222 protein-coding genes, 2 tRNA genes and 2 pseudogenes (2 of these 226 cut by a window edge) are annotated in these 224309 nt (G+C 67.9%); 101 read left to right on the top strand and 125 right to left on the bottom strand.

Annotation, left to right across the window (positions count from 1 at the left end):
• A protein-coding gene (locus tag G6N61_RS26830) for an Rv1152 family transcriptional regulator (RefSeq protein WP_163923561.1) crosses the window boundary here: on the bottom strand, positions 1-167 show its 5' end (the start). Its footprint begins 199 nt before the window's first position; only the first 167 of its 366 coding nucleotides appear in the window; it begins with the start codon at positions 165-167; its stop codon lies off the left edge, out of view.
• Positions 168-204: 37 nt separating this feature from the next.
• Between G6N61_RS26830 and G6N61_RS26825 the strand changes: the two genes are divergently transcribed.
• The gene (locus G6N61_RS26825; protein ID WP_163925129.1) at positions 205-918 is read left to right on the top strand and encodes an NAD-dependent deacylase; all 714 of its coding nucleotides are present in this window, start codon (positions 205-207) and stop codon (positions 916-918) included.
• 3 nt (positions 919-921) lie between these two features.
• On the opposite strand, the gene G6N61_RS26820 is transcribed toward G6N61_RS26825, so the two are convergent.
• The 3 genes from G6N61_RS26820 to G6N61_RS26810 are packed head-to-tail and all read right to left on the bottom strand — an operon-like array spanning position 922 to position 4536.
• Positions 922-1560, bottom strand: coding sequence for a class I SAM-dependent methyltransferase (locus G6N61_RS26820; protein WP_163923558.1), 639 nt, complete (start codon positions 1558-1560; stop codon positions 922-924).
• Positions 1553-2236, bottom strand: coding sequence for a TetR/AcrR family transcriptional regulator (locus G6N61_RS26815; RefSeq protein ID WP_163923555.1), 684 nt, complete (start codon positions 2234-2236; stop codon positions 1553-1555). Before G6N61_RS26815 ends, G6N61_RS26820 begins: the two co-directional genes overlap by 8 nt.
• Positions 2233-4536 (bottom strand): MMPL family transporter, encoded by a 2304-nt coding sequence (locus G6N61_RS26810; RefSeq protein ID WP_163923552.1) that lies wholly within the window; start codon positions 4534-4536, stop codon positions 2233-2235. The genes G6N61_RS26815 and G6N61_RS26810 overlap by 4 nt, the downstream gene beginning before the upstream one ends.
• Before the next feature lie 184 nt (positions 4537-4720).
• Between G6N61_RS26810 and G6N61_RS31175 the strand changes: the two genes are divergently transcribed.
• Positions 4721-4843, top strand: a complete 123-nt coding sequence (locus G6N61_RS31175; RefSeq protein ID WP_264076871.1) for a hypothetical protein — start codon at positions 4721-4723, stop codon at positions 4841-4843.
• A gap of 273 nt (positions 4844-5116) precedes the next feature.
• Entirely contained in the window at positions 5117-5239 is a 123-nt protein-coding gene (locus G6N61_RS31170) for a hypothetical protein (RefSeq protein ID WP_264076872.1), read from the top strand.
• Between the two features lie 131 nt (positions 5240-5370).
• Here the strand turns inward: G6N61_RS31170 and G6N61_RS26805 are convergent, their stop codons facing one another.
• From G6N61_RS26805 to G6N61_RS26795, 3 genes are read right to left on the bottom strand one after another with little or no spacing between them, the layout of a single operon-like run.
• On the bottom strand, positions 5371-6366 hold the full coding sequence (locus G6N61_RS26805; protein WP_163923549.1) for an NAD(P)H-dependent flavin oxidoreductase: 996 nt from the start codon (positions 6364-6366) through the stop codon (positions 5371-5373).
• A gap of 15 nt (positions 6367-6381) precedes the next feature.
• Positions 6382-7134, bottom strand: coding sequence for a 3-hydroxyacyl-CoA dehydrogenase (locus G6N61_RS26800; protein WP_163923546.1), 753 nt, complete (start codon positions 7132-7134; stop codon positions 6382-6384).
• A gap of 54 nt (positions 7135-7188) precedes the next feature.
• On the bottom strand, positions 7189-8292 hold the full coding sequence (locus G6N61_RS26795; RefSeq protein WP_163923543.1) for a CaiB/BaiF CoA transferase family protein: 1104 nt from the start codon (positions 8290-8292) through the stop codon (positions 7189-7191).
• 110 nt (positions 8293-8402) lie between these two features.
• Here G6N61_RS26795 and G6N61_RS26790 point away from each other — a divergent pair, with 110 nt between their 5' ends.
• Positions 8403-9224: an enoyl-CoA hydratase gene (locus tag G6N61_RS26790; protein ID WP_163923540.1), complete on the top strand. Its 822-nt coding sequence runs from the start codon at positions 8403-8405 to the stop codon at positions 9222-9224.
• A gap of 71 nt (positions 9225-9295) precedes the next feature.
• Positions 9296-10570, top strand: a complete 1275-nt coding sequence (gene tet(V) / locus G6N61_RS26785; RefSeq protein WP_163923537.1) for a tetracycline efflux MFS transporter Tet(V) — start codon at positions 9296-9298, stop codon at positions 10568-10570.
• Between the two features lie 4 nt (positions 10571-10574).
• Here tet(V) and G6N61_RS26780 read toward each other — a convergent pair whose 3' ends face one another.
• Genes G6N61_RS26780 through G6N61_RS26770 form a run of 3 tightly spaced genes read right to left on the bottom strand, consistent with a single transcriptional unit; the run spans position 10575 to position 13065 of the window.
• Complete coding sequence (locus tag G6N61_RS26780) at positions 10575-11270, bottom strand: CPBP family intramembrane glutamic endopeptidase (protein ID WP_163923534.1); 696 nt, start codon at positions 11268-11270, stop codon at positions 10575-10577.
• Positions 11267-12415 (bottom strand): NAD(P)H-binding protein, encoded by a 1149-nt coding sequence (locus tag G6N61_RS26775; protein ID WP_163923531.1) that lies wholly within the window; start codon positions 12413-12415, stop codon positions 11267-11269. Before G6N61_RS26775 ends, G6N61_RS26780 begins: the two co-directional genes overlap by 4 nt.
• On the bottom strand, positions 12412-13065 hold the full coding sequence (locus G6N61_RS26770; protein WP_163923528.1) for a TetR/AcrR family transcriptional regulator: 654 nt from the start codon (positions 13063-13065) through the stop codon (positions 12412-12414). The genes G6N61_RS26775 and G6N61_RS26770 overlap by 4 nt, the downstream gene beginning before the upstream one ends.
• 90 nt (positions 13066-13155) lie before the next feature.
• On the opposite strand from G6N61_RS26770, the gene G6N61_RS26765 reads away from it, so the two are divergent.
• Entirely contained in the window at positions 13156-14187 is a 1032-nt protein-coding gene (locus G6N61_RS26765) for an aldo/keto reductase (RefSeq protein WP_163923525.1), read from the top strand.
• Here the strand turns inward: G6N61_RS26765 and G6N61_RS26760 are convergent.
• Positions 14184-14708 carry a gamma carbonic anhydrase family protein gene (locus tag G6N61_RS26760; protein ID WP_163923522.1) on the bottom strand — a complete coding sequence of 175 codons (525 nt, stop codon included), beginning with the start codon at positions 14706-14708 and terminating at the stop codon, positions 14184-14186. The genes G6N61_RS26765 and G6N61_RS26760 overlap by 4 nt on opposite strands.
• A 34-nt stretch (positions 14709-14742) precedes the next feature.
• Positions 14743-15702 (bottom strand): GlxA family transcriptional regulator, encoded by a 960-nt coding sequence (locus tag G6N61_RS26755; protein WP_163923520.1) that lies wholly within the window; start codon positions 15700-15702, stop codon positions 14743-14745.
• A gap of 87 nt (positions 15703-15789) precedes the next feature.
• Here G6N61_RS26755 and G6N61_RS26750 point away from each other — a divergent pair, with 87 nt between their 5' ends.
• Both G6N61_RS26750 and G6N61_RS26745 read left to right on the top strand, forming a co-directional pair.
• Positions 15790-17082, top strand: coding sequence for an MFS transporter (locus G6N61_RS26750; RefSeq protein WP_163925128.1), 1293 nt, complete (start codon positions 15790-15792; stop codon positions 17080-17082).
• Positions 17083-17217: 135 nt separating this feature from the next.
• A complete protein-coding gene (locus G6N61_RS26745) occupies positions 17218-17943 on the top strand; it encodes a fasciclin domain-containing protein (RefSeq protein ID WP_163923517.1) in 726 nt (241 codons plus the stop codon).
• Between the two features lie 76 nt (positions 17944-18019).
• Here G6N61_RS26745 and G6N61_RS26740 read toward each other — a convergent pair whose 3' ends face one another.
• Genes G6N61_RS26740 through G6N61_RS26730 form a run of 3 tightly spaced genes read right to left on the bottom strand, consistent with a single transcriptional unit; the run spans position 18020 to position 21130 of the window.
• Complete coding sequence (locus tag G6N61_RS26740) at positions 18020-19162, bottom strand: acyl-CoA dehydrogenase family protein (protein ID WP_163923514.1); 1143 nt, start codon at positions 19160-19162, stop codon at positions 18020-18022.
• 13 nt (positions 19163-19175) lie between these two features.
• Positions 19176-19979 carry a crotonase/enoyl-CoA hydratase family protein gene (locus G6N61_RS26735; RefSeq protein WP_163923510.1) on the bottom strand — a complete coding sequence of 268 codons (804 nt, stop codon included), beginning with the start codon at positions 19977-19979 and terminating at the stop codon, positions 19176-19178.
• On the bottom strand, positions 19976-21130 hold the full coding sequence (locus G6N61_RS26730; RefSeq protein WP_163923507.1) for a thiolase family protein: 1155 nt from the start codon (positions 21128-21130) through the stop codon (positions 19976-19978). Before G6N61_RS26730 ends, G6N61_RS26735 begins: the two co-directional genes overlap by 4 nt.
• Positions 21131-21329: 199 nt before the next feature.
• On the opposite strand from G6N61_RS26730, the gene G6N61_RS26725 reads away from it, so the two are divergent.
• Positions 21330-22127 (top strand): FadR/GntR family transcriptional regulator, encoded by a 798-nt coding sequence (locus G6N61_RS26725; RefSeq protein WP_163923504.1) that lies wholly within the window; start codon positions 21330-21332, stop codon positions 22125-22127.
• Positions 22128-22146: 19 nt separating this feature from the next.
• Here G6N61_RS26725 and G6N61_RS26720 read toward each other — a convergent pair whose 3' ends face one another.
• The 3 genes from G6N61_RS26720 to G6N61_RS26710 all read right to left on the bottom strand — a co-directional run bounded on the left by G6N61_RS26720 (position 22147) and on the right by G6N61_RS26710 (position 25827).
• The gene (locus G6N61_RS26720) at positions 22147-23883 is read right to left on the bottom strand and encodes a DUF3556 domain-containing protein (RefSeq protein ID WP_163923501.1); all 1737 of its coding nucleotides are present in this window, start codon (positions 23881-23883) and stop codon (positions 22147-22149) included.
• Between the two features lie 110 nt (positions 23884-23993).
• A complete protein-coding gene (locus G6N61_RS26715; protein ID WP_163923498.1) occupies positions 23994-24515 on the bottom strand; it encodes a DoxX family protein in 522 nt (173 codons plus the stop codon).
• Positions 24516-24549: 34 nt separating this feature from the next.
• A complete protein-coding gene (locus tag G6N61_RS26710) occupies positions 24550-25827 on the bottom strand; it encodes a DUF1298 domain-containing protein (RefSeq protein ID WP_163923495.1) in 1278 nt (425 codons plus the stop codon).
• A gap of 22 nt (positions 25828-25849) precedes the next feature.
• Here G6N61_RS26710 and G6N61_RS26705 point away from each other — a divergent pair, with 22 nt between their 5' ends.
• Positions 25850-26653 (top strand): SDR family NAD(P)-dependent oxidoreductase, encoded by an 804-nt coding sequence (locus G6N61_RS26705; protein ID WP_163923491.1) that lies wholly within the window; start codon positions 25850-25852, stop codon positions 26651-26653.
• Here G6N61_RS26705 and G6N61_RS26700 read toward each other — a convergent pair.
• The 4 genes from G6N61_RS26700 to G6N61_RS26685 form a co-directional block, all read right to left on the bottom strand.
• Entirely contained in the window at positions 26650-27543 is an 894-nt protein-coding gene (locus tag G6N61_RS26700) for an alpha/beta fold hydrolase (protein WP_163923488.1), read from the bottom strand. The two genes, G6N61_RS26705 and G6N61_RS26700, sit on opposite strands and share 4 nt — an antisense overlap.
• 4 nt (positions 27544-27547) lie before the next feature.
• Positions 27548-28171, bottom strand: a complete 624-nt coding sequence (locus tag G6N61_RS26695; RefSeq protein ID WP_163923485.1) for a hypothetical protein — start codon at positions 28169-28171, stop codon at positions 27548-27550.
• Positions 28168-28791 carry an Rv1363c family protein gene (locus G6N61_RS26690; protein WP_163923482.1) on the bottom strand — a complete coding sequence of 208 codons (624 nt, stop codon included), beginning with the start codon at positions 28789-28791 and terminating at the stop codon, positions 28168-28170. The genes G6N61_RS26695 and G6N61_RS26690 overlap by 4 nt, the downstream gene beginning before the upstream one ends.
• A gap of 107 nt (positions 28792-28898) precedes the next feature.
• Positions 28899-29372 carry a VOC family protein gene (locus G6N61_RS26685; RefSeq protein WP_163925127.1) on the bottom strand — a complete coding sequence of 158 codons (474 nt, stop codon included), beginning with the start codon at positions 29370-29372 and terminating at the stop codon, positions 28899-28901.
• A gap of 127 nt (positions 29373-29499) precedes the next feature.
• Between G6N61_RS26685 and G6N61_RS26680 the strand changes: the two genes are divergently transcribed.
• From G6N61_RS26680 to G6N61_RS26665, 4 genes are all read left to right on the top strand, one after another.
• On the top strand, positions 29500-30366 hold the full coding sequence (locus tag G6N61_RS26680) for an alpha/beta fold hydrolase (RefSeq protein ID WP_163923478.1): 867 nt from the start codon (positions 29500-29502) through the stop codon (positions 30364-30366).
• Entirely contained in the window at positions 30363-33281 is a 2919-nt protein-coding gene (locus G6N61_RS26675) for an aminotransferase (protein WP_163923474.1), read from the top strand. The genes G6N61_RS26680 and G6N61_RS26675 overlap by 4 nt, the downstream gene beginning before the upstream one ends.
• Before the next feature lie 150 nt (positions 33282-33431).
• On the top strand, positions 33432-33839 hold the full coding sequence (locus tag G6N61_RS26670; protein ID WP_163923471.1) for a hypothetical protein: 408 nt from the start codon (positions 33432-33434) through the stop codon (positions 33837-33839).
• Positions 33840-33986: 147 nt separating this feature from the next.
• Complete coding sequence (locus G6N61_RS26665; RefSeq protein WP_163925126.1) at positions 33987-34760, top strand: adenylate/guanylate cyclase domain-containing protein; 774 nt, start codon at positions 33987-33989, stop codon at positions 34758-34760.
• Here G6N61_RS26665 and G6N61_RS26660 read toward each other — a convergent pair.
• Positions 34757-34927: a hypothetical protein gene (locus tag G6N61_RS26660; RefSeq protein ID WP_170314493.1), complete on the bottom strand. Its 171-nt coding sequence runs from the start codon at positions 34925-34927 to the stop codon at positions 34757-34759. The genes G6N61_RS26665 and G6N61_RS26660 overlap by 4 nt on opposite strands.
• A 27-nt stretch (positions 34928-34954) precedes the next feature.
• Here G6N61_RS26660 and G6N61_RS26655 point away from each other — a divergent pair, with 27 nt between their 5' ends.
• Positions 34955-35647 carry a guanylate cyclase gene (locus G6N61_RS26655; protein WP_163923468.1) on the top strand — a complete coding sequence of 231 codons (693 nt, stop codon included), beginning with the start codon at positions 34955-34957 and terminating at the stop codon, positions 35645-35647.
• 120 nt (positions 35648-35767) lie between these two features.
• Here G6N61_RS26655 and G6N61_RS26650 read toward each other — a convergent pair whose 3' ends face one another.
• On the bottom strand, positions 35768-36217 hold the full coding sequence (locus tag G6N61_RS26650) for a lipoprotein LpqH (protein ID WP_163923465.1): 450 nt from the start codon (positions 36215-36217) through the stop codon (positions 35768-35770).
• A 210-nt stretch (positions 36218-36427) separates the two neighbouring features.
• Here G6N61_RS26650 and G6N61_RS26645 point away from each other — a divergent pair, with 210 nt between their 5' ends.
• A complete protein-coding gene (locus G6N61_RS26645; protein WP_163923462.1) occupies positions 36428-36832 on the top strand; it encodes a hypothetical protein in 405 nt (134 codons plus the stop codon).
• 54 nt (positions 36833-36886) lie between these two features.
• On the opposite strand, the gene G6N61_RS26640 is transcribed toward G6N61_RS26645, so the two are convergent.
• The 3 genes from G6N61_RS26640 to ychF all read right to left on the bottom strand — a co-directional run bounded on the left by G6N61_RS26640 (position 36887) and on the right by ychF (position 38798).
• Positions 36887-37237 carry a hypothetical protein gene (locus tag G6N61_RS26640; RefSeq protein WP_163923459.1) on the bottom strand — a complete coding sequence of 117 codons (351 nt, stop codon included), beginning with the start codon at positions 37235-37237 and terminating at the stop codon, positions 36887-36889.
• A gap of 42 nt (positions 37238-37279) precedes the next feature.
• A complete protein-coding gene (locus G6N61_RS26635) occupies positions 37280-37639 on the bottom strand; it encodes a DUF732 domain-containing protein (protein WP_163923456.1) in 360 nt (119 codons plus the stop codon).
• A gap of 85 nt (positions 37640-37724) precedes the next feature.
• The gene (gene ychF / locus G6N61_RS26630; RefSeq protein WP_163923453.1) at positions 37725-38798 is read right to left on the bottom strand and encodes a redox-regulated ATPase YchF; all 1074 of its coding nucleotides are present in this window, start codon (positions 38796-38798) and stop codon (positions 37725-37727) included.
• Between the two features lie 83 nt (positions 38799-38881).
• Here ychF and G6N61_RS26625 point away from each other — a divergent pair, with 83 nt between their 5' ends.
• Complete coding sequence (locus G6N61_RS26625; protein WP_163923449.1) at positions 38882-40066, top strand: DUF6542 domain-containing protein; 1185 nt, start codon at positions 38882-38884, stop codon at positions 40064-40066.
• A 12-nt stretch (positions 40067-40078) separates the two neighbouring features.
• Here G6N61_RS26625 and G6N61_RS26620 read toward each other — a convergent pair whose 3' ends face one another.
• A complete protein-coding gene (locus G6N61_RS26620; protein ID WP_163923446.1) occupies positions 40079-41080 on the bottom strand; it encodes a 4-hydroxy-3-methylbut-2-enyl diphosphate reductase in 1002 nt (333 codons plus the stop codon).
• 52 nt (positions 41081-41132) lie between these two features.
• Between G6N61_RS26620 and G6N61_RS26615 the strand changes: the two genes are divergently transcribed.
• The 4 genes from G6N61_RS26615 (at position 41133) to G6N61_RS26600 (ending at position 44342) form a co-directional block, all read left to right on the top strand.
• Positions 41133-41702 carry a lipid droplet-associated protein gene (locus tag G6N61_RS26615; protein WP_163923443.1) on the top strand — a complete coding sequence of 190 codons (570 nt, stop codon included), beginning with the start codon at positions 41133-41135 and terminating at the stop codon, positions 41700-41702.
• 28 nt (positions 41703-41730) lie between these two features.
• A complete protein-coding gene (xseA, locus tag G6N61_RS26610; protein WP_163923440.1) occupies positions 41731-42990 on the top strand; it encodes an exodeoxyribonuclease VII large subunit in 1260 nt (419 codons plus the stop codon).
• Entirely contained in the window at positions 42977-43189 is a 213-nt protein-coding gene (locus G6N61_RS26605) for an exodeoxyribonuclease VII small subunit (protein ID WP_163923437.1), read from the top strand. Before xseA ends, G6N61_RS26605 begins: the two co-directional genes overlap by 14 nt.
• Positions 43190-43253: 64 nt before the next feature.
• The gene (locus tag G6N61_RS26600; RefSeq protein WP_163923434.1) at positions 43254-44342 is read left to right on the top strand and encodes a 3-beta-hydroxysteroid dehydrogenase; all 1089 of its coding nucleotides are present in this window, start codon (positions 43254-43256) and stop codon (positions 44340-44342) included.
• Positions 44343-44348: 6 nt separating this feature from the next.
• Here G6N61_RS26600 and G6N61_RS26595 read toward each other — a convergent pair whose 3' ends face one another.
• Entirely contained in the window at positions 44349-45983 is a 1635-nt protein-coding gene (locus tag G6N61_RS26595; RefSeq protein WP_163923431.1) for a fatty acyl-AMP ligase, read from the bottom strand.
• Positions 45980-46447 (bottom strand): DUF5994 family protein, encoded by a 468-nt coding sequence (locus tag G6N61_RS26590; RefSeq protein ID WP_163923428.1) that lies wholly within the window; start codon positions 46445-46447, stop codon positions 45980-45982. The genes G6N61_RS26595 and G6N61_RS26590 overlap by 4 nt, the downstream gene beginning before the upstream one ends.
• A 225-nt stretch (positions 46448-46672) precedes the next feature.
• Here G6N61_RS26590 and G6N61_RS26585 point away from each other — a divergent pair, with 225 nt between their 5' ends.
• Together G6N61_RS26585 and G6N61_RS26580 are read left to right on the top strand one after the other, a co-directional pair.
• Positions 46673-47743, top strand: coding sequence for an NAD-dependent epimerase/dehydratase family protein (locus tag G6N61_RS26585; protein WP_163923426.1), 1071 nt, complete (start codon positions 46673-46675; stop codon positions 47741-47743).
• Between the two features lie 13 nt (positions 47744-47756).
• Positions 47757-48959 carry an AI-2E family transporter gene (locus tag G6N61_RS26580; RefSeq protein WP_163923422.1) on the top strand — a complete coding sequence of 401 codons (1203 nt, stop codon included), beginning with the start codon at positions 47757-47759 and terminating at the stop codon, positions 48957-48959.
• Between the two features lie 130 nt (positions 48960-49089).
• Here G6N61_RS26580 and G6N61_RS26575 read toward each other — a convergent pair whose 3' ends face one another.
• Together G6N61_RS26575 and G6N61_RS26570 are read right to left on the bottom strand one after the other, a co-directional pair.
• Positions 49090-49893, bottom strand: a complete 804-nt coding sequence (locus G6N61_RS26575; protein ID WP_163923419.1) for a dienelactone hydrolase family protein — start codon at positions 49891-49893, stop codon at positions 49090-49092.
• Positions 49894-49902: 9 nt separating this feature from the next.
• On the bottom strand, positions 49903-50553 hold the full coding sequence (locus G6N61_RS26570) for a DUF4245 domain-containing protein (RefSeq protein WP_235887316.1): 651 nt from the start codon (positions 50551-50553) through the stop codon (positions 49903-49905).
• 55 nt (positions 50554-50608) lie between these two features.
• On the opposite strand from G6N61_RS26570, the gene glpX reads away from it, so the two are divergent.
• The gene (gene glpX / locus G6N61_RS26565; RefSeq protein ID WP_163923413.1) at positions 50609-51649 is read left to right on the top strand and encodes a class II fructose-bisphosphatase; all 1041 of its coding nucleotides are present in this window, start codon (positions 50609-50611) and stop codon (positions 51647-51649) included.
• A 35-nt stretch (positions 51650-51684) separates the two neighbouring features.
• The gene (locus tag G6N61_RS26560; RefSeq protein WP_163923410.1) at positions 51685-53109 is read left to right on the top strand and encodes a class II fumarate hydratase; all 1425 of its coding nucleotides are present in this window, start codon (positions 51685-51687) and stop codon (positions 53107-53109) included.
• Here the strand turns inward: G6N61_RS26560 and G6N61_RS26555 are convergent.
• From G6N61_RS26555 to G6N61_RS26530, 6 genes are all read right to left on the bottom strand, one after another.
• Positions 53106-54323: a cation:proton antiporter domain-containing protein gene (locus tag G6N61_RS26555; protein WP_163923407.1), complete on the bottom strand. Its 1218-nt coding sequence runs from the start codon at positions 54321-54323 to the stop codon at positions 53106-53108. The two genes, G6N61_RS26560 and G6N61_RS26555, sit on opposite strands and share 4 nt — an antisense overlap.
• Positions 54324-54341: 18 nt before the next feature.
• Positions 54342-55181 carry a polysaccharide deacetylase family protein gene (locus G6N61_RS26550; RefSeq protein WP_163925125.1) on the bottom strand — a complete coding sequence of 280 codons (840 nt, stop codon included), beginning with the start codon at positions 55179-55181 and terminating at the stop codon, positions 54342-54344.
• Positions 55182-55346: 165 nt separating this feature from the next.
• Positions 55347-56633 (bottom strand): RNA 5'-3' helicase PhoH2, encoded by a 1287-nt coding sequence (locus G6N61_RS26545; RefSeq protein ID WP_163925124.1) that lies wholly within the window; start codon positions 56631-56633, stop codon positions 55347-55349.
• A gap of 232 nt (positions 56634-56865) precedes the next feature.
• The gene (locus G6N61_RS26540; RefSeq protein ID WP_163923404.1) at positions 56866-57693 is read right to left on the bottom strand and encodes an acyl-ACP desaturase; all 828 of its coding nucleotides are present in this window, start codon (positions 57691-57693) and stop codon (positions 56866-56868) included.
• An 81-nt stretch (positions 57694-57774) separates the two neighbouring features.
• A complete protein-coding gene (locus G6N61_RS26535; RefSeq protein ID WP_163923401.1) occupies positions 57775-59268 on the bottom strand; it encodes a glycine hydroxymethyltransferase in 1494 nt (497 codons plus the stop codon).
• Between the two features lie 158 nt (positions 59269-59426).
• Positions 59427-60629 (bottom strand): DUF885 domain-containing protein, encoded by a 1203-nt coding sequence (locus tag G6N61_RS26530; protein ID WP_163923398.1) that lies wholly within the window; start codon positions 60627-60629, stop codon positions 59427-59429.
• Positions 60630-60720: 91 nt separating this feature from the next.
• On the opposite strand from G6N61_RS26530, the gene coaA reads away from it, so the two are divergent.
• Positions 60721-61659 (top strand): type I pantothenate kinase, encoded by a 939-nt coding sequence (gene coaA / locus G6N61_RS26525; RefSeq protein ID WP_163923395.1) that lies wholly within the window; start codon positions 60721-60723, stop codon positions 61657-61659.
• A 48-nt stretch (positions 61660-61707) separates the two neighbouring features.
• Here coaA and G6N61_RS26520 read toward each other — a convergent pair whose 3' ends face one another.
• The 4 genes from G6N61_RS26520 to G6N61_RS26505 all read right to left on the bottom strand — a co-directional run bounded on the left by G6N61_RS26520 (position 61708) and on the right by G6N61_RS26505 (position 64949).
• Positions 61708-62118: a hypothetical protein gene (locus tag G6N61_RS26520; protein WP_163923392.1), complete on the bottom strand. Its 411-nt coding sequence runs from the start codon at positions 62116-62118 to the stop codon at positions 61708-61710.
• Between the two features lie 125 nt (positions 62119-62243).
• Complete coding sequence (locus G6N61_RS26515; RefSeq protein WP_163923389.1) at positions 62244-62651, bottom strand: hypothetical protein; 408 nt, start codon at positions 62649-62651, stop codon at positions 62244-62246.
• A 126-nt stretch (positions 62652-62777) separates the two neighbouring features.
• Positions 62778-64133: a phosphatidylglycerol lysyltransferase domain-containing protein gene (locus tag G6N61_RS26510; protein ID WP_163923386.1), complete on the bottom strand. Its 1356-nt coding sequence runs from the start codon at positions 64131-64133 to the stop codon at positions 62778-62780.
• Positions 64134-64154: 21 nt separating this feature from the next.
• Positions 64155-64949, bottom strand: coding sequence for a (2Z,6E)-farnesyl diphosphate synthase (locus G6N61_RS26505; protein WP_163923381.1), 795 nt, complete (start codon positions 64947-64949; stop codon positions 64155-64157).
• A gap of 70 nt (positions 64950-65019) precedes the next feature.
• Between G6N61_RS26505 and trhA the strand changes: the two genes are divergently transcribed.
• On the top strand, positions 65020-65775 hold the full coding sequence (trhA, locus tag G6N61_RS26500; RefSeq protein ID WP_163923378.1) for a PAQR family membrane homeostasis protein TrhA: 756 nt from the start codon (positions 65020-65022) through the stop codon (positions 65773-65775).
• A gap of 7 nt (positions 65776-65782) precedes the next feature.
• Here trhA and G6N61_RS26495 read toward each other — a convergent pair whose 3' ends face one another.
• From G6N61_RS26495 to mca, 4 genes are read right to left on the bottom strand one after another with little or no spacing between them, the layout of a single operon-like run.
• Positions 65783-66157, bottom strand: coding sequence for a nuclear transport factor 2 family protein (locus tag G6N61_RS26495; protein WP_163923375.1), 375 nt, complete (start codon positions 66155-66157; stop codon positions 65783-65785).
• A gap of 10 nt (positions 66158-66167) precedes the next feature.
• Positions 66168-68174, bottom strand: a complete 2007-nt coding sequence (locus tag G6N61_RS26490) for a thioredoxin domain-containing protein (RefSeq protein ID WP_163923372.1) — start codon at positions 68172-68174, stop codon at positions 66168-66170.
• Positions 68152-68385: a hypothetical protein gene (locus G6N61_RS26485; RefSeq protein ID WP_276078194.1), complete on the bottom strand. Its 234-nt coding sequence runs from the start codon at positions 68383-68385 to the stop codon at positions 68152-68154. The genes G6N61_RS26490 and G6N61_RS26485 overlap by 23 nt, the downstream gene beginning before the upstream one ends.
• A 14-nt stretch (positions 68386-68399) precedes the next feature.
• Positions 68400-69266, bottom strand: a complete 867-nt coding sequence (gene mca / locus G6N61_RS26480; RefSeq protein WP_163923366.1) for a mycothiol conjugate amidase Mca — start codon at positions 69264-69266, stop codon at positions 68400-68402.
• Between the two features lie 139 nt (positions 69267-69405).
• Between mca and G6N61_RS26475 the strand changes: the two genes are divergently transcribed.
• The 3 genes from G6N61_RS26475 (at position 69406) to G6N61_RS26465 (ending at position 71297) form a co-directional block, all read left to right on the top strand.
• Positions 69406-69828 (top strand): DUF4307 domain-containing protein, encoded by a 423-nt coding sequence (locus G6N61_RS26475; RefSeq protein ID WP_163923363.1) that lies wholly within the window; start codon positions 69406-69408, stop codon positions 69826-69828.
• A gap of 238 nt (positions 69829-70066) precedes the next feature.
• Entirely contained in the window at positions 70067-70561 is a 495-nt protein-coding gene (gene greA, locus G6N61_RS26470; RefSeq protein WP_163923360.1) for a transcription elongation factor GreA, read from the top strand.
• A gap of 73 nt (positions 70562-70634) precedes the next feature.
• Entirely contained in the window at positions 70635-71297 is a 663-nt protein-coding gene (locus tag G6N61_RS26465) for a GOLPH3/VPS74 family protein (protein WP_163923357.1), read from the top strand.
• Here the strand turns inward: G6N61_RS26465 and G6N61_RS26460 are convergent.
• The gene (locus tag G6N61_RS26460; RefSeq protein WP_163923354.1) at positions 71283-72461 is read right to left on the bottom strand and encodes a cystathionine gamma-synthase; all 1179 of its coding nucleotides are present in this window, start codon (positions 72459-72461) and stop codon (positions 71283-71285) included. The two genes, G6N61_RS26465 and G6N61_RS26460, sit on opposite strands and share 15 nt — an antisense overlap.
• Before the next feature lie 30 nt (positions 72462-72491).
• Here G6N61_RS26460 and G6N61_RS26455 point away from each other — a divergent pair, with 30 nt between their 5' ends.
• Positions 72492-73670, top strand: a complete 1179-nt coding sequence (locus G6N61_RS26455; protein WP_179973528.1) for an acyl-CoA dehydrogenase family protein — start codon at positions 72492-72494, stop codon at positions 73668-73670.
• Here G6N61_RS26455 and G6N61_RS26450 read toward each other — a convergent pair.
• The 5 genes from G6N61_RS26450 to G6N61_RS26430 form a co-directional block, all read right to left on the bottom strand.
• Positions 73645-74145: an RDD family protein gene (locus tag G6N61_RS26450; RefSeq protein ID WP_163923350.1), complete on the bottom strand. Its 501-nt coding sequence runs from the start codon at positions 74143-74145 to the stop codon at positions 73645-73647. The two genes, G6N61_RS26455 and G6N61_RS26450, sit on opposite strands and share 26 nt — an antisense overlap.
• Positions 74146-74240: 95 nt before the next feature.
• The gene (locus G6N61_RS26445; RefSeq protein WP_163923347.1) at positions 74241-75392 is read right to left on the bottom strand and encodes a DUF2189 domain-containing protein; all 1152 of its coding nucleotides are present in this window, start codon (positions 75390-75392) and stop codon (positions 74241-74243) included.
• A gap of 114 nt (positions 75393-75506) precedes the next feature.
• The gene (locus G6N61_RS26440; RefSeq protein ID WP_163923344.1) at positions 75507-75905 is read right to left on the bottom strand and encodes a DUF4190 domain-containing protein; all 399 of its coding nucleotides are present in this window, start codon (positions 75903-75905) and stop codon (positions 75507-75509) included.
• Positions 75906-76086: 181 nt separating this feature from the next.
• Positions 76087-77487, bottom strand: a complete 1401-nt coding sequence (locus G6N61_RS26435; RefSeq protein ID WP_163923341.1) for a cystathionine beta-synthase — start codon at positions 77485-77487, stop codon at positions 76087-76089.
• A gap of 43 nt (positions 77488-77530) precedes the next feature.
• Positions 77531-78583 (bottom strand): alpha/beta hydrolase fold domain-containing protein, encoded by a 1053-nt coding sequence (locus G6N61_RS26430; protein ID WP_163923338.1) that lies wholly within the window; start codon positions 78581-78583, stop codon positions 77531-77533.
• A 193-nt stretch (positions 78584-78776) separates the two neighbouring features.
• Between G6N61_RS26430 and G6N61_RS26425 the strand changes: the two genes are divergently transcribed.
• Both G6N61_RS26425 and G6N61_RS26420 read left to right on the top strand, forming a co-directional pair.
• Positions 78777-79736: an SGNH/GDSL hydrolase family protein gene (locus G6N61_RS26425; RefSeq protein WP_163923335.1), complete on the top strand. Its 960-nt coding sequence runs from the start codon at positions 78777-78779 to the stop codon at positions 79734-79736.
• 59 nt (positions 79737-79795) lie between these two features.
• Entirely contained in the window at positions 79796-81013 is a 1218-nt protein-coding gene (locus G6N61_RS26420; RefSeq protein ID WP_163923332.1) for an acetyl-CoA C-acetyltransferase, read from the top strand.
• A gap of 61 nt (positions 81014-81074) precedes the next feature.
• Here G6N61_RS26420 and G6N61_RS26415 read toward each other — a convergent pair whose 3' ends face one another.
• Together G6N61_RS26415 and G6N61_RS26410 are read right to left on the bottom strand one after the other, a co-directional pair.
• On the bottom strand, positions 81075-81926 hold the full coding sequence (locus G6N61_RS26415) for a type IV toxin-antitoxin system AbiEi family antitoxin (RefSeq protein WP_163923329.1): 852 nt from the start codon (positions 81924-81926) through the stop codon (positions 81075-81077).
• 167 nt (positions 81927-82093) lie between these two features.
• A complete protein-coding gene (locus G6N61_RS26410) occupies positions 82094-82951 on the bottom strand; it encodes a Bax inhibitor-1/YccA family protein (RefSeq protein WP_163923326.1) in 858 nt (285 codons plus the stop codon).
• A gap of 172 nt (positions 82952-83123) precedes the next feature.
• Here G6N61_RS26410 and G6N61_RS26405 point away from each other — a divergent pair, with 172 nt between their 5' ends.
• The 3 genes from G6N61_RS26405 to G6N61_RS26395 are packed head-to-tail and all read left to right on the top strand — an operon-like array spanning position 83124 to position 86656.
• Positions 83124-84170, top strand: coding sequence for an enoyl-CoA hydratase/isomerase family protein (locus tag G6N61_RS26405; RefSeq protein WP_163923323.1), 1047 nt, complete (start codon positions 83124-83126; stop codon positions 84168-84170).
• Positions 84171-84172: 2 nt separating this feature from the next.
• Entirely contained in the window at positions 84173-84949 is a 777-nt protein-coding gene (locus G6N61_RS26400; RefSeq protein WP_163923320.1) for an enoyl-CoA hydratase, read from the top strand.
• Between the two features lie 9 nt (positions 84950-84958).
• The gene (locus G6N61_RS26395) at positions 84959-86656 is read left to right on the top strand and encodes an alpha/beta hydrolase (RefSeq protein ID WP_163923317.1); all 1698 of its coding nucleotides are present in this window, start codon (positions 84959-84961) and stop codon (positions 86654-86656) included.
• On the opposite strand, the gene G6N61_RS26390 is transcribed toward G6N61_RS26395, so the two are convergent.
• Both G6N61_RS26390 and G6N61_RS26385 read right to left on the bottom strand, forming a co-directional pair.
• Positions 86653-87045, bottom strand: coding sequence for a rhodanese-like domain-containing protein (locus G6N61_RS26390; RefSeq protein ID WP_163923314.1), 393 nt, complete (start codon positions 87043-87045; stop codon positions 86653-86655). The genes G6N61_RS26395 and G6N61_RS26390 overlap by 4 nt on opposite strands.
• A complete protein-coding gene (locus G6N61_RS26385; protein ID WP_163923313.1) occupies positions 87045-87599 on the bottom strand; it encodes a cysteine dioxygenase in 555 nt (184 codons plus the stop codon). Before G6N61_RS26385 ends, G6N61_RS26390 begins: the two co-directional genes overlap by 1 nt.
• Positions 87600-87711: 112 nt before the next feature.
• Here G6N61_RS26385 and lpqV point away from each other — a divergent pair, with 112 nt between their 5' ends.
• Together lpqV and G6N61_RS26375 are read left to right on the top strand one after the other, a co-directional pair.
• Complete coding sequence (gene lpqV / locus G6N61_RS26380) at positions 87712-88161, top strand: lipoprotein LpqV (protein WP_163923311.1); 450 nt, start codon at positions 87712-87714, stop codon at positions 88159-88161.
• A 37-nt stretch (positions 88162-88198) separates the two neighbouring features.
• Positions 88199-88693, top strand: coding sequence for a MarR family winged helix-turn-helix transcriptional regulator (locus G6N61_RS26375; RefSeq protein WP_163923308.1), 495 nt, complete (start codon positions 88199-88201; stop codon positions 88691-88693).
• On the opposite strand, the gene G6N61_RS26370 is transcribed toward G6N61_RS26375, so the two are convergent.
• Positions 88690-89436: an SDR family oxidoreductase gene (locus tag G6N61_RS26370; RefSeq protein ID WP_163923305.1), complete on the bottom strand. Its 747-nt coding sequence runs from the start codon at positions 89434-89436 to the stop codon at positions 88690-88692. The genes G6N61_RS26375 and G6N61_RS26370 overlap by 4 nt on opposite strands.
• A gap of 193 nt (positions 89437-89629) precedes the next feature.
• Here G6N61_RS26370 and G6N61_RS26365 point away from each other — a divergent pair, with 193 nt between their 5' ends.
• The gene (locus tag G6N61_RS26365; RefSeq protein WP_163923302.1) at positions 89630-89851 is read left to right on the top strand and encodes a hypothetical protein; all 222 of its coding nucleotides are present in this window, start codon (positions 89630-89632) and stop codon (positions 89849-89851) included.
• A 55-nt stretch (positions 89852-89906) separates the two neighbouring features.
• Complete coding sequence (locus G6N61_RS26360; protein ID WP_179973527.1) at positions 89907-90920, top strand: patatin-like phospholipase family protein; 1014 nt, start codon at positions 89907-89909, stop codon at positions 90918-90920.
• 7 nt (positions 90921-90927) lie between these two features.
• On the opposite strand, the gene G6N61_RS26355 is transcribed toward G6N61_RS26360, so the two are convergent.
• Positions 90928-91785 (bottom strand): patatin-like phospholipase family protein, encoded by an 858-nt coding sequence (locus G6N61_RS26355; RefSeq protein ID WP_235887315.1) that lies wholly within the window; start codon positions 91783-91785, stop codon positions 90928-90930.
• 85 nt (positions 91786-91870) lie between these two features.
• Between G6N61_RS26355 and G6N61_RS26350 the strand changes: the two genes are divergently transcribed.
• Positions 91871-92914: a zinc-binding dehydrogenase gene (locus G6N61_RS26350; protein ID WP_163923296.1), complete on the top strand. Its 1044-nt coding sequence runs from the start codon at positions 91871-91873 to the stop codon at positions 92912-92914.
• Positions 92915-93001: 87 nt separating this feature from the next.
• On the opposite strand, the gene G6N61_RS26345 is transcribed toward G6N61_RS26350, so the two are convergent.
• Entirely contained in the window at positions 93002-94057 is a 1056-nt protein-coding gene (locus tag G6N61_RS26345) for an NAD(P)H-dependent amine dehydrogenase family protein (protein WP_163923294.1), read from the bottom strand.
• Between the two features lie 138 nt (positions 94058-94195).
• On the opposite strand from G6N61_RS26345, the gene G6N61_RS26340 reads away from it, so the two are divergent.
• Positions 94196-95386: a lipid-transfer protein gene (locus G6N61_RS26340; protein ID WP_163923292.1), complete on the top strand. Its 1191-nt coding sequence runs from the start codon at positions 94196-94198 to the stop codon at positions 95384-95386.
• Between the two features lie 74 nt (positions 95387-95460).
• Here G6N61_RS26340 and G6N61_RS26335 read toward each other — a convergent pair whose 3' ends face one another.
• Entirely contained in the window at positions 95461-96177 is a 717-nt protein-coding gene (locus G6N61_RS26335; RefSeq protein ID WP_163923290.1) for a hemerythrin domain-containing protein, read from the bottom strand.
• Positions 96178-96390: 213 nt separating this feature from the next.
• On the opposite strand from G6N61_RS26335, the gene G6N61_RS26330 reads away from it, so the two are divergent.
• Entirely contained in the window at positions 96391-97302 is a 912-nt protein-coding gene (locus G6N61_RS26330; protein WP_163923288.1) for a manganese catalase, read from the top strand.
• A gap of 76 nt (positions 97303-97378) precedes the next feature.
• On the opposite strand, the gene G6N61_RS26325 is transcribed toward G6N61_RS26330, so the two are convergent.
• On the bottom strand, positions 97379-97714 hold the full coding sequence (locus G6N61_RS26325; protein ID WP_163923285.1) for a DUF8129 domain-containing protein: 336 nt from the start codon (positions 97712-97714) through the stop codon (positions 97379-97381).
• Positions 97711-98127, bottom strand: a complete 417-nt coding sequence (locus G6N61_RS26320) for a hypothetical protein (protein WP_163923282.1) — start codon at positions 98125-98127, stop codon at positions 97711-97713. Before G6N61_RS26320 ends, G6N61_RS26325 begins: the two co-directional genes overlap by 4 nt.
• A gap of 70 nt (positions 98128-98197) precedes the next feature.
• Between G6N61_RS26320 and G6N61_RS31165 the strand changes: the two genes are divergently transcribed.
• Positions 98198-98320: a hypothetical protein gene (locus tag G6N61_RS31165; protein ID WP_264076883.1), complete on the top strand. Its 123-nt coding sequence runs from the start codon at positions 98198-98200 to the stop codon at positions 98318-98320.
• 13 nt (positions 98321-98333) lie between these two features.
• Here the strand turns inward: G6N61_RS31165 and G6N61_RS26315 are convergent, their stop codons facing one another.
• Positions 98334-99965, bottom strand: coding sequence for a fatty acid--CoA ligase (locus tag G6N61_RS26315; protein WP_163923279.1), 1632 nt, complete (start codon positions 99963-99965; stop codon positions 98334-98336).
• Between the two features lie 161 nt (positions 99966-100126).
• Between G6N61_RS26315 and G6N61_RS26310 the strand changes: the two genes are divergently transcribed.
• Together G6N61_RS26310 and G6N61_RS26305 are read left to right on the top strand one after the other, a co-directional pair.
• Positions 100127-100444, top strand: a complete 318-nt coding sequence (locus G6N61_RS26310; protein ID WP_163923276.1) for a hypothetical protein — start codon at positions 100127-100129, stop codon at positions 100442-100444.
• An 80-nt stretch (positions 100445-100524) separates the two neighbouring features.
• Positions 100525-100833, top strand: coding sequence for a hypothetical protein (locus G6N61_RS26305; protein ID WP_163923274.1), 309 nt, complete (start codon positions 100525-100527; stop codon positions 100831-100833).
• A 59-nt stretch (positions 100834-100892) separates the two neighbouring features.
• On the opposite strand, the gene G6N61_RS26300 is transcribed toward G6N61_RS26305, so the two are convergent.
• On the bottom strand, positions 100893-102275 hold the full coding sequence (locus tag G6N61_RS26300) for a cation:dicarboxylate symporter family transporter (RefSeq protein ID WP_163923271.1): 1383 nt from the start codon (positions 102273-102275) through the stop codon (positions 100893-100895).
• 162 nt (positions 102276-102437) lie between these two features.
• On the opposite strand from G6N61_RS26300, the gene G6N61_RS26295 reads away from it, so the two are divergent.
• Both G6N61_RS26295 and G6N61_RS26290 read left to right on the top strand, forming a co-directional pair.
• Positions 102438-104033, top strand: coding sequence for a sensor histidine kinase (locus G6N61_RS26295; RefSeq protein WP_163925122.1), 1596 nt, complete (start codon positions 102438-102440; stop codon positions 104031-104033).
• A gap of 23 nt (positions 104034-104056) precedes the next feature.
• Positions 104057-104743 (top strand): response regulator, encoded by a 687-nt coding sequence (locus G6N61_RS26290; protein WP_179973526.1) that lies wholly within the window; start codon positions 104057-104059, stop codon positions 104741-104743.
• A gap of 19 nt (positions 104744-104762) precedes the next feature.
• Here G6N61_RS26290 and G6N61_RS26285 read toward each other — a convergent pair whose 3' ends face one another.
• From G6N61_RS26285 to G6N61_RS26255, 7 genes are all read right to left on the bottom strand, one after another.
• Entirely contained in the window at positions 104763-105794 is a 1032-nt protein-coding gene (locus tag G6N61_RS26285) for an MmpL3/TtfA transport complex stabilizer (RefSeq protein ID WP_163923264.1), read from the bottom strand.
• A gap of 466 nt (positions 105795-106260) precedes the next feature.
• Entirely contained in the window at positions 106261-107013 is a 753-nt protein-coding gene (locus tag G6N61_RS26280) for a GAF and ANTAR domain-containing protein (protein ID WP_163923261.1), read from the bottom strand.
• A 98-nt stretch (positions 107014-107111) separates the two neighbouring features.
• Complete coding sequence (locus tag G6N61_RS26275) at positions 107112-107729, bottom strand: class I SAM-dependent methyltransferase (protein WP_163923258.1); 618 nt, start codon at positions 107727-107729, stop codon at positions 107112-107114.
• A complete protein-coding gene (locus tag G6N61_RS26270; RefSeq protein ID WP_235887314.1) occupies positions 107726-108586 on the bottom strand; it encodes a glycosyltransferase family 2 protein in 861 nt (286 codons plus the stop codon). The genes G6N61_RS26275 and G6N61_RS26270 overlap by 4 nt, the downstream gene beginning before the upstream one ends.
• Positions 108583-109566 carry a glycosyltransferase gene (locus tag G6N61_RS26265; RefSeq protein WP_163923251.1) on the bottom strand — a complete coding sequence of 328 codons (984 nt, stop codon included), beginning with the start codon at positions 109564-109566 and terminating at the stop codon, positions 108583-108585. The genes G6N61_RS26270 and G6N61_RS26265 overlap by 4 nt, the downstream gene beginning before the upstream one ends.
• On the bottom strand, positions 109563-110654 hold the full coding sequence (locus G6N61_RS26260) for a glycosyltransferase (RefSeq protein ID WP_163923248.1): 1092 nt from the start codon (positions 110652-110654) through the stop codon (positions 109563-109565). The genes G6N61_RS26265 and G6N61_RS26260 overlap by 4 nt, the downstream gene beginning before the upstream one ends.
• Entirely contained in the window at positions 110651-111640 is a 990-nt protein-coding gene (locus G6N61_RS26255) for a glycosyltransferase family protein (protein WP_163923245.1), read from the bottom strand. Before G6N61_RS26255 ends, G6N61_RS26260 begins: the two co-directional genes overlap by 4 nt.
• A gap of 168 nt (positions 111641-111808) precedes the next feature.
• Between G6N61_RS26255 and G6N61_RS26250 the strand changes: the two genes are divergently transcribed.
• Genes G6N61_RS26250 through G6N61_RS26240 form a run of 3 tightly spaced genes read left to right on the top strand, consistent with a single transcriptional unit; the run spans position 111809 to position 115106 of the window.
• Positions 111809-112759 carry a WcbI family polysaccharide biosynthesis putative acetyltransferase gene (locus G6N61_RS26250; protein ID WP_163923242.1) on the top strand — a complete coding sequence of 317 codons (951 nt, stop codon included), beginning with the start codon at positions 111809-111811 and terminating at the stop codon, positions 112757-112759.
• Complete coding sequence (locus G6N61_RS26245) at positions 112756-113754, top strand: glycosyltransferase family protein (RefSeq protein ID WP_163923239.1); 999 nt, start codon at positions 112756-112758, stop codon at positions 113752-113754. Before G6N61_RS26250 ends, G6N61_RS26245 begins: the two co-directional genes overlap by 4 nt.
• The gene (locus G6N61_RS26240; RefSeq protein WP_235887313.1) at positions 113742-115106 is read left to right on the top strand and encodes a glycosyltransferase; all 1365 of its coding nucleotides are present in this window, start codon (positions 113742-113744) and stop codon (positions 115104-115106) included. The genes G6N61_RS26245 and G6N61_RS26240 overlap by 13 nt, the downstream gene beginning before the upstream one ends.
• Before the next feature lie 10 nt (positions 115107-115116).
• On the opposite strand, the gene G6N61_RS26235 is transcribed toward G6N61_RS26240, so the two are convergent.
• Genes G6N61_RS26235 through G6N61_RS26225 form a run of 3 tightly spaced genes read right to left on the bottom strand, consistent with a single transcriptional unit; the run spans position 115117 to position 118121 of the window.
• Positions 115117-115872, bottom strand: coding sequence for a DUF3060 domain-containing protein (locus G6N61_RS26235; RefSeq protein WP_163923236.1), 756 nt, complete (start codon positions 115870-115872; stop codon positions 115117-115119).
• Positions 115873-116646, bottom strand: a complete 774-nt coding sequence (locus tag G6N61_RS26230) for an amino acid ABC transporter ATP-binding protein (protein WP_163923233.1) — start codon at positions 116644-116646, stop codon at positions 115873-115875.
• Entirely contained in the window at positions 116643-118121 is a 1479-nt protein-coding gene (locus G6N61_RS26225) for an amino acid ABC transporter substrate-binding protein/permease (RefSeq protein ID WP_163923230.1), read from the bottom strand. The genes G6N61_RS26230 and G6N61_RS26225 overlap by 4 nt, the downstream gene beginning before the upstream one ends.
• 217 nt (positions 118122-118338) lie before the next feature.
• Between G6N61_RS26225 and G6N61_RS26220 the strand changes: the two genes are divergently transcribed.
• Positions 118339-118635, top strand: coding sequence for a hypothetical protein (locus G6N61_RS26220; RefSeq protein WP_163923227.1), 297 nt, complete (start codon positions 118339-118341; stop codon positions 118633-118635).
• Positions 118636-118654: 19 nt separating this feature from the next.
• Here the strand turns inward: G6N61_RS26220 and G6N61_RS26215 are convergent, their stop codons facing one another.
• Positions 118655-119425 (bottom strand): peptidoglycan recognition protein family protein, encoded by a 771-nt coding sequence (locus G6N61_RS26215; protein WP_163925120.1) that lies wholly within the window; start codon positions 119423-119425, stop codon positions 118655-118657.
• A gap of 166 nt (positions 119426-119591) precedes the next feature.
• Positions 119592-120068, bottom strand: coding sequence for a hypothetical protein (locus G6N61_RS26210; RefSeq protein ID WP_163923225.1), 477 nt, complete (start codon positions 120066-120068; stop codon positions 119592-119594).
• Positions 120069-121224: 1156 nt separating this feature from the next.
• Between G6N61_RS26210 and G6N61_RS26205 the strand changes: the two genes are divergently transcribed.
• The 3 genes from G6N61_RS26205 (at position 121225) to G6N61_RS26195 (ending at position 124376) form a co-directional block, all read left to right on the top strand.
• A complete protein-coding gene (locus G6N61_RS26205; protein ID WP_163923222.1) occupies positions 121225-121656 on the top strand; it encodes a hypothetical protein in 432 nt (143 codons plus the stop codon).
• 186 nt (positions 121657-121842) lie between these two features.
• A complete protein-coding gene (locus G6N61_RS26200) occupies positions 121843-123159 on the top strand; it encodes a DUF1800 domain-containing protein (protein WP_235887312.1) in 1317 nt (438 codons plus the stop codon).
• 5 nt (positions 123160-123164) lie between these two features.
• Entirely contained in the window at positions 123165-124376 is a 1212-nt protein-coding gene (locus G6N61_RS26195) for a DUF1501 domain-containing protein (protein WP_163923219.1), read from the top strand.
• Positions 124377-124387: 11 nt separating this feature from the next.
• Here the strand turns inward: G6N61_RS26195 and G6N61_RS26190 are convergent, their stop codons facing one another.
• Entirely contained in the window at positions 124388-126103 is a 1716-nt protein-coding gene (locus G6N61_RS26190) for an alkaline phosphatase family protein (RefSeq protein WP_163923214.1), read from the bottom strand.
• Positions 126104-126137: 34 nt separating this feature from the next.
• Between G6N61_RS26190 and G6N61_RS26185 the strand changes: the two genes are divergently transcribed.
• Positions 126138-126566, top strand: a complete 429-nt coding sequence (locus tag G6N61_RS26185; protein ID WP_163923211.1) for a hypothetical protein — start codon at positions 126138-126140, stop codon at positions 126564-126566.
• Positions 126567-126688: 122 nt separating this feature from the next.
• On the opposite strand, the gene G6N61_RS26180 is transcribed toward G6N61_RS26185, so the two are convergent.
• Positions 126689-127378 (bottom strand): cutinase family protein, encoded by a 690-nt coding sequence (locus G6N61_RS26180; RefSeq protein ID WP_163923208.1) that lies wholly within the window; start codon positions 127376-127378, stop codon positions 126689-126691.
• A gap of 306 nt (positions 127379-127684) precedes the next feature.
• Between G6N61_RS26180 and G6N61_RS26175 the strand changes: the two genes are divergently transcribed.
• From G6N61_RS26175 to G6N61_RS31015, 4 genes are all read left to right on the top strand, one after another.
• The gene (locus tag G6N61_RS26175; RefSeq protein ID WP_163923204.1) at positions 127685-127954 is read left to right on the top strand and encodes a WGxxGxxG family protein; all 270 of its coding nucleotides are present in this window, start codon (positions 127685-127687) and stop codon (positions 127952-127954) included.
• Between the two features lie 222 nt (positions 127955-128176).
• The gene (locus G6N61_RS26170) at positions 128177-128332 is read left to right on the top strand and encodes a DUF6131 family protein (RefSeq protein ID WP_170314492.1); all 156 of its coding nucleotides are present in this window, start codon (positions 128177-128179) and stop codon (positions 128330-128332) included.
• A gap of 124 nt (positions 128333-128456) precedes the next feature.
• Entirely contained in the window at positions 128457-129017 is a 561-nt protein-coding gene (locus tag G6N61_RS26165; RefSeq protein WP_163923201.1) for a hypothetical protein, read from the top strand.
• The gene (locus G6N61_RS31015; RefSeq protein ID WP_235887311.1) at positions 129014-129619 is read left to right on the top strand and encodes a hypothetical protein; all 606 of its coding nucleotides are present in this window, start codon (positions 129014-129016) and stop codon (positions 129617-129619) included. Before G6N61_RS26165 ends, G6N61_RS31015 begins: the two co-directional genes overlap by 4 nt.
• A gap of 51 nt (positions 129620-129670) precedes the next feature.
• Here G6N61_RS31015 and G6N61_RS26155 read toward each other — a convergent pair whose 3' ends face one another.
• A complete protein-coding gene (locus G6N61_RS26155) occupies positions 129671-130609 on the bottom strand; it encodes a R2-like ligand-binding oxidase (protein ID WP_163923198.1) in 939 nt (312 codons plus the stop codon).
• Positions 130606-131289: a TetR family transcriptional regulator gene (locus tag G6N61_RS26150; RefSeq protein WP_163923195.1), complete on the bottom strand. Its 684-nt coding sequence runs from the start codon at positions 131287-131289 to the stop codon at positions 130606-130608. The genes G6N61_RS26155 and G6N61_RS26150 overlap by 4 nt, the downstream gene beginning before the upstream one ends.
• 118 nt (positions 131290-131407) lie before the next feature.
• Here G6N61_RS26150 and G6N61_RS26145 point away from each other — a divergent pair, with 118 nt between their 5' ends.
• Positions 131408-131695: a CDGP domain-containing protein gene (locus tag G6N61_RS26145; protein WP_163923192.1), complete on the top strand. Its 288-nt coding sequence runs from the start codon at positions 131408-131410 to the stop codon at positions 131693-131695.
• A gap of 102 nt (positions 131696-131797) precedes the next feature.
• Here G6N61_RS26145 and G6N61_RS26140 read toward each other — a convergent pair.
• From G6N61_RS26140 to G6N61_RS26125, 4 genes and pseudogenes are all read right to left on the bottom strand, one after another.
• Positions 131798-133095, bottom strand: a pseudogene (locus tag G6N61_RS26140) (aspartate aminotransferase family protein).
• Between the two features lie 302 nt (positions 133096-133397).
• Positions 133398-134876: a flavin-containing monooxygenase gene (locus G6N61_RS26135; protein ID WP_163923189.1), complete on the bottom strand. Its 1479-nt coding sequence runs from the start codon at positions 134874-134876 to the stop codon at positions 133398-133400.
• 21 nt (positions 134877-134897) lie between these two features.
• A tRNA-Leu gene (locus tag G6N61_RS26130) sits at positions 134898-134971 on the bottom strand.
• An 8-nt stretch (positions 134972-134979) separates the two neighbouring features.
• Positions 134980-136203 (bottom strand): tyrosine-type recombinase/integrase, encoded by a 1224-nt coding sequence (locus tag G6N61_RS26125; protein WP_163923186.1) that lies wholly within the window; start codon positions 136201-136203, stop codon positions 134980-134982.
• A gap of 179 nt (positions 136204-136382) precedes the next feature.
• Here G6N61_RS26125 and G6N61_RS26120 point away from each other — a divergent pair, with 179 nt between their 5' ends.
• From G6N61_RS26120 to G6N61_RS26110, 3 genes are all read left to right on the top strand, one after another.
• The gene (locus G6N61_RS26120; RefSeq protein WP_163923183.1) at positions 136383-136580 is read left to right on the top strand and encodes a helix-turn-helix transcriptional regulator; all 198 of its coding nucleotides are present in this window, start codon (positions 136383-136385) and stop codon (positions 136578-136580) included.
• Between the two features lie 134 nt (positions 136581-136714).
• On the top strand, positions 136715-138283 hold the full coding sequence (locus G6N61_RS26115) for an AICE element replication initiation protein (RefSeq protein WP_235887310.1): 1569 nt from the start codon (positions 136715-136717) through the stop codon (positions 138281-138283).
• A 74-nt stretch (positions 138284-138357) separates the two neighbouring features.
• The gene (locus G6N61_RS26110; RefSeq protein WP_407666315.1) at positions 138358-138816 is read left to right on the top strand and encodes a transposase; all 459 of its coding nucleotides are present in this window, start codon (positions 138358-138360) and stop codon (positions 138814-138816) included.
• A gap of 34 nt (positions 138817-138850) precedes the next feature.
• On the opposite strand, the gene G6N61_RS26105 is transcribed toward G6N61_RS26110, so the two are convergent.
• The 7 genes from G6N61_RS26105 to G6N61_RS26075 all read right to left on the bottom strand — a co-directional run bounded on the left by G6N61_RS26105 (position 138851) and on the right by G6N61_RS26075 (position 146768).
• Complete coding sequence (locus G6N61_RS26105; protein ID WP_235887309.1) at positions 138851-139684, bottom strand: hypothetical protein; 834 nt, start codon at positions 139682-139684, stop codon at positions 138851-138853.
• A gap of 1039 nt (positions 139685-140723) precedes the next feature.
• A complete protein-coding gene (locus tag G6N61_RS26100) occupies positions 140724-141758 on the bottom strand; it encodes an LLM class flavin-dependent oxidoreductase (RefSeq protein ID WP_163923174.1) in 1035 nt (344 codons plus the stop codon).
• Positions 141755-142351: a TetR/AcrR family transcriptional regulator gene (locus tag G6N61_RS26095; RefSeq protein WP_163923171.1), complete on the bottom strand. Its 597-nt coding sequence runs from the start codon at positions 142349-142351 to the stop codon at positions 141755-141757. The genes G6N61_RS26100 and G6N61_RS26095 overlap by 4 nt, the downstream gene beginning before the upstream one ends.
• Before the next feature lie 159 nt (positions 142352-142510).
• The gene (locus tag G6N61_RS26090) at positions 142511-143584 is read right to left on the bottom strand and encodes a BtrH N-terminal domain-containing protein (protein ID WP_163923167.1); all 1074 of its coding nucleotides are present in this window, start codon (positions 143582-143584) and stop codon (positions 142511-142513) included.
• Between the two features lie 238 nt (positions 143585-143822).
• Entirely contained in the window at positions 143823-145040 is a 1218-nt protein-coding gene (locus tag G6N61_RS26085) for an NAD(P)/FAD-dependent oxidoreductase (RefSeq protein WP_163923164.1), read from the bottom strand.
• On the bottom strand, positions 145037-146425 hold the full coding sequence (locus G6N61_RS26080) for a cytochrome P450 (protein WP_163923161.1): 1389 nt from the start codon (positions 146423-146425) through the stop codon (positions 145037-145039). Before G6N61_RS26080 ends, G6N61_RS26085 begins: the two co-directional genes overlap by 4 nt.
• A gap of 22 nt (positions 146426-146447) precedes the next feature.
• Positions 146448-146768, bottom strand: coding sequence for a 2Fe-2S iron-sulfur cluster-binding protein (locus tag G6N61_RS26075; RefSeq protein ID WP_163923158.1), 321 nt, complete (start codon positions 146766-146768; stop codon positions 146448-146450).
• Positions 146769-146888: 120 nt separating this feature from the next.
• Between G6N61_RS26075 and G6N61_RS26070 the strand changes: the two genes are divergently transcribed.
• Entirely contained in the window at positions 146889-147902 is a 1014-nt protein-coding gene (locus G6N61_RS26070) for a helix-turn-helix transcriptional regulator (protein ID WP_163923155.1), read from the top strand.
• A 15-nt stretch (positions 147903-147917) separates the two neighbouring features.
• On the opposite strand, the gene G6N61_RS26065 is transcribed toward G6N61_RS26070, so the two are convergent.
• The gene (locus tag G6N61_RS26065; protein ID WP_163923152.1) at positions 147918-149183 is read right to left on the bottom strand and encodes a PucR family transcriptional regulator; all 1266 of its coding nucleotides are present in this window, start codon (positions 149181-149183) and stop codon (positions 147918-147920) included.
• Between the two features lie 666 nt (positions 149184-149849).
• Here G6N61_RS26065 and G6N61_RS26060 point away from each other — a divergent pair.
• From G6N61_RS26060 to G6N61_RS26040, 5 genes are read left to right on the top strand one after another with little or no spacing between them, the layout of a single operon-like run.
• On the top strand, positions 149850-151046 hold the full coding sequence (locus G6N61_RS26060) for a cytochrome P450 (protein ID WP_163923149.1): 1197 nt from the start codon (positions 149850-149852) through the stop codon (positions 151044-151046).
• Positions 151047-151088: 42 nt separating this feature from the next.
• Positions 151089-152666 carry an MFS transporter gene (locus G6N61_RS26055; RefSeq protein ID WP_163925118.1) on the top strand — a complete coding sequence of 526 codons (1578 nt, stop codon included), beginning with the start codon at positions 151089-151091 and terminating at the stop codon, positions 152664-152666.
• 53 nt (positions 152667-152719) lie between these two features.
• Positions 152720-153187: a PaaI family thioesterase gene (locus G6N61_RS26050; RefSeq protein ID WP_163925117.1), complete on the top strand. Its 468-nt coding sequence runs from the start codon at positions 152720-152722 to the stop codon at positions 153185-153187.
• A 6-nt stretch (positions 153188-153193) separates the two neighbouring features.
• A complete protein-coding gene (locus G6N61_RS26045) occupies positions 153194-153643 on the top strand; it encodes a PaaI family thioesterase (RefSeq protein ID WP_276078137.1) in 450 nt (149 codons plus the stop codon).
• A complete protein-coding gene (locus G6N61_RS26040) occupies positions 153640-154530 on the top strand; it encodes an alpha/beta fold hydrolase (RefSeq protein ID WP_163923146.1) in 891 nt (296 codons plus the stop codon). The genes G6N61_RS26045 and G6N61_RS26040 overlap by 4 nt, the downstream gene beginning before the upstream one ends.
• Before the next feature lie 174 nt (positions 154531-154704).
• Here the strand turns inward: G6N61_RS26040 and G6N61_RS26035 are convergent, their stop codons facing one another.
• Positions 154705-155412, bottom strand: a complete 708-nt coding sequence (locus G6N61_RS26035; RefSeq protein ID WP_179973525.1) for a TetR/AcrR family transcriptional regulator — start codon at positions 155410-155412, stop codon at positions 154705-154707.
• A gap of 77 nt (positions 155413-155489) precedes the next feature.
• On the opposite strand from G6N61_RS26035, the gene G6N61_RS26030 reads away from it, so the two are divergent.
• Together G6N61_RS26030 and G6N61_RS26025 are read left to right on the top strand one after the other, a co-directional pair.
• A complete protein-coding gene (locus G6N61_RS26030; protein WP_163923142.1) occupies positions 155490-156365 on the top strand; it encodes a metal-dependent hydrolase in 876 nt (291 codons plus the stop codon).
• A gap of 244 nt (positions 156366-156609) precedes the next feature.
• Positions 156610-157534: pseudogene (locus G6N61_RS26025) on the top strand (ferritin-like domain-containing protein).
• Positions 157535-158117: 583 nt separating this feature from the next.
• Here the strand turns inward: G6N61_RS26025 and G6N61_RS26020 are convergent.
• The 3 genes from G6N61_RS26020 to G6N61_RS26010 form a co-directional block, all read right to left on the bottom strand.
• Positions 158118-161183, bottom strand: a complete 3066-nt coding sequence (locus G6N61_RS26020) for an MMPL/RND family transporter (protein ID WP_163923139.1) — start codon at positions 161181-161183, stop codon at positions 158118-158120.
• Positions 161180-161614 carry a DUF6188 family protein gene (locus tag G6N61_RS26015; protein ID WP_163923136.1) on the bottom strand — a complete coding sequence of 145 codons (435 nt, stop codon included), beginning with the start codon at positions 161612-161614 and terminating at the stop codon, positions 161180-161182. Before G6N61_RS26015 ends, G6N61_RS26020 begins: the two co-directional genes overlap by 4 nt.
• A gap of 91 nt (positions 161615-161705) precedes the next feature.
• Positions 161706-162311: a TetR/AcrR family transcriptional regulator gene (locus G6N61_RS26010; RefSeq protein ID WP_163923134.1), complete on the bottom strand. Its 606-nt coding sequence runs from the start codon at positions 162309-162311 to the stop codon at positions 161706-161708.
• Positions 162312-162462: 151 nt separating this feature from the next.
• Between G6N61_RS26010 and G6N61_RS26005 the strand changes: the two genes are divergently transcribed.
• Positions 162463-163098 (top strand): TetR/AcrR family transcriptional regulator, encoded by a 636-nt coding sequence (locus tag G6N61_RS26005; RefSeq protein WP_163923131.1) that lies wholly within the window; start codon positions 162463-162465, stop codon positions 163096-163098.
• A gap of 275 nt (positions 163099-163373) precedes the next feature.
• Positions 163374-163736, top strand: a complete 363-nt coding sequence (locus G6N61_RS31360; protein ID WP_407666314.1) for a DUF2510 domain-containing protein — start codon at positions 163374-163376, stop codon at positions 163734-163736.
• Positions 163737-164277: 541 nt separating this feature from the next.
• Here the strand turns inward: G6N61_RS31360 and G6N61_RS25995 are convergent.
• The 3 genes from G6N61_RS25995 to G6N61_RS25985 all read right to left on the bottom strand — a co-directional run bounded on the left by G6N61_RS25995 (position 164278) and on the right by G6N61_RS25985 (position 167870).
• Positions 164278-165627, bottom strand: coding sequence for an MBL fold metallo-hydrolase (locus tag G6N61_RS25995; protein WP_163923127.1), 1350 nt, complete (start codon positions 165625-165627; stop codon positions 164278-164280).
• A 23-nt stretch (positions 165628-165650) separates the two neighbouring features.
• A complete protein-coding gene (locus G6N61_RS25990) occupies positions 165651-166424 on the bottom strand; it encodes a sulfite exporter TauE/SafE family protein (protein ID WP_163923125.1) in 774 nt (257 codons plus the stop codon).
• Between the two features lie 66 nt (positions 166425-166490).
• Positions 166491-167870: an MBL fold metallo-hydrolase gene (locus tag G6N61_RS25985; protein ID WP_163923122.1), complete on the bottom strand. Its 1380-nt coding sequence runs from the start codon at positions 167868-167870 to the stop codon at positions 166491-166493.
• A 178-nt stretch (positions 167871-168048) separates the two neighbouring features.
• On the opposite strand from G6N61_RS25985, the gene G6N61_RS25980 reads away from it, so the two are divergent.
• The 4 genes from G6N61_RS25980 (at position 168049) to G6N61_RS25965 (ending at position 170700) form a co-directional block, all read left to right on the top strand.
• Positions 168049-168633, top strand: coding sequence for a rhodanese-like domain-containing protein (locus G6N61_RS25980; RefSeq protein ID WP_163923120.1), 585 nt, complete (start codon positions 168049-168051; stop codon positions 168631-168633).
• Between the two features lie 114 nt (positions 168634-168747).
• Positions 168748-169017: a metal-sensitive transcriptional regulator gene (locus G6N61_RS25975; protein WP_163923118.1), complete on the top strand. Its 270-nt coding sequence runs from the start codon at positions 168748-168750 to the stop codon at positions 169015-169017.
• 24 nt (positions 169018-169041) lie between these two features.
• On the top strand, positions 169042-169440 hold the full coding sequence (locus G6N61_RS25970; RefSeq protein WP_163923115.1) for a DUF302 domain-containing protein: 399 nt from the start codon (positions 169042-169044) through the stop codon (positions 169438-169440).
• Between the two features lie 213 nt (positions 169441-169653).
• A complete protein-coding gene (locus G6N61_RS25965) occupies positions 169654-170700 on the top strand; it encodes a hypothetical protein (RefSeq protein ID WP_163923110.1) in 1047 nt (348 codons plus the stop codon).
• A 500-nt stretch (positions 170701-171200) separates the two neighbouring features.
• Here G6N61_RS25965 and rsmA (G6N61_RS25960) read toward each other — a convergent pair whose 3' ends face one another.
• The 4 genes from rsmA (G6N61_RS25960) to G6N61_RS25945 all read right to left on the bottom strand — a co-directional run bounded on the left by rsmA (G6N61_RS25960) (position 171201) and on the right by G6N61_RS25945 (position 175248).
• Positions 171201-172214: a 16S rRNA (adenine(1518)-N(6)/adenine(1519)-N(6))-dimethyltransferase RsmA gene (gene rsmA, locus G6N61_RS25960; protein ID WP_163923107.1), complete on the bottom strand. Its 1014-nt coding sequence runs from the start codon at positions 172212-172214 to the stop codon at positions 171201-171203.
• Positions 172215-172829: 615 nt separating this feature from the next.
• Positions 172830-173615 (bottom strand): TIM barrel protein, encoded by a 786-nt coding sequence (locus G6N61_RS25955; protein ID WP_163923104.1) that lies wholly within the window; start codon positions 173613-173615, stop codon positions 172830-172832.
• Positions 173612-174643, bottom strand: a complete 1032-nt coding sequence (locus G6N61_RS25950) for a Gfo/Idh/MocA family oxidoreductase (RefSeq protein WP_163923101.1) — start codon at positions 174641-174643, stop codon at positions 173612-173614. The genes G6N61_RS25955 and G6N61_RS25950 overlap by 4 nt, the downstream gene beginning before the upstream one ends.
• 134 nt (positions 174644-174777) lie before the next feature.
• Positions 174778-175248 carry a MarR family winged helix-turn-helix transcriptional regulator gene (locus G6N61_RS25945; protein ID WP_163923098.1) on the bottom strand — a complete coding sequence of 157 codons (471 nt, stop codon included), beginning with the start codon at positions 175246-175248 and terminating at the stop codon, positions 174778-174780.
• A 108-nt stretch (positions 175249-175356) separates the two neighbouring features.
• Between G6N61_RS25945 and G6N61_RS25940 the strand changes: the two genes are divergently transcribed.
• Positions 175357-176559 carry an FAD-dependent monooxygenase gene (locus G6N61_RS25940; protein ID WP_235887308.1) on the top strand — a complete coding sequence of 401 codons (1203 nt, stop codon included), beginning with the start codon at positions 175357-175359 and terminating at the stop codon, positions 176557-176559.
• A 1-nt stretch (position 176560) separates the two neighbouring features.
• Here G6N61_RS25940 and G6N61_RS25935 read toward each other — a convergent pair whose 3' ends face one another.
• The gene (locus tag G6N61_RS25935; RefSeq protein ID WP_163923095.1) at positions 176561-177754 is read right to left on the bottom strand and encodes a hypothetical protein; all 1194 of its coding nucleotides are present in this window, start codon (positions 177752-177754) and stop codon (positions 176561-176563) included.
• Positions 177755-177831: 77 nt separating this feature from the next.
• Positions 177832-178176 (bottom strand): heme-binding protein, encoded by a 345-nt coding sequence (locus G6N61_RS25930; protein ID WP_163923091.1) that lies wholly within the window; start codon positions 178174-178176, stop codon positions 177832-177834.
• 604 nt (positions 178177-178780) lie between these two features.
• Here G6N61_RS25930 and G6N61_RS25925 point away from each other — a divergent pair.
• The 7 genes from G6N61_RS25925 (at position 178781) to G6N61_RS25895 (ending at position 187843) form a co-directional block, all read left to right on the top strand.
• A complete protein-coding gene (locus G6N61_RS25925) occupies positions 178781-179590 on the top strand; it encodes a M15 family metallopeptidase (protein ID WP_163923088.1) in 810 nt (269 codons plus the stop codon).
• Between the two features lie 194 nt (positions 179591-179784).
• Complete coding sequence (locus G6N61_RS25920) at positions 179785-179874, top strand: potassium-transporting ATPase subunit F (protein ID WP_163923085.1); 90 nt, start codon at positions 179785-179787, stop codon at positions 179872-179874.
• 18 nt (positions 179875-179892) lie between these two features.
• Entirely contained in the window at positions 179893-181563 is a 1671-nt protein-coding gene (kdpA, locus tag G6N61_RS25915; protein WP_163925113.1) for a potassium-transporting ATPase subunit KdpA, read from the top strand.
• Positions 181564-181691: 128 nt separating this feature from the next.
• On the top strand, positions 181692-183749 hold the full coding sequence (gene kdpB, locus G6N61_RS25910) for a potassium-transporting ATPase subunit KdpB (RefSeq protein ID WP_235887683.1): 2058 nt from the start codon (positions 181692-181694) through the stop codon (positions 183747-183749).
• 1 nt (position 183750) lies between these two features.
• Complete coding sequence (locus G6N61_RS25905; protein WP_163923079.1) at positions 183751-184617, top strand: potassium-transporting ATPase subunit C; 867 nt, start codon at positions 183751-183753, stop codon at positions 184615-184617.
• A 26-nt stretch (positions 184618-184643) separates the two neighbouring features.
• Positions 184644-187166, top strand: coding sequence for a DUF4118 domain-containing protein (locus G6N61_RS25900; protein ID WP_163923076.1), 2523 nt, complete (start codon positions 184644-184646; stop codon positions 187164-187166).
• The gene (locus G6N61_RS25895) at positions 187163-187843 is read left to right on the top strand and encodes a response regulator (protein WP_163923072.1); all 681 of its coding nucleotides are present in this window, start codon (positions 187163-187165) and stop codon (positions 187841-187843) included. Before G6N61_RS25900 ends, G6N61_RS25895 begins: the two co-directional genes overlap by 4 nt.
• Positions 187844-187877: 34 nt before the next feature.
• Here G6N61_RS25895 and G6N61_RS25890 read toward each other — a convergent pair whose 3' ends face one another.
• From G6N61_RS25890 to G6N61_RS25880, 3 genes are all read right to left on the bottom strand, one after another.
• Positions 187878-188786 (bottom strand): type IV toxin-antitoxin system AbiEi family antitoxin domain-containing protein, encoded by a 909-nt coding sequence (locus tag G6N61_RS25890; RefSeq protein WP_235887307.1) that lies wholly within the window; start codon positions 188784-188786, stop codon positions 187878-187880.
• A gap of 96 nt (positions 188787-188882) precedes the next feature.
• Positions 188883-189476: a TetR/AcrR family transcriptional regulator gene (locus G6N61_RS25885; RefSeq protein WP_163923067.1), complete on the bottom strand. Its 594-nt coding sequence runs from the start codon at positions 189474-189476 to the stop codon at positions 188883-188885.
• A 322-nt stretch (positions 189477-189798) separates the two neighbouring features.
• The gene (locus G6N61_RS25880) at positions 189799-190710 is read right to left on the bottom strand and encodes an alpha/beta fold hydrolase (protein ID WP_163923065.1); all 912 of its coding nucleotides are present in this window, start codon (positions 190708-190710) and stop codon (positions 189799-189801) included.
• A gap of 75 nt (positions 190711-190785) precedes the next feature.
• Between G6N61_RS25880 and G6N61_RS25875 the strand changes: the two genes are divergently transcribed.
• A complete protein-coding gene (locus tag G6N61_RS25875) occupies positions 190786-192669 on the top strand; it encodes a propionyl-CoA synthetase (protein WP_163923063.1) in 1884 nt (627 codons plus the stop codon).
• Positions 192670-192681: 12 nt separating this feature from the next.
• On the opposite strand, the gene G6N61_RS25870 is transcribed toward G6N61_RS25875, so the two are convergent.
• From G6N61_RS25870 to G6N61_RS25850, 5 genes are all read right to left on the bottom strand, one after another.
• Positions 192682-193620, bottom strand: coding sequence for a Ppx/GppA phosphatase family protein (locus tag G6N61_RS25870; protein ID WP_163923061.1), 939 nt, complete (start codon positions 193618-193620; stop codon positions 192682-192684).
• Entirely contained in the window at positions 193617-194108 is a 492-nt protein-coding gene (locus G6N61_RS25865) for a DUF501 domain-containing protein (protein WP_163923059.1), read from the bottom strand. Before G6N61_RS25865 ends, G6N61_RS25870 begins: the two co-directional genes overlap by 4 nt.
• A complete protein-coding gene (locus G6N61_RS25860; protein ID WP_163923057.1) occupies positions 194101-194832 on the bottom strand; it encodes a septum formation initiator family protein in 732 nt (243 codons plus the stop codon). Before G6N61_RS25860 ends, G6N61_RS25865 begins: the two co-directional genes overlap by 8 nt.
• Positions 194833-194841: 9 nt before the next feature.
• Entirely contained in the window at positions 194842-196131 is a 1290-nt protein-coding gene (gene eno, locus G6N61_RS25855; RefSeq protein WP_163923055.1) for a phosphopyruvate hydratase, read from the bottom strand.
• 87 nt (positions 196132-196218) lie between these two features.
• Positions 196219-196950 carry a lytic transglycosylase domain-containing protein gene (locus G6N61_RS25850; protein ID WP_163923051.1) on the bottom strand — a complete coding sequence of 244 codons (732 nt, stop codon included), beginning with the start codon at positions 196948-196950 and terminating at the stop codon, positions 196219-196221.
• Between the two features lie 164 nt (positions 196951-197114).
• Here G6N61_RS25850 and G6N61_RS25845 point away from each other — a divergent pair, with 164 nt between their 5' ends.
• Complete coding sequence (locus G6N61_RS25845; protein ID WP_163923048.1) at positions 197115-198050, top strand: EfeM/EfeO family lipoprotein; 936 nt, start codon at positions 197115-197117, stop codon at positions 198048-198050.
• A gap of 124 nt (positions 198051-198174) precedes the next feature.
• Positions 198175-199347 (top strand): Dyp-type peroxidase, encoded by a 1173-nt coding sequence (locus tag G6N61_RS25840; RefSeq protein ID WP_276078216.1) that lies wholly within the window; start codon positions 198175-198177, stop codon positions 199345-199347.
• 1 nt (position 199348) lies between these two features.
• On the opposite strand, the gene G6N61_RS25835 is transcribed toward G6N61_RS25840, so the two are convergent.
• The 3 genes from G6N61_RS25835 to G6N61_RS25825 all read right to left on the bottom strand — a co-directional run bounded on the left by G6N61_RS25835 (position 199349) and on the right by G6N61_RS25825 (position 204696).
• Positions 199349-200323: a nucleoside triphosphate pyrophosphohydrolase gene (locus G6N61_RS25835; RefSeq protein WP_163923042.1), complete on the bottom strand. Its 975-nt coding sequence runs from the start codon at positions 200321-200323 to the stop codon at positions 199349-199351.
• Complete coding sequence (mfd, locus tag G6N61_RS25830) at positions 200320-203979, bottom strand: transcription-repair coupling factor (RefSeq protein WP_163923039.1); 3660 nt, start codon at positions 203977-203979, stop codon at positions 200320-200322. Before mfd ends, G6N61_RS25835 begins: the two co-directional genes overlap by 4 nt.
• 123 nt (positions 203980-204102) lie before the next feature.
• Entirely contained in the window at positions 204103-204696 is a 594-nt protein-coding gene (locus G6N61_RS25825) for a TetR/AcrR family transcriptional regulator (RefSeq protein ID WP_163925112.1), read from the bottom strand.
• Between the two features lie 82 nt (positions 204697-204778).
• On the opposite strand from G6N61_RS25825, the gene G6N61_RS25820 reads away from it, so the two are divergent.
• The 8 genes from G6N61_RS25820 (at position 204779) to pth (ending at position 210919) form a co-directional block, all read left to right on the top strand.
• Positions 204779-204850 (top strand) — tRNA-Gln (locus G6N61_RS25820).
• Positions 204851-204953: 103 nt separating this feature from the next.
• Positions 204954-206411 carry a bifunctional UDP-N-acetylglucosamine diphosphorylase/glucosamine-1-phosphate N-acetyltransferase GlmU gene (gene glmU, locus G6N61_RS25815; RefSeq protein ID WP_163923036.1) on the top strand — a complete coding sequence of 486 codons (1458 nt, stop codon included), beginning with the start codon at positions 204954-204956 and terminating at the stop codon, positions 206409-206411.
• Between the two features lie 103 nt (positions 206412-206514).
• Positions 206515-207495, top strand: coding sequence for a ribose-phosphate diphosphokinase (locus tag G6N61_RS25810; protein WP_163923033.1), 981 nt, complete (start codon positions 206515-206517; stop codon positions 207493-207495).
• Positions 207496-207870, top strand: a complete 375-nt coding sequence (gene arsC, locus G6N61_RS25805) for an arsenate reductase (glutaredoxin) (RefSeq protein ID WP_163923030.1) — start codon at positions 207496-207498, stop codon at positions 207868-207870.
• Complete coding sequence (locus tag G6N61_RS25800; protein ID WP_163923027.1) at positions 207867-208535, top strand: LpqN/LpqT family lipoprotein; 669 nt, start codon at positions 207867-207869, stop codon at positions 208533-208535. The genes arsC and G6N61_RS25800 overlap by 4 nt, the downstream gene beginning before the upstream one ends.
• Before the next feature lie 40 nt (positions 208536-208575).
• Positions 208576-209454, top strand: coding sequence for an oxidoreductase (locus G6N61_RS25795; protein ID WP_163923024.1), 879 nt, complete (start codon positions 208576-208578; stop codon positions 209452-209454).
• Between the two features lie 173 nt (positions 209455-209627).
• Positions 209628-210320, top strand: coding sequence for a 50S ribosomal protein L25/general stress protein Ctc (locus G6N61_RS25790; protein ID WP_163923021.1), 693 nt, complete (start codon positions 209628-209630; stop codon positions 210318-210320).
• A gap of 20 nt (positions 210321-210340) precedes the next feature.
• Entirely contained in the window at positions 210341-210919 is a 579-nt protein-coding gene (gene pth, locus G6N61_RS25785; RefSeq protein ID WP_163923018.1) for an aminoacyl-tRNA hydrolase, read from the top strand.
• A gap of 73 nt (positions 210920-210992) precedes the next feature.
• Here pth and G6N61_RS25780 read toward each other — a convergent pair whose 3' ends face one another.
• Genes G6N61_RS25780 through G6N61_RS25770 form a run of 3 tightly spaced genes read right to left on the bottom strand, consistent with a single transcriptional unit; the run spans position 210993 to position 213878 of the window.
• Entirely contained in the window at positions 210993-212027 is a 1035-nt protein-coding gene (locus tag G6N61_RS25780) for an epoxyqueuosine reductase (RefSeq protein WP_163923015.1), read from the bottom strand.
• 40 nt (positions 212028-212067) lie between these two features.
• Positions 212068-212916, bottom strand: coding sequence for an ABC transporter permease (locus G6N61_RS25775; RefSeq protein ID WP_163923011.1), 849 nt, complete (start codon positions 212914-212916; stop codon positions 212068-212070).
• Positions 212913-213878 carry an efflux ABC transporter ATPase subunit, DrrA-related gene (locus tag G6N61_RS25770; protein ID WP_163923007.1) on the bottom strand — a complete coding sequence of 322 codons (966 nt, stop codon included), beginning with the start codon at positions 213876-213878 and terminating at the stop codon, positions 212913-212915. Before G6N61_RS25770 ends, G6N61_RS25775 begins: the two co-directional genes overlap by 4 nt.
• 70 nt (positions 213879-213948) lie before the next feature.
• Here G6N61_RS25770 and G6N61_RS25765 point away from each other — a divergent pair, with 70 nt between their 5' ends.
• Entirely contained in the window at positions 213949-214563 is a 615-nt protein-coding gene (locus G6N61_RS25765; RefSeq protein WP_163923004.1) for an AAA family ATPase, read from the top strand.
• Positions 214564-214572: 9 nt separating this feature from the next.
• On the opposite strand, the gene G6N61_RS25760 is transcribed toward G6N61_RS25765, so the two are convergent.
• From G6N61_RS25760 to G6N61_RS25750, 3 genes are all read right to left on the bottom strand, one after another.
• Entirely contained in the window at positions 214573-214953 is a 381-nt protein-coding gene (locus G6N61_RS25760; protein WP_163923001.1) for a hypothetical protein, read from the bottom strand.
• Positions 214954-215051: 98 nt separating this feature from the next.
• Positions 215052-216686, bottom strand: coding sequence for a fatty acyl-AMP ligase (locus G6N61_RS25755; protein WP_163922998.1), 1635 nt, complete (start codon positions 216684-216686; stop codon positions 215052-215054).
• A gap of 290 nt (positions 216687-216976) precedes the next feature.
• Positions 216977-217939, bottom strand: a complete 963-nt coding sequence (locus G6N61_RS25750; protein WP_163922996.1) for a 4-(cytidine 5'-diphospho)-2-C-methyl-D-erythritol kinase — start codon at positions 217937-217939, stop codon at positions 216977-216979.
• A 191-nt stretch (positions 217940-218130) separates the two neighbouring features.
• Here G6N61_RS25750 and G6N61_RS25745 point away from each other — a divergent pair, with 191 nt between their 5' ends.
• A complete protein-coding gene (locus G6N61_RS25745; RefSeq protein ID WP_163922992.1) occupies positions 218131-218931 on the top strand; it encodes a serine/threonine-protein kinase in 801 nt (266 codons plus the stop codon).
• An 86-nt stretch (positions 218932-219017) separates the two neighbouring features.
• Complete coding sequence (locus G6N61_RS25740; RefSeq protein ID WP_163922990.1) at positions 219018-220529, top strand: amino acid permease; 1512 nt, start codon at positions 219018-219020, stop codon at positions 220527-220529.
• On the opposite strand, the gene rsmA (G6N61_RS25735) is transcribed toward G6N61_RS25740, so the two are convergent.
• From rsmA (G6N61_RS25735) to G6N61_RS25725, 3 genes are all read right to left on the bottom strand, one after another.
• Positions 220526-221476 (bottom strand): 16S rRNA (adenine(1518)-N(6)/adenine(1519)-N(6))-dimethyltransferase RsmA, encoded by a 951-nt coding sequence (rsmA, locus tag G6N61_RS25735; protein ID WP_163925111.1) that lies wholly within the window; start codon positions 221474-221476, stop codon positions 220526-220528. The two genes, G6N61_RS25740 and rsmA (G6N61_RS25735), sit on opposite strands and share 4 nt — an antisense overlap.
• Positions 221473-222600 (bottom strand): resuscitation-promoting factor, encoded by a 1128-nt coding sequence (locus tag G6N61_RS25730; protein WP_163922987.1) that lies wholly within the window; start codon positions 222598-222600, stop codon positions 221473-221475. Before G6N61_RS25730 ends, rsmA (G6N61_RS25735) begins: the two co-directional genes overlap by 4 nt.
• A gap of 102 nt (positions 222601-222702) precedes the next feature.
• Positions 222703-223572: a TatD family hydrolase gene (locus tag G6N61_RS25725; protein WP_163922983.1), complete on the bottom strand. Its 870-nt coding sequence runs from the start codon at positions 223570-223572 to the stop codon at positions 222703-222705.
• Between the two features lie 25 nt (positions 223573-223597).
• On the opposite strand from G6N61_RS25725, the gene metG reads away from it, so the two are divergent.
• A protein-coding gene (gene metG, locus G6N61_RS25720) for a methionine--tRNA ligase (RefSeq protein WP_163922980.1) crosses the window boundary here: on the top strand, positions 223598-224309 show its 5' end (the start). It continues 872 nt past the right edge of the window; the window shows 712 of its 1584 coding nt (coding positions 1-712); it begins with the start codon at positions 223598-223600; its stop codon lies beyond the right edge, outside the window.

The following is a 224309-nucleotide window of genomic DNA, read 5'->3' as shown; positions in this document are numbered from 1 at the left end:
TTCACCGCCATCGACAATTGCGTGGCGAGTTCGCGCACGGTGGGCAGCCGCGTCCCCGGCGTCAGCCTGCCCTCCCGAATGCCCTCGATGATCTGCACCCGCAATTGATCGAACAGAGGTCTCGCAGCCTGCGGATCGACGCGAACCCATTCCCCCAAATCGGTCACCTGCACAGTATGGCCAAGAACGGCTACTTTGGTGAACGTGCAAGTGACCGTGCTCAGCGGAGCAGGCATTTCAGCCGAGAGTGGCGTGCCGACGTTCCGCGACGTCGAGACCGGACTGTGGGCGAAAGTCGACCCGTACGAAATCTCCAGCACCGAGGGCTGGCAGCGTCATCCGGAGAAGGTGTGGGCCTGGTATCTGTGGCGCCACTACATGATGAAGGCGGTCGCGCCCAACGACGGCCATCGCGCCGTCGCGGCCTGGCAGGACTACGCCGAGGTGCACGTCGTGACCCAGAACGTCGACGACCTGCACGAACGCGCGGGCAGTCAGCGGGTGCACCACCTGCACGGCAGCCTCTTCGAATTCCGTTGCGCCCGTTGCGACGCCGCCTACGACGGCGACCTTCCCGCCATGCCGGAGCCGGTCGAGACCGTCAACCCACCCAGGTGCGCGTGCGGCGGCATGATCCGGCCGAACGTCGTCTGGTTCGGCGAGGCGCTGCCGTCGGAGGCGTGGGACCGGTCGGTGGAGGCCGTCGCCAACGCCGACGTGGCGATCGTGGTCGGGACGTCGGCGGTCGTCTACCCCGCTGCGGGCCTGCCGGAGATGGCGCTGGCCAACGGCGTCCCGGTGATCGAGGTGAACCCCGAGGCCACCGCGCTGTCGGCGTCTGCCACCCTCAGCCTGCGCGAGACCGCTGCCACGGCACTGCCGACGCTGCTGCAGCGCCTGCCCGCACTCCTCGGCTGACGCTCACGCCGGCCTGACCGCGCGGCCGATGGCCGCCTCCGATACCGGCGCGGGCACCCACGACGGCAGCACCCACTCGCGGCGGGCGTCGGCCACCTCGAACCCTGCGGTCACGATCGACCGTTCGGTGTGCCGGTGGGTGTGGCAGTTGCCGAGCAGGCGGGGCCACACCGTCGCGTCGGCCACGCGCTGCAACCGCGCTCGCATGCCCGTGCCCGCGACGTGCTCGAGGTAGCGCAGCTCGCCTCCCGGCCGCAGCATCGAGAACAATTGCCGCAGAACCGCATCGGGGTCGGCCACCGAGCACAGGACCAGCGAGCACACCACGGCGTCGAACGGCTCGGCGCCCGCATACCGTTCGACCGTCTCGGTGGAGACGGTGACGGGCACCGGCGCCGTGGCCGCGGCCTCGCGGGCCAGGGCGGCGAGCCGCACCTCGGGTTCGACGGCGACCACCTCGGTGACCGTCGTCGGATAGAACGCGAAGTTGGTGCCCGTCCCGGCACCGACCTCCAGGACGCGCCCGGTCAGGCCGAGGAGGTTCTCCCGGCGCAGCCGCACGATCGACTCGGGTTCGCGCGTGGACATGCGCGCCCACATCTTGGCGAAGAACGGGTTGTCAACGGTGTCCGGATCAGTCATCGGCCAGCCCCTTCAGGAATTCGACGGCCTGTTGCGGCTCGGTGTCGGTGCCGACCGTCCCCAACAGGATCCGCCCGAAGCACGCCGAGCGCAGCACCCGGTCGGCGAACTCCTCGGCGTCGCCGAACGGCATGTGCGGGCGCGCGATCAGCAGCGCGGCCACCCCGTGGGCGACCGTCAGCAGCTCGAGCCCCATGACCGTGGCGTCCCCTGGCGGGTAGATGCCTTCGTCGACGAGGGCCTGCACCGTATCCCGCAGGTGCACGAAGGCCGAGCTGTTCAGCGTCGCGTCGACGTCGCTGCCCGGCATCGGATCGCCCATCGTGGCGATGCGGTACAGCTCCGGATTGTCCAGCGCGAAGCGCACATAGGCCATGCCCTGTGCGCGGAGACGCTCGATGGTGGTCGGCTGGTCGGCGGCGAGCTGCTGCATCACCACGTCGAGTCGTTCGAAGTACCGCGCGCACACGGCATCGAGCAGGGCGTCCTTGTCGGCGAAGTGCAGGTAGATCGACGGCGGCGTGACGCCCACCCGGTGGGCGACCGCGCGGATCGAGACGGCCTTGGCGTGCCCGGTCTCCAGCAGGAGGTCGGTGGTCGCGTCGAGGATCTCCTCGCGCAGTTGGTCTCCCGACCCGCGTGGCGCGCGCCGTCGCCTGAGGTGTTCGACGGTCACGTCCCGCGACCTTCGGTGGCATCGACCAGCCGATGGCGCCCCGCGACGACCTCGGGTCCGGATTCGCTGATCCCGATGCGCTGGTGTAGCCGGGTCAGCGGCTTCGGCGCCCACCAGTTCCAGCCACCCATGAGGTGCATGAACGACGGCACCAGCAGCATGCGCACCAGCGTCGCGTCGACGAGGATGGCGAGGGTCAGGCCGACGCCGAACATCCGCATGAACGACACCTGCGCGGCGATGAGCGCGGCGAACGAAATCGACATGACGAGTGCGGCTGCGGTGATGACGCGGCCGGTCCGGGCCAGACCCATCGCGACGGCTTCGTCGTTGACCGCGCGGGCCTCGGCGCGCGTCAGCGTCGCGGGCCCGTCGGCGCGCATCTTCAGCCAGTACTCCCGGATCCGCGCGACGAGGAACACTTCGTAGTCCATCGACAGCCCGAACGCGATGCAGAACAGCAGCACCGGCATGTTCGCCACCAGGGTTCCCGTGGGCGTCGTGCCGAATGCGCTCAGATGTCCCTCCTGGAAGATCCACACCAGCGCACCGAACGCCGCCGCCAGTGACAGGACGTTGAGCACGATCGCCTTCAACGGCAGCACCACGCTGCCGGTCAGGAGGAACAGCAGCCCGAAGGTGATGACCGCGATCAGACCGAGCACCAGCGGCAGGCGCTCGGTGATGGCATCGACGCTGTCCCTGTTGATCTGGGCCACGCCGGCGAACTGCACGGCCCGCCCGTCCGGGCCCGCGACCGCGTGCAACGCGTCGAGTTGAGCGTCGGAGCCGTCGGAGAACAGCGGTGCCTTGCTGCTGATCGTGAGGAATGCGCTGCCCTCGGCGACGCCGGTCGCAGCACTCGGCGGGCCGACCCGGTTCCCTCCCACGAACGTGCCGGTCGGCGCCGAGACCGCCGCCACGTCCGCGACGCGCGACAGGTCCGCGGCGTAGCGCTCGATGACGTTGGGCGTCAATCCGTCCGCGTTGGGGATGACCACGGAGACCGCGGTGGCCGAGTCCTCGGCGTAGTCGTTGCGCAGCTCGTCGCCGACCACGTGCGCGGACGCCGACTTCGGCAGCACGCGATCGTCGGGGAACCCCCACTTCACCGACAGGAACGGCGCGCCGAGGGCGAGCAGCAACACCACCACGGCCAGACCGATCGGCAGGGCACGCCGCGTGACCATCTTGGTCGACCGGTACCAGAACAGCCGCTCCACGGGCTTCGGCGCCGGTTCTCCGCGACCGAATAGGCGCCGCAACGGCTTTCGCACGTCCAGCGAATCCAGCCGCTCGCCGAGTATCCAGATGGCGGCGGGGGTGATGACCACCGCCGCGAACGCCGCGAACGCCACCGTGGCGACGCCCGCGTAGGCGAACGACTTGAGGAAGTACATCGGGAACAGCAGCATCGCCGCCATCGACAGGGCGACGGTCACGGCGGAGAACAGCACCGTGCGTCCCGCGGTCGACATGGTGCGGATCAGCGCCCGTTCGCGCGGCACGCCGTCGGCGAGTTCGTCGCGGTAGCGACTGATGATCAGCAGCGTGTAGTCGATCGCGAGCGCCAGGCCCATGGCCGTCGAGAGGTTGAGCGCGAAGATGGACACGTCGGTGCCGAATGTGATCAACCGCAGCACCGACATGGTGCCGACGATCGCGAACGCGCCGATCATCATGGGTAGCGCGGCGGCGATCAGTCCGCCGAACACCCAGACCAGCACCAGGAAGCTGAGCGGGATCGCGATCGCCTCCATCAGCAGCAGATCGCGCTCGGATTGCGCGCTGATCTGCGCGTAGACCATCGCGACACCACCAGCGCGCACGGTGACGCCGTCCCGGTCGTGGACGACCTCGTCGGCGAGTGCCTTGGCGTACTTCTGGGCCATGTTCTCGCCACCGGTCATGCCGGCGACGATGAGACCCGACTTGCCGTCGCGGCTCGTCAGCCCGGCGGCGACCTCGGGCGGCGCGGTCCAGGCCGACGTGACGGTGGACGTGTGTGGCGACTGCTCGATCGCTCCGACGATGTCGGCGGCCGCCGCCTTGGCCGCCGGGCTGTCGACGCCGTCGGGTGCGGTGATGGCGACGAGCATCTGCATGTCACCCTGGTCGAACTTGTCGGTGAGCAGCTGCGTCGCCTGAGATGACTCCGAGGCGGGGTCGGCGAAGCCCCCTGCGGACAGGCTCTTGGCGACGGGGATGCCGAACACCGCCGCGGCCACCATCGCGACCGCGGCGGCGGCCAGCACCCGTCTGGGCGCACGGATGGCAAGTAGGGCGATTCGGCGCAGCACGGTGGTCCCTTCCCCCTGAGAAATCCGCGTTAACTTAACAGCGGTAACCAAGGGCGGTCAATGGCTTCGTCCCGCGCTGTCGCACCTTTGCCCGCCGGTCGAACCTACCCGCGGGTAAGAATTGCCATGGTTTTCAGAATCGTGACTCAAAGTCCTCTTAATGGTGATGGTTACTGTCCAGTACATGTGGATCGACGACACCAGTGCCGATGTCATCAAGGTCGACTTCGAGGCCCTCTATCACGGGGACGTCCTGGTCGAGGGTGACACCTCCGAGCAGTTCCCCGACCTCGCTGCCGCCGTCTGACCGAAGCGGGCCTGCCCGCTCGGTCTGACCGTTCCGTTGCAGCGCGAGTGTGCGTTGCGCGACGACGATCGGGTGCCCTGAGGCGCCACGAGTGCCGTTTGGAGAACGACGCGAGCCGCCGACGTGTGACGTCGGCGGCTCCTCGCGTTTCAGGGTGTTCCCGGGGTCCCGGGCGCTTTGCCGGAGCGCCAACCTACTCAGCGGTAAGAACTGCCACCAATTTCAGAAGATGGGCTCAGAGTTCTCTCAATCCCCGTGGTTACTGTTCAGTACATGTGGATCGACGACAGCAGTGACAACGTCATCAAGGTTGATTTCGAAGCGCTCTACCACGGCGACATCCTCTTCGAGGGTGACACCGCGGAGCAGTTCCCGGATCTCGCCGCCGCAGTCTGATCCAGTAGTCGGCACCCAGGTCCGACACCTGTGCGCCGGGATCCTCGACGCCCGATCGAGTTGAACGTGAAGAAAGCCGCCGACCCATGGTCGGCGGCTTTCTCCGTCTCGAAGTCCGGTGCTGATCCGGGCTAGGCGCTGACTGCCGCCGCCGCCGACACCATGCTGCCGAGCCGCCCGGTGATGATGTCCTCGGCCTCCCGCACGATGCGCGAGATCAGCTCGTCGCACGACGGGATGTCGTCGATCAGACCCATGACGGTCCCGACGGTCCAGATGCCCGCGTCGAGGTCGCCGTCGTCGAACACCCGACGGCCACGTACGCCGGCGACCAAGTCCTTGACGTCGGAGAACTCACCGCCGCGATTGAGGATCTCGACGACCTCGCGCGAGACGGTGTTGCTCGCCACCCGCGCGGTGTTGCGCAGCGTCCGGAAGATCAGCTCGGTGCCGCGTTCGTCGCCGGCGACGATCGCATCCTTGACGTTGGGATGGATGCACGACTCCTGCGTGCACATGAACCGCGTGCCCATGTTGATGCCGTCGGCACCCAGGGCCAGCGCGGCGACAAGGCCACGCGCGTCACCGAAGCCGCCCGAGGCGATCATCGGGATCTCGATCTGCTTGGCAGCGGCGGGAATCAGGACCAGGCCGGGTACGTCGTCCTCGCCGGGGTGGCCGGCGCACTCGAAGCCGTCGATGCTGATGCCGTCGACGCCGAGGCTCTGTGCCTTCACGCCGTGGCGCACCGACGTGCACTTGTGCAGCACCTTGATGCCGTTGTCGTGGAACATCGGCAGGTGCGGCGCCGGGTTGGAGCCCGCCGTCTCGACGATCTTCACGCCCTCGTCGACGATCACCTGGCGGTACTCGTCATAGGGCGGTGGGTTGATCGACGGCAGGATCGTGAGGTTCACGCCGAACGGCTTGTCGGTCAGCTCACGGGTCTTGGCGATCTCGCGGGCCAGATCGGCAGGGGTGGGCTGGGTCAGCGCGGTGATGAAGCCCAGGCCGCCGGCGTTGGCGACGGCTGCCACCAGCTCCGCGCGCCCGACCCACTGCATGCCACCCTGGGCGATGGGGTGCTCGACCCCGAAGACCTCGGTGAACTTCGTCTTGATGGCCATCTGTTCGACCCCCGACTACCGCGGAGCCATGCGGATCGCGCCGTCGAGGCGAATGACCTCGCCGTTGAGCATCGGGTTCTCCACGATGTGCACGGCCAGCGCGCCGTACTCGTCGGGATCGCCGAGGCGGGCGGGGTGCGGCACCTGCTGACCGAGCGAGCGCTGCGCCTCTTCGGGCAATGACCCCAGCAGCGGCGTCTTGAACAGGCCGGGGGCGATCGTGCAGACGCGGATCAGCTCACGCGAGAGGTCGCGCGCGATCGGCAGGGTCATGCCGACGACGCCGCCCTTGGACGCCGAGTACGCAGCCTGGCCGATCTGACCCTCGAACGCCGCGACCGATGCGGTGTTGATGATGACGCCGCGCTCCTCGCCGACCGGCTCGGTCTTGGCGATGCGCTCGGCTGACAGCCGCAGCACGTTGAAGGTGCCGATCAGGTTCACCTGGATGGTCTTGCTGAACACGTCGAGCGGGAACGGACCGTTCTTGCTCAGCGTCTTCATCGCGCTGCCGATGCCCGCACAGTTGACGTTGATGCGCAGAGGGCCGAGCGACTCGGCGAGGTCGAGGGCCTGGGTGACGGCGGCCTCGTCGGTCACGTCGGCGGAGGCGAACCGCACCCGGTCCCCCAGCTTCGCCAGCTCGTCGCCTTCACGCAGGTCGATGACGACCACGCTGGCGCCGGCGTCGAGCAGCCGCTTGGTCGTGGCGAGGCCCAGGCCGGATGCGCCACCGGTGACGACGGCAACGGCGTCCTTGATCAGCACAGATGCATTCCTTTCGTGATGTCGACCCAGGGCCGACCTACTGGTTGGTTGGGACTATACCCACTCGTTGAGGACGGTTTCGGTGTCGGCACCCGGCACGACGGGTGGCCGCGGCTGTTCGGGTGCGCTCCGGGAGAACCGCGGGGCCGGCATGGGCTGCAGGTGCTCCCCGGCGTCGGAGACGTCCCGGTAGAACGTGCCGCGGTCGGTGATGTGGGCTTCGGTCTCGACCTCGGCGAAGCTCAGCACCGGCGTCACGCACGCGTCGGTGCCGTTGAACACCCCGGCCCAGTGGTCGCGGTCGTGCTCGGCGAACGCCTTGGTGAAGGCCTCGCGCAGTTCGGGCCAGCGGGCCATGTCGTTCTGGTCCGGCAGGTCCGCGGTGTCGAGTCCCAGCCCGTGCAGGAGCAGCGCGTAGAACTGCGGCTCGATGGCGCCGACCGCGACGTAGCGCCCGTCGGCCGTCTCGTAGGTGTCGTAGTACGGCGCACCGGTGTCGAGCATGTTGGTGCCGCGGACGTCACTCCACATGCCCGTGGCGCGGAAGCTCCACATCATCTGCATCAGCACGCTGGACCCGTCGACCATCGCGGCGTCGACGACCTGGCCTTTGCCGGAGGTCTGTCGCTCCCACAGCGCGGCGAGGATGCCGACGAGCAGGAACATCGAGCCGCCACCGAAGTCACCGGCGAGGTTCAACGGCGGGACCGGCCGCTCGTCCTTGCGGCCGACGGCGTGCAGCAGACCGTTGAGGGAGATGTAGTTGATGTCGTGGCCAGCCTGCAGCGCGCGCGGCCCGTCCTGTCCCCAGCCGGTCATCCGGCCGTAGATCAGCCGTTCGTTGACCTTCGCGCAGTCCTGCGGACCGAGTCCCAGGCGCTCGGTGACGCCGGGGCGGTAGCCCTCGATCAGCACGTCGGCCTTGGCGATCAGCTTGAGCACCAGCTCCCGGCCCTCGTCGCTCTTGAGGTCGGCCGCCACCGACCGCCTGTTGCGCAACATCGAATCGCGGCTGGGCATTTGGACGCCCGCGCCCTTCTTCGGTCGCTCGATCCGGACGACGTCCGCGCCGAGATCACCGAGGATCATCGCCGCGTGGGGTCCGGGGCCGATGCCGGCCAGTTCAACGACTCGCAATCCCTGCAGTGGTCCCGCCATCGCAATGCCTCCACCAATAGACCTAGGTTGACCGCCGACAAAGCTTACTTGTATAACCAAGTCGATCCGCTGCGGGCCTTCCGAGCTCGCCCCGACGCGAGGCGAGGCACATGACCACCACTGCATCCGATCCGACGCCCTATGCCGCAATCGACGAGCTCACGGTGTCGCTCGACGACGGCGTGCTCGCACTGACGCTCAATCGCCCCGACAGCCTGAACTCCCTGACCGCCGCGATGTTGCACACCATCGGCGACTCGCTGGACCGCGCGGCGACCGACCCGGAGGTCAAGGTGGTCCGCCTCGGCGGCGCGGGCCGCGGGTTCAGCAGCGGGGCCGGCATCAGCGCAGAGGACCACGCCAACCCGGGCGCGAGCGGCACGCCCGCCGACGTGCTGGCCGCAGCCAACCGGGCCATCGCGGCCATCGTCGGCCTGCCGAAACCGGTGGTATCGGTCGTACACGGGCCCGCCGCAGGCGTCGGCGTCTCGCTGGCCATCGCCGCAGACGTGATCCTCGCCTCGGAGAAGGCCTACTTCCTGTTGGCCTTTACCAAGATTGGGCTGATGCCCGACGGTGGCGCCTCGGCGCTGGTGGCCGCCTCCATCGGCCGTACGCGGGCGATGCGGATGGCGCTGCTGGCCGAGCGACTGACGGCGGCCGACGCGCTGGCCGCAGGCCTGGTCAGCGGGGTCTACCCCGCAGACGAACTCGACGGGCAGGTCGATACGGTGCTCACGACGCTGAAGTCCGGCCCTGCCGTGGCACTGCGAAAGACCAAGCAGGCCATCAACGAAGCGACGCTGACCGAACTCGACGGCGCCTTCGGGCGCGAGACCGAGGGTCAGCTGGACCTGCTCGATCGCCACGACTTCCGCGAGGGCACCAGGGCGTTCCAGGAGCGTCGGGCTCCGAACTTCGGCGATCACTAGCGTCGCACCCCATGCCGGCCCCGGCGAAAACCATTCGACGGCAGGGCTGCTCGTAGACGACCATCGTCTGCATGAGTACGCACGTCGAGACCGAGCCGGTGTCCCCCGGCGGTTGGCGCGTGCTCGCACCGTTTCGGATCCGCGAGTTCCGCCTGCTGATCGCGGCGGTGTCCCTGTCGATCTTCGCCGAGGGCATGTGGGCCGTGGTGATGGCACTGCAGGTGATCGAACTCGACGACGATCCCACGTCGCTGTCACTGGTGGCGACCTGCCTCGGGGCGGGACTGGTGGCCTTCGTGCTCGTCGGCGGCATCGTCGCCGACCGCGTCGACCAGCGCGCGATCATCATCGTCGTCGAGTGCGTCAACGTCGTCGCGGTAGTCTTCATCGCCGTGCTCGGAACGGTTGGCGCACTGCGCATTTGGCACATGGCGGTGGCAGCGGGCGTGCTGGGCATCGCCGCGGCGTTCTTCTTCCCCGCCTACAGCGCACTGCTGCCCCGGATCCTGCCCGCTGAGCAGTTGCTGGCGGCCAACGGCGTCGAGGGCGTCGTGCGGCCGGTGTTCCAGCGCGCGGTGGGGCCCGCGGTGGCGGGCGTGCTGGTCGGCGCGACGTTCCCGGCCGTGGGCGCGTACGTGGTCGCCGGGCTGTTCGCGCTGGGCCTGGTCCTGCTGGTCACCACACGACCGGTGCGTGACGACCCGTCGCCGGAGGCGGAGCGTCCGCACGTGATGCGTGATCTGCGTGAGGGTTTCGCGTTCATGGTGCGTACCCCATGGCTGCTGTGGACGCTGCTGTTCGCGAGCATGTTCGTGCTGGTGGTGCTCGGCCCGATCGAGGTGCTGCTGCCGTTCATCGCCGCGGACCGGTTCGCCGACGGCGCCCGCGCCTACGGGTTCATCCTGGCGTTCTTCGGCGTGGGCAGTGCGATCGGCGCGCTGGCGGTGTCGTCGGTGCGACTGCCGCGGCGCTACCTCTCGGTGATGATGACGATGTGGGGCCTGGGCTCCCTACCGCTGATCGTGGTGGGCGTGACGTCGTCGTTCCCGTTGATGGCGGCGGCCACGTTCGTCGTCGGGGTCACCGACGGTGCGGGGATGGTGATCTGGGGAACGCTGCTGCAGCGGCGCGTGCCCCGGTCGATGCTGGGCCGGGTGTCGAGCCTGGACTTCTTCGTGTCGCTGGCGTTCATGCCGGTGTCGTTCGCGATCGTCGGCCCGCTGTCGAAGGTGGTCTCGATGGAGACGATCTTCGCCGCCGCGGGCATCGTCCCGGTGATGCTCGCGGCGGTGGCGGTCACGGCCGCACGGATGCCGCGCGACGAGATCGCCAACCCGCTGCGGTGAGGGTCTATACGCCGAAGATCGGAGGTAGTGCGAGCACCATGACCAGCCCCCAGAAGAAGTGGGTGAGCATCGGTGCGAGCACTCCTCCGGTCATGCGGCGCTCGTAGGCGCAGACGTAGCCGAGGATCAGGCCGGCGAAGCCCAGCATCGGGTTGCCTGCGGCCGACACCGCGATCGCGTAGACGATCGTCGAGATCAGCACGGGCCGGAACTTGCCGAGCGCGCTGTAGAGCGCGCCGCGGAAGAACATCTCCTCGGCGAGGCCGTTGATCAGGGTGATGAAGGTGACGAGGAAGATCGGTCCGTAGTTGGTGTACTCGAGGACCCGCACGATGTAGTCGCGCACCGGCGGGATCTCGCGTGCCACCAACCCACCGACGATGAACGCCGCACCGAGCGACAGCCCGATGATCGTTCCGGTGAGGATCGGTCGACGGTTCTTCGACCGGAACTCCACGTGGCCGAAGTGCACGGGCCCAGACAGCCGCGCGCCCGCCGCCCACACGCCGGCCAGCGCCAGGGTCAGGCCGTAGAACGACGCATCGCCGGGTTCGCGGGTCAGGGAGAAGCCGAGCAGCACTGCGCCGATGACGAGGACGACGCCGACGATGATCCGTCTGCGACGAACCAGCTTCTCGGTTTCCTGGTAGGGAGCGGCCCGCGAGCCGACGATGTCGCCGAATTCGCTGAAGAGGTTCAAGAGCTAGCTCCCCGGGGCACGAGTCCGATCATGACATCCAATCCGGTGCGCACCCAGGCCGCCACCGGGCCGGGCACGTTGTCGATGAGGCACAGCGCAGGCTTGGCCGCCGATGGCGTGACGCGCGACGCCAGGCCGCGAATCCGGAACGTGTCACCGCCCGCCCACCGCGGGTCGGTGTCGGCGAGGTGGTGCGGGTCGCTGAGTTCGTTCACGGGCAGTGGCCGCTGCCGTTCCAGCGACCGGGCTATTGCGTCGTCGGTGTCGACGAGCCCGCCGGGCGGGTCGGGCACGAGGTGGGTCAGCCCTCTCGACGACGCCTTCATCGGGTGGTCGAGCGATTCGACGAGGTCGCCGGACAGGCCGCCGGGTACCGGCAGGATCAGCCCGGTCACCGCGGACACGAGTGAGGTGTCGATGCCGAACAGCGGGAGGCCCGGGCGCCACAGGCCCGCCACCCGCGCGTAGCTCAGCAGCAGTTCGCCGTAGGTCGTGGTCTCCGGGCCGTGAATGTCGTAGGAGCCCGGTGGCACGCGGTCGGGATCGGCGGCGGCGACCAGGTAGTAGAGCGCGTCGCTGATCGAGATCGGGTCCAGCGGATTGCTCGCCCACGACGGCAGCGGGATGACCAGGAAGCGGTCGGCCACGTAGCGCAGCATCTCGAACGACGTCGAGCCCGCGCCGATGATGATGGCGGCGCCCAGCCAGACCACCTCGGGCCCACCCTCGATGGTGAGCGCTTCGGCCACCTCGGCCCGGCTGGCGAGGTGCTCGGACAGTTCGCCGTCGGTGGGTACGAACCCGCCGAGGTAGACGATTCGCTTGACGCCCGCGGCCTTCGCGGCCCTCGCGACGTTGGCCGCGGCGAGGTTGTCCGCCTCGCGGAAGCCGGGTTGGCCGATGCCGTGCAGCAGGTAGTAGACGACGTCGACGTCACCGGCGAGCTTGAACGCGCTGGTCGCGGAGTCGGGGTCGTCGGCGTCGAGGTAGGCCGCCTTGACGTCGTCGATCCATCCGAACATTCCGAGTTTCGCGAGATTGCGGGATCCGACGATGACGTCGTGGCCTTCGGCGAGCAGTGCGGTGACGAGCCTGGAACCGACGTAGCCGGTAGCGCCCGTGACAAGCGCTCGCATGGGTTTCACGATACCGATGTACCCGGGCCGGCTCGCGGGGAACCGTGGTGTGGTCGGCTTCGCACCGTGAACACCCCGGCGTCGACGGCGGCGAGCGCCGCGTCGGCGGCGCGTACGGCGTCGCGCCTGGTCAGCGGCGTCCGCAGGATCAGCCACTGGTAGTACAGCGGGGCGGAAACGGCGCGGATGACCGCGGCGCCATCGGTGCCCGCGGGAGCCTCACCCCGTTCGACGCCGTCGTCGACGCAGGCGGCCCACTGCGCGATGCGGCGACCGTAGAACATCGCCAGCGCGTCGGCGGTGTCCGCGTCGAAGGTGGCTGCGGCGATGATCGACGAGAACAGTCCGCCGCTGCGCGGGTCGGAGAGCGTGCGACGGACCAGGTCGGCGTTGGCGCGTAGGTCGCTTCGGAGCGAGCCGGTGTCCGCCCGCGGGACCGAGGTCTCGGCCATGTCGTGCAGGAGGTCGGCCACCAGGGCGCCGATGGTCCCCCACCGCCGGTAGACGGTGCTCTTGCCGACCCCGGCGCGATCGGCGACGGCGGTGAGTTCGACACCGGCGAGGCCGGACTCGACCAGCAGGTCGGCCACCGCGTCGAGCACGGCCGTGCGGACGGCGGCGGTGCGGCCGCCGGGCCGACGGGCGGGCGTGGTCGTCACGGGTTCCACGTTAACGGGAATGGATTCCCATTGCGCCGGAGTTGCACCCCATGACCGTTAACGGGAATCAATTCTCTATAAGGAGTGAACGTGGACCAACGACGAGTGGGCGACTCCGGGCTCGTGGTGTCGGAACTGGGTTTCGGCGCCGCAACCTTCGGCGGCGTCGGCGACTTCTTCGGCGCCTGGGGTGACACCGACGTCGAAGCCGCCCGCCGGATCGTCGAGGCGTGCCTCGAGGCCGGCGTCACCCTGTTCGACACCGCCGACGTGTACTCCGCGGGCGCCTCCGAGGAGGTTCTGGGCGCTGCCCTGCGGGGCAGGCGCGACGAGGTGGTCGTCTCGACCAAGGCCGGGCTGCCGATGGGACCCGATGACTGGGGAACCTCGCGCACCAGGCTCTTGCGCTCCGTCGACGACGCGCTGCGCCGGTTGCAGACCGATCGGATCGACCTGTTCCAACTGCACGGCTACGACGCCCGCACCCCCATCGACGAAGTGCTGCAGACACTCGACGTCCTCGTCACTGCGGGCAAGATCCGCTACGTCGGGGCGTCGAACTTCTCCGGCTGGCAGCTGATGAAGTCCCTCGCGCTCGCCGACGCCACCCATCGCCCCCGCTACGTCGCGCATCAGGTCTACTACTCGCTGGCCGGGCGGGACTACGAGTGGGAACTCATGCCGCTGGCCGCGGCCGAGGGCGTCGGCGCGATCGCGTGGAGCCCGCTGGGCTGGGGGCGGCTGACCGGGAAGATCCGTCGCGGCACGCCGCTACCCGAGCGCAGCCGCCTGCACGCCACCGCGGACGCCGGTCCGCCGATCGACGACGAGCGGCTGTTCGCGATCGTTGACGTGCTCGACGAGATCGCTTCGGAGACGGGCAAATCCGTGCCGCAGATCGCCTTGAACTGGCTGCTGACCCGACCGACGGTGGCGTCGGTGATCGTCGGCGCACGCGACGAGCGGCAGCTGGCCGAGAACCTGGGCGCGGTCGGCTGGCGGTTGACCGGCGACCAGTTGGATCGGCTGCACGCGGTGAGCCGGACCGAGGCGCCCTACCCGTACTTCCCGTATTACCGGCAGGAGGGCTTCGCGCGGCTCAATCCGCCGCCTGCGGGCTAGCCGCCCGCGCCCCGGTGCATGTCGATCAGGTGCGTGTAGAGCAGCGCGTTGTTGCGATTGTTGGTGACCTCGTCCTCACCGAGTTCGCGGCGGACCTTGCCGGGAACGCCCGCGACCAGCGAGCCGGGCGGGATCTCGACGCCCTGGGCCACGACCGCACCCGCCGCGACCAGCGAGCCGCGGCCGATGCGCGCGCCGTTGAGCACCACTGCGCCCATGCCGATCAGGCAGCCGTCCTCGATGGTGCACCCGTGCAGCACGGCGTTGTGGCCGACGCTGACGTCCGCGCCGATCGTCGCGGGGAAGCCGGGGTCGACGTGGATGGTCACGTTGTCCTGGACGTTGGAGCCGTCCCCGATCTCGATCGGCTCGATCTCCGCGCGCAGCGTGGCGCCGTACCAGATGCTGGCCTTGGCCCCCAACGAGATTCGTCCGACGAGGGCGGCGTTCGGCGCCACCCACGCGTCGGCGTGCAGCTGGGGCGAGTGGCCGTTGACGGTCAGGATCAGAGGCTCTGGCATGCCGCGATCGTAGGCACCGCCGGCGTGGCGCCGGTCACGCGCCCTGGTAGACCCTGCGGTACCTCGCCGGCGACATGCCCACGCCGCGCCGGAGATGGTGGCGCAGGTTGCCCGCGGTCCCCAGCCCCGACAGCCGTGCCACCTCGTCGATTCCGAGGTCGCGCGTCTCGAGGAGTTCGCGGGCCAGGTCGAGGCGGCGCTGGCGGATCCACACGCCGGGAGCCTGGCCGGTCTCCTCCCGGAAGCGCCGGTTGAACGTGCGTGGGCTCATGTGTGCGCGCCGGGCGAGCAGCTCCACGGTCAGTTCGCCGTCGAGGTGCCGCAGCGCCCACTGTCGGATGGCAGCCGTCGACGCATCGTCGGCCACCGGGATCTGATGGTCGATGAACTGCGCCTGACCGCCCTCGCGCCACGGCGGCACCACGCAGTGCCGCGCCACGCGGTTGGCCACCTGCACGCCGTGATCGGCGCGAATCAGGTGCAGGCACAGGTCGATTCCCGCGGCCAGACCGGCGGACGTCAGCACGTCACCCTCGTCGACGAACAAAACGTTCTCGTCGACGTCGACGAGCGGGTGCATGCGTTGCAGATCGGCGGCGAACTTCCAGTGGGTGGTCGCGCGCCGACCGTCGAGCAGGCCTGCGGCGGCCAGCACGAACGCCCCCGTGCAGATCGACACCATCCGGGTCCCGGGCCGCACCGAGGCCAGCGCCTCCCGCAGCCGGTCCGGGAGCACGCCCTGGGTGCGCGCCTCGGGGTAGCGCGTGCCCGGTATCACCACGGTGTCGGCGGTCGCGAGCGCTTCCGGGCCTGCCGCCGGGACGACGTCGAAGCCCGACGTGCCGGGCACCGGCTGACGGTCCAGCCCACAGGTGATGACGTCGTAGAGGCCTTCGCCCGCGTCGTCCTCGGCGGACCCGAACAGCATCGGCGCGATCGCGGCGTCGAAACCGACGACCGGCGCGAGCAGGAGGACCACGACGCGATGCGGCATGCCACCATCTTGGCACGTTCTTGACGACTGCTGGCATTCATGCCACTAGCGGGTGACTCGATCACCGATCAGAGTGTTCGGGTGGCTATGACTGGTCCTGAGACGGCCGACCTCGAGGCGGAGACGCGGCGGCCGGGTCCGCGCGTGCACTGGGCGTGGGTGGTGGCGGCGGTCGGCTTCGTCGCGATCCTCGGCGCGGCGGGCTTCCGCTCGGTGCCCGGCGTGATGATGATGCCGCTGCACGACGAATTCGGGTGGTCGCACGGCACCGTCGGCCTGGCGATGTCGGTCAACATGACGTTGTTCGGGCTCACCGCGCCCTTCGCGGCGGCGCTGATGGACCGCTTCGGCGTCCGGCCCGTGCTGTGCGCGGCGCTGCTGCTCATCACGGCCGGATCGGCGCTGTCGGTGACGATGACGGCGAGCTGGCAGCTGGTGCTGTTCTGGGGCGTGCTGGTCGGCATGGGCACGGGGTCGATCTCGATGGGTTTCGTGGCGACCATCGCCACGCGGTGGTTCGAGGAACGGCGCGGGCTGGTGACGGGCGTGCTCACCGCGGCAGGCGCGACGGGACAGCTGGTGTTCCTGCCGGTCGTCGCCGAGGTGACCACCCGACACGGCTGGCGCTGGGCGTCGTTGATTGTGGCCGCCGCGGCGCTGGCGGTCGTCCCCCTGGTCCTGGTGTTCATGCGCAACCATCCCTCCGACCGCGGCCTCACGGCCTACGGCGCCACCGAGGCCTCCCCGCCTGCCGTCGTTCCCACGGGCAGCTTCCGCGCGGCCTTCGACGGTCTGCGCATCGGCGCCCGCGTTCCCGCCTTCTGGCTGCTGGCGTCGAGCTTCGCGATCTGCGGCATGACCACCAACGGGCTGATCGGCACCCACTTCATCCCCGCGGCCAACGACCACGGCATGCCGACCACCGTCGCGGCGGGACTATTGGCGACCGTCGGGATCCTCGACGTCGCGGGCACCGTGTTCTCCGGCTGGCTGACCGACCGCGTCGACCCCCGACTGCTGCTCGTCGTCTACTACGCGGGCCGCGGCCTCTCGCTGCTGTGCCTGCCCGCCCTGCTCTCACCGCACGCCAACCCGGGCACCTGGGTCTTCATCATCTTCTACGGGCTGGACTGGGTGGCCACCGTGCCACCGACGATCGCCCTGTGCCGCACCTACTTCGGTGCGCGCACCCCCGTGGTCTTCGGCTGGGTGTTCGCCTCCCACCAGATCGGCGCCGCCGTCGCCGCCGCGGGCGCGGGCTGGCTGCGGGACCTCCAGGGCGACTACGACCTCGCCTTCTATCTGGCCGCCGGACTGTGTGCCGTCGCCGTGCTGCTGTGCCTGGGCGTGCGCGCACCGGCGTCGCGCACCCCGGTGTGACCTCGTGGCCCAGGTCACTCCGATTTGGCGGATGGCGTGACCGTCCACATACCATTCGTGGGGCGATGCGTCGGGGGATGCAGTTTCTTCGCCCCATTCAACGACCGACACGTCGCACGAGCTGAGGAGCCGAACGTGAAGACTCAAACCAGCAAGGCCCTGGGAATGACGGCGGCGATCGCCGCTCTCGCAGTGTCGCTGCCGATGGCGATCACCGCTCAGGCCGAGCCGACGCCCACCGAGACCACCACCGTCAAGCCGCCCGCCGATCCGCAGGGCAACTGCGACCCGGTGCGCAGCGAGCTGTCCACCGCGGGCACCAGCCTCGCCAACCTGGCGACCAAGCCCGTCGGCCAGGTCATCGCGGGCATCCCGTCGCTGAGCACGTTCTCGTCGGCCATCTCGGGCGGACTGAACCCCGAGGTGAACATCGTCCCGGTGCTGGAGAACGGCCCCTACGTCGTCTTCGCCCCGACCAACGACGCCTTCGCCAAGCTCGATCCGGCGCAGCTCGAGGCGCTGCGGACCGATCCGGCCGCGCTGAGCAAGCTGGACTACTACCACGTCTTCCTCGGCCTGCTGAACCCCGGCGACGTGGCGGGCCAGCGGCCCACCCAGCAGGGTGAAGAGGTGCTGGTCACCGGCAAGGACGGCGACATCAAGGTCAACGACACCGCCAAGGTGATCTGCGGCGGCATCCAGGCAGCCAACGCACGGATCTACATCATCGACACGGTGCTCGATCCGGCCGCGCCGCCCGCGCCGCTGACGCCGAAGACGTCCTTCGACAACACCGGCAAGCCGCTCACCCCGACGTCGTCGGCCACCACGACCTCCAGCGTGGCGCCCGCCGTCGGCTGACACACCACGAAAGAACGGCCCGGGACCACGTTGTCCCGGGCCGTTCTCGTTCGTGGGGGCCGTACCAGAGGCCGTACTAGAGGCCGAGGTCCTTGCCGATGATCTCCTTCATGATCTCGGTGGTGCCGCCGTAGATCGTCTGGATGCGGACGTCGACGTAGTCGCGGGCCACCTTGTACTCGTTCATGTAGCCGTAGCCGCCGTGCAGCTGGACGCAGGCGTCGACGACGCGCTTGTTCAGCTCGGTGCACCACCACTTGGCCTTGGACGCCTGCACGGCCGTCAGCTCGCCGTCGACCGCGGCGCGCAGGCAACGGTCGATGTACTGCTCGCCGATCTCCAGTTCCGTGTCCAGCTCGGCCATCACGAAGCGGCTGTGCTGGAAGCTGCCGATCGGCTTGCCGAACGCCTTGCGATCCTTCACGTACTGCAGCGTGTCGTCGAACGTGGCACGCGCGCCCGCGATGGCCGCGATCCCGATCGACAGCCGCTCGGACGGCAGGTTCGTCATCAGGTGGTAGAAGCCCTTGCCCTCCTCGCCGAGCAGGTTCGCATCGGGCACGCGCACGTTCTCGAAGTGCAGTTCGGCGGTGTCGGCGAAGTGCAGCCCCATCTTGTCGAGCTTGCGCCCGCGGGTGAAGCCCGGCATGTCGCGTTCGACGACCAGCAGCGAGAAGCCCTTGTGGCCTGCGTCGGGATTGGTGCGCGCCACCACCACGACCAGGTCGGAGTTGATGCCCGCGGAGATGAACGTCTTGGAGCCGTTGAGGATCCAGTCGTCGCCGTCGCGCACCGCAGTGGTCTTGATGCCGGCCAGGTCGCTGCCCGCGCCGGGCTCGGTCATCGCGACCGCACCGATGAGTTCGCCGGTGATGTAGCCGGGCAGCCACCGCGCCTGCTGCTCGTCGTTGGCGAGGTTCGCGAAGTACGGACCGACGATGTCGTTCTGCAGGCTCAGCCCCGGGGTCGCCGCCCCGTAGCGGGCGAACTCCTCGACGATCACGGCGTTGAACCGGAAGTCCTCGACGCCACCGCCGCCGAACTTCTCCGGCAGGTTGAAGCCGATCAGGCCGTACTTGCCTGCGGCGACGTAGGATTCGCGGTCGACGAGGCGCTCGCTCTCCCACTTCTCGGCGTACGGCGCGCACTCCTTCTCGAGAAACTGACGCGCGGTCTGCCGCAATTGCTCGTGCTCTTCTTCGAAGACGAGTCTCTTCATGGGTGTGCCCTTCCTACTTCGCTTGCCAGACCGGTGGGCGCTTTTCGGCGAAGGCCATCGGCCCTTCCTTGGCGTCCGCCGAGCGCAGGACGGCGCCCATTTCGCGCATCGTCCTGGTCCAGCCCGCCTGCTCGCCGGTGATGGCGCCCTCGTCGACGCCAAGGGCTACGCGCTTGCTCGCCCACACCGCCAGCGGTGCGTTGACGGTGATCCGCTCGGCCAGCGCCAGAGCGGCGTCGACCACGGTGCCGTCGGGCACCACCTGGTTGATCAGACCCCACTTGAGGGCATCGGCCGACGTCATCGGCTCGCCGGTGAAGATCATCTCCATCGCAACCTTGCGGGGCAGATGGTCGACGATGCGGAACACTCCGCCCGCCGCGGCGATCAGACCCCGCTTCACCTCGGGCAGACCGAACGTCGTCCGCTCCTCGGCCACCACCAGGTCACTGGCGAGCGCCAGCTCGGTGCCGCCGCCGAGCGCGGTGCCGTTGACCGCGGCGATGGTCGGCTTGTCGATCAGGTGCTGGACGTAGCCTGCGAAACCCCACTCGCCGTGTTCGGGGTGGTACAGGTTCTCCCGCCGTGCGATGGCCTTGAGATCCGCACCGGCACAGAAGGTCTGACCGGCGCCGGTGATGACGACGGCCCGCACCTCGGGGTCGTGCTGCGCCTCGTCCAGCGCGTCGCCGACGGCGATGCTCACCGATGCGTTGATCGCATTGCGCGCCTCGGGCCGGTTGAGCGTGATCAGCAGGACGTTGCCCCGGCGCTCGGTGAGAGCGCCGGGTGCAGCCGTCTCGGTCTCCGCCGTCACAGCAGCTCGAGGATGGTGGCGTTGGCCTGCCCGCCGCCTTCGCACATGGTCTGCAGGCCGTACTGAATTCCGTTGTCGCGCATGTGGTACAGCATCGTGGTCATGATGCGGGCGCCGGAGCCGCCGAGCGGGTGACCCAGCGCGATGGCCCCGCCGTTGGGGTTGAGCCGCTTCTCGTCGGCGCCGATGTCGGAGAGCCAGGCCAGCGGAACCGGCGCGAACGCCTCGTTGACCTCGAACACGCCGATCTCGTCGAGCGAGAGTCCGGAGCGCTTGAGTGCCTTCTGCGTTGCCGGGATCGGCGCGGTCAGCATGATCACCGGGTCGGCACCGGCCAGCACCGCGGTGTGCACCTTGGCCAGCGGCTTGAGGCCGAGGCTCTTCGCCTTCTCGGCGGACATGAACAGCAGTGCGGCGGAGCCGTCGGAGATCTGAGAGGCGTTGCCCGCGTGGATGACACCGTCCTCCTTGAAGGCCGGCTTGATTCCTGCCATCTTCTCGATGGTTCCGCCGCGACGGATGCCCTCGTCCTTGAGCACGACGGACTCGCCGTCCTCACCGGTGACCTTGATGCCGACGATCTGGTCGTCGAACGCACCCGCGTCCTGCGCGGCCGCGGCCTTCTCGTGCGAGCTGAGGGAGAACTGGTCGAGCGCGGTGCGGTCGAAGCCCCACTGTTCGGCGATCATCTCGGCGCCGGTGCCCTGGTTCGGGGTCTGGCTGTAGCGGCTGCGGAAGGCCTCCGGGTACGGGTGGCCGCCGTTGGCCAGTGACGAGCCCATCGGGGTGCGCGACATGGACTCGACGCCACCGGCGACGACGACGTCGTAGTGTCCTGCGACCACGCCTGCGGCGGCGAAGTGCACCGACTGCTGGCTCGATCCGCACTGCCGGTCGACGGTCACGCCGGGCACGCTCTCGGGCCATCCAGCTGCGAGCACCGCGGTGCGCGCGATGTCGAGCGCCTGCTCGCCGGCCTGCATGACGCAGCCCCAGATGACGTCGTCGACGAGGGCGGGGTCGATGCCCGCGCGCTGGACGAGGCCATTGAGGACCTGCGCGGAGAGTTCGCCCGGGTGTACGCCGGACAGTCCGCCGTTGCGCTTTCCGACAGGCGAGCGAACCGCCTCGACGATGACGGCTTCGGCCATGGAATTCTCCTTCGACGTGGGGTGACGACGCTCGGGCGCGCCAGAATGATCCTCATCGACGGTAAAGGAGTAGGTTTACTAGGTCAACCTACTGGTTGGTAGACCTTGGCGGCGGCCGTTGGCTGCCCGGTCGTCGCTCACATGTTTTACTGAGTTGACCTGCTGGCAACCCGGCCACGGTCGTATTCGAGGAGGCGCGTTGGCCCGCAACACCCCACTCGCGCCCATGATCGGGCCGGAGTCGGTGGCGTCGCTCAGCGGTGCACCCGTGCGCTCCCCCAAGACCGCCGAACTCGTCGCAGGGACGCTACGCCGCATGGTCGTCGACGGTCAGCTCAAGGAAGGCGACTTCCTGCCCAACGAGGCCGAGCTGATGACCCACTTCGGCGTCAGCAGGCCCACGCTGCGCGAGGCGGTCCGCGTCCTCGAGTCCGAGCGGCTGGTCGAGGTGCGACGCGGATCGCGCACCGGCGCCCGGGTACGGGTGCCGGGCCCCGAGATCGTCGCCCGCCCCGCGGGTCTGCTGCTCGAACTGTCCGGCGCCACCATCGCCGACGTCCTCGTCGCCCGGTCGGGCATCGAGCCGATGGCGGCCCGACTGCTCGCCGAGAACGCCACCCCGGAGGCGCTCGAAGAACTCGAGTCGATGCTCGCGGAGCACATCCCGGCGGGCTGGCAGTCGGGCCGATTGGCCGAGGCCACCGGCGACTTCCACCTCCGCATGGTCGAGATGTCGGGCAACTCCACCCTGACCATCATCGCGGGCATGCTGCAGGAGATCACCGTGCGGCACACCGCCTTCGCCATCAAGGAGCACCGCGAGGTGTCCAAGGCGGAGTACGACAAGCTCCTGCGGTCCTACCGCCGTCTGCTCACGCTGCTGCGGGCCGGCGACGGCGCCGCCGCGGAGGCGCACTGGCGCAAGCACCTCGACACAGCACGCGAGCTGCTGCTCGAGGGATTCGAGAACATCAAGGTCCGCGACGTCATGCAGTGACGTCTCGAGCTGTGACGTCTCAAGCAGTGACCGACTTCGACCAGGTGACCTGAACCGGCACCGTGTCGTCCCACGGCTGCCGGGTCACCATGTCGGCGACCTCGACGACGCCCCGCTCGAACTCACCGGTCGCCGCATCGACGAGGCGGTACTCCTGGCGCTGCCGATGGATGGGCTGCGCGTCGAGCATCACGATGCGCACCTCGCCGGGTTCGAAGTGACAGCGCTGCTGTAGCGCCGCGACGAGCTGTTCGTTGCTCATGTGGCCGTCGCCGAAGTTCCAGCCGATCGCGGTGGACACGATGCGCTCGCCGTCGGTCAGCACGTAGTCGTCCTCGTCGTGGCCGGCCATCGCCCGATGGGCGAGGGTGAACATCGCGCGGCCGTGGGTGTTGAACGAGCGGAACGCATATCCCATGTAGAGGTACATCTGCGCCGTCTCCGGGCTGCCGTAGAACTTCTCCATCTGGGCCTGGGGCATGCTCGCGATGGAGACGACGTTCGCCTCGATCTTCGCCGACGCCGAGGGCTTGACGCACCACAGCGAGGTGTCCCAGTTGCCTGCGTAGTACCGCATGCCGGGCAGGAACGAGACCTTGCGCGGAAAGAGATTGCCCAGCACCACGATTCCGGCGGACACGGCGAGCAGCACGATCGGCCACGGGCTCTGCAGGTCGCTCAGGCCGATGTCCGCGTGGCCGACGAACAGCGCCAGCACGCTGAACATCATGAAGACGTTCCACTCCAGCGGCACGCCCATCGGGATCGACGACAGGATGCCGAAGTGGAAGCACAGCATCACGAATGCGGCGATCGCCGTCGGCCACCCGCCGTGGCTGAAAAACAGCACCAGCGGCACCAGCATCTCGATCGCGGTACTGATGTGCGCGAGCACCCGGGATGGCCTGCCCGGCCGCAGGTCGTCGGGGAAGTGCTCGAAGAACGCCCGCTTGATCCACTTCGGTCGGAACACGGGATTGTTGCTCATCATCGTGGAGATGACGAACGGGAAGTGCTTGTTCAGCTTGGACGTCGCCGCCCCGATCCAGATGGTCAGGCAGATGAGCTTCGCCGCGATGATCATGTCGGGGCCGCTGAAGAGGAAGCACAGCGCCAGCGACGCGTAGACCTCGCCGCGGGCGGCCAGGAAGATCACCTTGTCGCGCAGCCCGATCACGGCGAGCAGGCCGAGGATCGTCGCCGTCTGCCACACCGGCAGGACGCCGACCTCGGTGCCCAGCGCGGGAATCGGGCCGGAGCCGTCGGAGAAGATCGCGACGAGCAGCGCCACCAGCAGCGCGCCGTAGACGAGCGCGTCGAACGGCGTGCGGGCGTCACCGCGGGTGAGCGGGATGCGGTTGGGCCATGGGGGCAGCCGGATGGTGCCGGGACGCAGCCAGTAGAGGATCGAGCCCATCGGCGGGGAGAACCGGTTGTTCAGCGGGCCGAACCCGCAGCCGAGCCCCACGACCTCGAACAGCATCGTGTACAGCACGACCTTCTGGAACACGATGGGTTCGTCGTACCACTGCCCGACGTTGGTGAACCCGTCGACGCCGGTGGTCGTCAGGACCACCAGCCACGCGAACAGGACGTAGAGCAGGATCTTGACGACGTAGAACAGGTGCAGCGCGACGGGGGTGCCGAAGCCGACCTCGGCCCAGTGCCGGGCCATGGGCACGATCTTCTCGGAGCGGCTGCCCTTGCTCCATTCCTCGAAGTCGATCTCGGGGGTGGTCTGCTTGAGAAAACCCATGCGGGCAAGACTAGAACGTGTTCTCGTTTTGCAGAACCACTTTCCCTCGCGAGCAGACACGAAAGCCCCTCATTCCCGGCGGATGAGGGGCTTTTGCGTCTGCTCGCGGGCTAGGCGTCCTTCTGCGCGGGCGGCCGGAAGAAGATTGCCAACTGCCCGATGCCGCCGGCGAGGCCGAGCACCAGCGCGATCGCCAGGCCACCCCAACCCTGGACGAAGTCCCACAGGCCGGTATCGCGGAACAGCAGGTAGTCCAGGCTGAGCTTGCCCGCGCCGAGGCCTGCGATCGCCACCGCGGCGACGGCCAGGATGAGGTTGTACTCCCAGCCCTCCTTGACGATGAAGAAGCCGTTGTTGCGGTGCACCGTCCACGCCGCGACGAGCATCAGCGCCACGAAGCCCGCCGCGGGGATCGGCGTCAGCAGGCCGACCGCCAGGCCCAGGCCTGCGGCGACCTCGGTGGTGGCCGCCACCCGGGCGTGGAACATGCCGGGCTTCATGCCGATGCTGTCGAACCATCCGGCGGTGCCGGGGATCCGGCCGCCCCCGAAGAACTTGTTGTAACCGTGCGCGGCCATCGTCAGACCGAGCACGACGCGCAGCACCAGAAGTGCGAAATCGTAGGCTTCCACGTAACAGAATCTAGGGCATCTGTTACGCGGGCGGTCAAGCCCCCGACGGTCCGAGTGCCGCCGCCAGCCGCTCGAAGTAGCCGTCCAGACCTGCCTCGCCGCCGATCGCGGACTCGCGGGCGTGCACGCTCACCGAGATCGCGTCGCCGATGCCGTGCACGCCGTGGACGAGCCCCATCATCGGCGACAGCGCCGGTACGTCCGAGGTGACGACGACGGGTGCGCCGCCGAACTCGAGGTCCGCGGCGCCGCGGTCGACGCTGGTCACCACGGTGTTGCCGGTGACGCTCGACGACCGCGCGGCCGGGTCGAACTTCCCCACCCCCCAGCGCAACAGTGGCGCCGGCATCGCCGCGAAGGCCAGGTCGCCCGCGCGGTTCGCGGGATGCTCGGCACGGCGCCTGCGGGCATCGAGGTCGGCGGCGATGCGGGCTGCCCGGGTTGCGAGCGGCACGTCTGGATGCAGGTCGACCGCGACGTTGCCGTAGTGGTTGTGGGCCAGGCGCGGGCCGCGGTGGGCCATCGGTACCTCGGCGCCGAGCGGAACGGGGTCGTCGCCGAACTCGCGCAGCAGCCAGGCGAGCGCCTCTGACACCGCTGCCAGCGCGGTCACGGTCACCGGACCCTCGCGCCACTCGTCGCGCCTGCGGACGACCGTGCGCAACAGCGTCGTGCCCGCCGACCACTCGTTGGTCCGCCGCAGCGGGTACTGCTGGGCGGGCGGCGGCACGACGCCCGACCGCTCGTCGCGGACCATCTCTCGGTGCGCGAGGGCGGCGCGCACACCGCGCCAGGGCATCGCGGCGGGTCCGCCTCGGGGTGGGCGGGCCTGGGGTATCGGACCCCGGCGCCCGAACAGCGTGGCCGCCAGCGCAGCCAACCGGGTGCCGTCGCCGAGCGCGTGGACGGCGTGGAATGCGGCCACGGTGCCCGGCCCGGTCGACCCGGGTATCCCGTCGACGCCGGGAAACACGTGCAGTCGCCACGGCGCGACGTATGGGTTCAACGGCGCCTCGCTGAGCGCGACGGCCGCTGCGAGGCAGCCGGCCCAGCGCGCGTCCGATGGCTCGTGCACGACCAACCGGTCGTCGACGCCCGAGCCGATCCACGCGGGATACCCTCCGCGACTTCGGTTCTCGACCCGCACCGCGAGGTCGCCACACGCCCGCGCGCGTCGGGCGACGGTCGCGAGAGCGTCCGGCAGGTCGCCGGGCACCCCGTCGAACCCGTAGATCAGCACCTGATCGCTCGGGATCTTCTCCGCCAGCCACAGCGTCTGCGCATCGGCGGGCGCGAGTGGCCGGGCGGTCATGGACCAAGGCTAGGCTGCAGCGATGCTTCCAGCGGCAAGTGACGACGGCGCGGTGCTCGTGACCGGCGCGTCGTCGGGCATCGGCGACGAACTGGCGCGCGACTTCGTCAGGCGCGGACGCACGGTGATCCTGGTAGCGCGGCGCGCCGAGAAGCTGCAGGCCCTCGCCGACGCGCTCGGCTCGTCGGCGCATGTGCTGCCTGCCGACCTGTCCAGCGCCGAGGACCGCGCGGCACTCCCCCGGCGCGTCGCCGACCTCGGCCTGGTGGTCGACGTCCTGGTCAACAACGCCGGGCTCAGCACGTCGGGTCCGGTGGCCGAATCCGATCCCGCAGCCGAACTGAACCTCGTCGAGGTCGACGTCTGCGCTGTGGTCGACCTGTGCAGCAGGTTCGTCCCCGGCATGGTGGCGAGGGGACGCGGCGCGGTGCTCAACGTGGCCTCGGTCGGCGCGTTCGGCCCGCTGCCCGGGCAGGCGGCCTACGGCGCCGCCAAGGCCTTCGTGCTGTCCTACACCCAGGCGCTCGGTCAGGAGCTGCACGGTACCGGCGTCACGTCGGCCACGCTGTGTCCGGGACCGGTAAAGACCGGTTTCGGTGCGGCGGCAGGCATTTCGGACGCCGACGCCGAGGCATCGCTGCCGAAGGTCATGTGGGTCGACGCGGCCGAAGTCGCCAGGACCGCGATCGACGGCCTGGACGCCGGCCGCACCGTCATCGTGCCCGGCGTGTTCAACCGCATCGGCGCTGCTGCGTACCAGGCGCTCCCACGCAAGCTGCTGCTGCCGATCCTGGCGCGCAGCCATCCGTCGCTGAAGAAGCGCTAGCGTTCGACGAACTCGACTATCAGCCGGGCGACCACGTCGGGCTGTTCGAGCTGCAGGAAGTGCCCGGCGTCGTCGACCAGTGCGGTCCGACTGCCGTCGGGCAGTGCACGCGTCACCCAACGGGTGTAGTCCGCCGACGCGCAGCCGTCGTCGGTCCCGTGCAGGTACAGCGTCGGCAGCGCAGGCTGCGACAGCCAATGCCGGTGCAGCTCGGCATAACTCGCGGGCGGCTTGCTCGCGCGGACGGTCTGCCGGTAGTACGCCAGCGCGGCGCGCCAGTTGTCCGGCGACCCGATGGCCGCCTTGACCAGGGCGACGTCCTCGGTGGCGTCGTAGCCCGGCGACCATTGCCGCCACAGCCGCGGGATCAGCCACGACGCGGAACGGTCCGGCAGATAGGGCAATTGGTGATAGGCGATGTACCAGCTGCGCATCAGCTGGCGCGGGATCCCCGCGAGCAACCTGCCGACGTCGGGCACCTTGCCCCGGAACGACGCCGAGGGAGGCACCGACATGATGACGGCCTTGGTGAACGGGCTGCCGGGCATGGCTGCGAGCCCGGTGGCGGCGATCGCACCCCAGTCGTGCCCGATGAGGACGTCCCGGTCGGTGCCGCCCGCGGCGTCGCGCACGCGCAGCGCGTCGTCCATCAGGGCGCCGACGTGGTAGCTGCCGTCCGATGCCAGCGACGACGGCGCGTAGCCGCGCAGGAACGGGGCGACGACGCGGTAGCCGGCCGCCACCAGCGCAGGGGCCACCTTGCGCCACCCGTGCGCGGTATCGGGAAAACCGTGCAGGCACAGGGCAATCGGGCCGTCTTCGGGTCCCCACACCAGCGCCTTCACGTCGACGGCGGGCGTCGATACGTCGAGGATTCGCGGATCGGTCATGCCATCACACCGGATCGAAGCCCGAGATCAGCCACCGGTCGTCCACCTTGTCCATGGTCACCCGGACGCTCGATGCGGTGTTCGCCGGAGCGGCATTACCCACGACCACGCTCTGGTTGACGAACACCAGCACGACGGCCCGATCCGGGCCGGCCGAGACCGCCGCGGCCTGCGGCACGCTCGCGGTCGCCGCGATCTGCTTCTCCTTGGCGCCGGGGATCACGACGTCGTTGATCAGCGCGGTGTAGGTGTCCAGGAACGGGCCGGTGATCAGGTTGCGGGCGTCGCCGAGCTGCTGCTCCACCTGATCGGGCGTGTAGGACAGCAGCTTGACGGTGCTGTCGCTGGCGGCCTGGACCGTCTCGGTGCGCACTTCGTCGTCGGTGCGCACCGAGTCGTCGACGAACTTCAGGTACGCCGCGGCGAGCGCGAGCAGCAGCACCAGTCCCGGCAGGATTCCGTAGGCGAGCACGCGGGTCCAGTCGGTCCCTGGGGTCGCGTGGGTGGTGGCCGTCCCGACGGCGGGTGGGGTGTGTGCCGTCTCCGGCGTGGTGTCGGCCTCGATCGCCGTGCTCTCGGGCTCCACGGCGGCGGTCTCGTCGTCGCCTGGAACCGTGCGATCCGTCATGCCACGAACTCCACGTTGGACACCTTTGCATCGGCCCCGACCTGCTGCACCGAGATGAGCATGCGCCAGGATCGCGGCGTCTGCGGGGGCTGACCCTCGACCGCGGTGTCGACGGTGACCGCGAGGACGACCTTGGCACCGTCGGCGGTCTGGTCCTTGATGCCGGCCTCGGTCACCGAGCCGACGGACTTCGACTTCACCTGCTTGACCACCTCCGCGAACGGTTGGGCGCGCCGCTGGAAGTCGTCGTAGAACGCACCGGTGGCCGAGTCGAGGATGCGTTGCACGTCCGCGTCGACCCGGGTGTAGTCGATGGTGGTCAGGTTGATGGCACCCTGCTTGCCCACCTGCAGGAACACTTCCCGCTGGTCGGCGAGTTCGCTCGACTGATGGGCGCGGAACGCAAGCCACCCGGTGAGCCCACTCAGTGCCAGCATGAGCACCAGCCCGGCGATGAGGGCCAGCTGCACGTGCGACGTCGGTGCCGCCGGAGCCGGCTCCGACGCGGTTGCGGTGTCGGACGCTTCGGTGGCCTCGGCGGCCTCGGTCGGTTCGCCGTCCGCGGTCGGCTGATCGGCGCCGGTCACCTCGGCCGTCGGGGCAGCATCGTCGTCTGCCATGTGTGCTCCTCCGTGGCGCTGCGAACCGGGGCGGCCCGCGTGTACGCGTGTGGGTCCGGTCCAAAGTACGTGCCCGTCGGAGCGTCTGGTGCGGCGACTCGCGGGGATCAGACTCCGTCCGCGGCGGCCTCCAGGTCGGCGATCACGATCTTGCGCATGCCCATCATGGCCGTGACCGCTGCGTCGGACCGCGCCGTGTCGGGGTCCTCGGTCAGCTCGTAGAGCCGCTTGGGCACGATCTGCCAGCTCAGTCCGAACCGGTCCTTGAGCCAGCCGCACTGCGATTCCTCGCCGCCGTCGACCAGCGCCGACCAGTAGTAGTCGACCTCGTCCTGGTCGGCGCAGAGCACTTCGAAGGACACGGCCTCGGTGAAGGGGAACTGCGGGCCGCCGTTGATGCCGAGGAAGCGCTGACCGTCGAGGACGAACGTTCCGTAGACGACGGCGCCCGCGTCGTTCGGCCAGGCCTCGGTGGCACGGACGAATCCCTCGATCGACGAGTTGGGGAACACCGAGGTGTAGAACGCGGCAGCGGCCTCGAGGTCGCCGTCGAACCAGAGTGAAGGAGTGATGTTGGGCATGCCGTACCGACCGGCGCGGGCTGCGAAACTCATCGCGGACTTCCCGGGTCGGCTCCGGTCGGGGCAGCCGCATTAGTAACGTGAGGTCGCCGGCGATGAGCGCTGGCGAGGACAGAAGACGGAGTACATGGCCGTGACCAACGTGGGCGCAGTACAGACCGTGTCGTTTCGCGGCGTCGACGACTTGAACCTGGTCGCCGACGAGTGGAACCGCGACGCCCCCTCGGCAGCCGATCGGCCGACCATCGTCATGCTGCACGGCGGTGGCCAGAACCGGTACTCCTGGAAGAACACCGGGCAGATCCTGGCCGACGCCGGCTTCCACGTCGTCGCCCTGGACAGCCGCGGACACGGCGACAGCGACCGCTCGCCGACGGCCACGTACACGGTCGAGGCACTGTGCAGCGACACGCTCGCGGTGCTCTATCAGATCGGCAGGCCCGTCGTCCTGATCGGCGCCAGCATGGGCGGGCTGACCGGCATCGCCGCCGCGCACGAGGCGGGGCCCGAGTTGGTCACCAAGCTGGTCCTCGTCGACGTGGTGCCGCGCTTCGAGAAGGACGGCAGCGCCCGCATCCGCGACTTCATGTTCAGCCACGTCCATGGCTTCGACTCGCTGGACGACGCCGCCGACGCCGTGGCCGCCTACCTTCCGCACCGCGACAAGCCGCGCAACGTCGAGGGGTTGAAGAAGAATCTGCGGCTACGCGACGGCCGGTGGTATTGGCACTGGGACCCGGCGTTCCTCACCAAGCCCGAGGACGATCCCTTCGTGCGGGTCGAGAAACTCGAGCAGGCGGCGATGAACCTCGAGATCCCGCTGCTGCTGATCCGCGGCAAGCTGTCCGACGTCGTCAGCACCGAGGGCGTCGAGGACTTCCTGGCCAAGGTGCCCGCGGCCGAGTTCGTCGAACTGTCCGACGCCGGGCACACCGCAGCGGGTGACGACAACGACGCCTTCACCGACGTCGTGGTTCGGTTCGTCAACCCGTGAGCGCCGGCTTCACGTTTCTCGAGCAGCCCGAACTCCCCGCACCCCAGGTCAGCGAGGCTCAGGCCGAACAGCTGCTCGCCGAGCACTACGGCATCGCGGCGCGCGCGGAATCGCTTGGCAGTCAACAGGACAAGAACTTCCTGCTGCGCGGGGCCGACGGTGTCACGCTCGGGGTGCTGAAGGTGGCGAACCCGGCCTTCACCGCGACCGAACTCGACGCTCAGGACGAGGCCGCCGGGCTCATCGCCAACGCCGAGCCGACGCTGCGCGTCGCGGTACCCCGGCCCAACCTCGCGGGTGCGCGGTCGACGACGGTCCACGGTCTGCTCGACGGCCCGGCGCACGTGCGTCTGCTGCCGTTCGTCGACGGCGGGACGTACGTCGACACCGGGTACCTCTCCCCTGAGATCGTCTCGGCGATGGGCACTCTCACGGGCCGGGTGAGCCGGGCGCTGCGGGACTTCACCCATCCGGGGCTCGACCGGGCGCTGCAGTGGGATCTGCGGTTCGGGGCCGACGTGGTGCACGCGCTGGCCGGTCACGTCGCCGATCCGGACGTGCGCGACCGCCTGACCGTCGCGGCGACGCTGGCCGGGGAACGGGTCGCGGCACTGGCCGACCACCTGCCGCGCCAAGCGGTGCACCTGGACCTCACCGACGCCAACGTGATCGCGTCCGCAGAGACGGGATTGCCCGACGGCATCATCGACTTCGGTGATCTCTCCGACACCTGGGCGGTGTCCGAACTCGCCGTCGGGCTGTCGTCGGTGCTCGGACATCCCGGCGCGTCGCCGACCTCGATCCTGCCCGGCGTCAGGGCCTTTCACGCGATCCGGCCGCTGTCCCGCGCCGAGGCGGACGCGGTGTGGCCGCTGGTGGTGCTGCGCGCCACGGTGCTGATCGCCAGTGGTGCGCAGCAGGCCACGCTCGATCCCGACAACGCCTACCTCACCGAGCAGTCCGACGCCGAGGCGCGGATGTTCGAGCTGGCGACCTCGCTGCCGATCGACGTGATGCCCGGCGTCATCCGGCACGCCCTGGGTCTGGTCGACCCGCCCGCGGCGCTGGCCGGGCTCCCCCTGGTGGCCGACGTGTCCGCCGACACCATCGCCGTACTCGACCTCTCCTCCACCTCCGACCTGTTCGACGACGCGTTCGAGCCGGGCGGCTGGCTGCCGGCCGGCGTCGAGAACCGCTTCGCCGACGAGGCCGTGCGCGCCGGTGCCGCCTTGGTCGCCACGGGGTTCGGCCGCCCACGTCTGACCCGCGCGCCTGCGTTGAGCCAGAGCAGTCCCGCCGTCGTGCCCACCGGCATCGCGCTGTGGCCCGGCCGTGAAGTCACGATCACCGCACCGTGGTCGGGCGAGGTCGAGCGCGTCGACAACGGTTTCGTCCTGCATTCGACCGATCTCGAGATCTCCGTCGCGGGCGTCGAGTTGGCCGCGACGGGTCCCGTCGACGCCGGGACACCGCTGGCGACCGCGGCACCAGGACAGTGGTTCGCCGTCGCCGCCAAGCCCGTCGGCGCGCCGCCGGCGCCCGCCTTCACCACTGCCGAACTCGCGCCGGGCTGGCTGGCGCTGGCCCGCGATCCTGCGCCGCTGCTGGGCCTGCCCGCCGCGTCCTACTCGGCGGACCGAGACCTGTTGGCGCGCAGGGACGACAGCTTCGCCAAGGTGCAGGAGCACTACTACGCCGATCCCCCGCAGATCGAGCGGGGCTGGCGGCACCACCTGATGTCGACGTCGGGCCGGGTATACCTCGACATGGTCAACAACGTGGCGGTGCTGGGCCACGCCCATCCGCGGGTGGCCGACGCGGCGGCGCGGCAGCTGCGGCGCCTGAACACGAACTCGCGCTTCAACTACGAGGCGGTGGTGGAGTACAGCGAGCGCCTGGCGGCCACCCTGCCCGAGCAGTTGGACACGGTGTTCCTGGTCAATTCCGGTTCGGAGGCAAGCGATCTCGCGATCCGGCTGGCCACCGCGGCAACGGGCAGGCGCGACGTGGTGGCGGTGCGCGAGGCCTACCACGGCTGGACCTACGGCACCGACGCGGTGTCGACGTCGACGGCCGACAACCCGAACGCGCTGTCCACCCGGCCGGATTGGGTGCACACCGTCGAGTCGCCGAACAGCTTCCGCGGCAAGTACCGCGGCGCGGACGTTCCCCGGTACGCCGAAGATGCCGTGCGCTGCATCACCGACCTGGCCGCCGAGGGCAGGCCGGCGGCCGGGTTCATCTGCGAGACGGTGTACGGCAACGCCGGTGGCATGACGCTTCCCGACGGCTACCTCGCCGACGTCTACGCGGCGGTCCGCGCCGCCGGCGGGTACGCGATCGCCGACGAGGTCCAGGTCGGTTACGGCCGTCTGGGCGAATGGTTCTGGGGCTTCCACCAGCAGCAGGTGGTGCCCGACATCGTGTCGGTGGCGAAGTCGACGGGCAACGGCTACCCGCTGGGCGCCGTCATCACCAGCCGCGCGGTGGCCGATGCCTTTTCCTCGCAGGGCTACTTCTTCTCGTCCACGGGTGGCAGCCCGCTGTCGTGCGTGATCGGGCTGACCGTGCTCGACGTGCTCGCCGACGAGGCCCTGCAGGGCAACGCCAAGCGCGTCGGCACCCACCTCAAGGAGCGCCTGCTCGGGTTGCGCGACCGGCACCCCATCATCGGCACGGTGCACGGCATGGGCCTGTACCTGGGCGTGGAGATGGTCCGCGACCCCGAGACGCTCGAGCCCGCCCCCGAGGAGACGACGGCGATCTGCAACCGGATGCTCGACCTCGGCGTCGTGATCCAGCCGACCGGCGACCACCAGAACATCCTGAAGACCAAGCCCCCGTTGTGCATCGACCTCGCCGGCGCGGACTTCTACGTCGACACCCTCGACCGCGTCCTCACCGAAGGCTGGTAGGGCCGTCAAGTTCATCCGGCGAGCGTGCGTGTCTGCGGGCGACACGCCGCTCTCCGGAGCGAGTTCACGCACGCTCGTGTCCGAATTCCGGCGCAGCGTGGCCTGATTGGCAGCGGTGGCGCGACGACGGGTGCCCTACCGTCGGTGGCGATGTCCGCGATACTGCTCAGCGCCCACGTGATCCTCGCGATCCTCGCCATCGGCCCGATCACCGTGGCGGCCAGCGTCTTTCCTCGCTACGCCGACAACCCCGCCGTCGCATCGGTGCTGCACCGGATCTGCGTGACGTACGCGGCCGTCGGCATCGCGGTGCCGCTGTTCGGAATTGCAACCGCGGCGTCGATGGGCGTGCTCACCGACGCGTGGGTATTGGTGTCGATCGGGCTGACGGTCGCGGCGGCGATCGTGCTGGTGGCGAGCATCCTCCCGGCGCAGCGCACTGCCCTGGCCGGTGCGGGCTTCGGCAGGCTGGCGATGACGACCGGCGTCTTCAATCTGCTGTGGGTGACGGTCACGGTGCTGATGATCGTGCGGCCGGGTTCCTCGACCGGCGTCTGACGTCCTGCGCGAGCGTGCGCGAACTCGGGTTTCCACCCGGCATGTCGCCCGCAGACACGCACGCTCGCCGGAGGAGGTACCCCGCGAACCGACCTAGCCCACCGGGTGTGGACGCGGCATTGAATACTTGACCCCGTGTCGGGAGCCATGATCGTGGTCTACGTCCTCGCCGCCCTGGCGGTCGCCGAGGGCGTCGCGCTCGTCGTGCTGTCCCTGCGACTGCGGGCGCGCGACGAGGAGATCGACGCGCTGACCCGTCGACTGAACACCCGTGCGAACCTCCTGTCCGGCGGGCGCGAAGCGGTCAAGCAGGTCTGGCAGACGGCCAACATCATCCGCAAGGAGGGCCTCGGCGCCGCGGTGCGTACCTCCATCGAGGACCTCGCCGACTGGGCGGAGGTGGAACGGCCGGACCTCGCGCGGCTCGCACCGAACGGCCGCATCGCGATCCTGTTCTCCGACATCGAGGAGTCGACGGCGCTCAACGAGCGGATCGGCGACCGGGCGTGGGTCCGCCTGATCGGCCGCCACGACAAGATGGTTAGCCGCCACGTCAAGCGCCACAACGGTCACGTCGTCAAGAGCCAGGGCGACGGCTTCATGATCGCCTTCGCCGAGTCAGAGGACGCGGTGCGGTGCAGCATCGGCATGCAACACGCACTCAGCAAGCGGCCGAACGGGATTCGGGTCCGCATCGGCATCCACGTCGGCAAGTCGGTGCGCCGCGGCGACGACCTGTTCGGCCGCAACGTCGCGATGGCGGCCCGGGTGGCCGCGGCAGCCGACGGCGGCGAGATCCTGGTGAGCGAACCCGTCCGGGACGCGGTGAGCGCCCTCGACGACATCGAATTCGACGCTGGCCGCGAGGTGGAACTCAAGGGCTTCAGCGGCACCCACCGGCTCTACGCCGTCGAGTCCTAGGCGTCCTCCGGCGGCGGTGACACCTCGGCCAGGCGCTGCTGCAGCCGCGCGCGGACGTCGTCCGGTGTGTAGGCGTTGCGCTTGCGTTGGTCGCGGGCGACCAGCGCGCCACCTGCCACCACGCCGGCGACGCCCGCCAACCCGACCCACTTCCAGATCCCTCGCATCACAGGGATTCTGCCTAAGCTGCGCTGGTGAATGCGAACACCGTGACGTTGGAGCGGGCGCTGGCCGAGACGCGGACGGGTGACGTGTGGCTGTTTCGCGGCGATTCCGGCCCCGACCGGGCCATTCAGACGATGACCAACGCGCCGGTCAACCACGTCGGGATGACGGTGGCGATCGACGATCTGCCGCCGCTGATGTGGCATGCCGAACTGGGCGCGAAGCTGCTCGACGTGTGGACCGGCACCCACCACCGCGGCGTCCAGCTCAACGACGCGCGACAGGCCGTCGAGCAGTGGCAGAACGAGTACGGCCAGCAGTGCTGGTTGCGACAGCTCACGCCGTACGCCGACCGCGCGCAGGAGGACGCGATGCTGCGCGTGATCGCGCGGATGGATGGCACCGCGTTCCCGACGACCGCGCGTCTGACCGGACGGTGGATCCGCGGCAGGCTGCCGATCGTCAGCGACTTCACCCGAGGCCTCCCGTTCGTGCACCGTCTGGTCCGGGAGTCGGCCGAGCGGAAGAAGCGGGAACGGCTCAAGGTCGGATTGCAGACGGCCTACTGCGCGGAGACGGTCGCCATCACCTACGAGGAGATGGGTCTGCTCACGACTGAGAAGCACCACAACTGGTTCGATCCGGGCAAGTTCTGGAGCGGTGACGAGCTGCCGCTGACGGAGGGATATCGGCTCGGCGACGAGATTCCCGTCGTGCTCTGACCGCGGTGCGACACCGCTGCGGGTGTGACCCAGGAGACTCACCGAATAAAACCGACGACATATGCGTTATCACGCATGATTCGGTCCGTCGATGTTCATCCCCGAGGTCGACGGACCGAATCACTCTCCCCGAGCACGGCTCGCCGGTTCTCCATCATCGGCCGTCGGACACTTCGTCTCGATCTGGAACGTGTGCCACGTCGCCTCCCCGACATCGGGCGGCATCCGTCCGCGAAACCGGTACGTCTCGTCGACCCTGCTCACCTCGACCTCCGCCGGGTCGGCGATGAATCCCGCGACGTCGTCGTAGCGCAATGCCACCCGTTCGGCGATCAGCCGGCCACGTTCGATCACGACCGCACGGAACATCTGCTTGCCGGGCCCGTTGACGAAGATCACGACGACGCCGTCGCCGCGCGTACACGACACGTCGTCGGTCCTGATGGCTCCACGCTCGCCGTCGAAGACCAACGTCGTCTCCACCTCTGGTCCGCGACTGCACCCACCGACGGCCATCAAGACTGCGGCGCACGCCACTGCCCGACCGGGCCTCACCGCGGCGACGCGCATGTCTCGAGTATGACTGCCGCGTCCGCCATCCACCCGCTACCTGCGGGTTCGGCGCCTCGAACGACCAGACACGTTTCGTAGGGCGACGACGGCGGGTACAGGCGTTGCGTCGGGGGGTCGCGTGCGACCCCCGCCGCTTTGCGGCATGGGTCGTGAACAACGGTCGATGTGCCGCTGCCGGACACGGCAGTGGCGGACGAGGAGTTCACGATGCGTATCAAGAAGATCGCAGCAGGTGCAGTGGCCACGGCGGCCCTCGGCTTCGGAGTGCTCGGCGCCGGTAGCGGCGTAACACTCGCCAAGCCGAACGACCCCGCACCCGGTCCGCCGGGACCCAGCGGCCCCGGCCCGTACTGGCTGCCGGGCGATGCGCCGGGCCAGAATCCGATCGGCCCGCCGGGGCAGGTCAAGAACGGCAATCCGTACGTTCCCGGCCTGACGGGCGTGCCGCCCGGCCACTGGGGCGACCCCGGCTACGCCGGACTGCCCCCGACCTGGCGCCCGGTCAACTGGTTCGACCTCGGCATCTTCGAGCCGCAGCCAGTGGTCTACAACCCCGACGCCTTGGCGTGGGGCATCTGGTGGGTCGACCGGTTCATCCCGTTCGTGGCCTGACGCACTCGAGGATGGCCGCTCTGCATCAGCAGGGCGGCCATCGTCGTGCCTGGGTCAATGTCGGCGTTCGGTGTCGGTCGACTGGCGCGAGATCTCGGCCTGTTCGCGGCGCGCTTCGGCTTGGCGGCGCTGCTCGGACGCCTCGGCGCGCTGCACGCGCTTGCGTTCGCGCTCCTCGGGCGACCCCTCGCGGACGTCGGCGAGCCGCTCCCGCTCGTCGGCGACTGCTTCGCGTTCGTCGGCGATGTGATCGCGTTGGTCGGCTACGCGGTCGCGTTCGTCGGCTAGATACTCTTGGTCGTGGCGGTTGGCGCGCGCCTTCTCCAGATCCCGCCGGCAGTCGTCGAGTTCGGCCTCCAGCCGATGTCGGTCGGCCGAGCCAGAGTTCCCGTCCGGAGCGGACATCGGATCACCTCCGACTGGAACGCTACGCCCCGCCGCGACGGCTCAGCGGCCGACCAGCGAGCCGTACTGCGGGCAGTAGGTGGCGACGGCGCCCCGGACGAGGTTCGCTGCCTTCCCCTTGTCGAGGCCCTGATTCTGCAGCCCGGTCACCAGCCCGCGAACGGTGCGGACGGGTTCGACCCGCCCGGCGTCCATCGACTGGCAGACCTCACGCCCGATCTTGATCGCGTCCTCGTCGGAGTTCACCGGAACTTCGAGTTGCTTCACGACGTCCAGGAACTGCTGATCCTGGGGCGTCACGTCAGCCCATGCGGGCGCGGCGGCCGTCAGGCCGGCCCCGAGGGCGGCCGCCCCGGCGACCAACGCGGACGAGACGACTTGAACCAACCGCCGAGTGATCACGATGAGTCTCCTGTTGTGACGGTGTGAACTGCTGAGCACCACGGTACTGCTGTTAAGGAAGTGACACACCCCGTCGTGTGTCGATCTACACGTTGAACCGGAACTCCACGACGTCCCCGTCGGCCATCACGTAGTCCTTGCCCTCCATGCGCACCTTGCCCGCGGCCTTCGCGGCGGCCATCGATCCGGCGGCGACGAGGTCGTCGAACGACACGATCTCGGCCTTGATGAAGCCCTTCTCGAAGTCGGTGTGGATGACGCCTGCGGCCTTTGGTGCGGTGTCGCCGCGGTGGATCGTCCACGCGCGGGACTCCTTCGGTCCGGCGGTCAGGTAGGTCTGCAGGTTCAGGGTGTGAAAGCCGGCCCTAGCCAACGCATCCAGGCCGCGCTCGGACTGGCCGATCGACTCGAGCAGTTCGGCGGCCGATTCCTCGTCGAGTTCGATCAGCTCCGACTCGATCTTCGCGTCGAGGAAGACGGCATCGGCGGGCGCGACCATCTCGCGCAGTTCGGCCTTGCGCGCGTCGTCGGTGAGGATCGTCTCGTCGGCGTTGAACACGTAGAGGAACGGCTTGGTGGTCATCAGGTTCAGCTCGCGCAGCACCGTGACGTCGGTCCCGGCAGCGAAGAGGGTGGTACCGCCGTTGAGGACGTCCTGCGCGGCGACCGCGGCCTCGTGCACGGGCTTGCGGTCCTTGTTGTTGCGGGCTTCCTTCTCCAGCCGCGGGATCGCCTTCTCCAACGTCTGCATGTCGGCGAGGATCAGCTCGGTCTCGATCACCTCGATGTCCGACTTCGGATCGACCTTGCCGTCGACGTGCACGACGTCGTCGTCGGCGAAGACGCGCACCACCTGACAGATGGCATCGCACTCGCGGATGTTCGCCAGGAACTTGTTGCCCAGCCCGGCGCCCTCCGACGCCCCCTTCACGATTCCGGCGATGTCGACGAACGTGACCGGCGCGGGCACGGTCTTCTCCGACGAGAACATCTCGGCCAGCTTGTCCAGACGCGGGTCCGGCAGGGCGACCACACCCTCGTTGGGCTCGATCGTCGCGAAGGGGTAGTTGGCGGCGAGGACGTCGTTACGCGTCAGCGCGTTGAACAACGTCGACTTGCCCACGTTCGGCAGCCCGACGATTCCGAGGTTGAGGCTCACGGGTGCGAAGTCTATGAGACGCGCCTTGGCACGCCGGTGTCCGCTGGCAGCGCTTCCTGCGTCGCAGCCGGTACGGTCGACGTGTGTCAGGACAGCGTGCGCGCTCGGCGGTCCCCGCCGACCAGCGATCGGTGCTGCCCCTCGTCCCCGGTCTGCCCTGGTGGGGGGCGGTGCTGCTGGCGGTGATCGCCTCCGCGATCGGCTTCGCCATCGACGCCGGTTCGGGCACCAAGTCGCTCAGCGGCACCTTCGTCGTGTGCTACGTCACTGGCTGCGTCCTCGCAGTGCTCGCGGTGCGTCAGTCGAGCCTCTTCACCACGGTGATCCAGCCGCCGCTCCTGCTCTTCGTCGCCGTGCCGAGTGCGTACTTCCTCATGCACAGCAGCGAGATCAAGGGCATGAAGGACATCCTGATCAACTGCGGCTACCCGTTGATCGAGCGGTTCCCGCTGATGTTCTTCACGGCGGTGACGGTGCTCGCGATCGGTGTTGCGCGCTGGTACCTGCACCGCACGGCGCAGCGACATGCCCCCCAGGACGTCGCCGACGACGTTGCGGACGAGGCCCCCAGCAAGCGCCGCAGCAGGCGAACCACCGTGGTGGACGACGCCGACGAGGACCCGCCCGTCAAGTCGCCCAAGCCCGCCAGAGCACCCAGGGCCGAACGGGGCGACAGGCCCGACAGGACGTCTGACGGCCGGCGCAGCCGCAGGCACTCAATCGACCGTGACGGCCCAGCCGACGACGACTCGCCACGGCCCCGCAAGGCCCGCCCGGCGGGCAGTGCGTCGCGGTCCCGCCATACCCGCCCGCCGGAGACCGAGATCATCGACGCGGTGCCGCCGCGTCCGCGCCGTACCCGTCCGCCGGTCGACCCCGAGTCGGAGCCGCGTCGTCGGCCCCGCAGCGATGACGCGAGGGAGCGACGCGATGCGCCGCCGGTCGCGCGTCGCAGCACCGGTGATCGCAGCGAACGGGCGGCGCGCAGCGAACGGCCCGTGCGGCGGGATCGGTCGGAGCGCTACGAGCGGCCCGAGGGTCGTTCCGAACGTCGGTCCTACCGCGATTCCTACGAGTCCCGCGACTCCTACGACCCCTTCGAGGGACCGGTCAACGGCACGCCGTCGAGCAATGGCCGCAGCCACGCTGACAGCACGCACCACCCGGTGTCACGGGTTCGCTACCGCGGCTCCGACGACGACGATCCGCGCGTCGAGCACCGCACCCGGCCGCGACGCAGTCGCGACGCCTGGGACTACGAGGACTGACCCGAGGGTCCGTCAGGAGCGCGCCGCCCGGATCTCCCTGGGCAGGGCGAAGACCAAAGTCTCGTTGGCCGTGGTGACGGGCTGCACCGTGTCGTAGCCGTATTCGGCCAGCCGGTCCAGCACGCCACGCACCAGCACCTCGGGGACCGAGGCGCCCGACGTCACGCCGACGGTCGTCACGCCCTCGAGCCAGGCGGGGTCGACGTCCTCGGCGTAGTCGACCAGGTAGGCGGCCGTGGAACCGGCGCCCAACGCCACCTCCACCAGCCGCACCGAGTTCGACGAGTTGCGGGAGCCGACCACTATCACCAGGTCGCACTCGGGCGCCATCGCCTTGACCGCCACCTGGCGGTTCTGCGTGGCGTAGCAGATGTCGTCGCTGGGCGGGTCCTGCAGCGTCGGGAACTTCTCCCGCAGCCGGCGGACCGTCTCCATCGTCTCGTCGACGCTCAGCGTGGTCTGCGACAACCAGATCACCTTGTTCGGGTCGCGCACGACGACCTTGTCGACCGCGTCGGGGTTGTCGACGACCTGCACGTGGTCGGGTGCCTCGCCTGCGGTGCCGACGACCTCTTCGTGCCCTTCGTGGCCGACGAGCAGGATGTCGAAGTCGTCGCGGGCGAACCGTTTGGCCTCGTTGTGCACCTTGGTGACCAGCGGGCAGGTCGCGTCGATGGTCTTCAGATTGCGCTCGGCGGCCTCGACGTGGACGGTCGGGGCGACCCCGTGGGCGGAGAAGACGACGATGGCACCCTCGGGCACCTCGTCGGTCCGCTCGACGAACACCGCACCGGCCTTGGCCAGGGTCTCGACGACGTACCGGTTGTGCACGATCTCGTGCCGGACGTACACCGGGGCACCGTGCTTCTCGAGGGCGCGTTCCACGGTTTCGACGGCTCGGTCGACGCCCGCGCAGTACCCGCGTGGCTCGGCAAGCAGGACGCGCTTTCCAGTCGTCCGTTCGACGACCGTGCTGGCGGCACCCGGGATGCCCATGTTGATCGTCGGTGGCATGCCACCAGGGTACTTACCCGCGCCCCCTACCTGCCAGCCGTAGGCTGCACGCATGGCTACTGCACCCTATGGAGTCCGTCTGCTGGTCGGCGCGGCGGTGACGGCGCTGGAGGAAACCCGTCGGCTACCGCAGACCATCCTCACCTACCCGATGACGATGGTGAGCCAGGTGGCTCAGATGGTCATGAAGGTCCAGCAGGACGTCGCCGACCTCGTGAACAGGGGCGACGAGACCCTGGAGAACCTGTTCCCGCCGAAGGACGAGCAGGCCGAGTGGGCGACGTTCGACGAGGACCTCGGCGACGACGAGGACGACTCCGACGACGACGGTGCCCGCGCCGGCGACGGCGAGCGGCTGACCGAGGGACGCTTTGCGCTCTACAGCACCGGCGAGCCCGAGACGGTGAACCCCGTCACCACCGAGGACGCACCGGCGGAGGCGCCCGAGATCGTCGCCGAGTTGGACTACCAGACCCTGACGCTGGCCCAGCTGCGGGCGCGGCTGCCCTCGCTGAAGGTCGACGACCTCGAGGCGCTGCTCGCCTACGAGGAGTCGACGAAGGCGCGCGCTCCCTATCAGACGCTGCTGGCCAACAGGATCACCCGCGCGACCGCCAAATGACCTTCCCCGTCGCTGCGCTCGCCCGAGCATGACCGAACAGGACCAGCCCGCGGACAAGCCGGGCAAGTCCCCGGAGAACCCGTACCCGGTCCGTTCGGTCTCGATGATGGTCAAGGACTGGATCGACCGGCTGGGCACGGTGTGGGTCGAAGGGCAGATCGCCCAGATGACCGTGCGGCCCAATTCCAGCACGGCGTGGATCACGCTGCGCGACCCGTCGGCCGACATGTCGCTGCAGATCACGTGTCCGCGCGATCTGGTGCACAACGCCCCGGTCAAGCTCGCCGAGGGCACCCGCGTCGTGATGCACGGGCGGCCCAGCTTCTTCGTCGGCCGTGGTTCGTTCTCGTTGCGCGTCAACCAGATTCGCGCGGTTGGCATCGGTGAGCTGCTGGCCCGCATCGACCGGCTGCGCCGCCTGCTCGACGCCGAGGGCCTGTTCGACCCGCGGTTGAAGCGGCCCATTCCGTTCCTGCCCGGCACGATCGGGCTGATCACCGGCCGCGCCAGCCACGCCGAGAGCGACGTCGTCTCGGTGGCGACGGCGCGCTGGCCCGCGGTGCGCTTCGCGATCCGCAACCCCGTCGTGCAGGGACCCAACACCGTGCCCCAGGTGGTCCAGGCGCTGCGGGAACTGGATGCGGACCCCGAGGTCGACGTCATCGTCGTCGCGCGCGGCGGCGGCAGCTTCGAGGACCTGCTGCCGTTCTCCGACGAGACGCTGTGCCGGGAGATCGGCCGGTGCACCACGCCGGTGGTCACCGCCATCGGCCACGAACCCGACAATCCGCTGTGCGACCTCGTCGCCGACGTCCGCGCCGCGACGCCCACCGACGCCGCCAAGCGCATCGTTCCCGACGCAGCGGCCGAGCAGGCGATGGTCGACGACTGCCGCCGCCGCAGCGCGCAGGCGCTGCGGAACTGGGTCCGGCGCGAGCACCACCACCTGACCCAGCTGCGGAGCCGGCCGGTGCTGGCACGTCCGCTGGCCGCGATCGACGCCCGCGCCGACGAGGTGCACCGCGCCCGGGCCGCCGCCCGCCGCGACGTGACCCGGATGATCTCCGCGGAATCCGACCGGATCGGCCACATGTCGGCGCGGCTGACCACGCTGGGCCCCGCCGCGACCCTGGCGCGTGGTTACGCCGTCGTGCAGGCGGTGGCGAGCGACGGCACGACCACGGTGTTGCGCACGGTGGCCGACGCACCGGCCGGGAGCCGGTTGAGGATTCGAGTGTCCGACGGCGCCGTCGGGGCCGTGAGCGAGGGGGAAGATGAAGCCCATTAGTCAACTCGGCTACGAAGAGGCCCGCGACGAGCTGACCGAGGTGGTGCGCCGCCTCGAGCAGGGCGGACTCAGCCTCGACGAGTCGCTGCAGCTCTGGGAAAGGGGCGAGGAGCTGGCCAAACGGTGCGAACAGCATCTGGAGGGCGCCCGTCAGAAGGTCGAGAAGGCACTCGCCGCGAACGACGACGACGAAGGTTGAGATGGCAACCAGTGGCGAGCGGTAGGCTCGAAACTGGAACACGTTTCAGTTATGCTTCCCGGCCATGGGTGACCCAACGCTGACCACCGATCTCGGCCACGTGCTCGTCACCGGGGGTTCCGGCTTCGTCGGAGCCAACCTCGTGACCGAACTCCTCAGCCGCGGCCTGCGCGTGCGCTCCTTCGACCGCGCACCGTCCCGGCTGGCCGACCATCCCGCGCTCGAGACGGTCGTCGGCGACATCACCGATCCCGGCGACGTCGCCAGCGCGGTCGCCGGCGTCGACACCGTCATCCATACCGCAGCCATCATCGACCTGATGGGCGGCGCCTCGGTGACCGAGGAGTACCGCAACCGCAGCTTCGCGGTCAACGTCGGTGGCACCGAGAAGCTGGTGCGCGCCGCGGCGGCGGCCGGGGTGAAGCGGTTCGTCTACACCGCGTCCAACAGCGTGGTCATGGGTGGACAGGCCATCTCGGGTGGCGACGAGACGCTGCCCTACACCGAGCGATTCAACGACCTCTACACCGAGACCAAGGTCGTCGCCGAGAAGTTCGTGCTCGCCGCCAACGGCGTGGAGGGCATGCTGACGTGTTCGATTCGGCCCAGCGGCATCTGGGGCCGCGGTGACCAGACCATGTTCCGCAAGGTGTTCGAGAGCGTGCTCGCCGGCCATGTCAAGGTGCTGGTCGGCAACAAGGACGTCAAACTCGACAACTCTTACGTGCACAACCTGATTCACGGTTTCATCCTGGCCGCCGAACACCTCGTGCCGGGCGGCACCGCACCTGGGCAGGCGTACTTCGTCAACGACGGCGAGCCGATCAACATGTTCGAGTTCTCCCGGCCCGTCGTGGCGGCCTGCGGTGAACCGTTCCCGACGTTCCGGGTGCCGGGACGCCTGGTCTGGCTCGCGATGACGGCGTGGCAGTTCCTGCACTTCCGCTTCGGCCTGCCGAAGCCGCTGCTGGAACCCCTTGCCATCGAGCGCATCACGCTCGACAACTACTTCTCGATCGACAAGGCCAAGCGCGACCTCGGCTACGAACCGCTGTTCACCACCGAACAGGCCATGGCCGACTGCCTGCCGTACTACACCGACCTGTATGCGTCGATGAAGGCCGCCGGGCAGGCGGCCCACGCCACCGCCTGACCGCCGCTACTGCACCAGCGACAGGGCGTGCGCGCGTCGTAGCTTGCCCGACGGCGTCTTCGGGATGCTGCCGGGTGCCAGCACCACGACCTTGCACGGCCGGACGTCGACCTCACCGAACACCTCGTGGGCGACGGCGCGTTGGATGCGACGGACCTCGGCGCGATCCTCGAACGCGGCCGACTCGACGGCCACCGCGAAGGTCTCCCGCGATCGCTCGCCGTGCAGGCGGACGGCTACCGAGCAACCCGAACGCACTCCCTCGACCCGCCCCGACGCTCGCTCGACATCGGTCGGGTAGACGTTGCGCCCGCCCATGATGATGACGTCCTTGACGCGTCCGCACACGACGATGTGCGACTCCTCGGTCAGGTAGCCCAGATCGCCGGTGTCGTACCAACCTTGGTCGTCCTGCGTGGAGACGAATCCGCCGACGGTGGTGTACCCCGGCGAAAGCGGTTCTCCGCGAACCTGGATCACACCGACGCCGCGCACCGGTAGCACGTTGGCGTCGTGATCGATGACGCGCACCTGCAGCCCCGCCAGCGCGGGTCCGAGCGTCGCGAGCCGACGGACGTTGCCCGTGGTCGCGGGCACCGCACGGTGCAGGACGGCGAGCATGTCGGCGTCGACCCGATCGGTCATCAAGCCCGAGCCGCTCATCGAGAACGACACCGCCACAGTGGTTTCGGCCATGCCGTACGCCGGCACGATCGCCTCTGGCCGCAGTCCGAACGGCTTGCCGGCATCGCACAGGTCCTCGACGACCTCGGGTTCCACCTGCTCGGCGCCCGAGAGCGCCCACCGCAGCGAACTGAGGTCGAACTGGTTGGGCTGCGCCTGGTTCCGCAACCGCTTGGCCAGCAGCGCGTACGCGAAGTTGGGGGCCGCGGTCATCGTGCCCTTGTACTGGTCGATGAGCCTGGCCCACAGCAGTACGTCACGCAGGAAGTCCATTGGGGTGATCTTGACCAGCTCGGCGCCGAAGTACATTGGGACGACCAGGAATCCGGTCATGCCCATGTCGTGGAACAGGGGCAGCCAGCTCACGATGACGTCGGTGTCGATGTCGAACTCCGCGCCGACGAACATCGCCTCGGCATTGGAGACGAGGTTGCGGTGGGTGATCCGCACGGCCTTGGGGGGCCCCGTCGAGCCGGACGTCAGCTGCAGCAGCCCGACGGACTCCTCGTCGACGTCGAGCGGGTCGATGGGCTCGGCCGTCAGCAGGTCGGCGATCACCAGAACGGAGACGCCACTCTCGACGAGCACGGGCGCGGCGGCCATGAACGGCTCCGACACCACGACCGTCGTGGAGCCGAGCGTGTCGACCACCCGTCGGGTCTCCTCGGCCCAGGCCAGCAGATTGGTTCGCGGCGTGGGCTGGTGCAGCATCGTCACGCTCGCGCCACGCATCCAGGTGGCCTGAGCGGTCGGGGCGATCTCGACCGGTTCGCCCGCCAGCACGGCGACGGCGTCTCCGGGACCGACACCCGCGGCGGCGAGACCGCCGGCGATGCGCCTGGCGCGTTCGTGCACCTCGGCCCAGCTCTGCCGCAGCGGTGCATGGGGCTCACCGGTGACGAAACCGCACGTACTCGTCTTGGCGTTCGCGTACATCGCGTCGCAGAAGCGGCTCACGCGGTCTTGCCTTCGGCGTCGGCGAACGAGCCGAGGAGGTGCACGACCACCGACGCCGTCATCGGCACCGTCGACGCGGTCACGGCGGCCAGCACGCGGTCGCCGACGCTGGTGGCGCAAGAGGCCGGAACGATGCTCAACACCGCATCGCGCGAGTGGCTTCCGACGAGGTAGATCATGCCCGGGGAGACCAGCGAGTACGGGTCGACGCACACCGCCACACCGCGTCTGATCACCCGGGAGGGCGCCGTGCGCCAGGCTCTTGGGTCGTACACCACGCGTCTGACCTCGCCGATCATCGATCCGAGGATCGACATCAGATCGGGCAGTTCGGTTCGCAGGTCGGCGCTATTGGGCCACCACACGCCGTCGACGCCGCCGCGGGTCGTAGACCGCTCGCAGAACGCCAGTCGAGAAGAAGTCTTGTCCGGGGGACGTGTCGACACCATGGACGGTGCTCCCATCCAGGTAGCCGAGCAGTCGCAAACGGTGGCCGATTGCTTGACCACGCGAGTAGCTCGCGACCGTCCGAGCGTAACCCACGCATGGCCCGAACCATGGCGGACGCGGTCGCGGCGAGATATCGACTCGGTGCCGGAAGAATGAAGTGCCTCGACGGCGGGGAGTTGCCGAAAGGCGCCCGCACATCCCTCTAGAGTGCGAGGTGGTAAGCCGGTCTAGGGAGGGTCATGTCGGACGCAGTGCTGGTGACGGGGGCTTTCGGCCTCGTCGGGTCGGCCACGGTGAAGCGGCTCGCAGCCGATGGACGCAACGTCGTGGCGACCGACCTCGACGTGCCGGAGAACCGCAAGGCCGCAGGCGACCTGCCGCCGGGTGTCGAGGTGCGGTGGGCCGATCTGACCGACCCGGCGGAGGTCGCCGGATTGCTCGGCGCCGTCCAGCCCGCCGCGATCATCCACCTCGCGGCGATCATCGCCCCGTTCTGCTATGCGCGAGCGGCGTTGGCGCGCAAGGTCAGTGTCGATGCCACGGGCTACCTCGTCCACGCCGCGCTGGCCCAGGACACCCCTCCGCGGTTCGTCCAGGCGTCCAGCGTCGCGGTCTACGGCGCGCGCAACCCGCACCGCATCACCGATCTGCTGTCCGCCGAGACCCCGATGCACCCGACGGATCTCTACGGCACGCACAAGGCCGAGGCCGAGGAACTCGTCCGGTCGTCGGCGCTGGACTGGGTGGTGCTGCGCCTCGGTGGCGTGCTGACCACCGACATCAGCTTCGACATGAAGCCGGAATTCCTCTTCTTCGAAAGCGCCCTGCCCACCGACGGCCGCATCCAGACCGTGGACGTCCGTGACGTCGCACGGGCCTTCGCCGCGGCGACCATCGCGGACTGCGTCGGCGAGATCCTCCTCATCGGCGGCGACGACGCCACCCACCGACTCACCCAGGGTGACATCGGTCCCGCGACCGCCGCGGCGATGGGACTCGTCGGCGCCCTGCCGATCGGTCGGCGCGGCAACCCCGACAGCGACGACGACTGGTTCGCCACCGACTGGATGGACACCTACCGGGCGCAGGAAGTGCTTCGCTTCCAACACGTTTCGTTCCCGGACATCCTCACCGAGACCGCGGACAAGGCCGGCTGGAAGCGCTACCCACTGCGCACGGTCGCACCGGCCGTCGGCTTCATGCTGCGCCGGCAGTCGGCGTACCGCGACCACCCGGGACAGTGGGCCGACCCGTGGGGCGCCATCCGCGCCAAGTGGGGCGACCCGGGGCCCGACCGCGTCACCCAGTGAGCAGCGCACGGCCATGACGACCGAGTTCACCGCGACGCAGAAGCGGGCGCTGGCCATCGCGACCGTCCTCGCCGTCGGTTTCGGCGCGTACTTCCTCAGTTCGTACTCCATGGTCGTGGTCGTCGCTGCCGTCGCGGCCTACCTGTTCAACCCGCTGTTCGACTGGTTCGGCCGGCGGATGGGCCGAGGGCTGTCGGTGACGCTGACAGTGCTGTCGGCGCTGTTCGCGCTCATCATCCCGCTCAGCCTGCTGGTGTTGCTCGCCGTCGTGCAGATCAGCACCATGATCCGCAGCGTCTCGCAGTGGGTCGGGCGGACGGATCCCACCACGCTCGGCGAGAAGGCCCTGGCACTGGCCAACGACACCGTGCACCGGGTGCCGTTCCTCGCCGACGTCGAGATCACAGCGGACATGGTCCGCGAGCGGCTCGCGACCGTCGCGCAGCATGCCGGTGAGTCCGCCCTGACCTTCCTGCAGGGCGCGGTGGGCGGGCTGGCGGGCGGACTGACCGCAGCCGTCCTGTTCATCTACGTGTTCGTCTCGCTGCTGACCAACCGCGAGCGCGTTCAGCTGTTGATCCGCAAGCTGAACCCGCTCGGCGAGGAGGTCACCGACCTCTACCTGGAGAAGATGGGCGCCATGGTGCGAGGCGCGGTGTTTGGCCAGTTCGTGATCGCGCTGGCACAGGGCCTCGCCGGCGCCGTGTCGATCTATCTGGCCGGATTCCACCAGGGGTTCTTCATCTTCGCGATCCTGCTGACGGCGATGTCGGTGATCCCGCTGGGCGGCGGCGTCATCAGCATCCCTTTCGGGATCGGCATGATGCTGTTCGGCAACGTCTGGGGCGGCGTCTTCGTCATCGTCTGGCACGTCATCGTGGTCACCAACATCGACAACGTGCTGCGCCCCATCCTGGTCCCCCGCCAGGCCCGGCTGGACTCGGCGCTCATGCTGCTCGCGGTGTTCGCGGGCATCGGCATGTTCGGCTTCCTGGGCATCGTCATCGGCCCGGTGCTGATGATCGTCATCGTCACGACCATCAGCGTCTACCTCGCCGTCTTCAAGGGCGTCCCGATCCTCGAAGACGACGACGACGAACCCGAGAAGCCGAGCAGGCTGCGCGCGCTGATCCTGCGGGCGCGGGCGCGGCTGGGCGCCGATCGCAGCGCGGAGCGGTTGAAGGCCAAGCAGGCCTCGGTCGCGTCGGAACCCTAGGGTCGCGTCGCTCGGGTCGCGGCGCTGGGGTCGCGGCGCTGGGGTCGCGGCCTGCACACCTCGCGACGTCTACACCAGCGTCGTGGATCGGGTGCCCACCACGACGCTGGTGTAGTTCTCGCGAGTTGCCCTAGGTCGCGGCGAGCCGCTCGGTCAGGAACGCGACGACCCGCTTGCGCGCCTCGTACGCCGGGTGACCATCGACCTCGCGAACCTGATCGGTCAGCACCGAGTGGGCCATGCGGCCGAGGCCGTCGGAATTGCCCTTGCCGGAATCGATCTCGATGACCTCGAATGCGTCGCCGAGGCGCGCCTTGAGTGTCGTGAACCGCTCACCCGGGGACAACGGGTCCTCGCTGAACCGAAGCCCAAGCGCGCAGAGACCCTCGTCGGCGGCGCGGCGCTCGATGACCTTCAGCTCGGCCTCCGAGAGCCCGGGATCGCGACGCTGCCGCGGCGTGAGTGGCAACGGCAGCGACGGCTGGCTCATCACCGGGGCGAGCACGCTGTCGTCGACCGCGGCGGCGAGGGCGAAGCCGCCGGTGAAGCACTGGCCGATGACGCCGACGCCCTTGCCCGGCGTCGAGGCGTTCAGGTCACGGGCCAGCGCCCGCAGGTAGTGCGCGACCGGCCGGTCGGCATTGGTCGCGAAGGCCGCGAACTCCTTGGTGATGCAGCCCTTGAGCAGCACGGGCACCGCACCCGGTCCGAGCGCGGGCGCGCCGGGTGTGCCGAACAGCGACGGCGCGGCGACGGTGAACCCGTTGTCGACGAGGTGATCGCCCAGCGCGAGCACGCCGGGATGCAGCCCAGGCATCTCGGGGATCAGGACGACGCCCGGTCCCTCACCCTTGCGGTAGACGTCGTGGGTCTGGCCCGCTGCGGTGAACGGGGTTGCCACCCATCCGGTGAGATCCGATTCGGGTGACGTCATCGCATGCTCCTAGCGGAAGGGCAGTGGCGGCTGGGTCTGCGTCGCCTCGGCCAGCGTACGGTACTCGGCGGTACCCGCGGCGCCGGTCAGCGCAAGTCGAACCGGACCGGTCGGGCCGGGAAGCGTCGTCGTCCACACCGGGCGGACGTCCTCGGAGCCCTCGTAGACGATCCAGTTCACGCCTGCGACGTCCTGGGTTCCGGTCGGCACCACGCTGGTCTCGATCGACTGGACCAGCTTCTCCTCGTCGGCGTTGCTCTGCGTCAGGCTGATGAACATCCCGGTCGGCGCCAGGTAGCCCACCCGCGAGGTCAGCGCGCGGACGACCTTGCCGTCGGGTTCGGTGCGGCCACCTTCGATGCTCGCGCGCCCGCCCGAGTTGGCCTGCCACCCCTGCGGCAGATCGGGCAGCCGGATCGGGATGCGCAGCGCGTCGGCGTCGGCTTGCAGCGCGGCCGGGGCGTCGTACGGCGGCGGAGCGCCCTCGCCGGGACCGTTGGGCGCGAACGAACACATGCCGAGCAGACCCGCCAGCACGATGCAGCCGACGATCAGCGGCATCATCGACCAGAACATGTCCCGGCCGTCCTGGCGCAGCCGCGACTTGGCCGGTTTCGGGCCGGGTGGCTGCGCGGGCTGGCTGATCGGCGGGACGGTCACATTTACCAGTATCCCAGCTCCCAAAGTGGGAACGGCTAATGGGACAATCTGGCGCATGACGCCTTCGGCATCGGCCTCGCGCCGGGAAGCACCCGACCGCAACCTCGCCCTCGAACTGGTCCGAGTCACGGAGGCGGGCGCCATGGCCGCCGGCCGCTGGGTCGGGCGCGGCGACAAGGAGGGTGGCGACGGCGCGGCCGTCGACGCGATGCGCGAGTTGGTGAACTCGGTGTCGATGCGCGGCGTCGTGGTCATCGGCGAGGGCGAGAAGGACAACGCCCCAATGCTCTACAACGGCGAAGAGGTTGGCAACGGCGACGGGCCGGACTGCGACTTCGCGGTCGACCCGGTCGACGGCACCACTCTGATGAGCAAGGGCATGCCGAACGCGATCTCGGTTCTCGCGGTGGCCGAGCGCGGAGCGATGTTCGACCCGTCGGCGGTGTTCTACATGAACAAGATCGCCGTCGGCCCGGACGCCGTCGACGTCATCGACATCACCGCGCCGATCGGCGAGAACATCCGCAAGGTGGCCAAGGCGAAGAACTCCAGCGTCGCCGACCTCACCGTGTGCGTGCTGGACCGCCCGCGCCACGCGCAGCTGATCGCCGACGTCCGCGACGCGGGTGCCCGCATCCGGCTCATCTCCGACGGTGACGTCGCGGGCGCGATCTCGGCCTGTCGGCCCAACTCCGGCACCGACCTGCTCGCAGGCATCGGCGGCACCCCCGAGGGCATCATCACCGCGGCCGCGATCCGCTGCATGGGCGGCGCCATCCAGGCCGTCCTCGCGCCGACCGACGACGCGGAACGCCAGAAGGCCATCGACGCCGGCCACGACCTGGACCGCGTGCTGCACACCGAGGACCTGGTGTCGGGTGAGAACGTCTTCTTCTCCGCCACCGGCGTCACCGACGGCGACCTGCTCCAGGGCGTCCGCTACTCCGGCGGTGGCTGCACCACGCAGTCGATCGTCATGCGTTCCAAGTCCGGCACCGTGCGGATGATCGAGGCCTACCACCGCCTCGCCAAGCTCAACGAGTACTCCGCGGTCGACTTCACGGGCGACAAGTCCGCCGCATACCCCTTGCCTTGATCCGACATTCACTTCCGATACAGAACAGGGAACACATGACTGCCGACAGCGCTGTCAAAGCAGACGACACCGAGTACCGCATCGAGCACGACACGATGGGCGAGGTCCGCGTGCCCAAGGACGCGCTCTGGCGGGCGCAGACCCAGCGTGCGGTCGAGAACTTCCCGATCTCGTTCCGCGGCCTCGAGCGCACCCAGATCCGTGCGCTCGGCCTGCTCAAGGGTGCGTGCGCGCAGGTGAACAAGGACCTCGGCCTGCTCGATCCGGAGAAGGCCGACGCCATCGTCGCCGCAGCGGCTGAGATCGCCGACGGGCTGCACGACGACCAGTTCCCGATCGACGTGTTCCAGACCGGCTCGGGCACCAGCTCGAACATGAACGCCAACGAGGTCATCGCCTCGATCGCGGCACGCAACGGCGTGACGGTGCACCCGAACGACCACGTCAACATGTCGCAGTCGTCGAACGACACCTTCCCCACCGCCACGCACATCGCGGCCACCGAAGCCGCTGTGCGCCATCTGATTCCCGCACTCGAGGTGCTGCACGAGTCGCTGGCGGGCAAGGCGCGTCAGTGGCGGACCGTCGTGAAGTCGGGCCGCACCCACCTGATGGACGCCGTCCCGGTGACTCTCGGCCAGGAGTTCGGCGGCTACGCCCGCCAGATCGAGGCGGGCATCGAGCGGGTCAAGGCGACCCTGCCGCGGCTCGGTGAACTCGCCATCGGCGGCACCGCGGTCGGCACCGGCCTCAACGCTCCCGACGAGTTCGGCGCCAAGGTCGTCGAGGTCCTGGTGGAGCAGACCGGTATCGGCGAACTGCGCACGGCCAAGGACTCGTTCGAGGCGCAGGCCGCCCGTGACGGACTGGTCGAGGCATCCGGTGCGCTCAAGACCATCGCCGCGTCGCTGACCAAGATCGCCAACGACGTGCGCTGGATGGGCTCCGGCCCGCTGACCGGTCTGGGCGAGCTGCAGCTCCCCGACCTGCAGCCGGGTAGCTCGATCATGCCGGGCAAGGTCAATCCCGTTCTGCCCGAGGCGGTTACGCAGGTCGCCGCGCAGGTCATCGGCAACGACGCAGCCGTCACCGTCGGCGGCCTCTCGGGCGCGTTCGAGCTGAACGTCTACATCCCGATGATGGCCCGCAACGTACTGGAGTCGTTCACGCTGCTGGCCAACGTGTCCCGCCTGTTCGCGACCAAGTGCATCGACGGGCTGATCGCCAACGAGGACCGGCTGCGCGAGCTGGCCGAGTCGTCACCGTCGATCGTCACGCCGCTGAACTCGGCGATCGGCTACGAGGAGGCCGCGAAGGTCGCCAAGGAAGCACTCAAGGAGCGCAAGACGATTCGGCAGACGGTCATCGACCGCGGCCTGATCGGCGAAAAGCTCTCCGAGGAGGAACTCGACAAGCGCCTCGACGTGCTGGCCATGGCGAAGGTGAAGGACGGCGACTAGACGTTCTCGCGCGTGGCCGGGCTGTCAGTGGTGAACAACCACCTGATTCCCGGCCATGCGCTGAGGCTGTGCAGCACCAGGCTCAGCGTGACGGTCACGACGACCACCTGAACGATCAGCGACTGCTGCACCAGGTCACCCCGTTCCACGACCAGTAGACCCAGCACCAGGGTGCTGATGCCGCGCGGTCCGAACCACCCGATGAACAGGCGGTCGCGCATGGGCACGTCACTGCGCAGCAGCGCCACCGACACCGCGGCCACCCGGACGAGCAGCAGCGCGACGACCGCGAACAGGACCACGTGCCAACTGGCTTCGCGCCAGCCGACGATCACGGCGTATCCGCCGAAGAGCGCGAACACCAGGAGTTCGAGCAGTTGTGCGGCGGCGTCGGAGACGTGCATGTCGGGGTGGTGCCCCACCCGGCGGCTCGCGAAGGCGAACGCCAGTCCGCCCGCGAACGCCGCGACGAAGCCGCTGCCGTGCAGGTGCTCACCCACCTGGAAGCAGACCAGCGCGATGGCGACGGTGGCCAGCTGGGCCCACGTGTCACCCATCCAGTCGCGCCGCCGCGACTGGCCGATCACCCAGCCACCCGCGACTCCGACGGCGACACCGACCCCCGCGGAGACCAATTCGGTGCGGATCAGGAACCACCCCCAGTGTTCGGCCTGGGGGGCGGTGCGCTCGGACGCCAGCGCCAGCGCGGCCAGCAGTGCGGCCAGGGCGAAGCCGTCGTAGAAGCCGCTCTCGGTCGACAGCGCCTGGCGGATCCGCTCGGGGATGCGGCGGTCGGCGAGCAACGCGTGGATCAGCGCGACCTCGGTGGGCGCGACGATCGCGGCCAGGCACACGGCCTCCCACAGCGGCATCACGGGCAGCACCAGCACCGCGGTGATCACGCCGAGCGCGATGGCCAGCGGGATGCCGACTGCCAGCAGCCGGAACGTCACCTCGCGGCGGCGCAGCACTGCCGAAAGGTCCAGTTCGGCCGCTTGATTGAACAGGATCAGCGTCAACGCCAGCTGTGCGAGCACCGTGAACGTCGAGGTGTCCGGGCCGCCTTCGATCAGGTCGAAGCCGAACGGGCCCAATGCCATTCCGACGAGCACGAAGATCAGGGCGGGCGCCACGTACCAACGCTTCACCACGCCCGACACGACGGCGTAGCAGAGGACCAGCAGAGTCAGGACGAACGCGGTCTCGGTGGCCATGTCGATCGCAGGCGGCCGTCAGGCGCCGTTGTTGGGGCCGCCGGAGTTCTGGTTCGGAATGTCGGTGATGGGCAGGTTGGGCATCGGCGGCGGCGACGGCGTGTCCGGCAGGGCGGGCACGTCCGCCGGCGGCAAGTCGCGCAGGTCGTTGACCGGTGGCCCGTTCTCCCGGCTGCCATACGACGTGCCCGGCGCCAGCGGGCCGAGCATCTGGCTGACCGTGACGACGTGATAGCCGTTGGCCCGCAGCACCGGAAGAAACTGGTAGACCAGGTCGACCGTCGAGGAGTAGGTGTCGTGGAACAGCACGACGGAGTTCGGCCTGATCTGGCTCATCAGCAGCGCGCGGGTGGCGTCGGTGTTGGCGTCGTTGGCCCAGTCGAACGGAATGACGTCCCAGTTGACGTCGGCGAGACCCTGCCTGCCTGCCTCGGCGAGCACCCGGTCGTCGACGAGTCCGCCGGCAGTGCGCACCAGCGTGGGGCGTCGGCCGGTCGCCGCCTCGATCGCGTCGTCGGCGCGCGAGAACTGGGCCGGGATCTCTTCAGGCGGAATGGTCGTCATGTTCGGGTGTTCCCAGGTGTGGCTGCCGATCTCCATGCCCGCGTCGGCGATGCGCTTGGCCCCCGCCGGGTTGGCCGCGACCTTGTTGCCGATCAGGAAGAACGTCGCGTGGGCATTGTCGTCGTTCAGCACCTGGAGCAGGCGGTCGGTGTACGGGCTCGGTCCGTCGTCGAACGTCAGCGCCACGCACTTGACCTGGCGGCAGTCCACGACGTCGGCCTTGGCCACCCGGACGTGGCCGGTGAAGCCGCCCACGACCACGATCGCCACGCCCGCGCAGACCCCGGCCACCATGCGCAGATACGACCAGGCGTCGGAGCGAGGCTCGTCCGAGCGACCATCGAATGGAGTGTCGGGCCGCGTGCGCACGGGTGGCAGCCTACCGGCCGTCGTTGAGATAGCGCCCAAGGTGGGAAAGTGCGAGTTGCACGCGCCGTGAGCGCTATCTCAACGCGGTCGTCACGGCAGGGCGCCGGGGCTGATCTCCTCCAGCATCTCGGTGACCAGTGCCGCGATCGGCGAGCGCTCGCTGCGCAGGAGCGTGATGTGCGCGAACAGCGGGTGACCCTTGAGCTTCTCGATCACCGCTGCGACGCCGTCGTGCCTGCCGACGCGCAGGTTGTCGCGCTGGGCCACGTCGTGGGTGAGCACCACCCGCGAACCGGTGCCGAGGCGCGAGAGCACGGTCAGCAGGACGTTGCGTTCCAGCGACTGTGCCTCGTCGACGATCACGAACGAGTCGTGCAGCGACCGTCCCCGGATGTGGGTCAGCGGAAGGACTTCGAGCATCCCGCGGGACTGCACCTCTTCGAGCACCGCAGGGCTGGCGAGCCCTTCCAGGGTGTCGAAGACGGCCTGGGCCCAGGGGCCCATCTTCTCGCTCTCGCTGCCGGGCAGGTAGCCCAGTTCCTGGCCGCCGACGGCGTAGAGCGGCCGGAACACGACGACCTTGCGCTGGGTGCGACGCTCGAGCACGGCCTCCAGACCGGCGCACAGGGCCAGCGCCGACTTGCCGGTGCCCGCCTTGCCGCCGAGTGAGACGATGCCGACCGACTCGTCGAGCAGCAAGTCGAGGGCGACGCGCTGTTCGGCCGACCTTCCCCGGAGGCCGAACACCTCCCTGTCGCCTCGCACCAGCTGTACGCGCTTTTCGGCGTTGACCCTGCCGAGCGCGTGGGAGTTTCCGCCGAGCAGCCGAACACCGGTGTGGCAGGGCAGGTTTCGCGCCTCTTCGAGGTCGATCTCCCCCTCGGCGAACAGGGTTGCGACGTCCTCGCCCGCGACGTCCACCTCGGCCATCCCGGTCCAGCCCGACGTGATGACGTCCTGGGCGTGGTACTCGTCGGCGGGCAGGCCCACCGCGCCGGCCTTGACCCGCAGCGGGATGTCCTTGCTGATCAGCGTGACCTGCTTGCCCTCCGCGGCGAGGTTGGCCGCGCAGGTCAGGATCCGCGCATCGTTGGTGTCGGTGCGGAAGCCGGCGGGCAAGACCCGGGGATCGCTGTGGTTCAACTCGACCTGCAGTGTCCCGCCTTGCGTGCCAACGGGTATCGGCAGATCCAGCCGGCCATGCTCGAGCCGGAGGTCGTCGAACATCCGCAATGCCTCGCGGGCGAACCACCCCAGTTCGTGGTGGTGTCGTTTGGCCTCCAGTTCGCTGATGACCACCAGGGGAACGATGACTTCGTGCTCGGCGAACCTCGTGCATGCCCATGGATCGGACAGCAGCACGGAGGTGTCGAGCACATAGGTCCTCTTCGAGGTCCCGACGACGCAATCAGTCACGTGGCGCTCCTAGGACCGTGCAGCCCCGCACGTCCATGTCGGTGGACACCGCGGTACTAGGACCGGGGCCGGTCCCGTTCTCGTCGAAACGACGGGTACCGCCCGGACAGCAGAGCATGTCGCTAGCCATCCCTTGCGACGCTACTCCCGCCGTGGCGACCCCGCTCTACGGCACGCCGTGACCGGAACGTGACTACTGCGTTACGAATTCCCGAAGTGCGGGCTCGTCCGCGAGACCCCACGCGGTGATGCGATCGGCCTTGGCCGCACGCAGCGCGTCGGCGTCGAAGATCCCGACCTCGGCGACGTGGGCGACCTTGTCCTGGTAGGCGTCGATGTCGCCGCCGACGGCCTGCAGCTCGGCTGCGCGCGCTGCGATCGCGGCCACCGTCTCCTCGCGCTTGGTGGTCAGGCAGTGCGCCACCAGGTTCGAGAAGAACTCCTCGTGGCGTTCCTCGTCCTTGGCGATGCGCCCCATCAGGTCCTTGAGCACCGGCTCGGAGATCTGCGCCTCGAGGTTGCGGCAGAACACGGCGTGCTCGCGCTCGAAGAACGCCATGAACACCAGCGTCTCGATCTGGCTGTAGGTGTCGGCGCGGTAGCCCTTCATCACGTGCTGGACACGCACGTCCTCGTTGGCCGACGGGTCGATCTCGCGGGTGACCACCAGGTAGTTGCGCAGCGCGACGGCGTGCAGGTGCTCTTCGGCGGTCCACCGACCGAGGAAGCGTCCCCACTGCTCGTCGAGGATGAAGTGCTCGACGAGTTCGCGGTGGTACCCGGCGAGGTTGTCCTTGGTGATCAGCAGGATCTCGAGTGCGTCGGTGACGTGCTTGGGCAGCGTGACGTCCGACGGCTCCCAGTCCCGGCCGCCGAGGAACGCGAAGTTCTCGCCCTGGTCCCACGGGACGAAGTCGTGGGCGAACCAGAGTTCCTCGGTGGCGAGGTGGCGCTTCATGTTCTCGGCGACGACGGGTTCGAGCTCCAGCGTCAGCGCGTTAGCAACCGGTTTCTGTGCCATGAAAGTAACTGTAACCCGAATTCACACGTTCTCTGAAATCGGGTCCGGCGTGTCACACCGCCACCCCTGACCAGCGCAGGGCTAGAGCGTCAGACCCGGGTACAGGGGGTTGGCGTTCAGCAGTTCGGCCGACGCCGCACGCACCCGCGCGGCGGTTCCGTCGGCCAGCGCGTACTTCGCCTTCGACGGACCGTTCGGGCCAGCGGCGACCTCGGTGTTCTTCAACACCTCGACGACGAGGTCGGCGACCCGGTCGAAGTCGTCGGCCCCGAACCCGCGCGACGTCAGCGCAGGCGTACCGAAGCGGATGCCGCTGGAGTACCAGGCGCCGTTGGGGTCGTTCGGGATCGAGTTGCGGTTGGTGACGATGCCGGCGTCGAGCAGCGCCGACTCGGCCTGGCGGCCGGTCAACCCGAACGACGTCACGTCGAGCAGCACGATGTGGTTGTCGGTGCCGCCGGTCACGAGCCGCGCGCCGCGCTTGAGGAAGCCATCGGCGAGGGACTTGGCGTTGTCGGCGACGTTCTGGGCGTAATCGCGGAACGCGGGCTGACGCGCCTCGGCCAGCGCCACGGCCTTGGCCGCCATCACGTGCGCCATCGGGCCGCCGAGCACCATCGGGCAGCCCTTGTCGACGGCCGCCGAGTACTCCTCGGTGGCCAGGACCAGGCCGCCGCGCGGACCGCGCAGCGACTTGTGCGTCGTGGTCGTCGTGACGTGGGCGTGCGGCACCGGATCCTCGTCGCCGGTGAAGACCTTGCCCGCCACCAGCCCGGCGAAGTGCGCCATGTCGACCATGAAGGTGGCGCCCACCTCGTCGGCGATCTCGCGCATCTTCGCGAAGTTCACCCGGCGCGGGTAGGCCGAGTAACCCGCCACCAGGACCAGCGGCTTGAACTCGCGAACGGCCGCGGCGACCGCGGAGTAGTCGAGCAGACCGGTTTCCGGGTCGGTGCCGTAGCTGCGCTGGTAGAACATCTTGCCGGAGATGTTGGGCCGGAAACCGTGGGTGAGGTGGCCGCCCGCGTCCAGGGACATGCCCATCAGCCGCTGGTTGCCCAGCTTGGCGCGCAGCGCCTCCCAGTCGGCCTCGGTGAGGTCGTTGACGTTCTTGGCACCGAGTTCGGCCAGACCGGGCGCCTCGATGCGGGTCTGCAGAATGGCCCAGAACGCCACCAGGTTGGCGTCGATCCCGGAGTGCGGCTGCGCGTAGGCGTATGGCGCGCCGAACAATTCGCGGGCGTGCTCGGCGGCCAGCGCCTCTACGGTGTCGACGTTCTGGCATGCCGCGTAGAAGCGGTGGCCGACGGTGCCCTCGGCGTACTTGTCCGAGAACCAGGTGCCCATCGTCAGCAGCACGGCCGGCGACGCGTAGTTCTCGCTGGCGATCAGCTTGAGCGAATCGCGCTGATCGGCCAGTTCCTGACGGGTCGCGGCGGCGATCCGCGGCTCCACCTGCTCGATGACCTCCAGGGCCGATCGGTAGGCGGCGCTCGCGGTCACGGCGTACTCGGCGCCAAGGCCGGACTGGGTCGCGCTTGCAGAGGTCACGGAGGTCCCAGAGTCCAGGGTCATGCCTGCCAGCCTAATCCCCAGCCGGGCGCCGTAGAGATCAGCCTGGACGCGCTGGGCGGTCGACTGACACCTGCCCCCGCGTTCGCGAGATCTACCCCACGGTCGCCGCGGGGCGACTCGCGACGACGCTGGTGTAGATCTCGCGGCGACGACGGCCGTCAGGCCGCGCGCAGACTCGACGGGATCAGCGGCTCGTCGAGCAATCGGCCGAAGCGCACCGCGAGCGGCTCGTCCTCCGGGCGCGCGTCGAGCCAGCCGCGCAGCAGGCGATACCCCTCCACGTAGGTGCTGGTGTAGGCGCGCCACAGCGGCGATGCGAGGAACCGGATCGACTGCCTGGCCCGCTCCTCGCTGGTGAGCAACCAGCGCTGCAGGAAGGCCACGACCTCGTCGACGTCGCGGTGTTCGTCGTGCAGCATCAGCGCCGCATCCTGCCGGACGTCGGCCAGGGCCGCGGACGCCTCGGAGATCGCCTCGGCGCGTGCGCCGTCGAAGCGCAGCCCCAGGTCGGCGTATATCTCGGTGGCCCAGGATCCCCAGTCCGGTCCGACCGCGGCGTGCAGCGCGAGGTCGGCCAGGCCCTCGGCCATCAGGCACTGCGGCGTGTTCACCAGGAAGATCGTCTGCTCGACCTGCCCGTCGCGGGCGACCAGGCCGGCTTCCTTGCGGCAGTGCTCGGTGTGGTGCCCGGGGTAGGACTCGTGGGCGACGAGGCGCGGCAGGTTCGACATCTGCTGCTTGAGGTCGGCGTTCACCGCGACGGTCGACCGGTAGTCGCCCTCGTAGTAGTTGAACCCCGACCACGGCTTGTCGGTGACCACCTCGTAGTTGATGGTCTCGCGCTCCGGCAGCGGGAACTGCGCGCGGACGCGGTCGCGCAGCGCGCTGGAGAACGCGTGAATGCACTCCTCGAGCCGGGCGGGCGGGATCTCCTCCGACGTCCGGTGGGCCTGCATGCGGTCGGCCAGCGGGCCGGTGCCGCCGATCGCCTCGTCGAGCTTGCGGTGCGCGTCGCGGTAGCGGTCGGTGTCGCCCTTGGCGATGTCGACGTCGAAGTAGGCGCGCACCTCGTCGACGAAGCCGACCTCCTCCCCCGCGAACTTGCGGCCCGCGCACTCCAGGGCGATCAGGTGGGCCGAGAGGTAGTCGCGGCGTTCGGCTTCGAGGCCCTCGACGTGCGGCAGCTCGGTCAGCAGTCGACGTGCCTCGCGGGCGAGTGCGGCGGGGTCGGGGGCGGGTTCGTCGGCCACCTGGGCGCGCAGTGTCGGGTCGCCGGTGAAGGAGTCGACGTAGCCCTCCTCGATCCGGTCGAACCTCAGGCCCAGCTTCAGGTAGTCGTTGATGGCGGTGGTGGCGTCCATGCCGTCAACGGTAGGTGCAAGACTGGGCGAGCGGAGCGACGGGGAATGTGGTCCCGGGGGCGAGCTGAGCGACGGGGAGTGTGGAGGGCGCATGGCGCGGACCAGCGAGCCGAGTCCATATGTCGAGTTCGACAGGACCCAGTGGCGCGCACTACGCATGTCGACCCCCTTGAAGCTCACCGAGGACGAACTGGTGGGCCTGCGCGGTCTCGGTGAGCAGGTCGATCTGCTCGAGGTCGAAGAGGTCTATCTGCCGCTGGCGCGGTTGATCCACCTCCAGGTCGCCGCGAGGCAGCGCCTGTACTCCTCGACGTCGGAGTTCCTCGGCGAGCCGCAGCAGAACCCGGACCGCCCCGTGCCGTTCGTGATCGGCGTCGCAGGCAGCGTCGCGGTCGGCAAGTCCACCACCGCGCGCGTGCTGCAGGCCCTGCTGGCGCGCTGGGAGCACCACCCCCGCGTCGACCTCGTCACCACCGACGGATTCCTGTACCCGAACGACGAGCTACTGCGCCGAAACCTGATGCATCGCAAAGGGTTCCCGGAGAGCTACGACCGCAGGGCGCTGATGCGCTTCGTGACGGCGGTCAAGTCCGGCGCCGACCAGGTGTCCGCACCGGTCTACTCGCACCTGCTCTACGACATCGTGCCCGGCGAGCAGCTGGTGACCCGGCACCCGGACATCCTCATCCTCGAGGGTCTCAACGTGTTGCAGACCGGGCCTGCGCTCATGGTCTCGGATCTGTTCGACTTCTCGGTCTACGTCGACGCCCGCATCGAGGACATCGAGAACTGGTACGTGTCGCGCTTTCTCGCGATGCGGGCCGGCGCGTTCGCCGACCCGCAGTCGCACTTCCATCACTACTCGACGCTGACCGACGAGCAGGCGATCTTCGCGGCCCGCGACATCTGGCAGTCGATCAACCGGCCCAACCTGATCGACAACATCCTGCCGACCAGGCCACGGGCCACGTTGGTGCTGCGCAAAGATCACGACCACTCGATCAACCGGCTGCGCCTGCGCAAGCTGTGATTCGTGGAACATTTCCCGCGCCCAGCGCAGGAAATGTTCCACGAATCGCTAGCGCAGCCGGCGCAGGCCCAAGTACTGCAGGTCGGCCATCGCGAGGGTGAAGACGCCGCTGGCGAGGGTCAGCACGACGCCGGTCGTGGTGAGCGGCATGACGTCGGCAAGCACCAGCGCCACGGCCGCAACGGTGAAGACGACGTTGCCGATGGCGATCAGGACGCCCCAGGTGCGAACCGTGCGCATCCGCGACAGGGCGAACACGGCCACGCCGTAGACGACGAAGAAGGCGCTCAGCGAGTACTCGAATGCGGCGGTGGTGCCGGACCACTCGGCGATCCTGGGTGCCAGTGCCAGTCCGGCGACGCCGATCACGCCGGAGGCGATGGCGTCCAGACGCAGTGCGAACCGCAGCAGCGAGTCCTTGGCGGTGGTGGTGGCGGGGTGAGAAGTGGTGGCGGTCATGTGCGTATCCCTTCGGTCGGTACTGCGGTGGGTGATGGGTGTTGGGTGGACGGGTGAAACCGGCGCGGGGTCCGCGAGCCCTAACCTCTTGGGGCGGCACGGGCCCCGCGCCGGTGCGGAAGGAGTCACGCCAGACGGCGCACTCCGAGGTATTGGCAGTAGGCGAAGCCGAGACCGACGGCGACGGTGGCCACGACCATCGCGACGCCGGCGCCGGTGAGCGGCAGGACGTCCGAGACGACCACCGCCACGGCAGCCACCGCGAACACCAGGTTGGCGGCCACGACTCCGATGCCGACGCCACGCACGCTGGGCATGGCCGCGAGGACGTAGAGCGCGGCGCCGTAGAGCACCAGCGCCGCGCCGGCGATCCACTCCGACGTCGCGGTCAGACCGGACAACCGGGACAGCGGATCGGCGGCCATCGCGACGAACAGGCCGGCGCCTGCGCAGAGCGTGGCGTCGGCGCGCATCGCGAACCGGAGCAGGGAATCCGAGCTGTCGGACAGGGGTCGGGTGGTTATGGCGGTCATGGCGTCTCCTCGTCGTTGAGGTCGCCGTTCGGTGGTCCGAGCGACACCACGAACATTGCTCGAAGACCGCTGCCAGATCGATGCGCGATGCTGCCAAACACTGCCAACTGCAGGTCAAGGCCGCTTTCAGCCGACGGTGACGCGCTTGCCGCGGAGGTCGGCGGCGATGACGCGGGCTGCCGCGTTCTGCCAGTTGTGCAGCGACCGCTGCGGGACCTCGGCGACGAACCAGTGCCACGCCTGCCGCGCGATCGGGTCGAGGCCCGCGGCCGTCGCGTTCTGCGCATAGGCGCGCACGCCGACCACGTAGGGGAAGTACAGCGAGTTGTAGTGCCGCCACTGTTCGGTGGTGCCGAAGTCGCCGCCATCGCGGGGCTTGAGCGCGGCGATCCGGTCGGCGAGCAGCGCCCGCAGTTCGTTGGCCCGTTCCAGCGGTTGATCCGGGGCGCCGCGCAGGTCCAGCCGCCGGTCGATCTCGGGCAGGGCGGTCAACGGGCTGGCGACGAGCTTCGACAGGTCGCCGTAGTGTCCGAGCGCGCGACGGGTCAGCCGCACGAACGTCTCGTCGTCGACGTCGTCGAGCGGATCGTCGGAGCGACGCGGCAGCGCGGCCTCGGTGCGACGCAGGGCATCCCGGTCCGCGCGCAGGTCCGGCGAGCTGGAGAACGCCACCCGGTCGAGTACGACGGCCAAGGGGTCGGCGAGCACGTTGATCGTGATCGCGACGCCGAGGCTGGTGAACAGCAGCACCGTCAGCGCGGTGTGCTGACCGGTCACCGCGAGCCCGACGAGGGCCTGCCCGCCGAACAACGTGGCGACGACGGCCGTGCCCACGAACGACCGCCGCATGTCGGCGCGCAGCGCCTGCCCCTCGTCGAAGGCGTCCCACGCCGCGACGGCGACGCCGAGCAACAGCACGTCGAACCCGGTGGACGCCAGCGCCAGCCAGCTTGGGACCAGCCCCAGCGGGATGACCAGGATCGCGTTGCCGAGCGCGAAGAACAGCGTCGCGACCACCACGACGCCGGTGACCGAGCGGGGCCGCCGCCCACCGGTGAGGGCACGCACCAGCGCGCCGAGCGTGGCGAGCGAGATGACGCCAAACATCACCCAGTGCCCGAGGCGCAGCGGTCCCCCGACTCCGCCCGCGAGTGCGGCGCCGGTCAGCGCCAGCGCGGCGACGATCGCGACGGTGAGGATCTCGCCGATCCGGCTGCGCCAGGTGTCACCGGGTCGGGACAACTCCAGCAGCACGGCGAACCAGGCGATGCCGGGCACGACGACGAGGTAGCCCTCGATGCGGCCGAGCAGTTCGGCGTGCGCGGGGGTCGCGAGCCGGACGGCGTCGAGGGCCACCACGGCGGCGAAGCTGGTAAGGCCGACGGCGGCGAGCGCCAGGACGGGTTTGCGCGGGCCACGGGCCAGCAGGTACAGCCCGAGCCACCAGCTCAAGGCGAAGACCACTGCGGACATCGCAGCCACGTGCCTAGTCTCGCACGCGCGTTAGCGGCCGTAGCGGCGATGACGCATCGTGTAATCGCGCAGCGCGCGCAGGAAGTCGACGCGGCGGAACGCGGGCCAGTGCGCGTCGGTGAACCACATCTCCGAATACGCGCTCTGCCACAGCAGGAACCCGGACAGCCGCTGCTCGCCAGACGTGCGGATGACGAGATCGGGGTCGGGCTGACCCGAGGTGTAGAGGTTCTCCGAGATGGCGTCGACGGTGACGGCGTCGACCAAGCCCTCGCCGGTCACGCCGTTGGCCAGTTCCTTGCCGAGCAGCGCGCGCACGGCGTTCACGATCTCCTGGCGCCCGCCGTACCCGACGGCGACGTTGACGTGGAAGACGCCTTCGGCCGCGCTGCTGGTGGAGTCGACGGCGTCCCGTAGCCGCTTGGCGGGCTCACCGCCGAGCAGCTCGAGGTCGCCGACCGTGCGCACGCTCCACTTGTTGACCGGCGCACAGATCTGCTCGACGACGTCGGTGATGATGCCGATCAGCTCGGTGAGTTCGGCCGGATCGCGCTGCAGGTTCTCGGTCGACAGCAGGTACACCGTGGCCATCTCGACGCCGGTCTCCTGGCACCACCGCAGCATCTCGGCGATCTTGGCGGCACCCACGCGGTAGCCGTAACTGACGTCGTCGTGCCCGGCGTCGCGGGCCCAGCGGCGGTTCCCGTCGCACAGGACGGCGATGTGTCGCGGCAGGTCGTCGCTGGCGCGGGCCAACTCCTGGCGCAGCCGCAGCTCGTAGAGCCGGTAGGCCGGCTCCTTGAGACGCGGGGGAATGATCTCCACGGGGATCAAGACTACTGTGGCGTATCGAATCCCCACGCCGGTTGGGGCGGGTCGATCGGAGGTGACGTAGATGGAATCAGCACGGACCAACGCCACCGCCGAGGCCGCCGACGAGGCTCAGCAACCGCCACCGCGGGTGTACGCCGAGGATCTGCCCGAGGCCGTCGCCGACGGCGTCGCCCAGTTCATCGGGCGACCCCGCGCCCGCGGCTGGATCCACGTCTACTCCGCGATCGTCGCGACCATCGCCGGCGCCGCGCTGGTGTCGGTGTCGTGGTCGGCGGAGTCGACCACCGCGGGCATCGCAACCCTGATCTACACGTTGACGATCGTCGCGATGTTCGCCGTCAGCGGTACCTACCACCGGGTGACGTGGACGTCGCCGACCGCGCGCAAGTGGATGAAGCGCGCCGACCACTCGATGATCTTCGTCTTCATCGCGGGCAGCTACACGCCGTTCGCCCTCCTGGCCCTGCCCGCCGAGAAGGGCATGGTGCTGTTCTGGATCGTGTGGGGCGGCGCACTGGCCGGGGTGGCGCTGAAGATGCTGTGGCCGTCGGCGCCCGCCTGGGTCGGCGTTCCGCTGTACCTGCTGCTCGGCTGGGTGGCGGCGTGGTTCATCGGCCCGATCATGGACGGCGCCGGTGTCGCGGCCGTTGTGCTGCTGATCGTGGGCGGCGCGCTCTACAGCATCGGTGGCGTGCTCTACGGGCTGAAGTGGCCGAACCCCTGGCCGACGACGTTCGGGCACCACGAGTTCTTCCACGCGTGCACTGCCGTTGCGGCGATCTGCCACTACATCGCGATGTGGTTTGCCGTCTTCTAGCCGACCGCTACAGCTGCGTGACGTCGTCCTGGGACCAGTAGGCCTTCATCGACGTGATCTTCGCCTCGTCGTCGAACGTCATGACGCTGATGATCTCGATGCGCATGCCGCCGGACTCGCCGAACTTCACCGTCAACCGCCAGAAGAACGCCGCCTCGTGACCGAGCGCCCGCAACGTCACCATCTCGGCGTGGCACTGCGCGCCCGTGATGTTCGCGTAGAAGCCGTGGATGGCCTGCCTGCCGATGTGCACCTCGCCGCCGACCGGATCCTCGACGGTGGCGTCGCTGGCGTACAGGTTGGCGATGTCGTCGGTCGCACCCTTCTCGACCGCCTCGAGGTACCGGTGGACGGTCTGCGTGTTCAGCTCCGCGCTCGACATGAGCGGCACGCTACACGGCGGCGGTGAACGCCGCGGCGAGATCCCCGGCCGTGGTGACCGGTAGGTCGCAGGTCCGCCCGCGGCATACGTAGGCGGCGTCGCGCCCGCCCACCCTGTCGCGTCCGATCAGCAGTTCCGACGAGTCCACCGCACCGCCGACCACCACCGCGCCGCCGGGAGCGAGAGCCCGTGCAGCGCTGAGCAGCTCGGAGTCGGCGGGGTCGCATGCCACGGCGATCTGGATCGGCCCGCGCAGCTGCGCCTCGGCGACTGCGAGCCAGTGCCCACCCGAGCGCGGCGCCTTGGCCAGGATCGGCGTGGCGGCGCTCAACGATGCGGCCGCCGCGGCGGCGTAGCGGTCGGCCCGCGGGGCGGGTGCGAGGTGCGCGGCCAGTTGCAACCCCTCGGTGACCAGCGCGGCGCCCGACGGCGTCGCACCGTCGATCGGGTCGGCCGGTCGCACCAGCAGCGCCTCGGCGTCGTCGGCGGTGTCGAACCAGCGGCCCTCGGCGTCCGCGTCGGCGAAGTGCTCCAGCGCGGCGTCGAGGAGGTCGGTCGCGACCCCGAGCCAGTGCATGTCTGCAGTGACCTGATGCAGCGTCAGCAGACCGGTTGCCAGTGCGGCGTGATCCTCCAGGATCGCGGCGCTGTCCCCCACCCGACCGCCGAGGCTCGCGCGGCGCAGCCGCCCGTCGACGACGTGCAGGTCGACGATTTCGCGGGCACATGTCGTTGCAGCATCGAGGAATTCGGGCTCGCCGAGGGCGACGGACGCCTCGGTGAGCGCCGTGATCGCGAACCCGTTCCACGACGTGACCACCTTGTCGTCGCGCCCCGGTTGCGGTCGGCTCGCGCGCACCTCGGACAGCCGCGCGCGAACGCGGTCGAAGCGCTCGACGTCCTGCGGGTCGGCCGTCAGGCGCAGCACCGACGTCCCGTGCTCGAACGTGCCGGCGTCGGTCACGCCGAACACGTCGGCGGCCCACCGGCCGTCGTCGGGTCCGAGCGCCTCGTCCAGCTCGGTGGGCATCCACACGTACGTCAGGCCCTCGACGCCGTCGGTGTCGGCGTCCAGTGACGACGTGAACATCCCGCCGGCACCGAGGTCGTCGACGATGAACCGCGCGGTCTCCCGAGTCATTCTGCGCGCGAACGGGTCTGCGGTCCGGCGCGCCCAGTGCGCGTAGGCCCGCAGCAGCAGCGCGTTGTCGTAGAGCATCTTCTCGAAGTGCGGCACCACCCACGACGGGTCGACGCTGTAGCGGGCGAACCCGCCTGCCAGTTGGTCGTACACACCCCCGCGGGCCATCGCGTGGAACGTCCGCTCGGCGGTGGCGAGCGACTCCGCCGCGCCGGTGCGTTCGTGGTGGCGCAGTAGGGCTTCGAGCAGTGCCGAGGGCGGGAACTTCGGTGCGCGACCGAAACCGCCGCGGGCGACGTCCTCGTCGCGCAGTACCGCTGCCACCGCGCCGTCGCAGAGGTCGGGCGTCAGCGTGGGCCCGCCCCCGGGCAGGCCGGCCGCCATCGATCGCAGCTCGCCCGCGATCTCGTCGGACGCCTGCTCGACCTCGGCTCGACGGGTGCGCCAGGTCTCGTCGACCGCGGCGAGCAGCTGGAGGAAACCATCCCTGGGGTAGTACGTGCCGCAGAAGAACGGCCGGCCGTCGGGGGTGAGGAAGCAGGTCATGGGCCAGCCGCCCTGGCCGCTCATCGCGACGGTGGCGTTCATGTAGACGGCGTCGAGGTCCGGGCGTTCCTCGCGGTCGACCTTGATGCAGACGAAACCGGCGTTCATCGCCGCGGCGACGTCGGCGTCGGCGAAGGACTCGTGCGCCATGACGTGGCACCAGTGGCAGGCCGCGTAGCCGATCGAGAGCAGGATCGGGACGTCGCGTGCGGCGGCCTCGGCCAACGCCTCGGCCGACCACTCGACCCAGTGCACCGGGTTGTCGGCGTGCTGGCGCAGGTACGGACTGGTGGCCGCACCCAGTTGGTTAGCTCCTGACGTCGGGCGCATCGGTCGTGCCGTCGTCGACCGCCTGATCGGGCTCGGGATGCTCGGGGTCGAACGACTCCGGCAGCCGTTTGAGGTGCCGGTTCATCGACCACACCAGCAGGAACGTGCCGATGAGCAGGATGACGACGATGACCAGCCCGAACGGGCTGGCCTTGCCGAAGTCCGGACCCGTCTCGCGAGGGGCTTCCTCCGCGAGCAGCCCGGCAATCATCAGCAGCGAGTCGGTCACGGCTCCACACCGGCGAACAGGTCGTCCTCGGGCAGCGTCACCGGCACACGCGAGCGGGCCAGCTCGTACTCCTCGGTGGGCCACAGCCGCTGCTGCCACTCCATCGGGGTGGTGAAGAAGAAGCTCTTGGGGTCGATCTGCGTCGCGTGGGCGAGCAGCGCCTGATCACGCACCTCGAAGTACTTCGAGCACTCGATCCGCGTGGTGACCCGACGCGACATCAGGTCGTCGTCGGACTTCCAGCTCTCCAGCCACTTGCCGAACGGTCCCTCTTGGCCGTGCTTGGTGAACTCGTCCTGGAGTACCTGCATGCGCTGACGGAGGAATCCGTGGTTGTAGTACAGCTTGCTCACGTTCCACGGCTCCCCGGCGTCCGGGAACAGCCGATAGTCGCCCGCGGCCTCGTACGCCGCGACGGAGACCTCGTGGCAGCGGATGTGATCGGGGTGCGGGTAGCCGCCGGTCTCGTCGTACGTGGTCATCACGTGCGGCTTGAACTCGCGGATCAGCTTGACCAGCGCGCCCGTCGACTCCTCGAGGGGCACCAGCGCGAAGCACCCCTCCGGCAGTGGGGGCAGTGGATCGCCCTCGGGCAGACCCGAATCGATGAACCCGAGCCACGCGTGCTCGACGCCGAGGATCTCCGCCGCGCGGGCCATCTCGTCGCGCCGGATCTCGTGGATGCGGCCATGCACCTCGGGGAGATCCATCGCCGGGTTCAGGATGTCGCCGCGTTCCCCACCGGTCAGCGACACGACCAGCACGCGGGCGCCTTCGTCGGCATACCGCGCCATCGTCGCGGCGCCCTTGCTGGACTCGTCGTCCGGGTGGGCGTGCACCGCCATCAATCGCAGTTCGCTCACTCGTTCCTACCTGCTCGCTTCGTTCGTCGGGTGTCGTCGGTGGTTCCAACAAATCCGGTAGCCCTATAGTTCCAGTCCTAGTCGACTGCTCTGAACCCAGACCCGTCTCGAGACCTCCGCAAGGGACAACCAACCTCTCATGATCGAGCGTCCCGCCGACCGCTACGGCCGTCAGCGGCTGTCCCGGCGAGGCCGGCGCCGCGTCGCGATCGGGATGACCCTCCTCATTGTCGCGCTCGGCGTGGTGATCGCGCTCATCGGCTTCCAGCGCCTCGGGTCGGCCGAGGTGAAGGGCGAACTGAGCGCCTACCGGATCATCGACGACCGGACCGTCGAGGTCACCGTCGGCGTGACCCGCGAGGATCCGTCCCAGCCGGTGGTCTGCATCGTGCGGGCCCGTTCGGTCGACGGCAGCGAGACCGGCAGGCGCGAGCTGCTGGTGCCGCCGTCGTCGCAGGTCACGGTGCAGGTCGACACGCTGGTGAAGACGACCAAGCCGCCCGCCGTCGGCGACGTCTACGGCTGCGGAGGCGACGTGCCCGCCTATCTCGTGGCTCCCTAGGAACGCCTCTTCGAAGCCGACGATGGAGGCTCTCCGGCAACGGATGGGCGAACGCTCGGCGGCGAAATCGTGAAAGCTCGTCGACCTCGCGGTGGTAGACTGGACCGATACACGGTTCCTGCACTGGGGCCGTGTATTGCTGCATTTGCGCACGGGGGAAGACCGACTGCGATCGCGGCGGCACACACGAACTCGACATACGGACAAGCGCGAGCGACGACGACAGGAGCGCGACGACATGACTGACACCCAGGTCACCTGGCTGACCCAGGAAGCCCACGATCGCCTGAAGGTGGAACTCGACCAGCTGATCGCCAATCGGCCCGTCATCGCCGCGGAGATCAACGACCGTCGCGAAGAGGGCGATCTGCGCGAGAACGGCGGCTACCACGCAGCCCGCGACGAGCAGGGCCAGCAGGAAGCCCGCATCCGTCAGCTGCAGGAGCTGCTGAACAACGCCAAGGTCGGCGAGGCGCCCAAGCAGTCGGGCGTCGCACTGCCCGGCTCGGTCGTCACCGTCTACTACGACGGCGACGAGTCCGACAAGGAGACCTTCCTGATCGCGACGCGCCAGGAAGGCGTCAGCGACGGCAAGCTCGAGGTCTACTCCCCCAACTCCCCGCTCGGTGGCGCGCTGATCGACGCCAAGGAGGGCGAGACCCGCGAGTACACCGTGCCCAACGGCAACATCGTCAAGGTGACGCTGGTCGAGGCGAAGCCCTACCACTCCTAGGGCGGGTCGGGTCTCACGCCTCGGCGCCGTCGCGGTTAGACCGCGGGCGGGGCGCTGATCTACGGTCCCTTGCGTGGCGCAGATCGCGGAGGACCTCTTCCTGCTCCTGCTCGACAATGCGGCCGCTCGACCCGCGCTGGAGCGTGACCGTCGCGAACGGCTGCTCGCAGGCGCGGTGCTGCTCGACCTCGCGCACGCCTGCCGCATCCGGCCCGCCGCTCCCGGCGACGCCGTGGAGTCCGGCCGGCTGGTGGCGCTCGCGGGCGGCGCCCCATTGGATCACGTCACCGGACCGGCATTCGAGCTGCTGACGCGAAAGCCGTTGCGGCCGAAGGTCGCTCTGGCGAAGTTGGGCGGGCCGAGCCAGGATCGGGTGGTGGCTCAACTCGAGCAGCAGGGCCAGATCCGCCGGGTTCAGCTGACGCCGAAGCGCTCCGCCGAGCAGTACGCCTGGCCGCTGCTCGACCGCCACCGGGTCGGCGCTGCCCGCGCGGCACTGCTATCCGCGTTGTTCGACCGCACGCCGCCCACACCGGCCACCGCTGCGATCGTCACGCTGTTGCACGCCGCCGACGGACTCGGCGCGCTGCTCAGCTTGAACGACCGTGGCTGGCGGTGGGTGCACACCAGGGCGAGCGAAATCTCCAGCGGCAGTTGGGTCGACGAGTCCGCGACCGCGCTGCCCGAGGTCAACCTCGCCGTCACCGCGTCCGCGGTGCGCTCAGCGCTGCTGTAGCGCCTGCTCGAGGTCGCCGATCAGATCGGCGACGTCCTCGATGCCGACCGACAGTCGGACCAGGTCGTCGGGCACCTCGAGCTGCGAGCCCGCCGTCGAGGCGTGGGTCATGGCACCGGGATGCTCGATGAGCGACTCCACGCCGCCCAGGGACTCGGCGAGGATGAAGATCTCGGTCCGCGCACACAGCTGGTGCGCGGCATCGCGCCCGCCCTTGAGACGCACCGACACCATGCCGCCGAAACCGGACATCTGCCGTGCGGCGACGTCGTGGTTGGGGTGGCTGGGCAGACCCGGGTAGAGGACGGACTCGACGGCCTGGTGCTGCTGCAGGAACTCCGCGACCTGGGCACCGTTCTCGCTGTGCCGCTGCATCCGCAGTGGCAGCGTCTTCAGACCCCGCATGGTGAGGTAGGCGTCGAACGGGCTGGGCACGCCGCCCGCTCCGTTCTGCAGGAAGCCGAACGCGGCGTCGAGTTCCTCGTCGCTCGTGACCAGCGCACCACCGACGACGTCGGAGTGCCCGCCGATGTACTTGGTGGTGGAGTGCAGCACGACGTCGGCACCCAGCGACAGCGGCTGCTGCAACGCGGGCGAGGCAAAGGTGTTGTCCACCAACACCTTGATGCCCGACGCCGACGCCAGCTGCGAGATCCCGGCGATGTCGGCGATGGTGAGGATCGGGTTGGTCGGCGTCTCGACCCAGATCAGCTTGGTCTTCGGCGTGATGGCCTCGCGCACCGCGTCGAGGTCGGCCTGCACCGCGGGCGTGTACTCGATGCCCCACTGGGTGAACACCTTGTCGATGAGCCGGAAGGTGCCGCCGTAGGCGTCGTTGGGGATGACGACGTGGTCACCCGGGCGCAGCATCGCCCGCAGCGCGCAGTCGGTGGCGGCCATGCCGGAGCTGAACGCACGGCCGTAGTCACCGCCTTCGACCGCGGCGAGCGAGGACTCCAGGGCCGAGCGGGTGGGGTTGCCGGTGCGCGCGTACTCGAAGCCGCCGCGCAGGCCGCCCACCCCGTCCTGGGCGAAGGTGGAGCTGGCATAGATCGGCGCATTGACCGCCCCGGTGACCGGGTCGGGCCGATAACCGGCGTGAATGGCCTTGGTGGCCGGACCGTAGGCCCGGTAGTGATCTGCTGCGCTACGCCTCTCGCTCATCCTCGAAGGGTAACCGTGTAGAACAAGACCATGCCGACCCACGGGACTTCGACGGTTGAAACCCTGCTGGACCTCGACTCGCTGCTGAGTACCGAGGACCTCGAGCTGCGCACCATGGTCCGGCAGTTCGGCGAACAACGCCTGCGTCCCCACGTCGCGGAGTGGTTCGAGAGCGGCGTGGTGCCGGTGCGCGACCTCGCCGTGGAGATCGGCAAGCTCGGCCTGCTCGGGATGCACCTCACCGGCTACGGCTGCAGCGGATCGTCGGCGACCGCCTACGGGCTGGTGTGCCAGGAGATGGAGGCCGTCGACAGCGGCTTGCGCAGCCTGGTCTCGGTGCAGGGATCGCTCGCGATGTTCGCGATTCACCACTGGGGCAGCGAGGAGCAGCGCGAGCAGTGGTTGCCCGGCATGGCGGCCGGTGAATTGATCGGCTGCTTCGGGCTGACCGAACCGGACTTCGGCTCCAACCCGGGCGGGATGCGCACCACCGCCAAGCGCGACGGTTCCGACTGGATCCTCAACGGCTCGAAGATGTGGATCACCAACGCGTCGATCGCCGACGTCGCGATCGTGTGGGCGCGCGCCGAGGAAGGGGTGCTGGGGTTCGCGGTGCCGACCTCGACGCCTGGTTTCTCCGCGCGGGAGATGACGCACAAGATGTCGCTGCGGGCATCAGTCACTTCGGAATTTAGCCTCGACGACGTCCGCGTGCCCGACGCAGCGAAACTCCCTGGCGCCCGAGGGCTCTCGGGTCCGCTGGCGTGTCTGTCGGAGGCCCGGTTCGGCATCGTGTTCGGGGCGGTGGGCGCTGCCCGCGACTGCTTGGAGGCGACGTTGGCCTACGTCGGTACGCGCGAGGTGTTCGACAAGCCGCTGGCGGGTTACCAACTATCCCAGGCCAAGATCGCCGACATGGCGGTCGAACTCGGCAAGGCACAGCTACTGGCGCTGCACCTGGGCAAGCTCAAGGACGAGGGGCGCATCCGGCCCGAGCAGGTGAGCGTCGGCAAGCTCAACAACGTTCGCGAGGCGCTCAAGATCGCCCGGCAGTGCCGAACGCTGCTCGGCGCCAACGGAATCACGCTGGAGTACCCGGTGATCCGGCACGCCAACAACCTGGAGTCGGTGCTGACCTACGAGGGCACGTCGGAGGTACACCAGCTCGTCATCGGCGAGGCGCTCACGGGTGTGAGCGCGTTCCGCTGACGCACACCGTCGCGACCAGCTTGTCGGCGAACGTCTGGTGCCTTCGATCCCACAGCGGCCACAGATAGCCCAGGCCGAGCGGTACCGCGTTGAGCACGTGGCCGGCAGCGCGCCCGAGTGACCACCACAGGCCTACCGGCTCACCCGTTTCGGTGCCGACGACGCGCAGCCCCAGCGCCGACTTGCCGATGCTGGCTCCGGTCCGGCCCTGACGCCACCCGAGGTTCCACAGCGTGAAGACGACCGAGGCCAGCCACGCCACCCCGTACGCGAGTGTGCCGGCGGTGCTGATGCCCGACCCGCACTGAGCGCCGAGGTCCAGTGCCGACGTGTCGGCATCGCACTCGCGAATCCTGGTCAGCCACATGATCGCCAGCGCGAGCGCCATGGCCGCGATGATGGGAAGCAGGTCGACGGCGAACGCCGCGCAACGCCGTAACCACGGCGCATGATCGGTGTCGAATCGAACGACCACTGTCTTCCTCTCCTCGGGCGCGTAGACCTCCTTCACCGAACACGACGGCCCCGCGGTGGTGAACCACGGGGCCGTCGTGTTCGCGTGAGACGAGACTACGGCGTCTGGGGTGCGACCTGACCACCGCTGAGCTTGCGGTAGGTGAACACCAGCAGCAGCGAGGCCACCGGTACCGCGACGAGGAGGCCGACACCGCACAGCAGCGCTCCGACGATCGTGATCGCCACCGTGATCAGGTAGACGATGAGGACCGGGACGAAGTTCGCCTTGACGAGCTGGAAGCTCGCCTTGATCGCGTCGATGGCACCGCAGTTGCGGTCGACCACGATGACCGTCGTGAAGATGGCGAACAGCGCCACCACGAGCCCGGGGAGGAAGCACAGCGCCGAACCGATCGACGTCGCCACCCCGACGATCAGCGTGGCGATGATGACGTTGGTGATGTTGCGCGGCTTGAAGAACGAGCCGATGGTCACCGGCCGGCCGTCTGCGATGTCGAGCACGCCGCCGAGGAACGCCGACTGCGCCGCGGCGGCGACGATCAGTGTCAGGAGGCCACCGAGGACGAGCACGGCGATGCTCGCACCGCCGAGCCCGGCGCTGTAGGAGTAGGAGAAGCTCGTGTCCGTCTCGAAGGACTCGTACGTGCTGGTGGGTGCCAGCGCCACCGCGATGCCCTGCACGATTGCGTAGAGCACGACCAAGATCAGGCCGTACACCAGCGTTGGGACGATCAGCGGGACGGCGTTCTTGCTGAACTTGTTCCAGGCCCACGAGAAGCCCTCGCCGGCGCTGAATTGCTGCTGACCGAAGCCCTGACCACCGGCGGAGGCGTAGCCGGCCGGGGCGTATCCGCCTGGGGTCGGCGGCGCGTAACCGCCCTGCGGTGGCGGTGGATAACCGCCCTGGGGCGGGGGCGGGTAGCCGCCCTGCGGAGGCGGCGGATAGCCACCCTGCGGAGGCGGCGGGTAACCGCCCTGGGTGGGCGGGTAGTTGCCCTGCGGCGGCGGGTAGTTGCCCTGGGTCGGCGGGTAATTGCCCTGCGGGGGTGGGTAGTTCCCCTGCGGTGGCGGGTACCCGCCTTGCGGCGGTGGGTAGTTGCCCTGGGGCGGATAGTTGCCCTGGGGCGGCTGGTATCCCCCGCCCTGGGGCGGCTCATTCTGCGGCGGCGGCGAACCGAACCCGCCCTCGTTGGACTGGGGGACGTCGTCGCCGTCGGACGACGGCGGGGGCGGAGGACTGGTCATGACTTACCTCTGTTCTCTTTCAAGTGACGTGTTCGCGGCGCAGTGCGCCAAAAGTGTTGTGACAGCGCCGATCGCCTAGTCGTACCAGGCGACCGACTCGTGCAGTGCTGCTCGCTAGCTGAAGTAGATCGCGTAACCGACGATGCCGAGTACGACGAAGATCGCGCCCACCACGATCCCGGCCTGCGCCAGGCCGCGACCGTTTTCACCGGTCTGCTTGATCTGGTTGAGCGCCACGACGCCGAGCACGATGCCGAGGATCGAACCGACGCCGCACAGCAGACCGAGGACGGCGCAGACCAGCGACGCGATGGCGAGCGTGTTCGTCTTCGTCGGTGCACCACCACCGAAGCCACCCGGCGGCGGGTATCCGCCACCCTGCGGTGGGGGTGGGTATCCGCCACCCTGCGGCGGCGGCGGGTAACCGCCACCCTGTGGTGGGGGTGGGTAACCGCCACCCTGCGGCGGGGGCGGTGGGTAGTTCCCCGGGGGAGGTGGCGGTTGATCGGTCATGGGCGCCTTCCGGTGATCATGTGCGAGGCACGAGCGGTGTAACCCTACCTGAGAACATGATCAATTCCGGGGCCAAAAGGCGAAAGTTCGGCACCGACTGCCACTTTCGCACCACCCCACGAAATCGGGACACTGCGGCCTGCTCATCGCCGGTGATCGACGAGCGCAGAGGATCGTGGCGCTACCGCCTACCTGCGGGTGCGCCCTCCGACAGGAAGCCCAGCAGGTCGTGGCGAGTCAGGACGCCGACCGGCTTGCCCTCCTCGACGACCATCACGGCATCGCATTCACGCAACGTCTTCGCGGCCGTGCTGACGAGTTCACCCGCGCCGATGAGCGGCAGCGGCGGGCTCATGTGCTTGGCCACGGCGTCGGCGAGCTTCGCCCGCCCCTCGAACACCGCCGACAGCAGCTCGCGCTCGGACACGCTGCCCGCGACCTCGCCGGCCATCACCGGCGGCTCGGCACCGACCACCGGCATCTGCGAGACGCCGTACTCCCGCAGGATTCCGACCGCGTCGCGCACGGTCTCCGACGGGTGCGTGTGCACCAGGTCGGGCAGCGCGCCGGACTTGCCGCGCAGCACGTCGCCGACGGTCGACTCCGCCACCGTTCCGTCGAGCCTGCTGCGCAAGAACCCGTACGACTGCATCCACGAATCGTTGAAGATCTTCGACAGGTAACCGCGTCCGCCGTCGGGCAGGAGGACGACCACCAGGGCGTCGGGCCCGGCTCGCTCGGCGACCCGGATGGCACCGACGGCGGCCATTCCGCAGGATCCGCCGACCAGCAGCGCTTCCTCGCGGGCAAGGCGGCGGGTCATCTCGAAGGAGTCGGCGTCGGAGACGGCGATGATCTCGTCGGGCACGCTCGGGTCGTACGCCGACGGCCAGAAGTCCTCACCGACGCCTTCCACCAGGTACGGCCGCCCCGTGCCACCGGAGTAGACCGAACCCTCGGGGTCGACGCCGATGATCTGCACCGAACCGCCGGAGACCTCCTTGAGGTACCGGCCGGTGCCCGTGATGGTGCCGCCGGTTCCGACGCCCGTCACGAAGTGGGTGACCTTGCCGTCGGTGTCGGCCCAGATCTCGGGGCCGGTGGTCTCGTAGTGACTCTCCGGGCCCATCGGGTTCGAGTACTGGTCGGGCTTCCAGGCGCCCTCGATCTCGTTGGTCAGGCGGTTGGAGACGCTGTAGTAGCTGTCGGGGTCGTCCGGCGCGACGGCAGTCGGGCACACCACGACCTCGGCGCCGTAGGCGCGCAACACGTTTCGCTTGTCCTCGCTGACCTTGTCCGGGCAGACGAAGATGCACTTGTACCCGCGCTGCTGGGCGACGAGCGCAAGGCCGACGCCGGTGTTGCCCGACGTGGGTTCGACGATGGTGCCGCCTGGCTTCAGTTCACCGCTGGCTTCGGCGGCGTCGATCATCTTGATCGCGATGCGGTCCTTGGCGCTGCCGCCGGGATTGAGGTACTCGACCTTCGCCGCGACCGTGCCCGCACCCTCGGGGACGACGGAATTCAGCCGTACGAGAGGAGTGTTGCCGATGAGTTCACTGATGTGCTGCGCGATACGCATGTGTCCATCGTGTCAGGCCGACAGGACGGCGCACCAGGCAGATCTACCAGGTGGCCTCTCGGATGTAGTCGCCGATCTGCTTGAGCGACCGCGTCGCCTCCTTGACTGCGGGCGCACCTAGCTGGAAGACGTGCATCTGACCAGGCCAGATGCGTACCTCGACCGGGACGCCGGCCGCGGCGAGCATGTGGGCCGCCTTCCGCGCGTCGTTGAGCAGAACCTCCGAGCCCGACACGTGGATCAGCGTGCGTGGCAGGCCCGGCTCGATGTGATCGAGGGGCTCGTAGATCGCCTCGGGCTTGCCGTCGACCAGGTGTCGTTCGGCGGCGGCCTCGATCAGCTCGACGAGGGCGGGGAACGCCCGGGGCGGGAACATCGCGTCCGTGTGGGCGTTCGGGTGCTGGGTGCGGCTGTCGTTGTCGATCTCGAACAGCGGCGACATGGTCACGACTGCGGCGGGCAATTCGTTCTCGGAGTGCAGCCGTTCGGCCAGCGCCAGCGAGAGGTAGCCGCCGGCCGAGTCACCGGCCAGCACGATCTGTTCGGGCTCGTAGCCCTTCAGTCGCAGCCACTGGTACGCGTCGTAGCAGTCGTCGAGGGCCTGGCCGACCGAGTGCTTGGGGATCATCCGGTAGTTGACGACCAGCGCCGGCGAGTCACTGAACCGCGACAACGCGGTGACCATCCGACCGTGGGTGTTCACGCCGCACGTCAGGAACGCGCCGCCGTGCATGTAGAGCACGATGCTGCGCTTGCCGTCCGCGGGAAGCACGCCGGCCGCACGGACCAGCTGGGCGGTGGTGTTGGGCAGCTTGATCGTTGCTCGGATGGTGCCCGGGGCGGGACGGAGCGCTCGCGCAGCGAAGTCGAGGACTCCCCAGGGCCAGGACATACGGGGCGCCAGGCTACCGATCGCCAGCGTTGGCCGAATGGTCAGCGCAGCTCCCAGGGCAAACAGCCGACCGGCCACGCTCGGACCGTCCTCGACGATCTCGACGGGGGCACCGTCGCTCACCGGGAATCGACGCGTCTTGCGCGCCCTAGCTGCCCCGATGGGCGATCCGTGGGACCCGTGGATCTTGCTCGGTGCCGTCATCGCCACCACTTCCTACGCCGTTGTAGTGCCAGGTCAAGCTACTTGTTAGTCAACCCAGGTAACTTAGCCTGACACCTGCTGTTCGTTTCAACAATCAAGGGAACCGGTTTCGTACCGCAGTTGATATCGCACCGTGACCGCCCTCGTTCGTTGCGACGCTGATATCCCGCGGGGTCGCGCTTAAACTTGCTGCGTGGGCATCCGTGCACCGCGTCGGTCGCTCGCCCTGGCGGCGACCGCGACACTGGCATCGACGGGTTACGTCGGCGTCCGCAACCTTCTGAGCGGACAGGCCGATCAGGCCCGCAGCGTCATCCCCAAGGCATGGGACGTTCCGCCACGCGCCGACGGGGTGTACTCGCCGGGCGGAGGACCGGTCGAGAAGTGGCACCGCGGCGTCGCCTTCGACCTTCACCTGATGATCTTCGGCGACTCGACCGCGACGGGTTACGGCTGTACGTCGGCCGACGAGGTGCCCGGAGTGCTGATCGCACGCGGCCTCGCCGAGGAGTCGGGCCAACGGGTGCGCCTGAGCACCAAGGCCATCGTCGGCGCCACCTCCAAGGGACTGTCCGGCCAGATCGACGCCATGTTCGTGGCCGGGCCGCCGCCGGACGCGGCGGTCGTCATGATCGGCGCCAACGACATCACCGCCCTCAACGGCATCCCGCAGTCCGCGCGTCGGGTGGGCGCCGCCGTCAGCCGGTTGCGGGCCAGCGGCGCCGTGGTCGTCGTCGGCACCTGCCCCGACTTCGGCGTCATCACCGCGATTCCGCAGCCGCTGCGGACGGTGGCCCGCACGTTGGGGTTGCGCCTCGCGCATGCGCAGGCGGTCGCGGTCCGTTCGGCGGGTGGTGTGCCCGTGCCGTTCGCCGATCTGATGGCGCCCGAGTTCCTCAAGGCGCCGGAGCGGTACTTCTCGTCGGACATGTTCCACCCGTCGGCCGTCGGCTATTCGCTGGCGGCCTCGCAGCTGCTGCCCGCGCTGTGCACCGCGCTCGGAGTCGGGTCGCACGGGCAGGCCGTCGAGCCGGCGCTCGAGCAACGCTCGTCCCACGCGGCGGCCCTGCTGGCGCGGATCGGTGGCGTCGGCCGGTTGTGGCGGCGCACCACCGGCGTACCCGCGCCGATCGTCGCTCCGGTCACCGGTTAGGTTCGGGGTAACCGTCGTCCACTAGGCGTGACAACGCCGCTCCACCCGAGGAGACCGCCATGCCCGAAGCCGTCATCGTCGCCACCGCGCGCTCGCCGATCGGCCGCGCCGTCAAGGGGTCGCTGGCCACCATGCGCCCGGACGACCTCGCCGCCCAGATGGTGCGCGCGGTGTTGGACAAGGTGCCGTCGCTGGACCCGCGCGACATCGACGACCTGATGATGGGTTGCGCGCAGCCCGCCGGTGAGGCCGGCTACAACATCGCCCGTGCGGTCGCCGTCGAACTCGGCTACGACTTCCTGCCCGGCACCACGGTCAACCGCTACTGCTCGTCGTCGCTGCAGACCACCCGCATGGCGTTCCACGCGATCAAGGCCGGCGAGGGCGACGTGTTCATCTCCGCAGGCGTCGAGACGGTGTCGCGCTTCGGCGTCGGCGCGGCCGACGGTGCGCCCAACAGCAAGAACCCGATGTTCGAGGATGCTCAGGCACGCACGGCCAAGCAGGCCGAGGGCGCCGACGAGTGGCACGACCCGCGCGACGACGGCAGCGTGCCCGACGTCTACATCGCGATGGGCCAGACGGCCGAGAACGTCGCGCTGCACACCGGCATCAGCCGAGAGGACCAGGACCACTGGGGCGTTCGCTCGCAGAACCGCGCGGAGGAGGCCATCAAGAGCGGTTTCTTCGAGCGCGAGATCGTGCCCGTCACGCTGCCCGACGGCACCGTCGTCTCGACCGACGACGGCCCGCGCGCCGGCACCAACTACGAGAAGATTAGCCAGCTCAAGCCGGTCTTCCGCCCGAACGGCACGATCACCGCGGGCAACGCGTGCCCGCTGAACGACGGTGCTGCCGCCGTCGTCATCATGAGTGACACCAAGGCCAAGGAGCTGGGCCTGACCCCGCTCGCGCGCATCGTGTCGACCGGCGTGTCCGGGCTGTCGCCCGAGATCATGGGCCTCGGTCCGATCGAGGCCATCAAGAAGGCGCTCGCCATTGCGGGCAAGCAGATCTCGGACATCGACCTGGTCGAGATCAACGAGGCGTTCGCCGTGCAGGTGCTCGGCTCGGCCCGCGAACTGGGCATCGACGAGGACAAGCTGAACGTGTCCGGCGGGGCGATCGCCCTCGGCCACCCGTTCGGCATGACCGGCGCCCGCATCACCGCCACGCTGCTCAACAACCTTGCCACGCACGACAAGACGTTCGGCATCGAGTCGATGTGCGTCGGCGGCGGCCAGGGCATGGCGATGGTCGTGGAGCGCCTGAGCTAGTTCTCTTTGGTTTCCTCGCCGAGACTGCGGTGAGATCGCGTTTTCACCCGAATTCGCGATCTCACCGCAGTCTCGCGTCGTATGCGGACCGAACCCGACGCGCGATTTCGTCCGGACGATCGCCGGCGACGACGCGGATCACCATCCACTTGATGGAGTTCAAGTACTCCAACCGCACGATGTCCTTCCGGTAGCTCGGGCGGTCCAGCCGATGATGCTCGCCGTCATACTCGACCGCGATCTTCAGTTCCTCCCACCCCATGTCGAGGTAGTAGCGCGCTCGACCGTTCGGTCCAAACACCGGAATCTGAGTCTGCGGACGCGGAAACCCAGCGTCTACGAGGAGCAGCCGAAGCCAGGTTTCTTGAGGCGACTCTGCGCCTGGATCGTGTCGATCGAGTGCGGCCTCGAGTCGCCGTAGGTTCCGGGCGCCGCGGTGGCGTGCCGCCAGGTGGATGACGTCCTCGACGGAGAGAGCAACGGCGTTGCCCAACGCGTCCAGTCGGGCGACTGCCTCACCGGGCCGATGAAGACGGCCAATGTCGAAGGCGGTGCGCGCAGGCGTGGTCACCGACATCCCGTCGTGTTCGGCGTACTCGTCGGCGAAGAGGCGGTAGTCGTAGGTCCGCATGCCCTTTGGCGGTCTGGCGTTGGGCCAGATCAATTCGATCGGCAGGGAATCGTCGATCCACTTCGCGCCATGAAGCGCAGATGCAGTGAGGCCCGCAATCACGCCTTCGCGGTGCGACCACAGCCATGCGGCACGCGCACGCCGCGCGAGCGTGGGATCGACGCGCGGGGCCAGATACACGTCGGGGAAGATCGCGCGGTAGCTCTTCCGCAGGTCGTACTTGCCGACGAGTCCCGCAGTCAGGGCCTCGCTGCCGATGAACGGCTGATCGTCGATGCGCATGTGTCGACGATCGCCGCTCGACCGTCGCCCGAGGCCCCCGAGACTGCTGTCAGAGCGCAATCTGGGGATGAATCGCGATCTGTTAGCAGTCTCGGCGCCCGGCCAACGCCCCCAAACGAAGGAAAGCCCGGCACGTGGAAACGTGCCGGGCTTTCCGAGTGTGACTACTAGTCGCTGTTGAAGTACGACAGCAGTCGCAGGATCTCCAGGTAGAGCCAGACCAGCGTGACGGTCAGGCCGAGGGCGATGCCCCATGCTGCCTTCTCCGGCGCACCGGCGCGGATGAGCTGATCGGCCGAGTCGAAGTCGATCAGGAACATGAACGCCGCGAGCCCGATGCAGACCAGCGAGAAGATGATCGCCATCGGGCCGCCGCTGCGCAGGCCGAAGCCCTCGCCGCCGCCGACGCCGAACAGACCGAGCACCAGGTTGAGCAGCGCGATGGCCATCACGCCGAAGAGCGCCGCGACCAGCATGCGGGTGAACTTGGGCGTGACGCGGATGGCGCCGGTCTTGTAGACGACGAGCATGCCGACGAACACGCCGACCGTGCCGAAGATCGCCTGCGCGATCATGCCGGGGCCACCGGTGGACACCAGGTTGGCGAACAGGAACGACGCGGCGCCGAGGAACAAGCCTTCGAGCGCGGCGTAGCTCAGCACGATGGCCGGGTTGTCCTGCTTGCGACCGAACGTCGCGATCATGATCAGAGCGAAGCCACAGAGGCCACCGATCAGGGTGAACGGCATCATCAGGCCGGTGTTCATCGAGACCATGAAGTACGACAGGACACCCACCACCGCGACGACGGCCAGCGTCAGGCCGGTCTTGGTGACGACGTCGTCGATGGTCAGCGGCCGGGAAACACCGGCCTGCTGGCGATCTGTCGTGTACGGCTGAGCCGCGTACGGGTCAGCCTGTGCCGTTGCCGCGCCGAAGCCGGCGGCATTGGTACCGAATTGCGCGTATCCCCCTTGCTGCCCCTTGGGCAGCGAACGGAATACCGGGTTGCTGCTTTCGCGCACCGTCGGATCCTCTCCTGTGCTGTGTTTCGTCTGCTGACGAATACTCCACCAACGATCAGCGTGGCAGACATGGTTCCCTGCCGTCGACTTTCCCTCGGTGAATTCTGTGAACTTCCTCAGCATGAAGCTACCCGTGGCATGTTGCGAGGAGACGACGATCTAGATTGCAATCGTGACTCGAAACGAGGACGTCCTAGTAAGTGTCGAGAACGGTGTCGGGCAGGTGACGCTGAACAGGCCGAAGGCACTCAACTCGCTCACCGCGACGATGGTGGCGAGCCTCGCCGAGGCGTTGGACGAGTGGGAGGGCGACGACGCCGTCCACACCGTGCTGCTGACGGGTGCGGGTGAGCGCGGACTGTGCGCGGGGGGTGACGTGGTCGCGATCTACCACGACGCGAAGGCCGGCGGCGCCGAGACGCGCACCTTCTGGCACGACGAGTACGTGCTCAACGCCCGCATCGCCGAGTATCCGAAGCCCTACGTCGCCGTGATGGACGGCATCGTGATGGGAGGCGGGGTCGGCGTGAGCGCGCACGGCAGCGTCCGGGTGGTCACCGATACCACCAAGATGGGCATGCCCGAGGTCGGCATCGGCTTCATCCCCGACGTCGGCGGCACCCACCTCCTGTCCCGGGCGCCGGGTCGGCTCGGCACGCACGCGGCGCTGACCGGCGCTCCGTTCACCGGTGCCGACGCCGTCGCGATGGGCTTCGCCGACCACTTCGTGCCGCACACCGCCCTCGACGCGTTCAAGGCGGCCGTGATCGCCGATGGCGCCAACGCGGCGATCGCGGCCCACGCCGTCGAGCCGCCCGCCAGCCCGCTTCTCGCGCAACGGCAGTGGATCGACGAGTGCTATGCGGGCGACACGGTCTCCGACATCGTCGCCGCACTGCGCGGGCACGACGCCGAACAGTCGAACGCCGCGGCCGACCTCATCGCCACCCGCTCCCCCATCGCCCTTTCCGTGACGCTGGAGGCGGTGCGTCGAGCAGCCGATCTCCCCAGCCTCGAAGACGTTCTGCGACAGGAGTTCCGGACGTCCTGCGCAGCGCTGAAGTCGCACGACCTGGTCGAGGGCATTCGCGCCCAGCTGGTCGACAAGGACCGCAACCCCAAGTGGCAGCCGTCGTCGCTGACCCTGTGCAGCCCCGACGAGGTGGCGGCCTACTTCGCCCCCGCCGACCCCGATCTGACCTTTCCCGGACAGGAGTGACCATGAGTGAGTACGAGACGATCCTGGTGACGCGCACCGACCGCGTGGCGACCATCACCCTGAACCGGCCGAAGGCGCTCAACGCGCTCAACAGCCAGGTGATGGCCGAAGTCACCGGTGCGGCAGCGCAACTGGATGCCGACGAGGGCGTCGGCGCCATCGTCCTGACCGGCAGCGCCAAGGCGTTTGCGGCGGGTGCGGACATCAAGGAGATGTCGGAGCTGTCGTTCGCCGACGTGTACGGCCGCGACTTCTTCGCTCCCTGGGCGGCGTTCGCGGCCACCAGGACCCCCACGATCGCGGCCGTCGCCGGCTACGCGCTCGGCGGTGGCTGTGAGCTTGCGATGATGTGCGACATCCTGATCGCGGCCGACACCGCGAAGTTCGGTCAGCCCGAGATCAAGCTGGGCGTGCTGCCCGGCATGGGCGGCAGCCAGCGCCTCACCCGGGCGATCGGCAAGGCCAAGGCCATGGACCTCATCCTCACCGGCCGCAACATGGACGCCGAGGAGGCCGAACGCGCAGGCCTGGTCTCGCGTGTCGTGCCTGCCGACTCGCTGCTCGACGAGGCTGCTGCGACCGCCGCCATCATCGCCGGGATGTCGCTGTCGGCGTCGCGGATGGCCAAGGAAGCGGTCAACCGTGCGTTCGAGTCGACGCTCGCCGAAGGCCTGCTCTACGAGCGCAGGCTGTTCCACTCGGCGTTCGCGACCGACGACCAGACCGAGGGCATGGCAGCGTTCGTCGAGAAGCGCCCACCGAACTTCACGCATCGATAACATGCGCGGGTGACCGACACCGACACCAGGGCACCCGCGGCGTCGGCCGATCCGGAACCGCCTGCCGAACCGGCGTGGTGGCTGCGTCACTACACGTTCTTCGGCACCGCCGTGGGGCTGGTGTTCATCTGGCTTTCGCTGAGCCCGTCGCTGCTGCCGCGCGGGCCGCTGTTCCAGGCGCTGGTGAGCGGGGCGGCGGGCGCGATCGGCTACGGGCTCGGCGTGTTCGGCGTGTGGCTGGTGCGGTACATGCGCTCGGCGGACACCTCGCCGCGAGCGCGCAAGCCCGCCTGGCTGACGCTCCTGGTCGTCGGCGTCATCGGGCAGGTCCTCGCCATCGTCTGGTTCCACCACTGGCAGGACGACGTCCGCGACCTGATGGGCGTGCCGCGGCTGGGTTTCTGGGACCACCCGCTGACCGCGGTGCTGTCGATCGTCGTGCTGTTCCTGTTCGTCGAGATCGGCCAGCTCGTCGGCAGGATGGTCCGCTTCCTCGTTCGCCAGCTCGAACGCGTTGCGCCGCCCCGGGTCTCGGCCGTCGTGGTGGTGGCCGCGCTGCTCGCACTGACCATCGCGCTGCTCAACGGCGTCGTCGCGCGCGTCGGGATGGACGTCGTCAACAACACGTTCGAGGCCGTCAACGACGAGACCGACCCCGACAACACTGCCCCGAGCACCCCGCTGCGGTCGGGCGGGCCTGGCTCACTGGCGAGCTGGGAGTCCCTGGGCCACCAGGGCCGCGTCTTCATGTCGAACGGGCCGACGGTCGAGGAACTCTCGACGTTCAACGGCGCCCCCGCCATCGAGCCGATCCGGGCTTACGCGGGGCTCAACTCCGCCGACGGCATCAAGGCCACGGCGGCACTGGCCGCTGCCGAGCTGGTGCGCACCGGCGGGCTGCAGCGGAAGGTCGTGGCGGTGGCGACGACCACCGGAACGGGCTGGATCAACGAGGCCGAGGCAGGCGCGCTGGAGTACATGTACAACGGCGACACCGCGATCGTGTCGATGCAGTACTCGTTCCTGCCGAGCTGGTTGTCGTTCCTGGTGGACAAGGAGAACGCCCGCCAGGCAGGGCAGGCGCTGTTCGAGGCGGTCGACGGGCTCATCCGGGCCATGCCCGAGGCGCAGCGGCCCGAGCTGGTGGTGTTCGGCGAGAGTCTCGGGTCGTTCGGCGGCGAGGCTCCGTTCTTGGCGCTGAACAACCTGGTGGCCCGCACCGACGGCGCACTGTTCTCCGGGCCGACGTTCAACAACACGATCTGGACCGACCTGACCGCCAACCGGGATCCCGGGTCGCCGGAGTGGCTGCCGATCTACGAAAAGGGCCGCAACGTCCGCTTCGTCGCCGAGCCACCGAACCTGGCGCGGCCCGACGATCCGTTCGGCGATCCGCGGGTGGCGTACTTGCAGCACGCGTCGGACCCGATCGCATGGTGGACACCGGATCTGCTGTTCCAGAAACCGGATTGGCTGCGCGAGGAGCGTGGCTACGACGTACTGCCCGAGATGGAGTGGATCCCGGTCGTGACGTTCCTGCAGGTGTCTGCGGACATGGCGGTGGCGGTCGACGTGCCCGACGGTCACGGCCACGTCTACATCCGCGACGTCGCGAACGCCTGGGCCGCGGTGCTGCAGCCGCCCGGCTGGACGCCCGAGAAGACCGAGCGGCTCCGGCCTCTGCTGCTGCGGGGCTACTCGAGCTAGCCGGCTCGCGAATCCAGTTGCGCGAGAACGCCCGTGGCCTTCAACGCCTGATACCCGCCTGCGACGTCGGTGGCGCGGTGCAGACCCAGGTCCTGCAGCGCCGCGGCGGCCAGGCTCGAGGTGTAGCCCTCCGAACACAGGATCAGCCATTCGACGTCGTCGCCGACGGCCTGCGGCAGGCGGGCGTCGCTGGTGGGGTCGCACCGCCACTCGAGGACGTTGCGCTCGATGACCAGTGCCGCGTCGACACCGCCCTCGGCGGCACGCTGTGCGGCGGGCCGGATGTCGACCAGCAGGGCGCCGCGGTCGATGGCGTCGGGCACGTCGGCCGCCTCGATCCGGGTGAGCTTGGCCCGCGCGGAGGCGAGTACGGCGTCGATGCGGCTCATCAGTCGCCCTCCGGCTTGTCCGTCAGTTCGGTTCGGTTGCGCCGCAGCGTGTTGCGCTCGGTCACGTCGTAGTACGACATGGCCGTCAGCGGCGGCGAGTAGGCGTGCACGCTGAGCGTCGGACCCCCAGCGGGGCTCACGGCCGGGCTCACGGCGATGCTCTCGGGTGCCCACACCACGTCGTGCACCCAACCCAGCGGGAAGCCGGCCTGGTCTCCCGCGTCGAGCCGGCGGCGACGTAGCGCGCTACCGTCCCAACGGGTTTCGTGCAGGGCGCCGGACACCACGGTGAGCGCGCCGAGCGACCCGCCGTGGTCGTGCAGTTCGGTGGCGCGCTCGGGCACCCAGCTGATGAGCCAGACGTCGAGTTCGTCGTCACCGTGCAGTCGGGTGAACCACCGCTCGTCGGCGGGCGGACCGCCCGCGGGCAGCAGGTGGCGGTAGCGGCCGGACAGGACGTCGTCGGCGGCGCGATCGGTGGCGTGCAGCAGATCCGGAAGGCGCAGCCGCGTGGGTGCGACGACGGATGGGGACGCGAGGGATGCAACGGACATGGGTGTGGACTCCCAGGGATGCGGACGGTTGGGGGGCGGGCGTCAAGCCCGACAACACTCCCCAAAGGCGGTCCGTTCCATCACGACCGCGAGTGTTGCATAGATTGGCGGCATGCGCACCAACGCGATAACGACGTTCACCGCGGCGACCGCCGTCGGCGTGGCCCTCCTCTCCGGTTGTTCGTCGGGCTCGGAGCAGGGCGGCGCCTCGTCGTCGGAGGCGCAGCCGTCGACCACCGCGACGACGACGCAGACGACCGAGGCGCGCGCCGCCGAGCCAGGCCAGGTCGGCCTGTCGCCCGGCGGCGTGACGACGGCCGTCGGAGCGGCGGCCGTGTCGACCGAGGACGAGTACTTCCAGGCCTGCTCGGCGGCCAAGACGTGGATGGCGGCCAAGGGCGGCGACCTCAAGGCACAGTTCGAGCCGTACCTCGCCGATCTGCAGTCCACCGACGCCCCTGGGCCGGGCACGTTCGGCACGCCGTGGTCCAAGCTGACGCCGGACCGGCAGTCCGCCGTCATCGTGGCCGCCGAGGCCGCAGCCGACGATCTCTGCGGCTGATCGCCTTAGAATCACGGGTGCGAGAAACCGGCCTGGCATGACTTCAGCCGACGACCCGACGACACTCACGCCGTCTCAGCAGCGGGCTTGGTTCCACTACATGCGGCTGTATCACCGCCTGGAGTACGAGATGAATCGGCACCTGCAGACCGACTGCGGGTTGTCGCTGGGCGACTACACCGTGATGAACGCGCTCTCGCACGCATCGGAGCAGCGGATGCAGCTCTCGGCGCTGGCGACCACCATTGGCTGGGAGCGCAGCCGGCTGTCGCACCACCTGCAGCGGATGGTCCGCCGGGATCTGGTGGCGACGACGCCGTCGGAGACCGACGGCAGGGGTACCGACGTCACGCTGACGACGGCGGGCTGGGACCGCCTGCGCGACGCCGCACCCAGGCACGCGGCGTGGGTGCGGCGGTCGTTCTTCGCCGACGTCGATCCCGCGCAGGAGGATGCCCTCGCCGAGGTGCTCGCCGCCGTGTACGAGAACCTGCTGCGCGAGGGCACCCTGCCGCGGCCCGACGTTCTCTAGACCTGGTTCGCGCCGCCGTCGACGAACACCTCGGAGCCGGTCATGAAGCTGCTGTCGTCGGAGGCGAGAAACGCCACGGCAGAGGCGATCTCGCTCGGATGGCCGACGCGCCGCATCGGCACCGTCTCGGCCTGCCCGTCCAGGAGCGCCTGCTGCTGGTCGGCCGGCGCGAGTTCCCGTAGCCCGGGCGTCTCGATGGGGCCCGGTACGACGGTGTTGACACGCACGCCGCGGTCGACGAGTTCGGCGGCCCACGTGCGGCCGAACGAACGGACGGCCGCCTTGGACGCCGCGTAGGCGCCGAATGCGGGCCCGCCCTTCGTGGCGGCCGTCGAGCCGGTCAGCACGATCGAGGCTCCGCGGTTGAGCAGCGGCAGCATCTTCTGCACCGTGAACACGGTGCCTGCGACGTTGCGGTTGAACGTGTCCGCGAGACGCTCCGGGGTCTCGTCCTCCAGGGTCGCGAACTCGCCTCCGCCTGCGTTGGCGAAGAGGACGTCCAGCCCGGCGCCCCGGGCGGCGATGACCTCGACGAGATGGTCGAGGTCGGCCATCACGGTGATGTCGCCGCGCACCCCGGTGGCCGCGTCGCCGATCGTGCGGACGGCCTCGTCGACCCCCTCCTGCTTGCGTCCGGTGACGAAGACGTGGGCGCCGTCGGCGGCGAGGCGCTGGGCTGCGGCCAGTCCGATGCCGGACGTTCCGCCGGTGACGAGTGCGGTCTTCCCACTGAGCTGTGACATGTCGGTCTCCTCGGATTCCGTCAGCGGCCGTTCCGCTGGCTCGATCGGCATAACTCGGTGATATGTCACCTTTATTCCGATTCGGCAGCGGCCCGTGCTCGACACAAGGTCATTTAGACCGGCTACGTGTAGTGGTGCGGGTCACAAAATTGGTTATGATGTGTCCCGCATCACTCTTCGAGAGGACCGATAGATGTTTGGATCGCCGGACGACGGGTCGAAGACCAAGGCCGCGCTGCCCCCCGCCGTCGGCGGATCCATCAGCGGCACGCGGGTGTTGATGGGCCTGCTCCTCCTGCTGATCGCCGTGGCGTCGATCACCGGCGTCGTGTTCGCGCTCAGCAGCGGCCAGCCCACCGTCGCATTCATCATCGGCCTCGTCGCCGTCGCCTTCTTCAGCCGCATCGGCTGCTAGCTCCGACCACCGCCTAGCCCGCCGGCCCGGATGTGGCCGGGGCACAATGACGTCCATGCGCGTGGCATTGGCCCTTGGCAGCGGCGGAGCGCGGGGATACGCCCACATCGGCGTCATCAACGAACTGCGCGATCGCGGGCACGAGATCGTCGGCATCGCCGGGTCGTCCATGGGCGCTCTGGTCGGCGGTCTGCAGGCCGCCGGGAAACTCGACGAGTACGCCGACTGGGCAGGCACCCTGACCCAACGCGCCGTGTTGCGTCTGCTCGACCCGTCGCTGACCGCCGCGGGCGTGCTGCGGGCGGAGAAGATCCTCGACGCCGTCCGCGAAATACTCGGCGACCTCCTGATCGAGGACCTGCCCATCCCGTTCACCGCGGTCAGCACCGATCTGATCAGCGGGAAATCCGTGTGGCTGCAACGCGGCCCGGTCGACGTGGCCATCCGCGCGTCGATCGCGATCCCGGGCGTCATCACCCCTCACGAACTCGACGGCCGACTGCTCGCCGACGGCGGCATCCTCGACCCGCTACCGATGGCGCCCATCGCCGCGGTGAACGCCGACGTCACGATCGCCGTCAGCCTCAACGGCGACGACCCGTTCCGGCACGACCCGCCGGAGGGACCACGGCCGAGCGCCGAACTGCTGAACCGGATGTGGCGCAGCACCACGGCGCTGCTCGACTCCGCGACGGCGCGCACCCTGCTCGAGACTCCTGCTGCCCGAACGGTGTTGAGCCGTTTCAGCGCGTCGGCCGCCGCAGAAGCCGCCGCCGAGGACGCTGCCGGGGAGCTGACCGCCGACCTCGGCCCAGTCCGCGAGGCGGATCCGATGCCGGTGCCGCGTCTGGGCGGCTTCGAGGTGATGAACCGCGCGATCGACATCGCCCAGGCCGCGTTGATGCGTCACACGCTCGCCGCCTACCCACCCGATCTGCTCATCGAGGTACCCCGCACCACGTGCCGCAGCCTCGAGTTCTACCGCGCGAACGAGGTCATCGAAATCGGCCAGGAACTCGCGGCCTTGGCCCTCGACACGTTCGTCGACCGCCCCAGCGGCGACTCGTAGCTGCGTCTTAGGACAGGCCGAGGAACGCGGCCACCCGGGCCGCTTCGCGTCGACCCTGGGCGCGCCCGGCTCGGGCGGACGGGATCCGGCACGCCGGGTCCAGCGGGTTGGGCCCGAACGCGTCGAGCGCGCCGTCGTCGGCGAAGACGGTAAGCGTACGGCCGTCGAAGGCGTCGATCTCCTGTCGTGCGCCGTCACCGAACGGCGACGGCGTGTTCTCGCCCGACGGCAGCAGCACGACGACGGTGTCGCAGTCCTGCGCCACCCCCATGTTCACGGTGCTGCCCACGCCGCCATCCATGTACCGCCTGCCGTCGATCGTCACCGGCGGCCACGCACCGGGCACGGCGCAGCTTGCGGCGACCGCGTCGACCAGGCCTGCTTTGGAATTCGCGTCGAGGACCACCAGTTCGCCGGTCTCGATGTCGATGGCCGTGACCCGCAGCACCCGCCGGGGCCAGTCGTGCGACGGCAGCCGGTGGGCGATGACGTCGCGGCGGACCGATTCGGCAACGGTGTCGGTCGTCGCGGCGATCTCGCCGATCCGCTGCAGCCTCTGCTCCGTGGTGGCGCCAGGCAAGACCATCGCGGTGACGAACAGCTCGGTGATGGCGGCGACGTCCACTCCGGAGTCGATCTCGAAAGAGGTCTCGGCGACCTGACGGGCGAACAGCTCCTCGAGGCCGGTGCCGCTGCCGAGCTGGGCGGCGACCGTCGATCCCGCCGAGGTGCCGACGAGGACGTCGGACTCCAGCAGCGCCGTCGCCGTGGCGGGCGACTCGTCGGCGATCCCGCACAGGACGCCCGTCTCCCAGGCGATGCCCGCCAATCCCCCGCCCGCCAGTACGAGCCCGCGTTTGGTCACGGGATCCGAGTCTGCCAAACGACCGCGACGCTAGGGTGGGCGACGGTGCCCCCGGCCGATCCGGGCACGCGACGAACGGAGCGACATGGCTGACACGATGCGAGCCCAACGGTTCTACGCCGATTCGAAAACCATTGCGGTGGAGGACGTTCCCATTCCCGAGCCAGGGCCCGGCGAGGTCTTGGTCAAGATCGCCTTCTGCGGGATCTGCCACTCCGACCTCAGCCTGATCAACGGCACGTTCCCGTCGCAGCTCCCCGTCGTCACGCAGGGGCACGAGGCGTCGGGCACCGTCGCGGCGCTCGGACCGGGCGTTACCGGCTGGGCGGAGGGCGACCGCGTCGTCGTCGCTGCCGGCAAGCCGTGCATGACGTGTCCGAACTGCATGCGCGGCGACATGGCCAACTGCCTGGCCATCCGGCTCATGGCCTTCGCCTACGACGGCGGGTGGGCGGAGTACACCGTCGCCCAGGCATTCGGCCTGACGAGGATCCCCGACAACGTGCCGATGGAGCAGGCCGCCATCCTGGCCGATGCCGTCTCGACGCCGTTCGGCGCCGTCGTGCACACGGCCGGGGTCGGCATCGGCGAATCGGTCGGCGTGTGGGGCGTCGGTGGCCTAGGCACGCACGTCGTCCAGCTGGCCCGCCTGGTGGGCGCCGCGCCGATCATCGCGGTCGACGTCAAACCGGCCATCCTCGACCGGGCGCTTACCGTCGGCGCCGACTACGCCTTCGATGCGCGCGACGAGAACCTGGCCGCCAAGATCGCCGAGGCGACCGGTGGGCGCAACCTCGACGTCGCCTTCGACGCGGTAGGGATCAAGTCCACCTTCGAACAGTCGCTCAACAGCCTCACCGTCGGTGGCCGCATGGTCGGCATCGGGATGAGTGCCGACACCCCGGACATCGGGCCGACGTCGATCTTCAACCTCTTCCAGCGAAAGGTGTTGGGCCACCTGGGTTATCAGAATGCCGACATCGGCACGCTGGCCACGTTGGTCTCGCGTGGTCGTCTCGACCTGTCCCGCTCGATCAGCGACGTGGTGCCACTCGAGGACGTCGCCCGCGGCATCGAGATGCTCGACAAGGCCGAGGGCGACCCGATCCGCATCCTCGTGCAGCCCTGACCCGTCCCCCCATTTCCCGCCGAACTGGAGAGTCACGTCGTTCCCACAGGGCGAATCGCGACGTGACTCTCCAGTTCGGCGGAGGAGCTAGCGCAACCGGGGCGCAGCCTTGCCGCTGATGAGCGGGAGGTCGAGGTAGGTCGCGATGCCCGGGGCCGCGGCGCAGACGGCGGGCACGGAGTTCACGCAGTGCGCGGCGGTCGCGACGATGCCGTTGTTCGACTCCAGGCCGGCCGCGACGCTCTCGGGCTGGAAGCCCTTGACGACGACCGTGAAGTCGGGGTTGCCCTTCGCCTCCATCTCGTAACGCTCGCCCGCGGGGCCGAACGTCCACGCCGGATCGAGGTTCTCCTGGCCCATGAACCAGTTGACCGTCACGCGCACCACCACGTCGTCGCCGACGAGGGCCTCCCAGTGGAATTTGCGGGCCGCGACCTGCCCCGGTTCGATCGCGCCCGTCGGCGAGTCGATCGGCGCGGTCGCGACCGCGATCTCCTGGTTGGCGCGGATCTTCGGGTCCGCCGCGAAGCCCATCTCGTCGACGATCATCTTGACCGACTGGATGAAGCCGCCGTCGAGCAGCTTCTGCATCGGCCCGGTGAGCGCTTTCTCCGGAGTGTCGCCGAAACCCATCACGTACCGCAGCACGTCCGGTGCGTCGTAGGTCCGCAGGTCCGAGAACTCCTCGGCGCGAACGAATGTCACGCCGGTCGACATGATCGACATCATCAGCGGGAATTTGTCGCTGATGCCGCCGGGGGCGATGCCGGTGCCGTGCAGCGTGACGTTGCCCTCGAGCGCCGCGGCCCGCAGTGGGGCGCCCTCCTTCTCGCCGGGGTAGAACCACCCGACCGGGGTGACGACGTTCTTGCCGGAGCGCAGCAGGGCGGCGACCTCGTCGGGGTTTGGCATCAGCGGCGAGTAGATGACCGCGTCGGCGTCGAGTGCGAGGATCTCGTCGACGCTGTTCGTAGCGGTGACGCCGAGCGGTTCCACGCCGACCAGCTCACCGACGTCCTTGCCGCTCTTGCCCTCCGAGTGCACCCAGCATCCGACGAGTTCGAGATTGGGGTGCTCGAGCACGCCCTTGATCGCCGCAACCCCCACACCACCGGTCGCCCACTGCACCACTGAATACGTCATCGGACTCCTCGACCCTTGACCAGAAAACTAGAACGCGTTCTACTCAGATGATTCTGGCGCGAGCGTGCGTGTCTGTACGCAACACGCCGATATTGGGCGTACGAACACGCACGCTCGCGGACGAGAAGGAGTGCCCACATGCCCAACAAAGTGTTCGTCGTCGGGGTCGGGATGACCAAGTTCGAGAAGCCAGGCCGCCGCGAGGGGTGGGACTACCCGGACATGGCCAGGGAGTCGGGCACGAAGGCGCTCGAGGACGCGGGCATCTCGTACGACGAGGTCGAGCAGGGCTACGTCGGCTACTGCTCGGGCGACTCGACGTCGGGGCAGCGGGCGCTCTACGAACTCGGCATGACGGGCATCCCGATCGTCAACGTGAACAACAACTGCTCCACCGGGTCGACGGCGCTCTACCTCGCCGCACAGGCCATCCGCGGCGGCCTCGCCGACTGCGTCATGGCCCTGGGCTTCGAGAAGATGCAGCCCGGCTCCCTCGGTGGCGGTGCCGACGACCGCGAGTCACCGCTGGGCCGCCACGTCAAGGCGCTCGCCGAGATCGACGAGTTCGCATTCCCCGTGGCGCCGTGGATGTTCGGCGCGGCCGGGCGCGAGCACATGAAGAAGTACGGCACCACCGCCGAGCACTTCGCGAAGATCGGCTACAAGAACCACAAGCACTCGGTCAACAATCCTTACGCGCAGTTCCAGGAGGAATACAGCCTCGACGACATCCTGGGCGCACGGATGATCTCCGATCCACTGACCAAGCTCCAGTGCTCGCCGACGTCGGACGGGTCCGGTGCAGCGATCGTGGTCAGCGAGGAGTACGTCGCCAAGCACGGACTCGCCGACCGCGCCGTCGAGATCGTCGGTCAGGCGATGACGACGGACTTCGCGAGCACCTTCGACGGCAGCGCGGCCAACGTCATCGGCTACGACATGAACGTCCAGGCCGCGCGGCAGGTGTACGAGCAGTCCGGTCTCGGTCCCGAGGACTTCCAGGTGATCGAGCTGCACGACTGCTTCTCGGCCAACGAACTCCTGCTGTACGAGGCGCTCGGACTGTGCGCCGAGGGCGAGGCACCGAAGCTCATCGACGACGACCAGACGACCTACGGCGGGCGCTGGGTGGTCAACCCGTCGGGCGGGCTGATCTCCAAGGGCCACCCGCTGGGCGCGACCGGCCTCGCCCAGTGCGCGGAGTTGACGTGGCAGCTCCGCGGTACCGCCGACAAGCGTCAGGTCGACGGCGTCACGGCCGCGCTGCAGCACAACATCGGCCTCGGCGGCGCGGCCGTCGTGACCGCCTACCAGCGCGCCGACCGCTAGGCGGCGACCCGCCGAATGTCGGTTACCGCCACGCCGTTTCGCGAAAGGCGTGGCGGTAACCTACGTTCGGCGGGCTAGGGGTGCCGGTTCGCCGTCGAGGTGCTGGGGTCCTCGCCGCGGGTCATCGGCGGTACGTGCTCGATGACGCCAGCCGCGCGGGCGAGCATGCCGCTTGCCCGCCGGCTCGTCCCTGCGACGCGGGAACCACCGCGAGCAAGCTTGTCGAGACGGTCGCGGCTGCGATCGATGACGGTCAGCGGCAGTGCGGCGACCGCGTTGCCGGGAGGGCGCCGGGCCACGACGGGATGCGGACGCGTCGGGGCCGTACGGCGGACCGCCTCCCACGCGAGCCCGAGACCGACCAGGGTGCGCGGCGATGCGACGGCCTGCAGCCGAGGGAACAGCTCGTCCTCCTCGTCGCGGACGTCCTCGCGCAGCAGCGTCACGATGCGCTGCCACAGTCCTTCGTGTTCGTCTGAGTCGGGATCGGTTTGCTCGAGATCGGTGAACAGCTCGTTGATCTCCTGGTGCTCGCGTTCGATCTCCAACGTCAGCGCTTCGCCGTCGGGCACCATGCGGCGCAGCGCAGGCCACAGCACCGACTCCTCGGCGAAGGCGTGCGGGAACACCGTGCGGCACAACTCATTCAGCAGTTCCTGACGTTCGCTGCCCGACGCCGCGTCGATGGCGTGGAGCAGCCTGTCCAGCTCGACGTGGTCGCGTTTCTGGCGCACCAGCACGCTCATCGGTCCGCCGAGTTGCTGCTCGGTCTGATTGCTCAACGACTCCATCGCCGACCGTCCTTCAGGGTCGCAGGTCCGTGCCCGAGGGGCGACGCAGAGCGTGCCCGCGGCTCGCGGGCACAAACGCCGCCTGACGACGACCGACTATCCAAGAAGCGAAAAGATGTTCAGGACAACGACTTTTCGGCCGCAGGTGTTTTTCCGACACCCGCTCGGGTAGTGCGTGGAAGCCGTTACCCGAGCTTTCGATTGGAGTAGTTGATGTTCAGACATACCGATTACATGCAGTTCGACGTGAAGCCGGAGAAGCCGGACCCCGTGTACGCCCAGAAGCTGCAGGAGCTGCTCGGCGGCGCCTACGGCGAGATGACCGTGACGATGCAATACCTGATGCAGGGCTGGAACTGTCGCATCAAGGGCAAGTACAAGGACCTCATCATGGACATCGCGACCGAGGAGATCGGTCACGTCGAGATGATCGCCACCATGATCGCCCGACTGTTGGAGAGCACTCCCGCAACGGATTCCACGAAGAATGCCCTCGGCGATCCCGTCGTCGCAGCCGTCATGGGCGGCATGGATCCGCAGCACGCGATCATCGCGGGCGGCGCGCCGACGCTGTCGGACAGCCAGGGCGTGCCGTGGAATGGCAGGTACGTCACTGCATCGGGCAACCTGCTCGCCGACTTCCACGCCAACGTGACCGCCGAGGCACAGGGCAGGGTGCAGACCGCGCGGCTGTGGCACATGACCGACGACCCGGGCGTCAAGGCGATGCTGAAGTTCAACCTCGCCCGCGACACTTACCACCAGAACATGTGGCTCGCGGCGATCGAGGAACTGCAGGCCGACGGCCTCGAGGGCGTCATCGCGCCCAACGACCTGTTCGACGAGGAGTACGAGGAGCACGCCGAGACGCTGTGGCACCTCTCCGACGGTCCGGACTCGGACAAGGGCCGCTGGGTGAACGCGCCGCTGCCCGACGGCCGCCACACCGGCAAGTTCCTGGCCGACCCGCAGCCGCTCGGTGACATGCAGTCGGGCCCGCCGCCGGACCCGAAGCTCTACGTCACCTACGACGGGTCGCTCGGCGAGCCGCGCACCCCGGCGATGGGAACGGAGAAGGGCCTGATGGGCAAGCTCAAGGACGCCGTCGACCCCGACAAGACGTAGTCTGCGACGGCCTCTAGACGACGGTGCCGGTTCATCCACGAGGGATGAACCGGCACCGTCGTTCAGATGGGGACGGTCACGGCAGACCGCGGTTGGGCGTCTGCTCCGCGACGCCATGCCGTAGCGGTGTGTTCGCTTGCGCAGCAGTCGATTCCGAGACCCTCGAGCCGCCCGAGCCGTGCTCGACGGACGGGGCATTGCTCGGGTCCCCGCCCGACGGCTGGGCGCCGTCGGCGAGTTCGCGCGACCGCGCCTCCAGCACTTCGAGGACGGGCACGCGCGCGGCATGGCCGGCTTCGTAGGTCATCACGGCGTCCAACTCGGCCGCGTCCAGCGCACGGATGCGGCTGCGCAGGTCACCCAGCGACATCTCGTCGTAGTCGGGCAGGGGCAGGTCTTCGTGCTTGCTCATGGTTGATCGGCCTTTCTCGTCACGTCTTCGACGACCGTGTACAGCGAGTCGCCGTCCTCGGGGGCGCCGCCCACCTGTCCGTGGTGCACGCCCGGTTCACCGGGCGCCACGTCGGAACCCTCCATCACCTCGCCGACGCCGGCCTCGCCGTCGGCCAGGCTCAGGTTGATGTCGTCGGGGGTCACGTCGGGCACCTCCTCGGCGAGGCGTTGGTCGAGTGACTCCCCTTCGCGCTCCTCTTCGGAGGACATCCCGAACTTGTCCACACCGCTCCAATCGTCGGGTGGATCCACCACCTCGTCGCCGTCGGCGTTGTGCACTTCGTCGGAGTCGGTGCCCTCCATGGGGCTCAGCATGTCGTCGGCGCCGCCCAAGTCGTTGGCGGAGGTGTCGTCGAGGTCGTCGGTGCTCATCAAGCACACGTATCCATCTGGCGCGCGACTAAACGGATTGCCGTCGCTCCCGGTGGGTACGTCTGTGTGCATGACCAGACCAGACTCCGTGGGTAACGGCAACGACGGCGATCCGGACGCCGATCCCGACATGATGCGCTCGGGCGCCGACCAGCCCAATCAGGCCGAGGGCGGCGACGACGACAACGAGTGACGCCGCTCGGCCGTCAGTCGAGCGTCACCACCTCGTAGGCGCCGTCGGCGTACCGCGCCCGAATGGTCTTCTTGTCGTACTTGCCGACGCTGGTTCGCGGCACGCCGTCGACATAGGTCCACCGCTCGGGTAGCCACCACCGGACCACCTTGTCCGCGAGGTACTCGCGCAACTCCTCGGGCGTGGCGGTGGCGCCCTCCTCCAGCACGACTGCTGCCAGTGGGCGTTCCTGCCACCGGTCGTCGGGCACGGCCACGACGGCCGCCTCGAGTACTGCCGGGTGGGCGATGAGGTGGTTCTCCAGTTCCACCGACGAGATCCACTCGCCACCGGACTTGATCACGTCCTTGGCGCGGTCGGTCAGGGTGACGAAGCCGGACGGGTCGATGCGGCCGACGTCACCGGTGCGCAGCCAGCCGTGGTCGAACTTCGACTCGTCGTGGCCGCGGTAGTAACTCGCGGTGATCCATGGGCCGCGCACCTCGATCTCGCCGACGGCCTTGCCGTCACTGGGGATTGGGTCGCCGTCCTCGTCGACGATGCGCGCCTCGACTCCGCACACGATCTTGCCCTGGGTGCCGCGCAGCGCCCAGTGCTCGTCTCCCGAGGTCGACGCCGGCGGCCTGGCGAGGGTGGCCAGCGGCGACGTCTCCGTCATCCCCCAGCCCTGAATGATCTTGACGCCGTGCTCGCGTTCGAAGGTCTGCATCATCGACAGCGGGACCGCCGAACCGCCGCAGGTGACCAGACGAAGCGACGAGATGTCCCGGCCCGGGTTCTTGGCCAGGCAGTGGATGACGTCGTTCCAGATGGTCGGCACCGCACACGACACCGTGGGACGCTGCGAGGAGATCAGGTCGATCAGCGAGGCGGCGTCCATGAAGCGGTCCGGCAGCACCAGGTCCGCCCCCGCCATCAGCGCGGCGTACGGCAGCCCCCAGGCGTTGGCGTGGAACATCGGCACGATGGGCAGCGCACGATCGTCGTAGCCGAGTCCCATCCCGTTGGCACTGCACACCATCGTCGAGTGCAGGTAGCTCGAACGGTGGCTGTAGACAACGCCTTTCGGGTTGCCGGTGGTACCGCTGGTGTAGCACATCGCGGCGGCGTCGGTCTCGACGATGTCGGGCCAGTCGAACTCCGGTGATTGCCCCGCCAGCAGGTCGTCGTACCGCAGCACGGCGAGGCCGGAGGCGGTCCAGGGCTCGAGGTCCCCCTCCCCGACCGCGATCACGGTGTGCACGGTCTCCAGCATCGGCAGTACGGGAGCGAGCTGGGCGGTCAGTGACAGGTCGGCGACGATCACCGAGTCTTGCGCTTCGTTGGCGATGAACGCGATCTGGTCGGCCGACAGCCGAATGTTCAGCGTGTGCAGGACCGCTCCCATGGCGGGCGCGGCCAGGTACACCGCGAGGTGTTCGGCGTTGTTCCACATGAACGTCGCCACGCGCTGGTCGCCGGTGACGCCGAGGCCGCGCAGTGCGTTGGCGAGCCTGCCCACCCGATCGCCGAGTTCGCGGTAGGTGCTGGTGCGGTATCGCCCATCGCCGAGCGCGGTGGTGACCGTGCGATGACCGTTCCGCTCGACGGCGTAGCGCAGGATCGTGGTGACGGTGAGTGGGAAGTCCTGCATCGTGCTGCGCATGTCGATCGCCCCTGTCGGTTCGCACGCCGGTGGGCCCGATGGTAGCGCTGGTTCCCGTGGTGATGGTGATGTTCGAGACAGCCGTAATTGGAACGAAATCGCAGCTCGCGGCGATGAACTAGGTGAATCAATCAACGCTTGAGTGCAGAAGGGGGCGCAGCGTGCGTCCATCGATCATCCTCGCCACACTCGCCTCGGCAGTCGCCGCGGTGCTACTGGGTCCAGCCGCCGTCGCGAACGCGGAGGAGACTGCTCAGCAGACCATCTCCCGGCTGCAGGACTCCGGCTACACCGTCAACGTCGACCGGGTCGGCAGCGGCCGCATCGACGACTGCGTCGTCACCGGCGTCCGCAACCCGCAGACCGTCACCGAGTACATCCGCGTGCACGACGGCCGCAACGAAGACGGCAGCATCGACTGGGAACTGGTCCCGGTCATCAAGAGCAAGTCCATCTCGGTCTCGCTGAACTGCTCCTAGCGCCGCCTGAGGGAATGGTCAGCGTTCCCAACGCGATGAAACAGGTGGATGATGTGGAGTACCCAACGGAAGGCACGGTCATGAGGACGAAGAGAACGCTCGCAGCGGCCATGGGCATCGCCGCTGCCGCCGTGATCCCGGCGGGCGTCGCCGTGGCCGAGGAGGAGTCGGCCAGCGAGGTCATCGCGCGGCTGCAATCCGAGGGCTACACCGTCAACATCGACAAGGTCGGCAGCGGTCCGATCGACTCGTGCACCGTGACGAGTGTGCGCAACCCGCAGTCGGTCTCACAGCTGGTGCCCTACATCGGGCCCGGGTTCAACGGCGACAATCGCATCCTCGTTCCGCAGATCACCAGTCAGACGGTCTCGGTCTCCCTGGTCTGCTAGTCCGAACCGACACGAAGATGGGCCCGGCCATTGCGGCCGGGCCCTTCGTCGTCCTTCGGTTAGGCCGGCGCGGGCACCCTGTCCTTCGGGGTCTCCTCGTCGCGGGTGCCGTGGTCGTCGTCGACCATCGTCAACTCGTTGAACGGATCGTCGCCGCGCAGCACCTCGTCGACCCGCTCCTTGTCGATGGTGTTGGTCCAGGTCCCGATCAGAACGGTGGCCACCGCGTTGCCCGAGAAGTTGGTCACGGCGCGAGCCTCGGACATGAACCGGTCGATGCCCACGATGAGTCCGACGCCGTCGAGAAGGTCGGGGCGGTGGGCCTGCAGGCCGCCCGCCAGCGTGGCAAGACCGGCACCGGTGACACCGGCCGCGCCCTTGGACGCGACGATCATGAACACCAGCAAGCCGATCTGCTCGCTCACGGTGAGCGGGTCGCCCATCGCTCCGGCGATGAACAGCGAGGCCATGGTCAGGTAGATGGCCGTGCCGTCGAGGTTGAACGAGTACCCGGTGGGCACGACGACGCCGACGGTGGTGCGTTCGACGCCCAGGTGCTCCATCTTGGCGATCAGCCGGGGCAGTGCCGACTCGGAGGAGGACGTCGACACGATGAGCAGGTACTCCCGTGCCAGGTAGCGGACCAGCTTGAAGATCGACACACCGGCGGCCACCCGCAGGAGGATGCCGAGCACGCCGAACACGAAGACGGCGCAGGTGATGTAGAACCCGAGCATCAGGCCGAGCAGCTGCGTGACGGCAGACCAGCCGGTCTGGCCGACGACGTTGGCGATGGCGCCGAAGGCGCCGATCGGGGCCAGCCACAGGATCATCACGAGGATCTTGAACACCAGCTTCTGCAGCGAGGCGATGGCCCGCAGTGCAGGCTCCCCCGCGGCGCCCATCCCCTGCAGCGCGAAACCGACGAGCAGTGCGACGAAGAGTGCCTGCAGGACGCTGCCGGCCGTCAGTGCCGAGAACAGCGTCTCGGGAATGATGCCCTGGACGAAGTCGAGCAGGCCACCTGCTTCGTGTGCCGTCTCGGCGAGTTCGGCGCCCTTGCCCGAGGCGCTCTCCGTCAGCTGGAGACCGCTTCCCGGGTGCATGATGTTGCCGACGACGAGGCCGATGGCCAGGGCGAAGGTCGACATCAGCAGGAAGTACAGGAAGGCGAGACCACCGACCTTGCCGACGGTGGCTGCCTTGCGGACCGAGCCGATGCCGAGCACGATCGTGCAGAAGATGATCGGCGCGATCATCATCTTGATCAGTGCCACGAACATCGTGCCGAGTACTCCGACGCTCTTGCCGACGTCGGGTGCCACCAGTCCGACGATCACACCCGCGACGACGGCGACGATGACGGCGATGTAGAGCCAGTGCGTACGGTCACGCTTCTTGGGTGGTTCCGGCGGCGCCGTCGCATCTAGCGGGGTGGCCATGGGTTCTCCTTCGGCTGGAGCGGGTGGGGTGTTCTGAGATGATGGTGTTACTCGGCGTGACCCAGGTCACGCTTTAGTTCATTTAGTTCTGAGCAAGATGCCGCGGTGACGTTTGATCGTGATGAGGCGGAGGTGTTGGTGGGCAGGTCGTGGCGCGGGCTGGTGAGCCGCTCGTGGCCCCGGTCGCTGGCCGGTCAGGCGATCGCCCTGCAGGTGATCGTGATCGCGGTGATCGTGATGATCGGCAGCGCGCTCGCGCTCGTGGACGCCCGCCAGGATGGCGACGAGGCAGCGCGACAGCAGGTGGTGAGCATCGCGACCGCCCTGGCCGATGCGCCGTCCACTGCGTCGGCGATCCAGTCGGGACGCGCCACCGAGATACTGCAACCGGTCACCGAGGCGGTGCGGACGAACACCGACATCGCGTTCATCACGATCATGTCGCCCGATGCCATCCGCTTCACCCACACCGATCCGCGCCAGATCGGCGGCAAGTACCTCGGCACGATCGCCCCCGCGCTGCGGGGCGAGACATTCACCGAGGTGTACACCGGCACGCTGGGACCGTCGATCCGCGCGGTGGTACCGGTGCTCGACCCGGACGGCGACGTGGTGGGTCTCGTGTCGGCGGGCATCACGCAGCAGACGTTGGCGCAGCGCTGGCGTGAGCAGATTCCCGCGATCGTCGTCGTCGGCCTTGGCGCGCTTGCGGTCTCGCTTCTGGGCGTGTGGGCCATTCGCCGCCGCCTGCTGCGGCAGACCCACGGCCTCGCACCCGACGAGCTGAGGGTGATGTACGAGCACCACGACGCGATCCTTCACTCGGTGTCCGAGGGCCTGGTGGTCCTCGACGGCGACAGGGTCGCGATCGTGAACGACGAGGCGCGGCGACTGCTGGGGCTACCGCCCGGCACCATCTCGCCATCGGACCTGCCCGCATTCCTCCACGACCACGATCCGGGCGTCCGCGACGAGGTGCACGTGACCGACGACCGCGTCCTGGTCGTGAACCGGTCCACGGTGCGCGGCTCCGACGCCGACCGGTCCGACGACCGTCCCACCTCGAAGCGGTCGGAGGTGGTCACGATCCGCGACCGAACCGAATTGCAGGGCGCCCTGGGCGAATTGAGTTCACTGCAGGTGCTCACCGACTCCCTGCGGGCCCAAGCCCACGAGGCCGCCAACAAATTGCACGCCGTGATCACGATGGTGGAGATGGGCAGACCCGAGGATGCCGTCACGTTTGCGACCGAGGAACTCGCCCTCTCGCAACGCCTGGTCGACCGACTCTCCGCCGACGTGGGTGAGCCTGCGCTGGTGGCCCTGCTGCTGGGCAAGACCGCCCAGGCCGACGAGCGCGGCATCGCGCTGACCGTCACCGAGGACACCCACTTGCCGACGACGTCGGCCGCCACGGCGCACCTGCCGCTCTCGGCGCAGGAGATCGTCACCGTACTCGGCAATCTCGTCGACAACGCCATGGACGCATGTGATCGCGACGATCCGTGGGTGGAGGTCACCGTCACTTCGGACGACGACGAACTGGTGATCCGGGTCGCCGACAGCGGCGCGGGCATGGACGCCGACGCCTTCGAGCGGGCAATGCAGCGCGGCTACTCCACGAAGTCCGACGTCAACCACCACGGCCTGGGTCTGGCGCTGGTGGCGCAGGTGGTGAAACGTCACGGCGGCACCCTGACCGCGGACGTCACCTACGGTTCAGTGGTGACCGTGACGGTGCCAGTGGTCACGTCATGACGTCGCGCACCGAAGGAGTCCGGGTGATTTCGGTTCTGATCGTCGAGGACGACCACCTGATCGCGGAGGCGCACAGAACGTATCTAGAACGGGTGGAGGGCTTTTCGGCGACCGCGGTGGTACACACCGCGCGTGACGCGATGCAGGCGGCGGCGGAGGCGTCGGCCGGCGACACCCCCATCGACCTGGTACTGCTCGACCTCGGACTGCCCGACGCGAGCGGTATCAGCCTTGCCTCCGCCCTCGCGGGGTTGCGCCCGGCGCCCGACATCATCGCGATCACGTCCGAGCGCGACCTCGAGATGGTGCGCGCGGCCGTGGCGCACGGCGCGCTGGCGTACCTGCTGAAACCGTTCACGTTCGCCGCGTTCCGCGACCGTCTGGAGCGCTACCGTCGCTACCGCGTGGCACTGCCGGCCGGAGTGGATGCCGCAAGCCAGGCAGAGGTCGACCGCGCTCTCGCCGAATTGCGCACCGGCAATGAGAAGTCCGCCACACCCAAGGGTGCCGCGCCGCAGACCAACGACGAGATCGCGCGCACGGTGCGCGATCACGCCCACGGCCTCACCGCGGACGAGGTGGCCGGGCGCGTGGGTGTGTCGCGGGTGACCGCGTGGCGCTACCTGGAGCGACTGGCCGACGAGGGCACCGTGATCCGGCACACCGACTACGGCAAGGGCAGGCCGAAGACCCGCTACCAGTGGCGCTGACTCACGCGCCCCTGCCGTTTCAGGCGGGAGCCAGCTCGCGAACCTGCGGCCGCGCGGCCGGGTTGGCGACCATGGACGGCGCGTACAGCATCGGGGACGGTGCGGGGACGGCGAACGCGGTCACGCCGCCGGCGTAGTCCGCGACGTACACGCGGTCGGTGCTCACCGCGAGGCACGACGGCCTGGCGTCCACCGTGATGGTGTCGATGACGTCGAGGTTGGCGGTGCTCAGCACGACCACGCGGTCGTAGTCGACGACGTAGGCGCGCGTGCCGTCGACCGACAGCGCGAGTTGTGTTGGCGCCGTGGCGATCTCGGCGCTCACCATGATGCGGCCCGCGACGAGGTCGACGACGTGCACGACGCCGCGGTCCTCGATGTCGGAGGTGAGGACGTAAGCGGTGTTGTCCAGCCCGATCGCCAGCCCGCGGATGGGTGCGCCAATCTCGAGCGTCCGTCGGGCCCTGGCGTTCTCCAGGTCGACGATCACCAGGCGGCTACCGCGGGAATCCGACGTGGCGACGTACAGGCGGCGTCCGGAGGGGTCGACCTGCATGGCGTCGATCACGACGTCGTCGCCCTTGGCCAGGTAGATGGTGCCCACGCGCTGCGCGACGACGTCGATCACCGCGACGTCCACGCCACCGTCGGCGGCGCGACCAGCGAAGATGCGCTTGCCGTCGGGGCTCGTGGTCATCGCGGTGACGCTGTAGGACAGCGGGTAGGAGGCGCTGACCGCGCCGGTGCGGGTGTCGATCACGGCGACGGCGTCGTAGGCCACCGACGCCACGCCGACGTAGGCCTTGTCGCCTGCGACGGCGAGTGCGAACGGTTCGCGGGCGCTGATTCCGCCCTTGACGGTGAGGTCGTTGGCGTCGAGTACCGCGAGCGAGTGATCGCCGTAGTTCGTGACGGCGACGGTCCGGCCGTCGACGGCAATGTCTGCGATCGGACCGTGTCCGATGGACGCGGTGCCCTGCCGGGTCGCTGTCGCAGTCGGGGTCGCACTGTCGACGGTCGCGCTGTTCGAGCGCACGAAGCCGTTAGCCACTGTTTGGCACCTCCGCCGGCATGGCATGCGCCGGCCTAGATTTCGATTGGTCAGCGTCATTGGAAAGACGCGGTCGACATCGAGTGTAGCGACGAGGAGTGACGCTCCATTCGTCGTCGACCAAGGGTCGCGTACCCGCTCGCCGAAGCTCTCAGTACATGCTTAGGAAACTCTTCGTTATCCGAATGTTATGTTGCGTCGGCAACTCGTTTCACAGCCTGCAGCAGCATATTTCACGTTCTGGCAACGCCTTCGGCGAGCCTCGAACGCGGCCTCGCGAAAACGTTTCTTAGTATTCGCCGGAGAAATTGAGAAGTAAATCACAGCGCGACACGACAGCTAATCGAATGCCGCGTGCTGCGCGGCTTACGCGAGTGACTGACGGTGTGCGTGAGCTTCGGTACCGCACGCGTCCGAATTAGCTCGACATCGCCGGTTCACGCCGCGTTCATTGCCCCCGGCTCGACTACCGGGTGGGCAGCGCGCCGGTGGTGGCGACCACCTCGGCGATGTCGACCAGCTTCCTGTTGAGCCGTTGCGAGGCGTTGGTGAGCAACGCGAAGGCGTCGTCGGCGGTGATGCGCTGGGTGGCCATGAGAATGCCCTTGGCCTGACCGATGAGGTCGCGATTGGTCACCACGCGGTGCAGCTGGTCGACGCGTTGGGCATCGGCGAGGGCGAGCGCGGCGTGGGTGGCGTACAGGTTCGCGAGCCGGGCCGCAGTCTGGTCGAAGGCGTGGGGCTCCGACGAGTAGAGGCTCAGCGACCCGAGCTTGCGTTCGTCGACCCACAGGGGCACGCACAGCATGGACAGGACGCCCAGTTCGACTGCCGTGTCAGTGAATTCTTGCCAACGCGAGTCGGTTCGGGTGTCGGCTAGGTCGACGGTGCGCTGTTCGCGCGAGGCGTCGATGCAGGGTCCGCGCTCGGTGCGCTGCTGCAACTCGTCGAGCACCGGGGGCGCCGCGCCGAATACCACCTGCGGCACGAACTTCTTCTTGACGAGCAGATTGAGGCCCGCGGCGTTGGCGCCATCGATCAGGTCGACGGCCGCGACCAGGATGGCCGCCAGCGTCGCCTCCAGGTTGCCCTCTTCCACGCGCAGCGCGCGGCTCAACTGGTCGAGGCTGTTCCAGGCCACCTCGTCGAGGCCGGCGAGCCCGCGAGCCACCCCTTCGACCGAGCCGTCCGCCAGTTGACGATCGAGTGGGGCGGTCACTCCTGGGGGCAGCTCCTCACCGGGTCGCGGGGTGGGCGCTGGAAAGGTGTACACCCCGCCATTCAAACAGGACTCTGCGACGGACACCCGCTGGTCGGTCATGACGGTTTGCACCAACGCCACTGTGCAGTGAGCCAGCCGTGCGCGTCGGGCAACCTGTCCCCCACGGCCGCGACGACCCCTGGCCACCACAGGGAGTCGTAGTCGTCGCCAGACAGCCAACCGCCGGGGGCCACCTTGGGTGCCCACGCGTCGATGTCGGCGACCACGCTGTCGTAGTCGTGCCGCGCATCGAGGTGCACCCAGGTCAGCGACCCGTCGGCGAACAGGTTAGCCGCGGCCGGGGAGGTGCTGACCAGCAGGTGGACGTCGTCGGCGGCACCGCACGCAATGAGATTGCGGTGCAGCAGCCCGGCGAACGTTCCGCCGCCGTACTCGACGGCGGCACCGTGGGCGTCGGTGTTCGACTGACCCTCGGCGCCGCTGCCCCGGCACGTGTCGATGCCGATCACCGTGAAGTCGCGTCCCGAGTCGCGCACCACCTCGGCCAGCGAACACAGACTCCTGCCCAGATAGCAGCCCACCTCGACGAACGTGCTCCCCTCCGGGAACGTCGCAGCGGCATCCTCCTGGCCCTCCCGCCACTGGAACCACCCCGGGATGTCCGACCAGTGGTCGACGTCGGCGGCGAATTTGTGGGGCGCTGGGGAGTTCACGTCGGATGTGGGCCTTTCGCGAGGGCCGAGGCGGCGTCGGCAGGGGTGGTCAGGGAGATCTGGTCGTCGGCGCGGGTGATGAGACCGCGGCGTTCGAACTCGTCGAGCCAACCAGGCATGGGCCAGCGGCGCCAGCGGCGGTGGAAGGTCGCGGCGTTGGCCACGATGTCGCCGAGGTGTTCGACGGGAGGGTTCGACACCGGATGGTGCTGGTGATAGGCGTGCGCACCCCCCACCCAGTACAGCGCGACGTCACGGCGTGCGGCTTGGGTGGCGAAGTCGGTGTCCTCGGCGCCGTACCCCACGTACTCCTCGCAGAACCCGCCGATGCGACGCCACACCGCAGGCGTCGTGGCGAAGGAAAGCGACCAGAACAGGTCGTAGTTGGTCTCCTCGAGCACCGCGCCGGCGGGCGGGTTGGGCCGGGCCGGGTGAGGGTTCGTCGCGTCGGGCAGGCCTGCCAGGGGGTAGCCGTGCTCCGACGGCGGAAGGTACGTGACGGGGCCGGCCAGCAGGGCCGGACGCCGGACGCAGGCGTGCGCCGCGAAGTACCGGTCGATCATGGTCGCCCCCGGTATACAGTCGACGTCGAGGAACATCACCAGGTCCGCGCCGAGCGCGATGGCCCGCTCGGCACCCAGATTGCGGGCCCGCGCGAGCGGCAGGCCCCGCGAGGTCCGATCGCACGGGATGACCTCGACGTCTTCGTCGAGGAGGTCCGTCGGGTCGTCGTCGATCGCGACGACGCACCGGACGTCGGGCGTGCGGAGGCTCGCCCGCAACCCGTCCTGCTGCCGACGCAAGTGGTCGTGGCGCCCGTGGACCACGGTGACGACCGCGACGCGGGGCGCGCTCACGCGGAGATGACCCGAGCCGCGCGCGCCGGGGCGCCGACGGCGCGCAGTCGGCGCCATCCGCGGCGATCGATGGATCGGGCCCGCGCCACCAGTTCGGGCCACTGGTCACGGGTCGGCCAGCCGGGTGCGGAGACGGCGACGCCCGCGTGGTCCAGGGCAGCCGCGGTGCTGCACTGCTCGTCGAACGGCCGTTCCTCGGGGACGACGATCGCGGGTACCTCGGCGAGCGCCACGTCGGCGACCGCGTTCTGGCCGGCGTGGCAGACGACGAGGTCCGCGCCGGCGATCATCGGCCACGGGTCGTCGACCCAGCCTGCCGTGCCACCGATCGCCCGCCAGGTCAGCTCCGGTGCGGCCGCCTGCAGGTCGGTCACGCCGTCGGCGGGCACGGCCGAGCCGCCTGCGCCCGCCAGCAGCAGCCCGCACGGTCCTGCGCCGGGCGCCGCTGCGGGCCGCTCCCGTCCGTCGAACCGGCTGATCGAGCCGACGTAGTGGACGCGCGAGGCGTAGCGCGCTGACCAGGACGGCCGGTACACGTCGTCCGACCATGGGGCGACGATCGAGTCGGCGACGTCGTAGGCCAGCCGGTGCGCGGCGTCGTCACGTTCTCCCGGCATGGCCATCACCGTGACCGGTATCCCGGCCAGCCGCGCCAGCAGGGTCACCTCGACCGAGACGTCCACGACGATCCGCCGGGGCTGCTCGGCCGCCAGTGTCTGGGTGATCAGAGCAGCACGGCGCGCCAGCCCGTCGACGTGCTCGGGAACCCAGTGCAGCCGGCCGTTGGCGGTGGGATCCAGCGGCGGGTCGCCCGCCGATCCGACGTCCATGGGCAGCTGGACCCAGCGGTCGCCGGGGCGTAGGCCGGACGGCGGCGCGAGAGACGACAGGAAGACGACGCCGTCGGTCAGGTGGCGGGTGATCGCCAGCGCCCGGTTGAGGTGTCCCCGTCCGTGGTGATGCACGTAGTAGGCGATCACGCCGGGACCTGGCGCCGCTCGCGGTACAGCATGTCGTCGTAGTGCTGCAGGTAGCGCTGCACCATCACCGCGTGGTTGCAGTCCGCCTCCGCCTTGGCCCGCACGGCGGCGCGTGGCAGTTCGGCGGCCTCGAGCGCCGCGCCCGCCAGCGCATCGACGTCGTCCGGTGCGGCAAGGCGACCGCTGCCGGCGTCGAGGATCTCGGGAATGCCTCCCCGCGCGAACGCCGCCACCGGGGTGCCCGACGCCATCGCCTCGGCCGTCACTAGACCGAACGGCTCCTCCCAGGTCGGGGTGACGAGCGCGACGGCTGCCCCGCCCACCAAATCGTTGAGTTCGTCCTGACGGAGGTGGCCGCAGTAGGAGACGGTGTCGTCGAGTTCGGGCGCGATGTACTGGTCGAAGTACTTGCGGTCGCCCACCGGCCCGGCGATGCGCAGCGGGAGCCCTGCTCGTCGGGCCGCCTCGATCGCCAGGATCGTGCCCTTCTCGGGTACCAGCCGTCCCGACCACACCGCGTAGTCGCCGCCCGGTCCGGGTTCCCAGGCGTCGAGGTCGATGCCGTTGGGGATGACCGACACCGGCCCGTTGATGGGATCCCACTGTCGTGCGGTGAAGGCGCTGACGGCGACGAAGTCGCTGGCGACCCCCTGCGGCAGGGCCACGGCCTGCTCGAGCCACGGCAACGGCGGCGTGTGCAGGGTGGTCAGCATGGGTGTGCTCAACGACCTGGCCATGGCCAGCGGCAGGTAGTGCAGGCTGTGGTTGTGCACGATGTCGAAGGCGTCGCGCAGCCTGTCGCCGAGGTCGAGCATCACCGACAGGTAGGCGTGGGTCTCGTGCACGATCCACTCGGGAGTCAATGGCTCGCGCCGTGACTCCTCGCTCATCTCGAAGGTGTGCACGGGCAGCACCTCGCACGGCAGGTCGGTCCCCGACCCGGGTGCGGCGAAGAGCGTGACGTGGTGGCCCTCTGCGGTGAGTGCGCGGGCGAACTCGTAGACGAACGACTCCATGCCGCCGGCGAACGGTTGGCGCACCGCGTATCGGGACGATGCCAGGAGCGCGATGCGGAGTGGCCGCCTCACGCGGCGTTCCGGTCGGCCAGGACCTGACGGTAGAGCCGTGTGTGGGCGGTTCGCACCCGGTGCCGCTCGTCGGCCCTCCTGCGCCGCCGCGCCTCGTCCGCCGATGCCTGACCTCCGCGTGCCCGGCTCACGGCCGCCTCGACCGCGTCGGTCAGGCTCGTCGCATCGAATTCGGTTCTGCCGTAGTGGAATAGGGCGCTGGAATGCTGCTCGTGGAAGTACCCGCAGTCGGGCACCACCGTGTGCACACCGGCGTCGTGAGCTGCCTCGACCCAGCCGGAGTGGGTGCCGAAGCGGTAGGGCAGCACCAGGACGTCGACGTCGGCGAGGTAGTCCGACAGTTGGCGGTCGTCGAAGCACGGGTGCACGCGGACGTCCACTCCCGCGGCACGGTAGGCCTCGAGCCGCCGGTCGGTGACCTCGGCTGCGCGCGGCGACGCCAACGCGCCGACGTCGAGATCGAGCCGCAGCCGGTAGCCGTCCCGACCAGCCTCGACGAGTGCGTCGAGCAGCGGCCACGGATCGATGTTGGCGCGCAACCCCTTTGCGTGCACGGCCACGACCGGCACGGAGCGTTGCACGCGCGCGCCGCCGACCTCGTCGAGCGGAAGTAGGTGCGGATGCGGGAGCACGACCGAACGGCGGCCCCAGCGGCTCTCGATTTCGGCTGCGGCGCCGTCGGTCAGAGTGATCACGGCATCGGCCGCGCCGAGCAGCACGCCGAGCCGCGCGGCGTGCAGTCCGGCGTCCTCGAAGTGCGGGTTGTGTAGGTCGTGCACGGTCACCACCAGTGGAACGCCGCGACGCGCGAGCTGCTTCGCGACGTCCTCCAGGTCGACCGGGTCTGCCGAGTCGAAGCCGAAGTGCACGTGCATGACGTCGATGTCGGGCACGTGGGCGCTCACGAACTCGGGGTCGAGCCACCGCGGTGGCCACCACTGGCCCGGCGCCGTGGCGCCGGGCGGCGTCGGATCTGGCAGCAGCACAACGCTTTCAGGGTCGACGACGGCATCCACGTAGGGATGCCCAGCGGGGACCGAGGCAAGCGTTATCACGAAGTACCAATCGAAAAGTGGCGGCAGGACATCGCCATCTACTAGACGGTTGCTCGCACCGCAGGTATAGCACGCCAATCGCGAATCTAAACTCGTGAAATGCAGCACGATGGAAGGACCTGGCACTACCGCCAGTTCTACCGACATCCCGACGCCGAGCGGCCCTCATCGCTGCCCCTGTGGCTGGTGATCGGGAACTGTCAAGCCGAGGCGCTGCGTCAGGTGCTCGATACCGTGGCGGACCGGCCGTATCGCACTGTGCTGGTGCCCCCTGTGCACGAGCTGACCGCTGCGGACCTGCCCCATCTCGACGCCCTGCTCGGCGAAGCCCAGGTGCTGGTCAGCCAGCCGATCAGAGCGAACTACCGCGACCTGCCCCTGGGTACCGACGAGATGGCCGGGCGGTTGCCCGCGGGCGCCCGCGTGGTGCGCTGGCCCGTCATCCGATACGCGGGGCTCTACCCGTTTCAGGCGATCGTGCGCCGTCCGTCCGACCGGTCGATCACGCCGCCCGGGGTGCCCTACCACGATCTGCGCACCGTCGTCGCGGCGCGGTCGGGCCGGGCACCGGAGAACCCGTGGGACGTCGACGTCCCCGCCGACCGGTTCGTCGCCGCCGCCGAGGCGAGCCGGGCGACGCTCGCGGCGCGGGAACGCCGCGACACCGACGTGGCCGTGTCCGACGTATTCGCCTCGTGCGGTGCCGACGCCTGCCACGTCATCAACCACCCCGGCAACCCGGTGTTGATCGAGTTGGCCCGACGGGTGCTCGACGCCGCAGGCGTCCGGCTGCCGGTGGGCGCCGTCGATCGCACTCTGCTCGGATCGGTGTACGCGCCGCTGGAGAGCCGTGTGCTCGACGCGCTGCGCGTGAGCGCACCGGCCAGGACCGACTGGACGCTGGAGTCGCGACGGTTGTCCATCCAGGACGTGCACGAGATTCAGATGCGGTGGTATGCGGACAACCCCGACTTCCTCGATCTGGCCGTCGAACGCCACGGCGAGATGATGGACATCCTCGGTCTGCCGACGGGTAGGTCGGCCAGGTGACGGCGGCCGTGATGCACCTGGCCGTCGGCCCCGCCCGGCACGGCGTCGTCCGCTTCGGCATCGAACTCGACGAGGCGTTGCGCGCGACGGACGTCGACACCCGGTTGGCCCGTTGTGTGCCAACCGATCTGGATTCCGGCGTGCACGTCCAGTTCACCGATCGCCTGTTCGGCCGGACCGCCGCCGAGGCCGCGACGTCGATCGTCGAACTCGCCGCGCGAGTTCGCGCTGCGGGCCACCGCGTCACCGCCACCCTGCACGACCTGCCCCAGCCTTCGGACGGCACCCACTTCGCCGGACGCGCGGAGGCGTACCGCAAGATCTGTGCAGCCGTCGACGCCGTGGTCGTGAGCAGCGCCCACGAGGCGATGCTGCTCGACGAAGTGGACGCTCGGCCGCCCGAAGTCGCCGTCATCCCGCTGCCGCTGGCGACTCCGGCCGCGCGCCCGTCGCGACCACCCGCGCAACCCCCGTCCGTCGGCGTCTTCGGCTACCTGTATCCCGGCAAGGGCCACGACGACGTGCTCGCGGCGATGACCGCCGTGCCGCGAAACGTGTGGTTCATGGCCATCGGGGAGCCGTCGCCGGGGCACGACGATCTCGTCGAATCACTGTCGGAGTCCGCCCGGCTCGTGCGGCGGCCGTTCGCCGTCACCGGTCACGTCCCCCGGCACGCTCTGCGGGCGACGCTGCAGGCGATCACCGTTCCGGTGGCCCACCATCGGCACGTCTCTGCGTCCGGTTCGCTCAACAGCTGGATCGCCACCGGTCGCCGGCCGCTCGCCCCGGTCGGTCGCTACACCAGCGAGATCGCGGAACGCAACCCTGGTGCGCTGCTGCTGTACCCGGATGATCCGGCGGGCCTGGCCTCGGCGATCGCCTCGGCACTCGCCCGCCCCGACTCGACGTGGCTGTCGCCCTCGACGGTGTGCGAGCCGTCGGTCGCCGGGGCGGCGCAGCGCTACGCCGAGGTGCTGGCTGCGTGGCACCCGTGACGTTGCCGCTGAACGACGGCCGGGTGACGGTTCCGGCCAACCGGTGGGATCTGCTCGCCGACCGTGACCCGCACCCCGTGCGAATCGCCGTCGTGATCCCGCACTTCCAGCAGCAGCGCGAACTCGAGCTGACGCTGGGCGCGCTAGAGTTGCAGGACTACCCGCTCGAACTCGTCGAGGTCGTGGTGGCCGACGACGGTTCGGCCGAGCCGCCGCGGGTGCCGGAGTCGCCGCTGCGGATCACTGTGATCCGGCAGGAGGACCGCGGATTCAGGGCCGCGGCAGCGCGCAATCTCGGTGCGGCACAGACGAACGCGGACGTCCTCTGCTTCCTGGATGCCGACACCGTGCCCGAGCCGTCCTACCTGCGCCGGATCAGCAGGCTGCCGTCGATGCTCCCCGACGCCCTGGTGGTCGGGCGCCGCAGGCATGCCGACCTGGCGGGATGGACGGCGCGGCGGTTGCCGTCGTGGTGGACGGGCGAAACCGCTCCCCCGGTACTCGAGGAGCCCCGCTGGCTGTCCGACGAATACCGCGACAGCTGCGACCTGCTGCGCATCGACCATCGTTCCTACCGCTACGTGATCAGCTCCGTGATGTGTTGCAGCCGAAACCTCTTCGTCGACGTGGGCGGGTTCGACGAGTCGTTCGTCGGGTACGGCGGCGAAGACTGGGAATTCGCCCACCGCGCCGTGGTCAACGGCGCCGTGTTGCATCACGCCCGCGATGCGGTGGCGTGGCACGACGGCGCCGACTGGGGCGCCCGTGACGTCGCCGACCGGGCTGCGGCGAAGAACCAGGAGGCGCTGGCGGTGGCACGCCTGGTCACCGACCCCGATGCCCGCCGCTCCGGACTGCACTACGCCGTGCCCGACGTCGCCGTCGAGGTGGACACCACCGGGCACGCAGCCGGGTCCCTCGTCGCCACGCTCGGATCGCTGCTCGCTCTCGACGTCGGCATCTGGCTCGTCGGGGAGCAGGCCGAATCGCTGCTTCACGAACTGGGCGTTCAGGATTCGCGGATCAACGCCGGCCAGATACCCGAATCGATAAGGCGCCGGTGCCGGTTCACGATCTCGACCAGCGGCAGGCCGGTGCTGTCGCGCGAGGCCGTCGCACGACTGATCGAATCCTGTGCCCGGCCCGGCGTCGGCTCGGTACGCGTCACCGGTGACGGTGCCGCACTTCTGATTCGGGCGTCGTGGGCGGCGAACCGGGCGCGGCGCTGGACGTCGGGCCCGGTACGGCTGACCGACTCGGCAGACGTCGATCGAATCGGCGAGAACGTGGTCCTGGCCGCGGAGTCGGTGGGATTGACCTCCGCCGATCCCCACACCAGTCTGGCGTGGTGAGCGGCCGGGCTCAGCCGCGCTCGACGGTGTTGCCGGTCCCCGACGTCGTGACCTCCGGTTCGCCCTGGCGGTACACGACGCGATTGTCGAACCCCGACACGGAGATCTGTGGTGAGGCGTCGATCGTGACCACGTTGTCGATGCCGGAGACCGACACGCTCGCACATCGCCCGGTGATGACGACGGTGTTCTCCACACCGCTGATGCTGACGAGGTGGTCGTCGCAGGCGAACGCCTTGTCCTCGCCGATGCCTGCGATGCTGACGTTGGTCCCCGGCGGCGGCGCCGGATCGGTTCGCGGCACGATCGGTGGGACGAAGATGTTGGTCCGGCTGGGGTTTCGCGCCTCGCCGTCACGGTCGGTCGAGACGTCGACGGGCCCCTCCGTCAGGGTGGCACCACCGCCGGCCACCGTGGGCGGCGACGGCCTGAGCATCAGGAACAGCGTGACGCCGCCGGCGATGAGCAGCGCGAGCACGCCGATGACGACCGGGACCACGCCGGCCCCACCGTGCGCTCGGGGCGGTGCCGCCGGCGCGTGGAAGACCGCGTCCCCGGTCTCCGGGTAGGGCAGCGCCGGAGGCTGGTGGTACGCCCCCGGTGGCGGTGGCGGGTGCGGTCCCGACGGCGCCGGGATGTACCCGTAGGCCGAATGGTCGTGCGCCGAACCGAGTTCCGACGTGCGGGCGATGTCGCTGAGCGGCTGCTCGAGCGCTCTGATGCGCGCTTCCGGATCTTCCTCGCGGTCCATTCCCAACTCTCCCATCTACAGCACCTTGGAGAGGAACTCCTGCAGCCGTGGGTGTTTCGGGTTGTCGAACACCTCGGCTGGCGTGTCGTCCTCGACGATGTTGCCGTCGGCCATGAAGAGCACCCGGGAGGCGACCTCGCGCGCAAAACCCATCTCGTGGGTGACGACTACCATGGTCATTCCGCCGGACGCGAGTTCGCGCAGCACCTCGAGGACGTCACCCACCATCTCGGGGTCCAGCGCGCTGGTGGCCTCGTCGAACAGCATGATCGACGGGTTCATGGCCAGTGCGCGGGCGATGGCCACGCGCTGCTTCTGCCCGCCCGACAGCGTGGCGGGTTTGACGTGCGCCTTCTCGCCGAGGCCCACCTGCTCGAGCAGTTCCAGCGCCCGCTTCTCCGCTGCGGCCTTGTTCATCTTCTTCGTCAGCAGCGGTGCCAGCGTGACGTTCTCGATGACGGTCATGTGCGGGAACAGGTTGAAGTGCTGGAACACCATGCCGATGTGCTGGCGCACCTCGTCGAGGTCGACCTTGGGATCGGACAGGTCGAAGTCGTCGACGATCACCGTGCCGCCGGTGATGTCCTCCAGTTTGTTCAGGCACCGCAGGAACGTCGACTTGCCCGACCCCGACGGCCCGATGACGCACACGACCTCGCCGTGCTTGACCGTGGTGTCGATGCCGTCGAGGACGACCAGTTCGCCGAAGGACTTCTTCAGCCCCTCGATGCGGATCTTGACCTTGTCCTTCGGCTCGGTGGCCGCGGCCTCGGGTACCAGCTGGCTCATTTCACGATTCTCTTCTCTACCTGGTCGGAGAGTTTGGTCAACGCCATGATGACGATGAAGTAGATGATGCCGACGATCAGCCACATCTCGAAGGCCTTGTAGTTGCCCGCGATGATGATGCGGCCACTTTGGGTGAGTTCGGCGATGCCGAGCACGGACAGGATCGAGGTGTCCTTCAGCGTGATGACGAACTGGTTGATGTAGGACGGGATCATCGTCCGGATGGCCTGCGGCAGGATCACCTTGCGCATCGTCGGCAGGTATCCGATGCCCAGGCTGCGGGCGGCTTCCATCTGCCCCTTGTCCACCGAGAGGATGCCGCCGCGGACGATCTCGGTCATGTAGGCGCCGGCGTTGAGCGACAACGTGATGATGCCCGCGGTCACCGCCGACATCTGGAAGCCCAGCGCCGTGGGGATGCCGAAGTAGATGAAGAACGCCTGCACGATCAGCGGTGTGCCGCGGAAGATGTCGACGAAGGTGGTGCCGATGGCTCGTAGCCAGATCGAGCGGGACACCCGGGCCAGCCCGAAGACGATGCCCAGGATGAGTGCGAAGAAGATCGACGAGACCGTCAGGATGACGGTCATCTTCAGACCGGCCAGCAGCATTGGTGTCGTGCTCTTGATCAGCCCGAAGAACGAGCCGTCGCTCGCGGCGGCACCCTCACCGAGGTAGGTCGACAGGATCTCGTCGTAGCGACCGGACTCCTTGAGGTTGTTCAAGCCGGTGTTGAACTTCTGCAGCAGTTCGCCGTTCTGGCCCTTGTTCACCGCGAACCCGTAGCCCGTCGGGTCCTCCTTGGGCGTCACGGTCTTGAACCCGTTGCCCTGCTGTATCGCGTAGAGCAGCACCGGATAGTCCTCGAAGGCCGCCACCGAGTTTCCGGTCCGCACCTCGTCGAACATGGTCGAGGAATCGGCGAACGAGACCACCTCGAACCCGTACTGGTCCTTGATCGAGTTGGCGAACTCCGCGCCCTGGGTCCCGTTCTTGACCGAGACGCGCTTGCCGCGCAGATCGTCGTAGGACTTGACGTCCTCGTTGGACTCGAGGACGGCCATCTGAATGCCCGACTCGAAGTACGGTTCGGAGAAGTCGAAGACCTTCCGCCTCTCGTCGGTGATCGACATCCCGGCGATGACGCCGTCCACCTGATTGGCCTGTACCGCTTGCAGGGCCGCGTCGAAGCCGAGCGGCTTGATGTCGACGTTGAACTTCTGATCCTCGGCGATCGCCCGGATCAGGTCCATGTCGATGCCGACGAATTTGCCCTGCGCGTCCTGGAATTCGAACGGTGCGAAGGTCGTGTCGGTGGCGACGACGTAGTTCTCGCCCTCGGCTTTCGCGTCGGGCGCCGCGAGCGTGGCGGCGCCGAGCGCGCCGAGCAGGAGTGCCGTCACGACGACCACGAGACCGCGTGTCGATCGTCGTTCGTCCACTTCGCGGCCCCGCAATGGCCAACCGGTTCGCATGCTGATCTCCCATCTGGCCCGGGATCGGGCAGTCACACGCTAGTCGGGCGGCGGCATTCGTCACGCACGTTTCGGCCGACGTGCGCCGTGGGCGCACTCCCGGCGATCTCCAGCCAATCTCCACACGACCTCCATGCACCGTCGCCCGGTCCGCGACAGCATCGACGAGAGACAGATCGGGACCGCACGACGGTCCACCCCGACAAGGAGACACATCATGAAGACCACCATCATCCGGGCCACTCTGACCGCGACCGCCGCTGCAACGGCACTGATGCTCGCCCCGGCGTCTCCTGCCGCAGCCGCATCGTCGGCCGAACTGACCATTGCTCAGCTCGAGGCGCAGGGCTTCGACGTGAAGGTCAACCGGATCGGCAGTGCGCCGCTCGACGAGTGTGACGTGACCGACGTGCGCAACGGCCGCGAGCAGAAGCGCTTCGAGCGCATCGGGGACGACCTGATCGAGGTCGTGTTCAAGCGGACCATCTCGGTGTCACTGGACTGCTCGCGCTGACCGCCACCGAGTTTCCTGTCTACTGCGGCGACGCCTGGGCCGACGGTACGACGGTGAGCCGCAGCGCCGCGGCGGTCAGCGGCCCGACGACGCCATCGACGTCGAGGCCCGGCGTGCGCCGCTGGAACTCGCGCACCGCCGCTTCGGTGGCCGGGCCGAACACGCCGTCGATCGCCAAGTCTCCCGCGTACGACCGGTAGGCGTGCTTGAGCCGGCGCTGGAGTTCTGCGACCAGCTGCCCGGTCGAGCCCCGCTCCAGCAGCACGGCTGGCGAGACGTCGCCGAGTCGTCGGCCCACGTCCTCGCGGAGGACGTTCATGTCGATCGCGCCGGGGTCCCACTTTCCTTGTGATCGGCCCGCGTATTCGCGATGCCCGATGGTGCGGGTGACGGGAAGCCCGAGTCGACGGTGAATCGCGGCGCAGCATCGAATGAGCGCGGAATATTGTGCGTCCGGCCAATTCTCACGGTGTGGCGCGGTGGGACTCGTCCCGCTGTTGGCACATTCGATCCCGATCGTGTGCCGGTTCCCGCCGTTCGTCGGCAGCCAGGGATAGCGGCCTGCGCCCGCGTGCCAGGCGACCCCGGCGGCGACGACCGTGACGGTGCCGTCGCGCGCGACGTGTAGTTGGGACAGCGGACCCCTCAGGTCCGGCCGACCCTCGGCGATCGATGCGGCAGTGGCCCGGTCCGATCCCGTGTGATGGACCATCACACCTCGGACGTCTGCGAAGTCGCCGTGCCCGCGGGTGCGCCACCCGGGGTACTCGACGACGTCGACGTCCTCCATCCGCAGGCAGTCGGCGATCCAAACGGGGTTCACCCCTCGCCCTCCTTCCCTCGGCGACGGTCAAGGGTAAGTGTCGGCGGCTCGGGCACGCGAAAGGCGGCCGTGCGAACGAATCGCACGGCCGCCTCTCGCGGTTGGTTCGGTCTCGACCGACCCTGTCGGAGACTTAGCCCCGGTTGAACAGGTTGCCGATGCCGCTCAGCAGGCCGTTTCCGGCCTGGCCCAGCTGGCTGATGGCGTTGGTGCCCGCCGTGCCGACCTGGGTCTGACCGTTCTGGACGGCGGTGCCGGTCTGCGAGATCGCGTTGGTACCGGCGGTGCCGACCTGGATCTGGCCGTTGGAGACCGCGGTGCCCGTCTGCGAGATCGCGTTGGTACCGGCGGTGCCTACCTGGATCTGGCCGTTCGAGATGGCGGTGCCCAGCTGGGTCAGGAAGTTGGTGCCCGCGTTGCCCACCGAGGTGGTGGACGACACCGAGCTGCTGCCCGGGGTGAACTTGTTGCCGTTGTTCGTCACGGTGTTCTGCAGGTTGTCGGCACCAGCCGTACCCGCGCCTGCGAGGGCGAAGCCCGTGGCGAGTGCAGCAGCACCGCCGGCGACTGCCACGCCCGACACGATCTTGCGTCCGATGAATCCACTCATGAGATGTCCTCCCTGTCAGCAACGGTGTTGTTGTGTGTCCCGAAGTTACCACTGCATGGGCGTCGGAAACATTAACGACGGGAAAAACCTTTGGTTTCTTTTCGGATTCGTGACCATTCTTTGGTTTGCCACTGGCAAAGGAATGCCGCAAAACCCGTCTGGACCACGCTGCGAGTAACGACTTCGGGGCCTCGACGCCATCGCCGAAACCCGCCGACCACCCCCGCCACAGAGGTGAATGAGCTGCACGAACCGGTCGTATTGCCAGTCCAGGACGCACGTGTCGTTGGTCGAGGAGGGTGGCGCACACGCGGGCGCGTCGGCGACGCCGCGAATACCCAGCTACCTGGCTTTCGAGACCGGGAATGGGCGGTTGACTTTGCCGCTAGCAATCGTCGAGGCGGCACAGGAGGGTTATCGCGAGTGTTTTATTTGACGTGTCCGTAAAGTTGCCACAGGCAAACGTCAGCAAACTGTCACGAAGTGCTTCGCGTCGGATGCGCCGTACCGCCGAGGCGCTCCCCGGGCGTTGCACCCGGACGGTGCGCCATCGACCGACGCCAACTGCCGTCCGCCCGGGCCGGCCGCACGGCGTTTGGCACCCAAAACCCGCACTGCACCACCCCTGCAGGGCCTCCGGGTTTGCTGCAGTTTGCCAGCAGCTATCGCTCACCAGCCCCCCGGAGGGCGCTCACGCCCCGCCACGGCCTTCGCAGAGATGGCCCATGAATCGAGGCCAAGCTACCTAGAGACGATCGCCCGGGAAATGGCCACCGGATCACCTTCACCCATCTCGGCGGATTCGCGAGGCAAGCACGGCGTCCACCGAGGACCATCGCACCGTGACGGCGAGCCATGTCATTGTCGGAACGTGCTTTTCGCTGATCTTGAGCACATACCCGCGACGTGTGCGCGGCGCTGTCCACCGGCCTCGGGGACCTGCTGGACGAACTCGACGTCGGGCAAGAGGGGTTCATCGTGGCTGGCAAACCCACCTGAGCGGCCCCGAAAATGTGCCATGCGAAAATTTTCTGGCTTCGGTGGTTTGAGTCACATGGCGCCAGGTTACTTCTAGGAGGTCTTCACAACCGTTGCTGCAAGGGAGTAGCTCATGGCTCACACACACATTTCATTCGGCCGCAGGATCATGTCGGGCGTGGCAGTCGCCGGAGGCGCCGCGGCGCTTGCGACGGGAATGGCGCTGGCCGGCGCCGGAACCGCTGCTGCGGACAATCAGCAGAACGTGCTCACCGGAGACGGGAACAGGTTCGCACCGAGTTCGGGCGTCTCGGCAGCAGCCGCCGACCCGGGCACGAACTTCCTGACCAACGTCGGCACCGCGATCTCGAACGCGCAGATCCAGCTCGGCACGGCAGGCACCAACGCGATCTCGCAGACGGGTACTGCCATTCAGAACGGCCAGACCCAGACCGGAACCGCCGGCACCAACGCAATCTCGCAAACCGGGACCGCCATCCAGAACGGCCAGACCCAGGTGGGCACCGCAGGCACCAATGCGCTCACTCAGCTGGGACAAGCCTGGAACGGCTTCCTGAGCGGCATCGGGAACTTGTTCAACCGGGGCTGATACGGCAACGAAAGACGGTCGGCTGCGCGAGATCCATTCGCGCAGCCGACCTTCCGTTGGTGCGCCTCTTGCCCGGTCGGGGTGGCAGGGCTTTGGCCCAGCTAACCTTCGTCCAGGTTTACGCTGGTCGCAACAGCAGCGCGGTAGGGGAATACGCGTCAAAGCGAGAAGGTGGGTCGGCGGCCCTTGAGCGGACAGTCGCCGCGGTGGCAGACCGCCGCACGGATGCTCCGGCGCTCGGGCTTCGGCGCCACGGGGCCGCAGATCGACGCCCTCGTCGGGCGCGACTGGTCCGCACACCTCGACGTCGCACTCGGCCTGGACCCGGACCGCGATCCGGGCGCCGTGGCCACACCCCGACCCACCCCGGTCACGCCACCGCTTCCGGGCAACGGCGCCCGTGCCAGTGATCTCGACGCCTTCACCGACACGCTGGCCGCGCAGATGCACGAACTCACCTCGTGGTGGGTCCGCCGCATGGTCGCAGTCGAGGAACCCGTGCACGAGAAGTTGACCTTTCTCTGGCACAACCACTTCGCGACGTCGGCGCAAAAGGTGCCCGTCGCCGAGTGGATGGGTCAGCAGAATCAAACGCTGCGCACGCTCAAACTGGGCGACTTCCGGACACTGGCCGTGGCGATGCTGTCCGACGCCGCGATGCTGTACTGGCTCGACGGCGTGAGCAACACCGCCGCGCGGACCAACGAGAACCTGTCGCGCGAGTTCATGGAACTGTTCACGCTCGGACACGCCAACGGCTATTCCGAGGTCGACGTTCGTGAGGGCGCCCGGACGCTCACCGGCTGGTACATCGGGTACGGCGGCAGCACGCGCGTGGCGTACGGCTTCCACGACGGTGCGACGAAGACGATCCTGGGCCGCACCGGCAACTTCGACCATGCCGAGTTCTGCGACGTCGTGCTCAGCCAACCTCAGTCCGCGGCGTTCGTCGCGGGCAGGCTGTGGCGGCAATTGGCGTCCGACGAGCCCGCGTCGCCCGCGACGTTGAGCCGCCTGATCGCTGCCTACGGTCCCCGCCGCGACCTGCGTGCGTTGACGAAGGCGATCCTGCTCGATCCCGAATTCGCCTCCGCGACGGGGACGATGGTGTGCTCGCCGGTCGAGTGGACCGTCGGAGTGATCCGCTCACTCAAGGTGCCTCTCGTCGACCCGCACCTACTGGACGCCATCCTGATTGCGCTGACCGTGATGCGGCAACGCCCCTTCTACCCGCCGGACGTCAACGGGTGGCCCCACGGCCCCGCGTGGTTGTCCACGATCGGCACGGCAGCGCGTGTATGGGCGGCGGAGAAGTTCGCCAGCCTCGGAGACCTCTCCACCGTCGAGCAGGCCGCGCGCACCGACCGCGTCGACGCCGTCGGCTATCTCATCGGCGTCGGCGGCTGGACCGATCGCACCGCCGCGGTGCTCGACGGCCTGGCCGACGACCCTCGGCGCATGGTCGCGGCCGCCGTCAACAGCCCCGAGTATTTGACGGTGTAGCCGCGATGCCCGAGATGAACCGTCGCAAGTTCCTGATCGCCGGAGCCGGCGTGGGTGCCGCAGGCCTGTTGTCGGGCGTGGCAGCGGTGTCGCTGCCCGACCTGCTCGACGCCGGCCGACAGCGGCCGATGCCGGAGAAGAGCGGGATCCTGGTGATCGTCACCCTCTACGGTGGCAACGACGGCATCAACACCGTGATCCCGTACGCGGACAACGCCTATCACGATGCACGGCCCGACCTCGCGTACGCGCCGGGTGAGGTGCTGCCACTGGACGGGCAGCTGGGCCTGAACCCGGGCCTGACGGGAATGGCGGAGCTGTGGCGCCGCAAGCGTCTGGCGATCGTGCGTGGCGTCGGCTACCCCAACCCGGACCGCAGCCACTTCCGGTCCATGGACATCTGGCAGACGGCGTCGCCCAACGACGCCGTGCCGACGGGCTGGATAGGACGGTGGCTGGACGCCAGCGGCGACGATCCCCTGCGCGCCATCAACGTCGGCGCCGTCCTACCGCTGATGGCAGTCGGCGAGAAGCACGTCGCGTCCGCGCTGTCCGAAACGATCCCCCGCATCCCGATCGACATCGCGGACACCCTCAGCGCCATGGCGGACGACGATCCCCGCGACACCCCTGCGATGCGGGCGGTGCGGCGGACGTACCGGGCGACGAGGGTCACCGAACCCGAATTCGGCAGGGTCATCAAGGGCGTCGATCCCGCGACGGCGGGCCGCAGCGCCGACGTCGAATCCCTCTCCGCCCAACTGGACGTCGTCGCGCGATGCGTCAAGGCTGCCGTGCCGACCCGGGTGTACATGGTCTCCCTCGGGGGGTTCGACACCCACGCCGACGAACGAGGCACGCAGGAGGAACTGCTCCGCACCCTCGATGATGCGCTGACGCCGTTCCTGGCCCAGATGCGCACCAACATGTACGGCCGCAACCTGGTGGTGATGGCGTACTCCGAGTTCGGTCGGCGCGTGGCTGCCAACAGCTCCCAGGGCACCGACCACGGCGCGGCGGGTCCGGTCTTCCTGATGGGCGCACCGGTGAAGGGCGGCTTCTACGGCGACGAACCCAGCCTGACCGACCTCGTCGACGGGGACCTGAAGACCACGACGGACTTCCGCGACGTCTATCACGAACTCCTGAGCAAGACGCTCAAGACGGATCCCGTCCCGTCGGTGGGGCTCGGCCGACGGGACATTGGTTTCCTCTGAGCAGGCTTCCTCTAAGCCGCCGTGGTGCAGCCCTTCTCGGACACCGACCCGCATGCGAGCAATCCTGCGTCCGCCGTGGGCGCAGGCGTCGGCGCGAAGTCCGGTTGCTCCGGCGGGAGCAGCGGGAAGATCCGGGCGCCGGTGACGCCGGTCAGGAACGCGACGATCTGCGCGGGCACGTTGGTCGCGACGTAGAGGCCGTCGAACACCGCGTCGAACGGCAGCAGGAGGAAGCTCGGCAGCCCCGCGCCCAGATCGCGCTTGAGTTCCAAGACGTAGTACGGCACCGTCGCGAACACGGTCCGCGCACCCAGGGCGATGTTCGTGATCAGGTCCGGATAGTCGTTGTCGGCGATCGCATCCCGGAGCGCCTGGACCAAGTCGTCGGGCAGTTCGTCACCGGCTGCGAGCGACTGCAGCGTCACGCCGTCGGAACCCGCCCTCGGCGTCCCGCCGAACAGGCTCACCACCGTGGGCGTGGTGTCGACGATCTCGTACTCCAGGTTGACGTAGCCGTCCTTGAAGTCCGGACCGTCGGCGATGACGAAAGTCTCTGTCTCGGCTGGCGATTGGAACCCATGGCCGAAGCCGACCTGCGGCTGGTGGCCGTGATCGGTGACGACCATGATGGTCCAATCCTCGCCGGTGGCCAACTCCCGCGCCGCGACGGCGTCCATCATTTCGCCGAGGTTGTCGTCCATGTTGCGGATGGCGTCCTTGTACTGCTGTGACGCGCCGCCGTACAAGTGGCCGTTCTCGTCCACGCCCACGAAGTACGAGAAGAGGAAGTTGGGTGCGTCGGCGCCCGAGATCGCGTTCACCGTCAGGTCGGCGACGGCGTCGTCGGTCAGCAGCCAGTCCCTGTCGCCCTCGAGTTGGGCGACGTAGAGGTTCTCGTCGACGGGGATGGCGCCTGCGCCTGCGATGCCGTTGATGACGTTCCAGTTCGCGACCGTCATCGTCTGGATGTCCCGGTCGATCGACTCGAGCTGGGTGAAGACGGTCGGCCACGTGTCGTACGTCCACGGCGTGAACACGTTGTTGATGACGCCCGTGCGCTCGCCCCAGACCCCGGTCAGGATCGACGTCCACGACGGGTTGGAGATCGTGGTGTGGCCGACGATGCTCGACGCGGCGGTCGTGCTGGTCCCCATCAGCTCGAGGAAGTTCTGGTTGTAGTCGTCGGCGAGGATCCTGCTGAGGTTGGTGCCGTCGATGCCGATCACCAGCACGCGTTGCTTGGTGGGGTCGGCGACGAGGGTGGTGCCCTGCTGGGGCGCGGCCTGGCGCTGACCCAGGATTCGCTCGAACTCGTTGCGCACCAGGGAGAGTGCCGCGGACAGGAACGGAATCTGGATGGGCGAGTTCTCTGCGGCGTCGAGCAGCGGCTGCAGCACCGCGGCGACCAGCTGGGTCACCGCGGTGATCAGCGTGCGCGGCTGCTGTGGCACCGCAGGCGCAGCGGCCGCCAGCGACGCTGTCGTGGTGGACGATGCGGCCCGCTGGGTCGAGGGTTGACTCGTCGACAGCGCCGTCATCGCCGATGTCGCGACGGTCTGCACCGGTGCGGGAGGGTCGAGGGCGACAGGGGCGGTCGACGACGTCTCGGGTGCCTCGGCGGCCACGGATACGGCGGGCTGGGCCGGTGCCGCCTGCTCCGGCTGCGGGTTGGTGTCGTCGTCCTTGGCGGGCTCGTCGAATGACGGCTCGGTTGAGGCGTCCGTCATCTCAGGGGGTTGGACGTCGGCAGGCTCGGGGACAGTGGGTTCGACGGTCGACGGATCGACGGCCGGGTTCGGTGCGCCGGCGGCATCGGACGCCTCGTCGGTGATGCCCCCAGTAACGGGGGCGTCGGCGGGAGCGTCGGAGTCTGCGGAGTCGTCAGCGTCCGACGTATCGTCGGACGGGCTCTGTGACGTGCCCGGGTCCGACGCCGAGGCGGAATCGCCCGACGTGCCGTCGGCCGGCTTCGACGAGCCGGCTGCCGACCCGCCCGCGGACGTCCCTCCCGACGTCCCCGAAGACGAGGTCCCAGAAGCGGGACCCGACGAGGAGGAATCCGACGCCGACGAGTCCGACGACGAGCCACCGGCGGGGTCGGCGTATGCGATGCCCGGCGTGGAAGCCACGGCGACGCCGACGCCCAGTGCCACCGCCAACGCTCCGACGCGGCCGACGTGCCTTGCGTAACCCATCAACGATTCCCTTCGTCTACGCGCTCACTTGGCCGAAAATTACGCGTCGCCGGCCGCTGGTGCCGGGAAACGGCGATTTGATCTTCGGTGCGAACGAAGGGAGGCCGCGGGTCGCGGCTAGACGCGACCCGCCGCGAAGGCGGCCGCCTGCGCCACCATGCCGTTGGCCGGGTAGGCGTTGTGCGCCGCTGGGTCGAGCCCGCCGGAGCAGATCGGGTCGTTGATGGCGCAGAGATCGATCGTCTTCGACACGAACGCCGAGCCCAATGGCACGTACGGCTGGCCGATGAGGAACAGGAACCGCTGGTTCGGCTTGCCGAAGAGCGCCACCGCGTCGACGCGATCGGCGACGTCCGGCGGCAGCGGGGCGGTGGTGCCGTAGGCGAACGAGTTCGGTGGCACCGCAGCCGCGTCGGCGGTCACCAGTTGGGCGACCGCGGCCCCCTGGGAGAAGCCGCCGAGCACGATGCTGGTGTCGGGGCAGTCCGCCGCGACCTGACGGATGTGAGCGCCCGCGTCGTTCACGCCGACCACCGCCGTGGGCCAGTTGTCGGTGGCCGGATAGTCGACCGAGTAGAGGCCGACCGTCTTGTCCCCGACCTGGCCACGCAGCGAGTCCGTGAAGCTCTGCCCCACGAAGCCCGGACCGACGGGCTCCGTGGTGCCGCGGGCGAAGACCACCTCGACGTCGGAGCAGGAGGCGGCCGACGACGTTGCCGTTGCGATCGGGAGCAGCGTCGCGGTGCTTCCGACCACTGCAGCGGCGACGAAGCTGGACACCCGGTGAAAGTTAGATCGGCGAATCATCAGTCCATGGTGGCATAGCTCCGTGTCGATGGAAGGCACCCAAGGACGCCCCGAACTGTCACGGCATGGCATTTGGTTGCGATGGTCAGCCCTACGGTTAGCCAAGCTATGGGAGATCTTGGCCTAAGTGTCCAATAACGGCTGCCAGCAGTTCTTTTGCCACCGTCGTCTGGAAGCCGGTGTTGCGGAGTGGTTTATCCGCTGTTTGCCAGGGAAGTAGTACGACGCAAGTGAGTGTGAGCGGACGCGCTCGAGCCCGCTGACTTGCGAACACACCTGCAAACACGCACACCCAAGGAGCAATCAATGCGCAAGCAACTCGTGATCGGCACTACCACCCTCGCCCTGATGTTCGGAGGCGCGGGCGTCGCCAACGCCACTGAGTTTGCGAACCCCGCACCGACGACGACGATCGTCGCGGCAGAGACCCAGGAAGACGACGGCGACAACACGGGTCTGTGGGGCCTCGCAGGCCTGCTCGGATTGCTCGGACTGGCCGGCCTCAAGCGGCGCAAGGACGTCGACCACCGCGTGGTCGCCAATCCCAACCCGAACGTGAACCCGCCTCGCGTGTAACACGTGAGCCAGCAGAACCCCCGTCCGCGCCTCGCGCCGGCGGGGGTTTTGGCGTGCCGGTGCGGAATTGGCGGTCACCGGGCCGGATCGAGCGGGGTGAGGGTTCATACCCCCCTAGGGGTGTATCGCGGTACCCCTGCGCGGTGGTCGACTGAAACCAGGCCGAGCATCCCGCTCGACACCAAAGAGCGCACCAGGTGCGCGAATAGGAAGGCCATCGCCGTGATCGTTCTCGGAATCATCCTGCTCCTCGCAGGTTTCATCCTCAAGATCTCCATCCTCTGGACCATCGGGATCATCCTGGTCGTCGTCGGCCTCGTCCTGACCGTGCTGGGTTCGATGGGCCGAGCAGTCGGCGGCCGTCGCACCTACTACTAGCCATCGCTCCGGAACCCCTGCCAGACAGTCGGTTCCGATCGTGTTCGGATTCAGTCAAGTTTAATTGACGTTTGCGTAGAAACCGTATGGGTATGCCACAGCGAGACCTTGGGAGGTAGACGAAATGCCGAATTGGATGTGGATTGTGGTTGCGGCTGCGGTCGTGATCTTCGTCGCGGCGATCATCATCGCCAGCAGAAAGAGCCGCGACACGGACCGGCTGAAGAGTCGATTCGGGCCGGAATACGAGCGGACGGTGTCAGAGGTAGGGGACGAGAAGGCCGCCGAGAAGGAACTCCTCGCCCGTGAGCGGAAGCGAAACGAGCTGGAGATTCGCCCGCTCGCGCCGGCGGTACTGGACGGCTACCTCACTCGTTGGCGGGCGGTGCAGACGGCGTTCGTCGACCACCCGTCGAGTGCCGTCGGAGAAGCCGACCTGCTCGTCACCGAGGTGATGCGGGACCGCGGTTATCCCGTCGACGACTTCGACCGGCAGGCCGCCGACATCTCGGTCGACCATCCGACCGTCGTCGCCGATTACCGCGCCGCACACGACATCCACCTTGCGCAGCAAAGGGGCGACGTCGGTACCGAACAACAGCGTCAAGCGTTCGTGCACTACCGGGCGCTGTTCACGAAATTGCTCGAAGTCGAGAACGACAAGTCACAGGAGGCAAGCGCATGACCACCCACGATCAGCACACCCCACTGCCCGGTTCCGATCCGTCGCAGCCGATCGACCGGCAGGACTTCGGGGCAGGACAGGCACAGCCATCGTCCGAGTACCCCGCACAGCAGCCGTCGTCGGGATATCCCGCGCAGCCCTCGTCGGAGTGGTCGGCACAACCGTCCTCGGAGTCGGCGGTGCAGCCGTCGTCGGAACGGATGTCCCAGCCGGGCACGACGATGGATGCGGATGTCGCACAGCATGACTCGTCGGCCTTCGGCAGCACGGACGCCGACACGAACAGAGGCACGACCGACGCCTCCGCCGGCCAGGCGGCCTCCGGAGGCAATGACCACGACCTGTTCGCCGATGACGAACTGGCAGGACTGCGCGCCCGCTGGGACAACGTTCAGGCGAGCTTCGTCGACGATCCCAAGGAATGCGTCCAGAAGGCCGACGGTCTGGTGGCCGATCTGGTCGAGCAGCTGACGCGAAGCTTCTCGCATTCGCGTTCACAGCTGGAGGAGCAGTGGGTCCGCGGTGAGGATGCCTCGACCGAGGATCTGCGCATCACGCTCAAGCGCTACCGCGAATTCTTCGATCGCCTGCTGGCGGTCTGAGCGTCCGTCCCCCTGCTGCCGCCCTGCCCAACGGCAGGGCGGCAGTTGGCGTCAGGCGGACGTCGCCAGCACCCGGCTGTCCTCGGCGGCGAAGGTGTCCTCCAAGTGCAGCGGTGAGTAGTCGACGTCGATCTCCGCCAGCGGGCGGCCTCGCGCACTGCTGATCGTGCCGAAGCGGCGCATCCCCTTGTCGGCCGCGTACTGCTGGAACTCGTCCTTGGCGAAGCCGAACGGGATTTCGTCGTAGAGCGCGAACGAGTCGTCGGTGTTCTTCAGCGCCAACGGAATCAGCTCGTTCATCCGGTTCTCGAACACGCCCCAGTTGCCGTCGTCGGCGGCCACGTGCCTGCGGCAGGTGAACGTGCCCCACGCCATGTGGCGGCGCTCGTCATCGCCAATGCGCCGGACCAGCTCCTGCATCCCCGGGAGAACGTGCCGATCGATGCAAATCCGGTGCCAGGCATAGTATCCGGTCAAAGCCATCATGCCCTCGATGACGTGGTTGTAGGTCACCGAGGCCCGGACCTGCGCTGCGGGCGACGGGTCGGTGGCAAGTGCATCGAGCGACGCCGGCAATTCCTCGTAGAACATCTGCCGGTAGGACGGCAGATCGTCGAGGTAGCCCTGCAGGTCGTCGGTCATCCCGACGGCGTCGAGCCACATGCGGAACACCTGCGTGTGCTTGGCCTCCTCGAAGGCGAACTGCGTCAGGTACATCTCGTCGCCGAGTCGGCCTTCGGCGCGCATCGCAGCCATGAAGGGCTGGATGTCCTGTGTGACCGCCTCCTCCCCCGCGATGAACTGCGCGCAGAGCCGGGTCGCCCACTCGCGCTCAAGGGTGGAGAGCGACTCCCAGTCGGCGCGGTCGCGGGAGAAGTCTATGTCGGCAGGGTTCCAGAACTTCGCATTGCCACCCGCGAAGAGCTTGAGCGGCATGCTGTTCCAGTTCAGCCCGCCGGCGGCGAGTGAGTCCGAGTGCGTTCTGGTCATGGTGCTGCCTCCTGGGTCGAGTACTTGGGCGCTACGGGGATGGGTTGAAACGCCGCTGCGAGGACGGCGACGTACCGGCGCACGGCCAGCGCCGGTTGTTCGGGCGACAGTTCGTCGAGGCCGAGGATGGGGTCCAGTCCGCGCACGTACGGGGCCAGCGCGAGGTGCGGCAAGATCATCAACAGGAGCGAGAGCAGGGTTTCGACGTCGGCGTCCGGTCGCAGATCGCCGCGGGCCCGGGCGTCCTGAATCAGCGGACGCAGGACGTCGAGGTAGTGGCGGTGCACGACGGCCCGGACACTGACCCGGGCGTCGGTCTCCAATTCGAAGTTGGCCGCGGCGTGCAGCTTTCGCTCCCGCGGGTGGTCGGCGAAGTAGGCGACCCACGCGTCGAGCAGATCGGCGAGGAACTCGAAGAAGGGCCGACTGGCGTCGAGGTCGCGGATGCGGTCCTCCATGTAGCGGCGCACGCGCTGACTGGCCACGTCGGTGATGAACGCGTAGAGATCGCGCTTGTCGGCGAAGTACTGGAACAGACTGCCCTTGGCGACGCCCGCACGGCGGGCGATGACGTTGAGACTTCCGCCGGAGAAGCCGTGCGCGGCGAACTCCGCCTCTGCGGCTGCAATCACCGCTGCCCGCCGCTCGCCGTCGAGCCGGGCCCATGTCACCGTCGGCATCTCGCCTCCACGTCTCTATGACCACTGGTCATATTACTGTGATCGGCGCCACAGTCAATGGGGCAGTGCGATCGCTAGGGGAGGAATCGGCCGAGCGCGCCCAGTAGACTCCCGTTGCGTGAGCAAGCACTCGGCGGCCCGTGGTCTCCTGGCGGCGACGATGGCCTTCACCGCGGCCGGCGTCGTGTTCGCAGCTCCGGCCGACGCGGGGTGCGAGACTCACGACGAGTACCAGTACTGCGACATGCCCATTCAGCCCGATGGCACCTTCGATCGCTGCCTGATCGTCTTCGGCTACGGCGTCAGCGGCGTCGGCAAGCACCGCGATGGCCGGTTGAAGTGCTACCGGATCGACCCGTCGAAGTTCTACCCCTGGGGCGAGCCGCGGTATCACATCGATCCGTAGCGACGGGTCGTCGACTCACAGTCGGCGGAGGTCAACCGGGAGTGCATCGGCCGGTGTCGGACCCGTACCCCACGTCAGCGGGATCGCCTGGGCTGCGGGCGTTCAGCGCAGACAGGCCGCGATTGCCTCGTCGAGGATGTTCAAACCCGCATCGAGTTCCGCCTCGGCAATGGTCAAGGGTGGGGCGATCCGGAAGATGCCACCCATGCCGGGCAGCTGCACGATGTTCATGTGCAGCCCGCGTCGAAGGCACTCGGCCGTGACGCGCGCACCGAGTTCCTCCGCGGGTACCTTGCCCACCTTGTCGGCGACCAACTCGATGCCCTGCAACAAGCCCCTCCCTCGGACGTCGCCGACCTGTTCGTGGCGCTCCCTGAGTGCTGCCAAGCGGGTCCCAAGGTGCCGGCCGAACCGGGCGGCGCGGTCGACGAGGCCGTCCCGCTCGACGACGGTGAGCACAGTCGACGCAACGGCCGCGGCGAGCGGATCCGACACGTGGGTGGTGAAGAACAGGAATCCTCGTTCGTGGCAGACGCTTTCGATCTCGTCGCTGGTGACGACGGCGGCGACGGGCAGGCCCGCGCCGAGAGTCTTGGACAGCGTCAGCAGGTCGGGCACGATGCCATCACGTTGGAAGGCGTACATCGTGCCGGTGCGGCCGACTCCGGTCTGCGCCTCGTCGACGACCAGGAGCATGCCGCGTTCGACGCAGAGTTCCTTGAGCCGGGCGAGGTATCCCGGTGGCGGCTCGATGATGCCGCCCGAGGACAAGATGGGTTCGACGAGGCATGCGGCGAGGCTGCCCGAGGATTGCGCGTCGACGATCGCGAAGCCGTACTCGAGTTCGGATCGCCAGTCGTAGCTGCCGTCTGGGTGCCGGAACGGCGACCTGTAGGCGTTCGGCGTCGGCAGGGTCAGATTCCCGGGCATGGGTGGGCCGTAGCCGCGGCGGCCCGCGCTGAAGGTCGCCGATGCCGCACCGGAGGTCATGCCGTGCCACGACCGGTCGAACGACACGACCTCGTACTTGCCGGTGTACAGCTTCGCCATCTTGATGGCGGCCTCGTTGGACTCCGCGCCCGTGGTGAGGAGCAAGACCTTGCTCAGCGAGGCGGGCAGGGTTGCCGCCAGCTTCGCCGACACCTCCACCACCGGCTCGCTGAGCATTCCGCTGAAGAGGTGGTCGAGGGTGGCGACCGCCGTCGACACCGTGGCCACCACGTCGGGATGGGAGTGACCCAGCACCGAACTCATCTGCCCGGAGGTGAAGTCGAGGATCGCCGAGCCGTTCTCGTCGTAGACGTAGCTTCCGTTGCCGGTGTGATGACTCGCGGGACGAAGGTGGCCCCGTAGCGAACGACGTGCTGCTCGGCACTCTTCCAGAATTCCGCGGTGTCCACGCGACGAGTATGCCGTTGGTCGCGGCTGGGGACAGGGCTTCGTCCTTGAGCATACGAAGTTCTATCCGGTGCGCTCACGGCTCTTGTTTTCAGTGTTCTCTGCGCCCTATCCGACAAGCAGTCCCCCGCAGGGTTGCCTACGCATTGCGCACGGGAACACATTCCGACGCTGTGCCCAAGAGTGCCAATTGCGTATGAATACAGAGACGGCACGGTGCCGCCCAGCATCGACGAGGAGTGGCTGCGGTGCGCGTCACCCGAACGCTGCCGACGGCGGACATCGGGTGCGGCTCGCCGACCGATTAGTGCCTGATGAGCGCTGCGTACGCTCGCTCCCGCTCGGTCAGCTCCTCCGAGGTGACCGCGCCGAACTCCGCTGCCTCGCGCGCGAACCGCTCGGCCGCGTCGGACATCGAATCGGGGCCCGAGAGCCGAAAGCAACTCGGCGCCAGCGGCCCGAAGAGTAGTGCGCGTCGCAGCAGCGGCCAGTCGTCCAAGCTGGGCTCGACGCCGGCCGCCCGGGCGAAGGCCACTGCCGCCAGATTCATGCGCGTCTTCTGCGGAGTCCCCCTACGCGCGCGATAGACCTCGACCGACGACCGCTGTTCGGCCTCGCTCGTCGGCGCGACGGCCCCGCCCCAGCTGTAGGCGATCCACCGCGCCTGCAATTCCAGGGGCACGAAGTAGCCGCCCGACTGATCCCACATGCCGACGAAGGCAAGCCCGGGGAGATCCGGATGGAAGGTGTGGCGATCGGCGTCGAGGTGGATGTCATCGAGGTCGAGTGTCGCGCGGATGCCGTCGTCGAGGAAGGGCAGCGACATGGTGAATCCAGTGCCCATGATGATGGCGTCGACGTCCTCGGTGGAGCCGTCTGCGAACGTCACCGCGGTATCGGCGATCGATTCCATCCACGGCCGCACCGTGATTCGGCCCTCGGCCACGAGCGGCAGGTAACCCTGGTTGAGGGTGACACCCGCGGCGAACAGTGACGGGTCGGGTGCCGGAGCGCCGTACTGCTCAGGGCTGCCGCCCGCCTCCACGATGATCTCCTTCAGCTGGCGGTCGACCTCAGCCGGTGGCAGGACCTCGTTGGCCAGCACCCCGAACCGCGTGAAGATCCGATGGTCGGACGGGACGCCCGCGGCGAACTTGGCTAGGACGTAGCGTTGGCGCCGTTGCGTCACCACCACGCGGGCGGCGCCGAGTATCGCGAGATCCGCAGCAATCTCCAGGGCGCTGACCGCGCAGCCCGCCACCAGAACCCGTCGTCCCGCGAAGTCCGACGGGCCGCGGTAGTCGTAGGTGGAGATGACCCCGAGTGCGCCGGCGAAGGTGTCCAGACCAGGCACGGCGGGGATGGCGGGTGAGTGGAACCGTCCACTGGCCACCACTGCCCGGTCGAATACCTCCGCACCGCCGCGGTGGCGTATCCGCCATCCCGAACCTTCTCTGCTCAGTTCGTCGATCCGGGTGTTCAAGTGGATCCGTTCGGTCATCCCGAACATGTCGGCGTACCGGTGAAGGTACTCGAGTATCTGCTGGTTCGACGGATACACCTCGTCGCACTGATGCTCTAGATCGCTGAAGGCGGTGAGCACCCGACTGGTGTTGGTGTGCATCGTCGGCCACACCCCGCTGCGGCCGGGCGTGCCTGACCACTGCCCGCCGACGTCCGAGCCCTGCTCGAAGATCGTCGGCTCGAAGCCCTGCGCCAGCAGCCAGCGTGCCGTCACCAGACCGCCGGGCCCAGCCCCAATGATGGCCACGCGCTCACTCATCGGGGAACTGTCGCACGTGTGTGCCCCCAGTCGGACTCGAACCGACACTTGGCGGATTTTAAGTCCGCTGCCTCTGCCAATTGGGCTATGGGGGCTTTGCAGCTCAGCGGGTTTTTCGGGTCATTTCGTCTTCATTCTGACGCGCTAAATACCGCAGTGATACCGCAGTGCTATCGATGGCCTTGCCCAGAGCATCGGCCACGCCGCTCAAATCGTCGTTGAGCAGGTGGCCGTAACGGTCAAGCGTCATCGACGCGGTCGCGTGCCCCAGGAGTCTCTGCACGACCTTGACGTTAGCGCCTGCGCTGATCGCCAGGGACGCCGTGGTGTGTCGTAGGCCGTGGGGTACCAACCCTTCGATCCCAACTTCGTCGCACGCATTGTCGAACGCCCAGCGATACTCGCCGAGCGGCAAGAACCCACCCTTGCGGCTTGGAAACACCAGATCATTCGGTTCGGTGGGTAGTTCCGCGTGGAGCCGCTGCCACACCGGTTCCGGCACTGGCACATGACGATCCCGCTTCGTCTTGGTGGTCGACTCGACGATGCCGCGACCGGTGACCGCCGTCGCCGACGACCTCACGGTCAGAACTCGATCCCCCACATGCCGGCGTCGCAGTGCGACGGCCTCACCGAACCGGAGGCCGCAGTACCCCAGCACCAACGTCAGCGTTTCAAATCGGTCTGCGGCCTTGGCCAGCAACAGCAGCTCGGCATGGCTCAGGTAGCGCCGCTCACGCTCGTGTTGTTCAGGTAGATCTTCGTCCCGCTTGATCTCTAGTGCGACGTTCTTCGCGACCTTGCCGGTCCGTTGGGCGTACTTGAGGACCGCGCCGACCAACTGGTGCGTCTGAGTGATTCGACTTGCCGATAGACCGGATCCGCGCTGCCCGCCATCGATTGACAGCGCCCCCAGCCACGTTGAATAAGACTCGTAGTCAAGCCGTTTCAGCGGGACACCTTCCCACCTCGGCAAGATCACGGTATCAAGCAACGAGCGATAGCCTGCAACGGTTTTCGGCTTTCGATGCTGTTTGGTGGCGAACCACTGCTCGGCGACCGATCCGAACGTCTCTGAACTCTTCCGCGGATCGACATACTCGCCGCGGTGAACATCAGCGGTCAGCCCGTTGAGGTAAGCCTGCGCATCCGGCTTGCGCTGGAAGATCTTCGTGCGCTCGGCGCCCGTGCTGTCGACCCACCGGACACGCCAACGCGAAACCTTGCCGTAGACAGCAGAACGTTCCGTCCGCATGGTGCCGTCCGGTTCCTTGACGCGCTTGTGCCAGCGGTCGTCGATACCCGCGCGCTCGTTCCGCGTGATCACGCCTCGAACATACCGCAGTGAATCCGTAGCACTCATCCGCTTTGTTTTCATGGCTGGAGCGGCGACTCGACAGAGCACAAGCAGATTGCAGACGAATATGACTGTGGTGGTGGACAAGAAGCCGAGACCGTTCGCACTCTTAGACCATTAACGGAGATGTTCGATTCAGGAGGAATCGCATGGAACTGCTCGACGCGAAACAGGTCTCGGAGATGACGGGTGTCCCGATCGGCACCCTGCGCTACTGGCGTCATTCTGATATCGGCCCCGCCAGCTTCACGCTGGGACGGCGTGTCGTTTACCGCCGTGATGAGGTGTTGCGCTGGATCTCGCAGCGCGAGAAAGCAACGCGACGCGGAGGCGGCGACGCCGCGTGATGCCCGAACACAAGAAAGACCTCGGGGACTAGCCGAGGCCTTTCGTTTGAACCACCCGATCGCTCGACACGGAAGTTCGTCATGAGGATACTTCGTCATGCCCGACTACAGAAGCGCCTCGGGCAGGAAAACCCGTGACCGACAATGGCGAGACGGACAAGAAGTCGGTAGCCGCGCGCTTGGTAGCCATGGCGCAGGAACGCTATTGCCTCGGCGTCTCCGAGGACGGTGAACCCTTCGGTGCCGAACGTACGCGGCCGCACCTGGCAATGCTGCTACGCGCTGGCAAGGCCGGCCTGCGCGCCGAACTCGCTTCGCGCTACTTCCACGACACCGGCACCGTCGCCGGTGGCCAGGCGCTCACCGACGCCACGTTGATCCTCGAAGGGATGGCCGCCAGTAAGGCTCCGGAGAAGTTGCATCTGCGCGTCGCAGAACTGGACGGCATCAACTACATCGATACCGGACGACCTGACGGCAAGGTGATCCGCATCGGCCAGGGACGCTGGATGATCACCGATTCCGCCCCGGTTCGTTTTCTGCGAAGCAAGCTGACGGCGGCGATGCCACTGCCGTCGGTGGGCGATTTGGATCGACTTTGGGATTTCGTCAACATCAACGTTGAGGACCGGCCCGTCCTCCTCGCGGTGCTCGTTGCGGCGCTCGTCCAGTGCGATGTCCCGCATCCTGTGTTGGCACTCTTCGCCGAACAAGGCGGCGCCAAGAGCACGACGACGCGCATGCTTGTCGATCTGATCGACCCCTCCCCGGTCCCGTTGCGCCAAGCGCCGCGCGACGCTGACTCCTGGGTGACCGCGGCATCCGGGTCGTGGGTAGTCGCCCTCGACAACTTGTCTGCAATCCCGCCGTGGCTGTCGGACTCGCTGTGCCGCGCCGCCACGGGCGACGGCAACGTCAAACGAGCGTTGTACACCGACGCCGACCTCGCAGTCATCAAGTTCCGTCGGTGCGTCATCATCAACGGCATCGACGTCGGCGCGGTGCGACCCGACCTTGCGGAACGACTGGCGACGGTCGAGCTGCGACGCATTGATCGCCACATGCGACAACCGGAGGCCACGATGCAACAACATTGGCGCACGGCTCTACCAGGCATTCTCAGTGGGCTACTCGATCTGGCCGCCCTAGTCCATCAACGGCTTGAGACCATCTCGGTCGATGTGTCGCCCCGGATGGCGGACTTCAGTCGCACGCTGGCGGCCGTGGACGAGATTCTGTCGACCAATGGCTTCCGTCGTTACTTGGCGCGCGCCAACCAACTCTCCGAAGACAGTCTGTCCGCCGACCCGTTCATCGAACGGCTACGCCAACACATCCAAGAACCACTCATCGGAGGATCCGGAGCGGACCTGCTGGCGACAGTGACGCCGGCCGGCGACACCTGGCGCAGGCCCAAGGAGTGGCCCAGGAACGGTCGGGACGTCACAGCACTTCTGAAACGGCACGCGCCCGCGCTTCGAAGCCTTGGCTGGGTAATCGAGGACGACGGCGCGCGGAATCACCGGAACGTGCTGCTGTGGACCGTCTACCCGCCCGCCAAAGATGTGTCGGCAGATCAAGCCTCGCAACCCTCGCGCCCCTCGCTGCTACGGGGCAACCGCATCGGGTTGGCCAACACGGAGATCGCGCCGGACACACTTCCTGGAGAGCCTGTCGGAGATCTAGCCACAGAAGCCTCCTGAAACGCCACCCGCCAGCACTCAATGCGCTGTCTTGTCGGTGCCGGCGAGCATCATCGGAATGGAACCGGGAGGCGATGGTCGTGAGTCTCGAAGACGATGTGAAGAAACTGGCCGACGAGACCGTTGAGGACTGGCCCGACATCCAGTTCTCCGGCGAATTCGGCAAAGCAATCAGGCACCTATTCCGATCGCACTTGCGATTCCCGCCATCCTGGTCCCAGGAAGATTGCGACGAGTACATCGCAGAGAACACGGACATGGCCGCGACCCGTTTGATCACCACGCTCGACGACGTGTGCGACACCGTTGTTGATGACTATGAACGCCAACACCGGATCCGACCCCACCACGACGACGCAAGCGAAATGATCAAGGCCAAGCGTCGATCGGCAATTCACGAGCTCGAGTGGGACATCGAGGACCTGGCAGCCGAACTCGCCGGATGGTCCATTCATAGCCTCGGTCGCGCCGTCGCGAGCATGACCGGATGCAGTCCTGCCAGCCGAAGACACCGCCGCCGCAGGACACGCTGAGCGACTGCTGCCTGGTACGGGGGTGAAGGCCCCATCAACCACGCAACGGATGAACGGCTTTCGAAAGTTCTCTCGCGGCCGTCAGTGTCGGGCGATCCAGTTTCTTGAGTCGCGCTTGTTCTGTCACGCGCGCTAGCAACGCGTGCAGCGCCTCGTCGTTCTCGAGCAAGATGTCGACGGCGTGGAGCGGCGTGATGGGCGCCAGCTCCGGCCTTGCGGACGCCGCAGTCGGCTTGGAGGAGGCAACGGTTTTCCGCACCTCGACGACTCGTATGGGTGACCCGTAGCGCTCTGCGGCCGTACGCGCCGCCGAGGCGTCACGTCGGCACGTGTCGGAACAGTACAGCCGACGACGTCCGCGTCGCGGCCCGTCGTCGAGATCAAGCATCACTGCCTCGCAGCGGACACACCGAGTCGGGTCGTAGGAACCGGCGCCGTCGTCATCACCGCTGAAGGAACGTCGATCGGCATTGTCGGACAGTGGGTCTCTGATCTCGAAATCCCCGTCTTGCGGCGCGGAGCCAGCAGACCGCGTACCCGCGCCCGAGATGCCCGCCATCCCGCGTCCTCCCTCGTCTGCAGTGCGAGCCCTGCGCAGCGCGATTTTGATCTCGCGAACATCGACATCGACAAGCGCAGCGATCTTGACCAACGTCTCGCCCCGACCCCTCATCTGCTCGACGGCGGCCTGCAGACCGGCGAGATGATCTGCACGCCTTTTAGCCCCCTCGGCGCGGACACGCTCCTGCGCCTGATCGAGTCGCACCCGTTCCCATGTATCGACAGCCTCAACTCGGTGCAGCGTCAGTCGGATCGTCGCGGCGGCATCGGCATTGGCGCGCTCACGCCGAGCCCTCTCCTCGTTCATTCTCCGCTGTGCTTCACGGGCTCGGTACCGAGCCCGAAGCTTCTCATTCGAGTTCATACGTTGAACATAGAAACGTGCGGACGGATCGGTCCACGACCACAGCCACATTCATGCCGACGAACGCCCATGATCCGCATTCTTACGCCGCCAGGCCTGTCGACCCACTGAACGTTCCAGCCGACTAGGCCTCGGCGCCATGCCTCTGCCCCAAGCGTCTCCCCGGCGTGCTCGACCACCCGATCCACACACCTCTTGCATTCTGGCGTCCGGACGACGGCTATTCGCCGGACGAAAAAGGCGGTAGATGCGCCGGGTGGTCACTTCGATTGCGTCGGGTTGGCCGTTGCGCAGATCTCTCGCACGTAGCGAGGCGCGATCTGTATGCCAAGGCCCGTGTATCGAGGCCACTTCAATCCCGACAACTGTCGGGCGTGGGACTCCGGCGGGTTCGGCGAATATCGCCACATCAGCTAGTGCCCGTGAGAAGCACGACCCTCGGGCCCCCCGACAGCTGCGTCAGCGGCGACGAGTCCCGCGAGGAAAGCGAGGGCTCGACACGCACTCCGTCTTCTCATTTCGTCCTCAACGCACCCAGCGGTGTCCACTCCGCATCCTGCAGACTGTGCCATGACGGAGACGCCCGAAGCTGAAAGTCACATGCCTTTGATGTTCGCGGCTGCACACTGCGGCAGCGTCTCAGTTCTGACCTGATCCAGGCCGGAAACTATCGGTGTTAATTGCTTGCACGGCGTGCCGCGCCGTTCTCCAAAGGTTGCAGCAGGACCTCATGCGTCGGGCGGCCCAGTACGGTGTGGCCGAGCGATTCTCGGGAGAATGAGACCATCACTTCGTTTGGGGGCAACTCCGTTCCGAACATTTGTCGGGCCGTCGTTGCTTACTAAGTCCCCGGTAGCCTGTTAGTAACACATTCGAGACACGCAGAGCCTGACGCGGTGGGCGACATCGCGTCCGCTGGGTTGCGTGGGTCGCTCCGAGTGGGGTCGCAGCGAATGCGGTCCAGGTTCCGGGAAAAGATGACCTACTGTTCCGATCGAGAAGATCTCAGCGGTGCGCATTCTCGGATGATGCTCTCGAGGTTCTCCTGTACGCGTTCGGGGGCGATGCCGACCGATGGTGAGTACAGCATGATGTGGTCGAGAACGCCTTCGTAGCGGGTAAGCCCGTTGCGGACGTCGTCCGCGGTGCCTGCGACGCCCATGGTGTCGATCATCTTGTCGGACACTGCGGCGAACATCGCCGGGAAATCACGTCGGGCGAAGGCTTCCCGGATCGCCTTGCCCTCGGTGGCGAAGCCGTTCACGTCGAGGACCGTCTCGTAGGACTTGACCGAGGAGTAGAACGCAATCTGTTGGGCCAGTTCGCGTCTGGCGACCTCGGCGTCGTCGTGGATGGCGCACATGACCATGGAGACGACTTCGACGTCACGGGGGTCGCGGTCGGCGTGCGCGGCGCCCTTGGCGATGGCGGGGCGGACAATCTCCTGGACGTAGGTGGTGGTGAATAGGGGATGTCCTGCGAGCCCGTCGGCGACTCTGCCGGCCGCCTCGCACATCCGGGGGCGCACACCGGCGGTGATGATCGGGATCGGCCGGCTGGGGGGTTGGACTTCGCCGGTCGGAACGAGGTTCATCGTGTAGAAGCGGCCCTCGTGGTGGATTGGACCTTCGTGCAGGTTCCAGATGCGGCGCAGCAGCACGACGAGTTCTTCCATCCTCAGCGCGGGTGCGGACGTGTCGGGGACACCGTGCCAATCGCTCATCATCCGTTTGGTGCCGTTGCCGATGCCGAGCACCAGTCGTCCGTGGGAGAGTTCGTCGAGGTCGCGTGCCTCGGTGGCTAGCACCAGGGGGCTTCGGCCGACGCCGTAGAGGATGGAGGACCCGATCCGGCAGTTCTGTGTGCTGTTGGCCATCGCGGCCATGGTGATCGACCCGGAGCGTGAGTAGAACTCGGAGGCCCATGCGGCGTCGAAGCCGGCGTCGTCGGCGGCTCGGGCGGTCTGAGCCATCGATTGCAGGTCCGCGCCGAGAACCGACAGGCCATAGGTGCTCATATTTCGTCTCCTTGGCGAGGGCGAAGGCCGTTGAACATGACGGCGTAGAGGGTGTCGGCGACCACTGTCTCGTCGAGATGGTGATCGGTGACCAGGTACATGAGGGCGTTGATGGTGACGGCACCGAACAGCGCGATCGACGTGGAGCGCGCGTCGGGCTGTTCCACGAGGGATCCGTCGCGGGCTCCTGCGAGTAGCAGAGCCTCTACGGGCTTTTGATAGGCGGTGTTGATCATCTCGGCGATGACGGGCATCCGGGCGGCTCGTCCCAGTTCACCGATGAGTGCACGGCAGACCGCTGGGCGTTGCGCCATCGCCCGCAGCTGCGCACGGATGACGAGTTCGAGGCGTTCGGCACCGGTGCCATCGGTATGGACGATCGCGTTCACGGCCTCGGAGATGTCCTTGAGGAGATCCTCGAGCAGGAACGCGAGGATCTCCTCCTTGCCGGCGAAGTAGTAGTACAGCGTTGCCTTCGGCACGCCGGTTACTGCGGCGACGTCTTCAATCTTGGTGTCGTTGAGCCCCTTCTCGGCGAACAGGTCCGCCGCGGCGGGAAGCCGATTAGAGATCTGACGTGGAACCTTGCGCATCGTCCCTCCCGTTCGCGGAGTTTGGACTCAGAGTCTAAACCTTTGTTGCTCTTCGCCGGTAGCGCTGGACGTCGTCGTGCTGCCGTTCCAGAGAACCGGTGGTCCCCAGGAAGCCGAATCGCCCAAAGTGCCGATCACGGGTCAACTTTCAGTTGATAGTCAACGTCGCGTCGACGCGCCAAGTGATCGACTGGCCCTTTCGAGGGCTCCGACGAGACGCACCTCGGTCTCCGGGAGCATTGCGGCGACCTCGGCTGCAGCTAGGCTGCGGCTGCGCAGCGGCGTGTCAGCATTCGTGGCCGCCGCCGCCAGCGCGGACCACGCCTCGGAGGCGTCTCTGGCTGCCGCCGCGGCATCGGCGGTGGCGGCGTCGTTCAGAAGGTCGGCGATGGTCTGGCAACCCTGCGCCTGCAACGTGCGGAAGAGCCCACCCCCGGTGCCGGCCATCTCGATGAACGCACCGAGCCCGAATAATGCTGCCGTCAGATCCTCGTCGTCGAATGACGTGGACCAAGAACGCAAGTCCTCTGCGAATGCCTGCACGCCCTTCAAGCCCGAAGATCCGACCTCGGCCGCCTCGACGTGCAGTAGCGGCGCACCCGCGGCGTCACCGCGCACGACTGCTGCGCTCGCGCCGAGCGCGTCACTCGCAATCGGACGGAGGTCGGGCACATGGTCCGGCCAATCGACGTGATAGGTGGTGTGCCGGGTGGGGGTGGGGAACCCGACTGAGGACCGCGCTCGTCGTAAATTGTCGTAGGGAACGAGCTGGGTGGTGTCGCGATCGTTGTCGACCACGTGCGCCACCCGTTCCTCGTCGTCGTAACCGACGATGACGATGTCGTGGCGGCTCATATGCAGTCGGACGCGCAGATAGGGGAGCTCGCCGATGTCCGCCCACACCATGACCGGACGGCCCTTGTCGACTTCGTCGGTCACGAATGCCCATCCCACGTCCGGGTCATCGGTAGTTCGCACGACGAACTTCGCGCCCACCCGCGTGAGGTAATCCTGCTCCAAGTCGCCACCCCGCCCCACGAGGTAGGTCTGCGGAGTCAGCTGCGGCGAGCGGACGTAGCAGAAGTCCAGGGCTCCACCGAGGGCGAAGACCAATCCTTCATCGAGGTATTCGGATTCCCAACCGATTTCGGCCCACTCGGTGAGGTCCCGAAGCGCACCCGAACCGCAATGACCTCCCTTCTCGTGCCGGTAGGGAATCTGCACCTTGGTCATTGCCGCCTCCTCGCCTGTCCTGGGTTCCTGAAGCCGATCGACCTTAGGTCTGGGTCAAAGCATCGTGTGGAGTGACCCCCTGGCTGCCCCCGGTGTCGCAGCTGGGCTCGGCCTTCTTCCAGCGTCGTCTCCGATCGCTTCAACTGTGACTCAGAATCGGATGGGCACTTCGATGGAGCGGTCTGGTCGCGTGTCGTCGTGCCCTTCGTCGCCCTGTTCCGGCGTGTGTCACGGGTGATCAGCTCGTCGAACCGGACGCCACGCCGGCCAGCGTCAGTTCGGCTCGGTCGACGGGGGTCTGCTGAGTGATGGCCCGCTTGCTGAACATGAAGTCGCGAGGGCGGTTGACGCAGTCAGCGGCAATGAGTTCGCCGCCACGAAGGTAGAAGCAGGTGAAGTCGCGGTCCTTGGTCGGGTCGCCGCTGAGCACGACTTCGTCGTACCCGGTATTGAGACCGGCGATCTGAAGTTTGAGGTCGTATTGATCTGACCAGAACCATGGAAGTGCTGCGATCTGTTTGGGCTTTCCGCAGATCGTCGCGGCGGCGACCTTGGCTTGCTCGGCCGCGCTTGGCACGGACTCCAGTCGGATGCGGCGGCCGTAGCGGGCCATGTCGTGGCTGGCGCAGTCGCCGGCGGCGACGATGTCGTGGTCGCTGGTCCGGGTCTGGTCGTCGATCACGACGCCGTTGTCGACGGTCAGACCCGCTGCGGCGGCGAGTTCGGTGTTCGGCTGGACTCCTATGCCGACGATGACGAAGTCGGCGGGAATTGATTCGCCGTTGGCCAGGATCACGTCGCGGACCTTGCTGTCGCCGGAGACAGCCGCGACCAGGGCGCCGTTCCGGATGTTGACGCCCTCCTCGCGGTGGATCCGATCGAAGAACTCCGATACCTCTGGGGCGGTGACCCTTTCGAGAACGCGTTCGGTCGCTTCGAGCACAGTGACCTCGAGGCCGAGTGCGCGCAGCGAGGAGGCCGTCTCCAGTCCGATGTAGCCGCCGCCGACGATGACGGCTCGTCGGCTACGGCTGGTCGCCTCGTGAATTCGCTCGACGTCCGCGGCGGTGCGTAGGTAGTGCACTCCGGCCAGTTCGGCTCCTGGGATGCAGAGTCGGCGGGGGCGGGCGCCGGTGCACAGCGCGAGCTTGTCGTAGCGCAGGGTCTCGCCGGTGTTCAGGGCGACGTGTTTGGCCGTGCGGTCGATTGCCTGCACCGTCGCGTCCAGAATCCGGATTTCCTGCTTGGCGTAGAAGTCCGCGCTGCGGATCGGCAGTTCGTCGACCGCGCATCTGCCCGTCAGGTAGGCCTTCGACAGTGGGGGGCGTTGGTAGGGCAGCGCCGACTCCTCGCCGACGAGGACGATCTGACCGGTCCAGCCTTCCTGGCGCAGGCTGGCCACGAGTTGTGCCCCTGCATGGCTGGCCCCAACGATGATGGCCCGCTGCGGTGTCACGCGTCGGACATCGGGGTCAGCCGGACCATCATCTTGCTGATACCCCGCACGAAGTTGGACTGCACGTACTCGGGTTCGCCAATGACCTCGATGTTCTCGAAGCGAGACAGCAGTTCTTCCCAGAGGATGCGCAGCTGAAGCTCTGCCAGCCGGTTGCCCATGCAGCGGTGGACCCCGAAACCAAACGAGATGTGGTTCCGGGCGTTGGCCCGGTCGACGATGAAGTCGTCGGGCCGTTCGAATACGCGCTCGTCGCGATTGCCCGAGGCGTACCACATCACGACCTTGTCGCCCTTGCGGATGAACTGCCCGTTCAACACGGTGTCGGCCTTGGCGATTCGGCGCATGTAGGCCAGCGGCGTCTGCCACCGGATGATTTCCGAGCACATGTTGGGGATCAGGTCGGGGTTTGCCTTCAACTTCTCGAACTGGTCCGGGAACCGGTTCAGCGCAAGAACGCCGCCGCTCATCGAGTTGCGGGTCGTGTCATTGCCGCCGACGATCAGTAACACGAGGTTGCCCAAGAACTCCATCGGTCGGTCGATCAGATCCTTGGTGCTCTCATTGCTCTGCAGCATGGTGATCAAGTCGAAGCCGGGTTCTTCCCCGGCAGCTGTCCGGGCGGCCTTGTCGTGCCAGAGAGTGCTGAGACCTCGCGCCATGTCGCGCATTCCGTTGAACACCTCGTCGTTGTCCGAGGGCCCGCCGTTCGCCTGCTCCATCGACGTCGCGAGATCCGACCAGTGGACGAGCTTGCGACGCTGTTCGTATGGGAAGTCCAGGAGGGTCGCCAGCATCCGAGCGGTCAGTTCGACCGAGACGTTCTGTACCCAGTCGAACCGCTCGTGCACTGGCAAATCATCGAGCACCTCCCGGACGCGCGAGCGAATCAGACCCTCCATCTCACGCAGGTTCTTCGGCGCGACCACCCCTTGAACGGCGGCCCGCTGCCTGTCGTGGCGTGGCGGATCCATCGCGATGAACATCGCGATGTCGAGGAACCGAGGCGGGACACCGATGACGATGAACGGCTCGGCGGAGAAGACCTCGTGGTTCTTGTCGACGGCCACGATGTCGGCGTGACGCGTGACGGACCAGAACGGACCGAACGGGCTATTGGGCTGATAGTGGACCGGAGCCTCGTTGCGCAAACGTTCGAAGTAGGACTGCCAGCGCCCCTGCCGGTATAGGAAGGGGTTGCTGACGTCGATGTCGGCGAGTTCCACGTCTTCCACCGGGGGGATGGGCTTCTCGACGAAGATCTTCTCTCCGTTCGTGCGGGTGAGCCATCGCCGGGCCTTGTCGTACAGGTGCGCGCCTTGGATTTGGCGCTCGATCGGGATGCTCGACTGAACTCTGTCGGTGATTGCTCCGGGAATGCTCATCACGCCTACCTATTCGTTGTCGTCACATTTGGAATTCGGGGGTGTGGAGGATCAAGCCGTCCCACGCCTCGGACACCGGCATCTGGCACGACAGCCGAGAGGTCGGCTGTCGCTCGGGGTTCATTGAGAGCATCTCCTCTTCCTCGGCGCCGGAGAGGCCCACCTGCTCTGACCACTGCGGATCGACGACCACGTGGCAGGTGCCACACGCGGCCTCGCCGCCGCAGTCGCCGTCGATACCGGGTATCGCGTTGTTTGTCGCAACCTGCATCAGCGACTGACCTGCCTGCAGAGGCGCTTCGCGCTTCTCGCCGTCGTGGGAGACGAAGGTGACAACCGCCATGGCCAACTCCTCATAGGTTCGTGCTCGGTGACTTGGTGAAAGTCTCATCGAGGAAGGTGGCTGCGGCTATGTTCGCAGGAGTCAGATACTTGTGATTTCGGCTCAGAGGGGCATGTTTAGGTGAACCTCAACGATCCGGGTGTGCCGCCGCTGGCGTTCGTGCAGATGCTCGAGAGCCACGCGCTCGACCCAGACGTCGTCGCGCGGCTTCGTGATGTCATGGCGCGTGAAGGTACTGACGAGGCCACCTTGATTCGGCGTGACATTCAGGCCCCGTTGCGGTGGCTTCGAGAGGTCTACCCCGATCTTGACGTCGACCACGCAACGCTGCTCGGCTTCGCGTTCGCCGGGCAGGCCCAGTTGACGTCCTTCGGCCCGTTGAGTGTTCCGCTGGTGAGTGCCGGCTCGGTCGCCGAGATAGTGGAGCTGCTCACCTATCTGCCGCTGATCACCGCAGCCATCAATCCACAGTTTCATCCGAATGCCGACGGCCTCACCGTTGGGCTGAGCGGACACACCGGCGATCCGGCGCTGGACTGCCTGGCCGTCACTTACACCGGGTCGGCGTTGTTGCGGCTGATGGACATGCTCGTAGGTCCCGCGCCGACCGTCGCGCTTCATGTGGGTTGGCCAGCGCCCGTTGCGCCGGCTTCCTACCAGGAAGACCCTGCGCTAGCCGGGCGCGTGTTCTTCGAAGCTCCGATGTCCTATCTGCACGTTCCTGCGGACACGCTCGACGAGGTGTGCCGCTTCTCCGATCCCCTCGCGTATCGACTCGCCGTCGCCGAGCTGAAGCGAACTCTCGACCAGCGGCGCGGAGCCACCTCCTTCTCGGAGAAGGTGAGACAGCTGCTGGAGAAGGACCCCGGGCAGCGAAGTAGCCAATGGGTGGCAGACGAACTCTCGGTGTCCACGAGCACGCTCAAGAGGCGTCTATCCGAAGAGGGGACCACCTTTCGGCAGTTGCGCCAGTCGTGTTTGCGCGAGAGCGCCATGCTGCTGTTGCTCACCCGTTCGATGTCGGCGAGTCAGATCGCCACCGAACTGGGATACGGCGATCTGACCAACTTCTCGCATGCCTTCAAGCGATGGACGGGCCGCTCTCCGAGCGAGTTCCGGCTCTCACGACACTGAGCGCTCGCCTCGAAGTCAGGTCAGGACTGCGTCGCCGAACCAAGCGCACATGAGCAGTGCGAACTCGACGTCCAGTCGGTCATCGGCGAGGGCTCGGCCACGGCGCTCGACCGCCCGATTCACGCGGTATTTCACCGTGTTGCCGTGAATGTGGAGGTCCACGGCCGCGGCCTTGAAGCTGCCACCGGCGCGGAGAAACGTGCTCAGCGTTTCTCGCAAACGGCGATCCGATGTGCTGCTCGAAGCGAGTGGGCCGAGCACATCGTGGACCCAGGACTTCAACGTCGGGACATCGGCCAGCAGCATCGATGCGAGCGCCAGACCGGAGTCTTGGGCAGCGACGAATCGTCGGGTGCCGCCTTCGGCCACCATCGCGACTGCGCGCGCCTGTTGCGCTTGCCGGTAGGTCCGACGAAAGCCATCCAGCCCGCGAGACGGCGCACCGACCGCCATTCGCGGGCTCTCGCTGCAGGTTTGGGCGAAGGCGCGCAGCTGAGATAGTGAGCTGGACGGGTCGGGGACCGTCATCCACGCGCACGCGACGAGGCGGTCAATCGAGTGGTAGAGCAGTTGCTCGGCTCCAGCCGCGGAGGCCGCGTCCCGCGCGACACGCTCCAGGGCGATGAGCTGATCGGCATCGGCGCTCGCATCCTGGTTGAGCCAGACCAGGAGGGCCATATGCGTTGCGCTCAACGGGTACCTCATGGAGTACGAGGTCTCGGTCACGTCGATGTCGCGTCCGTCCAGGATGTCGCGGATGGCTTGTTCACGCAGACTCCGCCGGTTGTCGTCCCAGTGCGCGCGCTCGACCTGGTAGGTCTCCAGCACCTGTTCGGACATCCAGTCGATGTAGCGGAACGACACACTGGTGATTTGCTCGAAGAGTGCCAGTTTCTGTTCGGGGGGGAGGTCCGCGCTTCGCAAACCGGCGATGATGAGATTGAGCCCGTGTTGATGCCCGAGCCTGTAGGCGCGTAGCAGCGCGTTGACGGGGATCTCACGCTGCGCCATCCGACGCGCGTGTTCGAGGGCAGCCGTCGGCGCTTCGACGTGGTCGATCGGAATCGAGTAGCGGATGACGGATAACCAGGTGCCCACGTTCGCCGCGACGGTGTCGCTCAGCAAATCCCTGAGCTGCTGATCGGCCGTAAGTTCGGTGACCTGCTCAACGAGAAGCCGATGGATGGCCTCGGGTAGGCCCGTGACCAGGTCGCCGACGCGGCCGAGCAAGTCAGCTAATGCGGGTGCAGGGGCGCCTTCACCTCGCGACGAATCAAGCACACTAGGCACAGTAGTGCGCCCTTTGTCTCCGGGAGACAAAGTATGCCGAAAAGTTCAACGATGTGAGACCTACCGGGCCCGCGCAGTAAGTTCTACGGTCAGACCAGGCGATCCGCTCAACATGGAGCGGTCCGAGTGCTGACAAAGTGCAACTGAACGCCTACGCAGCTTCTGTCGCACGGCACTCACAGATGATGACCGCATCAAAAGGAGGAAGCGCATGGCCTGTCTGTTCGCACTAACTGTGTTGGCGATGCTGGCTACTGGCGTGGTGTCATTTCGAAGGTGTGCGCTCCAATCGCCCAGACGTGTCATCATCCTCGCCCCACTCAACCGACTCCTTGATCGTCTGGGCCATGATGCTGGGGCGCTGGCTCAAGCAAACGAAAGCCCGTCGCTCTAACTCAAACTCCACCGTAGGGCCGCGCGTGTCGTCTTGGACGAGCCCTACGAATCCAGATTGCGTCGTCGACAGAAGCGGCAACGCGTCGGCGAGTTTGCCAGCGCTCCAGCAATCGCGGCGACGGCATTGGTCTTGGTCGTCAGTACTGTCTCGGCTACAGATTCGTCCGGGTCAGATCTTCGGTGGAAACACACGTTGCCCACCTCATTCTCTGCGTTTAGACTCCGAGTCTAGACCGTCGTCATTCGCGGTAGGAGCTTCTTATGGTCGCGGTGCAGATCCGTTATGACCCGTTCGATGCCTCGATCCTCAGCGATCCCTATCCGACGTACCGGTTGTTGCGCGATACGGTTCCGGTGTACCGCGCCGAGGAATCACATACCTGGGTATTGAGTCGGCACGCAGACGTTCAGGCCGCAGCACTGGATCACGGCACGTACTCCTCGGTGGACGGGATATTCCCCACCCCGCCGGGATCGAATTTCATCGGTTCGTTCCTGCCGATGATGATCGTGATGGACCCTCCGCGACATGACCAGTTGCGCGCCCTGGTGAGCCGAGCGTTCACTCCGCGCAGAGTTGCCGGTCTACAAGACGCCATCACGCAGATGGCGGCGGAGTTGTTCGAGCGCCTCGACGAGGGGTCGGGGCGTGCGGACTTTGTGACCGACTTCGCCGCCATCTTGCCTGCGGCGGTGATCGCTGATTTGTTGGGTGTTCCCGCCACGGATCGTGATCAGTTCCGAGTGTGGTCGAGCCAGGTGGTGCAGGTCGACGTCAACCACGGACAAACCTCCGACGCTCTGGCCGCCGCCGCGGCGATCTACGCCTACTTCACTGACTTCCTCGCTGACCGCCGCAAGAATTCTCGCGAGGATCTGATGTCGGCGTTGGCGAATGCCGCGGTCGACGGTGTCGTGCTGACCGATGAGGAGGTCCTTGGGTTCTGCGCGTTGCTGCTCGTCGCCGGCTACGAGACCACTACGAATCTGCTGGGGAACTCCGCGGTCGTGCTGGCCCAGCATCGGCAGATCCGTCGGTGCCTGGGCGCCGATCGAACGCTGTTGGGGCCGGCGGTGGAGGAGTTGTTGCGTTACGACTCACCCGCTCAGGGTCTTTCACGAACCCTGACCCGTGATGTCACTCTGCACGGCACGACCATGCGCCAGGGCGAAAAGGGACTGCTGCTGTTCGGGTCGGCCAATCGTGACGAGCGTGCCTTCCCCGAGCCGGACGTCTTCGACATCGAGCGCCGCAGCGAGCACCAGGTGGCCTTCGGTCGCGGCATTCACTTCTGTCTGGGTGCGTCGCTAGCGCGGATGGAGACCCGGATCGCCCTGAATGCGTTGCTGGACAAGGTGCCTGACTGGGAGGTCGACCTGGACTCCGCGCGGCGGCTGCGGTCTGGGCCGATTCGTGGCTACACCTCGCTGCCCATTACGTGGACCACTGCGGTCTAGCCCGTGCCCGTCTTCGACGACATCGACAATGCGTCATATCCCATGCAGGCCGCCCGGAAACTCACGGGAGGCCAGAGATGGACGCTTGTGGTGTCGTGCCTGTCGGTGGCACTGGTCATCGGCTCAATGGCGGCCCTGTACACCTCGCTGCCCGACATCGCAGAGCAAACCGGCGCGACGCAAAGTCAATTGACGTGGGTCGTGGACGGCTACACCCTGGTCTTAGCGGGCTTGGTCCTCCCTGCGGGCGCCGTCGGTGACCGGTACGGTCGCCGGTTGGTTCTGATTCTCGGACTGCTCGTCTTTTCCGCGGCGTCGGTCATTCCGCTGCTCGTAGCAGATCCGTGGTGGCTGATTTCGGCGCGAGCCATCGCAGGGCTGGGTGCTGCGTTCGTGATGCCCTCGACGCTGTCGCTGCTGACCGCGGGATTCCCCGAGCATCAACGCGGCCGCGCCGTGGGGATCTGGGCGGGTGTCGCCGCATCGGGCGCCGTCGTCGGCGTCTTGTGCTCCGGGGCGCTGCTGGAGGTATGGACGTGGAAATCCATCTTCGTCGGTCTCACCGTCGCCGGTTTGGCATTGATGACTGCCGCACTCACCCTGCCTAAGACCGCCCAGGAAACCCATCCACCCCTGGACTACATCGGGTCGCTGTGCATCGCTGCTGCCGTCGGTGTCATCGTCATAGCCGTCACCGAGGCACCCTTGCGCGGTTGGACCGACGGGTGGGTGCTGGGGCTGTTCGCCGCCGGCGTCGTGGGGTCAGCGGCGTTCGTGGTCGTGGAGCTGCGGCGCGAGTACCCGCTGCTGGACCTTCGACTCTTCGCTGACCGAGGCTTCGGCAGCGGCGCGCTCTCACTGGTCCTCCAGTTTCTGGTCATGTTCGGGGCTTTCTTCCTATTGGTGCAGTACCTCCAACTCGTGGTCGGCTACGGGCCATTGCAGTCGGCGATGGCCCTCACGCCGCTGATCGTCCCGATCGTGGTCATCTCGCTGATCGCGCCGATGCTGGCCGAGCGGTACGGCCTGCGCGTGGTTACCGCCCCGGGCATGCTGCTCATCGCCGTTGGCCTTTACTTGGTCAGCCGCCTCGGTGTTGATGCGACTTACCCCGATTTTCTATGGCCTCTGCTGGCCATGGGCGCCGGGCTGGGTCTAGTCACCGCGCCAGCGACCACAGCGATCGTTGCCGCGACGCCGGTGGAGAAACACGGCGTGGCCGCCGCAGTCAACGATGCCAGCCGAGAGATCGGTGCCGCCATCGGTGTGGCGATCGCCGGCAGCGTGCTGGCCGCCGGATACACCAATCGCATCCAACCCGTGCTTCCCGCAGTTCCGCCGCCCGCGCGCGAAGCATTCGCGGACTCGCTGGCGGCAGCACTGCCAATCTCCGAGCAGTCCAGTCCCTCTGCTGCGCATCTCGCTGACATCGCCAAAGAAGCGTTCGCACACGGCAATAGCCAAGCCGCCCTTGCGCTTTCGGCAATCACGGCCATCAATGCGGTCATCCTCGCGATCTGGGCGCCGGGCCGCCCGCCTACAACCCCACGGCGCCGACCGTCGACCGAGACCAGCACCGAATCGCAGACCGACACCTCTACAGAATCGAGCACCGCGTGAGCGAGGCGCCAACCCTTGAGCCAGAGCAGTTGCCGCCGCACACCCCCACGTGCATGGGATGCGGCCCCGACAACCCCAACGGCTTGCAGATGACGGTGTTTCGATCTGGACAACACGTGTACACCGACCTGGTCTTCGACGAAAGGCACGGCGGAGCACCAGGTCTCGCGCACGGCGGTGCTATCTCCGCCGCCTGCGACGACCTGTTCGGCTTCACCCTATGGATCGCGGGCACCCCGGCAGTCACCCGCAATCTGGCTATCTCCTACATCCAACCGGTGCCATTGCATCAACCCCACCGCATCGTTGCCCGCGTCGACAACCGCGAAGGTCGAGCACTGCATGTCAGCGCAACCGGAACGGGAGAGGACGGTGTCGTGCGCTTCACCGCCACCGCGATGTTTGTCGCCGTGGATGTCAAGCACTTCGCCGCACACGGCGACCTCGGCGCGTTCGGCGACATGCTCGAGCGGTTCGCCGGCTCACGGCGGTCAACCGATGACAACGAAAGCGAGGCGTGACACGCCATGGTGACCGTGAAGTATGCGCAGTTCGATGAGCAGATCGCCACGCAGTTGCTGAAAACGGCGAACACAGCCGGAGGACTGTCAACGTTTCTGAACTTTCGGCACACCGAACTGACCGCCGGTCGGCTGGTGGCGGAGATGGAGACCCGCGACGATCTGCTGACACCGTTCGGCAACCTGCACGGCGGGTGTTTGTCCGCGATGGTCGACCACTGCCTCGGGGTGGTGTTCTATCCCGTCATTCCGGCAGGATCATGGGTCGCCACCACCGAGTTCAAGCTGAACTTACTCAGACCCGTATCCAGCGGAGTGTGTGTCGCGGTCGCCGACATCGTGTCGCTGGGCAAGCGCAGCGGGGTGGCGAGGATCGACATCACCAACGGCGACAAAGCCGTTTGCGCCGCGCAGGGCACCGTCACGATCGTGAACACCATGGGCAACGCGTCGTGACCTCCGCCGTGCAGCATCGGGTACGCACCGGAGACGGGATCACCCTGGCCGCCGACTACTACCACTACGACGGCAACCGTCCCGTCGTGCTGCTCCTGCACGGCGGCGGCCAGAACAGGCACGCCTGGAGCAGGTCGGCGCGTCGGCTCCATTCGTGCGGGTACTCGGTGGTCGCCTATGACACCCGCGGTCACGGTGATAGCGACTGGGACCCCGCCGGCCGCTACGACGTCGACCGGCTCGCGAGCGACCTCATCGCCGTCCGTGACCACTTCAGCGCCGATACTCCGCCCGCCGTCGTGGGCGCCTCCCTGGGCGGCATGACGGTCTTGGGTGCGCATCTGCTTGCACCCGCGGACTTGTGGGGGGCAGTAGTCCTGGTCGACGTCACGCCGCGGTTGGAGTTTGCGGGCGCTCGTCGTGTCGTGTCGTTCATGGCCGCCCGCCCCGAGGGCTTCGGCACCCTCGACGAGGCCGCCGAGGTGATCGCCGCCTACAACCCGCATCGCGCGAGACCCGACAACGTCGACGGCCTGCACAAGGTGCTCCGTCAGCGCCACGATGGCCGCTGGGTCTGGCGATGGGACCCGGCATTCATCCACTCCAACTTCGACTTCCTGCGCGACGGCGCCACCGAGGGAACCGAGCAGTTCGACGCGATCAGCGATCTGCTGATCGACGGAGCCCGACGCGTCACCGCCCCCACACTGCTCGTACGCGGACTGCTGTCCGACGTCGTCTCCCAGGCCACCGTCGACGAGTTCACCCAACTAGTCCCGCACTCCGAGACCGTCGACGTGTCCGGCACAGGTCACATGATCGCCGGTGACGACAACGACGCCTTCACCGCCGCGGTCACCGATTTCCTCGACCGCAACACGCCGTGAAGACCCGACTGACTGTTGCGATGGGGTTAGCCAGGCGCAGTTGGCCCCAGGGCTTTGAAGTAGACGTTGCTACCGCCACCAGTGCTGTCGGCATCCCACCATGAACCCGCGGGGTCGAGTCGGATGAAAAGTCACCGGTTTCGATCAATCGTGCAGCACTAGTCAGTCGATACGTTAAATTTCTTCGCCGCGATCTGCGGTTCGACCTGCGGCACTGGCGATCGTCGCCGCGACCGGGGTGTGCGCCTCCCCTGCATTCTGCAACAACACGTAACCTCCGAGGCTGCCCAGAAACCCTGCACAGTGCCCGACGAGTTCGTCAGTAGTGAAACTCAGCTCGCCGTCGAGTCGGCGGCGCAGAATTTCGAACAGCCCTCCAACCCCCAGTGTGGAGGCCAAGTGGGCAACGCCCACTGCCGAGTCGGCAATGTCGAGGTGGAGTCTGGCCTCGCGCAACACGAGGTCAGTGAATCCGGCCAACATCTCACTGCGCAACTCCCTGAGCAGTGGCTCGGTCGCGGATTCAACGAACAGTATCCGGGCAAGCCCAGGGTCGTCGTCGATCATCCGGATTAGGGCGCTGATCGGGCCATACGCCAAGACTGCGGGTTCGGCGTCGGAGTCGGGAATTGCTTGCTCTATGACGTCGTAAAACGTGCCGTAGACCTGCCGATAGACCGCCCGCAACACCGCGTTCCGGTCAGAGAAGTGTTGATAGAAGTAGCGTGACGTGACGCCGGACTTTGCGCAGATGGCAGTGACGGTGGCGGCTGCAACACCACGTGTGCCGATTAAGTCAACTGCCGCATCGATGAGACGTCCTCGCCTGTCTTGGCGCCGCTCGTCCGCAGACATCCCGCTGTACACCCGCTCGGAACGCATGAGTCAAAGCTTGCCATCCCAATCTGACTAGGCATAAAGTCACATGATCAGGCTGTCCATCACGACGGGAGCTATCAATGAGCAGTGAGCCGAACGCACGACCACCGGCGCGGGTGCTACCGAAGCCTCGACGCGTCCGTTTCGCGATGCCCGCAGCGACCAAACGTCAGCACTTCGTCGACGGCGACTTGGTGATGAGCCATTTCGTATCGACCTTGTCGGCGACATTCCCGGAGGGGGAGGATTTTTTTATCCGGTCAGTGCGCGAGTTCCGGGACCAACTCAGCGATGCCGATCTACGTGAAGCGGTGAAGGGATTCATCGCGCAGGAGGCGACCCATCGGCATCAGCATCGACTTCTGAACGATCGACTCCAAGCGATGGGCTATCCAACCGACGGGATCGACCGTCACACCAAGAAGTTGGTCGGCCGACTTGAGAAGCGCTTCTCTCCTGCGATGCGGCTGAGCGTGACCGCGGCCCTGGAGCACTACACCGCCACGTTTGCCGAGATCATCCTCACCAGTGACGAGGCTCAGGGACTGATCGGCCACACCGAAGTCCGGTCGATTCTGCTCTGGCACGCATTCGAAGAATGCGAGCACAAGGCAGTCGCTTTCGATGTCTACACGGCCATCGGAGGCGGCGAACGCACCAGAGTCTGGGGAATGCGGCTCGCCACCGTAATCCTGTTCGCGGAGTTGGTTGTCCAGACGATTCGCTCGTTGGTGGGCGACCCAGCCGCATACAACCCGAGACGCATCCTGACCAGCCTTCGCGCCTTCCGTCGTTCTCCACTGTTCAGCTCGGCCGCCATTGAACGTTTTCGTTCGTACACCCGCGCCGGATTCCACCCCGACGACTGGGACAGCACCGAAATTCTCGAACGCTGGACCAGAGAACTATTCGACGCCGACGGAACGCAGCGAGTGACCACCGGCGCTGGCCCGTAGCCCGTCAATGGCAGAATGAATTGCCCGCTGCGGACGCCATGGTGACCTTTCCGGGTAGCCGATTCCGGGCATTGGTGCGTCATCGGATTCTCTGGCGCGCAAGCTCTTTCGTGTCTTTTTCTGAACGGCGCCCAGATCCCGTCGTTCTTCAAACGCGCGGTGTCTGCAAGTTGTACCGCGCACTCGGGCTGGGCGAGCGTATCGCCAGCTAAGCCTTTCCACGAGAGTCAAGGAGACATGTCCAATGGCATTCAAGTACAGCGACATGCTGGAGACGATCAAGAATCGGCAGTGGGCGCTGGCCGACATCGATTGGGATGCGCCGGGCGCCGATGCGATCACCGACGAGCAGCGGCCCACCCTGAAGCAGTTCATGTCTGATGTGGTGTGGATAGAACACGTCGGAGCACGCGCTTTCGCCGCCATGGCGCCGAAGGCGCCGTTCGATGCCCTAGGTGACATTTACAAGTACTTTCACGCGGAGGAGCAGCGGCACGCTAACGCGGAGCTCGCCCTCATGAAACGTTGGGGAATGCTTGACCATGGCGAAACTCCTCAGCCGAATAAAAACATTCGCCTCGTCATCGAGTGGCTCGACAGATACGCCGAGGCCCTTCCGCTGACAGTGATCGGAGCGGCGATTCCCGCGTTGGAGACTGCGCTTGACGGAGCACTGCTCAAGTTCCTGCTCGACGAGGTGGAGGATCCGCTGTGCGCCGAGGTCTTCAACAAGGTCAACAGCGACGAATCGCGACACCTAGCAGTCGGATTTCAAGTCCTGAACGACCTCGGCGCCAGCCCTCTGCGCATTCATGCGATTCAGACAATAGGGGCGCTTGTCGACCCCAGAGTTCTTGTCGGCGGCGTCCTGTACGTGCCGCTGCTTACTAGGATGCTGACGAATCTCAACGCCATGGGACTGTCGGGAGGAGAAGTTGTACAGCGCGGTGATGCGGTACGAGAACGTAGGGGACCGTAGTGAGTACACGCGCCGCGTTCCCGGCTACCACATCCTAAAGGCCCACATGTCCGCGAGCATAAAGCGTTCCCAGCCATTGCATTACATTTCACAGCGGTTGGGCACCGCGATCGACCACTTCCCCACGGCGGTGCTCGGTAAGCCTCCATCGTGGACCGAAGAGCTGACCTATGAACCGGTGGCTAGATGACGACACCACGACCGTGTCGATAGTCGTTTGCGGGTTTCGACGGCCTGGGACCGCAATTCGCCTGCTAGAGCGAGGCATTGGGGTTTCGTTCTACTCGAGCCTGCGGACCTGGCGGGACCCCACATATCCCGGCGCTGCGTGTGATATCCCATCGCGCGCGCTTCAGAGTACGGGCGATGTGCCGGTAGTAGTTTCTGGTCAAAAGCCGTTGGACGCGTACGGATGTCGCCAGCACCATCAATGGCGCCAAGGTTCCACCGCCGTTGGGCCGTCGCGCGTGGGTCCTGTAACCGTAAAGTGCCGAGCTTTTCGTGTCGCCACGAACTGTTACTTCGCCCCTAGTCGTGTCGCTATACAGCGCCGGTCGCGATTTACTGCCCGCCAGAGCCAAATGTGCAATCGTCCGCTTTCGGCACCTGGCCATCGGGGCGTTGCAACCACACCTCGCACGCTCGCGCGGCCGTCCTGTGGGTGGGTTTGGACCCGAGGTGTCCTTGTAGTTCGTTCACCAGCTACGAGGGGGGATGCGACGGCGGTGTAAGAACACATCTACTGACAGCGGCCGGTTAGCCGATTGCAGGCGCTAGTGGGATCGTGTGGTGGCGGGGCGTTGCGGCCACCAGCTGGCCTCGCGGAGCAGGACGGCGATGGCGGGGACGGTGAGCGTGCGCACGACGAAGGTGTCGAGCAGCAGACCACAGCCGATGATGAACCCGGCCTGAATCATGATGGCGATGGAGCCGACCATCAACCCGAACATGCTGACCGCGAAGATGATGCCAGCTGAGGTGATCACCGAGCCGGTGCTGGCCACGGTGCGAAGCACCCCGACGCGGATGTTGCGGGTGGATTCCTCCTTGAGACGCGAGACCAGGAGCATGTTGTAGTCAGCGCCTACGGCCACCAGAATGATGAACGCCAACAACGGCACAGGCCACGCGATTTCGTAGCCCAGGCCCCACTGGAACACCAAGACTCCGATGCCCAGCGACGCGGTGTAGTTGAGTACGACGGTGCCCAGCAGGTAGAGCGGGGCGAGCAGTGCACGCAGCAGCAGCACCAGGATCATGCCCACGATGAGCAAGGTCGCGGCGGCCAGCTGGATGAAGTCGGCGGTCAGGAGGCGCTGAATGTCGGAGTTGACCGCGGGAAATCCGGCGACCGAGACGCGGGCCTGCGCCAGGGAGGTGTTGGGCCGGGCGGCCTCGGCGACGGCGACCATCTCATGGGACAGGTGCATGGCGTCCGCGCTGTAGGGGTCGTTGCTGGATTCGATGAGGAATCGGGCGGTCTTCCCGTCACGGGAGAGGAATTGTTTGGCGACGTCGGCGAACTGCCGGTTCTCGAAGGCGTTGGGCGGCAGGAAGAAGCCGCTGGCGGTGTCGGAGCCGGTGCTGGCGCGCGCCGAGTTCTGCAGTTGGGTGGCGATCTGGCTCATCCCGCTGAGCATTTCGATGTTGCTGTCGGCCAGGGTGTGCACACCGGTGGCGAGCGCTCGGGCGCCGGAGGCGAGTTGGCGGATGCCGTCTTGGAGTCGGCGGACGTTTCCGGCCAGGTCGGCGGGGTCACCGAGCGCACCGAACGCGTTGTCCAACGAGGTGACGGCGGTCTGGACGTCGGCCAGGGTATCGGCCACGGATGCGTTCTGGCCGACGGTGTCGCCGAGCCCGGCGACCTGGGTGAAGAACCCGGCGTTGCGTAGCGTCGTGAGGACTTGGACTTGGTCGCGAATTTGGGCGCACTGCGGTGTGGTCGCGCACCACGGCGAGGTGTTCAGGGCGCCCACAAGGGGGTCGATCGTGGCGATGGCGCCGTCGGCCTGCTCAGCGAGTGGGCGCAGCCCAGGGCCAGAACGCAGCGCCTGGTCGACGGCAGGTGCGGTGGCCGAGAGTTGCTTCAACAGGGGCCGGAACTGGTCCACCTGTTGTCCGGCGCTCTGGGCCTGGTCGAGGATTCCCGTCAGTGGCGTCAGGGCGGTCCGCAGGGTGGTGTCGAGTTGGGCGAGGCCGCCGGCGAGTTGGTCCGCGCCGCCGGTGAGCTTGGCCAGGTCGTCCTTGCGGGCGCTGCCGTCGTCCACTGCGCCGGCCATCTTGTCGCCGATTTGTCCGTTCTGCCAACCAAGTTGCGCTTGCTCCAGGCGTGCTCCCGCGGGGCGGGTTACCCCGGACACCTTCGTTACCCCGGGGATCTGCGCGATGCGCGACGCCATCTCGTCAAGGTCGGCCAGTCCCTTGCCGGTGCGCACGTCAGTGGGGGACTCCACGACGAGGAATTCGGAGATGACGATGTCCTTGCGGAAGTGCCGGTCCAACAGCTGGTACCCCTGGTTGCTGGCGGTGGTGTCGGGTTGTCCTTTGCGGTCGTCGTAGCTCAACGTGATCGTCGTGGCGACCGCTGAGAATGCCAGCAGGATGGCAAGGCTGACCAGCAGCAGCGGCACGGGCTTGCGCACCACGGCCACGGCTACCGAGTTCCAGTAGCGGCGCGTGCGGTCGGACTTGGGTTCGCCGATGCCGCGTTTGGCCGCCAGGGACAGCACCGGCGGCAACAGTGTCACGGTCGCCACGAACCCGACCAGCACAGCCACCGCGCAGGCCGGTCCCATCCCGGCGAACACGCTCAAGTTGGCGAACACCATCGCGGCGAACGCCAACGCGACCGTGGCGGCCGAGGCCAAGATGACGCGGCCGATGCTGGCGGTCGCGTGCTCCACCGCCTGATCGGGGGCGACCTGCGCCCGGCGCTGTTCGTGGTAACGGCTGATGAGAAAGACGGTGTAATCGGTGCCTGCGCCTAGCAGTATCGCCGTCATGAAGGCCACGGTGAACTGCGACACCGGCATACCCAGCTCGCCCAGCGCGGAGAGCACCCCCCGCCCCACGGCCAGACTGATGCCGATCACCAGCAGAGGCAACAGCGCGGTGAACACCGACCGGTAGACGATGAGCAGGATCAGCGCGATCAACCCCGCGGTGGCGATGGAGATGAACAGCAGATCGTGTTCGGCCTCGGCGATCTGATCGCTGAACGTCGACGGCGGACCGGTGACCTTCGCCGTCGTCGACGAACCGTCGAACACCTCGGCGACGATGGCGCGGACCGCGGTAACCGACTCGGCGGCAGCGGGGTCACCGAGCGTGCCGGCCACCCCGACCGGCAGATACCAGGCCTTGCCGTCCTCGCTGAGCGCCTGAGTCGCGGTCACCGGATCAGCCAGCAGGTCCTGAACGAGAAGCACGTGGTCGGTGTCGGCACGCAGCCGCGACACCAGATCGGTATAACGTTGCCGCGCCGACGGCGTCATGCCCGACTGGTCCTCCATCGCCACGAACAACATGGTCTTGGAGCCCTGCTCGCCGAAGGCCTCGCTCATCCGGTCGATGGTCTGGAAGGACCCGACGTCGCGCGGGATCAGCTGCACCGACTGTTTCTGGACCACAGTCTCCAGTTGCGGAAACAGCAGGGCCAGAATCACTGCCAGTCCGACCCAAGCGCCAACGACCAACGCCTTGTGCCGCACCGTGAAACGGGCCAACGCGCCGAGACGCTCGCTGTACTCCCCGGACGTCCTCGCTGCCGATAAGGCGCGTTCGCGGACCCGATTGGCGGCGAGGTCGTGCGCGTCCGTTTCGTTATCGTCGGCACTCAAGGGCGCACCGCCGGGCGCTCCGAAACCAGGTCATCCTCAGGCAGATCATGGCGCACGACGCGAACCCGGCCACCAGGTAGACAGGCCATATAACCGTGGCGCTTGCCGTACAACTCCCACGCCGTGAAACTCTCATCGGCGGTCACTGTGAAGCCATAGCCGTTGGAGAACTCGACACGCAGAGTGCCGTCGTCGTCGCAGGTGGCGCGAGTGCAGACGCTCCCGGCGAAGTTCAACAACGAGCGCTGGTAATTCGGCACGTCATTCGGATCAACGAGCACGTCTTCTGCCGGATAAGCCCCCACCGGAGGGAGTGACAAGCGCAGTGGACGCGTGATGACCAACTCGTTGTAGTCCTCCAGATTGAGCACCAGACCGCCGACCAGGCTGACGCGCTGGACCTCGCACGCTTCGATCCACTGGGTGATCATCAGACCGCCTCTCGCCGCCAATTGGGTTCCTACGATACTAACAGTATCGCTGCGCTACCGATAGTAGCGTTCCGTCCAAGTCGCCGTCCGGTCACGCCTGTCGCGACTCTGCGTTCTCGATGACCAATCCGATGCTGCGCTGTAGTCGGACGGCGATATCGTCTGCGGAGGTGCCGTGCCGGACCCATGTGATCAGGCTGGCGAGCCAGACGTTGCCGACGATGGCGGCGATTCGGTGTTGCCTCGGGTTCGGTTCCCCGCCGGCGATCGCCAGCCCGATCAGGTGCTCGATGACCGCCTCCGCGCGGTCCACCTCGGCGCTCGCGCTGCCATCGGCGCTGACGAACGCGCGGGTCACGGCCGCCGTCAGCGCCGGCCTGGTCTGCCATTCTCGACAGAGGCGCGCACTCAGGTGCTCCACCCGCAGCCGCGATGATCCCGCTGTGGCGGTCCAATCTCGTTCGGCTCCAATACGTTCGAACTCACGCGCCAGGATGGCCACCAGTACGTGCGCCTTCGATGGGTAGAGGCGATAGAGGGTGCCGACCGCAATCCCGGCGCTATCGGCAACTGCGCGCATCTTCACCGCGTCGTAGCCGCCACTCGAGGCAATTGTCGCGGCGCAGTCGAGGATGATCTCGCGTTTACGGACCGACTCGGCCCAGCGATCCTCTTTGATCGATCCGGTTGTCATCATCGGCAATCCTCGGCCTGTGAGGGCAGGCCCGGGGGCGGACGCTGCCATGAGCAACGATCACGGCGGGACGCGCAGTATCGCTACGCTACTGTTGGTACCATAACCCGATGCGAGTTGGAACGGCCGGACCAATCAAACGACGGACACGGCGTTGAGCGAAGACGCGTCGCCCGACGACGACGCCGATCCACGCCGCGCGCGGTCACGAACCCGTCTGCTCGACGCCGCGGCTCATCTGCTCAGCACGGGCGGAGTCGAGGCGGTCACGATCGAGGCGGTCACCAAGGCCTCTAAGGTCGCGCGAACCACCCTCTACCGCCATTTCAACAGTTCCTCCCACCTTCTCGCTGCCACCTTCGAGCGACTCCTACCCCAAGTCACACCACCGCTTACGAGTTCACTTCCCCTGCGGGAGCAGCTGATCGGACTACTCACACGTCAGGCAACCTTGTTCGCCGAGGCGCCCCTTCACCTCACCACCCTGGCCTGGGTCTCCTTGGGGCCCACATCGAGCAATGGTGACGACGCAGGGCATACACAATCGCTACGAACGAGGGTGGTCGACCAATACCGACAGCCGTTCGATGCCATCCTCCAGAGCCCCCAAGCCCGCGACGAGCTGGACGACTTCGACGTCGAACTCGCCATGTGCCAACTCGTCGGACCACTGGCGTTCGCGCGCATGACGGGACTCCGCACGATCAGCCGTCACCAATGCGAAAATATCGTCGACGACTTTCTCAAGGCCCACCGACCCATACGCTCAGCCGGCGAGCCTCAGCCGTAATCCCTTACCCGAGTCAATTCAGGTTGTCATTGGGTGCCTGGCATCTGACCGGTGATAAGTAGAACGGCAAGTGTCTCGCTTGCCGAGGAACAAGACAGCTTCGAGAGCACTTTTGCTCAACCTTCAAACCCACGTCGGGGTGTTTCAAATTCGCTCATACACGTGTCGCAGACTTTCGTGTCAGAAGACTTGAAGACAATTGTCGTTTTTAACGATCCTTCACAACCGGATGAGCACCGCCGGTCTGGACCGTGACGTCCGGAAGGTCGTACTTCATGCGGGCAATCTCTCCTACCGTTGGTCTCTTCGGATTGGACTCTTGTAGTGATGCCTCAACTGGCTATCACCCCGCTACGTTGGAGGTCGAGTCGCAATACGCCTGCACCTGCCCCGCACCCTTATCGGGGCCCCCGTGCAGCGCCGCAGAGGCACGGCGGTTTGGGGGCGGGGTGCCGATGACCGTGCAGGCTGCCTGGTATTCCGATCCGTGGGGCACCGCGGAATCACGCTGGTGGGATGGCATCCGATGGACAGGCTGGACGCATAAGCCTGCCATTCCACCACCGACGAACCAGAAGTCGTGCCAACGATTTCGCCAGGCAAGGCAATTGTGCCGGAGCGTGTTTAATGACGCCTGAGAGCGCGTTAGCTAGGCTGCTGGGCCAGGCTCACCGCATCGCAGTGATCGACGTATAGACCACCGGTCTATATCGGACGGATCTGGTAGAAGGGGTCGCTGTCATCACAATGAATGCGGCGACGGGGCCGGTGATCGACGAGTTGGAAACTCTGGTCAACCGACTACGCGATCCCGAACCCACGTGAATTCACGGCGTTACCGCGGCCTTGCATCGATGCGCCCCCGTTCGAAGAGTCCCCGGGGATGAGTCCATGATCTCGGGACTCGTCCGAAATCAGCCCACTCGTAGCAGACTTCGAGCGCGCGCCGCGCGACCCGCCGTGACTCGCGTGACAGCTCAGCCCGCGGCGGCGAGTTGCGCGAGGAACGCGAGGTCAAGGAATGCACTCCGTCTTCTCATTTCGGCCCTCACCGCGGTACGTGCCAGGGGTCTTTCTTCGCCGTCCAACTCATACGCAGTTCGCGGAGCCCGCCCGGGTCTACAGCTGAACGAAGACGACATAGGCCATGAAATAGCGACTGTCTCGTCGCCGAGGCGATCATCGAGCGGTGAGGCCCTGCTCGCCGGCCTTGGTGAAGGCGTCGTCGATCAAGACGACGTCCACACCGGCGCGGTCGAGCAGCGACGCTGCGATGGAGGCGCGGTAGCCCGATCCGCAGTGCACCCAGACGGGTCCGGCGGGCACGCCATCCAGGCGGTCCGGCAGTTCGTGAAGGGGGATGTTGGTGGCGCCGGAAACGTGCCCTTCGTCGTACTCGCGACTTTGGCGCACGTCCAATATGGAAGGCAACCCGGAGCCGAGTTCTTGTGCGAGGCGGGCGAAGTCGGCGACGGGATAGGAACCGAGTCGACTGCCGTCGGCCAGTGTGTCAATGCCTTCGGTGGCCGCGCCGGTGAGCCGGTCGACTCCGATGCGCACCAGTTCCCGTTTGGCCTCGGCGACCTGTTCGGGCGAGTCTCCGATCACTGTGATCGGGGCGCCCCAGTCGTAGAGCCAGCCGAAGTAGCTGACGAATGAGCCCGACAGTTCGAACCCGTAGGTGCCGGGTAGGTGTCCGGCGGCGAATGCTGTGCGGGTGCGTAGGTCCACGACCCATTCGCCGGCGTCGATCCGCCGGCGCAGCTCGGTGGGGTCGATCGGTGCCGGTGGCGTCAGGTCCACTGGTGCGGGTCCTTCGCTGTTGATGACACCCATGTGGGCGTAGTACGCCGGGTAGTCCGACAGTCCTGCGAGTAGTTCGTCGACGAAGCTCTGCTCGTCTTTGGTCAAGGCCGGGTTGGTGTTGCGCTGCTCCTCGATGGTCGAGGAGTCTCCGGATGCTGGTGTAGCCGAGCAGAAGCTGCCGAAGCCGTGGGTCGGGTAGATCGCAGTATCTGCGGGCAGGCGGTCGGCGAGTTTGTGCACCGATTGGTACTGGGCGTGTGACAGTTCCTCGGTGTCGTCGGGTCCGATGAGGTCGGTGCGTCCGGTGGTGCCGTAGAGCATCGAGCCTCCGGTGAACACGCCGTGGACGGCGCCGGCGTCGTCGCGGAGCACGTAGCTGACGTGGTGATGGGTATGGCCGGGGGTGTGCAGCACTTCCAGTTGGATCGGTCCGGCGTCGATGATGTCGCCGTCGGCCACCGGGCGGCGGCTGTAGTCGACGTCATCCCCGGCGGGTACCGCGTAGTCGGCGCCGACGGTGCGTGACAGTTCCAGTCCTCCGGTCACGTAGTCGTTGTGCAGGTGGGTCTCCAGCACGTGAGTGATGCGGACCTCGTTCTCTTCGGCGAGGGCGAGTATGCGGTCGATGTCTCGTTGTGGGTCGACGACGACGGCGATGCCGTGGTGGGTGATCAGGTAGCTGCGGTCTCCGAGTCCAGAGGCTTCGATGATCGAGACGTCCATGTTCTGTTCCTTTGATCGTTGGGTCAGTTGAGGATGAGGGTGTCGACGAGCACGTAGGCGGCGACGGCGAACACCAGATAGGCGAACCAGCGCTGTAGCCGGGTGGTGTCGGTCTTGGTGCCGAAGTATCCGGCGACCAGTGCGGTGGCCATCGCCGCGGCGACGAAGGCGGCGGTGACCTGCCAGTCGAAGTTGATTCCCTGGAGGTGAGAGAAGACGCCGGTGACGGAGTTCGCGATGATGATCAATAGCGACGTGCCGATGGCCGTGGACATTTCGACGCCGAGGACCACCACTAGGGCGGGGATGATGAGGAATCCGCCGCCGACGCCGAACAGCCCGGTGAGCAGTCCGACCAGCAGGCCGGCGCCGATCGATCGGGGTGCGCAGCGGCGCCAGTTGACCTGGCCGGCGTCGATTTTGCAGGCCGTGCCGGTGGCGCCCTGGTCGGCAAGCATGCGGATACCGGCGACCACCATCACGACTGCGAAGCCGATCATCAGGACCGAGTGGGGCAGGTGAGCGCTGATGGCGCTGCCGGCAACCGTGGCCGGTATACCGGCGGCGGCGAAGATCCCGGCCATGCGCCACCGCACCTGCTTGGCGCGGATCTTCGGCAGCACCGCGACCGCCGAGGCCGCGGCGACGACGATCAGCGAGATGGGGATGGCCTGCTCGACGTCGAAACCCATCCCGTAGACCAGCGCCGGAACGGCGAGGATCGACCCCCCGCCGCCGAGCAGCCCCAGCAGCACGCCGATCAGCGCACCGAACGCCAGGCCTACCGCGAACGCCATGACAATTCCCCTACCCGTTTGATCGGCGGTGCAACATCGCGTGAAGTCCTTGCTCGAGCAGTCACGTCAGACTGCGGCGTGGGCGTCGGCCCACGCGTTGTAGCCTCCGAGCAGGTCGGAGACCTGCCCAATGCCGTTGGCGCGCAGCAACGATCCGGCCACGCTGGAACGCCAGCCACCGGCGCAGTGCACGACGATCAGCTTGCCGGTCGGCACCTCGCCGAGGCGCAGACGCAACTGGGCAAGCGGGATGTGCAGGGAGTCGGGGATGGCGCCGCCCTCGCGTTCACCGGGGTTGCGGATGTCGATCAGCGTCACTGCGTCTTCGGCCAGCAGCTCATCGAGTTCGGTGACCGTGGTGCGTGGTGCGGCCTGCACGAGGTCGGCGAGTTCGGCCGGGAACTGCCCGTCGCCGGCCACGGTGAGGTAGCCGATGGCTCCATCGGAGCCGATGCGTGCCAGGCGCAGCGCGGCCTGCTGCTCGTCACCCGGATAGGTGACCAGGGCGATCTGCTCACCGACGTCGGCGACCATGCCGCCGGTTTCGGCGAACCGGCCGTCGAAGCCGACGTTGACCGTCCCGCGCAGGTGCCCGGCGGCGAAGTCCTCGACGCTGCGGGCATCGAGCACCCGCACCCCCGCATCGAGCGCAGCGCGGATCTGCTGCGGTGTCATCTCGGGCACGGTGCGGTCCGCCTGCAGTAGGGGGTGGATGCGCTTGTTCATTGCCGCGTCGGAGGCGAAGTACGCCGGTGCGGCGGGCTGGCCCGCGGTCAGCATCGCGACGAACGCTTCCTCGGTCATTGGCTGCACCGACGGATTGCTCGCCCGCTGGTCCCCGATCGTCGACGTCAGCTCTGTCGAGAGATTCTTTCCGCACGACGAGCCGGCGCCGTGGGCAGGCATCACCGTCACGCTGTCGGGCAGCGTCATGAGCGTGCCGTGCAGCGTGCGGTACATCGCCCGAGCCAGGTGGCTCGTCGAGCTGTCACCGATGTTCGCCAGGTCCGGACGGCCGACATCGCCGATGAACAGCGAGTCCCCGGTCAGCACGGCCACCGGCTCGGCCCCGGCACGCTCGCGGACGAGCACGCTGATCGATTCCCAGGTGTGGCCCGGGGTCGACAAGATCTCCAGATCAACCTCGCCGAGAGACACGTGCTCGCCGTCGGCCAGCCGGCGGATCGGGTAGTCGGTCTCGGCGACCTCGCCGAAGCCAATCCATGCGTCGGTCGCATCCACCAACTCCAGGTGGCCCGACACGAAGTCGGCGTGGAAGTGGGTGTTGATCACCCCTTCGATCGTCAGCCCGAACTTCTTTGCGTCGGCCAGGTAATCGCTGATGTCACGGCGCGGATCGACCACCACTGCGCGGCCGGTGGTGTCGTCGCCGATCAGGTACGACGCGTGTGAAAGGCACTCGATGTAGTACTGCTCCAGGATCATTGGACTTCCTCTCAGTCGTGTCTCGGGCTCTGGCCCATGACGGCCCGCCAGACATTCCTACAATACCCCCAGGGGTATAAATTCCCGGTCTGACGAATACCCCTCTGGGTATGCTAGCGTCGAAGGCAACGATACCCCCATGGGTATCTTCAATCAACCGATAGGAGGTCCCTGATCCATGACGAACACGACGATCGACGCCGCCGAGCTGCAGGAACTGCTCGCCTCGGCCAATCCGCCGCGCCTCGTCGACGTCCGCACCCCCGCGGAGTTCGAGACCCTGCACATCGACGGTGCCTACAACGTGCCGCTGGACCTACTGCGGGAGCATCGCGACGACATCGCTGGCCACCTCGATCAGCAGGTTGTCCTGATCTGCCGCTCCGGGCAACGCGCCAATGAGGCTGAGCAGACGTTGCGGAAAGCCGGTCTGCCGAACGTTCACATCTTGGCGGGGGGCATTACCGCGTGGGCGGCCCACGGATTCGCCGTCAACCGCGGCGCCCAGCGCTGGGACCTGGAGCGGCAGGTACGCCTGGTCGCCGGGCTCGTCGTTGCCGTCAGCATTCTCCTGAGCGCATTCGTTCCGCACGTGGAGTGGATCGCCTTCGCGATCGGCGCCGGCCTGACCGTAGCCGCGCTGACCAACACCTGCGCCATGGGAATGCTGCTGGCCCGGCTTCCCTACAACCGCGCCGGCGCCACCTGCGATGCCGCGACGATCACCGGTCAACTCGGAGAAGCGCCACGCGCGCGAAGCTGATCGCCGCGGAGACACGCCCTGCCAGCGGGAATGCCATGAGAGGTCGAGTAGTCGACTTGAGACGTCATATACCCCCTCGGGTAATATGGCGCAGGGGCGATGAAAGGAAATGCCATGGTCGGCGACCAAGAAGCCATCGATGCGGTTCTCAACCGGCTGCGGCGGGCCCAGGGCCAGCTCGCCGGTGTCATCTCGATGATCGAGAACGGCCGCGAATGCAAAGACGTCGTCACTCAGCTGGCGGCCGTGTCCCGTGCGCTCGACCGTGCCGGTTTCAAGATCGTCGCCACCGGATTGCGGGAATGCGTTACCGGTGAACAAGCTGGTGCCGACAAACCCATGACCGAAGCCGAACTGGAAAAGCTGTTCCTCGCGCTGGCCTAAACCCATCACGACAAAGGAGTCATCATGAGCATCGCACTGGCCACCACCCTGAAGACGTCATTCGACGACGCTGTTGCCCGTACCCGAGAAGCACTGTCCGCGCAGGGATTCGGTGTCCTCACCGAAATCGACGTGAAAGCGACCCTGAAGAACAAGCTCGACGCGGACATGGAGAACTACCTGATCCTCGGCGCATGCAATCCGCCGTTGGCCCACCGTGCGATCACGGCGAACCGTCAGATCGGTCTGCTGCTGCCCTGCAACGTCGTGGTGCGTAGTGACCCCGATGACCCAGAGAGCACGCTCGTCGAAGCCATGAATCCGCAACTGCTCGTCGACGTCACCGACGAACCCGAACTGCAACCAATCGCCGAAGAAGTCGCCGAGAAGCTCAAGGCTGCGATCGAAGCGTTGGGCAACTAGCTGCTGCACTCGCATCCCCGTCGTTCACCGATTTGAGAATCTGTGGGTCGCCGAATCCCACTTACCGAGGGCTCTTTCGTCGCTGAAGTGAGACTTTGGAAGAGCATGTCGTCTCGCCATTTCTGGCGCGGCATCCGGCGGGGGCGAACGGCAGTGTGGCGGTTCACGGCATCCTGCCCGAGTTGTCGGTGGGCGGTGCCATGATCTGTCGCCATGGGCAAGAGCGACAACGAGCGGGGTGGCGAGCCGATACCGTCATGGTTGCCTCGGGGCCTAGAGCACGTCGCGTTGCGGTTGGGCCGCGCCGACGATTTGGAGCTGCAGCTCGGACGGGTGGCTTTCGGCTGGTCCTCCGGGTGCGGGGGACCTTTGACGGTAGAGCCGGTCCATGGTGAGACGCCGGGCACTGTCGATGCGGTCGTGACTGGGATACGTCCGATACCGCCCTCTGCCGGGATGCTGTTCAGCGAGGCCGTCAACCATCTACGAGCCGTTCTCGACAACGTCGTTTTCCATCTCGTCACGTCCGCCCGCGGGGAGCCGCTGCGTGACGACGCTGCGCGTAAGGTGGCGCTGCCCATCTACGAGACCGCTGCCCAGCTCGCGAGCTGGCAGCAGAGGTTGCGCAACTGGGTGCCCGAACTCTGTGCCGGGAGCGCCCTGGGTGACCGCATCGAAGCGCTACAGCCCTACAACAGCACCTACGGCATACCGTCCACGCCACCAATCATGGACTACCTCAGCGGCGCCGAGCTTGAAAGTCCCCATCCGCTCCTGCTGCTACAGGGATATTCCAACGAAGATAAGCACCGGGCGATTCGGTTGGCCTACATGAGGACGTTGATTCAGCGAAGCGATGAATCTTTCGTCGCGGCGGACCACAACATGAGGCAGGTGGCGGTCGGTGACGTCATCGCCACCACGACCGTCGGCCAGCCCGTCCTTCTGGAATCCCAAGCTGCCCTGCACGTCGAACCACCCATCACCGGAACCTGGGTCGCTCCCGGGCGCGAACTCCACCAGATCCACGCCTACGTCATAGAGATCGCGATTCCGACGCTCATCACCGGCGCCCCGAACGCGCACCCCCCGCTGCCCTGGTCCGTTGACCTAAGTGACAACGGCGAGGACCACACAACAAGGATCAGTCAAGGCGGCGACGTGGCCGCCCACCTCCGCGCTGGCGCAGAGGTACTGGACTACATCGACAACGACGACACACCGGTACCGATCCTCAAGATGCCGCCGCCAAACTCGTAGTCGGCGCTCAGCCGCAGTTCCTCCGGCGCGAATCGTCGACTCTGGACACCCCACAACCGGTACCGCAGTGGATACCGCAGTGGTTCCATTCCACCTCGCCGCTCACCAACGCCGCCAACGCCGAACTCGCAGGTCGGGGCAATATCGTCAACCGCCACCGTCGGCGTCAAACACAACAAACGCCCAGTTCAGAGGATTTTAAGTCCGCTGCCTCTGCCAATTGGGCTATGGGGGCATTGCAGCCAACACGCTAGTTCAGGCCGAGGCGGTCGCGTGCCACAGGAGTATCAGCACGATCTCGACGCTAGCTTCCGGCCGGACTCGACGGTTGCGAACGCCTGCACGAGATGCGACCCCACGATGATGGACCCGACTCGCCGATGCCCGCCCAAACCCCGAGCGCGACGACTACATCCGCGCAGCGCGACAGCGCGTGCAACGGCGGTTCGCCGCATCGCAACGGAGCGGGAGCGGCTAGCGGTCGAGACGAGCATTCATGATCAAGAGGTCACTGCCGCTTGGTCCGACCCACGCGGTCGTCCCGCTTCTCGCGGCGCGAGGTCGGTGGGTTCTCGTCTCGGCCCGGATGCCTGCGCAATGAGGTAGTTGGCATCCTGTTGCGTCGGTTGCCATCCGGAGCGCTGCAGTAGCCGCACGAAGTCTTCGATCGCGAGCATCTCGCCGCGGAGGGCCGGATTGATGCTCGCCGTCAGCAGGCGCTCGGCCGACTCGTTGCCCGAGCCCGCCCACTCGGCGAAGGCGTTGCGGGAAGTCTTGCGGCGTTGCGCGAATGCGATGTCGATGAGCTTGAAGACCTCGTCGCGGAACTCCGCGTCGGTAGGCCACGTCTTGGCCGCTGGCTTCTCGTAGCGGTCGATGCGCACCAGCCCCGAATGAACGCGCGGGATCGGCCAGAACACCGTCGGCGACACCATGCCGTAGCGGCGGACGTCGCCGTAGAAGCGAACCTTCACACTCGGCACGCCGTAGTCCTTGCCACCCGGCTCCGCAGCGAGCCGCTCGGCGACCTCGGCCTGCACCATCACCATCACCGAGCGGATGGTCGGAAACTCGGCGAACAGGTGCAGGATCGCCGGAACCGCCACGTTGTAGGGCAGATTGGCCACCACCGCAGTGGGCTGATCCCGGTAATCGGGCATCGCCTCGATGTCAGCCTGGGTCAGCGTCAGGATGTCGTGGTGCAGCACGTTGAGCCGACCCGCCTCGCTGTGCGAATGCTCCCCAACGGTCTTGGGCAGGCGCTCGCACAACACCGGATCGATCTCGACGGCAGTGACCCGCGAGCCGCGATCGAGCAGGGCAAGGGTCAGCGATCCCAGACCCGGGCCGACCTCGAGCACGTGATCGTGCCGGTTGACCCCGGAGGCAGTAGCGATCCTGCGAACGGTGTTCGCATCGTGGACGAAGTTCTGACCAAGCGATTTCCGCGGCCGGAAGTCCAGTTCCTTCGCCAAGTGTCGTATCTCGGTGCGACCTAGCAGTCTGATGGTCAACGCACTCCCCCTTCGCTACCGGCAGGCCAGGCAAGCCATCCTCGACCCGCCTGTGTGTACCCAGCAATCGCGACCCGTACTCCCCCATGTTGCCGAGTCTGTTTGCTGAGCATACCTGAGCGGACTGTGGCATCCCCAGTCTTTCGACCGAATTGGGCTCGACCGGGAATTCGCTGCCGGTATCGACCGCTCCGATTTTACCGACTCAAGCTGCGAAGATACCGACTCACCGGGCGTCACCGCACACCGGTGTAATACCTTGGCACCGCAGCGGGACGGCGTCGCGGGCGGCCTAGCGCTCGACATGGCTACCAAGAGGCTTTCCGATTCCGCCCCCTTCGATAGTCGCGTTGGCAAACAGTTGCGCGCGCCTGCATTTCAGGCGTTCTGGGGTCCACATTGATAGTGACGCGGGCACTCGACAGTGGTCTCGCGCGGCGTCCTTCCTTTCGTGGCTTTCGTACTCGAAGAAGCCGCGCAGGGTCTGCGTTTCTTCGATGACCAGCGGAGCGACGTAGTCGACGCGCCCTCGCAGCCGAGGGCCCTTCGTTTCATGGACGACAGTCGCGCCGCACTCGGTATGGACCCGCGCGCCACGTCGGCACCTTGCGTGGATCAGCGGGCCGCGGCGAACGCTGCCTCGAAGGCATCGAGTGCGGCATCGGAATCCGCAGACGCCCACGCCTCCAGCCCGACCACCCCGGTGTATCCGATCCTGGCCAGCGCAGCCGCTACCGCGGCATAGTTGATTTCGCCAGTGCCCGGTTCGTGGCGGCCCGGGACGTCGGCGACCTGAATCTCACCGATGTAGGGCTGCGCCCGGGTGACCAGCTCGATCAGATTCCCTTCGCCGATCTGGGCGTGATAGAGGTCTAAGTTGAGTCGGAGGTTCGGGTGATCGACTGCGGTGACCAATGCCAATGTGTCCGAGGCGGCAGCGAACGGGGTACCGGGGTGATCGACCGCGACGTTGAGATTCTCGAGGACGAACGTCCGGCCCGCGGCGGCGCCGAGTTCGGCGAGTCGTGTCAAAGTAGCTGCGGCAGTTAGCCACATCGTCGGAGTCACCACCTCGACGGGCCGAACGGGCAGTCCGCGGCCGTCGAGACCGGTGCCGTGCAGATTCAGTCGTGGGCAGCCGAGACGGTCGGCGACTTCCAGCGACTGCGCCGCGGTGGCGAGCAGCTGCTCGATGCCATCGGGCTCGGTCAAGTTCCCGGTGAGATAGCCGGTCATGGAGGAGAATTCCGCACCCGACGCGGCGAGTGCGTCGATGTCCTTGCTCGACCAATCCCAAATCTCCACCAGCAGGCCGCGGTCGGCGATGCGGTTGACGCGGTCGACGAACGGCAGGTCGAGGTACAGCATTTCCGCGCACGCGGCCAGCCGCACCCCGGTCATGCCATCACCGCGACGTCGGTGATCTGCACCGCGCAACCCGAGGCGGCACTGTCGATCGCGGCCAGCGCGATGCTCAGCGCGGTGCGCGCATCCGCGCCGGTCACCACGGCCGGAGTTTCGGTGCGAATCGAGTCGACGAACGCGGCGAACTCGCCGAGGTAGGCGCTGTGCAGTAGGTCCGTGTCGCGTCGGGCGGTGTCGACGCTGATGCCGTCGGGTCCGTAGTAGGTCATGTCACTGCAACGTCCATCCCCCGCGGTGACCATGCCGCGCGAGCCGAACACCTCGGCGCGGACGTCGTAGCCGTAGAGCGCGCTGAAACTGGCTTCGGCAACGGCGATCGCGCCGTTGTCGAACTCGATGGTCACGACTGCGGTGTCGAGGTGGCCGGCGGCCTTGGCGTCCGGGCGAATCAATGCATCTGCGATCGCGGTCACCCGGGTGGGAACGGCGCCCGGGTTGAGGAAGCACAACGCGTCGAAATCGTGGATCAGGGTCTCCAGGAAGATGGTTCCTGGCGGAATGCGCGCCGGGTCGGCGCCGAAGGGACCGGGATCGCGGGTCACTGAGCGCAGCAGCTGGGGGGTGCCCACGCGCCCGGCGTCGATGGCGGCACGGGCCGCCTTCCACCCTGGGGCGAAACGCCGGTTGAATCCCACCTGCAGCACGATCTGGGCGTTCCTGGCCGCCGCGATCACGCGGTCGGCGTCGGTGAGGGTCACCGCCATCGGCTTCTCGACGAACACGTGCTTGCCTGCGGCGGCGGCCTCGACGACCAAATCGGCGTGGGAGCGGGCCGGGGTGGTGATGACGACGGCGTCCACGTCTGAGCGCGCGACCACCCTCTCTGCTGATAGCTCGACGACGTCGACCCCGAGTTGCGTGGCCAGCCGCTCGGCGCTGGGCGTCGGGTCGGCAACCGCGACGAGCGCGGCTCCTGGGGTGTGACGCGCGATCAGTTCGGCGTGGTTGGCGCCGATCCGGCCGGCGCCGATCAACGCCACGCGTACCGGGGGATTCGTTGACATGAAAGGATCCGCACTCTGGACTAGAACGTTCTAGAAGATGCTACGTGGGCCACCCCGGGCGGTCAAGGCGGACGCCCATCACGGCAAGACGTCGAGACCGACTGCCCAAATTCATCGAGGGACGCCTTGCGACGTCACGAGTCCGCGCCGACCCCTCGACCGAGGACCGCGGCCAACTCATCGAGATACCCGCACACCGCCTTCTGCTGCGAGGGCGTCAAGCCGTGGCCGACGTCGTCGAGCGCACGCACCACCGGCGCCCACGTCTCGAAGAGCAGTTCGAGGGCATCGGGCAGCGCGCGGACCGTCACCCTCCGTCGATCACGGTCGTCACGCTCCCGCTCCACGTAACCGCTCGCCTCCAGCCGGTCCAGCAGGACGGTCACCGACGCCGACCGCAAGCCCAGTCGGCGGCCCAGCTCGGTGGGCCCGATCGGCCCATGCAGGTCGAGCAGTCGAAGCGCCTGCATGTCCGTGGCGTTGATCCCCATCGCCCTGGCCTGACGTCGCTGCATGTCGTCGTGGGCGGTGAGGAAGGTTCGCAGGGACAACATGGGCTCGCTCAAGCCGGCCAGCCAGTGGCCCGACTCGTCCCGCTCGTGCACGACGTCACCTCCCGGTCACAGTTCTCTCGACCAACATGTATTACGTTAATCTAGCTACCGGCACGATGAATGCGAACACGCCAGTTCGCCGAAAGGACACCGACGCGCGTGACTCGCCATGCCGTGATCTCTGGGGCCGGCATCGCCGGACCCGCCCTCGCCCATGAACTCGCGGAGCGAGGCTGGCGGACCACCGTCATCGAACGCTTTCCCGAACGTCGAGACGAGGGCCAGAACGTCGACATTCGCGGCGCCGCGCGCGACGTCGTCCGCCGGATGGGTATCGACGACGACGTTCGCAAGGCGGGCACCGGCGAGATCGGGATGCGCTTCCTCGACGAGGACGGCGTACCGAAGGCCTCGTTCCCGCTCGGCGCCCCCGGCGAGAGCGACGGCCCCACAGCCGAATTGGAGATCCTGCGCGGCGAGCTGTCGCGCATCCTCATCGATCACACCCGCGCGCGCACCGACTATCGCTTCAATACCGAGATCGCGGACGTCACCGACCACGGCGACCGCGTGACCGTCGACCTGAGCGACGCAACGGCAATCGATGCGGACTTCGTCGTCATCGCCGAGGGACTGCGCTCGCGCTCGCGCCGGTACGTCACCACCGCCGACGTCAACGATCTCGGCATGTACTTCGCCTACGTCACCATCCCCCGCGGGCCGGAAGACGATCAGTGGTGGAACTGGCAGCACGCCCCGGGCTCGCGCGCCGTGCACACCCGCCCCGACAACCTAGGGACCACACGGGCGCTGCTGACGTTCATCTCCGACGTGCGGGGCCTCGAGACACTCGCCCTCGCCGATCAGGTGACCATCCTGCAGCGGACGTTCGCCGACGTCGGCGGCGCCGCGCAGCGCATACTCGCCGAACTCGACAACGGTGCGCCGCTCTACTTCTCGTCGGTCGGCCAGGTGAGCACGACGACGTGGAGCAAGGGGCGCATCGCCCTGCTCGGCGACTCCGCCTTCTGCAATGCGACGTTCGGCGGCGTGGGCACCAGCATGGCGCTGATCGGCGCGTACGTCCTCGCCGGTGAGTTGTCCCGCGAGAACGACGTTCACGCCGCCCTGACGCGTTACGAGCGTTTCATGCGGTCGGAGATCGTCGACTTCACCCCACCCATTCAGATGAAGGCACTCCGGCGCGCCAACCCACAGACGCGCACCGGTATCAGGTTGCTACACAACGGCGCCCGAGCGATGACCAGCCCTGCCGGCAAGGCAGTGATGAACGTGTTCGGGAAGCGGTTCAGCAGGGTGTCGGTCGACGGCGTTCAGCTGCCGGACTACCCCACCGATTGACCTACTCCGCGTCTTCGGAGCCCGACTTCGCCCCTCCCGCATCGTCGTTCGCCGACGTGTCGTTGTTCGGCCCGGCGTCCTTGGGCTCGTCACCCTTGGGCTCGTCACCCTTGGGCTGGGTGTCCTTGGGCTGGGTGTCCTTGACTCCGGAGTCCTTCGTCGGGGCATCTTCGGCTTCCTCGTCGACGTCGTCATCGATTGGACCGGTGGCGTCCTCGTCGGACGGGGTGGCCCCGGTCGGCTCCTGCGGCGTCTCGGGAACGTCGGCAACGATCGGTGTTTCGAGTTCGTCGGCAACGGGCGGCGTGACGACCGGGTCTTCTGCGACCACTGGCTCCGCCTCGACGGGCGGTTCGGCCACCAGGGTGTCGCTGCCTGCGTCCTGCGCTCCTCCGGCCAGGCTGATGGTGGTGTCGGTGGAGAGAGTGCGCAATGCCGCGACGTCGGACACGGCAGCGGTCTCGAATGGAGACGGCGGTGGCGGTGTCGCGAGAGCCGTCGCGATACCGAACTGCGCCGCTTCGATTCCGTCGACGATCGCGACGGCTCCCTCGCCGAGTGCCACGAAGAAGTTCCTGGTCCCCTCCACGGCCGCGTCGATGATGTTCCCGAGGTTGAACGTGAGGACCGCGCTGATCAGGTTCTGCGTGCCGACGATCAGAGACGTCGTCACGACGTTGCCCGCAGCCAGGAATCCGTTGGCGAGGTCGATCCATGCCTTCGGCACGGCGGCCTCGAGCGCCGTCTGAACCGCGTAGAACTTCTGGTTGCGCCAAATCAGCGAATCCAACAGCGGTTGCCCGACGGCCACGACCGAATCCCTGATCGCGGTCGTGATGGTGTCGAAGGCACCGACGAAGTTCAAGGCGAGGACTTCCTGAATCACCTCGACCGTGACCCCCGGGATCGCGAGCAGCGAATCCACCGCGCCCACGCCGGCCTTGCCCAGTCCGGCAAGGTACACAGCCCAATTCGCCGCCCAGTTGCGAATCTGTTGTCGGACGATCGGCAGCGTCAATATGTACGGCAACTCGAACGCAGTGAGTTCGAATTCGGTCGACACGGCCGCCGCAGCCGTCCGCGCTTGCACCAAGGTTTGTTGCGGCGCCACCGGCGAGATGGGTGCCAACGCAATGGCACCCACGCCGACCAACGCCACCCCCGTGTTGAACCACGGCCTCATTACAGTGTCCATGCTCATCCCCATGTCATTGAGTCAACCGGAATCAAGATCACACTAAACCTGCTGCGGCGACTACCGAGGCGAAACCATCACCCCATCGGCATATCGGGCATGGGTACGTTGCACCGATCGCGAAAGTCGGCAGCAGCCTGCCGGACTCCGCGGAGTTCGTCACTCACCCGTGGGTTCGCCTGAAAGTACGCCTCTATCTCGGCGCGCATCTGTTCCCGTGGCTTTCCCTTGAGCCCAGTGAAGAACGCGTTCACGTCCGGGTGGGTGAACAGATAAGTCGACGTTCCCGCCGACACCCCGGACATCACACCGGCCAAGTCGGCAGCCGTGCAGTTGGGTGGGTCCGCAACAGCCGGAGCTGCGGTGCCCACGACGACTGCGCCAGCAACGACACCGGCAGCAATCATGCTCCGAGAGAACATGTTCTGGACTCCTCTTCGATTCAGTAGCGGCACGTGATTGGGTTCTCAGCGGCGCGGACCAATTCCACCCCCGCCACCGGGGCGCCCCGGATCCCAAATGATGTCGAGATCCCATCCGTCGTCGCAGTACCAGGGATCGGCACAGTAGGACGGGTAGGCGGGGCCCGCCAAGGGTGGTGTTGGTCCGCCGCCGCGAACGGTTCCCTGCCCACATACCGTCGAATTACCGGCCTGCACGCAGTCGGCCAGTGCCGGCGGTGCGACGACGACGCTAATCGGTACCAGTGAGAGGGCGGCGAAACCCACAGAGAGGCAACGCCGAATCAAAAGCGCCACATGTTCCTCCTGGACTGGTCGGCCGGACGAAGTCGACAATCCGTAGCCACGATCGAACCGTGTACGCCGTACGGTAGTCCGCATCGACCTGCGCGGGGCCGTCTCCGACGAATTCATGATCGCTACGCCGAGGATGATTGCGTTGACAACGAAACTCGTTGCCTTGGTGCGGTATTAGGCAGACTAACGACGATCGCTCCTGCCCCACGCCGATGTGACCCTCCCTTGTTCGCCGAGCGGCGATCTGCCCCCCGTGATAGAGACAGACATGGTCAGCTTCCCGAACACCCGCGCCGCATCCCGATGGTTCTCCGGCGCAGTGCTCGCCGTGGCCGTCGCCGTACCAGTGCCCGCCGCCAACGCGGAGCCGCAACCCGTCGCGCCACCGGACTTCGTCGCCCTCGAAGACATCGACCCCACGATCCTGCAGGACATCCGGTACTTCACCCCGCACAACTTCACCGGCGACCCGGTGGACGGCTACGAGGCACCGCTGTGTCTGCTGACCCGCGACACCGCCGAAGCGCTGCGGCGCGCTCAGCAGGAGTTCCTCGCCGACGGCTACACACTGAAGGTGTACGACTGCTATCGCCCGCAGCGTGCGGTCAACGACTTCGTGGCGTGGGCAAGGGACTTGAACGATCAGCGGATGAAGCCCGAGTTCTACCCCCGTGTCGACAAGTCGACGCTGTTCCGCGACGGCTACATCGCCGAGCAGTCCGGCCACAGCCGGGGCAGCACCGTCGACCTCACCATCGTGGCGCTGCCCGCAGAGCAGACGCGAGCCTACGTACCCGGCGAGCCCCTGGTCGACTGTGCCGCGCCGCGAGCCGAACGCTTCCCCGACAACGGCGTCGACACCGGCACCGGCTACGACTGCTTCGACACCCTGTCGCACACACTCGATCCCCGGATCCAAGGCGACCAGCTGAAGAACAGGCTGTTGCTCAAGGACGGCCTGGAGAAGCAGGGGCTGGAGAACTACGAGAACGAGTGGTGGCACTTCACGTACAAGCCGGAGACGTTCCCCGAGACGTACTTCGACTTCCCCGTCAACCGCAACAGCCTCACCGACTGACCCGTCTCGGTGACGGCGACCACAGCGGCGCAAGGACTGCGTAAAGGACCGTCCGACGGGCGTCAAGAAAGCGTCAACGCAGCCGGCTGACCTGCGTAGCGGTCGTAATTTGCACGCATGGCCGTTCTCGCATTCGTCGTGCTGACCATCGCGGTATTCGCGGTGCTCGGCGTCATCCAGAGGGCTCTCGAGTCATGAGCCTCGCCAACGCCGTAGGACTCGTCCTCGCCGTCCTGGTGGCATCGTTCATGGTTGCCGCCCTGCTGTTCCCGGAGAGGTTCTAGGTGTCCGCGGTGTCGTCCCTGTCTTCTGCGACCGCGGGGATCCTGTTCCTCGCCTCACTCATCCTCGCGCTGGCGGCCGTGCACGTGCCACTGGGCAACTACATGCACAGGGTCTACACCTCGGACGAGCACTCTCGCGTCGAACGCATCGTCTACCGCGCCATTGGCGCCGACCCGAGGGCCGAGCAGGGTTGGGGCGCCTACGCCCGCAGCGTGCTCGCGTTCTCGGCGGTCAGCGTGCTCGGCCTATTCCTGTTCCAACTCGTCCAGGGCAAGCTGCCTCTGCACCTGCACGATCCGGCGACCGAGATGACCCCCGCGCTGGCGTGGAACACCGCCGTCAGCTTCGTCACCAACACCAATTGGCAGGCGTACTCGGGTGAGTCGACGCAGGGCCACCTGGTGCAGATGGCCGGCCTGACGGTGCAGAACTTCGTCTCCGCCGCGGTCGGCATGGCCGTGGCGATCGCCCTGGTCCGCGGCTTCGCCCGGCGCCGCAGCAATGAGTTGGGCAACTTCTGGGTCGACCTGGTGCGCGGAACCATCCGCATCCTGCTGCCGCTCGCGGTGATCAGTGCCGTCGTGCTGATTGCCGGCGGCGTCATCCAGAACTTCGCCCTGCACACCCAGGTCATCGAGACGCTGGCCGGCGGGCAACAGACCATCCCGGGCGGGCCCGTCGCGAGCCAGGAGGCGATCAAGGAACTCGGCACCAACGGCGGCGGCTTCTTCAACGTCAACTCGGCGCATCCGTTCGAGAACCCGACGGCGTGGACCAACTGGGTGGAGATCTTCCTGCTATCGGTGATCGCATTCAGCCTGCCACGCACGTTCGGCCGCATGGTCGGCAGCACCAAGCAGGGGCTGGCCATCGTGGCGGTCATGGGTCTCATTGCGACCGTGAGCATCTCGCTCACGATGTTCTTCCAGATCCGGGCACACGGTACCGTGCCCACCGCGGTCGGCGCGGCGATGGAGGGTGTCGAGCAGCGCTTCGGCGTGGCCGACTCCGCGGTGTTCGCCGGCGCCACCACGCTCACGTCGACGGGTGCGGTGAATTCGTTCCACGACTCGTACACCAGCCTCGGCGGTCTGATGACGATGTTCAACATGCAGCTCGGTGAGATCGCCCCTGGCGGTGTCGGTTCCGGCCTGGCGGGCATGTTGATCCTCGCGGTCATCACCGTGTTCGTCGCCGGGCTGATGGTCGGGCGCACGCCCGAGTACCTCGGCAAGAAGATCACCCCGCGCGAGATCAAGCTGGCGGCAGCCTACTTCCTCGTCACCCCGCTGATCGTGCTGACCGGCACCGCCGTCGCGATGGCGATGCCCGGCCAGCGGGCGAGCATGCTCAACACGGGTCCGCACGGCCTGTCGGAGGTGCTGTACGCCTTCACGTCGGCGGCGAACAACAACGGCTCGGCGTTCGCGGGCATCTCGGTCAACACCGTCTGGTACGACACCGCGCTCGGGTTGGCCATGCTGTTCGGTCGCTTCCTGCCGATCATCCTCGTCCTTGCCCTGGCCGGATCACTGGCGGCACAACGCACCACACCCGCCTCCGTCGGGACGCTGCCCACCCACCGACCGCAGTTCGTCGGGATGGTGACCGGGGTGACGCTCATCCTCGTCGCACTCACCTTCCTCCCCATGCTCGCGCTCGGACCCCTCGCCGAAGGAATCCACTGACCATGACCACGTCCCACTCGTCCTCCGTCGTCGACCGTGACGCCGGCGTCCCCCCGAACGTCGAACGTGACGCCGGAGTCACGCCGTCGTCCACCCAGCGCGTCCAGGGCGGTCTCCTCGACCCCCGCATGCTGTGGAAGTCGCTGCCCGACGCGCTGCGCAAGTGCGACCCGCGCACGCTGTGGCGCAATCCCGTCATGTTCATCGTCGAGGTGGGTGCCGTCTGGAGCACCGTGCTCGCCGCCATCGACCCGACGTGGTTCGGCTGGTTCGTCGTGTTCTGGCTCTGGCTGACGGTCGTCTTCGCCAACCTGGCCGAAGCCGTCGCCGAGGGACGCGGCAAGGCCCAGGCCGACTCGCTGCGCAAGACCAAGGCCGACACCATGGCCCGTCGCCTCACCGGGTGGTCGCCGACCACCCCGGGCACGGTCGAGGAGGTCGCCGCTCCCCTACTGGCCCAGGGTGACGTCGTCGTCGTCGAAGCCGGCGAGGTCATACCCGGTGACGGCGACGTCCTCGAAGGCATTGCGTCGGTCGACGAATCGGCCATCACCGGCGAATCCGCCCCGGTGATCCGCGAGTCCGGCGGCGACCGGTCCGCCGTCACCGGCGGCACCACCGTCCTGAGCGACCGCATCGTCGTCAAGATCACCCAGAAACCGGGCGAGAGCTTCATCGACCGCATGATCGCCCTCGTCGAGGGCGCCAACCGGCAGAAGACGCCCAACGAGATCGCGCTGAACATCCTGCTCGCCGCGTTGACGCTGATCTTCGTGTTCGCCGTCGCGACGCTGCAGCCGCTCGCCATCTACTCAAAGGCCAACAACCCCGGCGTTCCGGACAGCCTGGCGCTCACCGGCGACGGCATCAGCGGCATCGTGATGGTCGCCCTGCTCGTCTGCCTGATCCCCACCACCATCGGCGCACTGCTCAGCGCGATCGGCATCGCGGGCATGGACCGGCTCGTGCAACGCAACGTCCTCGCCATGTCCGGCCGCGCGGTCGAGGCGGCCGGCGACGTCAACGTGTTGCTGCTCGACAAGACCGGCACCATCACCCTGGGCAACCGGCAGGCATCCGACTTCATCCCGCTCGACGGCGTCACACCCGAGGAGTTCGCCGACGCCGCACAACTGTCCAGCCTCGCCGACGAGACCCCCGAGGGCCGCTCGATCGTGGTGTTCGCCAAGGCGGAGTATGGGTTACGTGCGCGCACCACAGGCGAACTCGACGACGCGCAATGGGTCGAGTTCACCGCCGCCACCCGGATGTCGGGCGTCGACGTCGGTGGTCACAGCCTGCGCAAGGGTGCCGCCGCATCGGTCGCCGAGTGGGTGCGCAGCCAGGGCGGCACGGTGCCCGAGGAACTCGGCACCGTCGTCGACCGGGTGTCCGGTTCGGGTGGCACCCCGCTGGTGGTGGGCGAGGTGCGCGACGGCCGCGCCCGCGCGCTGGGCGTCATCCACCTCAAGGACGTCGTCAAGCAGGGAATGCGGGAGCGGTTCGACGAGATGCGCAGCATGGGCATCCGCACCGTGATGATCACCGGCGACAATCCGCTGACCGCCAAGGCCATCGCCGACGAGGCGGGCGTCGACGACTTCCTCGCCGAGGCAACGCCCGAGGACAAGCTGGCACTGATCAAGCGGGAGCAGGAGGGCGGCAAGCTCGTCGCGATGACGGGCGACGGCACCAACGACGCCCCGGCACTCGCGCAGGCCGACGTCGGCGTCGCGATGAACACCGGCACGTCGGCCGCCAAGGAGGCCGGCAACATGGTCGACCTCGACTCCGACCCGACGAAGCTCATCGAGATCGTCGAGATCGGCAAGCAGCTCCTGATCACCCGCGGGGCGCTGACCACGTTCTCGATCGCCAACGACATCGCCAAGTACTTCGCGATCATCCCGGCGCTGTTCGTCACGCTGTTCCCTGGCCTCGACGTGCTGAACGTGATGCGGCTGCACAGCCCACAATCGGCGATCCTGTCTGCAGTCGTTCTCAACGCGCTCGTCATCATCGCGCTGATCCCGCTGTCGCTGCGCGGGGTGCGTTACACGCCGAGCAGCGCGTCGAAGCTGTTGAGCCGCAACCTCTTGGTGTACGGGCTGGGCGGCATCGTCGCGCCGTTCGTCGGCATCAAGCTCATCGACCTGCTGATCCAACTCTTCCCCGGGATGTCCTGACATGTCACTGACCAACCTCCTACGTCAGCACTGGGCAGCACTGCGCGCGCTGCTGGTGTTCACCGTCATCCTCGGCGCTGCCTACCCCGCGGCCATCTGGCTCATCGCGCTGCTGCCCGGACTCGACGGCAAGGCGCAGGGCTCCGTCATCGACGCAGACGGAAAACCGGTCGGCAGCAGCCTGATCGGGCAGCAGTTCACCGACGCGAACGGTGCTGCGTTGCCGCAGTACTTCCAGAGCCGACCGTCGGCGGCGGGCGGCGGGTACGACCCGATGGCCACCAGCGCGAGCAACCTCGGGCCGGAGAGCATCGTCGACGCCCCCGACAAGCCCAGCCTGCTGACGCTGGTCTGCACCCGGAGTCGGGATGTCGGGATTGCCAACGGGGTCGACGGTGCCCGGCCGTACTGCACCGGTGACGGCGTGGGTGCCGTGCTGTCGGTCATCGGGCCGCGCGATGCGTCCGGACGGGTGGCCCGACCCACCCGCGTGGTCAGCATCAACGAACCGTGCGACACCACGCGTACCCCGTTCCTCGACTCCTACCAGGGTGTGCGCGTCGAGTGCGCCAAGCCCGGCGAGGACTACGCGATCGGCCAGCTGGCGCCGATCGCAGGTGCGGCACCCGCCGACCCCGCGGTGCCCGCCGACGCCGTCACCGCGAGCGGCAGCGGCCTCGACCCGCACATCTCGCCCGCCTACGCGGCTCTGCAGGTGGACCGGGTGGCCCGCGCCCGCGGCATCGACCCCGGCCTGGTGCGTGCCGTGGTCGCCGAGCACACCGATGGCCGTGTCCTGGGGTTCATGGGTGAGCCGGGGGTCAACGTGCTGGAAGTGAACCTGGCCCTGGACGGCTTGGGTGAGTAGCTTGCGGATCGCCCCATTCCGCGCGGGTGGATGATGGGCAGGTGAGCAGCGCATCGCCGAACCCGGGAAGGCGAGGTGAGCTGCGCGTCTACCTGGGCGCGGCGCCGGGCGTGGGCAAGACCTACGCGATGCTCGGCGAGGCGCACCGCAGGCTGGAACGCGGGACCGACGTGGTCGCGGCGGTCGTGGAGACCCACGGCCGCCGCAAGACAGCGGAACTGCTCGACGGCATCGAGGTCGTCCCGCCGCGCGTCGTCGCCTACCGCGGCTCGGAGTTCGCCGAGTTGGACGTCGACGCCGTGCTCCGCCGCAATCCGCAGGTCGTGCTCGTCGACGAACTCGCGCACACCAACACCCCCGGCAGCCGAAACGCCAAGCGCTGGCAGGACGTCGACGAACTGCTCGACGCGGGCATCACCGTCGTCTCCACGGTGAACGTGCAGCACCTGGAGAGCCTGAACGACGTCGTCGCCCAGATCACCGGAATCGCGCAGCAGGAGACCGTCCCCGACGAGGTGGTCCGTCGCGCCGATCAGGTCGAGCTGGTCGACATCGCGCCTGAGGCGTTGCAGCGCAGACTCTCTCACGGCAACGTCTACGCCCCCGAGCGCATCGACGCCGCACTGAGCAACTACTTCCGGCGCGGCAACCTCACCGCCCTGCGCGAGCTCGCCCTGCTGTGGCTGGCCGACCAGGTCGACGCCGCACTGGCCAAGTACCGCGCCGACAACCACATCACCGACACGTGGGAGGCCCGCGAGCGCGTCGTCGTCGCAGTGACCGGTGGGCCGGAGTCGGAGACGTTGGTGCGGCGCGCCTTTCGCATCGCGTCGAAGTCGAGCGCCGAGCTGATGGTGGTGCACGTCGTGCGGGGCGACGGCCTGTCCGGCGTATCTGCCCCTCAGATGGGCCGGGTGCGCGACGTCGCGACGAGCCTGGGAGCGACGGTGCACACCGTGGTGGGCGACGACGTGGCGACGGCGCTGCTCGACTTCGCCCGCGAGCGCAACGCGACTCAGCTCGTGCTGGGCATCTCCCGCCGGTCACGGTGGGCCCGCATCCTGGACGAGGGCATCGGCTCGGCGGTCGTGCGCGAGTCGGGCAAGATCGACGTCCACATGGTCACGCACGGCGAGGCCAACCCCGGCTGGACCGGGTCGAGCGTCACCGCAGGGCAACGTCGTCTGGCGTCCTGGCTGGCCGCGGTCGCGGTGCCGTCGGCGATCTGCGCGGTGACCGTGCTGCTGCTCGATCGCTTCCTCGGCATCGGCGGCGAGAGCGCGTTGTTCTTCGTCGGCGTACTGGTCGTGGCGCTGCTCGGCGGCGTCGCACCCGCGGCGTTGTCGGCGGTGTTCTCCGGTCTGCTGCTCAACTACTTCCTCGTCGAACCCCGCTACACGTTCACGATCTCCGCACCCGACAGCGCGATCACCATCGTCGTACTGCTGGCCGTCGCGGTGGCGGTCGCCGCACTCGTCGACGGTGCGGCGAGCCGGGCGCGGGAGGCCCGCCGCGCCTCGCGGGAAGCCGAATTGCTGGCATTGTTCGCGGGTTCGGTGCTGCGTGGCGCCGACCTGTCGGCGCTACTCGAGCGAGTCCGCGAAACCTACTCCCAACGCGCCGTCAGCCTGGTGCGCGAACCCGCAGGCGTGATCGCGTGCGTCGGTGACCAGCCCTGCGTCGACGTCGACACCGCCGACACCGCGATCGAAGTCGGTGACGACGAGTTCTGGATGTTGTTGGCGGGCAAGAGCCTGCCTGCCCGTGACCGCCGCGTGCTCGGTGCGGTCGCCAGGCAGGCGGCGGGGCTGGTGCGCCAGCGCGAACTGACTGCGGAGGCCGGGCGGGCGGAGGCCATCGCGCGGGCCGACGAGTTGCGCCGCTCCCTGCTGTCGGCCGTCAGCCACGATCTGCGCACCCCGTTGGCCGCGGCCAAGGCTGCGGTGTCGAGCCTGCGCGCCGAGGATGTCGGCTTCTCGCCCGAGGACACCGCCGAACTGCTCGCCACGGTCGAGGAGTCGGTGGATCAGCTGACGGCGCTGGTGGGCAACCTCCTCGACTCCTCGCGACTCGCAGCGGGCGTCGTGCGCCCCGAACTGCGCGAGGTCTTCCTCGACGAGGTCGTGCACCGGGCGATCGTGGCGATGCCCCGCGGTTCGACGGGCATGGACCGGATCAAGGTCGACGTCGGCGACGCCGCCGTGCTGGCCGACGGCGGCCTGCTGGAACGCGTGCTGGTCAACGTCATCGACAACGCATTGCGCTATGCCCCCGACGGGTTGGTGCGGGTGAACGCGGGGCGGGTCGGCGACCGGGTGCTGATCAACGTCGTCGACGAGGGACCCGGTGTCGCACGCGGCGCGGAGGACTCGCTGTTCGCGCCGTTCCAGCGCCTGGGCGACACCGACAACACGACCGGTGTCGGGCTGGGGCTCTCCGTCGCACGGGGTTTCGTCGAGGCGATGGGCGGCAGCATCTCGGCCAACGACACACCGGGCGGCGGACTCACCGTGGTGCTCGACCTGGCCGCGGCGGAGGACCATCGATGACGCGGGTCCTGGTCATCGACGACGAGCCGCAGATCCTGCGCGCGCTGCGCATCAACCTGTCGGTCCGCGGCTACGAGGTGCACACGGCGGCAACCGGTGTCGAGGCGCTGACGGTGGCCGCCGAACACAAGCCCGACGTGGTGGTGCTCGACCTCGGCCTGCCGGACATGTCGGGCATCGAGGTGCTCGAGGGTTTGCGCGGGTGGCTCACCGCACCGGTGATCGTGCTGTCGGCGCGCACCGATTCGTCGGACAAGGTCGAGGCTCTCGACGCCGGCGCCGACGACTACGTGACGAAGCCCTTCGGGATGGACGAGTTCCTGGCGCGGCTGCGTGCGGCCGTCCGGCGCGGGGCGACGTCGGTCGACACCGATCAGCCGGTGGTCGAAACAGCCTCCTTCACAGTGGATCTCGCGGCGAAGAAGGTCACCCGCGGCGGGGTCGACGTACACCTCACGCCCACCGAGTGGGGCATGCTGGAGATGCTGGTGCGGCACCGCGGCAAACTGGTCGGCCGCGACGAGCTGCTCAAAGAGGTGTGGGGACCCGCGTACGCGAAGGAAACCCATTACCTCCGCGTGTATCTCGCGCAACTGCGGCGCAAACTCGAGGACGACCCGTCGCACCCCAAGCACCTGCTGACCGAAGCCGGGATGGGCTACCGCTTTCAAGCGTGATTCGTGGAGTATTTCCTGCGCTCACCGCAGGTCATCATCCACGAATCGCTCGGATGATCTCGCTGATGACGCGCTCGGGGTACTCGGTCAGATCGAGCCAGGTGAACCGCAGCAGCTGGTAGCCCGCGAGTGCTATTGCGTTCTGCTTGGTGCGATCGCGCTGGAAGGTGTCGGCGTCGGTATGAAAGGCGAAGCCGTCGACCTCGATCGCGACCTTCGCCGCGCGGAACACGACGTCGACCTCGATCGCGACCTTCGCCGCACGGAACACGACGTCGACCTCGTAGCCGGCGATTCGTCGATTGGCCTGCCAGCCCTTGATGCCCGCGGCCCGCAGCAGTCGTGACACCAGCCGCTCGGCCTCCGATCGCGTACCGTCCTCGGCGGCCTGCAACAGCAGGCGTGCGCGAGGTGACCCGTGCCGTCCCTTGTTCCGCAGATGTGCGCGCCACAGCTGGGGGAGTTCGGCATGGTGGCGCTGCAGTGCATGGTCCAGCAGCAGCGCACCGCCACCCTGGCGGCTCGCTGCCTCGACGACGGTCAGATGCGTTGCCGTCACGCGCAAGCCGCGGCGCTCCACCAGATCGGCGGGCGCCAGGTCGCGACGACGCAGTCGCGTGCCGGGCCGGTGCACCCGCCGACGCTCGCGCGCAACGGTGACCTCGACGATCTGCGGCGCGAAGTTGGTCAGACCCAGCCACCATGCGGCCGCCAGACCGCTTGCGGCGGCGTCACTGCCGTAGCCCCACACCCCGACGCGAACCCTTGCGGCATCGGTGAACTCCCTGTCCTCGACGAAGAACACGCCGGGCGTGCAGCGGCGCCAGTGCCCCGCCCGCACGCGTCGCTCGACGGCGTACGCGCTGAGGCCGGCGCTCTGCGCCTGGGCGAGTGTGATGACGCCGTCGTGGTCACGGAGATGTTCGTCGAGTGAGTGAGACACGCCCTTTAGACGCGCGCGGCGCGAAAACGGCTCCCACCATCCGCAGTTGTGGAACATTTCCTGCGCTCAGCGCGGGAAATGTTCCACAAATCGCTACTACACGAGGCGTTTCGCCATCTCCACCAACGGGTCGTAGAGGTCGAGCACGGCCTGGGGGTCGTCCTCGATGAGGGCGTTGGTGACCATGGTGGAGATCGACGCGACCAGCGCCCGGCACATGAACAGGTCCTGGTCTGATTGGGCGTCGAAGATCGCCGCCACGCCGTCGACGAACTGCTGCTGCAACTCCAGGCGCTTCGCCATGGCCTCTGGTCCGGCGGTGTACACGCCGATCAGGTACAGCCGGGACAGCCCTGGGTCGGCCGACATCACCGACAGGTAATTGCGCAGCAGCACGCCGAAACGGCGTATCGGCGGCCCGTCGGCCGGAGCGTCCAGCATCGCCTCGATCACCGCACCTTGCCGACGCCCATAGCTCGCCAGGAAGCAGTCCTGCTTGCTGGTGAACAACTCGTAGAAGGTCTGCCGAGACACTGCGGCGATCTTGATGATGTCCGCGACGCTGGTGTCGCCGTACCCCTTGGCGCCCATGGCGCTCTCCAGGCCCTCGAAGATGCGTTCGCGCTGGTGAGACCGCACCTCGTCGCGACTGAGGTGCTGCCGACCTGGTCGAAGTCTCTTGCTGTCCATGTCTGGGTGAGCAAATCTGGAGGGTGTGGAAATCGAAGTCAAGCAAGGATCATAGGCACGATTCCGTCGGCAATGGGGTTCCACGCGCACGACGTCCTCATCGAACAGTCGCGCATTTTGCGATAGATAGACATCGGTGTTTATATGATGGGCGTACCGCGCGGTAGTGGAGCAACCAGCTACTCGAAGGGGCCGGTGTCGTCGTAACCGTCCGTCGCGGCAGTCAACTGCCCCGCCGGCGATGCGATCGGACGGGTCCAGCTGAGGGGATTGGATCCGTCCCCGGCACCGCCCCCGCGGCCATCTCACTTCACGTCGCGCGTCAGCCCGCCGTCTCTTCGGCCAATCCGATCAGCTTCGCGCGCACCAGATCCGGTCGCTCGTCGAGGATGAAGTGCCCCGTCTCGGCCGACTCGAACGTGTAGTCGTCGGCCTTCGCCGTCTCGGGCGACGCCAGCGACGGGTGGACGGCTATGTCGCCGAGCCCGAACAGCACGCGGATGGGCACTGCGGTCCGCCGGGTCTCCGGACTGCGTGCACCAGAGAGCAATTCGCGACGCAGGAACGTCCGGTAGGTGTCGGTACCGGTCCGCGCCCCCACGTCGGTCTTGAAGCGATCGGCGTAGACGCGCGCCACCTCGCGATTCAGCCGGTGCCGGGCCGGACCGAACTGGAACACCAGCCGCTCCAGGTACGGCGTGCGCTGCTGCAGGGGAACACCGATCGACGCGACGAACGGCTGGTACAGGGCGAACCGCCACAGGTGCGGACCCACGGACCGCGCGGTCTGCCACGGGTGCGCCATGTTCAGCACCAGATAGCCCTCGAACCGCTCGGGCTCCCGCAACACCATCAGATAGCCGATGTAGGCACCCCAGTCGTGGCCGACCAGCAGCACCCGGTCCAACCCCAGCGCGTCGATGAGGGCCAGCACGTCGCTGGCGACGTCCTCCTTCGCCCACTGGTGCGGCGCAGGCCCCGACCACCCGTACCCCGGCAGGTCGGGCGCGATGATCCGCAACCCCGGCGGCGGGTCCGCCAGCAGGTCCCGGTACGCCCAATGGTGCTGTGGCCACCCGTGCAGGGCGATGACGGGCCGGCCGTCGGCAGGGCCCGCCTCGGTGACGTGGAAGCGCACACCCCGCGCTTCAACGAACGACCGGCGCACCCCCGCGATGGGAGGCGGCTCGGTGTCTGCTGACCCCGGGTTGTTCAACGTCGTGTCAGTAGCCATGCCTTGGAACTATAGGGAAGTCTCGAACCCACCGACAGGCCCCGTCGCCACCGCCCGGCGCGCTACCGTGCCGGTATGGCAGGCGCACGCGGATATCAGGAAGTCTTCCAAGCCAGCATCGACGACCCGGAGGCGTTCTGGGCCGAGGCTGCACGCGCGGTGACCTGGACCCGCCCCCCGACGCGCATCCTCGACGACTCCAACCCGCCGCTGTACCGCTGGTTCCCCGACGCCGAACTCAACACGTGCGCGAACGCGCTCGACCGGCACGTCGACCAAGGTAGAGGCGAGCAGGCTGCCCTGATCTACGACTCCCCCGTCACCGGCACCAAGCGCACCTACACCTATCGCGAACTCCTCGACCACACTGCGCGATTCGCAGGCGTCCTGCGCGAAAACGGCGTGGGCAAGGGCGACCGCGTCGTCATCTACATGCCGATGATCCCCGAGGCCGTCATCGCGATGCTGGCCTGCGCCCGCCTCGGCGCCGTCCACTCCGTCGTCTTCGGCGGGTTCGCCGCGCACGAGCTGGCCGCCCGCATCGACGACGCCCGACCCGCCGTCGTCGTCTCGGCGTCGTGCGGCATCGAGCCCACCCGCACCGTCGAGTACAAGCCGATGCTCGACGCCGCCCTCGACGCGGCCGAACACGACACCCCGACGTGCGTCATCGTGCAGCGCGACGGCAACGAATGCGCCCTGACGCCGGGACGGGACGTCGACTGGGCCGTCGCGATGGCGGACGCGCAACCGGTCGATCCCGTGCCCGTCGCCGCCATCGACCCGCTCTACGTGCTGTACACCTCCGGTACCACTGGCAAGCCCAAGGGCATCGTCCGCGACAACGGCGGGCACGCCGTCGCGCTGCTGTGGACCATGCGCCACGTCTACGACACCCAGCCGGGCGACGTGTACTGGGCCGCCTCCGACGTCGGCTGGGTGGTCGGCCACTCCTACATCGTCTACGGGCCACTGCTTCTCGGAGCGACGACGGTGCTCTACGAGGGCAAGCCGGTAGGCACCCCGGACGCGGGGGCGTTCTGGCGGGTCGCCGCCGAGTACGGCGTCAAGGTCCTGTTCACCGCCCCGACGGCAATGCGCGCGATCAAGAAGGACGATCCCAACGCCAAACACGTTGGTGACTACGACCTCTCGAAGCTGCGCTACCTGTTTCAGGCGGGTGAGCGGCTCGACCCAGGCACCTACCAGTGGGCCGACGAGAAGCTGGGCATCCCCGTCATCGACCACTGGTGGCAGACCGAGACCGGATGGTCGATCGCCGCCAACCCCCTTGGCATCGAGCAGATGCCGGTCAAGCCAGGGTCGGCCACCGTCCCGATGCCCGGCTACGACGTCCGCGTCCTGCGCCCCGACGGCACCGAGGCCGACCGCGGCGAGGAAGGTGCGATCTGCGTCCGGTTGCCGCTACCGCCGGGCACGCTCCCGACCCTGTGGGGTGACGACGACCGCTACGTCGCCTCCTACCTCAAGGCGTTCCCCGGGTACTACCTCTCCGGTGACGGCGGTTACGTCGACGAGGACGGCTACCTGTTCGTCATGGGCCGCACCGACGACGTCATCAACGTTGCCGGACATCGTCTTTCGACCGGTTCCATCGAAGCCGTGCTCGCGACCCACCCCGCGGTCGCCGAGTGTGCGGTCATCGGCGTCGCCGACGAGATCAAGGGACAGGCACCGCGCGGGTTCGTCGTGCTCAAGGCCGGCGCCAAGGGCGGCGACGACCTGGCCGGTGAGCTCGTCGAGGCGGTGCGCACCCGCATCGGCGCCGTGGCCAGCCTCAAGCGGGTCGACGTCGTGCCTGCGCTGCCGAAGACCCGCTCGGGCAAGATCCTGCGCAAGACCATGCGCGGCATCGCCGACGGGCGCGACGAGCCGGTGCCCTCGACGATCGAGGATCCCGCGGTACTCGATGCGCTGCGGCCGATCCTTCGATCCTGAACCGCCGCAGCGCTATTCGATCGACAACGCGATGCCGTCGAGGATGTCGTGCTCACTCACCACGAGTTCGGTGATGCCCGCGCGACTGCGCAGTTCGCGTGCCAGTTCCTCGACGATGATGGCGCCGCCACCGATGACGTCGACGCGTCCCTCGTGCATCGGGCCCAGCGCGGCACGCTGCCGATAGGTCATCGCGATCAGGTCGCCGCAGACGCGCAGCAGGTCGTCGAAACCCACGCGGGACAGGTGGATTGCGTCAGAGTCGTAGGTCGTCATGCCCGCGGCCAGCGCCGCCAGCGTCGTCATCGTCCCGGCCACGCCCACCCAGGTGCGCGCACCCTCCACCGGAACCACCCGCAGTGCCTGCAGCAGTCCCTCGCGCGCGACCGCCCGGGCATCGGCGATCTCCTCGGCGGTCGGGGGGTCGCTGTGCAGACACCGCTCCCGCAGCCGCACGCAGCCGATGTCGGCCGAGAAGCTCGCGGTCACCCCGGCCCGCCCGCCGGTGACCACCTCGGTCGAACCGCCACCGAGGTCGACGACCACGAACGGCCCTGCGGAGTCGTCCAGTTCGCCCACGGCGCCGCGGAACGACAACGCCGCCTCCTCGGTTCCGCTGATGACCTCGGCCACCGCACCCGGCACCACCGCGCCGAGCACCTCGGCCGTCATGGCGAAGAAGTCGGCCCGGTTGCCCGCATCGCGCGCCGCCGACGTCGCGACCATCCGCACCTTCGACACGTGGTACTCCCGCATCAGCTCGGCGTAGTCCTCGAGCGCGGCGCGGGTGCGAGTCAGTGCCGCCGCAGCGAATTCGCCAGTGGCGTCGACGCCCTCGCCGAGCCGGACGATCCGCATCTCGCGGTGCACGTCGCGCAGACCATTCCCGTCGACGTCGGCGATCAACAGACGGATCGAGTTGGTGCCGCAATCCACAGCAGCCACCCTCATGTCCAGCTCCCTCGTTCGAGTATCCCCGCCATCGCCGGCTCGGCGCTGAGTATCGCCAGCGCCTCGTCGCCAAAGGGGTTGACGCCCCGCCCCTTTGCCAAGGAGTGCGCCATCACCACGTGCAGGCACTTGACCCGATCGGGCATGCCGCCGCCCGAGAACGTCGTGCCAAGCGGCTCGATCGCATCGCGTTCGGCGAGGTACGACTCGTGCGCCCGGCGGTAGGCCTGCGCCAGCTCCTGGTCGGTCGCCAGCCGTTCGGTCATCTCCCGCATCAGACCCGACGACTCGAGCCTGCTCGCCGCTGCGGTCAGCGCCGGATGGGTGAGGTAGTACAGCGTGGGAAACGGTGTGCCGTCGGGCAGTCGCGGCGCGGTCTTGACCACGCCCGGTTCGCCGTTCGGGCAGCGGTACGCGATCGCGAGCACGCCGCGCGGCTCGCGCCCCAGCTGCCGGGCCACCGCCTCGAGGTCGGCCGGCTCAACCACCGGGTACCGGGCCAGGCGGGGCGTCGGGCGGGGGCGGCGGCACACCGGGACCACCGGGCACGCCAGGGACACCGGGGGCGCCGGGCGCCGGCGGCGGACCGTGCGGCGCGTCGGCGATGGTGTGCCACAGCGACGTGTACCAGGGCTGCCCACTGGGCACCGTCTCCGTGGCCTCCCCCGGCAGCACTTCGGGACCGACGGGCGTGGGCAGCTGTACCTGGTAGGGGATGTCGCCCGGCATCACGAAGCCGAGGCGTTCGCGGGCCTGCGCCGCGATGAACACCGGGTCGGCAAGCTTGACCTTCTGCTGCTCGAGATCGGCGATCTGCGAACGCAACTGGGCCTCGGCGTCCTCGAGCTGCTTCATCTCGGCCCGTTGGGAGAAGTACGTCCGGACCGGCCCCGCAATCGTCAGCGTCAGCACGCACACCACCGCGGCCAGGATCGCGGCACGGCGCGCAGCCGAACCCAACCGCTGCTCGGACTGCTGCTCGGCCGCCTCGGCGATCGACTGGCGAACCGGAACGACGACGGTCTCGTCGTCGTCGACCGACTCGTCCTCGACGTCCGGGGTGACGGCACGGGGCAGCGCGGGCCTCGGCTCCCGCCGCACCGGCGACGCGCCGCGGGGTCTGCCCTTGGCCGTCTCACCGGACTTGCCGCCCTTGCCCGGGCGCGACGCCGGAGAGCGCCGCCTCGGGTCGGGCCGCTTTGCGTCGGGCATGGTGAAAAGCTACTTGCTCTCCAGCCCGAAGCGCGGGAAGGCCAGGTCACCGGCGTAGCGGGCCGAGTCGCCGAGGATCTCCTCGATGCGCAGCAGCTGGTTGTACTTGGCGACGCGCTCGCTGCGCGCGGGCGCACCGGTCTTGATCTGACCGCTGCCGACCGCGACCGCGAGGTCGGCGATCGTGGTGTCCTCGGTCTCGCCGGAACGGTGGCTCATCATCGTCTTGTAGCCGCTGCTGTGCGCCAGCGTGACGGCGTCGAGGGTCTCGGTGAGCGTGCCGATCTGGTTGACCTTCACCAGCAGGGCGTTCGCGGCGCCCTTCTCGATGCCCTCTTCGAGGCGCTCGGGGTTAGTCACGAACAGGTCGTCGCCGACGATCTGCACGCGGTCGCCGATCGCACTGGTCAGCGCCACCCAGCCGTCCCAGTCGTCCTCCGACAGCGGGTCCTCGATCGAGACCAGCGGGTAGGCGTCGATCAGCTCGGCGTAGAACTCGATCATCTGGGCGTCGGTGCGGGTTTCCTTCTCGAAGGCGTAACCCGTTCCGTCGGTGTAGAACTCGGTGGCCGCGACGTCCAGGGCCAGCGCGACGTCGGTGCCCAGCTTCAGGCCGGTCCCCTCGATCGCCACGGCGATCAGGTCCAGCGCAGCCTTCGTGCCCGCGACGTCGGGCGCGAAGCCACCCTCGTCGCCGAGGCCGGTCGCCAGGCCCTGCTTCTTCAGTACGGACTTCAGCGAGTGGTACACCTCGGCGCCCCAGCGCAGCGACTCCTTGAACGTGGGCGCACCCATCGGGGCGACCATGAACTCCTGGACGTCGACGCCGGTGTCGGCATGCGCGCCGCCGTTGAGGATGTTCATCATCGGCACCGGCAGGATGTGCGCGTTGGGCCCGCCGAGGTAGCGGAACAGCGGCAGCCCGGCGGTCTCCGCGGCGGCCTTGGCGACGGCCAGCGAGACGCCGAGGATGGCGTTGGCGCCTAGGCGCGACTTGTCCGGCGTGCCGTCGAGGTCCAGCAGCGCCTGGTCGATCAGCCGTTGGTCGTCGGCGCTCTGGCCGATGATGGCGGGGGCGATCTCGTCGAGGACGGCGTTGACCGCCTTCTCGACGCCCTTGCCGCCGTAGCGGTCACCGCCGTCGCGGAGTTCGACGGCCTCGTGTTCGCCGGTGGAGGCACCCGATGGCACCGCGGCGCGGGCGAACGTTCCGTCACTGAGCGCGATCTCGACCTCGACCGTGGGGTTGCCGCGGGAGTCGAGGATTTCGCGGGCTCCGACCTGCTCGATCATTGACACTGTCGCGCCGCCTTCCGTCCGGGGTGATTGCGCACATCAGCCTAGAGGGTGGGCGTGGCGGCTGCCCCTCCCAGGACCGCGTGTGCCCTAGAGGTGGTGGCCCTCGGCGTACGCCGTCGCCCAGTCGCGCACGGTGCGGGCGTACTGATCGGAGAGGTTGTAGGCCCGCAGCGCGTCCATCCAGCCCTGCGGCTTGGCCAGGTCCTTGCCCCGCCAGCACAGGTATCCGGCCGCCGACAGCGCGGCGTCGTCGATGTTGTCAGGGCTGATCTGCCCGTCGTTGTTGGCGTCGACGCCGTAGAGCTTCCACGTCTCGGGGATGAACTGCATGGGCCCCATCGCCCGGTCCAGCTCCTCGTCGCCGTCGAGCTTGCCGCGGTCGGTGTCGGGGATCGCCATGTTGCCCAGCGAACCGTCGAGACGCACCCCGCGGATCGGTGGCGTGACTTCGCCGCCGGGCGTCACCGACGAGCCGCGGTAGGTGCCGTGATGGCTCTCGACCATCCCGATGCCCGCCAGCGTCGTCCACGCCAGGTGACACTTCGGGTTCACGACCTCCGCCACCCGCGCGGCGTAGGCGTACGCCTCGAGCGAGGTCACCGGGATGCCGAGGGCGGGCGCCCGTTCCGCGGCCCATTCGTGCAGCTGATCGGCTGCGCGGCCCTTGGCCTGGGTGTCGATCTGGGGCACCGGGTCACCGCTGGGCGGCGGAACGCCCTCGGGGATCGGGATGCCGGTCTGCCACGAGCACGAGGAAGCCATGAGCAGCGCCGTTGCGATGATCACCGCGACGGCCCGCCCTACACGCAGTGGCGACACCGGACTCCTCTGACCTGACGGACCCGACCCATTGTGCCAAGGCCACCGGCGTGGTCCCCGCAACCGTGCCGCACGACGGGCCATCCAGACGCGTATTTAGGCCTGCCTACCCTACGAATGCGTCGCGCGGTAATGTCACGCGCGTCTAACTATGAGGAGGCTGTATGAGACGGCATGTTGCCTGGCCGGTGTCGGTCGCGGCGGTAGCCCTGGTCCTGAGCGGCTGCTCCGGCAGCACCAGCGAAGGGTCGGACTCCAGCGCGAGCGAGACCAGCTCGAGTTCGCCGGCCTCCAGCTCCTCGGCGGTAGCGGCACCGAACCCGTTGGCGGACCAGGCAGCAGTCGAGTACAAGGCCTACGCCGACGGACAGGTCGACGAACTCGTCGGCGCCGTCAAGGTTCTCACCGACGCGGTGCGCGCCAACAACTTGAAGGCCGCGCAGGACGCCTACGCGCCCTCGCGCGTGCCCTGGGAGCGCATCGAGCCGCTCGCGGGCCTGGTCGAGGAGATCGACGGTCTCGTCGACTCGCGCGTCGACGACTTCTCAGGCGTTGACGATCCCAAGTTCACCGGCTGGCACCGGCTCGAGTACCTGCTGTTCGAGAAGAACACCACCGAGGGCGGCGCTCCGTACGCCGACCAGCTCGACAAGGACATCGCGACGCTCAAGGAGCAGTTCGCGACCGTCGAGGTCAAGCCGATCGACGTGTCCAACGGCGCTGCAGAACTCATCGAAGAGGTCTCCGAAGGGAAGATCACCGGCGAGGAGGACCGCTACTCGAAGACCGACCTGTGGGACTTCGACGCCAACATGCAGGGCGCCCAGGCCGCGGTCGACAAGTTGACCCCCGCACTGAACGAGGCCGACCCGGCGCTGCTCGGCAAGATCGACGCCGGGATCACGTCGGTGTTCGACACGATGGCACCGCTGCGTCAGGGTGAGGGCTGGGTGCTGTTCTGCACCGAGAACGATCCCTACCCGTCCCCGCGCTGCCCGGCCGTCACCGTGACACCCGATGTGATCGACAAGCTGAAGGCCGAACTGGCCGGGCTGTCGGAGAACCTGTCACAGGTGTCGGGAGTCCTGAAGCTTTCGTGACGGCAGGCCTTTCGTGACGGCAGGCCCGACGGACCGGTCCCCGCGCCGGGGCATCTCGCGACGAGGATTCGTCACGGGTGCCCTCGGCGCGGGTGCCGGCGCCGCGGTGGGAGTCGGCGCCACCATGGCGCTGACCGACTCCGGCCACGGTGAGGGCAATCGCGGTCGCCCCGACCCGCGGTTCGTGGCGTTCGAGGGACCGCACCAGACGGGCATCACCGCGCTGCCGATTCCCGAGCAGGGTCTGGTCGCGTCGTTCAACCTGCAGTCCCGCAACCGCGCGGGGCTCGAGGCGACGCTGCGGGAACTCACCGAGGAGATCCGCGGATTGATGGCGGGCCAGCCGCCCGAGAGCCGCGACCCCGCCTACCCGCCGGTGGACTCCGGCATCCTCGGCGAGAAGCCGCCGCCGGACAACCTCTCGATCGTGGTCGGCCTCGGTGCGTCGGTGTTCGACGACCGGTTCGGTCTGGCCGATCGCAAGCCCAAGGATCTGGTCACCATGCCGTTCCTGGCCAACGACCGGCTCGATCCCAAGCTCTCCCACGGCGACGTCTCGATCATCTTCGAGGCAGGCCACAACGACACCGTGCAGTTCGCGCTGCGTCAGCTGATGCGCAGGACCCGCCGGGACATGGTGCTGCGCTGGATGGTCGACGGCTACGCCCGCGGCATCGGCGCAGGCGCCACCTCGGGAGCCACCACACCGCGAAACCTGTTGGGGTTCAAGGACGGCACGGCGAACCTCGACGTCGACGACGACGCACTGATGGACCGCCACGTCTGGGTCGGCCCGGACGACGGCGAGCCCGAGTGGGCAGTCGGCGGCTCGTACCAGGCGGTCCGGATCATCCGCATGTTCGTCGAGTTCTGGGACCGCACCCAACTCGTCGAGCAGGAAGCGCTGATCGGCCGCAGCAAGGTCAGCGGCGCGCCGCTCGGCCTCACCGGCGAGTTCACCGACCCCGACTATCCGTCCGACCCCGACGGCAAGCGGATAAAGATGGACGCCCACATCCGGCTAGCCAACCCCCGTACCGCGGGCACCGACGAAAACCTGATCCTGCGACGGGGTTTCAACTATTCGCGCGGGTTCGACGGCGCAGGCCGACTCGACCAGGGCCTAGCCTTCATCGCCTACCAGCGCAGCCTGGAGAAGGGCTTCCTCGCGGTGCAGGAACGGCTCAAGGGCGAACCGCTCGAGGAGTACATCATGCCGGTGGGCGGCGGCTTCTTCTTCATGTTGCCCGGCGTCACCGGAGACGACCGCTTCCTCGGCGACACCCTGCTCGCCTGAGCTACTCGGGGGCCGCTTCCGGGTCGACCTCGTGCGTCGTCGGCCAGTGCGCCCGCCACTCCTCCTCGGTGATCGCCCCCGGTGAGGTCACGTCGATCGCCTGCGGCGCGTCGCTGCCCCGCCGGGCGGCGGCCACGGCCTGCTCGACCTTGCGGACGGTGTCCATGAAGTCCAGCGTCGCGGTCCGCATCGCGTTCTCGGTGTCACCACCGTGCGCTGTCCCGATCGACACCATGCCCTCGGGGATCAGGTCGACGGGCAACCCGGCGGCGGACACCCGCTCGTAGACCTTCTGCGCCAACGCGAGCGCCGGCTGCGCGGTCGGCACGTCGTCCATCGACGAGTTCCTGACCTTCTCGGCCGCCTTGCGTTCCTCCCACTGCGCCAGTTGCTCCTCGAGCGATACCGACTCCCCGGCCAGCACGGCGGGCACCCGGTTGGCCAGCTTGCGGACCAGCGCGTCGGCGACGTCGTCGATCGAGAACGCACCCTCGGGAGCGTCCTGCGCGATCCGGGCGTGAAAGAGCACCTGCAGCAGCACGTCGCCGAGTTCGTCGCGGACGTCCTGGGCGTTGCCGCCCCGCACCGCGTCGAACAGCTCGTAGGTCTCCTCGAGCAGGTACCGGCGCAGCGAGTCGTGGGTCTGCTCGCTCTCCCACGGCCCCGCGGTGCGGAGCCGGTCCATCGTGGCGACGGCGTCGACCAGCCGCTCGCCGGGCTGCGGCGGAGGCACCGAGATCAACTGCTCCCCCGCGGCCAGCCGGGACCGCACCTCGGGATGGTCGGGGTCCGACGACAGGAGCACCGGCGCCGCGTCGGCATCGGGCGCGCCGAACGAGCAGGGCCGGGCCGCGGGCAGCGACCAGGGCACCTTGATCGGCATCTCCTCGGTGTACTGCACGTCCCCGGCGAGCAGGCCGACGGCCTCGACCGGCACCAGGGAGGGGCGGCGTGGGTCGACCAGGACGACGGTCATTGCGACACCTGCTCTTTGCGCCACGAATCGAAGTTGGTGATGTCGACGTCCGTCTTCGGCCTGCCGTCGAGCGCCAACAGCAGTTCGGCCACGGCACCGGCCAGTTCGAGGTCCCGGATGCGCGGGGCGCCGATGCCGGTGCCGGCCCGCGGGATGGGCATCGTGATCGTCGACGTCGTCGCGCGGTACGTCGCGCTGGGGTACATCCGCTTGAGTCGCAGTTGCTGCGAATCCTGCAGCGGCAACGGCGAGATGCGCACCGTCGACTCCGACACGCCACCCACTTCCGTCACGCCGTACTGGCGGCACAGCAGCCGCAGCCTGGCCACCGCGACCAACCGCCGCGCAGGCTCCGGCAGCGGGCCGTACCTGTCGACGAGTTCCTCGACGACCGCGGCGATGGCCTCCTCGTCGTTGGCCGCCGCCAGCCGGCGGTAGCCCTCCAGCCGCAGCCGGTCGCTGCCGATGTAGTCGGGCGGCAGGTTGGCGTCGATCGGTAGGTCGATGCGGACGTCCTTCGGTTCCTCCTGCGTCGCAACGGTTTCCCCGTCGACGGCAGCGCGGAACGCCTCGACGGCCTCCCCGACCAGGCGCACGTAGAGGTCGAAGCCGACCCCGGCGACGTGGCCGGACTGCTCGGCGCCCAGCACGTTGCCCGCGCCGCGGATCTCGAGGTCCTTCATGGCCACGGCCATGCCTGCGCCCAGTTCGTTGTTCTGGGCGATGGTGGCCAGCCGGTCGTAGGCAGTCTCGGTCAGCGGAACCTCCGCCGGGTACAGGAAGTACGCGTACCCGCGCTCCCGGCTACGTCCGACGCGACCGCGCAGCTGATGCAGCTGGGACAGACCGAAGGTGTCCGCGCGCTCCACGATCAGCGTGTTCGCGTTCGAGATGTCCAGTCCGGTCTCGACGATCGTCGTGCACACCAGGATGTCGTAGTCGCGGTTCCAGAACCCCTCGACCGTGCGCTCCAGCTGCTCCTCGGGCATCTGCCCGTGTGCGACGACGACGCGGGCCTCGGGCACCAGGTCGCGGATCTTGGCAGCGGCCGAGTCGATAGAGCGGACCCGGTTGTGGATGTAGAACGCCTGACCGTCGCGCAGCAGTTCGCGGCGCAGCGCTGCCGCCACCTGCTTGTCGTCGTGGGGGCCGACGTAGGTCAGCACCGGGGACCGCTCCTCGGGTGGGGTGAGGATCGTCGACATCTCGCGGATGCCCGCCAGGCTCATCTCCAGGGTGCGCGGGATCGGCGTGGCGCTCATGGTCAGCACGTCGACGTGGGTGCGCATCGACTTGATGTGCTCCTTGTGCTCGACGCCGAACCGCTGCTCCTCGTCGACGATGACCAGGCCGAGGTCCTTCCACGTGACACCGGTCTGCAGTAGCCGGTGCGTGCCGATCACGATGTCGACCGAGCCGTCGCGCATGCCCTCGAGCGTCTTGCGGGAGTCCGACGGATCGGTGAAGCGCGACAGGCCCTTCACCGTCACCGGGAAGCCGGTCATCCGCTGGCTGAACGTCTGCAGGTGCTGGTCGGCCAGCAGCGTCGTCGGCACTAGCACGGCGACCTGCTTGCCGTCCTGCACTGCCTTGAACGCCGCGCGCACCGCGATCTCGGTCTTGCCGTAGCCCACGTCACCGCAGATGACCCGGTCCATCGGGACCGGCTTCTCCATGTCGCTCTTGACCTCGGTGATCGCCGTCAGCTGGTCGACGGTCTCGGTGAACCCGAACGCGTCCTCCATCTCGTTCTGCCACGGCGTGTCCGGTCCGAACGCATGCCCGGGCGCGGACTGACGCTTGGCGTACAGCGACACCAGCTCGCCTGCGATCTCGCGTACTGCCTTGCGCGCCTTGGTCTTCGTGTTGGCCCAGTCGCTGCCGCCGAGCTTCGACAGCGAGGGCGCCTCCCCGCCGACGTAGCGGGACAGCTGGTCGAGGGCGTCCATCGGCACGAACAGCTTGTCCGACCCGCCGCCGCGCTTGGCCGACGCGTACTCCAGCACCAGGTACTCGCGGCGGGCGCCGCCGACGGTGCGCTCGGTCATCTCGACGAACCGGCCGATGCCGTGCTGGTCGTGCACCACCAGGTCGCCCGCGGTCAGCGCCAGCGGGTCGACGACGTTGCGCCGCTTGGCGGCGAGCTTCTTGCCCTCGGTGGCCGTCACCCGGTTGCCGGTCAGGTCGGCCTCGGTGATCACCACGAGCTTGGCCCCAGGAAGCACGACGCCTTGGCACAGCGGGCCCTTGAGCACCCCGACGACGCCGGGCTTGGGAGCCTCGCCCGGCTCGAGCATCGCCGCGGCGACGTCGGCTTCGCCGAGCTGCTCGACGACGCGGTGCGCGGTGCCCGCGCCGGGCGCGACGATCGCCGCCAGCCCGTCGGTGGCGACGTGTGCGCGCAGCATCGCGAACACCTCGTCTTGGAAGTCCGGGGTGTTCTGCTGCGACCGTGCCGACGGAGCCGGCCGGATGTCGAGGGTGATCGCCGACGGGTCGCCGAGCTGACTCAGCGTCCACCACGGGTGCCCGCCCGCCGCGGCGTTCGCCCGAACCTCCTCCAAGCTCCGGAACCCCGAGCCGCCCAGCTGTTCGAGGTCGATCGGTGCGTCGGCACCCATGGCCGCGATCGACCACGACGCCTCGAGGAACTCCCGGCCCGTCTTGACGAGGTCGGCCGCGCGGGTGCGCACCTTCTCCGGATCGCACACCAGCACCGGGCTGTTCGCCGGCAGGTGGTCGGTCAGCAGCGACAGGTCGGCGGGACGCAACACCGGCAGCAGCGACTCCATCCCCTCGACGGGGATGCCCTCGGACAGCTTGGCCATCATCTCGCCGACGGTGCCGCTGACGCGGTTGTCGTCGTGGGGCTGTTCGGCGGCCAGCGCGGCGGCACGCTTGCGCACGTCGTCGGTCAGCAGCAGTTCGCGGCACGGCATCGCGATCAAGCTCTCGACCTCGATCTCCGGGATCGAGCGCTGGTCGGCGACCGAGAACATCCGCATCTCGGACACCTCGTCTCCCCAGAACTCGATGCGCACGGGATGCTCGGCGGTCGGTGCGAACACGTCGAGGATGCCGCCGCGGACCGCGAACTCGCCGCGCTTGGCGACCATGTCGACACGGGTGTAGGCCAGCTCGACGAGGCGCTCGATCACGCCGTCGAAGTCGGCATCGGAACCGACCGTCAGCGTCACGGGTTCGACTTGGGCCAGGTCCGGCGGCATCGGCTGCAGCAGTGACCGCGCGGTGGTGACGACCACCCGCAGCGGACGGCCGAGCCGAGTGTCGTCGGGGTGGGCGAGCCTGCGCAGCACCTTCATTCGTGCGCCGACCGTCTCCACGCCCGGCGACAGGCGTTCGTGCGGCAGGGTCTCCCACGACGGGAACATCGCGACGGCGTCCCCGAGGACCGCCCGCAGCTCGTTGGCGAGTTCGTCGGCCTCCCGGCCGGTCGCGGTCACGGCCAGCAGCGGGCCCGCCTCGGCGAGCGCGGCGGCGACGAACAGCCGTGCGGCAGCGGGCCCGACGAGCGCGCCCTCGGTGGCACCGGCAGCAGCGCGTTGCGTGACGTCGCGCAGCCCGGGGTCGGTCAGCGCAAGCGAGACGAGCCCGGCGATCGGGGTCTGGACATGGTCATACCCCGGTGCATTCATGGTTCCTCCATTGTAGGGAGCGCTCCGACGTCCATCGACCACGTGACGGCCCGGGTGACCGCCGGGCCGGGCCGGGCGGGCACCGGGGAGGTTCGTCACAGCCGTCACATGGTGAGCGTCGGGCTACTGCTCGTGCAGCATCGGGTCGGGCTCGAGGTGGGTCAGACCGTTCCACATGAGGTTCACCAGGTGGGCGGCCACGACCTCCTTCTTCGGTTCGCGGGTGTCGAGCCACCACTGCGCCGTCATCGACACCGACCCGACGAGGGCCTGGGCGTACAGCGGCGCCAGCTCGGGGTCGAGACCGCGGCGGGAGAAGTCGCCGGCCAGGATCGACGACACCTGGTTGACCGCGTCGTTGAGCAGCGTCGAGTAGGTGCCCGACGTGATGGCCGCCGGGGAGTCGCGGATCAGGATGCGGAACCCGTCGGTGCGTTCCTCGACGTAGGTGAGTAGCGCCAACGCGACGCGTTCGAGGCGCACCCGGGAGCGGTTGTTAATCAGCGACGACGTGATCCCGTCCAGCAGAGCGGACATCTCGCGGTCGACGACGACGGCGTAAAGCCCTTCCTTGCCACCGAAGTGCTCGTAGACGACGGGCTTGGAGACGTGCGCACGCTGAGCGATCTCCTCGATCGAGGTGCCGTCGTATCCACGTTCGGCGAACAGCGACTTCGCGATCTCGATGAGCTGCTGGCGTCGCTCGCTACCGGTCATCCGGGCACGGGGTGCGCGGGGTTCCTTCTCCGGTGCTGCCACGCCGATTACCCTATGTGGTCGACTAGAGTCTCACCGACAGTCCGTCGTAGTGTAATCGGCAGCACCTCTGTTTTTGGTACAGATAGTTCAGGTTCGAGTCCTGGCGACGGAGCAGCGATCAGCCCTGCAAGCCCCCCGCCGAGCGTGCGCGTCTGCGGCCGACACGCCGCCAAAATCCCACACTCTGCGCACGCTCGCGTGGAAAGAAGGTCAACATGACGATACGAGGCGAGGCCGCGGTCATCGTCCTGGCAGCCGGGGCGGGCACTCGGATGCGCTCGACCACTCCCAAGGTCCTGCACACCCTGGCGGGCCGCAGCATGATCTCCCACGCCCTGCACGCGATCGCCGCGGTCGAGCCGCGGCACCTCGTCGTGGTGGTGGGCAGTGACCGCGAGCCGGTGTCGGCGGCGGTCACCGCGCTGGCCGAGGAACTGGGCCGCGACGTGACGATCGCCGTGCAGGAGGAGCAGCGCGGCACCGGCCACGCCGTGGGGTGCGGTCTCACCGCACTGCCCGATGACTTCACCGGCACCGTGGTCGTCACCGCGGGCGACGTCCCACTGCTGGACGCCGACACCCTCGCCGACCTGATCGACGCGCACGGTGCAGAATCGGCCGCCGCCACCGTGCTCACCACCACCGTCGCCGACCCGACCGGTTACGGCCGCATCCTGCGCACGCAGGACAGGGAGGTCATCGGAATCGTCGAGCAGGCCGACGCCACCGAGAAGCAACGCGAGATCCGCGAGGTCAACGCCGGCGTCTACGCCTTCGACATCGCCGCGTTGCGCTCCGCGTTGAGCCAGCTGCGCAGCGACAACGCCCAGGGCGAGCTGTACATCACCGACGCCATCTCGATCGTGCGACAGAGCGGCCACGTGGTCCGCGCCCGTCACCTCGACGACAGCGCGCTGGTCGCGGGCGTCAACGACCGCGTCCAGCTCGCCGATCTCGCGGCCGAGCTGAACCGCCGCATCGTCGCGCGCCACCAGCGCGCGGGCGTCACGGTGATCGACCCCGCGACGACGTGGGTGGACGTCGACGTCACGATCGGCCAGGACACCGTGGTGCGCCCGGGCACCCAGTTGCTCGGCACCACCGCCGTCGGCGCGCGGTGCGAGATCGGGCCCGACACGACGCTGGCCGACGTCTCGGTCGGCGACGGCGCGTCGGTGATCCGCACCCACGGCACCTCCTCGGCGATCGGCCCCGGCGCCGTCGTCGGCCCGTTCACCTATCTGCGGCCCGGCACCGACCTTAGGGCCGACGGCAAGCTCGGCGCGTTCGTCGAGACGAAGAACGCCGTCATCGGCGCGTGTACGAAGGTGCCGCACCTGACGTACGTCGGCGACGCCGACATCGGCGAGCACTCGAATATCGGCGCATCGAGCGTGTTCGTGAACTACGACGGAGAAACCAAGCGCCGCACCACGATTGGTTCGCACGTACGCACCGGCTCCGACACGATGTTCGTCGCGCCGGTGACCGTCGGCGACGGTGCGTACACCGGGGCGGGCACCGTGATCCGCACCGACGTCCCGCCGGGAGCGCTCGCCGTCTCAGCCGGCCCGCAACGCAACATCGAGGGTTGGGTGGAGCGCAAACGCCCCGGCAGCGCCGCCGCCGAGGCCGCCCGCAAGGCCGGCGGCAGCGCCCGGACCGACGACTGAGACGACGCCATCCGTTGGCTTTCTGGTAACCCGGCCATGATCTCCCGGGGAACCTCCGTACCATTGCCCCGTATCGACCGCCGACCGCGAAGGCAGCTCTGAAGTGGCTACGGACTGGACCGACAACCGCAAAAGCTTGATGCTCTTCTCGGGCCGCGCTCATCCCGAGCTCGCCGAGCAGGTGGCGAAGGAACTCGACGTCCACGTGACGGCGCAGACGGCACGGGACTTCGCCAACGGCGAGATCTTCGTCCGCTTCGACGAATCCGTGCGCGGCAGCGACGCCTTCGTCCTGCAGAGCCATCCCGCGCCGCTCAACACGTGGCTGATGGAACAGCTGCTGATGATCGACGCGCTCAAGCGCGGCAGCGCAAAGCGGATCACCGCGATCCTGCCGTTCTACCCGTACGCCCGGCAGGACAAGAAGCACCGCGGCCGCGAACCCATCTCGGCCCGGCTGGTTGCCGACCTGCTGAAGACCGCGGGCGCGAACCGGATCCTCACCGTCGACCTGCACACCGACCAGATCCAGGGCTTCTTCGACGGCCCGGTCGACCACATGCGGGCGCAGAAGCTGCTGACCAGCTACATCGCCGAGAACTACGCCGACCACGACATGGTGGTCGTCTCCCCCGACTCCGGCCGCGTGCGCGTCGCGGAGAAGTGGGCCGACTCCCTCGGCGGTGTCCCCCTGGCGTTCATCCACAAGACGCGTGACCCGCTGGTGCCCAACCAGGTGGTGTCCAACCGCGTCGTCGGCGACGTGCGCGGCAAGACGTGCATCCTGACCGACGACATGATCGACACCGGCGGCACCATCGCCGGAGCGGTGAACCTGCTGCGCCAGGACGGCGCGTCCGACGTGATCATCGCCGCCACCCACGGCGTGCTGTCGGATCCGGCGGCCCAGCGCCTCGCGGACTGCGGCGCACGCGAGGTCATCGTCACCAACACCCTGCCCATCGGCGAGGAGAAGCGCTTCCCGTCGCTGACCGTCCTGTCGATCGCCCCGCTGCTGGCCAACACCATCCGCGCGGTCTTCGACAACGGCTCCGTCACCAGCCTTTTCGACGGGTCGGCGTAGATGGCCGGTGCCACCGCGGCAGGTCGGCGCCGGGGCGCCTCCACCATCTATCACAATCCGAAGTGCTCGACGTCGCGCAAGACGTTGGAGTTGTTGCGCGAGAACGGCATCGAGCCCACGGTCGTGCAGTACCTGAAGACGCCGCCGACCCGCGCCGAGTTGGCGACGATGATCGCCGACGCGGGCATCGACGTCCGGACCGCCGTCCGCAAGCGTGAGTCGCTGTACGCCGAACTGGGGCTGGCCGACGCATCCGACGACGAACTGCTCGACGCAATGGCCGCACATCCCATCCTCATCGAGCGACCCTTCGTCACGACGTCGAAGGGAACGCGGCTGGCCCGGCCGATCGACGCGGTGCGCGAGATCCTGTGAGATCGGCCCGCTTCACCCGCTGGGCGGTCCCGGCTGCGCTGGTCGCGCTCGCGCTCACGGCGTGCGGGCCGTCGACTCCCGAGTACAAGTCGATCTGGACGACGACCACCACGACGACGACCTCTACCAGCAAGGAACCGCCGATCCCGTTCGCGCAGTACCTCGAGAACGCCGGCGTCACGGGTCAGCCCGTCGCACCCGACAAGATCGCCGACCTCAAGGTGACGATGCCCGCCCCTGCCGGGTGGCGCACCTACTCCAACCCCAACCTGTCGCCGGGCACCCGCACGATCGCCAAGGGCGACACGTACCCGACGGCGATGATCTTGGTGTTCCGATTGGCCGGCGACTTCGACGTCGCGGAGGCGATCAAATACGCCGACGCCGATGCCGAGCTGTCGGAGAACTTCAAGAAGCTCAACGGCTCCAAGGACGACTTCAAGGGCTTCCCGTCGTCGATGATCGAGTGCACCTACGACCTCAACGGGCGCCGGATGCAGAGCTACAACCGTGTCGTCATCGCGACCGGACGGCCCGCGGCGCCCAACATGCCGGGCCAGCGCTACCTGGTGCAATTGACCGTGACCAGCTTCGCGGACCAGGCGCGGGCCGAGGGCCCCGAGGTCGAGCAGATCATCAAGGGCTTCGACGTAGCGGCTGCATAGCCCTCCGTCCCGCTGTGCACAGGCCGCTACTGTCGTCGTCATGAGCGACTGGACTGCTGCCGACCTGCCCTCGTTCGCTGGACGCACCGTCATCGTCACCGGCGCCAACAGCGGCCTCGGCGAGGTGACCGCTCGCGAACTGGCCCGGGCTGGAGCCACCGTGATCCTGGCCGTGCGCAACGAGGAGAAGGGCCGGGCCGCCGCGGCGACCATGCCCGGCGACACCGAGGTGCGCCGCCTCGACCTGCAGGACCTCGCATCGGTGCGCGCGTTCGCCGACGGCGTCGCCAAGGTCGACGTCCTGGTGAACAACGCCGGCATCATGGCGGTGCCCTACGCCAAGACCGTCGACGGCTTCGAGAGCCAGATCGGCACCAACCACCTCGGCCACTTCGCGCTGACCAACCTGCTGCTGCCCAAGGTGAGCGACCGCGTCGTCACGGTGTCGTCGATCATGCACCTGATCGGCGTGATCAGCCTCAAGGACCTGAACTGGACGTCGCGGCCGTACCTGGCGTGGCCGGCGTACGGGCAGTCCAAGCTGGCCAACCTGTTGTTCACCAAGGAGTTACAGCGCAGGCTGACCCAGGTCGGCTCGCCCGTGCGCGCGATCGCGGTGCACCCGGGTTACTCGGCCACCAACCTGCAGGGCAACACCGGCAACGCCGTGGGCAGCAAGTTATGGCGCGCGGCGAACGCGGTCGCAACCGACGCCGACTTCGGCGCCAGGCAGTCGCTCTACGCGGTGTCCCAAGACATCCCGGGCGATTCATTCGTCGGGCCGCGCTACGCGATGCGGGGCGCCACCCAGCTGGTGGGACGCAGCCCACTGGCGCGCAACGCGAAGACCGCCGCCGCGCTGTGGGACCTGTCGGCGCAGCTCACGGGCACCGACTTCGCGTACGCAGCCAAGCTCTGACGTCGTCGCTCGATTTCGTCGTACGGGCCCGATTGCGCTAACCTTGGCGACGATCACGGCGAGGGTGGCCCCGGATTCTTGGCGAAGCCACCGTTATCGACGGAACACGAGCCGCAGCTCTGCTGCGCCGAGTCGCCCTTGCCGCGCCCACACCCCGGCATAGGAGCAGACACATGGCCAAGACCAAGGCCCACCTTCCGAACAACCTGACCGTCAAGGTCCGCACCGAGACCGGCAAGGGCGCGTCGCGTCGCGCTCGCCGCGAGGGCAAGGTGCCCGCCGTGCTGTACGGCCACGGCACCGACCCGCAGCACCTCGAACTGCCCGCACGTGAGCTGGCGGCCGTGCTTCGTAACTTCGGCACCAACGCGGTGCTGACGCTCGACGTCGAGGGCACCGAGGCACTCGCGCTGCCCAAGCAGATCGAGATCCACCCGATCCGTCGCAACATCCAGCACGTCGACCTCATCGTGGTGCGCCGCGGCGAGAAGGTGACCGTCGAGGTCAACGTCGTCGTCGAGGGCGACGCCGCGCCCGGCACCCTGGTCACCCAGGAGACCAACAGCATCGAGATCGAGTCCGACGCGATGTCGATCCCGGAGCAGCTGACGCTGTCGATCGAGGGCACCCCTGCCGGCACGCAGATCACCGCCGGCCAGATCGAGCTGCCCGACGGCGTCACGCTGATTTCGGATCCCGAACTGCTGGTCGTCAACGTCATCGTCGCGCCGACCGAAGAAGAACTCGAAGCCGAGGGTGGTGGCCCGTCGCTCGAGGAGCAGGCCGAAGAGGCCGCCGAGTCCGAGGGCGAGGGCGACGAGGACGGCGAGGCATCGTCGGATTCCGAGTCCGACTCCGACTCCTGATCGGGTAGGGCGGACAGCTCGTGGCCGAGCCGCTGCTGGTGGTCGGCCTGGGCAATCCAGGCCCGCAGTACGCCACCACCCGGCACAACCTGGGCTTCCTGGTCGCCGACGTGCTCGCCGACCGGATCGGCTCGGGCTTCAAGGTCCACAAGAAGTCCGGCGCCGAGGTGGTCACCGGCCGCCTCGGCGGCCGGTCGGTGGTGCTGGCCAAGCCGCGCACCTACATGAACGAGTCGGGGCGCCACGTCGGCCCCCTGGCGAAGTTCTACTCCGTGGCGCCTGCCGACGTCGTCGTGCTGCACGACGAACTCGACATCGACTTCGGCCGCATCCGGCTGAAGTTCGGTGGCGGGGTCGCCGGGCACAACGGCTTGCGTTCGGTCGGTTCGGCATTGGGCACCAACGACTTCGCCCGGGTGCGGCTCGGCATCGGCCGGCCGCCCGGGCGGCAGTCGGGCGCATCGTTCGTGCTGGAGAACTTCGCGTCCAGGGAGCTGCCGGAGGTCGGACTGCTCTGCGAGCAGGCCGCCGACGCCACCGAACTCCTGATCCGCGACGGCCTGGAACCCGCGCAGAACGTCGTACACGCCTGGGGCTAGCGGCCTCTCCGGCGAGCGTGCGTGTCTGCGGGCGACACGCCGTCGCGCAGGCGGAGTTCACGCACGCTCGCGCTCAGCCCCGGCCGCCGATCCCGCTGCCGATGACCTTCGTCGGCTTGTGCGGGTAGCGCCGCTCCGCGAATGCCTTGGCCTCGGAATCGGCCAGCACGTACAGCGTTTCGCGCTTCTCCTGCAGCGGCTTGAGCACGGTGTCCATGAAGGACTTGCGGTCGTCGAGGTAGGGCCCGATGACCTCCTCGCCCGCCGGGCAGACCGCGAGGCAGTAGGCGGCCTTGTAGTTCGCCTTGAACGACAGGCTCTGCCACATCGACGCGCTCTCGGAATCGGTGACCCGCGAACGGTAGTCGGCCCCGTCCTCGCTGTCGGCGACGGTCTCCACCCAGTCGGTGAAGCCGCCCATGAACTCGCGGTAGTTGTGCGTCGAGCACGCGAAGAAGTCGAAGGCGCCGTCCTTCTTGATCGCTCCGACCGGGCACGCCGCCACGCACAGCTTGCACTCCAGGCACGGCGAGTAGTCCAGCGGCTGACCGTATTCGGAGATCGGCGCGTCCACGATGATCGTGGCGAGCAGGACGAAGTTGCCGAACTTCGGGTGGATGACGTTGCGGTGGATGCCCATCACGCCGAGCCCGGCGGCGACCGCGACGGGTTTGTGCGCGACCACCCAGATGCGGCCCGGGAAGCGGTCCATCTCCATCGGGAACGTGGCCGACGGGTTCAGCGACCGGTAGCCCGCGTCCTGCAGCACGCGCGTGATGCGGTGCGCCGCTTCGTTGATGATCTCCCCGCTGCGGTGGAACTCCTGGTTGGCGACGCTCCTGGCTACCGACCGCACGTTGTCCCGGTTCATCTTGACCACCAGCGAGATGAAGCTGCGCGCCCCCGGCAATGCTGCGTCGGCGTGCTCGCGTTCGGACTCCAGCGCGGGATCGTCGATGGTGGCGAACGCCGCGTCGTCGGCGCCGGCGTCGAGGCACACCTGGCGCAACCAGTCGGCGTCGATCACCGCGGGCGGCTTGAGCGTGCGGCCGCGCATCTTCCGCACGGTGGGGTGATCGGCGATGCGGGGCGATACGTCCGAGGCCATGCAGCTGAGCATAGCCAGATGAACTCAGATAACGTCAACGTCAATCCGAGGTGCGCCGCGCGTAGGCGCGCAGTGCGAACGGCGCGATCACCGCGGTGATGGCCAGCGACCACAGGATGGTCGCCAGCACGGGGTGGTGCAGCGGCAGCTGGGCGTCCGGCGGCGCGGGGGGACCGTTGCCCCACAACTCGCGCATCGCCTGCGCCAGCGACGACACCGGGTTCCACTCCGCGACCACCCGCAGCCAGCGCGGCATGGGTTCCGTCGGCGCGAACGTGTTGGCCAGGAACGTGATCGGGAACAGGACGGTGAACATCACGCCGTTGACGGCCTCGACCGAACGCATCAACGAGCCGACCAGGATGCCGAACCAGATCATCCCGAAGCCGAACACCAGGATCAGCGCGAACGCGAGCACGGCTTCACCGACGCTGCCCCGGATCCGCCATCCGATGCACAGCCCGGTCACCGCCATCACCACCACGCCGATCGACGAGTGCAGCAGGCTCGCCACGCTGCGGCCGATCAGCACCGCAGAGCGCCGGATCGGCAGGGAGCGGAACCGGTCGATGATGCCCTTCTCCACGTCGGCGGTGATGCCCGACGACACGACGAACGCGGTGAACACGATGGTCTGTGCCTGGATGCCGGGCAGCAGGAACTCCCGGTAGGACGCCCCACCCCTGGTCGCGATCGACGCGCCGAAGACGAACGCGAACAGCAACACGAACATGATTGGCTGCACGGTGACGTCGCTCAGCATCTCCGGCATGCGCTTGGTGTGAATCATGTTGCGCTTGACCATGATCCACGACTGTTGAACGATGTTGGTCGGCCGGATCTCCGGCCGCTGCGCGGTCACGGCTGGCCGTGGCTGGACGGCGGTCATGCGGACTCCTCGTCGTCGGCGCGGTGGCCGGTCAGGGACAGGAATACGTCGTCGAGGCTCGGCCTCGACAAGCCGATGTCGTCGACGTCGATCTCGTGTTCTTGCAGCCAGCCGGCGACGGTCGTCAGGTCGGCGATGCCGTCGGCGGAGGCGGTCAGCTGGCGCGCACCGGTGTCCTCGTGCACCTCCGCGCCGGTGCGGGCCAGCAGCTCCCGTGCGGCGGGCAGGTCGTCGGCGTGGGAGACGGTCACGACGAGGCTGGCGTTGCCCGCCTGCTGCTTGAGCTGCAACGGCGTGCCCTTGGCGATGATCCGGCCACGGTCGATCACGACGATGTCGTCGGCGAGCTGGTCGGCCTCCTCCAGGTACTGCGTCGTCAGTAGCAGCGTCGTGCCCTCGGCCACCAGCCCGCGCAGCACGTCCCACAGGTCGTTGCGGCTGCGCGGATCGAGCCCGGTGGTGGGCTCGTCTAGGAACAGCACCGGCGGTGACGCGATGAGGCTGACGGCGAGGTCGAGCCGCCGGCGCATGCCGCCCGAGTACGACTTGACGGGCCGGTCGGCGGCATCGGCGATGGAGAACTGTTCCAGCAGTTCGTCGCCGATCCTGGCCAGATCACGCTTTCCGATGCCGTACAGCCCGCCGATCATGCGGATGTTCTCGCGCCCGGTGAGCAACTCGTCGACCGTCGCGGCCTGACCGGTCAGCCCCATGTTGCGCCGCACCATGTCGGGTTGCTCGCGCACGTCGTACCCCGCCACCCGTGCAGTGCCGCTGGTGGGCAGCGAGAGCGTCGTCATCATCCGCACGGTGGTGGTCTTGCCCGCACCGTTCGGCCCCAGCAGTCCGAGCACCGACCCTGCGGGCACCGAGAAGCTGACGCCGTCGACCGCCGGTATCTGGCCGTCGGCGCCGCCGAACTTCTTGACGAGGTCGATCGCCTCGATGGCCGGGGACGTCATGGACCAACCGTAGCGAGGCCCCCCGACGTGACTCCATTGCATTTCGTGGCCACCGCCTAGAGTCGGCGAGGTGCTGCTGTGGATCAACGGGGCATTCGGCGCGGGCAAGACTCAGACCGCCTTCGAGCTGCACCGCCGACTGCCCGGCTCGCACGTCGCCGACCCGGAGTTGATCGGGTTCGCGATCCAGAAGATGCTGCCGCCCGACGCGCGCGGCGACTTCCAGGACCGCCCGCAGTGGCGCTCCGCGGTGGTCGAGACCCTGGTCGACGCCGTCGCCGCCAGCGGGCCGGGTCCGGTGATCGTGCCGATGACCCTCGTCGAGGCCGCCTACTTCGACGAGGTGATGGGCGGGTTGGCCGGCGCGGGTGTCGACGTGCGGCACTTCGCGTTGCAGGCGTCCCCGGACACGCTGCGTCGGCGGCTCCGGACCCGTTCTGCGCACTGGCTGGGCCGCGCGGTCGGGCGTCCCGAGACGTGGGCCATGGACCAGATCCCCCGGTGCGTGCCAGCGCTGGCCACCGAGCGGTTCGCCGTGCACGTTCCGACCGACGAGCGAACCGTCGACGAGGTGGTCGAGGACGTCGCCGAGCGTGCCGGACTTCCGCTGCGACGGCCCCGTTTGCCTGCCGCGCGGTACCAACTGCGGCGAATTGCGGTGGGCGTGCGGCACATCAGGCTGTGACGAGCGTGGTCAAGCGATGACGTCGTGCACCTGGTCGACGACGAAGGTCGTGCGGTCGGGTCCGATGCCGCCGGTGACGATCACCCAGCCTCCGACGGGCGGATAGACGTTCTCGAACCAGGTGTTCTGTGGCTGGCCCGTTCCGTACCAGGTCACCCAGGCCGCCGTCCCGCGTTGCGGGTAGACCTGGTTGACCGCCGCCACCTGGCCCAGTCGATAGCGGGGATCGGCGGTGCACACGTTGACGGCGTGCTGCCAGCGGGCCTGCGACGAACCGCTGCTGCCACCGGCCTTCGACCGGCGGACGAGGTGCACGATGAGCCAGACGATGCCGCCGATGAGCAGCAGGTAGAACGTCAATTGGCCGAGTACCAGACCGGGTCGATCCACGAATCCCCCCATTCGTGACGAGCGTGCGCGAACTCGGGTTTCAGACCGGCGTGTCGCCCGCAGACACGCACGCTCGCGGAATTAGGTAACCAGCGAGACTAGGTGACCAGCGAGACCGAGTTGGCGCGGCGCAGCTTGCCCGACGGCGTCTTCGGGATGGTGCCCGGGCCGAGGACGACCACGTTGCGCGGCCGGACGTCGACCTCGGTGACGACCTCGTGCGCGACGTCGTGCTCGATGCGCCGCACCTCTGCCGGGTCCTGCCAGGCGTTGGACTCGACGGCGACGGCAAACGTCTCGCGCGAGTGGCCCGCGTCGAGTCGCACGGCGACGGCGCAGCCGGGACGCACGCCCTTGACGCGGCCTGCAGCACGCTCGATGTCGGTCGGGTAGATGTTGCGGCCCGCCATGATGATGACGTCCTTCACGCGGCCGCAGACCACGATGTGGCCGTTCTCCATCTGGTAGCCGAGGTCACCGGTGTCGTACCAGCCGTGGGCATCCTGCGACGGCAGGAACCCGCCCATGGTGATGTAGCCGGGGGTCAGCGATTCGCCGCGCAGTTCGATGACGCCGACGCCGCGAGCGGGCATCACCTCACCGTTCTCGTCGACGACGCGCGCCTCGAGGTCCTGCAGCAGCGGGCCCAGCGAGGCCAGCCGACGGGTGTTGCCCTTCGTCGACGGCACGGCGCGACGCAGCGCGGCCAGCAGGTCGGCGTCGACCTCGTCGACCACCAGGCCCGCGCCGCACTCGGAGAACGACACCGCCAGCGTCGTCTCCGCCATGCCGTACGCAGGCAGGATCGCCTTGGGATCGAGGCCGAACGGCTTGCCGGCGTCCAGCAGGTCCTCGACGTCGGCGGGCTCGACGGGCTCGGCGCCGGACAGCGCGAACCGCAGCGTCGACAGGTCGAACTGACCCGGCTCGGCCTGCTTGCGCAGCCGCTTGGCGAACAGCGCGTACGCGAAGTTCGGCGCCGCGGTCATGGTGCCCTTGTACTTGTCGATGAGCTTGGCCCACAGCAGGGTGTCGCGCAGGAAGTCCATCGGCGTGACCTTGACCAGCTCCGCGCCGAAGTACATCGGGATGGTGAGGAAGCCGACCATGCCCATGTCGTGGAAGCAGGGCAGCCAGCTGACCATGACGTCCTTGTCGACGTCGTACTGCGCGCCGACGAACATCGCCTCGGCGTTGGAGTGGATGTTGCGGTGGGTGATCTGCACGGCCTTCGGCGATCCGGTGGATCCGGACGTCAGCTGCATCAGCGCGAGGTCGTCCTCGCTGGCCTCGACGGGATCGATCGGCTCGGCCTCGAGCAGGTCGGTCACCTTGAGGACCTTGATGCCCTTCTCCTCGAGCACGGGGATCGCGACGAGGAAGGGCTCCGAGACGATCACCGCGGTCGCCTCGATCATGCCGATCACGTTCATCGTGTCCTCGGCCCACACCACGAGGTCGGTCCGCGGCGTCGGCTGGTGCAGCATCGTCAGGCTCGCGCCGCGCATCCACACGCCCTGGGCGGTGGGAGCGATCTCGACCGGGAAGCCGGCCAGTACGCCGACGGCGTCACCGTGGCCGACGCCGGCCGCTGCCAGACCGCCTGCGATGCGGCGGGCGCGCTCGTGCACCTCGAGCCAGGTGTGCCGCACGGGCTCGTGGGGTTCGCCGGTCACCATGCCCCGCGTGCTCTCGTGAGCATTGCGGTACATCTTCTCGGTAAATCTACTCACCACGACCTCCTGAGTTCAGGCGCCTGTGCCCGGTAATCAATGCTCCACCTGCTGATAGCCGCCGCCGAGGAGGCGCGCACACACGATTCGGGAGCGGCTTGGAAAAGAAACGGTAAAGCGTCCGACGGCTTGGCCAGGGCGGGCAAGACGACCCCGCCGGGAGTCCCCGCGGGATGCGTCGTCGCGTAGGCCGCGTGACCGCTAGCTTTCACCGTCGCTCATCTTAAGAGACCCTTAAGTAACTAACAAACCCATGACCAAAGTGAGGCCTGGGTCACAGTCCGACGCGCTTACCCGCCGGCGGGTTCCGAGATCACCCGGGCGCCGTGCACCGGCCCGCTGGCGGCCCGCACGGTGCGGCACACGCCCTCCCCCGCCAACACCGCTCCGACGTCGACGGCCGAGGACGCCGACGAGCAGAGGAACGCGCACGTCGGCCCGGACCCCGACACGAGCCCGGCGAGGGCACCGGCGTCGACACCGGCGTCGAGCGTGCGGCGCAGCCGCCCGTCGAGCCCGACCGCGGCCGCCTGCAGATCGTTGCCCAGCAGCGGAGCCAATTGCTGGGCGTCCCCGGACGCCAGCGCGGCCAGCAATGGCTCGGGGTCCTCGAGCCGGGGCGGGCCGCCTGTGCGGTCGGCACGCAGCCGGTCCAGCTCGCCGAACACCTTGGGCGTCGACAGGCCGCCGTCGGCGAATGCCAGCACCCAGTGGAACGTGGTGCGCGCGAGCACCGTCGCGAGCTGCTCGCCGCGGCCCGTGCCGAGCGCGGTGCCGCCGTGCAAGCTGAACGGCACGTCGCTACCCAGTTGGGCTGCCAGCCCGTGCAGGTCGCGGCGCGGCACGCCGAGTTCCCACAGCGCGTTCATCGCCACCAGCACCGCGGCGGCGTCGGCGCTGCCGCCCGCCATGCCGCCGGCCACGGGGATCGACTTGGCGATCGAGATGGCCACCTCGGGCGCGCGTCCGACGTGCTCGGCGAGGAGTTCGGCGGCCCGCCACGCGAGGTTGCGGTCGTCGGTCGGCAGGGAGCGGGCACCCTCGCCGGTGATCGCCACCGACAGGACGTCGGCGTTGCGCACGGTGACGTCGTCGAACAGCGACACGGCGTGGAAGACGGTGGTCAGTTCGTGATAGCCGTCGTCTCGCAGGTCACCGACGCCGAGATAGAGGTTGACCTTGCCCGGGACGCGGACCGTCACCGAACCCGACGGAACCCAGTCGGAGGCGGCGTTTCCGTCGGAAGCGGGCACGCCACAGACTATCGCCGCGGCGTCGACGGCAGGTACCAAGTGGTGAGATACCCCTCGTACGATCCCGCCGCTCGCGCCGGCTGCCGAACAGCCCGCAGGCGCCAACGCTAGTGTTTGCTCGCGAACTGTGTCAAGGATCACTGCACGCCTCGTCCCGCGACGACCGCCCGGTCGAACCGTAGGGTGAAGCCGTGCCCGAACCCGTCACTCGGTTCGACGACTTCGCCATCGAAGGCCTGGTCGGTCGTGGCGGGTCGGCGACGGTGTATCGCGCACAGCGCATCTCGCGACCCGGTCCTGCGCTGGCGCTGAAAGTGCTCGACGAACGGCACCGCGCTCCGTCCGACCTCGAGCGGCTGCACCGCGAATTCGAGTTCGCCAGACGAGCCGCTCACCCCCACGTCGTCGTCGTCGACGAATGCGGGGACGGTTGGCTCGCCATGGAACTCGTCGACGGCGGCACGGTGAGCACCCTCGGCACCCTGCCCGCCTTCCTGACCGCGCTGGCCGACGTCGCCGAAGCACTCGACCACGCCCACCGTCTCGGCATAGTGCACTGCGACGTGAAACCGTCGAACATCCTGGTGCACAGCGACTTCTCAGTGCGTGGCGCCGTGCTCGTCGACTTCGGCGTCGCCCGCTCGCTCACCGAACGGGCGCCGCGGCCGGCCACCCGCATCGACGCGTCACTGCCCTACACCGCGCCGGAGATCCTGCACGGTAGGACGGCGTCGGCAGCGTCGGACGAGTACGCGTTGGCCTGCACGGCAGTCGAACTGCTGATCGGCACACCACCGTTCGTCGCATCGACGGCGATGGGACTGATCGACGCACACCTGAGCCAGCCCGTACCGCGCTATTCCCGCCGGCTGGCGTGGGTGAGCCATGCGTTCGACTCCATCCTGGCCAAGGCCATGGCCAAGGATCCCGACCACCGCTACGCCACCTGCTCGGAGTTCGTCCGGCTGGTCGCCCGCGCCTTGACCCCGTGAGACCCCCGACCGCACGAAACATGGCGTAATCCAAGGTTTACCGTGCACGGGTTGCGGGCCGCTCGCACCGGTCTAGCGTTTGCTCAATGGCTGCACCCACCGAGTACGACAACTCTGCACTCGCACACGAAGAAGAGGGCTACGAAAAGGGCCTCAAGCCAAGGCAATTGCAGATGATCGCGATCGGCGGCGCGATCGGAACGGGCCTGTTCATGGGCGCGGGCGGGCGGCTCGCCAGCGCCGGACCCGGCCTGTTCATCGTGTACGCGATCTGCGGGGTCTTCGTCTTCTTCATCCTGCGTGCCCTCGGCGAACTGGTGCTGCACCGGCCCTCTTCGGGATCGTTCGTGTCGTACGCGCGCGAATTCCTCGGCGAGAAGGCGGCTTACGTCGCGGGCTGGATGTACTTCTTCAACTGGGCGTGCACCTCGATCGTCGACGTGACGGCGATCGCGCTCTACATGCACTACTGGGGCGCCTTCGAGGCGATACCGCAGTGGACGATCGCCCTGATCGCGCTCGTCATCGTGCTGGCCGTCAACATGATATCGGTCAAGTGGTTCGGCGAGATGGAGTTCTGGGCGGCGCTGATCAAGGTCGTCGCGCTGGTCACGTTCCTGATCGTCGGGATCATCTTCCTGGCCGGACGCTTCACGGTCGAGGGTGCGGCGACCGGCCCGTCGGTGATCGCCGACAACGGCGGCATCCTGCCCAACGGCGTGCTGGCGCTCGTCGTCATCACCTCGGGCGTGATCTTTGCCTATGCCGCAGTCGAATTGGTGGGCACCGCGGCCGGCGAGACGGAGAACCCTGCCAAGGTGATGCCCAAGGCCATCAACTCGGTGATCTTCCGCATCGCCGTGTTCTACGTGGGTTCACTGGTCCTGCTGGCATTGCTGCTGCCCTACACCGCCTACGTGCAGGGCACGAGCCCGTTCGTCACCTTCTTCTCGAAGATCGGCGTCCCCGCTGCCGGCGACATCATGAACTTCGTCGTGCTGACCGCGGCACTGTCGAGCCTCAACGCCGGCCTCTACTCGACCGGCCGCATCCTGCGCTCGATGTCGATGAACGGCAGCGCCCCGCAGTTCACGTCCAAGATGTCCAAGCGGGGCGTGCCGTGGGCAGGCATCGCGTTGACGGCCTGCTTCACGGTGGTCGGCGTCTTCCTCAACCTGGTCGTCCCGGCCGAGGCCTTCAACATCGCGTTGGACCTCTCGGCACTCGGCATCATCGCCTCCTGGGCGACGATCGTCATCTGCCAGATCCAGATGTACCGCTGGTCGAAGAAGGGCATCTTGGAGCGCCCGTCGTTCCGGCTGTTCGGCACGCCGTACACGAGCTACGCGACGTTGGCCTTCCTTGGCGGGGTGACGCTGCTGATGTGCATCGAGAACTACTGGAACGCGATCGCGCTGCTCGTCATCGTTCCTGCGCTCGTCGGCGGGTGGTACGCGGTGCGCGGCAGAGTGCTCAGCGTCGCCCAGGAACGCGTCGGGTACACCGGCAACTACCCGGTGGTCGCGGAGACCCCGCTGCAAGCCGAACTCATCGCCAAGGACAACCGGCACCCCGCGGAGCCGAAGGAGTCCGACTAGCTCGAGTCGGTGGTGCGGACCGCGTCCGCGTCGTCCTGCCGCTTCGCCTTGGGTTGCCACCCCGAGCGCTGCAGCAGCCGCACGAAGTCGGCGATCGCGAGCGTCTCGCCGCGACGAGCCGGATCGATGCTCGCCGACAGCAGCCGCTCGGCCGACTCGTTGCCCGAGCCCGCCCACTCGGCGAAGGCGTTGCGGGAGGTCTTGCGACGTTGGGCGAACGCGATGTCGATGAGCTTGAAGACCTCGTCGCGGAACTCCGCGTCGGTGGGCCACGGCGGGGCACTGTCCGCAGGCGTCTCGTAGCGGTCGATGCGCACCAGCCCCGAGTAGACCCGCGGGATCGGCCAGAACACCGTCGGCGACACCATGCCGTAGCGGCGGACGTTGCCGTAGAAGCGGACCTTCGCACTTGGCACGCCGTAGTCCTTGCCGCCTGGTTCGGCGGCGAGCCGCTCGGCGACCTCGGCCTGCACCATCACCATCACGGTGCGGATGGTCGGGAACTCCGCGAGCAGGTGCAGGATCGCCGGAACCGCCACGTTGTAGGGCAGATTGGCCACCACCGCAGTGGGCTGATCCCGGAAGTCGGGCATCGCCTCGATGTCGGCCTGGGTCAGCGTCAGGATGTCGTGGTGCAGCACGTTGAGCCGACCCGCCTCGCTGTGCGAATGCTCCCCAACGGTCTTGGGCAGGCGCTCGCACAACACCGGATCGATCTCGACGGCGGTGACCCGCGAGCCGCGATCGAGCAGGGCAAGGGTCAGCGATCCCAGACCCGGGCCGACCTCGAGCACGTGATCGTGCCGGTTGACCCCGGAGGCAGTAGCGATCCTGCGAACGGTGTTCGCATCGTGGACGAAGTTCTGACCAAGCGATTTCCGCGGCCGGAAGTCCAGTTCCTTCGCCAAGTGTCGTATCTCGGTGCGACCGAGGAGCCTGATGGTCAGCGCACTCCCAACCTTCCACTACACGTAGGCCAGGCACCCCATCCTTGGCGCGCCCGTGTTACCTCAGCAATCGCGATCTGTTCTTCCCTCGTTGCCAGATCGGCTCGCTGAGCATACCTCAGACCACCGTTGCGTTCCCATGTGTTTTGGTCAAATTGGACGCCACCGTAAAATCCGTTGCCGGTGTTGATCGCCCAATTACCTCCGGCTTCACACTGGGAAAGCGAGTCCCAGGTTGCGCCCATCGACACCGGCGGCACCTCGGTACCGGGCTTGGCACCCACCCGCAGGACGGCGTCGCGGGCCGGTTCGACTACGACATTGGCTACTGGCAACCTGCCCGTTTCGACCCCGTTCGTCGTGGCGATGGCAAACGTGACGTCTTGCGTGCCGGGTGTCCCTGGGTCCTCCACGACCTGGCGGCTCATGTTCATCGTGACGTCCGGGATGGTGTGGCTGGCAGGCTTCAGCGGCATCCGCTGGGTCACCTTCTCGGTCCGCACCCGGGTCACGCGGATCTGCATTCCGTCCGTGACCGGTGACGACGCAGCGGGAGTCACCGCATCGCTCTGCTGCAGCGGAACGCCTGCGGCCTCGAGCAGACCGGCCACGTTGGCAGCCGCCAGACGCACCGTGCGGACCACGCCCGCGTCGTCGAGCTGAACCGTCCGCGGCGTCACGACGGGCAGTGACATGCCCTTTAGCGGCACGCGGGTGGCGCGCGACGCCGCTGCAGGCGCGGTGTCGGTCATGGCGAGCTGGGCCAGCGCGCCCTGGACCGTCGACGCGGTGGTCCACACCTCACGGCTGTCGCGGCCGTCCATCGAGATCTGCAGCGGCCTGCTCCGACTCAGCACGATGGTGTCCGACTGATGCACGTCCTCGTCGGCTGCCGGGAACAGATCGTCGCGGTCACCGACCTCGAACCCGTTCTCCTCGACCACGTCGATCACCCGCGTCTTCATGGTCGAGACCGTCATCGTCGAACCGTCGACCGTGAGTTGCACAGTCTTGTGCGAGGCGACGGCCGAGCCACCGGCAAAGGCCAGCGCGGCCAACAGCAGGGCGACGCAGAGTCGCAACATCGGCGAGCGGGTCTCGTGCAATCTGTGCAAGACGTTCAAGAGGTCAATCCCAAAGAGGTATGGCCGGCGCGTGGACAGGACTCAAACCGGCGGTTTCATCACAGGACGGTAACGAAATGCCCAGGTAGGGGCAACTTGGGCTCACCGACGCAGCCCGTAGGCCCCCGCGGCTGTGTCCGACGTCTCGCGGGCCAGCTCGGTCGCCGGGCGGTCGAGCACGTCGGCCAAGGCCCGGACCGTGTAGGGCAGACAGTACGACTCGTTGGGTGCACCGCGGTACGGATGCGGGGTGAGGAACGGGGCGTCGGTCTCGACGAGGAGTTGCCCGGGCGGGATCAGCCGCGCGGCGTCCCGCAGCGCGGCGGCGTTCTTGAAGCTGACCGTGCCCGACAGGCTCAGCAGCCAGCCGGCGTCGACGCACACCCGCGCCATCTCGGGACCCGAGGAGAAGCAGTGGAAGATCACGGCGTCGGGAGCACCCTCGGCGCGCAGCACGTCGAGCACCTCGGCGTCGGCGTCCCGGTTGTGGATCATCAGCGGCTTGCCGGTCCGCTTGGCCAGGTCGATGTGCCACGCGAACGCGTCGCGCTGCTCCGCGGGGTCGGCACAGCCCTCCAGGCGGCCAGGCCAGAACATGTCCATGCCGGTCTCCCCGATCGCTACGGCCCGGGGGTGGGCGGCCAACCGCTCGATCTCTGCCCGCGCCCCGTCGTCGAGCGCGTTCGCACGGGTGGGATGCAGCGCGACGGCGGCGTACACCCGCTCGTCCCACTCGGCGGCAGCGACGACCCAGCGGGCCGACTCCAGGTCGTCGGCGATGGTCACGACGGCCTCGACACCGACCGAGGCGGCACGGTCGAGGATCGCGCGCACGTCGTCGGCGTCCCGGGCCCCGCAGGCGTCGAGGTGGGTGTGCGCATCGACCAGCGGGGCCAGCGGTTCGGGCAGTGGAGGGGCCGGCCGTTCGCGCCGCGACGATCCGGTCGCCTCGTTATCGGATGTTCCGGACACGCCCTAGACAATAAGGTGAAGCGCGATGAGCACCCCTGATCGATCCCACGGCGCCGGCAGACCCTTCTACGTGACCACTGCCATCGCCTACCCGAATGGCGTGCCGCACGTCGGCCACGCCTACGAGTACGTCTCGACCGATGCGATCGCCCGATTCAAGCGACTCGACGGGTTCGACGTCCGGTTCCTCACCGGCACCGACGAGCACGGGCTGAAGATGGCCCAGACCGCGGCCGCCGAGGGCATCCCGACCGCGGACCTGGCGCGGCGCAACTCCGACGTGTTCCAGCGGCTGCAGGAGGGCCTCGGCGTCACGTTCGACCGCTTCATCCGGACCACCGACGCCGACCACGTCGAGGCGTCGGTCGCGATCTGGAACAGGATGAGCGACGCCGGTGACATCTACCTCGACTCGTACTCCGGGTGGTACTCGGTGCGTGACGAACGCTTCTTCACCGAGGACGAGACCGAGGTCGTCGCCGACGGCTCGCGCATCGCCACCGAGACCGGTACGCCCGTCACGTGGACCGAGGAGCAGACCTACTTCTTCCGGCTGTCGGCCTACACCGAGCGGTTGCTCGCGCACTACGAGGCACACCCGGAGTTCATCGGACCCGACGTCCGGCGCAACGAGATCGTCAGCTTCGTCTCCGGCGGACTGCGCGACCTGTCGATCTCGCGCACGACGTTCGACTGGGGCGTCAAGGTGCCCGACCACCCCGACCACGTCATGTACG

The sequence above is a fragment of the Mycolicibacterium arabiense genome (assembly GCF_010731815.2).
GTDB classification, from domain to species: domain Bacteria; phylum Actinomycetota; class Actinomycetes; order Mycobacteriales; family Mycobacteriaceae; genus Mycobacterium; species Mycobacterium arabiense.
This window is presented reverse-complemented; position numbering and strand designations above follow the sequence as displayed.

Excerpts from the sequence above, each read along its gene's own strand:
- G6N61_RS26820 (WP_163923558.1), bottom strand. The coding sequence starts at position 1,560 with ATGACTGATCCGGACACCGTTGACAACCCGTTCTTCGCCAAGATGTGG.
- G6N61_RS31175 (WP_264076871.1), top strand. The coding sequence starts at position 4,721 with ATGTGGATCGACGACACCAGTGCCGATGTCATCAAGGTCGACTTCGAG.
- G6N61_RS31170 (WP_264076872.1), top strand. The coding sequence starts at position 5,117 with ATGTGGATCGACGACAGCAGTGACAACGTCATCAAGGTTGATTTCGAA.
- G6N61_RS26805 (WP_163923549.1), bottom strand. The coding sequence starts at position 6,366 with ATGGCCATCAAGACGAAGTTCACCGAGGTCTTCGGGGTCGAGCACCCC.
- G6N61_RS26795 (WP_163923543.1), bottom strand. The coding sequence starts at position 8,292 with ATGGCGGGACCACTGCAGGGATTGCGAGTCGTTGAACTGGCCGGCATC.
- G6N61_RS26790 (WP_163923540.1), top strand. The coding sequence starts at position 8,403 with ATGACCACCACTGCATCCGATCCGACGCCCTATGCCGCAATCGACGAG.
- G6N61_RS26760 (WP_163923522.1), bottom strand. The coding sequence starts at position 14,708 with ATGCCAGAGCCTCTGATCCTGACCGTCAACGGCCACTCGCCCCAGCTG.
- G6N61_RS26755 (WP_163923520.1), bottom strand. The coding sequence starts at position 15,702 with ATGCCGCATCGCGTCGTGGTCCTCCTGCTCGCGCCGGTCGTCGGTTTC.
- G6N61_RS26750 (WP_163925128.1), top strand. The coding sequence starts at position 15,790 with ATGACTGGTCCTGAGACGGCCGACCTCGAGGCGGAGACGCGGCGGCCG.
- G6N61_RS26740 (WP_163923514.1), bottom strand. The coding sequence starts at position 19,162 with ATGAAGAGACTCGTCTTCGAAGAAGAGCACGAGCAATTGCGGCAGACC.
- G6N61_RS26730 (WP_163923507.1), bottom strand. The coding sequence starts at position 21,130 with ATGGCCGAAGCCGTCATCGTCGAGGCGGTTCGCTCGCCTGTCGGAAAG.
- G6N61_RS26720 (WP_163923501.1), bottom strand. The coding sequence starts at position 23,883 with ATGGGTTTTCTCAAGCAGACCACCCCCGAGATCGACTTCGAGGAATGG.
- G6N61_RS26710 (WP_163923495.1), bottom strand. The coding sequence starts at position 25,827 with ATGACCGCCCGGCCACTCGCGCCCGCCGATGCGCAGACGCTGTGGCTG.
- G6N61_RS26705 (WP_163923491.1), top strand. The coding sequence starts at position 25,850 with ATGCTTCCAGCGGCAAGTGACGACGGCGCGGTGCTCGTGACCGGCGCG.
- G6N61_RS26700 (WP_163923488.1), bottom strand. The coding sequence starts at position 27,543 with ATGACCGATCCGCGAATCCTCGACGTATCGACGCCCGCCGTCGACGTG.
- G6N61_RS26695 (WP_163923485.1), bottom strand. The coding sequence starts at position 28,171 with ATGACGGATCGCACGGTTCCAGGCGACGACGAGACCGCCGCCGTGGAG.
- G6N61_RS26690 (WP_163923482.1), bottom strand. The coding sequence starts at position 28,791 with ATGGCAGACGACGATGCTGCCCCGACGGCCGAGGTGACCGGCGCCGAT.
- G6N61_RS26685 (WP_163925127.1), bottom strand. The coding sequence starts at position 29,372 with ATGCCCAACATCACTCCTTCACTCTGGTTCGACGGCGACCTCGAGGCC.
- G6N61_RS26680 (WP_163923478.1), top strand. The coding sequence starts at position 29,500 with ATGGCCGTGACCAACGTGGGCGCAGTACAGACCGTGTCGTTTCGCGGC.
- G6N61_RS26670 (WP_163923471.1), top strand. The coding sequence starts at position 33,432 with ATGTCCGCGATACTGCTCAGCGCCCACGTGATCCTCGCGATCCTCGCC.
- G6N61_RS26665 (WP_163925126.1), top strand. The coding sequence starts at position 33,987 with ATGATCGTGGTCTACGTCCTCGCCGCCCTGGCGGTCGCCGAGGGCGTC.
- G6N61_RS26660 (WP_170314493.1), bottom strand. The coding sequence starts at position 34,927 with ATGCGAGGGATCTGGAAGTGGGTCGGGTTGGCGGGCGTCGCCGGCGTG.
- G6N61_RS26650 (WP_163923465.1), bottom strand. The coding sequence starts at position 36,217 with ATGCGCGTCGCCGCGGTGAGGCCCGGTCGGGCAGTGGCGTGCGCCGCA.
- G6N61_RS26645 (WP_163923462.1), top strand. The coding sequence starts at position 36,428 with ATGCGTATCAAGAAGATCGCAGCAGGTGCAGTGGCCACGGCGGCCCTC.
- G6N61_RS26640 (WP_163923459.1), bottom strand. The coding sequence starts at position 37,237 with ATGTCCGCTCCGGACGGGAACTCTGGCTCGGCCGACCGACATCGGCTG.
- G6N61_RS26620 (WP_163923446.1), bottom strand. The coding sequence starts at position 41,080 with ATGCCACCGACGATCAACATGGGCATCCCGGGTGCCGCCAGCACGGTC.
- G6N61_RS26615 (WP_163923443.1), top strand. The coding sequence starts at position 41,133 with ATGGCTACTGCACCCTATGGAGTCCGTCTGCTGGTCGGCGCGGCGGTG.
- xseA (WP_163923440.1), top strand. The coding sequence starts at position 41,731 with ATGACCGAACAGGACCAGCCCGCGGACAAGCCGGGCAAGTCCCCGGAG.
- G6N61_RS26605 (WP_163923437.1), top strand. The coding sequence starts at position 42,977 with ATGAAGCCCATTAGTCAACTCGGCTACGAAGAGGCCCGCGACGAGCTG.
- G6N61_RS26600 (WP_163923434.1), top strand. The coding sequence starts at position 43,254 with ATGGGTGACCCAACGCTGACCACCGATCTCGGCCACGTGCTCGTCACC.
- G6N61_RS26590 (WP_163923428.1), bottom strand. The coding sequence starts at position 46,447 with ATGGGAGCACCGTCCATGGTGTCGACACGTCCCCCGGACAAGACTTCT.
- G6N61_RS26585 (WP_163923426.1), top strand. The coding sequence starts at position 46,673 with ATGTCGGACGCAGTGCTGGTGACGGGGGCTTTCGGCCTCGTCGGGTCG.
- G6N61_RS26580 (WP_163923422.1), top strand. The coding sequence starts at position 47,757 with ATGACGACCGAGTTCACCGCGACGCAGAAGCGGGCGCTGGCCATCGCG.
- G6N61_RS26575 (WP_163923419.1), bottom strand. The coding sequence starts at position 49,893 with ATGACGTCACCCGAATCGGATCTCACCGGATGGGTGGCAACCCCGTTC.
- glpX (WP_163923413.1), top strand. The coding sequence starts at position 50,609 with ATGACGCCTTCGGCATCGGCCTCGCGCCGGGAAGCACCCGACCGCAAC.
- G6N61_RS26560 (WP_163923410.1), top strand. The coding sequence starts at position 51,685 with ATGACTGCCGACAGCGCTGTCAAAGCAGACGACACCGAGTACCGCATC.
- G6N61_RS26555 (WP_163923407.1), bottom strand. The coding sequence starts at position 54,323 with ATGGCCACCGAGACCGCGTTCGTCCTGACTCTGCTGGTCCTCTGCTAC.
- G6N61_RS26550 (WP_163925125.1), bottom strand. The coding sequence starts at position 55,181 with ATGGTGGCCGGGGTCTGCGCGGGCGTGGCGATCGTGGTCGTGGGCGGC.
- G6N61_RS26540 (WP_163923404.1), bottom strand. The coding sequence starts at position 57,693 with ATGGCACAGAAACCGGTTGCTAACGCGCTGACGCTGGAGCTCGAACCC.
- G6N61_RS26535 (WP_163923401.1), bottom strand. The coding sequence starts at position 59,268 with ATGACCCTGGACTCTGGGACCTCCGTGACCTCTGCAAGCGCGACCCAG.
- G6N61_RS26530 (WP_163923398.1), bottom strand. The coding sequence starts at position 60,629 with ATGGACGCCACCACCGCCATCAACGACTACCTGAAGCTGGGCCTGAGG.
- coaA (WP_163923395.1), top strand. The coding sequence starts at position 60,721 with ATGGCGCGGACCAGCGAGCCGAGTCCATATGTCGAGTTCGACAGGACC.
- G6N61_RS26520 (WP_163923392.1), bottom strand. The coding sequence starts at position 62,118 with ATGACCGCCACCACTTCTCACCCCGCCACCACCACCGCCAAGGACTCG.
- G6N61_RS26515 (WP_163923389.1), bottom strand. The coding sequence starts at position 62,651 with ATGACCGCCATAACCACCCGACCCCTGTCCGACAGCTCGGATTCCCTG.
- trhA (WP_163923378.1), top strand. The coding sequence starts at position 65,020 with ATGGAATCAGCACGGACCAACGCCACCGCCGAGGCCGCCGACGAGGCT.
- G6N61_RS26495 (WP_163923375.1), bottom strand. The coding sequence starts at position 66,157 with ATGTCGAGCGCGGAGCTGAACACGCAGACCGTCCACCGGTACCTCGAG.
- G6N61_RS26490 (WP_163923372.1), bottom strand. The coding sequence starts at position 68,174 with ATGCGCCCGACGTCAGGAGCTAACCAACTGGGTGCGGCCACCAGTCCG.
- G6N61_RS26485 (WP_276078194.1), bottom strand. The coding sequence starts at position 68,385 with ATGATTGCCGGGCTGCTCGCGGAGGAAGCCCCTCGCGAGACGGGTCCG.
- G6N61_RS26475 (WP_163923363.1), top strand. The coding sequence starts at position 69,406 with ATGATCGAGCGTCCCGCCGACCGCTACGGCCGTCAGCGGCTGTCCCGG.
- greA (WP_163923360.1), top strand. The coding sequence starts at position 70,067 with ATGACTGACACCCAGGTCACCTGGCTGACCCAGGAAGCCCACGATCGC.
- G6N61_RS26460 (WP_163923354.1), bottom strand. The coding sequence starts at position 72,461 with ATGAGCGAGAGGCGTAGCGCAGCAGATCACTACCGGGCCTACGGTCCG.
- G6N61_RS26455 (WP_179973528.1), top strand. The coding sequence starts at position 72,492 with ATGCCGACCCACGGGACTTCGACGGTTGAAACCCTGCTGGACCTCGAC.
- G6N61_RS26445 (WP_163923347.1), bottom strand. The coding sequence starts at position 75,392 with ATGACCAGTCCTCCGCCCCCGCCGTCGTCCGACGGCGACGACGTCCCC.
- G6N61_RS26440 (WP_163923344.1), bottom strand. The coding sequence starts at position 75,905 with ATGACCGATCAACCGCCACCTCCCCCGGGGAACTACCCACCGCCCCCG.
- G6N61_RS26435 (WP_163923341.1), bottom strand. The coding sequence starts at position 77,487 with ATGCGTATCGCGCAGCACATCAGTGAACTCATCGGCAACACTCCTCTC.
- G6N61_RS26430 (WP_163923338.1), bottom strand. The coding sequence starts at position 78,583 with ATGACGGCACCGAGCAAGATCCACGGGTCCCACGGATCGCCCATCGGG.
- G6N61_RS26420 (WP_163923332.1), top strand. The coding sequence starts at position 79,796 with ATGCCCGAAGCCGTCATCGTCGCCACCGCGCGCTCGCCGATCGGCCGC.
- G6N61_RS26415 (WP_163923329.1), bottom strand. The coding sequence starts at position 81,926 with ATGCGCATCGACGATCAGCCGTTCATCGGCAGCGAGGCCCTGACTGCG.
- G6N61_RS26400 (WP_163923320.1), top strand. The coding sequence starts at position 84,173 with ATGAGTGAGTACGAGACGATCCTGGTGACGCGCACCGACCGCGTGGCG.
- G6N61_RS26390 (WP_163923314.1), bottom strand. The coding sequence starts at position 87,045 with ATGAGCCGCATCGACGCCGTACTCGCCTCCGCGCGGGCCAAGCTCACC.
- G6N61_RS26385 (WP_163923313.1), bottom strand. The coding sequence starts at position 87,599 with ATGTCCGTTGCATCCCTCGCGTCCCCATCCGTCGTCGCACCCACGCGG.
- lpqV (WP_163923311.1), top strand. The coding sequence starts at position 87,712 with ATGCGCACCAACGCGATAACGACGTTCACCGCGGCGACCGCCGTCGGC.
- G6N61_RS26375 (WP_163923308.1), top strand. The coding sequence starts at position 88,199 with ATGACTTCAGCCGACGACCCGACGACACTCACGCCGTCTCAGCAGCGG.
- G6N61_RS26370 (WP_163923305.1), bottom strand. The coding sequence starts at position 89,436 with ATGTCACAGCTCAGTGGGAAGACCGCACTCGTCACCGGCGGAACGTCC.
- G6N61_RS26365 (WP_163923302.1), top strand. The coding sequence starts at position 89,630 with ATGTTTGGATCGCCGGACGACGGGTCGAAGACCAAGGCCGCGCTGCCC.
- G6N61_RS26360 (WP_179973527.1), top strand. The coding sequence starts at position 89,907 with ATGCGCGTGGCATTGGCCCTTGGCAGCGGCGGAGCGCGGGGATACGCC.
- G6N61_RS26350 (WP_163923296.1), top strand. The coding sequence starts at position 91,871 with ATGGCTGACACGATGCGAGCCCAACGGTTCTACGCCGATTCGAAAACC.
- G6N61_RS26345 (WP_163923294.1), bottom strand. The coding sequence starts at position 94,057 with ATGACGTATTCAGTGGTGCAGTGGGCGACCGGTGGTGTGGGGGTTGCG.
- G6N61_RS26340 (WP_163923292.1), top strand. The coding sequence starts at position 94,196 with ATGCCCAACAAAGTGTTCGTCGTCGGGGTCGGGATGACCAAGTTCGAG.
- G6N61_RS26335 (WP_163923290.1), bottom strand. The coding sequence starts at position 96,177 with ATGGAGTCGTTGAGCAATCAGACCGAGCAGCAACTCGGCGGACCGATG.
- G6N61_RS26330 (WP_163923288.1), top strand. The coding sequence starts at position 96,391 with ATGTTCAGACATACCGATTACATGCAGTTCGACGTGAAGCCGGAGAAG.
- G6N61_RS26325 (WP_163923285.1), bottom strand. The coding sequence starts at position 97,714 with ATGAGCAAGCACGAAGACCTGCCCCTGCCCGACTACGACGAGATGTCG.
- G6N61_RS26320 (WP_163923282.1), bottom strand. The coding sequence starts at position 98,127 with ATGAGCACCGACGACCTCGACGACACCTCCGCCAACGACTTGGGCGGC.
- G6N61_RS31165 (WP_264076883.1), top strand. The coding sequence starts at position 98,198 with ATGACCAGACCAGACTCCGTGGGTAACGGCAACGACGGCGATCCGGAC.
- G6N61_RS26315 (WP_163923279.1), bottom strand. The coding sequence starts at position 99,965 with ATGCGCAGCACGATGCAGGACTTCCCACTCACCGTCACCACGATCCTG.
- G6N61_RS26305 (WP_163923274.1), top strand. The coding sequence starts at position 100,525 with ATGAGGACGAAGAGAACGCTCGCAGCGGCCATGGGCATCGCCGCTGCC.
- G6N61_RS26300 (WP_163923271.1), bottom strand. The coding sequence starts at position 102,275 with ATGGCCACCCCGCTAGATGCGACGGCGCCGCCGGAACCACCCAAGAAG.
- G6N61_RS26250 (WP_163923242.1), top strand. The coding sequence starts at position 111,809 with ATGCAGCACGATGGAAGGACCTGGCACTACCGCCAGTTCTACCGACAT.
- G6N61_RS26235 (WP_163923236.1), bottom strand. The coding sequence starts at position 115,872 with ATGGGAGAGTTGGGAATGGACCGCGAGGAAGATCCGGAAGCGCGCATC.
- G6N61_RS26230 (WP_163923233.1), bottom strand. The coding sequence starts at position 116,646 with ATGAGCCAGCTGGTACCCGAGGCCGCGGCCACCGAGCCGAAGGACAAG.
- G6N61_RS26225 (WP_163923230.1), bottom strand. The coding sequence starts at position 118,121 with ATGCGAACCGGTTGGCCATTGCGGGGCCGCGAAGTGGACGAACGACGA.
- G6N61_RS26220 (WP_163923227.1), top strand. The coding sequence starts at position 118,339 with ATGAAGACCACCATCATCCGGGCCACTCTGACCGCGACCGCCGCTGCA.
- G6N61_RS26215 (WP_163925120.1), bottom strand. The coding sequence starts at position 119,425 with ATGGAGGACGTCGACGTCGTCGAGTACCCCGGGTGGCGCACCCGCGGG.
- G6N61_RS26210 (WP_163923225.1), bottom strand. The coding sequence starts at position 120,068 with ATGAGTGGATTCATCGGACGCAAGATCGTGTCGGGCGTGGCAGTCGCC.
- G6N61_RS26195 (WP_163923219.1), top strand. The coding sequence starts at position 123,165 with ATGCCCGAGATGAACCGTCGCAAGTTCCTGATCGCCGGAGCCGGCGTG.
- G6N61_RS26190 (WP_163923214.1), bottom strand. The coding sequence starts at position 126,103 with ATGACGGACGCCTCAACCGAGCCGTCATTCGACGAGCCCGCCAAGGAC.
- G6N61_RS26180 (WP_163923208.1), bottom strand. The coding sequence starts at position 127,378 with ATGATTCGCCGATCTAACTTTCACCGGGTGTCCAGCTTCGTCGCCGCT.
- G6N61_RS26175 (WP_163923204.1), top strand. The coding sequence starts at position 127,685 with ATGCGCAAGCAACTCGTGATCGGCACTACCACCCTCGCCCTGATGTTC.
- G6N61_RS26165 (WP_163923201.1), top strand. The coding sequence starts at position 128,457 with ATGCCGAATTGGATGTGGATTGTGGTTGCGGCTGCGGTCGTGATCTTC.
- G6N61_RS31015 (WP_235887311.1), top strand. The coding sequence starts at position 129,014 with ATGACCACCCACGATCAGCACACCCCACTGCCCGGTTCCGATCCGTCG.
- G6N61_RS26155 (WP_163923198.1), bottom strand. The coding sequence starts at position 130,609 with ATGACCAGAACGCACTCGGACTCACTCGCCGCCGGCGGGCTGAACTGG.
- G6N61_RS26150 (WP_163923195.1), bottom strand. The coding sequence starts at position 131,289 with ATGCCGACGGTGACATGGGCCCGGCTCGACGGCGAGCGGCGGGCAGCG.
- G6N61_RS26135 (WP_163923189.1), bottom strand. The coding sequence starts at position 134,876 with ATGAGTGAGCGCGTGGCCATCATTGGGGCTGGGCCCGGCGGTCTGGTG.
- G6N61_RS26120 (WP_163923183.1), top strand. The coding sequence starts at position 136,383 with ATGGAACTGCTCGACGCGAAACAGGTCTCGGAGATGACGGGTGTCCCG.
- G6N61_RS26110 (WP_407666315.1), top strand. The coding sequence starts at position 138,358 with ATGGTCGTGAGTCTCGAAGACGATGTGAAGAAACTGGCCGACGAGACC.
- G6N61_RS26105 (WP_235887309.1), bottom strand. The coding sequence starts at position 139,684 with ATGAACGAGGAGAGGGCTCGGCGTGAGCGCGCCAATGCCGATGCCGCC.
- G6N61_RS26100 (WP_163923174.1), bottom strand. The coding sequence starts at position 141,758 with ATGAGCACCTATGGCCTGTCGGTTCTCGGCGCGGACCTGCAATCGATG.
- G6N61_RS26095 (WP_163923171.1), bottom strand. The coding sequence starts at position 142,351 with ATGCGCAAGGTTCCACGTCAGATCTCTAATCGGCTTCCCGCCGCGGCG.
- G6N61_RS26090 (WP_163923167.1), bottom strand. The coding sequence starts at position 143,584 with ATGACCAAGGTGCAGATTCCCTACCGGCACGAGAAGGGAGGTCATTGC.
- G6N61_RS26080 (WP_163923161.1), bottom strand. The coding sequence starts at position 146,425 with ATGAGCATTCCCGGAGCAATCACCGACAGAGTTCAGTCGAGCATCCCG.
- G6N61_RS26075 (WP_163923158.1), bottom strand. The coding sequence starts at position 146,768 with ATGGCGGTTGTCACCTTCGTCTCCCACGACGGCGAGAAGCGCGAAGCG.
- G6N61_RS26060 (WP_163923149.1), top strand. The coding sequence starts at position 149,850 with ATGGTCGCGGTGCAGATCCGTTATGACCCGTTCGATGCCTCGATCCTC.
- G6N61_RS26055 (WP_163925118.1), top strand. The coding sequence starts at position 151,089 with ATGCAGGCCGCCCGGAAACTCACGGGAGGCCAGAGATGGACGCTTGTG.
- G6N61_RS26050 (WP_163925117.1), top strand. The coding sequence starts at position 152,720 with ATGGGATGCGGCCCCGACAACCCCAACGGCTTGCAGATGACGGTGTTT.
- G6N61_RS26045 (WP_276078137.1), top strand. The coding sequence starts at position 153,194 with ATGGTGACCGTGAAGTATGCGCAGTTCGATGAGCAGATCGCCACGCAG.
- G6N61_RS26035 (WP_179973525.1), bottom strand. The coding sequence starts at position 155,412 with ATGCGTTCCGAGCGGGTGTACAGCGGGATGTCTGCGGACGAGCGGCGC.
- G6N61_RS26030 (WP_163923142.1), top strand. The coding sequence starts at position 155,490 with ATGAGCAGTGAGCCGAACGCACGACCACCGGCGCGGGTGCTACCGAAG.
- G6N61_RS26015 (WP_163923136.1), bottom strand. The coding sequence starts at position 161,614 with ATGATCACCCAGTGGATCGAAGCGTGCGAGGTCCAGCGCGTCAGCCTG.
- G6N61_RS26010 (WP_163923134.1), bottom strand. The coding sequence starts at position 162,311 with ATGATGACAACCGGATCGATCAAAGAGGATCGCTGGGCCGAGTCGGTC.
- G6N61_RS31360 (WP_407666314.1), top strand. The coding sequence starts at position 163,374 with ATGCGGGCAATCTCTCCTACCGTTGGTCTCTTCGGATTGGACTCTTGT.
- G6N61_RS25995 (WP_163923127.1), bottom strand. The coding sequence starts at position 165,627 with ATGGACGTCTCGATCATCGAAGCCTCTGGACTCGGAGACCGCAGCTAC.
- G6N61_RS25990 (WP_163923125.1), bottom strand. The coding sequence starts at position 166,424 with ATGGCGTTCGCGGTAGGCCTGGCGTTCGGTGCGCTGATCGGCGTGCTG.
- G6N61_RS25985 (WP_163923122.1), bottom strand. The coding sequence starts at position 167,870 with ATGATCCTGGAGCAGTACTACATCGAGTGCCTTTCACACGCGTCGTAC.
- G6N61_RS25980 (WP_163923120.1), top strand. The coding sequence starts at position 168,049 with ATGACGAACACGACGATCGACGCCGCCGAGCTGCAGGAACTGCTCGCC.
- G6N61_RS25975 (WP_163923118.1), top strand. The coding sequence starts at position 168,748 with ATGGTCGGCGACCAAGAAGCCATCGATGCGGTTCTCAACCGGCTGCGG.
- G6N61_RS25970 (WP_163923115.1), top strand. The coding sequence starts at position 169,042 with ATGAGCATCGCACTGGCCACCACCCTGAAGACGTCATTCGACGACGCT.
- G6N61_RS25965 (WP_163923110.1), top strand. The coding sequence starts at position 169,654 with ATGGGCAAGAGCGACAACGAGCGGGGTGGCGAGCCGATACCGTCATGG.
- G6N61_RS25955 (WP_163923104.1), bottom strand. The coding sequence starts at position 173,615 with ATGACCGGGGTGCGGCTGGCCGCGTGCGCGGAAATGCTGTACCTCGAC.
- G6N61_RS25950 (WP_163923101.1), bottom strand. The coding sequence starts at position 174,643 with ATGTCAACGAATCCCCCGGTACGCGTGGCGTTGATCGGCGCCGGCCGG.
- G6N61_RS25935 (WP_163923095.1), bottom strand. The coding sequence starts at position 177,754 with ATGGACACTGTAATGAGGCCGTGGTTCAACACGGGGGTGGCGTTGGTC.
- G6N61_RS25930 (WP_163923091.1), bottom strand. The coding sequence starts at position 178,176 with ATGTTCTCTCGGAGCATGATTGCTGCCGGTGTCGTTGCTGGCGCAGTC.
- G6N61_RS25925 (WP_163923088.1), top strand. The coding sequence starts at position 178,781 with ATGGTCAGCTTCCCGAACACCCGCGCCGCATCCCGATGGTTCTCCGGC.
- G6N61_RS25920 (WP_163923085.1), top strand. The coding sequence starts at position 179,785 with ATGAGCCTCGCCAACGCCGTAGGACTCGTCCTCGCCGTCCTGGTGGCA.
- kdpB (WP_235887683.1), top strand. The coding sequence starts at position 181,692 with ATGCTGTGGAAGTCGCTGCCCGACGCGCTGCGCAAGTGCGACCCGCGC.
- G6N61_RS25905 (WP_163923079.1), top strand. The coding sequence starts at position 183,751 with ATGTCACTGACCAACCTCCTACGTCAGCACTGGGCAGCACTGCGCGCG.
- G6N61_RS25895 (WP_163923072.1), top strand. The coding sequence starts at position 187,163 with ATGACGCGGGTCCTGGTCATCGACGACGAGCCGCAGATCCTGCGCGCG.
- G6N61_RS25885 (WP_163923067.1), bottom strand. The coding sequence starts at position 189,476 with ATGGACAGCAAGAGACTTCGACCAGGTCGGCAGCACCTCAGTCGCGAC.
- G6N61_RS25880 (WP_163923065.1), bottom strand. The coding sequence starts at position 190,710 with ATGGCTACTGACACGACGTTGAACAACCCGGGGTCAGCAGACACCGAG.
- G6N61_RS25875 (WP_163923063.1), top strand. The coding sequence starts at position 190,786 with ATGGCAGGCGCACGCGGATATCAGGAAGTCTTCCAAGCCAGCATCGAC.
- G6N61_RS25870 (WP_163923061.1), bottom strand. The coding sequence starts at position 193,620 with ATGAGGGTGGCTGCTGTGGATTGCGGCACCAACTCGATCCGTCTGTTG.
- G6N61_RS25860 (WP_163923057.1), bottom strand. The coding sequence starts at position 194,832 with ATGCCCGACGCAAAGCGGCCCGACCCGAGGCGGCGCTCTCCGGCGTCG.
- G6N61_RS25845 (WP_163923048.1), top strand. The coding sequence starts at position 197,115 with ATGAGACGGCATGTTGCCTGGCCGGTGTCGGTCGCGGCGGTAGCCCTG.
- G6N61_RS25840 (WP_276078216.1), top strand. The coding sequence starts at position 198,175 with ATGGCGCTGACCGACTCCGGCCACGGTGAGGGCAATCGCGGTCGCCCC.
- G6N61_RS25835 (WP_163923042.1), bottom strand. The coding sequence starts at position 200,323 with ATGACCGTCGTCCTGGTCGACCCACGCCGCCCCTCCCTGGTGCCGGTC.
- mfd (WP_163923039.1), bottom strand. The coding sequence starts at position 203,979 with ATGAATGCACCGGGGTATGACCATGTCCAGACCCCGATCGCCGGGCTC.
- G6N61_RS25825 (WP_163925112.1), bottom strand. The coding sequence starts at position 204,696 with ATGACCGGTAGCGAGCGACGCCAGCAGCTCATCGAGATCGCGAAGTCG.
- glmU (WP_163923036.1), top strand. The coding sequence starts at position 204,954 with ATGACGATACGAGGCGAGGCCGCGGTCATCGTCCTGGCAGCCGGGGCG.
- arsC (WP_163923030.1), top strand. The coding sequence starts at position 207,496 with ATGGCCGGTGCCACCGCGGCAGGTCGGCGCCGGGGCGCCTCCACCATC.
- G6N61_RS25795 (WP_163923024.1), top strand. The coding sequence starts at position 208,576 with ATGAGCGACTGGACTGCTGCCGACCTGCCCTCGTTCGCTGGACGCACC.
- G6N61_RS25790 (WP_163923021.1), top strand. The coding sequence starts at position 209,628 with ATGGCCAAGACCAAGGCCCACCTTCCGAACAACCTGACCGTCAAGGTC.
- G6N61_RS25780 (WP_163923015.1), bottom strand. The coding sequence starts at position 212,027 with ATGGCCTCGGACGTATCGCCCCGCATCGCCGATCACCCCACCGTGCGG.
- G6N61_RS25775 (WP_163923011.1), bottom strand. The coding sequence starts at position 212,916 with ATGACCGCCGTCCAGCCACGGCCAGCCGTGACCGCGCAGCGGCCGGAG.
- G6N61_RS25770 (WP_163923007.1), bottom strand. The coding sequence starts at position 213,878 with ATGACGTCCCCGGCCATCGAGGCGATCGACCTCGTCAAGAAGTTCGGC.
- G6N61_RS25740 (WP_163922990.1), top strand. The coding sequence starts at position 219,018 with ATGGCTGCACCCACCGAGTACGACAACTCTGCACTCGCACACGAAGAA.